Source organism: Pseudomonas rhodesiae (genome assembly GCF_007858255.1).
In the GTDB taxonomy this organism is placed as follows: domain Bacteria; phylum Pseudomonadota; class Gammaproteobacteria; order Pseudomonadales; family Pseudomonadaceae; genus Aquipseudomonas; species Aquipseudomonas rhodesiae.
On record NZ_VFEU01000004.1, the window covers coordinates 229,665 to 439,174 of the forward strand.

Annotated in this window: 189 protein-coding genes, 1 tRNA gene, 1 other RNA gene, 1 pseudogene and 1 riboswitch (1 of these 193 only partly in view); of the genes and pseudogenes, 87 read left to right on the forward strand and 105 right to left on the reverse strand. The window is 60.9% G+C overall.

Annotation, left to right across the window (positions count from 1 at the left end):
* The 9 genes in view from cobC to cobO are tightly spaced (each overlapping or abutting the next) and all read right to left on the reverse strand, a layout consistent with a single transcriptional unit that may run on beyond the window.
* A protein-coding gene (gene cobC / locus FIV35_RS07990) for an alpha-ribazole phosphatase family protein (protein ID WP_034138877.1) crosses the window boundary here: on the reverse strand, positions 1-169 show its 5' portion. Its footprint begins 407 nt before the window's first position; 169 of the gene's 576 nt are visible here — the first part of the coding sequence; it begins with the start codon at positions 167-169; the stop codon falls past the left edge of the window.
* The gene (cobT, locus tag FIV35_RS07995; protein ID WP_034138878.1) at positions 166-1,221 is read right to left on the reverse strand and encodes a nicotinate-nucleotide--dimethylbenzimidazole phosphoribosyltransferase; all 1,056 of its coding nucleotides are present in this window, start codon (positions 1,219-1,221) and stop codon (positions 166-168) included. Before cobT ends, cobC begins: the two co-directional genes overlap by 4 nt.
* Positions 1,218-1,739: a bifunctional adenosylcobinamide kinase/adenosylcobinamide-phosphate guanylyltransferase gene (cobU, locus tag FIV35_RS08000; protein WP_034138879.1), complete on the reverse strand. Its 522-nt coding sequence runs from the start codon at positions 1,737-1,739 to the stop codon at positions 1,218-1,220. The genes cobT and cobU overlap by 4 nt, the downstream gene beginning before the upstream one ends.
* Positions 1,727-3,193, reverse strand: a complete 1,467-nt coding sequence (locus FIV35_RS08005) for a cobyric acid synthase (RefSeq protein WP_034138880.1) — start codon at positions 3,191-3,193, stop codon at positions 1,727-1,729. The genes cobU and FIV35_RS08005 overlap by 13 nt, the downstream gene beginning before the upstream one ends.
* Positions 3,190-4,179, reverse strand: a complete 990-nt coding sequence (gene cobD / locus FIV35_RS08010; RefSeq protein WP_034138881.1) for a threonine-phosphate decarboxylase CobD — start codon at positions 4,177-4,179, stop codon at positions 3,190-3,192. Before cobD ends, FIV35_RS08005 begins: the two co-directional genes overlap by 4 nt.
* Positions 4,172-5,080 (reverse strand): adenosylcobinamide-phosphate synthase CbiB, encoded by a 909-nt coding sequence (gene cbiB / locus FIV35_RS08015; RefSeq protein ID WP_034138882.1) that lies wholly within the window; start codon positions 5,078-5,080, stop codon positions 4,172-4,174. The genes cobD and cbiB overlap by 8 nt, the downstream gene beginning before the upstream one ends.
* Positions 5,077-5,727, reverse strand: a complete 651-nt coding sequence (bluB, locus tag FIV35_RS08020; protein WP_034138883.1) for a 5,6-dimethylbenzimidazole synthase — start codon at positions 5,725-5,727, stop codon at positions 5,077-5,079. Before bluB ends, cbiB begins: the two co-directional genes overlap by 4 nt.
* Entirely contained in the window at positions 5,724-7,073 is a 1,350-nt protein-coding gene (locus tag FIV35_RS08025) for a cobyrinic acid a,c-diamide synthase CobB (RefSeq protein ID WP_034138884.1), read from the reverse strand. Before FIV35_RS08025 ends, bluB begins: the two co-directional genes overlap by 4 nt.
* Complete coding sequence (gene cobO / locus FIV35_RS08030) at positions 7,070-7,681, reverse strand: cob(I)yrinic acid a,c-diamide adenosyltransferase (RefSeq protein ID WP_034138885.1); 612 nt, start codon at positions 7,679-7,681, stop codon at positions 7,070-7,072. The genes FIV35_RS08025 and cobO overlap by 4 nt, the downstream gene beginning before the upstream one ends.
* A gap of 79 nt (positions 7,682-7,760) precedes the next feature.
* Positions 7,761-8,013, reverse strand: a riboswitch (cobalamin riboswitch).
* 99 nt (positions 8,014-8,112) lie between these two features.
* On the opposite strand from cobO, the gene FIV35_RS08035 reads away from it, so the two are divergent.
* Positions 8,113-9,426 carry a PQQ-dependent sugar dehydrogenase gene (locus tag FIV35_RS08035; protein ID WP_034138886.1) on the forward strand — a complete coding sequence of 438 codons (1,314 nt, stop codon included), beginning with the start codon at positions 8,113-8,115 and terminating at the stop codon, positions 9,424-9,426.
* A 47-nt stretch (positions 9,427-9,473) separates the two neighbouring features.
* On the opposite strand, the gene FIV35_RS08040 is transcribed toward FIV35_RS08035, so the two are convergent.
* The 5 genes from FIV35_RS08040 to FIV35_RS08060 all read right to left on the reverse strand — a co-directional run bounded on the left by FIV35_RS08040 (position 9,474) and on the right by FIV35_RS08060 (position 14,055).
* Complete coding sequence (locus FIV35_RS08040) at positions 9,474-10,013, reverse strand: C40 family peptidase (protein ID WP_034138887.1); 540 nt, start codon at positions 10,011-10,013, stop codon at positions 9,474-9,476.
* A 144-nt stretch (positions 10,014-10,157) separates the two neighbouring features.
* Complete coding sequence (locus tag FIV35_RS08045) at positions 10,158-10,787, reverse strand: C40 family peptidase (protein WP_034099590.1); 630 nt, start codon at positions 10,785-10,787, stop codon at positions 10,158-10,160.
* Positions 10,788-10,996: 209 nt separating this feature from the next.
* A complete protein-coding gene (gene hda, locus FIV35_RS08050) occupies positions 10,997-11,701 on the reverse strand; it encodes a DnaA regulatory inactivator Hda (RefSeq protein WP_034138888.1) in 705 nt (234 codons plus the stop codon).
* Between the two features lie 204 nt (positions 11,702-11,905).
* Entirely contained in the window at positions 11,906-12,979 is a 1,074-nt protein-coding gene (locus tag FIV35_RS08055; RefSeq protein WP_034099592.1) for an AI-2E family transporter, read from the reverse strand.
* Between the two features lie 44 nt (positions 12,980-13,023).
* A complete protein-coding gene (locus FIV35_RS08060) occupies positions 13,024-14,055 on the reverse strand; it encodes a DUF2066 domain-containing protein (RefSeq protein WP_034138889.1) in 1,032 nt (343 codons plus the stop codon).
* 357 nt (positions 14,056-14,412) lie between these two features.
* On the opposite strand from FIV35_RS08060, the gene purM reads away from it, so the two are divergent.
* The 7 genes from purM to FIV35_RS08095 all read left to right on the forward strand — a co-directional run bounded on the left by purM (position 14,413) and on the right by FIV35_RS08095 (position 22,937).
* On the forward strand, positions 14,413-15,471 hold the full coding sequence (gene purM, locus FIV35_RS08065; protein ID WP_034138890.1) for a phosphoribosylformylglycinamidine cyclo-ligase: 1,059 nt from the start codon (positions 14,413-14,415) through the stop codon (positions 15,469-15,471).
* Positions 15,471-16,121: a phosphoribosylglycinamide formyltransferase gene (purN, locus tag FIV35_RS08070; protein WP_034099598.1), complete on the forward strand. Its 651-nt coding sequence runs from the start codon at positions 15,471-15,473 to the stop codon at positions 16,119-16,121. Before purM ends, purN begins: the two co-directional genes overlap by 1 nt.
* 8 nt (positions 16,122-16,129) lie before the next feature.
* A complete protein-coding gene (locus FIV35_RS08075; RefSeq protein ID WP_034138891.1) occupies positions 16,130-16,843 on the forward strand; it encodes a DUF3108 domain-containing protein in 714 nt (237 codons plus the stop codon).
* Positions 16,844-17,118: 275 nt separating this feature from the next.
* Complete coding sequence (locus tag FIV35_RS08080; protein WP_034099600.1) at positions 17,119-17,307, forward strand: hypothetical protein; 189 nt, start codon at positions 17,119-17,121, stop codon at positions 17,305-17,307.
* Between the two features lie 371 nt (positions 17,308-17,678).
* On the forward strand, positions 17,679-19,604 hold the full coding sequence (locus FIV35_RS08085; RefSeq protein WP_034138892.1) for an IucA/IucC family protein: 1,926 nt from the start codon (positions 17,679-17,681) through the stop codon (positions 19,602-19,604).
* Complete coding sequence (locus FIV35_RS08090; RefSeq protein WP_034138893.1) at positions 19,594-20,820, forward strand: MFS transporter; 1,227 nt, start codon at positions 19,594-19,596, stop codon at positions 20,818-20,820. The genes FIV35_RS08085 and FIV35_RS08090 overlap by 11 nt, the downstream gene beginning before the upstream one ends.
* Positions 20,817-22,937, forward strand: coding sequence for a TonB-dependent receptor (locus FIV35_RS08095; RefSeq protein WP_034138894.1), 2,121 nt, complete (start codon positions 20,817-20,819; stop codon positions 22,935-22,937). The genes FIV35_RS08090 and FIV35_RS08095 overlap by 4 nt, the downstream gene beginning before the upstream one ends.
* A gap of 87 nt (positions 22,938-23,024) precedes the next feature.
* Here the strand turns inward: FIV35_RS08095 and FIV35_RS08100 are convergent, their stop codons facing one another.
* The 7 genes from FIV35_RS08100 to FIV35_RS08130 all read right to left on the reverse strand — a co-directional run bounded on the left by FIV35_RS08100 (position 23,025) and on the right by FIV35_RS08130 (position 30,770).
* On the reverse strand, positions 23,025-23,570 hold the full coding sequence (locus FIV35_RS08100) for a DUF2058 domain-containing protein (protein ID WP_034099601.1): 546 nt from the start codon (positions 23,568-23,570) through the stop codon (positions 23,025-23,027).
* Positions 23,571-23,595: 25 nt separating this feature from the next.
* Complete coding sequence (gene mazG / locus FIV35_RS08105; RefSeq protein WP_034138895.1) at positions 23,596-24,429, reverse strand: nucleoside triphosphate pyrophosphohydrolase; 834 nt, start codon at positions 24,427-24,429, stop codon at positions 23,596-23,598.
* Positions 24,430-24,437: 8 nt separating this feature from the next.
* Positions 24,438-26,684, reverse strand: a complete 2,247-nt coding sequence (relA, locus tag FIV35_RS08110) for a GTP diphosphokinase (protein ID WP_034099604.1) — start codon at positions 26,682-26,684, stop codon at positions 24,438-24,440.
* 140 nt (positions 26,685-26,824) lie between these two features.
* Positions 26,825-28,177: a 23S rRNA (uracil(1939)-C(5))-methyltransferase RlmD gene (rlmD, locus tag FIV35_RS08115; protein WP_034138896.1), complete on the reverse strand. Its 1,353-nt coding sequence runs from the start codon at positions 28,175-28,177 to the stop codon at positions 26,825-26,827.
* Positions 28,177-29,079 (reverse strand): cysteine synthase CysM, encoded by a 903-nt coding sequence (gene cysM, locus FIV35_RS08120; protein ID WP_034099607.1) that lies wholly within the window; start codon positions 29,077-29,079, stop codon positions 28,177-28,179. Before cysM ends, rlmD begins: the two co-directional genes overlap by 1 nt.
* 184 nt (positions 29,080-29,263) lie before the next feature.
* Positions 29,264-29,869, reverse strand: coding sequence for a tRNA-uridine aminocarboxypropyltransferase (locus FIV35_RS08125; protein ID WP_034138897.1), 606 nt, complete (start codon positions 29,867-29,869; stop codon positions 29,264-29,266).
* Positions 29,870-29,876: 7 nt separating this feature from the next.
* Positions 29,877-30,770 (reverse strand): LysR family transcriptional regulator, encoded by an 894-nt coding sequence (locus tag FIV35_RS08130; RefSeq protein WP_034099609.1) that lies wholly within the window; start codon positions 30,768-30,770, stop codon positions 29,877-29,879.
* A 149-nt stretch (positions 30,771-30,919) separates the two neighbouring features.
* On the opposite strand from FIV35_RS08130, the gene speB reads away from it, so the two are divergent.
* From speB to FIV35_RS08150, 4 genes are read left to right on the forward strand one after another with little or no spacing between them, the layout of a single operon-like run.
* Entirely contained in the window at positions 30,920-31,870 is a 951-nt protein-coding gene (gene speB / locus FIV35_RS08135) for an agmatinase (RefSeq protein ID WP_034099610.1), read from the forward strand.
* Positions 31,870-32,292, forward strand: coding sequence for a YybH family protein (locus FIV35_RS08140; RefSeq protein ID WP_034138898.1), 423 nt, complete (start codon positions 31,870-31,872; stop codon positions 32,290-32,292). Before speB ends, FIV35_RS08140 begins: the two co-directional genes overlap by 1 nt.
* A 21-nt stretch (positions 32,293-32,313) precedes the next feature.
* The gene (locus FIV35_RS08145) at positions 32,314-33,810 is read left to right on the forward strand and encodes a purine-cytosine permease family protein (RefSeq protein WP_034138899.1); all 1,497 of its coding nucleotides are present in this window, start codon (positions 32,314-32,316) and stop codon (positions 33,808-33,810) included.
* 24 nt (positions 33,811-33,834) lie between these two features.
* Positions 33,835-35,217, forward strand: a complete 1,383-nt coding sequence (locus FIV35_RS08150) for a sodium:solute symporter family protein (protein ID WP_034138900.1) — start codon at positions 33,835-33,837, stop codon at positions 35,215-35,217.
* Positions 35,218-35,269: 52 nt separating this feature from the next.
* Here the strand turns inward: FIV35_RS08150 and FIV35_RS08155 are convergent, their stop codons facing one another.
* The 3 genes from FIV35_RS08155 to ptrR form a co-directional block, all read right to left on the reverse strand.
* Positions 35,270-36,841, reverse strand: coding sequence for a Rossmann-fold NAD(P)-binding domain-containing protein (locus FIV35_RS08155; protein ID WP_034138901.1), 1,572 nt, complete (start codon positions 36,839-36,841; stop codon positions 35,270-35,272).
* A gap of 220 nt (positions 36,842-37,061) precedes the next feature.
* A complete protein-coding gene (locus FIV35_RS30090; RefSeq protein ID WP_003193089.1) occupies positions 37,062-37,184 on the reverse strand; it encodes a PA1414 family protein in 123 nt (40 codons plus the stop codon).
* Between the two features lie 159 nt (positions 37,185-37,343).
* Positions 37,344-38,237 carry a putrescine utilization regulator PtrR gene (gene ptrR / locus FIV35_RS08160; RefSeq protein ID WP_034099619.1) on the reverse strand — a complete coding sequence of 298 codons (894 nt, stop codon included), beginning with the start codon at positions 38,235-38,237 and terminating at the stop codon, positions 37,344-37,346.
* Positions 38,238-38,341: 104 nt separating this feature from the next.
* Here ptrR and FIV35_RS08165 point away from each other — a divergent pair, with 104 nt between their 5' ends.
* Positions 38,342-39,547 carry an MFS transporter gene (locus tag FIV35_RS08165; RefSeq protein WP_034138902.1) on the forward strand — a complete coding sequence of 402 codons (1,206 nt, stop codon included), beginning with the start codon at positions 38,342-38,344 and terminating at the stop codon, positions 39,545-39,547.
* Here the strand turns inward: FIV35_RS08165 and FIV35_RS08170 are convergent.
* From FIV35_RS08170 to FIV35_RS08180, 3 genes are all read right to left on the reverse strand, one after another.
* A complete protein-coding gene (locus FIV35_RS08170; protein WP_034138903.1) occupies positions 39,459-40,901 on the reverse strand; it encodes an NCS1 family nucleobase:cation symporter-1 in 1,443 nt (480 codons plus the stop codon). The genes FIV35_RS08165 and FIV35_RS08170 overlap by 89 nt on opposite strands.
* A 195-nt stretch (positions 40,902-41,096) precedes the next feature.
* On the reverse strand, positions 41,097-41,495 hold the full coding sequence (locus tag FIV35_RS08175) for a DUF2177 family protein (RefSeq protein WP_034138904.1): 399 nt from the start codon (positions 41,493-41,495) through the stop codon (positions 41,097-41,099).
* 52 nt (positions 41,496-41,547) lie between these two features.
* Positions 41,548-42,384, reverse strand: a complete 837-nt coding sequence (locus tag FIV35_RS08180; RefSeq protein ID WP_034099624.1) for a CvfB family protein — start codon at positions 42,382-42,384, stop codon at positions 41,548-41,550.
* 322 nt (positions 42,385-42,706) lie between these two features.
* Between FIV35_RS08180 and FIV35_RS08185 the strand changes: the two genes are divergently transcribed.
* From FIV35_RS08185 to FIV35_RS08195, 3 genes are all read left to right on the forward strand, one after another.
* Positions 42,707-42,886, forward strand: a complete 180-nt coding sequence (locus tag FIV35_RS08185) for a hypothetical protein (RefSeq protein WP_003193095.1) — start codon at positions 42,707-42,709, stop codon at positions 42,884-42,886.
* 206 nt (positions 42,887-43,092) lie between these two features.
* The gene (locus FIV35_RS08190) at positions 43,093-43,815 is read left to right on the forward strand and encodes a TorF family putative porin (RefSeq protein ID WP_034138905.1); all 723 of its coding nucleotides are present in this window, start codon (positions 43,093-43,095) and stop codon (positions 43,813-43,815) included.
* Between the two features lie 66 nt (positions 43,816-43,881).
* On the forward strand, positions 43,882-44,748 hold the full coding sequence (locus FIV35_RS08195; protein WP_034099628.1) for a DUF6279 family lipoprotein: 867 nt from the start codon (positions 43,882-43,884) through the stop codon (positions 44,746-44,748).
* A 33-nt stretch (positions 44,749-44,781) separates the two neighbouring features.
* On the opposite strand, the gene FIV35_RS08200 is transcribed toward FIV35_RS08195, so the two are convergent.
* On the reverse strand, positions 44,782-45,183 hold the full coding sequence (locus FIV35_RS08200) for a hypothetical protein (RefSeq protein WP_034114778.1): 402 nt from the start codon (positions 45,181-45,183) through the stop codon (positions 44,782-44,784).
* Between the two features lie 155 nt (positions 45,184-45,338).
* Between FIV35_RS08200 and FIV35_RS08205 the strand changes: the two genes are divergently transcribed.
* Positions 45,339-45,614: a hypothetical protein gene (locus FIV35_RS08205; protein ID WP_034099632.1), complete on the forward strand. Its 276-nt coding sequence runs from the start codon at positions 45,339-45,341 to the stop codon at positions 45,612-45,614.
* Positions 45,615-45,663: 49 nt separating this feature from the next.
* Here the strand turns inward: FIV35_RS08205 and FIV35_RS08210 are convergent, their stop codons facing one another.
* The gene (locus FIV35_RS08210; RefSeq protein WP_016979359.1) at positions 45,664-47,010 is read right to left on the reverse strand and encodes a DEAD/DEAH box helicase; all 1,347 of its coding nucleotides are present in this window, start codon (positions 47,008-47,010) and stop codon (positions 45,664-45,666) included.
* Between the two features lie 193 nt (positions 47,011-47,203).
* On the opposite strand from FIV35_RS08210, the gene FIV35_RS08215 reads away from it, so the two are divergent.
* Positions 47,204-48,502 carry a mechanosensitive ion channel family protein gene (locus tag FIV35_RS08215; protein ID WP_034099634.1) on the forward strand — a complete coding sequence of 433 codons (1,299 nt, stop codon included), beginning with the start codon at positions 47,204-47,206 and terminating at the stop codon, positions 48,500-48,502.
* Here the strand turns inward: FIV35_RS08215 and FIV35_RS08220 are convergent.
* From FIV35_RS08220 to FIV35_RS08230, 3 genes are all read right to left on the reverse strand, one after another.
* Positions 48,499-49,368, reverse strand: coding sequence for a carboxylate/amino acid/amine transporter (locus FIV35_RS08220; RefSeq protein ID WP_034099636.1), 870 nt, complete (start codon positions 49,366-49,368; stop codon positions 48,499-48,501). The genes FIV35_RS08215 and FIV35_RS08220 overlap by 4 nt on opposite strands.
* A gap of 202 nt (positions 49,369-49,570) precedes the next feature.
* The gene (locus FIV35_RS08225) at positions 49,571-50,170 is read right to left on the reverse strand and encodes an FMN-dependent NADH-azoreductase (RefSeq protein ID WP_034114781.1); all 600 of its coding nucleotides are present in this window, start codon (positions 50,168-50,170) and stop codon (positions 49,571-49,573) included.
* A 151-nt stretch (positions 50,171-50,321) separates the two neighbouring features.
* Positions 50,322-50,636 carry a hypothetical protein gene (locus FIV35_RS08230; protein WP_034099640.1) on the reverse strand — a complete coding sequence of 105 codons (315 nt, stop codon included), beginning with the start codon at positions 50,634-50,636 and terminating at the stop codon, positions 50,322-50,324.
* 49 nt (positions 50,637-50,685) lie between these two features.
* Between FIV35_RS08230 and FIV35_RS08235 the strand changes: the two genes are divergently transcribed.
* From FIV35_RS08235 to aqpZ, 5 genes are all read left to right on the forward strand, one after another.
* The gene (locus tag FIV35_RS08235) at positions 50,686-51,609 is read left to right on the forward strand and encodes a PA3225 family LysR-type transcriptional regulator (RefSeq protein WP_034138906.1); all 924 of its coding nucleotides are present in this window, start codon (positions 50,686-50,688) and stop codon (positions 51,607-51,609) included.
* Between the two features lie 14 nt (positions 51,610-51,623).
* Positions 51,624-52,427 carry an alpha/beta fold hydrolase gene (locus FIV35_RS08240; RefSeq protein ID WP_034138907.1) on the forward strand — a complete coding sequence of 268 codons (804 nt, stop codon included), beginning with the start codon at positions 51,624-51,626 and terminating at the stop codon, positions 52,425-52,427.
* A 3-nt stretch (positions 52,428-52,430) separates the two neighbouring features.
* On the forward strand, positions 52,431-52,994 hold the full coding sequence (locus FIV35_RS08245) for a peptidylprolyl isomerase (protein WP_034138908.1): 564 nt from the start codon (positions 52,431-52,433) through the stop codon (positions 52,992-52,994).
* A gap of 82 nt (positions 52,995-53,076) precedes the next feature.
* Complete coding sequence (locus FIV35_RS08250; protein ID WP_034138909.1) at positions 53,077-54,909, forward strand: ABC transporter ATP-binding protein; 1,833 nt, start codon at positions 53,077-53,079, stop codon at positions 54,907-54,909.
* A 147-nt stretch (positions 54,910-55,056) separates the two neighbouring features.
* Complete coding sequence (gene aqpZ, locus FIV35_RS08255; protein WP_034138910.1) at positions 55,057-55,758, forward strand: aquaporin Z; 702 nt, start codon at positions 55,057-55,059, stop codon at positions 55,756-55,758.
* A gap of 71 nt (positions 55,759-55,829) precedes the next feature.
* Here the strand turns inward: aqpZ and FIV35_RS08260 are convergent, their stop codons facing one another.
* The 3 genes from FIV35_RS08260 to FIV35_RS08270 form a co-directional block, all read right to left on the reverse strand.
* Positions 55,830-56,078 carry a BrnA antitoxin family protein gene (locus FIV35_RS08260; RefSeq protein ID WP_034114783.1) on the reverse strand — a complete coding sequence of 83 codons (249 nt, stop codon included), beginning with the start codon at positions 56,076-56,078 and terminating at the stop codon, positions 55,830-55,832.
* Entirely contained in the window at positions 56,056-56,334 is a 279-nt protein-coding gene (locus FIV35_RS08265; RefSeq protein ID WP_034138911.1) for a BrnT family toxin, read from the reverse strand. The genes FIV35_RS08260 and FIV35_RS08265 overlap by 23 nt, the downstream gene beginning before the upstream one ends.
* Before the next feature lie 77 nt (positions 56,335-56,411).
* Entirely contained in the window at positions 56,412-57,536 is a 1,125-nt protein-coding gene (locus tag FIV35_RS08270; protein ID WP_034139006.1) for a GNAT family N-acetyltransferase, read from the reverse strand.
* 284 nt (positions 57,537-57,820) lie between these two features.
* Here FIV35_RS08270 and FIV35_RS08275 point away from each other — a divergent pair, with 284 nt between their 5' ends.
* Positions 57,821-59,143: a putative porin gene (locus FIV35_RS08275; RefSeq protein ID WP_034138912.1), complete on the forward strand. Its 1,323-nt coding sequence runs from the start codon at positions 57,821-57,823 to the stop codon at positions 59,141-59,143.
* A 107-nt stretch (positions 59,144-59,250) separates the two neighbouring features.
* On the opposite strand, the gene FIV35_RS08280 is transcribed toward FIV35_RS08275, so the two are convergent.
* From FIV35_RS08280 to hrpA, 4 genes are all read right to left on the reverse strand, one after another.
* A complete protein-coding gene (locus tag FIV35_RS08280; protein ID WP_034099654.1) occupies positions 59,251-59,496 on the reverse strand; it encodes a zf-HC2 domain-containing protein in 246 nt (81 codons plus the stop codon).
* The gene (locus FIV35_RS08285; protein WP_034138913.1) at positions 59,490-60,104 is read right to left on the reverse strand and encodes an RNA polymerase sigma factor; all 615 of its coding nucleotides are present in this window, start codon (positions 60,102-60,104) and stop codon (positions 59,490-59,492) included. The genes FIV35_RS08280 and FIV35_RS08285 overlap by 7 nt, the downstream gene beginning before the upstream one ends.
* A 16-nt stretch (positions 60,105-60,120) precedes the next feature.
* On the reverse strand, positions 60,121-61,242 hold the full coding sequence (locus FIV35_RS08290; RefSeq protein WP_034099658.1) for a beta-ketoacyl-ACP synthase III: 1,122 nt from the start codon (positions 61,240-61,242) through the stop codon (positions 60,121-60,123).
* Positions 61,243-61,506: 264 nt separating this feature from the next.
* Complete coding sequence (gene hrpA / locus FIV35_RS08295) at positions 61,507-65,418, reverse strand: ATP-dependent RNA helicase HrpA (protein ID WP_083377785.1); 3,912 nt, start codon at positions 65,416-65,418, stop codon at positions 61,507-61,509.
* Positions 65,419-66,137: 719 nt separating this feature from the next.
* Here hrpA and FIV35_RS08300 point away from each other — a divergent pair.
* On the forward strand, positions 66,138-66,548 hold the full coding sequence (locus FIV35_RS08300; protein WP_034138915.1) for a hypothetical protein: 411 nt from the start codon (positions 66,138-66,140) through the stop codon (positions 66,546-66,548).
* 144 nt (positions 66,549-66,692) lie between these two features.
* On the opposite strand, the gene aceK is transcribed toward FIV35_RS08300, so the two are convergent.
* Positions 66,693-68,399 (reverse strand): bifunctional isocitrate dehydrogenase kinase/phosphatase, encoded by a 1,707-nt coding sequence (gene aceK, locus FIV35_RS08305; RefSeq protein WP_034138916.1) that lies wholly within the window; start codon positions 68,397-68,399, stop codon positions 66,693-66,695.
* A gap of 461 nt (positions 68,400-68,860) precedes the next feature.
* Here aceK and FIV35_RS08310 point away from each other — a divergent pair, with 461 nt between their 5' ends.
* The 4 genes from FIV35_RS08310 to FIV35_RS08325 all read left to right on the forward strand — a co-directional run bounded on the left by FIV35_RS08310 (position 68,861) and on the right by FIV35_RS08325 (position 73,875).
* Entirely contained in the window at positions 68,861-70,414 is a 1,554-nt protein-coding gene (locus FIV35_RS08310; RefSeq protein ID WP_425326827.1) for a methyl-accepting chemotaxis protein, read from the forward strand.
* Positions 70,415-70,479: 65 nt separating this feature from the next.
* Positions 70,480-71,376: a DMT family transporter gene (locus FIV35_RS08315; RefSeq protein WP_034138918.1), complete on the forward strand. Its 897-nt coding sequence runs from the start codon at positions 70,480-70,482 to the stop codon at positions 71,374-71,376.
* Positions 71,377-71,444: 68 nt separating this feature from the next.
* Positions 71,445-72,236 carry a CPBP family intramembrane glutamic endopeptidase gene (locus tag FIV35_RS08320; protein ID WP_034138919.1) on the forward strand — a complete coding sequence of 264 codons (792 nt, stop codon included), beginning with the start codon at positions 71,445-71,447 and terminating at the stop codon, positions 72,234-72,236.
* A gap of 73 nt (positions 72,237-72,309) precedes the next feature.
* Positions 72,310-73,875: a methyl-accepting chemotaxis protein gene (locus FIV35_RS08325; RefSeq protein ID WP_034099665.1), complete on the forward strand. Its 1,566-nt coding sequence runs from the start codon at positions 72,310-72,312 to the stop codon at positions 73,873-73,875.
* Between the two features lie 93 nt (positions 73,876-73,968).
* On the opposite strand, the gene FIV35_RS08330 is transcribed toward FIV35_RS08325, so the two are convergent.
* Positions 73,969-74,661 (reverse strand): alpha/beta family hydrolase, encoded by a 693-nt coding sequence (locus tag FIV35_RS08330; RefSeq protein ID WP_034138920.1) that lies wholly within the window; start codon positions 74,659-74,661, stop codon positions 73,969-73,971.
* Between the two features lie 78 nt (positions 74,662-74,739).
* Here FIV35_RS08330 and ccoN (FIV35_RS08335) point away from each other — a divergent pair, with 78 nt between their 5' ends.
* From ccoN (FIV35_RS08335) to FIV35_RS08410, 16 genes are all read left to right on the forward strand, one after another.
* A complete protein-coding gene (gene ccoN / locus FIV35_RS08335; RefSeq protein ID WP_034138921.1) occupies positions 74,740-76,164 on the forward strand; it encodes a cytochrome-c oxidase, cbb3-type subunit I in 1,425 nt (474 codons plus the stop codon).
* A 10-nt stretch (positions 76,165-76,174) separates the two neighbouring features.
* A complete protein-coding gene (gene ccoO, locus FIV35_RS08340) occupies positions 76,175-76,783 on the forward strand; it encodes a cytochrome-c oxidase, cbb3-type subunit II (RefSeq protein ID WP_034099669.1) in 609 nt (202 codons plus the stop codon).
* A gap of 3 nt (positions 76,784-76,786) precedes the next feature.
* Entirely contained in the window at positions 76,787-76,993 is a 207-nt protein-coding gene (locus FIV35_RS08345; protein WP_034099670.1) for a cbb3-type cytochrome oxidase subunit 3, read from the forward strand.
* Entirely contained in the window at positions 76,990-77,937 is a 948-nt protein-coding gene (gene ccoP, locus FIV35_RS08350) for a cytochrome-c oxidase, cbb3-type subunit III (RefSeq protein WP_034114792.1), read from the forward strand. Before FIV35_RS08345 ends, ccoP (FIV35_RS08350) begins: the two co-directional genes overlap by 4 nt.
* A gap of 387 nt (positions 77,938-78,324) precedes the next feature.
* Complete coding sequence (gene ccoN / locus FIV35_RS08355; protein ID WP_034138922.1) at positions 78,325-79,767, forward strand: cytochrome-c oxidase, cbb3-type subunit I; 1,443 nt, start codon at positions 78,325-78,327, stop codon at positions 79,765-79,767.
* On the forward strand, positions 79,767-80,375 hold the full coding sequence (ccoO, locus tag FIV35_RS08360) for a cytochrome-c oxidase, cbb3-type subunit II (RefSeq protein ID WP_003193167.1): 609 nt from the start codon (positions 79,767-79,769) through the stop codon (positions 80,373-80,375). Before ccoN (FIV35_RS08355) ends, ccoO (FIV35_RS08360) begins: the two co-directional genes overlap by 1 nt.
* A 6-nt stretch (positions 80,376-80,381) precedes the next feature.
* Positions 80,382-80,567, forward strand: a complete 186-nt coding sequence (locus tag FIV35_RS08365) for a CcoQ/FixQ family Cbb3-type cytochrome c oxidase assembly chaperone (RefSeq protein WP_020372609.1) — start codon at positions 80,382-80,384, stop codon at positions 80,565-80,567.
* Positions 80,564-81,541, forward strand: a complete 978-nt coding sequence (gene ccoP, locus FIV35_RS08370) for a cytochrome-c oxidase, cbb3-type subunit III (protein WP_034099673.1) — start codon at positions 80,564-80,566, stop codon at positions 81,539-81,541. Before FIV35_RS08365 ends, ccoP (FIV35_RS08370) begins: the two co-directional genes overlap by 4 nt.
* A 350-nt stretch (positions 81,542-81,891) precedes the next feature.
* Positions 81,892-83,307, forward strand: coding sequence for a cytochrome c oxidase accessory protein CcoG (gene ccoG, locus FIV35_RS08375; protein WP_034099674.1), 1,416 nt, complete (start codon positions 81,892-81,894; stop codon positions 83,305-83,307).
* Between the two features lie 29 nt (positions 83,308-83,336).
* The gene (locus FIV35_RS08380; protein WP_034099675.1) at positions 83,337-83,876 is read left to right on the forward strand and encodes a FixH family protein; all 540 of its coding nucleotides are present in this window, start codon (positions 83,337-83,339) and stop codon (positions 83,874-83,876) included.
* 95 nt (positions 83,877-83,971) lie between these two features.
* Positions 83,972-86,422: a heavy metal translocating P-type ATPase gene (locus tag FIV35_RS08385; protein ID WP_034138923.1), complete on the forward strand. Its 2,451-nt coding sequence runs from the start codon at positions 83,972-83,974 to the stop codon at positions 86,420-86,422.
* Positions 86,423-86,444: 22 nt separating this feature from the next.
* Positions 86,445-86,663 carry a cbb3-type cytochrome oxidase assembly protein CcoS gene (gene ccoS, locus FIV35_RS08390; protein WP_034099677.1) on the forward strand — a complete coding sequence of 73 codons (219 nt, stop codon included), beginning with the start codon at positions 86,445-86,447 and terminating at the stop codon, positions 86,661-86,663.
* The gene (locus FIV35_RS08395) at positions 86,656-87,339 is read left to right on the forward strand and encodes a sulfite exporter TauE/SafE family protein (protein WP_034114795.1); all 684 of its coding nucleotides are present in this window, start codon (positions 86,656-86,658) and stop codon (positions 87,337-87,339) included. Before ccoS ends, FIV35_RS08395 begins: the two co-directional genes overlap by 8 nt.
* A 102-nt stretch (positions 87,340-87,441) precedes the next feature.
* Entirely contained in the window at positions 87,442-88,824 is a 1,383-nt protein-coding gene (gene hemN / locus FIV35_RS08400; protein WP_034138924.1) for an oxygen-independent coproporphyrinogen III oxidase, read from the forward strand.
* Positions 88,825-88,962: 138 nt separating this feature from the next.
* Positions 88,963-89,697 (forward strand): Crp/Fnr family transcriptional regulator FnrA, encoded by a 735-nt coding sequence (gene fnrA / locus FIV35_RS08405; RefSeq protein WP_034099680.1) that lies wholly within the window; start codon positions 88,963-88,965, stop codon positions 89,695-89,697.
* A gap of 81 nt (positions 89,698-89,778) precedes the next feature.
* Positions 89,779-90,327 (forward strand): adenine phosphoribosyltransferase, encoded by a 549-nt coding sequence (locus FIV35_RS08410; RefSeq protein ID WP_034114796.1) that lies wholly within the window; start codon positions 89,779-89,781, stop codon positions 90,325-90,327.
* Positions 90,328-90,339: 12 nt separating this feature from the next.
* Here FIV35_RS08410 and FIV35_RS08415 read toward each other — a convergent pair whose 3' ends face one another.
* The 5 genes from FIV35_RS08415 to dnaX all read right to left on the reverse strand — a co-directional run bounded on the left by FIV35_RS08415 (position 90,340) and on the right by dnaX (position 95,978).
* On the reverse strand, positions 90,340-91,488 hold the full coding sequence (locus FIV35_RS08415; protein ID WP_034138925.1) for an acyl-CoA dehydrogenase family protein: 1,149 nt from the start codon (positions 91,486-91,488) through the stop codon (positions 90,340-90,342).
* A gap of 234 nt (positions 91,489-91,722) precedes the next feature.
* On the reverse strand, positions 91,723-92,325 hold the full coding sequence (recR, locus tag FIV35_RS08420) for a recombination mediator RecR (protein WP_014719453.1): 603 nt from the start codon (positions 92,323-92,325) through the stop codon (positions 91,723-91,725).
* Between the two features lie 66 nt (positions 92,326-92,391).
* On the reverse strand, positions 92,392-93,426 hold the full coding sequence (locus FIV35_RS08425) for an NADP-dependent oxidoreductase (protein WP_034138926.1): 1,035 nt from the start codon (positions 93,424-93,426) through the stop codon (positions 92,392-92,394).
* 132 nt (positions 93,427-93,558) lie between these two features.
* Positions 93,559-93,897, reverse strand: a complete 339-nt coding sequence (locus tag FIV35_RS08430; protein ID WP_034138927.1) for a YbaB/EbfC family nucleoid-associated protein — start codon at positions 93,895-93,897, stop codon at positions 93,559-93,561.
* Positions 93,898-93,941: 44 nt separating this feature from the next.
* Positions 93,942-95,978: a DNA polymerase III subunit gamma/tau gene (dnaX, locus tag FIV35_RS08435; protein ID WP_034138928.1), complete on the reverse strand. Its 2,037-nt coding sequence runs from the start codon at positions 95,976-95,978 to the stop codon at positions 93,942-93,944.
* Positions 95,979-96,112: 134 nt separating this feature from the next.
* Here dnaX and FIV35_RS08440 point away from each other — a divergent pair, with 134 nt between their 5' ends.
* Positions 96,113-96,874: a substrate-binding periplasmic protein gene (locus FIV35_RS08440; RefSeq protein ID WP_034138929.1), complete on the forward strand. Its 762-nt coding sequence runs from the start codon at positions 96,113-96,115 to the stop codon at positions 96,872-96,874.
* Between the two features lie 54 nt (positions 96,875-96,928).
* On the forward strand, positions 96,929-97,300 hold the full coding sequence (locus FIV35_RS08445; protein ID WP_052198990.1) for a VOC family protein: 372 nt from the start codon (positions 96,929-96,931) through the stop codon (positions 97,298-97,300).
* Here the strand turns inward: FIV35_RS08445 and FIV35_RS08450 are convergent.
* On the reverse strand, positions 97,214-98,173 hold the full coding sequence (locus tag FIV35_RS08450; protein WP_034138931.1) for a DMT family transporter: 960 nt from the start codon (positions 98,171-98,173) through the stop codon (positions 97,214-97,216). The genes FIV35_RS08445 and FIV35_RS08450 overlap by 87 nt on opposite strands.
* A 102-nt stretch (positions 98,174-98,275) precedes the next feature.
* Here FIV35_RS08450 and FIV35_RS08455 point away from each other — a divergent pair, with 102 nt between their 5' ends.
* Positions 98,276-99,139 carry a LysR family transcriptional regulator gene (locus FIV35_RS08455; RefSeq protein ID WP_034138932.1) on the forward strand — a complete coding sequence of 288 codons (864 nt, stop codon included), beginning with the start codon at positions 98,276-98,278 and terminating at the stop codon, positions 99,137-99,139.
* Positions 99,140-99,213: 74 nt separating this feature from the next.
* Positions 99,214-100,125, forward strand: coding sequence for a DUF2167 domain-containing protein (locus FIV35_RS08460; protein WP_034138933.1), 912 nt, complete (start codon positions 99,214-99,216; stop codon positions 100,123-100,125).
* Between the two features lie 59 nt (positions 100,126-100,184).
* Here FIV35_RS08460 and FIV35_RS08465 read toward each other — a convergent pair whose 3' ends face one another.
* Both FIV35_RS08465 and FIV35_RS08470 read right to left on the reverse strand, forming a co-directional pair.
* Complete coding sequence (locus FIV35_RS08465; RefSeq protein ID WP_034138934.1) at positions 100,185-100,781, reverse strand: hypothetical protein; 597 nt, start codon at positions 100,779-100,781, stop codon at positions 100,185-100,187.
* 1 nt (position 100,782) lies between these two features.
* The gene (locus FIV35_RS08470; protein ID WP_034114803.1) at positions 100,783-101,829 is read right to left on the reverse strand and encodes an N-acetylmuramidase family protein; all 1,047 of its coding nucleotides are present in this window, start codon (positions 101,827-101,829) and stop codon (positions 100,783-100,785) included.
* Between the two features lie 338 nt (positions 101,830-102,167).
* Here FIV35_RS08470 and FIV35_RS08475 point away from each other — a divergent pair, with 338 nt between their 5' ends.
* Entirely contained in the window at positions 102,168-103,544 is a 1,377-nt protein-coding gene (locus tag FIV35_RS08475; protein WP_256203842.1) for an AAA family ATPase, read from the forward strand.
* Complete coding sequence (locus FIV35_RS08480; RefSeq protein ID WP_080761469.1) at positions 103,541-104,263, forward strand: retron system putative HNH endonuclease; 723 nt, start codon at positions 103,541-103,543, stop codon at positions 104,261-104,263. Before FIV35_RS08475 ends, FIV35_RS08480 begins: the two co-directional genes overlap by 4 nt.
* A 10-nt stretch (positions 104,264-104,273) precedes the next feature.
* On the opposite strand, the gene FIV35_RS08485 is transcribed toward FIV35_RS08480, so the two are convergent.
* The 8 genes from FIV35_RS08485 to FIV35_RS08520 form a co-directional block, all read right to left on the reverse strand.
* Entirely contained in the window at positions 104,274-106,235 is a 1,962-nt protein-coding gene (locus FIV35_RS08485) for a P-loop NTPase family protein (protein WP_034138935.1), read from the reverse strand.
* A 59-nt stretch (positions 106,236-106,294) separates the two neighbouring features.
* Positions 106,295-106,723: a hypothetical protein gene (locus FIV35_RS08490; RefSeq protein WP_034138936.1), complete on the reverse strand. Its 429-nt coding sequence runs from the start codon at positions 106,721-106,723 to the stop codon at positions 106,295-106,297.
* A gap of 174 nt (positions 106,724-106,897) precedes the next feature.
* An RNA gene (gene ffs, locus FIV35_RS08495) (signal recognition particle sRNA small type) lies at positions 106,898-106,994 on the reverse strand.
* Between the two features lie 146 nt (positions 106,995-107,140).
* On the reverse strand, positions 107,141-108,307 hold the full coding sequence (locus FIV35_RS08500) for a zinc-binding metallopeptidase family protein (protein WP_034138937.1): 1,167 nt from the start codon (positions 108,305-108,307) through the stop codon (positions 107,141-107,143).
* Between the two features lie 120 nt (positions 108,308-108,427).
* A complete protein-coding gene (gene ligA / locus FIV35_RS08505; protein ID WP_034138938.1) occupies positions 108,428-110,794 on the reverse strand; it encodes an NAD-dependent DNA ligase LigA in 2,367 nt (788 codons plus the stop codon).
* An 86-nt stretch (positions 110,795-110,880) separates the two neighbouring features.
* Complete coding sequence (gene zipA / locus FIV35_RS08510) at positions 110,881-111,744, reverse strand: cell division protein ZipA (protein WP_034138939.1); 864 nt, start codon at positions 111,742-111,744, stop codon at positions 110,881-110,883.
* Between the two features lie 292 nt (positions 111,745-112,036).
* Positions 112,037-115,525 carry a chromosome segregation protein SMC gene (gene smc / locus FIV35_RS08515; RefSeq protein ID WP_034114813.1) on the reverse strand — a complete coding sequence of 1,163 codons (3,489 nt, stop codon included), beginning with the start codon at positions 115,523-115,525 and terminating at the stop codon, positions 112,037-112,039.
* A gap of 2 nt (positions 115,526-115,527) precedes the next feature.
* Positions 115,528-116,187, reverse strand: a complete 660-nt coding sequence (locus tag FIV35_RS08520; RefSeq protein WP_034114814.1) for a GntR family transcriptional regulator — start codon at positions 116,185-116,187, stop codon at positions 115,528-115,530.
* Positions 116,188-116,466: 279 nt separating this feature from the next.
* Between FIV35_RS08520 and xdhA the strand changes: the two genes are divergently transcribed.
* The 4 genes from xdhA to guaD all read left to right on the forward strand — a co-directional run bounded on the left by xdhA (position 116,467) and on the right by guaD (position 122,580).
* Entirely contained in the window at positions 116,467-117,915 is a 1,449-nt protein-coding gene (gene xdhA, locus FIV35_RS08525; RefSeq protein ID WP_034138940.1) for a xanthine dehydrogenase small subunit, read from the forward strand.
* On the forward strand, positions 117,908-120,307 hold the full coding sequence (xdhB, locus tag FIV35_RS08530) for a xanthine dehydrogenase molybdopterin binding subunit (RefSeq protein ID WP_034138941.1): 2,400 nt from the start codon (positions 117,908-117,910) through the stop codon (positions 120,305-120,307). The genes xdhA and xdhB overlap by 8 nt, the downstream gene beginning before the upstream one ends.
* Positions 120,308-120,425: 118 nt before the next feature.
* Positions 120,426-121,268 carry a xanthine dehydrogenase accessory protein XdhC gene (xdhC, locus tag FIV35_RS08535; RefSeq protein ID WP_034138942.1) on the forward strand — a complete coding sequence of 281 codons (843 nt, stop codon included), beginning with the start codon at positions 120,426-120,428 and terminating at the stop codon, positions 121,266-121,268.
* Between the two features lie 7 nt (positions 121,269-121,275).
* Complete coding sequence (gene guaD, locus FIV35_RS08540; protein WP_034138943.1) at positions 121,276-122,580, forward strand: guanine deaminase; 1,305 nt, start codon at positions 121,276-121,278, stop codon at positions 122,578-122,580.
* Positions 122,581-122,718: 138 nt separating this feature from the next.
* Here the strand turns inward: guaD and FIV35_RS08545 are convergent, their stop codons facing one another.
* Entirely contained in the window at positions 122,719-123,483 is a 765-nt protein-coding gene (locus FIV35_RS08545) for a GntR family transcriptional regulator (RefSeq protein WP_015885332.1), read from the reverse strand.
* A 244-nt stretch (positions 123,484-123,727) separates the two neighbouring features.
* On the opposite strand from FIV35_RS08545, the gene FIV35_RS08550 reads away from it, so the two are divergent.
* Positions 123,728-124,918: a benzoate/H(+) symporter BenE family transporter gene (locus FIV35_RS08550; RefSeq protein ID WP_034138944.1), complete on the forward strand. Its 1,191-nt coding sequence runs from the start codon at positions 123,728-123,730 to the stop codon at positions 124,916-124,918.
* A gap of 54 nt (positions 124,919-124,972) precedes the next feature.
* Here FIV35_RS08550 and FIV35_RS08555 read toward each other — a convergent pair whose 3' ends face one another.
* Positions 124,973-125,317: a YggL 50S ribosome-binding family protein gene (locus FIV35_RS08555; protein WP_034099703.1), complete on the reverse strand. Its 345-nt coding sequence runs from the start codon at positions 125,315-125,317 to the stop codon at positions 124,973-124,975.
* A 238-nt stretch (positions 125,318-125,555) separates the two neighbouring features.
* Between FIV35_RS08555 and dacB the strand changes: the two genes are divergently transcribed.
* A complete protein-coding gene (dacB, locus tag FIV35_RS08560; RefSeq protein WP_034138945.1) occupies positions 125,556-127,016 on the forward strand; it encodes a D-alanyl-D-alanine carboxypeptidase/D-alanyl-D-alanine endopeptidase in 1,461 nt (486 codons plus the stop codon).
* A gap of 102 nt (positions 127,017-127,118) precedes the next feature.
* Here the strand turns inward: dacB and FIV35_RS08565 are convergent.
* Together FIV35_RS08565 and rlmKL are read right to left on the reverse strand one after the other, a co-directional pair.
* Positions 127,119-129,506 (reverse strand): annotated as a pseudogene (locus tag FIV35_RS08565) (sensor domain-containing diguanylate cyclase).
* 138 nt (positions 129,507-129,644) lie between these two features.
* Complete coding sequence (rlmKL, locus tag FIV35_RS08570; protein ID WP_034138946.1) at positions 129,645-131,909, reverse strand: bifunctional 23S rRNA (guanine(2069)-N(7))-methyltransferase RlmK/23S rRNA (guanine(2445)-N(2))-methyltransferase RlmL; 2,265 nt, start codon at positions 131,907-131,909, stop codon at positions 129,645-129,647.
* Positions 131,910-132,440: 531 nt separating this feature from the next.
* Here rlmKL and rmf point away from each other — a divergent pair.
* Complete coding sequence (gene rmf / locus FIV35_RS08575) at positions 132,441-132,656, forward strand: ribosome modulation factor (protein ID WP_002553055.1); 216 nt, start codon at positions 132,441-132,443, stop codon at positions 132,654-132,656.
* Between the two features lie 123 nt (positions 132,657-132,779).
* Here the strand turns inward: rmf and FIV35_RS08580 are convergent, their stop codons facing one another.
* The 5 genes from FIV35_RS08580 to sctC all read right to left on the reverse strand — a co-directional run bounded on the left by FIV35_RS08580 (position 132,780) and on the right by sctC (position 136,571).
* On the reverse strand, positions 132,780-133,808 hold the full coding sequence (locus FIV35_RS08580) for a quinone-dependent dihydroorotate dehydrogenase (RefSeq protein ID WP_034138947.1): 1,029 nt from the start codon (positions 133,806-133,808) through the stop codon (positions 132,780-132,782).
* A gap of 87 nt (positions 133,809-133,895) precedes the next feature.
* The gene (locus FIV35_RS08585) at positions 133,896-134,354 is read right to left on the reverse strand and encodes a transglycosylase SLT domain-containing protein (RefSeq protein ID WP_034138948.1); all 459 of its coding nucleotides are present in this window, start codon (positions 134,352-134,354) and stop codon (positions 133,896-133,898) included.
* Positions 134,347-134,736, reverse strand: a complete 390-nt coding sequence (locus tag FIV35_RS08590) for a winged helix-turn-helix domain-containing protein (RefSeq protein WP_034138949.1) — start codon at positions 134,734-134,736, stop codon at positions 134,347-134,349. The genes FIV35_RS08585 and FIV35_RS08590 overlap by 8 nt, the downstream gene beginning before the upstream one ends.
* 152 nt (positions 134,737-134,888) lie before the next feature.
* Entirely contained in the window at positions 134,889-135,116 is a 228-nt protein-coding gene (locus FIV35_RS08595; RefSeq protein WP_034138950.1) for a FliM/FliN family flagellar motor switch protein, read from the reverse strand.
* Between the two features lie 12 nt (positions 135,117-135,128).
* The gene (gene sctC / locus FIV35_RS08600; protein WP_034139008.1) at positions 135,129-136,571 is read right to left on the reverse strand and encodes a type III secretion system outer membrane ring subunit SctC; all 1,443 of its coding nucleotides are present in this window, start codon (positions 136,569-136,571) and stop codon (positions 135,129-135,131) included.
* 271 nt (positions 136,572-136,842) lie between these two features.
* Between sctC and FIV35_RS08605 the strand changes: the two genes are divergently transcribed.
* From FIV35_RS08605 to cobA, 5 genes are all read left to right on the forward strand, one after another.
* The gene (locus tag FIV35_RS08605; protein WP_034138951.1) at positions 136,843-138,069 is read left to right on the forward strand and encodes a CmpA/NrtA family ABC transporter substrate-binding protein; all 1,227 of its coding nucleotides are present in this window, start codon (positions 136,843-136,845) and stop codon (positions 138,067-138,069) included.
* 13 nt (positions 138,070-138,082) lie between these two features.
* Positions 138,083-138,658: an ANTAR domain-containing response regulator gene (locus tag FIV35_RS08610; RefSeq protein WP_034138952.1), complete on the forward strand. Its 576-nt coding sequence runs from the start codon at positions 138,083-138,085 to the stop codon at positions 138,656-138,658.
* A 207-nt stretch (positions 138,659-138,865) separates the two neighbouring features.
* The gene (locus FIV35_RS08615) at positions 138,866-140,077 is read left to right on the forward strand and encodes a nitrate/nitrite transporter (protein WP_034099712.1); all 1,212 of its coding nucleotides are present in this window, start codon (positions 138,866-138,868) and stop codon (positions 140,075-140,077) included.
* Positions 140,077-141,747, forward strand: a complete 1,671-nt coding sequence (locus FIV35_RS08620; RefSeq protein ID WP_034138953.1) for a bifunctional protein-serine/threonine kinase/phosphatase — start codon at positions 140,077-140,079, stop codon at positions 141,745-141,747. Before FIV35_RS08615 ends, FIV35_RS08620 begins: the two co-directional genes overlap by 1 nt.
* Positions 141,748-141,771: 24 nt before the next feature.
* Entirely contained in the window at positions 141,772-142,515 is a 744-nt protein-coding gene (gene cobA / locus FIV35_RS08625) for a uroporphyrinogen-III C-methyltransferase (protein WP_034138954.1), read from the forward strand.
* A 59-nt stretch (positions 142,516-142,574) separates the two neighbouring features.
* On the opposite strand, the gene FIV35_RS08630 is transcribed toward cobA, so the two are convergent.
* From FIV35_RS08630 to ppsA, 8 genes are all read right to left on the reverse strand, one after another.
* Positions 142,575-143,555, reverse strand: coding sequence for an OmpA family protein (locus FIV35_RS08630; protein WP_034138955.1), 981 nt, complete (start codon positions 143,553-143,555; stop codon positions 142,575-142,577).
* Positions 143,556-143,662: 107 nt separating this feature from the next.
* Positions 143,663-144,253 carry an RNA polymerase sigma factor SigX gene (gene sigX / locus FIV35_RS08635; protein ID WP_034114827.1) on the reverse strand — a complete coding sequence of 197 codons (591 nt, stop codon included), beginning with the start codon at positions 144,251-144,253 and terminating at the stop codon, positions 143,663-143,665.
* 87 nt (positions 144,254-144,340) lie between these two features.
* A complete protein-coding gene (locus FIV35_RS08640; protein WP_034099717.1) occupies positions 144,341-145,165 on the reverse strand; it encodes a mechanosensitive ion channel family protein in 825 nt (274 codons plus the stop codon).
* 2 nt (positions 145,166-145,167) lie between these two features.
* Complete coding sequence (locus tag FIV35_RS08645; protein WP_005790375.1) at positions 145,168-145,413, reverse strand: hypothetical protein; 246 nt, start codon at positions 145,411-145,413, stop codon at positions 145,168-145,170.
* Between the two features lie 86 nt (positions 145,414-145,499).
* A complete protein-coding gene (locus tag FIV35_RS08650; protein WP_034138956.1) occupies positions 145,500-146,495 on the reverse strand; it encodes a zinc transporter ZntB in 996 nt (331 codons plus the stop codon).
* Between the two features lie 25 nt (positions 146,496-146,520).
* Positions 146,521-147,012 (reverse strand): ribonuclease E activity regulator RraA, encoded by a 492-nt coding sequence (gene rraA, locus FIV35_RS08655; protein WP_034114828.1) that lies wholly within the window; start codon positions 147,010-147,012, stop codon positions 146,521-146,523.
* A 187-nt stretch (positions 147,013-147,199) separates the two neighbouring features.
* Positions 147,200-148,189 (reverse strand): alpha/beta fold hydrolase, encoded by a 990-nt coding sequence (locus FIV35_RS08660; RefSeq protein ID WP_034138957.1) that lies wholly within the window; start codon positions 148,187-148,189, stop codon positions 147,200-147,202.
* A gap of 105 nt (positions 148,190-148,294) precedes the next feature.
* Complete coding sequence (gene ppsA / locus FIV35_RS08665) at positions 148,295-150,670, reverse strand: phosphoenolpyruvate synthase (RefSeq protein ID WP_034099721.1); 2,376 nt, start codon at positions 150,668-150,670, stop codon at positions 148,295-148,297.
* Positions 150,671-150,847: 177 nt separating this feature from the next.
* Here ppsA and ppsR point away from each other — a divergent pair, with 177 nt between their 5' ends.
* Positions 150,848-151,666, forward strand: a complete 819-nt coding sequence (gene ppsR / locus FIV35_RS08670; protein WP_034099722.1) for a posphoenolpyruvate synthetase regulatory kinase/phosphorylase PpsR — start codon at positions 150,848-150,850, stop codon at positions 151,664-151,666.
* 69 nt (positions 151,667-151,735) lie between these two features.
* Here ppsR and FIV35_RS08675 read toward each other — a convergent pair whose 3' ends face one another.
* The gene (locus FIV35_RS08675; RefSeq protein ID WP_034138958.1) at positions 151,736-153,160 is read right to left on the reverse strand and encodes an aminotransferase-like domain-containing protein; all 1,425 of its coding nucleotides are present in this window, start codon (positions 153,158-153,160) and stop codon (positions 151,736-151,738) included.
* 160 nt (positions 153,161-153,320) lie between these two features.
* Here FIV35_RS08675 and FIV35_RS08680 point away from each other — a divergent pair, with 160 nt between their 5' ends.
* From FIV35_RS08680 to FIV35_RS08700, 5 genes are read left to right on the forward strand one after another with little or no spacing between them, the layout of a single operon-like run.
* Positions 153,321-154,214: a DMT family transporter gene (locus FIV35_RS08680; protein ID WP_162276715.1), complete on the forward strand. Its 894-nt coding sequence runs from the start codon at positions 153,321-153,323 to the stop codon at positions 154,212-154,214.
* Between the two features lie 38 nt (positions 154,215-154,252).
* The gene (moeB, locus tag FIV35_RS08685; RefSeq protein ID WP_034138960.1) at positions 154,253-156,115 is read left to right on the forward strand and encodes a molybdopterin-synthase adenylyltransferase MoeB; all 1,863 of its coding nucleotides are present in this window, start codon (positions 154,253-154,255) and stop codon (positions 156,113-156,115) included.
* A 24-nt stretch (positions 156,116-156,139) separates the two neighbouring features.
* The gene (locus FIV35_RS08690) at positions 156,140-157,054 is read left to right on the forward strand and encodes a PLP-dependent cysteine synthase family protein (protein WP_034099867.1); all 915 of its coding nucleotides are present in this window, start codon (positions 156,140-156,142) and stop codon (positions 157,052-157,054) included.
* Positions 157,055-157,091: 37 nt separating this feature from the next.
* Positions 157,092-158,084 carry a serine O-acetyltransferase gene (locus tag FIV35_RS08695; protein WP_034138961.1) on the forward strand — a complete coding sequence of 331 codons (993 nt, stop codon included), beginning with the start codon at positions 157,092-157,094 and terminating at the stop codon, positions 158,082-158,084.
* A gap of 2 nt (positions 158,085-158,086) precedes the next feature.
* Positions 158,087-158,815 carry an alanyl-tRNA editing protein gene (locus tag FIV35_RS08700; protein WP_034138962.1) on the forward strand — a complete coding sequence of 243 codons (729 nt, stop codon included), beginning with the start codon at positions 158,087-158,089 and terminating at the stop codon, positions 158,813-158,815.
* A 57-nt stretch (positions 158,816-158,872) separates the two neighbouring features.
* On the opposite strand, the gene prpD is transcribed toward FIV35_RS08700, so the two are convergent.
* The 6 genes from prpD to FIV35_RS08730 all read right to left on the reverse strand — a co-directional run bounded on the left by prpD (position 158,873) and on the right by FIV35_RS08730 (position 167,200).
* Positions 158,873-160,357: a 2-methylcitrate dehydratase gene (gene prpD, locus FIV35_RS08705; protein WP_034138963.1), complete on the reverse strand. Its 1,485-nt coding sequence runs from the start codon at positions 160,355-160,357 to the stop codon at positions 158,873-158,875.
* Between the two features lie 127 nt (positions 160,358-160,484).
* Positions 160,485-161,675, reverse strand: a complete 1,191-nt coding sequence (gene prpF, locus FIV35_RS08710) for a 2-methylaconitate cis-trans isomerase PrpF (RefSeq protein WP_034099868.1) — start codon at positions 161,673-161,675, stop codon at positions 160,485-160,487.
* An 11-nt stretch (positions 161,676-161,686) separates the two neighbouring features.
* Entirely contained in the window at positions 161,687-164,281 is a 2,595-nt protein-coding gene (acnD, locus tag FIV35_RS08715) for a Fe/S-dependent 2-methylisocitrate dehydratase AcnD (RefSeq protein ID WP_034099730.1), read from the reverse strand.
* A gap of 137 nt (positions 164,282-164,418) precedes the next feature.
* The gene (gene prpC / locus FIV35_RS08720; protein WP_034099731.1) at positions 164,419-165,546 is read right to left on the reverse strand and encodes a bifunctional 2-methylcitrate synthase/citrate synthase; all 1,128 of its coding nucleotides are present in this window, start codon (positions 165,544-165,546) and stop codon (positions 164,419-164,421) included.
* Between the two features lie 41 nt (positions 165,547-165,587).
* Entirely contained in the window at positions 165,588-166,481 is an 894-nt protein-coding gene (gene prpB, locus FIV35_RS08725) for a methylisocitrate lyase (RefSeq protein WP_034099732.1), read from the reverse strand.
* Positions 166,478-167,200 (reverse strand): GntR family transcriptional regulator, encoded by a 723-nt coding sequence (locus tag FIV35_RS08730; protein ID WP_034099733.1) that lies wholly within the window; start codon positions 167,198-167,200, stop codon positions 166,478-166,480. The genes prpB and FIV35_RS08730 overlap by 4 nt, the downstream gene beginning before the upstream one ends.
* Positions 167,201-167,468: 268 nt before the next feature.
* Here FIV35_RS08730 and rloA point away from each other — a divergent pair, with 268 nt between their 5' ends.
* The 4 genes from rloA to pabB all read left to right on the forward strand — a co-directional run bounded on the left by rloA (position 167,469) and on the right by pabB (position 171,972).
* Positions 167,469-168,005: a retropepsin-like aspartic peptidase RloA gene (gene rloA, locus FIV35_RS08735; RefSeq protein WP_034099734.1), complete on the forward strand. Its 537-nt coding sequence runs from the start codon at positions 167,469-167,471 to the stop codon at positions 168,003-168,005.
* A gap of 5 nt (positions 168,006-168,010) precedes the next feature.
* Positions 168,011-169,543: an osmotic stress tolerance membrane protein RloB gene (gene rloB, locus FIV35_RS08740; protein ID WP_034138964.1), complete on the forward strand. Its 1,533-nt coding sequence runs from the start codon at positions 168,011-168,013 to the stop codon at positions 169,541-169,543.
* On the forward strand, positions 169,543-170,529 hold the full coding sequence (locus FIV35_RS08745) for an alpha-L-glutamate ligase-like protein (protein ID WP_034138965.1): 987 nt from the start codon (positions 169,543-169,545) through the stop codon (positions 170,527-170,529). The genes rloB and FIV35_RS08745 overlap by 1 nt, the downstream gene beginning before the upstream one ends.
* Positions 170,530-170,628: 99 nt before the next feature.
* Positions 170,629-171,972, forward strand: a complete 1,344-nt coding sequence (gene pabB, locus FIV35_RS08750) for an aminodeoxychorismate synthase component I (RefSeq protein ID WP_034138966.1) — start codon at positions 170,629-170,631, stop codon at positions 171,970-171,972.
* Positions 171,973-172,076: 104 nt separating this feature from the next.
* On the opposite strand, the gene thrH is transcribed toward pabB, so the two are convergent.
* On the reverse strand, positions 172,077-172,694 hold the full coding sequence (gene thrH, locus FIV35_RS08755; RefSeq protein ID WP_034114837.1) for a bifunctional phosphoserine phosphatase/homoserine phosphotransferase ThrH: 618 nt from the start codon (positions 172,692-172,694) through the stop codon (positions 172,077-172,079).
* A gap of 151 nt (positions 172,695-172,845) precedes the next feature.
* Between thrH and FIV35_RS08760 the strand changes: the two genes are divergently transcribed.
* The 3 genes from FIV35_RS08760 to FIV35_RS08770 all read left to right on the forward strand — a co-directional run bounded on the left by FIV35_RS08760 (position 172,846) and on the right by FIV35_RS08770 (position 176,320).
* On the forward strand, positions 172,846-173,580 hold the full coding sequence (locus tag FIV35_RS08760; protein WP_034138967.1) for a phosphoadenylyl-sulfate reductase: 735 nt from the start codon (positions 172,846-172,848) through the stop codon (positions 173,578-173,580).
* Positions 173,581-174,048: 468 nt separating this feature from the next.
* Positions 174,049-175,578, forward strand: a complete 1,530-nt coding sequence (locus FIV35_RS08765) for an NCS1 family nucleobase:cation symporter-1 (protein ID WP_034138968.1) — start codon at positions 174,049-174,051, stop codon at positions 175,576-175,578.
* Between the two features lie 13 nt (positions 175,579-175,591).
* Entirely contained in the window at positions 175,592-176,320 is a 729-nt protein-coding gene (locus tag FIV35_RS08770) for an aspartate/glutamate racemase family protein (protein ID WP_034114839.1), read from the forward strand.
* Between the two features lie 13 nt (positions 176,321-176,333).
* Here the strand turns inward: FIV35_RS08770 and FIV35_RS08775 are convergent, their stop codons facing one another.
* Positions 176,334-177,257 (reverse strand): LysR family transcriptional regulator, encoded by a 924-nt coding sequence (locus tag FIV35_RS08775; RefSeq protein WP_034138969.1) that lies wholly within the window; start codon positions 177,255-177,257, stop codon positions 176,334-176,336.
* 126 nt (positions 177,258-177,383) lie between these two features.
* Here FIV35_RS08775 and FIV35_RS08780 point away from each other — a divergent pair, with 126 nt between their 5' ends.
* On the forward strand, positions 177,384-178,130 hold the full coding sequence (locus tag FIV35_RS08780) for a 3-oxoacyl-ACP reductase family protein (RefSeq protein WP_034138970.1): 747 nt from the start codon (positions 177,384-177,386) through the stop codon (positions 178,128-178,130).
* A 48-nt stretch (positions 178,131-178,178) separates the two neighbouring features.
* Here FIV35_RS08780 and FIV35_RS08785 read toward each other — a convergent pair whose 3' ends face one another.
* Positions 178,179-178,865 carry an HAD-IA family hydrolase gene (locus tag FIV35_RS08785; protein WP_034099744.1) on the reverse strand — a complete coding sequence of 229 codons (687 nt, stop codon included), beginning with the start codon at positions 178,863-178,865 and terminating at the stop codon, positions 178,179-178,181.
* 163 nt (positions 178,866-179,028) lie between these two features.
* On the opposite strand from FIV35_RS08785, the gene FIV35_RS08790 reads away from it, so the two are divergent.
* The 3 genes from FIV35_RS08790 (at position 179,029) to FIV35_RS08800 (ending at position 181,159) form a co-directional block, all read left to right on the forward strand.
* Positions 179,029-179,607: a DUF4337 domain-containing protein gene (locus tag FIV35_RS08790; RefSeq protein WP_034099745.1), complete on the forward strand. Its 579-nt coding sequence runs from the start codon at positions 179,029-179,031 to the stop codon at positions 179,605-179,607.
* A 114-nt stretch (positions 179,608-179,721) separates the two neighbouring features.
* Positions 179,722-180,057: a hypothetical protein gene (locus tag FIV35_RS08795; RefSeq protein ID WP_034099746.1), complete on the forward strand. Its 336-nt coding sequence runs from the start codon at positions 179,722-179,724 to the stop codon at positions 180,055-180,057.
* A 61-nt stretch (positions 180,058-180,118) separates the two neighbouring features.
* On the forward strand, positions 180,119-181,159 hold the full coding sequence (locus FIV35_RS08800; RefSeq protein ID WP_034138971.1) for a DMT family transporter: 1,041 nt from the start codon (positions 180,119-180,121) through the stop codon (positions 181,157-181,159).
* Between the two features lie 30 nt (positions 181,160-181,189).
* On the opposite strand, the gene FIV35_RS08805 is transcribed toward FIV35_RS08800, so the two are convergent.
* Entirely contained in the window at positions 181,190-182,755 is a 1,566-nt protein-coding gene (locus FIV35_RS08805; RefSeq protein ID WP_034138972.1) for a sensor domain-containing diguanylate cyclase, read from the reverse strand.
* A 282-nt stretch (positions 182,756-183,037) separates the two neighbouring features.
* Positions 183,038-183,127, reverse strand: a tRNA-Ser gene (locus FIV35_RS08810).
* A 320-nt stretch (positions 183,128-183,447) separates the two neighbouring features.
* Here FIV35_RS08810 and FIV35_RS08815 point away from each other — a divergent pair.
* The 3 genes from FIV35_RS08815 (at position 183,448) to FIV35_RS08825 (ending at position 186,150) form a co-directional block, all read left to right on the forward strand.
* A complete protein-coding gene (locus FIV35_RS08815) occupies positions 183,448-184,140 on the forward strand; it encodes a crotonase/enoyl-CoA hydratase family protein (protein ID WP_034099749.1) in 693 nt (230 codons plus the stop codon).
* A 211-nt stretch (positions 184,141-184,351) separates the two neighbouring features.
* A complete protein-coding gene (locus FIV35_RS08820) occupies positions 184,352-185,074 on the forward strand; it encodes a 1-acylglycerol-3-phosphate O-acyltransferase (protein WP_034138973.1) in 723 nt (240 codons plus the stop codon).
* A 104-nt stretch (positions 185,075-185,178) separates the two neighbouring features.
* A complete protein-coding gene (locus tag FIV35_RS08825) occupies positions 185,179-186,150 on the forward strand; it encodes a magnesium and cobalt transport protein CorA (protein WP_034099751.1) in 972 nt (323 codons plus the stop codon).
* On the opposite strand, the gene FIV35_RS08830 is transcribed toward FIV35_RS08825, so the two are convergent.
* The 3 genes from FIV35_RS08830 to FIV35_RS08840 form a co-directional block, all read right to left on the reverse strand.
* On the reverse strand, positions 186,128-186,871 hold the full coding sequence (locus FIV35_RS08830; RefSeq protein WP_034099752.1) for an amidotransferase: 744 nt from the start codon (positions 186,869-186,871) through the stop codon (positions 186,128-186,130). The two genes, FIV35_RS08825 and FIV35_RS08830, sit on opposite strands and share 23 nt — an antisense overlap.
* Before the next feature lie 84 nt (positions 186,872-186,955).
* Positions 186,956-189,103 (reverse strand): 3-hydroxyacyl-CoA dehydrogenase NAD-binding domain-containing protein, encoded by a 2,148-nt coding sequence (locus FIV35_RS08835; RefSeq protein WP_034138974.1) that lies wholly within the window; start codon positions 189,101-189,103, stop codon positions 186,956-186,958.
* A 16-nt stretch (positions 189,104-189,119) separates the two neighbouring features.
* A complete protein-coding gene (locus tag FIV35_RS08840; RefSeq protein WP_034138975.1) occupies positions 189,120-190,325 on the reverse strand; it encodes an acetyl-CoA C-acetyltransferase in 1,206 nt (401 codons plus the stop codon).
* A gap of 651 nt (positions 190,326-190,976) precedes the next feature.
* Between FIV35_RS08840 and FIV35_RS08845 the strand changes: the two genes are divergently transcribed.
* Entirely contained in the window at positions 190,977-191,780 is an 804-nt protein-coding gene (locus tag FIV35_RS08845; RefSeq protein WP_034139009.1) for a c-type cytochrome, read from the forward strand.
* Positions 191,781-191,830: 50 nt separating this feature from the next.
* Here FIV35_RS08845 and FIV35_RS08850 read toward each other — a convergent pair whose 3' ends face one another.
* The 14 genes from FIV35_RS08850 to FIV35_RS08915 form a co-directional block, all read right to left on the reverse strand.
* Positions 191,831-192,634 (reverse strand): transglutaminase family protein, encoded by an 804-nt coding sequence (locus FIV35_RS08850; RefSeq protein WP_034099755.1) that lies wholly within the window; start codon positions 192,632-192,634, stop codon positions 191,831-191,833.
* Positions 192,631-193,581, reverse strand: a complete 951-nt coding sequence (locus FIV35_RS08855; protein WP_034138976.1) for an alpha-E domain-containing protein — start codon at positions 193,579-193,581, stop codon at positions 192,631-192,633. Before FIV35_RS08855 ends, FIV35_RS08850 begins: the two co-directional genes overlap by 4 nt.
* Positions 193,582-193,585: 4 nt before the next feature.
* Entirely contained in the window at positions 193,586-194,995 is a 1,410-nt protein-coding gene (locus FIV35_RS08860; RefSeq protein WP_034114850.1) for a circularly permuted type 2 ATP-grasp protein, read from the reverse strand.
* A 410-nt stretch (positions 194,996-195,405) separates the two neighbouring features.
* Positions 195,406-195,747: a ribonuclease E inhibitor RraB gene (locus FIV35_RS08865; RefSeq protein ID WP_034099758.1), complete on the reverse strand. Its 342-nt coding sequence runs from the start codon at positions 195,745-195,747 to the stop codon at positions 195,406-195,408.
* 213 nt (positions 195,748-195,960) lie between these two features.
* On the reverse strand, positions 195,961-196,197 hold the full coding sequence (locus tag FIV35_RS08870) for a hypothetical protein (protein ID WP_034099759.1): 237 nt from the start codon (positions 196,195-196,197) through the stop codon (positions 195,961-195,963).
* 103 nt (positions 196,198-196,300) lie between these two features.
* Positions 196,301-196,906 carry an START domain-containing protein gene (locus FIV35_RS08875; RefSeq protein ID WP_034114851.1) on the reverse strand — a complete coding sequence of 202 codons (606 nt, stop codon included), beginning with the start codon at positions 196,904-196,906 and terminating at the stop codon, positions 196,301-196,303.
* 41 nt (positions 196,907-196,947) lie between these two features.
* On the reverse strand, positions 196,948-197,202 hold the full coding sequence (locus FIV35_RS08880) for a YkgJ family cysteine cluster protein (RefSeq protein ID WP_034138977.1): 255 nt from the start codon (positions 197,200-197,202) through the stop codon (positions 196,948-196,950).
* A 160-nt stretch (positions 197,203-197,362) separates the two neighbouring features.
* Complete coding sequence (locus FIV35_RS08885) at positions 197,363-197,836, reverse strand: hypothetical protein (RefSeq protein WP_034138978.1); 474 nt, start codon at positions 197,834-197,836, stop codon at positions 197,363-197,365.
* Between the two features lie 115 nt (positions 197,837-197,951).
* Positions 197,952-199,391, reverse strand: a complete 1,440-nt coding sequence (locus FIV35_RS08890; RefSeq protein WP_034099763.1) for an aminotransferase-like domain-containing protein — start codon at positions 199,389-199,391, stop codon at positions 197,952-197,954.
* A 210-nt stretch (positions 199,392-199,601) separates the two neighbouring features.
* Positions 199,602-200,417 (reverse strand): OmpA family protein, encoded by an 816-nt coding sequence (locus FIV35_RS08895; RefSeq protein WP_034099764.1) that lies wholly within the window; start codon positions 200,415-200,417, stop codon positions 199,602-199,604.
* A complete protein-coding gene (locus tag FIV35_RS08900; RefSeq protein ID WP_034138979.1) occupies positions 200,414-200,776 on the reverse strand; it encodes a DUF4398 domain-containing protein in 363 nt (120 codons plus the stop codon). The genes FIV35_RS08895 and FIV35_RS08900 overlap by 4 nt, the downstream gene beginning before the upstream one ends.
* Positions 200,777-200,785: 9 nt before the next feature.
* Positions 200,786-201,604: a substrate-binding periplasmic protein gene (locus FIV35_RS08905; RefSeq protein ID WP_034138980.1), complete on the reverse strand. Its 819-nt coding sequence runs from the start codon at positions 201,602-201,604 to the stop codon at positions 200,786-200,788.
* 84 nt (positions 201,605-201,688) lie between these two features.
* Positions 201,689-202,618 carry an electron transfer flavoprotein subunit alpha/FixB family protein gene (locus tag FIV35_RS08910; RefSeq protein WP_034099767.1) on the reverse strand — a complete coding sequence of 310 codons (930 nt, stop codon included), beginning with the start codon at positions 202,616-202,618 and terminating at the stop codon, positions 201,689-201,691.
* 2 nt (positions 202,619-202,620) lie between these two features.
* Positions 202,621-203,370, reverse strand: a complete 750-nt coding sequence (locus FIV35_RS08915) for an electron transfer flavoprotein subunit beta/FixA family protein (protein WP_034099768.1) — start codon at positions 203,368-203,370, stop codon at positions 202,621-202,623.
* Between the two features lie 515 nt (positions 203,371-203,885).
* Here FIV35_RS08915 and FIV35_RS08920 point away from each other — a divergent pair.
* Entirely contained in the window at positions 203,886-205,550 is a 1,665-nt protein-coding gene (locus tag FIV35_RS08920; protein WP_034099769.1) for an electron transfer flavoprotein-ubiquinone oxidoreductase, read from the forward strand.
* A gap of 223 nt (positions 205,551-205,773) precedes the next feature.
* Positions 205,774-206,172 (forward strand): DUF3757 domain-containing protein, encoded by a 399-nt coding sequence (locus FIV35_RS08925; protein ID WP_034138981.1) that lies wholly within the window; start codon positions 205,774-205,776, stop codon positions 206,170-206,172.
* A gap of 24 nt (positions 206,173-206,196) precedes the next feature.
* Here FIV35_RS08925 and FIV35_RS08930 read toward each other — a convergent pair whose 3' ends face one another.
* Positions 206,197-207,090, reverse strand: coding sequence for an AraC family transcriptional regulator (locus tag FIV35_RS08930; protein WP_034138982.1), 894 nt, complete (start codon positions 207,088-207,090; stop codon positions 206,197-206,199).
* Between the two features lie 221 nt (positions 207,091-207,311).
* Here FIV35_RS08930 and FIV35_RS08935 point away from each other — a divergent pair, with 221 nt between their 5' ends.
* Complete coding sequence (locus FIV35_RS08935) at positions 207,312-208,364, forward strand: NAD(P)-dependent alcohol dehydrogenase (protein ID WP_034099771.1); 1,053 nt, start codon at positions 207,312-207,314, stop codon at positions 208,362-208,364.
* On the opposite strand, the gene FIV35_RS08940 is transcribed toward FIV35_RS08935, so the two are convergent.
* Complete coding sequence (locus tag FIV35_RS08940) at positions 208,365-209,168, reverse strand: IclR family transcriptional regulator (RefSeq protein ID WP_034099772.1); 804 nt, start codon at positions 209,166-209,168, stop codon at positions 208,365-208,367.
* Positions 209,169-209,510 lie beyond the last annotated feature (342 nt).

Sequence of the window (209,510 nt, forward strand, 5' to 3'; positions counted from 1 at the left end):
CGCAGCGTTGCAGGGGCGAACTGATCAGCCGGTCCCACGGGCCTTGTTGCGCCACGGCGGCGCGCATCTGCGCCCAACCGTTGGCGGTAAGCGCGTCGTCCAGGCTGCCGCGTAGACCGCCGCCCAGCTCGGTTTCACCGTGGCGCAGCAGGTCCAGGTGCAAGGTCATGCCGGGCGATCTGCCACGGCGGCTTCGGCGAAGGTCGCCATCTGCCCGTGCAGCGCACAGGCCAAGCGCAGCAACGGCACCGCCAGCGCCGCGCCGCTGCCTTCGCCCAGGCGCAGGCCCATGTCCAGCAACGGTTGCGCGTCCAGGTGTTGCAGCACATGACGGTGGCCCGGCTCGGCGCCGCGATGGCCAAACAGCAGCCACGGGCGACTGGCCGGATTCAAACGCGTGGCCACCAATGCGGCGACGCTGCAGATAAACCCGTCCACCAGCACCACGATGCCGGCCTGGGCGCAGGCGAGGTAGGCGCCCACCAACGCGGCGATTTCAAAGCCGCCCAGGTTGAACAGCGTCTGCAACACATCGCCGCGCTCGGCAGCATGCCGTGCCAATGCACGCTCAATCACCGCCACCTTGTGACTGACGCCCTGGGCATTCAAGCCGGTGCCAGGACCTGTGAGGTCGCTGACTCGGCAATCGAGCAAGGCACAAGCCAGCGCGCTCGCCGCCGTGGTGTTGCCGATGCCCATTTCGCCGCCGATGAACAGCTGCGTGCCATGTTCCAATGCGCGCTGTGCGCTGTCACGTCCGGCCTGCAACGCCAACCGCCCCTGAGCGACGCTCATCGCCGGGCCGTCGACGAAATTGGCCGTACCCGCGCCGATATTCAGGTGACGCACACCCGGCAGGTCCAGGGTCGGTGTCACCGTGCCCAGGTCGACCACTTCCAGACGCGCCTCCAATTGCCGGGCAAGCACGCTGATGGCGGCCCCGCCACTGACAAAGTTGTGCAGCATCTGCCCGGTCACCGCCTGGGGAAACGCCGACACCCCTTCAGCCACCACGCCGTGATCGCCGGCAAAGATCGCGATCCACAGCTGATCCACCGCAGGCTTGACCCGCCCCTGCAAGCCGGCCAGTTGCACCGCCAACGCTTCCAGCTGGCCGAGGGAGCCGGCGGGTTTGGTCAATTGCTGCTGGCGTGCCAAGGCGTTTTCGTACGCCTCGGTGTCGACAGGCTTACAGGGGTTGAGCCACCAGGTGTCAGTCATAACGCAGTACCTTTCAATGTCAGGGGCAGTCCGGCGACCGTCAGCACCACGCGCTGACACCGCTCGGCCAAGGCTTGATGCAGCCAACCGGCTTCATCCACGTAGCGGCGAGTCAATTCGCCCAGCGGCACGACACCCAGACCGGTCTCGTTGCTGACAAAAATAATCTCCCCCGGCAGCGTGGCCAGGGTCTCCAGCAACTGGTCGCGCTCCAGCGCCAGGCGCTGCGGATCTTCGAGCATCAGCAGGTTGGTCAGCCACAGGGTCAGGCAATCCACCAGCAGGCAGCGGTCGGCCGCGGCGTGTTCACGCAGCACCCGCGCCAGCTCGATCGGTTCTTCGATCAAGCCCCAGTGCGCCGGTCGACGCTGGCGATGCAAGGCCACCCGTGCGTTCATCTCGCCGTCCTGGGGTTGGCTGGTGGCGACATAAATGACCGGCAACGTCGTGTCCACCGCGAGTGTTTCCGCCAGGCGACTCTTGCCGGAGCGGGCGCCGCCGAGGATCAGTTGGTGCATGGGACCACTCCACACAGGCTGCGCAATAAATCGGTATCCAAATGCTGCTCCACCAGATCCGCCAAACGCTCGATATCGCGCTCGCGCAGGGCGTGATAGTCCACCTCCTGCACATCCGCCAGCCCCGCCCAGCGCAACAGCGCGCTACATGCGGCCGGCGTTTCGAACAGGCCGTGCAGGTAGGTGCCGAGGATCTGCCCGTCGGCACTGCGCGCGCCGTCATGGCGGCCGTCGTCCAGGCGCACGGCTGGGCTCGCCAGAGCCTGGCCGGACGTTACCCCCGCGTGAATTTCATAACCGCTGACCTCGACGTCTTCCAGCAGCAAACGGCCGCGCACATTGCGCAATTGCTTCTCTTCCTCCAGGGTCGTGCTGAAGGCCAGCAGCCCCAGGCCATCGCTGGAACCGGAAGGCCCTTCCAGACCCAGGGGGTCGTGCACCTGCTCGCCGAGCATCTGCAGGCCGCCGCAAATACCCAGCACCTTGCCGCCGTAGCGCAAGTGCCGCGCCACGGCACTGTCCCAGCCATTGGCGCGCAGGTAGGCGAGGTCGCTGCGCACGCTTTTAGAGCCCGGCAGGATAATCAGGTCGGCGGCCGGGATCGCTTGGCCCGGGCCGATAAATTGCAAGTCCACCTGGGGGTGCAGGCGCAGCGGGTCGAAATCCGTATGGTTGCTGATGCGCGGCAGCACCGGCACCACCACCTTGAGGACCTGGGCGGCTTTGTCGATCTGGCGCCGGTCGATGCCGTCCTCGGCCTCCAGATGCAAATCCATCACATAAGGCAGAACCCCCACCACCCGCTTGCCTGTGCGTGCCTCCAGCCAATCCAGGCCTGGCTGCAACAGCGCAATATCGCCGCGAAAGCGGTTGATGATGAAGCCCTTGACCCGCGCCTGCTCGCTGGGCGAGAGCAATTCCAGAGTGCCCACCAAGTGAGCGAACACACCGCCGCGATTGATATCGGCGATCAGCAGCACTGGGCAGTCCACCGCTTCAGCAAAGCCCATGTTGGCGATGTCGTTGGCGCGCAGGTTGATCTCCGCCGGGGATCCCGCCCCTTCGACCATGACCACTGGGTAGGCCGCGCTCAGTCGCGCATGGGAGGCCAGCACGGCCTGCATGGCGATGGCTTTGTAATCGTGATAGGCCACGGCGTTCATGCTGGTCAAGGCGCGGCCATGGATGATCACCTGGGAGCCGGTGTCACTGTTGGGTTTGAGCAGCACCGGGTTCATGTCGGTGTGGGGCGCCAGCCGCGCCGCTTGGGCCTGTACGGCCTGGGCGCGGCCGATCTCGCCGCCTTCGGCAGTCACGGCGCTGTTGAGCGCCATGTTCTGCGGTTTGAACGGTGCAACGGCAACGCCCTGACGAATCAGCCAACGGCACAGCGCGGTTACCAGAGTACTTTTGCCGGCGTCGGAGGTGGTGCCTTGCACCATCAGCGTACTCATGTGGCGTCCTTATAGGCGACCAGGGCTTCGTCGAGGCGCAGCCAATCGGCCTCGGTGTCCGGCAGGCCGAAGCGCAGGCTGCTGTTGTGAACGAACAAGCGCAGCAGGATGCCGCGCTGGGCCATGAACTCATGCATGCGCTCGGCATGCGGCGTGATCAGCCATTGGAACAGCGCGCAGCCGCCTTGCGGCTGGAACCCCCGCTGTTCAAGCAACGCATACAAACGCGCGCCGGCCTCCAGGCAACGCGCACGCTGGCGTGCCTGCCCTTCGGCATCGCGCAGGCAGACTTGGCCCAACACCCGCGTCGGCCCGCTGACTGCCCATGGCCCGACCTGATCGGCGAGCAGCTTGAGCAACTTACGGTCGGCCAGGACAAAACCCAAGCGCACTCCAGCCAGACCGAAAAACTTGCCGAACGAACGCAATACGATCAAGCCGACGAGATGGGCCTGACCCGCCAGGCTCAAATGCGGCGTGACATCCATAAAGGCTTCGTCCACCACCAGCCAGCCGCCCCGCTGGGCCAGGCGCGCGTGCCAGTCCAGCAAGCGTTGGGGGCTCAAGCTCAGGCCGGTGGGGTTGTTGGGGTTGACCACCACCAGCACGTCGAGGCCGTCGAGGAAAAAGTCCACTTCCTGCTCCTGGACCTCGCGCACCACATAACCGGCGCGGCGCCAGGCTTCGGCATGTTCGGCGTAGCACGGCGACACCACGCCGACCTTGCCGGCGCGGCGCAGGCGCGGCAGCAACTGGATCGCCGCCTGGGAGCCAGGCACCGGCAACAGGTGGGGCGCGCCGTAATACTCGCTGGCGGCCTGCTCCAGGCCGTCGTCGGTTTCCGGCAGGCGTGCCCAGGCTCGCAGCGGGATTTCGGGGATCGGCCAAGGCCAGGGCGCGAGGCCGCTGGACAGGTCCAGCCAATTGGCTTCGGCGATCCCGTATTGAATGGATGCCTTACGCAGTCGCCCGCCATGTTCAAGCATAGAATTGCGCCCCCGCACATAGGATCAGCAGCCACAACCATACGCCGCCCTGCACCAGTTGCCAGCCCCGCTCGATGGCGTCCGCATCCGCCGCCGGGCCTTCGCCCAGTGGCGGACGTTGGTGCAGTTCACCGTGATAGATCGCTGCACCGCCCAACTCGACGCCCAAGGCGCCGGCACCGGACGCCATGACCGGGCCGGCGTTGGGGCTGTCCCAAGTCGGGCCCTGGGTGCGCCAGCATTTGAGGGCCAGGCCGGTTTTGCCGAGTACGGCGTAGGTCAACGCCACCAGACGCGCGGGAATGTAGTTGAGTACATCGTCGATTTTTGCCGCCGCCCAGCCGAACCGTTCGAAGCGTTCGTTGCGATAGCCCCACATGGCGTCCAGCGTATTGCTCAGGCGGTACAGCACCACACCGGGCACACCGGCGATCACAAACCAGAACAGCGCGGCAAACACCGCGTCGCTGCCGTTTTCCAGGACCGACTCGGTGGCGGCGCGGGCAACTTCGGTGCGGTCCAGTTCGCTGGTCTGGCGGCTTACCAGATAACTCACGCGTTTGCGCGCCTCATCAAGATCATCCCCGCGCAATGCCTGGGCCACCGGCAACACATGCTCGCCGAGGCTGCGCATACCGAGGGCGCAGTACAGCGCGAGAATCTCCAGCACCCAACCGATATAGGGCGCCCACGATAAAGCGGTGGCCAGCAGCGTCAGCGGCACCACCGCGATAAACCAGGCGGTGACGCCATGGCTGCGCCAGCCGCGCCCGCCACTGTTGAAACGCTGCTCGATGCGCCCGGCGAAATTGCCGAACGCCACCAGCGGATGCCAACGCTTGGGCTCGCCCAGCAGCGCATCCAGCGCCACGGCGGCGACACACAGCAAGGCCACACTCATCGACTCACTCCCCACACATTTTCATACAGCATGTCACTCAGCGGCCGAGGTTCGGCCCAGCCTTCGAGTTGCAACATCGGTGCCGGGTAAAACTCGGCCACCGGGCCCAGGCATAACACCGCCAGCGGCTTGGCACCGGCAGGCAACCCCAACAGGTCGGCCAGGGCCTGGGGTTCGAACAACGAGACCCAGCCCATGCCCAGCCCTTCGACGCGGGCCGCCAGCCACAGGTTCTGGATCGCACAGGACAGCGACGCCATATCCATCTCCGGCAACGTACGGCGCCCGAAAATATGCCGCTCGCGATCATCCATCAGCGCCGCCACCAGGACTTCGGCGCAGTCGTGGATACCTTCGACCTTAAGCTTCATAAACTCGTCAGAGCGCTCGCCCAGCGCCTCGGCGGTGCGCACGCGTTCCTCTTCCACCAGTTGTTGAATCTGCCCACGCAATACGCGGTCGCTGATGCGGATAAAGCGCCACGGCTGCATCAGGCCGACGCTCGGCGCCTGATGCGCAGCCTGGAGCAGGCGCTGCAACACCTCGCAAGCGACGCTGCCGCCGCTGAAGTGGCGCATATCGCGGCGTTCGGCGATGGCGCGGTAGACGGCGTCGCGGTCGGCCTGGGGGAAAGCGTTGTCGGTCATGGCCCTATCGGGGGCAAGCCCCCTCCCACAGTGGAGGGGGTTTCAGCTCGGTCCGGGGCAAACAAGGCGGCGACCGCCGGCGGATTCGATGGGAAATAGAAGTGTACGTAAGAGGCAGTCATCCGCCCCTGTCGGAAGACTGCCTCGGCACCGCGCCCACCGTTAGGGCTTTGGCCACGGGCAATCGGCTGCCACTCGGTACTGGTCAGGGAATGATGGTAGGTATGGCCGCGCAGCACGCCTTCGGGCAATTCGACGCTTTGCAGGGCCAGGGCGGCGAGTTTCTTCTGCATCACCGCATCGCCCTGCAACAGGCCCACCAGTTCGGCACGGTTGCCGTCGACATCGGTGAGCGAGTCCAGCAGGTAGAGCATGCCGCCGCACTCGGCGAGCAACGGTTTGCCGGCCGCGTGATGGGCGCGGATGGCGGCCAGCATCGTAGTGTTTTGCGCCAGGGCCTGGTGATGCAGCTCCGGATAGCCGCCGGGCAGGTAGAGGCTGTCGGCGTCGGGCAGTTCGCGGTCGTGGATCGGTGAGAAGAAGTGCAACTCGGCGCCCATAGCCCGTAGGAGGTCGAGGCTGGCGCCGTAGGTAAACGCGAAGGCTTCGTCGCGGGCCACCGCGATGCGCACACCGGCCAGCAGCGGTTCGGCTTCGACGATCGTCGGCGCGGCGAACGTGACCGGCGGCGGCACCGCCACTTCGCAACTGCTGCCCAAGGCTTGGGCGGCGGCGTCCAGGCGCAGGTCCAGGTCATTCAGCTCACTGGCCTGCACCAGGCCCAGGTGGCGGCTGGGCAACTCGATCCCGGTTTCGCGGGACAGCGCGCCATACCAGCGCAGGCCCTCGGTGAGGCTGCCTTCGAGCAGTTGCGCATGACGCAGCGTACCGACACGGTTGGCCAGCACCCCGGCGAACGGCAGGTCCGGCTGGTAACGCGCCAGGCCCAAGGCCAGGGCACCGAAGGTTTGGGCCATGGCGGTGCCGTCGATCACGCCCAGCACCGGCACGCCGAAATGCCGGGCCAAGTCGGCGCTGGAAGGCGTGCCGTCAAACAGGCCCATTACGCCTTCGATCAGAATCAGATCGGCCTCGCCGGCGGCTTCCCACAGCAGACGGCGACTTTCCTGCTCGCCCACCATCCACATGTCCAGTTGATACACCGGCGCACCGCTGGCGCGCTCGTGGATCATCGGGTCCAGAAAGTCCGGGCCGCATTTGAACACCCGCACCTTGCGTCCCAGGTTGCGATGCAAGCGGGCCAGCGCGGCAGTGACGGTGGTTTTGCCCTGGCCGGACGCCGGTGCGGCGATCAGGACGGCCGGGCAATGACGAGGCTGATTCAAAGTTCGACGCCTTTCTGTGCCTTGATACCGGCCTGGAAAGCGTGCTTGAGCATGCCCATTTCGGTGACGGTGTCGCCCATCTCGATCATTTCGGGCTTGGCGCCACGGCCGGTGACCACCACATGCTGCATCGGTGGGCGGGCTTGCAGGTCGCTGAGCACTTGGTCCAGATCGAGGTAGCCGTGCTTGAGGGCGATATTCAGTTCGTCCAGCACCACCAGGCCGATAGTCGGGTCTTGCAGCATCGCGCGGGACACAGCCCAGGCGGCTTCGGCGGCGGCGATGTCGCGTTGGCGGTCCTGGGTTTCCCAGGTGAAGCCTTCGCCCATGACATGAAAGCGCACTTGTTCGGGGAAGCGCCGGAAGAACAGCTCTTCGCCGGTGCTGTGGCGACCCTTGATGAACTGCACCACACCGCACTGCATCCCGTGGCCCATGGCCCGGGCCAGCATGCCGAAGGCCGAGCTGCTCTTGCCTTTGCCGTTGCCGGTCAGCACCAGCAGCAAACCGCACTGATTGGGGGAATTGGCGATGCGCTCGTCGATCACGGCTTTTTTGCGCAGCATGCGCGCCAGGTGGCGTTCGTCGCGGTCGGGGGAATCGGTCATGGCAGCTCTCCGTTGGGGCTGGACAAAAACGGCGGGCAGGGAAAAACACAATCAGACAGCCAAGCATCGCCCACCGTGATGCTGTTGAATGATCCAGGCCGGTCTCCGGGCTCATAAGTGGACCGCTCCCGGCGGACCAGGAACAGACCGACGCTGCGCCTTCCCGTATCGCTGGGATACAGTGGCCAAAGGCAGCGTCTTGACTCATTTACCGTTGCGGGGGCAGCGCCGGGATCGCGGCCACACTGTGTACAAGTGCGCTCACTCACCGGCTTCCCTGTTTCACTCCGTCGACCCGTGGGTCACAGAGCACCTGAAACAAGCCGCGAAGGTTAGTGGGTTGGGGGTGGAGCGTCAATTAAAGCCGGCCTTGTTCTTGAACCATCGCACCCGCGCCCTCCTCTATCCCTACAGGTATCAAGGAGAACACCATGCATAAAACCAGACTCGCCTTACTGATCATGCTCGCCGGCAGCCTCGCCGCCTGCGGTGAAAGCTCCACGTTGCAGATCAGCGACGGCACGGGGCCATCGCCGCGCTTACCGCAACCGAACAAGACCCTGATCCCCACCGTCAACATCGCCCCGGCCATCGGCTGGCCCGACGGCGCCAAGCCCACGGCAGCACCAGGCTTGCAGGTGAGCGCTTTTGCCGAAGGCCTGGATCACCCGCGCTGGCTGTACGTTTTACCCAATGGCGACGTGCTGGTGGCGGAAACCAACGCGCCGCCCAAGCCGGATGACGCCAAAGGCATTCGTGGTTGGGTAATGGAAAAGGTCATGGACCGCGCCGGCGCCGGCGTACCCAGCCCGAACCGCATCACCCTGTTGCGCGATGCCGACCACGACGGTGTGGCGGAAACCCGCACGGTGTTCCTGGAAAATCTCAACTCGCCGTTCGGCATGACACTGGTGGGCAACGACCTCTATGTCGCCGATTCGGACAAACTGCTGCGCTTTGCCTATCAACCGGGTGCCACTGCAATCAAGACCGCAGGCACCACGGTGGTCGAGCTGCCGGGCGGACCGCTGAACCACCACTGGACCAAAAACGTGATCGCCAGCCCGGACGGCAGCAAGCTGTACGTGAGCGTCGGCTCCAACAGCAACGTCGGTGAAAATGGCCTGGAGGCCGAACAAGGCCGCGCTGCGATCTGGGAAGTGGACCGCGCCAGCGGCCAGCACCGCATCTTCGCCTCAGGCTTGCGCAACCCCAACGGTATGGCCTGGGAACCCCAGAGCGGCAAACTGTGGACCGCAGTGAACGAACGCGACGAGATCGGCAGCGATTTGGTGCCGGATTACATCACGTCGGTCAAAGACGGCGCTTTCTACGGGTGGCCCTTTAGCTACTACGGCCAGCACGTGGATGAACGCGTCACGCCACAGAGTCCGGACCTGGTGGCCAAAGCCATTGCCCCGGACTATGCAGTGGGGCCCCATACCGCTTCACTGGGCCTGACGTTTGCGCAAGGGAGCAAATTGCCAACCGCCTTCAGCAACGGCGCGTTTATCGGCCAGCACGGCTCGTGGAACCGCAAGCCACACAGTGGCTACAAAGTGATCTTCGTACCGTTCGAGGGTGGCCAGCCGAAAGGGCAACCGGTGGATGTACTGACCGGATTCCTCGATCAAGATGAAAAAGCCATGGGCCGGCCGGTGGGCGTGGTGATTGATCAGCAAGGCGATTTGCTGGTGGCCGATGATGTGGGGAACAAGGTGTGGCGGGTGTCGGCCGCTAAATAAACACCGCAAAAACCATGTGGGAGGGAATTGCTCCCTCCCACATTGGATTAAGGATTGCGCGCCAAATGCTCAGCCGGCAACACGCGCTTGGCGCTCAGGTAGGCATTCTGCCAATAGGCTTTGGACAAGGTGTCCAGCTTCACCGTACCGCCGGTTTGCGGTGCGTGTACAAAGCGGCCTTCACCCACGTAGATGCCGGCGTGACTGACTTGAGAGCCGCCGCCGGTGGCGAAGAACAACAGGTCGCCGGTCTGCAGGTTCTGCTCGCTCACATCTTGGGCACGCATCACGATCAGCTCACGGGTGGTGCGCGGCAACGAAATGCCGGCGGCATCGCGGAACACAAACCCGATCAGGCCACTGCAATCAAACCCAGAGTCCGGGGTGTTGCCGCCCCAGCGATAAGGCGTGCCGACCAGGCCGAGCGCGCGAAACAGCACGTCTTCGGCGGCAGGCGAGAAACTTTGCGTGGAATAGTTGAACACCGGCTTGGGCTTGACCGCGACGGGCGCGGGCTGTGGCCGGCTGGCGCAGGCGCTGATAAGCGCGGCGCAGAGGATAAGAATCAGGCGGGCCGAGGTCGACATGTGCAGAACAATCCTGGTCTGGATGCGGCTTTCGCTGCCGAACGCTGAAAACCAGAACGCGCAAGCAAAGCTCGCGCGTACCGATTACAACAATGTCCAGGGATTCTAGCGCTTACACGTCAAACTTCAAGTATCACTTTAACTTTACTTGCTGGCGGTAACGGTAGTCGGAGCCATCGCCAAGGCACGCTTGGCTTCGATGAAGGTTTTGCTCCAGTAGCTGTCGCCCAGATTGTCGACTCGAACACCGCCGCTGCGACGGCTGCTGGAGTGGATAAACTGGTTATCGCCCAAGTAGATACCGGCGTGGCTGACGCGCCCACGGCCACTGGTACTGAAGAAAAGCAGATCGCCGGGCTTGAGGTTGTTGCGCGCGACCAACGGTGCATTAACGTTGATCATTTCGCGCGTCGAACGCGGCAGATTCATGCCGGCCTCTTCACGAAACAGGTAGCCGATAAAGCCGCTGCAATCGAAACCGGCTTCGGAGGTACCGCCGAAACGGTAACGGGTACCGATCAGGGACATGCCGCGCTCAAGAATGCTGTCGGCCAGAACTGGGAGTTGATAAGGCTTGCTGCCGGAGAAGTCGGCCAGCTCTTTTTCGGTCGCCACTTCTTCCTCATAAACAGTGGAAGATTGCGCCGCGACGAATTTTGCCTGGTTTTGAACCTGTGGTTTTTGCTGTTCTGCCACTTGTTGAGGGTGGGACGCGCAACCAAACAACAGGGTAACGAGTGCGAGAGGCACGAGGGGTGCGAAGCGATTTAGCATGGGCACGACCGTGGCTGATAGATTTAGAAGCCGCGACTATGCCCTCTATCACATCGATTTGCAAATTCAATCGTGCCTTTTGTGACTTCCCGATTCGACCCTGACATCTAAGCCGTAATTCCATTTATCGACAAAAATGCGTAGCTCGCCGGGCTCAAACGCAGGTTTTCTGGCGCCTGAAAAGTGTCGAAACATTGAAAATCAACGTGTTACCAGCCCAAAGTCTCTTTGAGAAAAGGGATCGTCAATTTTCTTTGCGCCTGCAAGGAAGCTTGGTCGAGCTGTTCAAGCAGATCGAACAATGCGCTCATGCTGCGAGTGCCACGGGTCAAGATGAAATGCCCCACCTCATCGGTGAGGTGCAGGCCGCGCCGCGAGGCTCGTAACTGAAGGGCGCGCAATTTGTCCTCGTCGGACAAGGGGCGCATCTGGAAGATCAACGCCAGGGTCAGGCGCGATTTAAGGTCCGCCAGCTTGACCGGCAATTCCCGCGGCGAGGTGGAGGCCGCAATCAACAGGCGTCGGCCACTGTCACGCAGGCGGTTGAACAGATGGAACAGCGCTTCTTCCCAGTCAGCCTTGCCGGCGATGGCCTGCAGGTCGTCGAGGCAGACCAGCTCGTATTGCTCAAGGTGGTCGAAAATGCCGACGCCGCGATCCATCAACTCAGTCAACGGCAGGTACACCGCCGGTTCGCCCATCTGTTCGAAGCGCAGGCACGCGGCCTGCAACAGGTGGGTACGCCCCACGCCATGCTTGCCCCACAGATAGATCAGGCTTTCAGTCCACCCGGCGTCGGCTTCGCAGAGCCGCTCGACATAGCCGAGTGCAGCGGCGTTGGCGCCTGGGTAGTAATTGATGAAGGTGGCGTCGTCACGCAGACGCACACCCAAGGGCAGCTGAATCGGTTTCATGCTGACTGAACGGCTCCCATCGAACCGTTAGTGGCCTCTGTGAAAAGTTTGCGAAGTTTATACCCGTGACGTCGGGCGCACAATGCAGCAGACCTCAAGCAAAATCAAAGGTTTGCGTTAACTCGTTGGTTTTACGCGAATTGTTTGACGCCACGCCTGAATAAACAACAAACCCGGCGTTGCGCCGGGCTTGTGACACTGCGATTACAGGTCGGGGTCTTCGACCCCCGTGTAGACATCCGAATCCTTGTACAGATCATGCACATGGCGCACCAGCACCATGATCACTGCAGCCACCGGCAGGGCCAGCAGGATGCCGGTAAAACCGAACAACTCCCCGCCCGCCAGGATCGCAAAGATCACGGCCACCGGGTGCAGACCGATGCGATCCCCCACCAGCAGCGGCGTGAGCACCATGCCTTCCAGCGCCTGGCCGACCATAAACACTGCAACGATACCCAGCATCGGATAAAGATCGCCGCCGAACTGAAACAGCCCCGCCACCAACGCCGCGCCGATCCCGATCACAAACCCCATGTACGGCACGATCGCGGCCAAACCGGCAATCAGCCCGATCAACAGGCCCAGCTCCAGGCCGATGGCCATCAACCCGGCGGCATAGATAACGCCCAAGGCCAGCATCACCAGCAACTGGCCACGCACGAATGCGCCCAGCACTTCATGACACTCTTCGGCCAGGGACACAATGCGCTCTTCGCGGTCACGCGGCAGCAGGCTACGGATCTTGGCCATCATGATGTCCCAGTCGCGCAGCAGGTAAAACGCCACCACCGGGATCAGCACCAAGTTGGTCAACCAACCGATCAGCGCGAGCCCGGAAGCGGTGGCCTGGCTAAGCACCACACCGACGATATCGGTGGTCTGGCCCATGTGCTCACTGATGGCCGCCTTAACTTTGTCGAACTTCCAGAAGCCATCCGACAGCCCCAGTTTGGACTGAGCCCACGGCATCGCCGTGTGCTGCAGCCAGTCGAGCATTTGCGGCGCCAGCTCATACAATCGATACAACTGCTTGACCAGCATCGGCACCAGTACCAGGACCAGAGCCGTGACGATCAAGGTGAACAGCGCGAACACCGTTACCACGCCCAAGGTTCGCGAAAGTCCGGCCTTTTCCAGACGATCCACCACGGGATCGAATAGGTAGGCCAACAGCAACGCGACCAGGAACGGCGTCAGGATCGAATGCAGCAAGAACACAAAAACGCACAGCAGGACAATCCCGCCTAGCCACACCCAACGACGCGTATCCGCCATAAACCACTCCATCTGTTTGCTTCTATCTATATAAGGAAGAACGTTTACCAGCGAAAACGCAGTTGCGCCTGGGGTTCGGGGGCAGCGGCCGGTGGCGTTCCGTCGGTCACCGGCTGGGCTTCAGCCGCTGGAACCTCCTGCAACTTGGCCAGGTTCAACTGGGTACGCAATTGCTCGGCGCTGCCGTTCACGCGATACACAATGCGGTTGCCATCGACCAGCAGCGGTTGACCGCCAAACGGCTCAAGCAGATGCCCAAGCGTTGCGTAGCGCTCCAGATTCATGCCCTGCACTTCCAGCAACTGCTCGGTGCTGACGCCCGGCTTGACCGCAAAACGCGGCGCCAGCTTCTGGCTGACGGCCAACATCACCGCGTCCGCCAGCGCTGCGGTGTCGGCGCCCTCGGCGGTGCCTTGATCAGCCTTGTCGCCCATCCAAAGGCGCCATTTGGCCTGCCACTGATTACCTTCCTGACGCGCATGCACCGCCAGCAACGCGTCGGCGCCGTAGCGTTCGGACGCAGCCCGCAGCGGCGTGGCATCGGCGCTCTCCAGGTTCGGCGCGGTGGCCACCACTTGCTCTTCCAGATCGCCCAATGGCAGACGCAGCGGCAAGCCACGGTGTTGCGCCGCACGGCGCAGCGCTTGGGCGACGGACTGGCCGTCGCCCACCAGGCTGCTGCCCTCGGTGGAATCGTTCAGCCACCAGCCCAGGATCGAGGGCCGATTGCTGCCCCAGATAGACAACCCGGCGTCACGCAATGCGCGATCGGTGCTCACCGGGTCGAAATCCACTTGCAGGCTTTCCGGCGGGCCGGCGTCGTAGCCGTACTGGCTGATGATCTGCTGCGGGTCTTTGCGTACCGCCGCCAGGCCCGGACCTTCGGCGGCCTTGGCATCGCCGGTCAGGCGGATCACCAGGGTCTGCACCGCGCGCTGGGTGGCTTGGTCGCGCTCCTGGGGCGACTGGCTGCTGACCGGTTCAAGTACTTGATAAAGGCCGTTGAGGGTTTCGGCATGACTCGCCAGGCTGACCAACGACAAACAGCCCACAAAAAACACATTACACAGACGCATGAAAGATTCCCGAACGACAGATTTAGCGGCTGGAACAGACCGCGCGAACTCGGTTTCGCCTGGGCTGGGACCACGGCGACCGGTAAAACATTCACGGGGTCTCGGTAAGTTTTCGTACTGTCACAGTACTAGCGGGTTCAAGGCTATACCTTAATAGGCGCTGAAGCCGAGTCGATTAGCATTTTTTTAATCGCCTTTTTTAGCCGATATGGCCCTGCCCGTCGGCCCGAGGATGGCCGCTGCCCCTCAAGCCTGATAAAATCGCGCGCCTTCGCAGACCGTCAACGGCTGGGCCTTTTTACAAAAGCCCCCGCCCGCTCGGTCGTTACCCAGAAATCCCCCCTAAAGGCCTGGATCATGAGCAAGCAACCCTCCCTGAGCTACAAGGACGCCGGTGTAGACATCGACGCCGGTGAAGCATTGGTCGAACGCATCAAGAGCGTCGCCAAGCGCACTGCGCGCCCCGAAGTCATGGGCGGCCTGGGCGGTTTTGGCGCCCTCTGCGAGATCCCGGCCGGCTACAAGCAGCCAGTCCTGGTGTCCGGCACCGACGGCGTGGGCACCAAGCTGCGCCTGGCCCTGAACCTGAACAAGCACGACAGCATCGGCATCGACCTGGTGGCCATGTGCGTCAACGACCTGGTGGTATGTGGCGCCGAGCCGCTGTTCTTCCTCGACTACTACGCCACCGGCAAGCTGAACGTGGACACCGCCGCACAAGTGGTTACCGGTATCGGCGCTGGCTGCGAACTGTCGGGTTGCTCCCTGGTAGGCGGCGAAACCGCTGAAATGCCCGGCATGTACGAAGGCGAAGACTACGACCTGGCCGGCTTCTGCGTCGGCGTTGTAGAAAAAGCCGACATCATCGACGGCTCCAAAGTGGCCGCCGGTGACGCCCTGCTCGCCCTGCCATCCTCCGGTCCGCACTCCAACGGCTACTCGCTGATCCGCAAAATCATCGAAGTGTCGGGTGCCGACATCGAAAACACCCAGCTCGACGGCAAGCCACTGACCGACCTGCTGATGGCGCCGACCCGCATCTACGTCAAGCCGTTGCTCAAGCTGATCAAGGACACCGGCGCCGTGAAGGCCATGGCCCACATCACCGGTGGCGGCCTGCTGGACAACATCCCGCGCGTCCTGCCAAAAGGCGCTCAGGCTATTGTCGACGTCGCCAGCTGGCAGCGTCCTGCGGTGTTCGATTGGTTGCAGGAACAAGGCAACGTCAACGAAACCGAAATGCACCGTGTGCTGAATTGCGGCGTGGGCATGGTCATCTGCGTGGCGCAGGAACATGTGGAAACCGCGCTGAACGTATTGCGCGAAGCCGGCGAGCAGCCTTGGGTCATCGGCCAGATCGCCACCGCTCCGGAAGGCGCGGCCCAGGTTGAACTGAAGAACCTTAAGGCGCACTGATGCCGGCAACCTGTGATGTCGTGGTGCTGCTCTCCGGCACCGGCAGTAACTTGCAGGCCCTGATCGACAGCACGCGCACCGGCGACAGCCCGGTGCGCATCGCTGCGGTGATCTCCAACCGCAGCGACGCCTATGGGCTGCAGCGCGCCAGGGACGCGGGAATCGAAACCCGCTCCCTGGATCACAAGGCGTTCGACGGCCGCGAGGCTTTTGATCGCGCCCTGGTGGAGCTGATCGACGCCTTCGATCCCAAGCTCGTGGTACTGGCCGGTTTCATGCGCATCCTCAGCGCTGACTTCGTGCGTCATTACGCCGGGCGTCTGCTGAATATCCACCCTTCCCTGCTACCCAAATACAAGGGCATGCACACGCACCAACGTGCCATTGATGCCGGTGACCGCGAGCATGGCTGCAGCGTGCACTTCGTCACCGAGGAACTCGATGGCGGGCCTCTGGTCGTACAGGCAGTGGTTCCGGTAGAGTCGGATGACTCGGCGCAGACGCTTGCGCAACGGGTTCACACCCAGGAACACAGGATTTACCCGCTGGCGGTTCGCTGGTTTGCCGAGGGGCGGTTGATTCTCGGTGACCAGGGTGCATTATTGGACGGCCAGTTACTCGCGGCCAGCGGCCACTTGATTCGAACCTAGGAGATTTTATGCGTCGTGCCTTGCTCTTCGCTTTTGCGCTGTTCGCCTTGCCTGCGGTGCAAGCGGCAGACCTTCATCCCTTCTCCGTAAGCTACACCGCCGACTGGAAACAGTTGCCCATGAGTGGTTCGGCCGAACGCAGCCTGACCAAGAATAGCGACGGCACGTGGACCTTGAACTTCAAGGCTTCCATGATGATTGCCAGCCTGACCGAAACCAGCGTGATTCTGTTTGACAAGGACAGCCTGCAACCGAAGAGCTACACCTTCGAACGCGGCGGCCTGGGCAAAGCCAAGAAAATCAACCTGGACTTCGATCAGGCAGCCAAGAAAGTCACCGGTTTCGAAAACAAAGATGCCGTGAATGTACCCCTGCAAAGCGGCATGCTCGATAAGTCGACCTACCAGTTGGCCCTGCAGCGCGATGTCGCGGCCGGCAAAAAGAGCATGAGCTACAACGTGGTGGAAGGCACCGATGTCGACACCTACGACTTCCGCGTGATCGGCCCGGAAAAGGTTCAGACCAAGGTCGGCTCCATCGACGCCATCAAGGTCGAGCGGGTGCGTGATCCGACGCAAAGCAAGCGCATCACCCAGATGTGGTTTGCCAAGGACCAGGGCGGCATTCTGGTAGCCCTGCGCCAGGTCGAGACCGACGGCAAGGAATACAACATCATGCTGCAAGACGGCACCGTTGACGGTAACGCGGTCAAAGGCAGCTGATCGATCGATACGACTGAAAGCCTCGCGAATGCGGGGCTTTTTTTCGCCTGTTTTTCTCGCTCGCACAGGATGGGGCAAGCCCTTTCACATGAAACTTTTGTCATCAAACCCACGGCACTGCGGCGCAATGTCGCGGTTAACGGGGCCCGCAGCACTGTTGCGTTTCGTGCAATGAATTGTTGCAGGCAAAAGCGGTTTACTTAGCAAGCTAACAAAACATATAACAAAAGCCTGCGACGACTTGCCGCAGATCCACCAGAGATTGGAGCAAGCAGATGACTGTAAAAGTAACTGAACGCGACGATGCACATATGTCCCATGAAGCGTTGGGCCATGGGATTCACATCTGGGATGTACACCAACAAGACCTGCTGGTCGGCATGTTTCATAACGAAAGCGACGCTCAGAACTATAAGAACGAGCTTGAAATGCTTGAGATGAGACGCCAGGCAGAAAGCGCCTGAACCGCTGATAGTGCGCAGGCGCTGCGTCCACGACACGGAGCACCTGCGAAACAAAACCCCGCCTTCGAGCGGGGTTTTGCGTGGTCAAGACGGTACTTTTTAAATCACCGTAAGAAACCAGACACGTCTTACAAAAGTTGCATCTGCGTACTACGGGCTGCGTTGAAAACCCTGAACGGGCCCATTCCAGAGCCTCCCAAGCCCGCCTTCCCGCCTCCAAAGCGACACAATTGCCTTGAGACACCCCGCCCCAGCCAAGCGCGAATAAACGTGGGCGTCTATTCGAGTAACAAAAAATAGACATTTGATAATGGTTCTCGATACTATCGCGCCGCCTTCGACTCAGTACCCAGGATAAGGAATTCGACTTGATGTACGGAAACAGCATGACGCCTGAATCGTCCCTGCTCGCACGTTGGAGCGAAGCACTGGCCACTTCGCCCTTCCAGGCGAACCACATCACCCTCGAAGACCTTGCCGGCACCTTGCAACCTGCCGCTGAACGTAGCTTCCAACGGCTGCTCCAGGCACTGCTGCGCGAAGCGCTGCTGGCTCCCGACACCTGTACCTACGACGGTCATGGCCATTGCTGGCTGGTGTTGCCGGACCAGTCGCGCCTGTGCTTCGAGCATCTGCGCCCAGGCCGTATGGCCAGCTGGGACCTGCGCGGACGCGTCGTGCATGTGCGCGAGGGTCAGCCGGCGCTCAAACTGCAATTCCCCTCGCAATTGCTGACGCTGCTCAACAGTACGCTTCAAACCCCTGCCGCGCCGGATGTACTGAATCGTCTGAACACTGAAATCGACGACAGCTTCGTGAACGACACGCTGTGCCTGGCCTTTCACGCGCATTGGACGCTGAAGCTTCAGGCCTCCATGCCAGCTGCCCACGCGGGCAACCTGCTCAGCTATCTCAAGCAGGACCCACACGTCGCCAACCCGACCTGCGTGTTGGAGCAATGGGGCACGCTGGGCCATCCCTGGCACCCCAACTACAAAACTAAACTGGGCTTGAGCACCGAGCAGGTGATCGCGTTCTCGCCGGAGTTCGAAGCGCGCTTCCCGGTGTTGCTGTGCGCCTTGCACCGTCAATACGCACACGTTGAAACGCTGGCCGGTTCTGCGGATTACTGGCCGTGGTGGCAACAGCATTTTCCCCAGGCCGCCCGGGAATTGGCCGACGTGCTGACCGCGCAAGGCCTTGCACCCGCCGACTATCTACCGCTGCCCGCTCACCCCTGGCAGGCTCGCCAGGAGTTGCCACAGCTGTTCGCCAATGAGATCAGCGATCGGCTGCTGGTGCTCACCGAGATTGTCGCGTTTACAGCCCACCCCACCATGTCTTTTCGCACCGTATTGCCGGACGGCCGCTGCGATGCACCGATGGTCAAGCTGCCAGTCTCGCTGCGCCTGACCAGCGTGCAGCGTACCGTTTCACCACGTTCGGCGCGTATGGGGCCGCGTATCAGCGAGCTATTGTTGAGCATTCTTTCCCGTGAGCCGGGTATCTCCAAGCGGCTTAGCATCGTACCGGAGCGAATCGGCGTGCACTTCAAGCCGCAACCGGCCAACGACGAACATTCCCGTCACCTCGCCGTGCTGTACCGCGATAACCCGCTTAGCCAGCTGCAATCGGGGGAAATGGCTGTGCCGGTCGGCAGCCTGTTCGCCCTCGACCAGCACGGCGAACCGCTGCTGCGACACTGGGTACGCCTGAGCCAGGGCCGGGACGATGCCCAAGGCATGCGCGCGTTTTTCCGTGATTACGCCGCGATCACGGTGCCGGCGCTGTTGGGCATGTACCTGCGCTACGGCGTCGCGTTCGAGGCCCATCAGCAGAACTCCTTTATGGTCATGAGCGACGACGGGCAACTGAGCCGCCTATTGCTGCGCGACTTCGGCGATATCCGTATCGACCGCAAGACCTTGCATGCCCAGGGTCTGGACATTGAGCTGCACGACCCGAAAATGACCTTGTACGACGACGCCAGCTTTGTACGCGACAAGTTGCTGCATACGGTTTTCATGTGTCATTTGGGCGAGCTGGTACTGCTCAGCGCGCGTCATTTCGAAATGCCCGAGGCGCAGCTGTGGGATGAACTGTCAGCCCAGGTCAGCCAGTGTTTCGACGCGCTGCGCGACCAGGTCGAGCCCCAACGCTGGCGGACCGAACGCGCCGCACTGCTGGAGCAGGCATGGCCGGCCAAATCGTTTATGCGCATGCGCCTGTTGGAAAGTCACGCCGATATTGTCGGGCGGCTGCCCAACCCGCTGAGTGCCGCCGCCAATGAGCTCTGACCGTACGGCGTTGCGGTTGCTGGTGATGATTCAGTTGGTGTCGATGGGCGCCATGGAAATGAGCGGGCCTTTCTGGCCGTTGCAAATCCAGAAACTGCTCGGCGTTGCCGATGCTCATTACACTGGGCTGCTGTCAGCTCTGGTGTACGCCGGGCCGATGATGGCGGCGATGCTCCTGACACCGATGTGGGGCCGCCTGGGTGACCGCACCGGTCACAAGCCGATGATCCTGCGCGCACTACTGGCGCTGGCGGTGTGCCAGGCGCTGGCAGCGATCGCACAGGATCCTTGGTTGCTGGTGGCAATCAGGGTGGTGCAAGGCGCGTTGGCGGGCTTTATCGCAGCGGCCCAGGCCTACGCTCTGGCGTGCTGCGGCGACGGCGGACGCGGGCACATCCTAGCGCGGCTGCAATCGGCGACCGCCGTGGGTTCCCTGGCAGGCCCGGTATTGGGCGGCTGGCTGATGGACGTCTCGGGTTTCGCCCTGCTGTGCTACAGCGCCACTGCGGTCTGCCTGCTCTGCGCAGCGCTCAGCCTGTGGCTGCCCAGCGATGCACCGCGCGCACGACCGGCGCGCAACGCGACCCGCTCCGCGCTGCCCAAGGGCTGGCTCGGCGCGATGCTTGGCATCATCGTGTTGATCCAGGCAGCCAAAATGATGCCGCAGCCGTTCTACGCGCTGTACGTGGCCGATGTGCTGCACGCGCCGGCGTGGTTGATTGGCGCCAGCTATGCCGCCAGCGCGCTCACCCTGGCGCTTTCCGCGCCGCTGTGGGGTCGCCTGTTCGACCGGCACCCACCGGCGCATACGCTGCGCATCATCGAATGGGTCACATGGGCCTGCGCCCTGACGCTGGCATTCACCGCCATGGCCAGCGAGTGGCTGGGGTTCCTCGCCAGTCGGTTGCTGTGGGGCGTATGGCAAGGCGCATTGCTGCCTGTGGCTTATACGTTGATCGCCAGCACCGTGCCCCCCAGCCAGCAAGGGTTTGCCCTTGGACTGGGTAATAGCGCCGCCAAGGCCGGCGCGCTGTGTGGCGCGTTGATCGGCGGTATCGGCATGGGGATGGTGGGCCTGGCGCACAGCTTCTGGCTGGTCGCGCTCACCTATGCCGTGGCGGCCGTGGGCATCCGGGGGATCCGCGGGCTGGCGCGCGCGCCTGAGCCGTCCGATTTTTCTGTCAATACTTCTAATAACTCAAAGGCAAGGTCATGAACAAAACACACTTGGCACTTCTACTGCCCTTCCTCGGCTCACTCAGCAATGCTGCCTGGGCCGATACCGCGGAGCAAACCCAGGAAGCTCCCACTAACCTGCAGTTGCAGGCAACCGTGGTCTCGGCCACGCGCAATGAAACCAGCATCGCGGCGATCCCGGGTTCGGTGCAGGTCATCGACGAAGCCCAGATCCGCCAGCAAACGGGCGCCGGGCGCCGGGTCGCGGACATCCTCGGGCAGTTGGTGCCGGGCATCGCCCCTTCCAGCGGCGGAATGAGTAACTTCGGCCAGACCCTGCGCGGGCGCAATACGCTGATCCTGATCGACGGCGTGTCCCAGAACGCCACGCGCGACAACTTCCGCCAGCTCAACAGCGTGGCGCCGGAGAGCATCGAGCGCATCGAAGTAATTTCCGGCGCCAGCAGTGTCTACGGTGCGGGTGCCTCCGGCGGCATCATCAACATCATCACCAAGCGCAACAAAGGTGAGGACCTGGCGTTCAGCAGCAAGATCGGCATGACCTCCGGCAACAATTTCAACCATAAAGGCTTTGCCTACGAGGCATTCCAGAGCGCCACCGGCCGCCAGGGCCCGGTGGATTGGTATTTGTCGGCCAATACCGTGCAACGCAACGACCAGTTCGACGGCAACGGCAAGCGCATCCCCCAGGACACGTCCCAGGGCAGCAACATGGACACCGACACCTACGACCTGCAAGGCCGTTTCGGCTACGAGTTGGATGACGACAAAAAGATCAGCCTGTCGCTGCAGGACTACAAGGACGAACAAGATACCCGCTACACCAAGAACCCACGCATCACCAGCGCTGCTGTTGCGGTCAAAGGCCTGGATCTGGACGACCAGCCGTCCACCCATAACCAGGCCGTCAACCTCAACTACACCGACCGGGACTTCTACGGTCAGGGCCTGCAGGTGGAAAGTTACTGGCGCCGCGCCGACGCGCTGTTCTTCCCGGACCTGTCGCGGGGCCGCGCCGGGGTGTCGGACAATAACAGCGTGCAGGACGTGTACGGCCTACGCGCCGCCATCGACACGCAAATGCCAGACATCGGCCGCGCCACCGGCAACCTGGTGTGGGGCGCGGATTACGATCACGAGACATCCCGCCAACGCGGTGACCAGTACCGGGTCAATGGCCTGACCTACACCAAGACCGGCACTACCTTCGAGTTGGGCCCGGACATCCAGACCACTACCAAAGCCATCTTCGGGCAGCTGTCCTACGACATTGATGACTGGACCCTACGCGGGGGTGTGCGCCGCGAATGGATCGAAAGCGACGTGGACGACAGCATCGCCTACGGCGAAATCGTGCAGACCGGCAATCGCGCGACGCTGCCGGGGGGCACCCTCAAGTATGACGACACCCTCTACAACCTGGGCGCGGTGTACCACCTGAGCGAAAACCAGGATGTGTTCGTCAATTTCAGCCAGGGGTTTTCCCTACCGGATATCCAGCGTTTTCTGCGTGACGTGAGCAGTCGATACGATATCCAGAACCTTAATGCCCAGGCGCTGAAAGTCGATAGCTACGAGCTGGGCTGGCGTGGCAATTGGGACAAGTGGCTGGCCAATGTCACCGCGTATGAAAACACCTCGGACGTCACACAGTTCTACGATGCCAACGACCGCGTGCTGCGCCTGGTCAGCCAGAAAGAACGCGTGCGCGGTATCGAAACCAGCCTGACGTATAACGTTACCGATGAGTGGTCAGTCGGCGGAACCTACGCCTACGCCAAGGGCGAGACGCGCCAGAACGGCCAATGGATCGACCTTCCGGCCACGCGCATCGCGCCAGCCAAGACTACCGCCTTTATCGGCTATGACCGCGGCGACTACAGCCTGCGCCTGCAAGGTATGCGCCTGGCCGACTACGACGTCGCGTTCAAGGACAATAACGGTCGCGATATCAAGGGCTATACGTTGGCCGATCTGCTGGGATCGGTGCGGTTGCCGGTGGGGCGCCTCGAAGGCGCGGTCTACAACCTGACTAATCGCAACTACCAGAACATGTTTGCCCAGGCAAATGCGCGCGCGCCCTATCCGAACGCAGAGGGGCGCACCTTCAGCTTGAGTTACGCCGTGGATTGGTGAGAGAAACTCCCCTCGTAAAAGCGCTTCAAGAAGCAAAACAAACCCCGCCATTGAGCGGGGTTTGTTATTCGCAGCACGATGCGCCGCTTACCACATCAGGTCGTCAGGGATCTGGTAAGCCGCGTATGGATCATCCTCGTCCGGCACCTGGCTCTCGGTGAGGATATTGAGCTGTACGATGCGCTCGGGTGCGCGCTCCTGGATCTTCAACGCGGCCTCCCGCGGGATCACTTCGTAACCGCCGCCGTGATGCACGATCGCCAGGGAGCCGTTGCTCAGTTTGTTGCGCATCAACGTGTTGACCGACAGGCGCTTGACCTTCTTGTCATCCACGAAGTTGTAGTAGTCCTCGGTGGTCAACTTGGGCAGGCGCGAGGTTTCGATCAGTTGCTTGACCTGGGCCGCACGGGCCTTGGCCTCGGCTTTTTCCTGCTGCTGGCGGTTCAGTTCCTGGTCGCGCTTGATCTTTTCGGCCTTGGCCTCAAGGGCCAGGCGTGCCTGGGTGTCATCGGCTTCGGCCTGCCCTTTGTGGACCAGACGTTGCTGCTTCTGTTTCTCTTTGCCGACCTGCTTGGCCTGCTTTTGATTGACCAGACCTGCTTTGAGCAACTGGTCGCGAAGGGAAAGGCTCATGGTGCTTACTCACTTAGGCAACTGCTCAACCGCAGCTGGACACGTTCTTTTCCTGACGTTTGGCTTCGCCCCACAGGGCGTCCAACTCTTCGAGGGTGCAATCTTCCATGGGACGCTGGGTCTCGCGCAATGCCTGTTCGATAAATCGGAAGCGTCGTTCGAATTTGGCATTGGCGCCACGCAGCGCGGTTTCGGGGTCGACCTTGAGGTGACGGGCCAGGTTGACCGCCGCGAACAGCAGGTCGCCGACTTCATCGGCAATGGCCGCCGGGTCGTTATCGGCCATGGCTTCGAGGACTTCATCCAACTCTTCGCGCACGTTGTCCACCACCGGCAACGCCGATGGCCAGTCGAAACCGACCTGGCTGGCGCGTTTCTGCAACTTGGCGGCACGGGACAGGGACGGCAAGGCGCTGGGCACATCGTCGAGCAGTGAAAGCTGCTGCGGTGCGTCGGACTTTTCCGCGCGCTCCTCGGCCTTGATCTGCTCCCAGCGTTCCTTGACCTGTTCTTCGCTGAGTCGCGGGACATCCAGCGGCGCATACAGATCGCCGGTCGGGAACACATGGGGGTGACGCCGAATCAGCTTGCGAGTAATGCTGTCGACCACCCCGGCAAATTCAAAGCGCCCTTCTTCCCGCGCCAGCTGGCTGTAATACACCACCTGAAAGAGCAAATCGCCGAGCTCGCCCTGCAAGTGATCGAAGTCGCCACGCTCGATGGCATCGGCCACCTCGTAGGCTTCTTCGAGGGTGTGCGGGACGATGCTCGCGTAGGTTTGCTTGATGTCCCACGGGCACCCGTATTGCGGGTCCCGCAGGCGATTCATCAAGTGCAGCAGGTCTTCGAGGCTGTACATCGGGCTACTCATGATGGCGTGCGATTACGCCGCGTCTCGATGATGTTCGGCAACTGGGAAATCCGCCCCAGCAACCGCCCCAGCGCATCCAGCCCGGGAATCTCGATGGTCAGTGACATCAACGCGGTGTTGTCTTCTTTATTCGAGCGGGTGTTGACCGCCAACACGTTGATCCGCTCGTTGAGCAACACTTGCGAGACGTCGCGCAGCAACCCCGAACGGTCGTAGGCGCGGATGATGATGTCCACCGGATAGGTGAGCACCGGTACCGGCCCCCAACTGACCTGAATGATGCGCTCCGGCTCACGCCCGGCCAGCTGCAACACCGAAGCGCAGTCCTGACGGTGAATGCTCACGCCACGACCCTGGGTGATGTAGCCGACGATGGCATCGCCCGGCAGCGGCTGGCAGCAACCGGCCATCTGCGTCATCAGGTTGCCCACGCCCTGGATCTGGATATCGCCGCGCTTGCCAGGCTTGTAGCCGGTGGCTTTGCGTGGGATCAGCTCCAGTTGTTCGTTGCCGCGCTCCGGCTCCACCAGTTGCTGGGCCAGGTTGACCAACTGCGCAAGGCGCAGGTCGCCGGCACCGAGGGCGGCGAACATGTCCTCGGCAATCTTCATATTGGCCTTTTCGGCCAGCTTGTCGAAGTCCACCTGGGGCAGCCCCAGGCGCGCCAGTTCGCGTTCGATCAGGGTCTTGCCGGCGGCGACGTTCTGGTCGCGGGCCTGCAGTTTGAACCAATGGACGATCTTGGCCCGCGCCCGTGATGTGGTGATGTAACCCAGGTTCGGGTTCAGCCAGTCGCGGCTGGGGGTGCCGTGTTTGCTGGTGATGATCTCGACCTGTTCACCGGTCTGCAGGCTGTAGTTGAGCGGCACGATGCGCCCGTTGATCTTGGCGCCCCGGCAGTTATGGCCGATCTCGGTGTGCACGCGGTAGGCGAAGTCCAACGGCGTGGCGCCCTTGGGCAAGTCGATGGCGTGGCCGTCCGGGGTAAAGATGTAGACCCGGTCCGGTTCGATATCGACCCGCAGTTGTTCGGCCAGGCCGCCGATGTCGCCGAGTTCTTCGTGCCATTCCAGCACTTGGCGCAGCCAGGAGATTTTCTCCTCGTACTGATTGGAGCCAGCCTTGACGTCGGTGCCCTTGTAGCGCCAGTGCGCACACACCCCCAGCTCTGCCTCCTCGTGCATGGCATGGGTGCGGATCTGCACTTCCAGGACCTTGCCCTCGGGGCCGATCACCGCTGTGTGCAGCGAGCGGTAGCCGTTTTCCTTGGGGTTGGCGATGTAGTCGTCGAATTCCTTGGGAATGTGCCGCCACAGGGTGTGGACGATGCCCAGCGCGGTGTAGCAGTCGCGCATTTCCGGCACCAGCACGCGCACGGCACGCACGTCGTAGATCTGGCTGAAAGCCAGGCCCTTGCGCTGCATTTTGCGCCAGATGGAATAGATGTGTTTGGCGCGGCCACTGATGTCAGCCTCGACCCCGGTGGCCTGCAGCTCGGAACGCAGTTGGTTCATCACATCGGTGATGAAGCGCTCGCGATCCAGCCTGCGCTCGTGCAAGAGCGTGGCGATCTGTTTGTATTGATCGGGCTCCAGGTAGCGAAAGGACAGGTCCTCCAACTCCCACTTGATATGGCCGATACCCAGGCGGTGCGCCAGGGGCGCGTAGATATCGAAGACCTCGCGGGCGACGCGGTTGCGTTTCTCGTCGTCGGCGTTCTTGACCGCACGGATCGCACAGGTGCGTTCGGCCAGCTTGATCAGGGCCACGCGCACATCGTCGACCATCGCCACCAGCATCTTGCGCAGGTTCTCGACCTGGCCCTGGGTACCCAGCACCATGGACTGGCGCGGGCTGAGGCTGGCACTGATGGCGGCCATGCGCAGCACGCCGTCGATCAGTTTGGCCACCACCGCACCGAAGCGCTGGCTGACCGTTGGCAACGGAATATGCCCTTCGCGCACGCCGCGATAGAGCACGGCGGCGATCAGCGAATCCTGGTCCAGCTTGAGATCGGCGAGGATCTCGGCGATCTCAAGGCCGGTGCGAAAACTTGAAGTGCCTTCGGCCCACAGGTTCTTCGCCGCGTTGTCCTGTTGCTCAGACTCACGGGCGAACTCGCAGGCGGCCTTCAAGGCTTCACGGTCCAGTGCCGGATCGACACTGACCGCATGATCCAGCCATGCCTCGAGATTGATACTGCCGTCAGTGTTGATCGGCTGGTGTGCTCTCACCTGTACCATCTTGCTTACCTTCCCTACGACGCACCTTCGATGCGTCAAAAATCATCGCCAACCTGCTTTATCACTAAAGCTCACCCCTGCAGATTCCCTGGCGGATCACGGCCCTGGAGAATGCAGGCCAGTCGGATTAAACGGGCATCCTAGCCCGCTTCAAATAACGCCATGGCCTCGACATGCGCTGTCTGCGGAAACATATCGAGGATCCCGGCACGTTTTAGCCGGTAGCCTTGCTTGACCAACTCAACCGTGTCCCGCGCCAGCGTCGCCGGGTTGCAGGACACATACACCAGACGCTTGGCCCCCAGGGTGGCGAGCTTGCGCACCACCTCCTGAGCACCGTCGCGAGGTGGGTCCAAGAGTACCGCAGAAAAGCCCTGCTTGGCCCATTCTGCGTCAGTCAAAAGCTGAGACAAATCGGCCTGAAAAAACCGCGCATTATGCAAATTGTTGCTGACGGCGTTGAGCGCCGCCCGGTCCACCATGGTCTGCACACCTTCTACCGCGACCACTTCACGCACCTGGCGCGCCAATGGCAAGGCGAAGTTGCCCAGACCGCAAAACAGATCCAGCACCCGCTCGTCGGGTTGCGGCGCCAGCCATTCCAGGGCCTGGGCCACCATCGCCTCATTGACCCCGGCGTTGACCTGAACAAAATCCCCTGGGCGATACGCCAGCTCCAGATCCCAGGCTTCCAAGCCAAATCCCAGGGTCAGATCGGGCTCCACCGGTGCCGGTTGCCCCTCCCCCTGGAGCCACAATTGAGCGTCATGGAACGCGCAGAATTCTTTCAACACCAGCAGGTCCGCTTCGGACAACGGCGCCATATGCCGCAACAACACAGCGATGGACGACCCGCTGAACAACTCCACATGCCCCAGGGCTTGAGGTTTGCTCAAGCGGCGCAGCATGTTCGGCAGGCGCTGCATGATCGGTTGCAAGGCCTGTACCAGCACCGGGCATTCATCGATGGCAACAATGTCCTGGCTGGCCACCGCGCGAAAACCCACTTCAAGGGTCTTGGCCTTGGCGTCCCAGCGCACGGCCACGCGGGCGCGGCGACGGTAGCCGAATTCCGGGCCACTCAACGGCGCCGCCCATTCCGATGGCTCGATACCGGCCACACGGGACAGTTGCTCGGCGAGCATGCGCTGTTTCAGGGCGAGTTGTTGGTCATGCGCCAGATGCTGCACGCTGCAGCCGCCGCAGCGGCCGAAATGCGCGCAAGGTGCAGGGCGGCGCAGTTCGCTGGCGCTGAACACCCGCTCGGTGCGGGCTTCGACCACTTTGCCGTGGGTGCCCAACACCCGCGCTTCGACCTCTTCACCGGCCAGGGCGCCATTGACGAACCAGGTGCGTCCTTCGAAGAACACGATGCCGCGCCCGTCATTGGCCAGGCGCTCGATGGTCAGGCGTTGTTTCTTGCCCACGGGAATTTGTGGGGCCCGGCTGCCGCCCGTCGGTTGGAAGCGCAGGCCTCTGTCGTGCTTGGCCATCAGTTGGGTTCGTCGAAAATGCCGGTCGACAGGTAACGGTCGCCTCGGTCACAGATGATCGCGACGATCACCGCGTTTTCGACTTCTTTCGACAGCCGCAGCATGCCGGCCACCGCACCGCCGGAGGAAACGCCGCAGAAGATGCCTTCTTCACGGGCCAGGCGGCGGGTGGTGTCTTCGGCTTCGCGCTGGGCCATGTCGATGATGCGATCGACCCGCGAGGCGTTGTAGATCTTCGGCAGATAGGCTTCTGGCCAGCGGCGAATGCCGGGGATGGCCGCGCCTTCCATCGGTTGCAGGCCGACGATCTGGATCGCCGGGTTCTGCTCCTTGAGGTAACGCGAGTTGCCCATGATGGTGCCGGTGGTGCCCATGGAACTGACGAAATGGGTGATGGTGCCCTGGGTCTGGCGCCAGATTTCCGGGCCGGTGCTGGTGTAGTGCGCCTCAGGGTTATCCCCGTTGGCGAACTGGTCGAGCACCAGGCCACGGCCTGCGGCGGCCATGCGCTCGGCGAGGTCGCGGGCACCTTCCATGCCTTCTTCCTGGGTCACCAGCACCAACTCGGCGCCATAGGCGGTCATTGCCGCCTTGCGCTCGGCGCTGCCGTTGTCGGGCATGATCAGGATCATTTTGTAACCCTTGATCGCGGCGGCCATGGCCAGGGCGATCCCGGTGTTGCCCGAGGTGGCTTCGATCAGGGTGTCACCCGGTTTGATCTGCCCGCGCAACTCGGCGCGGGTGATCATCGACAGCGCCGGGCGGTCTTTTACCGAGCCGGCCGGGTTGTTCCCTTCGAGCTTGAGCAACAGGGTATTGCTGGTTTCACCCGCCATGCGTTGCAAGCGGACCAGGGGCGTGTTGCCGACGCAATCGGCGATAGTGGGGTACTGCAAGGTCATGGCGTATTCGCAATCCAGACTGCGGGGCGCACATCATACCGGGAAAGGTCGGCGGGCCATATCACGCAAAGTGCGGTACTTATGGCTTATGGGAATAAGCGAGGGAAATGGGCAGCTGTGAGGGCCCTATTGGGGGCTGGCCCCTCCCACATGCGAGCGCATTTTCATGCTGCAACGCCCATGCCTACTCCCAATGCCCGCCGCCATGATTCTTCTGGAAAACCTCGTCCCCCATCGCCGCAATCTGCCCGTCGATCAATGCTTCAAAAGGTTTGAGCAGCGGCTCGAAAGAAGTGGGTGCCTCCAGCACCTGCAATGCCTGCGCAATTGCTTCAACCGTCGACAAGGCTCCCGGCCCGGGCGCCTTGCGCAGCCGATAGCGCGACACACCGCCCTCGGCCAGCGACACCCGTGGCAACGCCGCCAACAACGGATTCAGGTGCAGCAATTTACGTGCTTTTCGCCAGGTGCCGTCGGGGACCACCAGCAACAGCGGCTGGTCGTCGGGCCCATAAGCGTGCAATGGCTGGGCGTCGTCAGCGGGAAACAACAGCCGTGCCTGATAGCCGGGAGGGTTCAACAAGGTCGGCAGATCATCGAACACCTCGCCCACCACCAGTTGCGCATTGTTCAAACCTAATGCCGCCAGGCGCGCGGTATTGAGCGCATGGTTGACCTCGCTCGGATGCTGCAACAGCAACACCCGAGTGCGGCTATCCAGACGGGGAATCAGCGCGCACAAGCAATGGGCGGCGGGCCTCAGGCAACGGGAACATTGGGGTCTGGACATGCTGGTATCAGGCCTGATTGAGCTGAGCTTTAAGTAAGTCGCGGAAAGTCTGGATCAACGGTTCGCGGCTGCGGCCCCGGCGCATGATCATCGAAAACGGTGCCTGATAACCAAAAGTGGCGGGCAACAATACCCGCAGATCGCCTTTGTCGGCCCAGGCCTGGGCGTAGTGTTCCGGCAGGTAACCGATATAGGCGCCGGACAGCACCAGGATCAACTGTGCCTCCATACTTTCCACGGTCGCCGCGCTGTGTTTAAAACCATGGCGCGCCAGTTCCGCTTGGCTCCAATAGCCGCGTCCAACCATGCGCTGCTGGGTAATCACCTGTTCCGGAATACGCCGCTCGCCGAACAGCGGATGCCGCGAGCTGCAATACAGCCAGTGCTGCTCGCGGTACAGCGGCATATAGATCAACCCGCTCATGCGATTGGAAAAGGCGCCAATCGCCAAATCCAGGCGATTGTCCTGGACGCCGAGCTGCAATTCGTAGGGACTCATGACCGACAGATGCAGGTGCACCGCCGGGTGTTCCTGGCTGTAGGCGCCGATCACTTCAGCGAACGGCAGCGCCTTGTCGCTGACCGTGGAGTCCAGCACGCCGAGCTTGAGGGTGCCGCGCAATTCCCCTTTGAGCGCGGCGGCGTACTGCTCGAAGCCTTCCAGCTCGGCCAGCAAGCGCAGGGTTTCCTGATGGAACAACTCGCCCTTGCTGGTCAGGCTGAAGCCGCCGCGCCCCCGATGACACAGCACCAGGCCGAGCGCCGATTCCAGCTGGCTCATATAGGTGCTGATAGCCGATGTCGACAGGTTGAGTTCGTGCTGGGCATTGGCGAACCCCTGGTGCCGCACGACGCTGACGAAGATGCGCAGGAGTTTCAGGTCTGGCAAGGCGTTGGCCATGGGCGGCTCCGAGGGTTGAGAGCGGCAGTCTACCTGCCTGCTTTAGTTTAGAAAAATCTGAACTAAGTATTTGCCTCAGCCGATTTGTCCGGCGCCGCGCTTTTCGCAGAATCGGCCCCCAACAACCAAAACAACGATGAGGCACTCCCGTGGACAAGATTTTTCACCAACCACTGGGCGGCAACGAAATGCCGCGCTTTGCCGGCATCGCCACCATGATGCGCCTGCCCCACCTGCCAACGGCCAAGGGCCTGGACGCCGCGTTTATCGGCGTGCCCTTGGACATCGGCACCTCACTGCGCGCCGGCACCCGCTTTGGGCCCCGCGAAATCCGCGCCGAATCGGTAATGATCCGCCCTTACAACATGGCCACCGGCGCCGCACCGTTCGACTCGCTGTCGGTGGCGGACATCGGTGACGTGGCAATCAACACCTTCAACCTGCTGGATGCCGTGCGCATTATCGAAGAGGCGTATCACGAGATCCTCGAACACGACGTGATCCCCTTGACCCTGGGCGGCGACCACACTATTACCCTGCCGATCCTGCGGGCGATCCACAAGAAACACGGCAAGGTCGGACTGGTGCACATCGATGCCCACGCCGACGTCAACGACCATATGTTCGGCGAGAAAATCGCCCACGGCACCACCTTCCGCCGCGCCGTGGAAGAAGGCCTGCTCGATTGCGACCGCGTGGTGCAGATCGGCCTGCGCGCCCAGGGCTACACCGCCGAAGACTTCAACTGGAGCCGCAAGCAGGGCTTTCGCGTAGTCCAGGCCGAAGAATGCTGGCACCACTCCCTCGCCCCTCTGATGGCCGAAGTGCGGGAAAAAGTCGGCGGCGGCCCGGTGTACCTGAGCTTCGATATCGACGGCATCGACCCGGCCTGGGCACCTGGCACCGGCACCCCGGAAATCGGCGGGTTGACCACCATTCAGGCGATCGAAATCATCCGCGGTTGCCAGGGCCTGGACTTGGTGGGTTGCGACCTGGTGGAAGTGTCGCCGCCCTACGACACCACCGGAAATACCTCCCTGCTGGGCGCGAATCTGCTGTACGAAATGCTCTGCGTGCTGCCTGGCGTGGCGCACCGTTGATGAGCGCGCACGAGGTGCTGCAAGCGGCCGCCGACCTGGTGGCCGCGTTCGCACGCAATGACCGCGCCGCCTACTTCGACGCATTCACCGCCGATGCCAGCTTTGTGTTTTATACCCTGCCCCAGCCGTTGCTGAGTCGCGACGCGTACCAGACGTTGTGGGACAGCTGGCGCAGGGACGAAGGATTCGAGGTGCTGTCCTGCACGTCGAGTAATGCCCACGTCAGCCTGCACGGGGATGTGGCGATTTTTATGCATGACGTGGCCACCGAGTTGCGCATGCATGGGGAGCACTGCTCCAGCCAGGAACGCGAGACCATTGTGTTTATTCGGCAAGGGTCTGGCACACAACAAAAACAAGGCCTGTGGCTGGCCTGTCACGAACATTTGTCCGCTATGCCGGAAGGGCTGCCGCCCCCTTAGCCAATGTGATCGGAGCTGATCATGAATAATAAAAACAACCAAAAAAGTATTCGCACCATAGAAACCAACGGGGTCGAACAGATCCCGGACCACGAGCGCACCGCCAGCCCCAAGGATCTGTTCCGACTGATCTTCGGCGGTGCCAATACCTTTGCCACCGCCGTGTTGGGCTCCTTCCCCGTACTGTTCGGCCTGTCATTCCAGGCCGGTGTGTGGGCGATTGTGCTGGGTGTGCTGGTGGGCGCGCTGATCCTGGCGCCCATGGGCCTGTTCGGGCCGCTCAACGGCACCAACAACGCAGTGTCGTCCGGCGCGCACTTCGGTGTGCATGGGCGGATTGTCGGCTCGTTTCTATCATTGCTGACGGCGATTGCCTTCTTCTCCCTGTCGGTGTGGAGTTCGGGGGATGCACTGGTCGGCGGAGCGAAACGTCTGATCGGCCTGCCGGAAACCGACCTGACCCTGGGCCTGGCCTATGGCATGTTTGCCCTGCTGGTGCTGACGGTGTGCATCTATGGCTTTCGTTTCATGCTGTGGGTCAACCGCATTGCCGTGTGGGCGGCCAGCCTGCTGTTCCTGCTGGGCATCTTTGCCTTCGCACCGACCTTCGACAGCCATTTCGCCGGCAGCTTGGCCCTCGGCCAGAGCGGCTTCTGGGCGGCCTTTATCGGCGCGGCACTGGTGGCCATGAGCAACCCGATTTCCTTCGGTGCGTTCCTGGGGGACTGGTCGCGCTACATCCCGCGCGAGACGCCGAAACTGCGCATCATGCTGGCGGTGATCGCCGCGCAGATCGCCACGCTGATTCCGTTTCTGTTCGGCCTGGCCACCGCGACCATCGTGGCGGTCAAGGCGCCGGATTACATCGCGGCCAACAACTATGTCGGCGGCCTGCTGGCGGTGGCGCCGACGTGGTTCTTCTTGCCGGTGTGCCTGATCGCGGTGATCGGCGGCATGTCCACCGGCACCACCTCGCTGTATGGCACCGGCTTGGACATGTCCAGCGTATTCCCGCGCGTGCTCTCTCGGGTCAAGGCGACATTGCTGATCGGCGTGATGTCGATTGCCTTCATCTTTATCGGACGTTTCGCCGCCAACCTGGTGCAGAGCGTGTCGACTTTCGCCGTGCTGATCATCACCTGCACCACGCCGTGGATGGTGATGATGATCATCGGCCTGATCGTGCGCCGCGGCTTCTATTGCCCGGATGACCTGCAAGTGTTCACCCGCGGCGAGACCGGCGGGCGTTACTGGTTCAGCCACGGCTGGAACTGGCGCGGTTTGGGGGCATGGATTCCCAGCGCGCTGGTGGGGTTGTGCTTCGTCAACCTGCCGGGGCAGTTCGTCGGGCCGCTGGGCAACCTGGCCGACGGCATCGACATCAGCCTGCCGGTGACCCTGGGGCTGGCTTCGGTGGTGTACCTGACGCTATTGCGGGTGTTCCCGGAGCCGGCGTCGGTGTATGGACCGACCGAGTCGGCCAGGGCTTTGGCCGCAACCCGCGTGCAAACCGCCTAAAACAATAATCGGAGACTCGCCGTCATGGCTTTGGATTTATTCGTCGTACTCATCTACGCCGCCGGCATGCTCGTGCTCGGCTATTACGGCATGCGCCGCGCCAAGACCCACGAAGATTACCTGGTGGCCGGCCGCAACCTGGGCCCGTCGCTGTACATGGGCACCATGGCCGCCACGGTACTGGGTGGCGCGTCTACCGTCGGCACGGTGCGCCTGGGCTATGTGCATGGCATCTCGGGCTTTTGGCTATGCGCGGCGCTGGGCATGGGGATCATTGCGCTGAATCTTTTTCTGGCCAAGCCGCTGCTCAAGCTCAAGATCTTCACCGTCACTCAGGTGTTGGAAAAACGCTACAACCCCATGGCGCGCCAGGCCAGCGCGGTGATCATGCTGGCGTATGCGCTGATGATCGGCGTCACCTCGATCCTGGCCATCGGCACCGTGCTGCAAGTGCTGTTCGGCCTGCCGTTCTGGGTGTCGGTACTACTGGGCGGCGGCGTGGTGGTGGTGTATTCGACCATCGGCGGCATGTGGTCGCTGACCCTTACCGACATCGTGCAGTTCGTGATCAAGACCGTCGGCCTGATGTTTATCCTGCTGCCGATCTGCCTGTACCGCGTCGGTGGCTGGGATGAACTGGTGGCCAAGCTGCCTGCGTCGAGTTTCAGCTTCACCGCGATCGGCTGGGACACGATCATCACCTACTTCATGATCTACTTCTTCGGCATCTTGATCGGCCAGGACATCTGGCAGCGGGTGTTCACCGCCCGTGATGAAAAAGTCGCGCAGTACGCCGGAACCTTCGCCGGTTTCTACTGCGTGCTCTACGGGCTGGCCTGTGCATTGATCGGCATGGCGGCCCATGTGCTGATCCCGGACTTGGACAACGTCAACAACGCCTTCGCCGCTATCGTGAAACTGTCGCTGCCGGACGGCATTCGCGGCCTGGTGATCGCTGCGGCCCTGGCGGCCATGATGTCCACCGCCAGCGCCGGCCTACTGGCCGCCTCTACCGTGCTGACCGAAGACCTGCTGCCGCGCCTGCGCGGCGGCAAGCAGTCGAGCCTGAGCCTCAACCGCTTGTTCACCCTGCTGACCGGCGCGACAGTGCTGGGCATTGCGTTGGTGGTCAACGACGTAATCAGCGCTCTGACCCTGGCCTACAACCTGCTGGTAGGCGGTATGTTGATCCCGCTGATCGGCGCAATCTTCTGGAAACGCGCCAGCACACCCGGCGCGATCGCCTCCATGGCCCTGGGCTTTGTGACGGCGCTGGTGTTCATGCTCAAGGATGGCCTGGATGCGAACACACCGATCTACTACAGCCTGGCGGTGGGGCTGGTGAGCTTTGTCGCGGTGAGCTTGCTGTCGCGCAAGCCACAAGGCGTGACAGCTCGGGCGGTGTGAGACAAAGCGGTTTCTTCAGCGGGTGCGACGTCGGAGGTCGCACCCGCTTTTTTTATTGGGCGTTCATGGCCAAAACCATAGGCGCTTTGGCTTGGATGATTTCCTGCACCAGAGAAGCCCACAGCAACCCCTGCGTGGTGCCCGCGGCATAGGTTCCGCCGGCGACGATGCGGTTGTGGGCGCAGCGGTACACGATGGATAGCTCTTCGAGATCATCACCCTCCAAGACCGACACAACGCAGTGCCGCCTACTCAGTGCGGCAGTTTGAGCCGGACTCAACGACTGGGGCAGAAACCGGACCCCAGAGGCACCCAAGAGCGCCTCAAGTTCATTCCACAACGCAGTGGTCGCCTGCCCGTGTGCGAATCGTGCCAACGAAGGGTTGTCCGCCAGCAGCTTTTCGAACAGCTCAAGCCCTGCGCGGTGACACTCAACGGGCAAGCGGTGGTCGAACTCTGGTTCCGCCGTCGGCTGCGTTGTTGACATAGGCCACGTATTGACGTGCTTAAGGCGGGCATCATCGCTGTGTCGTTCGGTTCCGTACACCGTGACCTGATAGTTGGCCAAGCGGAACATCACGGCTTGAAACAGGCTATTGATCCCCCTGCCGACGATCGACACACATGGCGCGGCGGCATCAGTTTGCACGGTCGGGATAGTGAAGGATTTGGCAAGGGTCCGCTTGAGCAGGCCGCGCACGGCCATCAGGCTCTGCTGAACGCAGACGGCGTGGTCAAGGTCGCCATGGCAGGCATCGCTGGAGGTGGCTTGAATGGTGAAGGTCACCGGCCTGCGCCAGGTATCGAGACTGCAGCCAAGCAGTTGAGCGCGCGAGCGAAACTCACCCAATGTGACGGACCCGCAGCCCAGCACCAATTGAAGGTGTTCAGCCACTGCCAGGGCCTGGACCGCATCGTCGCTGAACACGTCTGGCTCGACGACGCAAACCAGACGGGCGTGTGGGTGCAGACACTCAATCAACGCCCCATCGATGCGGGGCGTGGTTTCGTCATTCCGGGTCGGGCATAGGGCGACAGCATGGGCCCCCGTCAGCGCTTCGAACCGGTCCACCGCAAATGTCACTCTGCTGTCGGTGGTCTCTTGGGACTGATACTCACCCAGCACCTTGATTCGCACATGGGGGTCACGCTCAAGCAACAATCTGACAAGCGCCTTGCCCACATTCCCGTAGCCAACTACGCCCACTTCAGAGGGCAAGGCCCCCTCGCCAAGCGTCAGCCAACGCACCATATACGCCGCCACATGGGGCGCGTTGACGCCCGGGGTATTGATTACTCGAATATCGTTCGCTTCGCACAAGTCCAGTCGTACTTTATCCAGGCTCGTGCCTCTACGAATCAGACACAGATCGCCAAATGGGTGGGCTGAGCGCCACCGCTCAATGATTTCGGCATCGATGACTTGGTCCGCGATAATCAACGCGGACGGCCGCAACAGTGCGATCTGCAACAGCAGTGTCTGCTTGGTCAGGGTGGGGGGAAGAAACACGACGTTGCCGGGGGCGTCGGCCCTCCAGCGTCTAGAGACAGGGGCGATGTGTAAAACCGTGTCGAGGGTGGCGATCAGTGAAGCGGCGACGGGCGGGACACATGAGAGCGTCATGGGCTTATCTCCAGCAGATTCATGTAGGCGCTGGAGATTTTTTCTACGCTGATTTTTCGGATTAACTAAGCCAGCCGAATCTGACAAACAAGTAGTCCGATTCCGATGCTCAGAGACGAACGTGTGACACAGGGCATGCTAAGACACCTGTGGTGGCAGACTTGCCCTAGCAAGCCTGCTACTACAGTTGCGAAATCCTCAATGTTCCCTCAATCGCGGCTCACCGGCGACGTGGGCGACGCTGTTCGTCATCCGTGCGAATCGGCACCGGCTGCAGCGGTGGCTCGATCAAGCCCAGGGCGACGCCGAGGTCATGGAGCCAGTTTTGAATTTTCTCTTTCATGGTGGTGCCCCCTTTGAGGGTAGTGCGGATCGGCGGAAGCTGAATTGCCCTACATAAAATATCGCCGCTTCCTACTGATAATAGCCCTAAGTACTACGTATTGCTTGCGGCAAACCACAACGAACTATTACCGAATAGGTCTGAATCCTGACGGATCGCTCAAGCGATGGCGCGGGTGTCTGGCAGCAACTCGGCCTTGCCTGTTTGCTGCAGGTCGATCCATGCGTTGAGGTTAGCGCCGAGCATACCTTTTCGCCACATCAACCAGGTGGTCGCAGTGGCAAATTGCCCTATCAGCGGATGAACGGACACACTGTCCCTGCCCGGCAGGCTGGCAAGCATGGATTCGGACATCAACGCCACTCCCGAACCTGCAATCACACAGGCGAGCATGCCCTGATACGACTCAATCTCAATGGCGCGCCCCATGGCCACACGATCCTGGGCAAACCAGCTTTCCAGACGCGCGCGATAAGCGCAGCTGCGGCGAAAGGTGAACACTGCGCGACCAGCCACGTCCTGGGGCCCGCGCACTGGCGCATGGTCCGCTTCACAGATCAGCACCAAGCGCTCTTCGCACAACGGGATGCCATCCAGAGAGGCGATGGTCAGCGGGCCGTCCACCAAGGCCGCGTCGAGCCGCCCGGTGATCAGGCCTTCAAGCAATTCGCCACTGGGCGCCGACTGCACCTGCAAGTTCACCTGCGGATAAGCCTTGTGATAACGCGCCAGCAAGGTCGGCAGGTGAATCGCCGCGGTGCTGTACATGCTGCCCAGCACAAAATCCCCAGCCGGCTGGCCGCCTTGCACCGCGCCGTGGGCTTCGTCATGCAAGGCCAGCAATCGCGTGCTGTAGTCCAGCAGCACCTTACCTGCCGGGGACAACTGCAAGCGTTGACGTTCGCGCACGAACAATTCGACGCCGAGCTGTTCCTCCATCTGCTTGAGGCGTGTCGACAGGTTCGACGGCACGCGGTGCAGGCGCTCGGCCGCGCGAGTGATGGAGCCCTCTTCGGCCACCGCCTGGAAGATGCGCAATTGACTGAACTCCATACCTTTCTCCAAAACTGAACAAGTTGCTCACTATTATTCATTTTTTCAGAAAGTCAATGCACCTTAGGCTGACCGTCATACGTTTCTTGCAGGAACCCCTGACCATGTCGCCGTTAATCCGCTTACTCGCCAGCTTCATCGCCTTGATGATGGCTATGGGCATTGGCCGCTTCGCGCTCACTCCGCAACTGCCCCACCTACTGAATGAAGGCCAGATCGACCTGACTGACGCGGGCCTGATCGCGGCCGCCAACTACCTGGGCTATTTCGTCGGCGCAGTGGATTCGATGTTCGCCCGCAGCCATCAGCATATTCGCGGCCGTCTGTACGGCGGCTTATGGCTGTGTGTGCTGCTGACCGTGGCCTCATCTTGGGCCCATGGCTTTTGGGCGCATTTGTTACTCCGATTCGGCACGGGAGTGGCGAGCGCGTGGGCGTTGGTGATGATCACCAGCCTGAGCCAGCCCCTGGCGCTTGCAGTCGGCCGGCCGCGCTTGGGGGCACTGGTATTTGCCGGACCGGGGCTGGGGATTCTGCTGACGGGGGTGCTGGCACTGGTCGCCAACCAAGTGGGGCAAAGTAGCGCAACACTGTGGCGGGTGTATGGCGGCGTGGCATTGGTGATGCTGCTGGCGATTCTGCCGTTCCTGCCGCCGGTCAACGCAACCGCCGCGCCAGGGGCCGAAGTCAGCGCTGGCCGCAATGGCAGCATCACGCATCTGTGCTGGGTTTACGTGCTGTACGGCGTGGGCTACATCATCCCGGCGACCTTTCTGTCGCAAATGGCCAGCGCACAATTGAAGGGCGCCTGGCAGGCCGATCTGTTCTGGCCCTGCTTTGGCCTGGCATCGGCCCTCGGCGTAGTGGCCGCGAGCCTGCGCCGCAAGGATGCGCACACTACCCGCCGTTGGCTGATGACGACCTTATGGCTGCAAGCGGCCGGGGTGTTCGCCTGCCTGCTGGGCAACGGCTGGGGCCTGGCCTTGGGCGTGCTGCTGTGCGGCGGGCCGTTCCTAGCCTGCATGCAGCTGGTGATGGCGCGTCTGCGAGAGATCGCGCCCCACGGCTACCAGCGCAACACTGGGCTGCTCACCGCCAGCTTCGCCATCGGGCAATTGAGCGGCCCGTTGCTGGCCTCGATCAGCAGCCATGTGAGCGGCGGTTTGCAGCCAGCGTTGGTAATCGCCGGTGCAGGTCTGTTAGTGGCGGGCGGGATCGTCCTCAGCTCGCAACCAACGGCACCGGCACGCGACCCTGCTCGCGTCGCGCCAGCACCAGAAAGAACAGGCCGCCCAGCAAACACCCAGTGAACCAGGCGAAGTTGGCCAGGCCCTGCAATGCCGGGGTGAAGGTGATCGCAACGCCCACCAGCGTCGCGGGCACCAGCGCCTTGACGGCTGTCCAGTTCACACCACCGTCGAAGTAATAACGTCCGTTCGGGCTGTCATCGAACAGCGCATCCACATCGATCCGTTGTTTTTTGATCAGGTAGAAGTCCACCAGCAGGATGCCGAACAGCGGCCCGATGAATGCTGCGAGAATATCCAGGGTGTAGTGGATCATCAGCGGGTTATTGAACAGGTTCCACGGGGTGATGAAGATCGAGGCCACCGCCGCGATCATGCCTCCGGCGCGCCAGCTGATTTTGCTCGGCGCGACGTTGGCGAAGTCGAACGCCGGAGATACAAAGTTGGCGACAATATTGATGCCGATGGTGGCGGTTACAAATGCAAAGGCACCGAGCAGAACAGCCATGCTGTTATCGATCCGCGAGACGGTGGCTATGGGGTCATGCAGCATCTCGCCAAACACCGGCAAGGTGCCTGAAACAATCACCACGGTGACCAGGGAAAACGCCAGAAAATTCACCGGCAGGCCCCAGAAATTACCGCGTCGCACGTCTTGCATGCTGCGGCAGTAGCGGCTGAAATCGCCGAAATTCAGGGTGGGCCCAGAAAAATACGACACCACCAACGCCGTGGCGACGATCACCTGGCCAAACGCCTGCCAACCCGACAGGGATTTTTCCGCCAGGGTGAAACTGATATTCGCCCAACCCGCCTTCCACACAATCCAGCCGGCCAAGATAAACATCACGGCGTACACCACCGGGCCCGCCCAATCGATAAAACGGCGGATGGACTCCATCCCGGCCCAGAACACGGCGGCTTGCAGTACCCATAGGCTGAGAAAACCAAACCAGCCCAGGTAGGAGAGGCCCGCGAAATGCGGCTCGGCATAGACCGCCATTTGTGGGAAGAAGCGCAGTACCACGATGATCAAGGCACTCGACGCCAAGTAGGTCTGAATGCCATACCACGCCACGGCGATCAGGCCGCGAATCACCGCGGGAATATTCGCACCGAACACCCCGAACGCCAGACGGCAAATCACCGGGTAAGGCACTGCCGCTTGCTGGCTGGGCTTGGCCACCAGATTGGCGATCAATTGCACGATGCAGATGCCGGCGAGCAAGGCGATCAACACCTGCCAACTGGCCAGCCCCAGCGCGAACAGGCTGGCGGCGAACACGTAGCCGCCGACGCTGTGCACGTCACTCATCCAGAAGGCAAAGATGTTGTACCAGGTCCACTTTTGCGGGAGTGGACCAAGGTCCTGGTTGTATAGGCGTGGGCTGTAGCCGTTGGGCAATTGTTCGGTCATCGCTGGCTCCTCGTCATACCGGCCTGCGCTGCCGTAGCGGGTGCATACGGGAGGCGGCATGGTTTGTATACGAGATCATCAGCAGAATACGTGCCAATGGCACACAATCCCTGTGGTACGGCACTCCAAGAGGATCAGCGAACCTTAGTCAGCGGCACTTCGCTCAGCAACGGTGCAGATTGATCCTGTACACAATCATCGGTGCACCCGATGTGCACACACGTAACCCACCGTGCAGCAGGCCGCCGTGAGGAAGGTGCCCCACGCCATGTCCATCACTGCCAGTTGAGCGGACCAACCCTGCAACGTGGCCCAGTTGCTCAGATCATAGGTGCCATACGCCACCAGGCCCAACAACGCGCCCAAGCGCGCCGCGCGCTGCCAACTGACACTGGGCAGCACCACGAACACCACGCAGCCGAGCACATACAAGAGATAGAAGAGCACCGCGGGCAACAGCCGAGGTTGATCGAGCATCAGAGGGCCCAGCAGGGATTTGTAGGTGGGGCCCATAAGGACGCCGAGCCAGAGGCCGTCCAGAATCAAAAAGGCGAGCAACGTGCCCAGGTAAGCAAACAGGGTTTTCTTGGTCATGGAAACAGCCTCTGTAGGCGCCGATCAGCGCCTACAGAAGAGCAAAACACCCTCAGCTTAGTTCAATGCGATCGGCATGAATCACGATCTGGCCCTGTTTGTAGAGCGCGCCGATGGCTTTCTTGAAGTTGCCTTTGCTCACGCCGAACAAGTTGCTGATCACCGCCGGGTCGCTTTTATCGCTGACCGGCAAGGTGCCGTTGTTTTCGCGCAACTTGGCGAGGATCTTCGAGTTCAGGCTGGAGGCCGCTTCCTGACCGACCGGTTGCAGGCTCAGGCTGATGTTGCCGTCGGCGCGGATCTCCTTGATAAAGCCTTTCTCTTCCTTGCCGGGTCGCAGGAATTTGAACACTTCGTTCTTGTGGATCAAGCCCCAGTGCTTGTTGTTGATGATCGCCTTGAAACCCATATCGGTGGCTTCGGCCACCAGCAGATCGACTTCCTGGCCCACCTGGTAGTTGGCGGGTGTCTTGTCCAGGTAACGGTCGAGGCGCGCGGTGGCGGTGATGCGCTTAGTGTGCTTGTCGAGATAGACATGCACCACGCAATACTCACCGGCGCTCAACTGACGCTTTTCTTCCGAGTAAGGCAGCAACAGATCTTTGGGCAGCCCCCAATCGAGGAATACACCAATGCTGTTGACTTCCACTACTTTCAAACTGGCGAACTCGCCCACTTGAACTTTGGGCTTTTCAGTTGTAGCGATAAGTTTGTCATCGCTGTCCAGATAAATAAAAACGTTAAGCCAGTCTTCATCTTCACTGGGAATATCTTTGGGGATATACCGATTAGGCAAGAGGATTTCACCGTCTTGCGCACCATCGAGGTACAAACCAAAGTTAGTGTGTTTAACCACTTGCAAGCTGTTGTAGCGCCCGACTAAAGCCATTTCCAAACCCCTCGTTACGTGGGCGGCATTCTACCCGAGTTGTGCGCGCCACGCGCGCACGCCTGAAAAATCCAGGGGTTGCGTGGCTTTCTACTGGCCCTGCCCCGCTCGTCAGATCATCCCGATGAATTTTGCCCGGAGCGCCAGGCCAGTCGTTCCAGGGCTTTCCAGTTAAAACAGTAAGTTAGCGGGTTATTCATCGGCCCAACTTTGCCCATTTTCAACCAGGCGTTTTATTCTCAGGGGATATTTACCAAGCAATTGTCAAGTATTTCATGTACGATGCCTGGCCAAGTTAATTCTCTACAGGTTAGTGGCCGCCATGCGTGTAAAAGCATCCAACAGCAAAGCAAAGCCAGCTCCCGCCGTTGAAACCAGCGAATCGATCAACAGCCAGATTGCTGCGTTCCTTAAATCCGGTGGCGAAATCCAGCAAATTGCCAAGGGCGTAAGCGGCCAGACTTTCGGCCCGTCCAAGCAGATCAGCCTGGGCAAGAAGTAACACTCCTGCAACACACCTGGTCCCTAAGCGCCTTGCCTTCAAGGCGCTAGGACTAGCGTCAGTACCACCCTCCCATTGCATTCAATAGCACCCTAATCGACGAACGGGCCTCACCGACCGCTATTCGCCGGTATCCTTGCACGCGTCTAGCGCGGGCATCTGCCCGATTTTTCCGTCACTGCTCCTCGCTTTTCATGGAGTGAAGCATGTTTAAACCCTGCATATTCCTGATCACTGCCCTGGTCGCCAGCCCTCTGGCCGAAGCGCAAATCTTCCAACGCGAATTGGGCGACTTCGACCTGAAACTGGGTACAACCCCCAGCCGCAGCATGGCTCAGGGCCTGGTCAAGCCGACGTCGCCGGGCAGTGATTCGTTCCATGGCGGCCTGGATCTGAGCCACGACAGCGGCCTGTATTTCGGCCAGTTCTCGCCGAACATGGGGCTATCCTCCTCCAGCAACCTCGAAATCGATTCCTATATGGGCTTCAAACACCCTTTCGATCAGACCCTGGGCTACGAAGTTGGCTTGATCCACTACAGCTACCCCACTCTCAGCCCGCTCAACAGCCAGGAGTTCTACGGAGGTCTGAACCTGCTCGGCAATCGTTTCGGCGCTTCCTTCAGCAACGACCCGGACCGCCAGGACAGCACCCTCTTTGCCGACCTCAGCGGCACACAGCCGTTCGGGATCGGGGTAAGCATGAAGTACACCACCCATCAGCTGGGCTCGCCGGTTTCGGTGGATGGCGGCTCTATCAGCAGTTTCAGCGACTGGTCGGTGCAGTTTTCCCGCGCCTGGAAAGGCATCGATCTGGACCTGATCTACAGCGATTCCAGCCTCAGCGGCGGCAATTGCTCCGCCTACTCCGGGCACAACGCGCAATGCGATGGCCTGCTGACTCTCAAGGCCGTGCGCTCGTTTTATTGATGGGCTGAACTGTCGGACCCGGCCAGGGTTCACATGCACAAGTCCCCTCTGTGCAAGGATCCGCTCATGCTGCGTCGGCTCAAACTATTGGTGGTAGTACTGACCCTGAGCCTGGTGCTCGCCGGCTGCAATCGCGTGGGCCTGGCCTATCGCAATCTGGACGTGATCATCCCCTGGACTCTCAATGACTACCTGGACATGAACGCCGGGCAGAAGAGCTGGTTCAACGACACACTCAAAGAACACCTGGCCTGGCATTGCACCACGCAACTGCCGGGTTACCTGGACTGGCTGGACCGCCTGCAACAGATGGTCGACGCCAATCAAGTCACGGACGCCGCGCTGCAAACCCGCACCGTCGAGGCCAAACAGGCGATTGCCGAGGTAGCACGAGAAATCACTCCGTCGGCCATCGAGCTGCTGCAAGGGCTGGACGATGAGCAGGTCGAGGACATGAACGCCGCGCTGGCCAAAGACCTGCGCAAGCGTCAGGACGAATACCTCAAGCCCCCGCTGCAACAGCAGATCAAGGAGCGCGCCGAACGCATGCGCAAGCGCCTGGACAGCTGGATGGGCCCGCTCAGCCCCAGCCAGCAAGCCCGCGTCCTGGCCTGGTCGGTCGCGTTGGGTGAGCAGAATGAGCAGTGGATCGGCAACCGCGCCCATTGGCAGGCGCAGTTTATCGACGCGGTCCAGCAACGCCGCAGTGCCGATTTCCCACAAAAGATGCAGCAACTGCTGGTGGACCGTGAAAGCCTATGGACCCCGCAGTACCGCGCCGCCTACGCCCAGACTGAAGCGCAAGCGCGAAGCCTGATAGTCGACTTGATGGCCGATAGCACGCCGCAACAGCGGTTAAAACTCACCCAGAAAATCGACGGCGTGCGCAGCGACTTCAAGGCACTCAAGTGCCTCAAGGCCGCTGCCCGTTGAAATGCGGGCTGCCATCGCAACTCGACAACGATCCTAGATCGCCCCGCCTGCAATCGCCGCTTCGGAAGCCACGCGATCAAAGGTTTCAGGGTCCAATGCGTCTTCCTGCTCGTCCATGACCTGACGCGGATGAGCGTTGCCAGGAATGGAGCTGTCAATCAGGGACAGCAGGCTCGCTCCCCGTGGGGTCAAAATGAAATTCTCGCCGTTACCGCCCTGTTCTTCCGGGCGCGATTCGATAAAGCCGCGCTTGAACAGCAGCGCTTCATAGTCGGCAGCGGTCTTTTTCAGCGCATCAAGGTTGCCAATGGACTCACCAGCCGTGGCCTTGTCGGCGGCTTCCTGCTCCGCATATTTGCGTGGGGCGAAGCTGCCCTCGCCGTTCTGCACTTCGTGCAGCAAACGTTCGATCAAATCCCAGTTGTAAGTCGTCATCCTGATTCCTCCTGCGGGCGTGAGCAAAAGTGGCCCGTCAGCAGGTGTGACCTGTCACGTCGGCAGCCGTTCAGCCGAATGGACGGGCGTCATTTCTCTGAACTTTCCAGACGTTCGCCCCCTCAACTGCGTACCAACGCCAAGGAGGTCGCCCCATGAAAACCCTGATGAATCTGACCGTCGCCGCCGCTCTGCTCACCGCCCTGCCGACCTGGGCCTGTACGCCGGAAGAAGCCACCGCCAAGCGCGAGGAGCTGGCCAAGCAAGTGACCCGGCTCACCGAACAGAACCCAGCCAAGGCCAAGGAGATGAACGACGAACTGCAGAAAATGGACCTGGACACCGAGAGCGCGGAGTTCCCCGACAAATGCCAGTTGATCGACGCGCGCCTCAAAGAACTGAAAGAGGCCGCCGCCAAGGCCGAAAACTGAGCCCATAAAAAAACCGGACATCGTCCGGTTTTTTTATATCGCCCCAGGCTTATTCAGCAGCTGGCGCTTCGGGTTTGCGGCGCTTGAGCGGGGCCATGCCGTCCTTGCTTACCAACGACAGGTTGTCGGTCTTCGGGCGGTTGGCGATCTTGCGTTTGGTCGGCGACTTGGCGCCGGTTTTCTTCTTGTCGCCCTTGGCGTCGGTCTTTTTCTTCTTCACGCCGACGGCCTTGCCCGACGCCTTGACCTTCTTCGGCCCGGTGTAGGTGCCTTTGACTTCCTTGATGGTGCGGCGCTCGAACGACTGCTTGAGGTAGCGTTCGATACTCGACATCAGGTTCCAGTCGCCGTGGCAGATCAGCGAGATGGCCAGGCCATCGTTACCGGCCCGCCCGGTGCGGCCGATACGGTGCACGTATTCGTCGCCGCTGCGCGGCATGTCGAAGTTGATCACCAGGTCGAGGCCGTCCACATCCAGGCCACGGGCGGCCACGTCGGTGGCCACCAGGATCTTCACACCGCCGGCCTTGAGGCGGTCGATGGCGAGCTTGCGATCTTTCTGGTCTTTCTCGCCGTGCAGCACGAACGCCTTGTATTCCTGGGCCACCAGGCGGCCGTAGATGCGGTCGGCGGCGGCGCGGGTGTTGGTGAACACAATGGCTTTCTGATAGGTCTCGTTGGCCAGCAGCCAGTTGAGGATCTGTTCTTTGTGCACATTGTGGTCGGCGGTGACGATCTGCTGACGCGTGGTGGCGTTGAGGTCGCTGACGTTGTTGACCTGCAGGTGTTCCGGGTTGTTCAGCACCTTGGCGACCATGTCGCGCAGGGTCGAACCGCCGGTGGTGGCGGAGAACAACATGGTCTGCTGACGGTTGACGCACTCGCCCACCAGGCGCTGCACGTCGTCGGCAAAGCCCATGTCGAGCATGCGATCGGCTTCGTCGAGCACCAGCACTTCGACTTCCTTGAGGTCCAGGTTGCCGGCGTTGAGTTGTTCGATCATGCGCCCTGGCGTGCCGATCAGAATGTCCGGCACCTTGCGCAGCATGGCGGCCTGCACCTTGAAGTCTTCGCCGCCGGTGATGATGCCGGACTTGATGAAGGTGAACTGCGAGAAGCGTTCGACTTCCTTCAGGGTCTGCTGGGCCAGCTCGCGGGTCGGCAGCAGGATCAGGGTCTTGATGCTGACGCGGACCTTGGCCGGGCCAATCAAACGATTCAGAACCGGCAGGACGAAAGCGGCGGTCTTGCCGCTACCGGTTTGCGCTGTCACCCGCAGGTCACGCCCTTCGAGCGCGAGCGGGATGGCCGCGGCTTGCACAGGCGTAGGCTCGACAAATTTAAGCTCGGCCACGGCTTTGAGCAGGCGTTCGTGCAGGGCGAATTGGGAAAACACGGGTGCTACCTCGAAGAAATGCAAAATATCAGCTGCATAGGGTAACGGTTTCGGGCGTCCAAACCGAGTTTCTTTACGCGAACGTGCCCAATCAGGCGTTTTTTTGTGCTTGATTGTGTCGGCGACGTCAACTTTGGCGCACTCAGGTGCTCTAATCGCCCCCGACTTGTCTTACCGAGGAATTGCTTTATTCATGGATATCAAACAGCTCTGGCGCAACGTCCAAGACCTTTGGGACGCACTCGACCAACATCCCATGCTGCATGCGGGCCTGGGCTTGCTGGTATTGCTGGTGGTGGCCCTGGTGTTGGGTCGGGTGGCGCGCTACCTGATCCTGCACGCAGTCAAACTGCTCGGGCGCCAACCGGCCCTGCACTGGCTCAACGACCTGCGGCATAACAAGGTTTTCCATCGTCTGGCGCAGATGACACCGTCTCTGGTGATTCAGTTCGGCCTGTACCTGGTGCCCGACCTGAGCAAGACCGCCACGTTGTTCATCGGCAACGTGGCCCTGGCGTTCACCATCCTGTTCCTGGTGCTGGCCATAAGCGCCCTGCTCAACGCCCTGCTGGACATCTACGCCCGCACCGAACACGCACGCACCCGTTCGATCAAGGGCTATGTGCAATTGGCCAAGATGGTGCTGTTTGTGTTCGGCGCGATCATCATCGTTGCCACCCTGATCGACCGGTCGCCGCTGTTGCTGTTGTCAGGTCTGGGTGCAATGTCGGCGGTGATCCTGTTGGTCTACAAGGACACGCTGCTGTCGTTCGTCGCCAGCGTGCAGTTGACCAGCAACGACATGCTGCGGGTCGGCGACTGGATCGAAATGCCTCAGGTCGGCGCCGACGGCGATGTGGTGGACATCACCTTGCACACGGTGAAAGTGCAGAACTTCGATAAAACCATCGTTTCCATCCCCACCTGGCGCTTGATGTCCGAATCGTTCAAAAACTGGCGCGGCATGCAAGCCTCGGGCGGGCGGCGTATCAAGCGCAGTCTGTTCATCGATGCCAGCGGCGTGCGCTTCCTGCGTGACGACGAAGAAGTGCGCATGACCCAGGTGCACCTGCTCACCGACTACATCAGCCGCAAGCAAGCCGAACTCAGGGCCTGGAACCAAGCCCAGGGTCACAGCGCGCAGTTGTCGGCCAACCGCCGGCGCATGACCAACCTCGGCACCTTCCGCGCCTACGCGCTGGCCTACCTGAAAAGCCACCCGGACATCCAGCCGAACATGACCTGCATGGTCCGCCAGATGCAGACCACCGCCCAAGGCGTGCCGCTGGAAATCTACTGCTTTACCCGCACCACGGCGTGGGCCGATTACGAACGAATCCAGGGCGATATCTTCGATTATCTGCTGGCGGTGTTGCCGGAGTTCGGCCTGAGCCTGTACCAGCAACCCAGTGGCAACGATCTGCGGGCGGGGATGCTACCGGCGGTGGCGGGCGCCAGTCATTTAGCGGCCCCGGATTACCCGGCGGTTTAAGCCAGCGAGCGGTTGGGCGCCTTGACGCCCAACCGACTGATCCAAACCGCCCCCACAATCACCAGCCCGCCCAAGGCCAACCGACCCAGCGGCTCGTGCTGGTTCCAGATCAACAGGTTGAGCAACAACCCAACCGGTACGTGCAAGTTATTCATCACCGCCAGGGTGCCGCCGTTGACCAGGCATGCGCCCTTGTTCCACCAGTACAGGCCCAATGCCGTGCTGACCAGGCCGAGGAACACCAGCACACCCCATTGCAGCGGCGCTTGCGGCAGAAAATCAGCTTTGCCGAACAACAGGAACGCCGGCAACACCACCAGCAATGCGCCAAGGTAGAAATAGCCGAAGCGTCGGTAGTGCGGCAGGTCGCTCGGGTAGCGCGCCACCAGGTGCTTGTACATGACCTGCCCGGCGGCATAGGTGAAGTTGGCCAATTGCAGCAGCAAAAAGCCCATCAGGAAGTGCGGGGTGACCTGGTCGAAGCGAATCACTGCCGCACCCGCCACCGCCACCAGGGCAGCCAGCAATGCCCAGGGATTGAAGCGGCGGTTGAGAGCATCTTCGATCAGGGTCACATGCAGTGGCGTGAGGATGGTGAACAGCAGCACCTCCGGCACGGTAAGCACGCGAAAGCTCAGGTACAGGCACACGTAGGTCACGCCGAACTGCAGCGCGCCGATCACCAGCATGCCGCGCATGAACGCCGGCTCCACCGAACGCCAGCGCGTCAGCGGGATAAACACCAGCCCGGCCAGCACCACGCGCACCAGCACCGCGAAGTAGCTGTCGACGTGACCGGCGAGGTATTCGCCGATCAAGCTGAAGGAAAATGCCTGAATCAGGGTGACAACCAGTAGATAGCCCATGCGCGCCTCGTTTCGAATGGGCGGGACATTAAAGCTTTTCGTCGCAGGACGAAACTCGGGGCAAAAAAAACCCGACCTCGCTAAAGCGTCAGTCGGGCAGGAGCACTCAGGAGCACAAGTGCAAAGGGAGGTTCGTTACGCGTACTTGAAGGGTTGGCGTGCAGCGATATAAACACCGCGGGATTATCTGGCGATTAAAGCTTCACACCACCTGGGCCAACTGGGCTTTGGCGTGATTGATGCCTTTTTCCTGGAAGTCGCCGCTCAGGTTCACCCCTTCGGCATGAATAAAAGCGACCTCATGAATCCCGATAAAGCCCATGACCTGCCGCAGATACGGTTCCTGATGATCAGAGCTGGCGCCGGTATGAATGCCGCCGCGCGCGGTGAGCACAATGGCGCGCTTGCCGGTCAGCAGGCCCTGGGGCCCGGTGGGGGTGTATTTGAACGTGACCCCAGCGCGCAATACGTGATCCAGCCAGGCTTTCAAGGTGCTGGGGATGGCAAAGTTGTACATCGGCGCGGCCAGTACCAGCACGTCGGCGGCCAACAGCTCATCGGTCAATTCGTTGGAGCGGTCCAGAGAGATCTGTTCGTCGTCGTTGCGCTGTTCCGACGGTTTCATCCAGCCGCCGAGCAGGTTGGCGTCCAAATGCGGAACCGGGTTGAGGGCCACGTCGCGCACGGTGATCCGGTCCGCCGGGTGGGCGGCCTGCCATTGGCTGATGAACTGCTGAGTGAGTTGGCGGGAAATGGAATCCTGCTGGCGTGCACTGCTTTCGATGATCAGAACGTTGGACATGGCTATGTAGGCTCCATCTGAAACTGCTGTAAGTCGATGGAGAAAAGATTAACCAGGGCTCATTCGATAAAAAAGCGCAAAAAACTGCTATAACCCATCTAGAAATTTGTTGATAAGCGGAGTATCCCTGTTGGCCTGCTCCGCTGATGGGTTATTTCGGGGTGCAGGTCAGGGCGATACGCATCTTGATAATCGCGCGGTTGAATTTGACCGTGGTGTTGGTGCTCTTGCCGGCCGGTACCGAGACGGTACGCCGACGCGGCGACTCCGGACCGTTGGTGAAGACTACCGAGCACTGGGCATCGTTGGTGCCGTAGTTATTCAGTTGAATCGAACTGATATCGGCATCCACGTCGGTCGCAGTGTAGTCCACGCTCACGCCGTCGATCTTTTTGCTCACATCGATAGGGTAGGCGAACGCGCTCAACGGCAGCAGCGCCAGCAGCACACAACAGAATTTTCTCATTCGGCAGTCTCCAATAAGGACCGCCAGCTTAGGACAAGAGGAACCCATCTTGAAAGCGCCCCGCGTTACCCTCGATCAATGGCGCACGCTGCAAGCCGTGGTCGACCATGGCGGCTTCGCCCAGGCGGCCGAAGCGCTGCACCGTTCGCAGTCTTCGGTGAGCTACACCGTAGCCCGCATGCAGGACCAACTCGGCGTGCCGCTGCTGCGCATCGACGGGCGCAAGGCTGTACTCACCGACGCCGGTGAAGTGCTATTGCGCCGTTCGCGGCAACTGGTGAAAAACGCCAGCCAGTTGGAAGACCTCGCCCACCATATGGAGCAAGGCTGGGAAGCCGAAGTGCGCCTGGTGGTGGATGCCGCCTACCCCAACGCTCGCCTGGTGCGCGCCTTGAGTGCGTTTATGCCGCAAAGCCGCGGTTGTCGCGTGCGCTTGCGTGAGGAAGTGCTGTCCGGCGTCGAAGAGCTGCTGATCGAAGGCGTGGCCGACCTGGCGATTTGCGGTTTCAGTATCCCCGGCTACCTGGGCACCGAGATGAGCAATGTGGAATTTGTCGCCGTGGCCCACCCCGAGCACACCCTGCACCGCATGAATCGCGCGTTGAGCTTCCAGGACCTGGAAAGCCAGATGCAAGTGGTGATCCGCGACTCCGGCCGCCAGCAGCCGCGGGATGTGGGCTGGCTCGGCGCCGAACAGCGCTGGACCGTCGGCAGCCTGGCCACGGCAGCGTCCTTTGTGGGCAGCGGCTTGGGCTTTGCCTGGTTGCCACGGCACATGATCGAACGCGAACTCGCCGAGGGCGTGCTCAAGCAGCTACCTTTGGAACAGGGCGGCAGCCGCCATCCCACGTTCTACCTGTATTCGAACAAGGACAAACCCTTGGGGCCGGCCACGCAGATCCTCGTGGAATTGCTGCGCACTTTCGACACCGCCCCGTTGGACGCCCCTTTCGCCGCCCCTCGACAAGCCTGAAACGGAGTTCATGCATGCCCTGGTTCGACCATGACGACTGCAGCCTGCACTACGAGGAATACGGCCACGGCACCCCACTGATCTTGATTCATGGCCTGGGCTCCAGCAGCCAGGACTGGGAGCTGCAGCTGCCGGTGCTGTCCCGGCACTACCGCCTGATCGTGGTAGATGTACGCGGCCATGGGCGCTCCGACAAACCCCGCGAACGCTACAGCATCCCTGGCTTCAGCGCCGATCTGAGCGCACTGATAGAACACCTCGACCTGCCGCCGGCCCATGTGGTGGGGTTGTCGATGGGTGGCATGATTGCGTTTCAGTTGGCGGTGGACGAGCCCGGCAGCGTCCGCAGCCTGTGCATCGTCAACAGCGCGCCTGAGGTCAAGGTGCGCAGCGCCAATGACTATTGGCAATGGACCAAACGCTGGACGCTGGCCCGGGTGCTCAGCCTGAACACCATCGGCAAGGCTCTCGGTAACCGGCTGTTTCCCAAACCGCAGCAGGCCGACCTGCGGCGCAAGATGGCCGAACGCTGGGCAAAAAACGACAAACGTGCTTATCTCGCCAGCTTCGACGCAATTGTGGGCTGGGGCGTGCAGGAACGACTGTCCAGCATCGCCTGTCCAACCCTGGTCATCAGCGCCGACCACGACTACACCCCTGTGGCGCAAAAACAAATCTATGTAAAACTGCTGCCCGATGCGCGCCTGGTGGTCATCGAAGATTCCCGCCATGCCACGCCCTTGGATCAACCCGAGGTCTTTAACGCAACCCTGCTCGAATTTCTAAAGACCGTCGACACCACTGCTCAGGATCACTGACCCATGCTGAAAAAAATCGCCTTCTTTGCCGGTTCCGTTCTGTTCGCTGCCAACCTGATGGCGGCCCAGCCGGCCAAGGCGCCACACGTTTTGATCTCCACCACCAATGGTGACATTGAAGTCGAACTGGACCCGGTCAAGGCGCCGATCAGTACCAAAAACTTCCTGGCCTACGTAGACAAAGGCTTTTACACCAACACCATTTTCCATCGCGTGATTCCTGGTTTCATGGTTCAGGGCGGGGGGTTCACTCCACAGATGAAGCAGAAAGACACCCAGCCGCCGATCAAGAACGAAGCCAGCAACGGCCTGCACAACGTGCGTGGCACGCTGTCGATGGCACGCACCTCCAACCCGGATTCGGCCACCAGCCAATTCTTCATCAACGTGGCGGACAATGCGTTCCTCGACCCAGGCCGTGACGCCGGTTACGCGGTATTCGCCAAAGTGGTCAAGGGCATGGACGTGGTCGACATCATCGTCAACTCCCAGACCACCACCAAGCAAGGCATGCAAAACGTGCCGATCGACCCTGTCGTGATCAAGTCGGCCAAGCGCATCGACTGACGTCTGCAGGATGCTCCGCGCACAGCCCACAAGGCTGTGCGCGCACCTGAAAGGAGAGCCCGCCCGGCGGGCGTCAACCCCAATGCTCTATCGTCGTTTCGAACAACTGATCGATATTTTCCGCGACGCGCCCAGCGCCGCACCACCTGACAAAGTCCTACCCTTCTACCTCTACTACCTGCGCCAAGTGTGGCCGCATTTTGCCGCCCTGCTGGTGGTGGGCCTGATCGGTGCGCTGATCGAAGTCGCGCTGTTCAGCTACCTGAGCCGCATCATCGACCTGGCCCAGGGCACGCCGCCGGCGAATTTTTTCCAGGAGCACAGCAGCGAGCTGATCTGGATGGCCGTGGTCGCCCTGTTGCTGCGCCCGATCTTCGGCGCCCTGCATGACCTGCTAGTGCATCAAACGATCAGCCCCGGCATGACCAGCCTGATCCGCTGGCAGAACCACAGCTATGTGCTCAAACAGAGCCTGAATTTCTTCCAGAACGACTTCGCCGGGCGGATCGCCCAGCGCATCATGCAAACCGGCAACTCGCTGCGCGATTCCGCCGTGGCGGCGGTGGATGCGATCTGGCACGTCGCGATTTATGCCATCAGCTCTCTGGTGCTGTTTGCCGAAGCGGACTGGCGCCTGATGATCCCACTGGTGACGTGGATCATCTGCTACAGCCTGGCGCTGCGGTATTTCGTGCCGCGGGTCAAAGAGCGCTCGGTGATTTCCTCCGAGGCGCGCTCCAAACTGATGGGGCGCATCGTGGATGGCTATACCAATATCACCACCTTGAAACTGTTCGCGCACACCCAGTACGAGCAGCAATACGCCAAGGAAGCGATCATCGAGCAGACCGAAAAAACCCAGCTGGCCAGCCGTGTGGTCACCAGCATGGACATCGCGATCACCACCATGAACGGCCTGTTGATCGTCACTACCACGGGCCTGGCCCTGTGGTTATGGACGCAGTCGCTGATCTCGGTGGGCGCCATCGCCCTGGCCACGGGCCTGGTGATCCGCATCGTCAACATGTCCGGCTGGATCATGTGGGTGGTCAACGGTATTTTCGAAAACATCGGCATGGTGCAGGACGGGCTGAAAACCATCGCCCAACCGCTGGCCGTGGTCGACCGTGAAAACGCCCCGCGCCTGAGCGTGCCCCATGGCGAAGTGCGCTTCGAACAGGTGGACTTTCACTACGGCAAACAGAGCGGGATCATTGGCGGCCTGAACCTGACCATCAAGGCCGGGGAGAAAATCGGCCTGATCGGCCCGTCCGGCGCGGGCAAATCGACCTTGGTCAACCTGCTGCTGCGCCTGTACGACCTGCAAGGTGGGCGCATCCTGATCGACGGCCAGAACATCGCCGAGGTGGCCCAGGAAACCTTGCGCGAGCAGATCGGCATGATCACCCAGGACACCTCGCTGCTGCACCGTTCGATCCGCGACAACCTGCTCTACGGCAAGCCTGACGCCACCGATGAAGAACTCTGGAGCGCGATCCACAAAGCCCGCGCCGATGAATTCATCCCACTGCTGTCGGACGCCGAAGGCCGCACCGGGTTGGACGCTCACGTCGGCGAACGCGGGGTGAAACTCTCCGGTGGGCAACGCCAGCGCATCGCCATTGCGCGGGTGCTGCTCAAGGATGCACCGATCCTGATCATGGACGAGGCCACCTCGGCGCTGGACTCGGAAGTAGAAGCGGCGATCCAGGAAAGCCTGGAAACCCTGATGCAAGGCAAAACGGTGATCGCGATTGCCCACCGCCTGTCGACCATCGCCCGCATGGACCGCTTGGTGGTGCTGGAAAAAGGCCGGATCGCCGAGAGCGGCAGCCACGCCGAACTGTTGGCCCATGGCGGGCTGTATGCGCGGCTGTGGCAGCATCAAACCGGCGGCTTCGTCGGTATCGACTGAACACAACGCTGGTTGCACCGTCCGCCTGGCACTTTGCGCTGACCATGCTGTAATTCAGTGCAGTGCCCAGACGGGCGCTGAAGTAAATCTGCAGGGAGCATCACTGATTTACTGATTCGGTAGAGCGATCTATCAAGGACGGGTTTCATGTCTTTGTTCAAGCGTTCAGTCACAGAGGGGCTGGGTACGTTTTGGCTGGTGTTGGGCGGGTGCGGCAGCGCGGTATTGGCCGCAGCGTTCCCAGCGGTTGGGATCGGGTTGCTGGGGGTGTCCCTGGCGTTCGGGCTGACGGTGTTGACCATGGCCGCCGCCATCGGCCATATCAGCGGTTGTCACCTCAACCCGGCCGTGACGGTGGGCTTGGTGGTCGGCGGGAGGTTTCCGGCCAAGGAGTTACCGGTCTATATCATCGCCCAGGTCATAGGCGGCGTAGTCGCGGCGGCATTGTTGTATATGATCGCCAGCGGCAAGCCCGGCTTCGAATTGGCGTCGGGGCTGGCTGCCAACGGGTATGGCGAGCACTCACCCGGCGGCTATTCGCTGGCGGCGGGGTTCGTCAGTGAACTGGTGATGACGGCGATGTTCCTGGTGATCATCCTCGGCGCCACCGACCCACGCGCCCCCAAGGGCCTGGCGCCCATCGCCATCGGCCTGGCGTTGACCCTGATCCACCTGATCTCCATTCCCGTGACCAACACCTCGGTCAACCCGGCGCGCAGTACAGGCCCGGCGCTGATCGTGGGTGGGTGGGCGATCCAGCAGTTGTGGTTGTTCTGGCTGGCGCCGTTGCTGGGTGCGGCGATCGGCGGTTTTATTTACGGATGGTTGGGTAAGGAGCCTCCAGCCTGACGCCCCAATACCACGATGGGCCGGTGCAGCCCTGCCGATACAGGGCAGGGCTGCATTCAACAGAGGCTGACTTAACCCTGATGGGCCTGCATGTATTGACGCAACAATTGGTTGATCCGTGTCTGGTAGCCCGTACCCTGACCTTTGAACCACTCAAGAACGTCAGCATCCAGCCGAATAGTCACCGCCTGTTTTACAGGCACACGTAACTCCGCACGTCGGAAAAATTCGGCGTCCAACTCAGGGATGTCGCTGGTATCGATTTCTTTATCTTTCATCTTGGCCAGGCGCTCCCAATCAGTTTTGGATGTTTGCGTCATAGTATTTGGCCTCCTTCTTAGTTGCCTTTCGGGCGGAGATGATACGAATCACATCACCACACCGCTCGGTGTATACGACTACACCCATTAACCGTTTTATCCAGCCAATACAGATCCAACGCTCTTCCCCATAATCCGCTCGATCATCGCGCAAGGCCAGCATCGGATGGCGAAAAATATCGGGTACGTCATTGAAATCGATTCCGTGCTTGGAAATATTGACCTTGTTTTTTGATTCATCCCATTCAAAACGCATGGCAATGCCTGTATGTACTTTTGTACATACAAAGTAGCCAATTTTACAGTTCGTTTGCCGCGACGCGGACGAACGGCCTACGCCTGCCGATACGGCAGCGCCGCCCTCGCCTCTTCGGCATAGGCCAAAACGCCTACCCGTTCGCGCTCGAGAAAATCCTCTACCGCCTTTTTCAAGCCCGGATGCCGCAGGTAGTGCCATGACCGCGTGATCACCGGCTCGAACCCACGGATCAGTTTGTGCTCACCCTGGGCGCCGGCGTCGAAACGTCGAAGGCCGTGAGCGATGGCGTAGTCCATGCCCTGGTAGAAACAGGTTTCGAAATGCAGGCGGTCGAATTCCGCCAGGCAGCCCCAATAGCGGCCGTAGAAGCTGTCGCCGCCGATCAGGCTGAAAGCCATGGCCACCGGGCGTGTGCCCTGCTTGGCCAATACCACGCGGATTGCCTCGGGCATACGTTCGGCCAGCAGGCTGAAAAAGGCGCGGGTCAGGTACGGCGCCTGGCGCCGGACTGCATAGGTGTTGGCGTAACAGGCGTAGACAAAATCCCACTGCGCCTCGCTCAGTTCGTGGCCTTGCAGCCATTCGAACTCGATGCCCTGCCCCGCCACTTGCTCGCGTTCCTTACGCATCTGCTTGCGTTTGCGCGAGCTCAGGGCGTCGAGGAAATCCTGAAAGTCGCGGTAGCCGCGGTTCTGCCAGTGGAATTGACAACCCAGGCGCTGCAACCAGCCCGGTTGGCCGGCCAAGGCCTCATCAGCCAACCCGTCGGTAAAGTTGATATGCGCGCTGGAAAGCCCTTCGATTTCCAGGTAACCGGGCAGGCTGTTGAGCAGCTCGAAACCATCCTCGACGCTGGCGGCCAGCAAACGCGGGCCGCTTACCGGGCTGAACGGCACGCCTACCAGCAGTTTGGGGTAGTAATCGATACCGGCGCGCTCACAGGCATCGGCCCAGCCGTGATCGAACACGTACTCGCCATAGGAATGCCATTTGCGATAACCGGGCAGTGCCGCCACCAGTCGATCGCCTTCCCAGTGCAGCAAATGCTCCGCTTGCCAGCCTGACTGTGGGCCCAGGCTGGCACTGTCCTCCAAAGCGCTGAGGAAGGCATGTCGCACAAAGGGCTGGGCGCTCGGCAGCAGCGCATCCCATGTCTGCGGGGCGATTTCGGACAGGCTGTCCAGGCGTTGCAACGGCATCGGCATCCTCACTACATCATGGCGTGAAAGCTTCGCGAGTATCGCTTATCGCCGCGACCAGCACACCCTCGAATCGCCGGACAAGGCTCTAAACCAATAGTTCCACGCCCGAACAATTTGTCACCGACATGACATTACTTTGCCACTGTTCCGTCATAAACCACCGCGATACTGACGCCTGTTTTTAGAGCGCCTGGTTCTAGCAGGCGGTTATTTTTTCCGTCCGTCAACGGTCGGTTGTGTCCTGGATGGTTTGCCATCCCTCCCCACTTTCGGAGATTGATATGCGTCTTGCTTCCACTAAAACTGCGGCGGTCCTGTGTGGCGGCCTGTTGCTGGCCCTGAGCGTTCCGGCCAGCGCCGCAGTCGACGCTAAATTGCTCGACATGCTCAAGGCCAACGGCCAGATCACTGCGGCGCAGTACACCGAACTGCAAAACGAGTTGGCCAAAGACCAGAAAGAACAGCAGATCGCACGGCAAGCTCAACAAGAGACCAACGAACAGATCGCGGCCACCGCCAAGAAAGCCAACGAACTGAGCGTGTTCGACCAGAAGCTGGCCTGGGCCGCCAAGACGCAGTTCAAGGGTGATGTACGCTTCCGTCAGGAAACCATCAAGATCGACGGCGAACCCAACAACGGCGGGCGTGACAAGGATCGTCAGCGCATCCGTGCGCGTCTGGGCGCTTACACTGAGATCAACCCGCAAGTGGACACCGGCATCCGTATCGCCACCGGCGGCGGCGACGACGCGCGCTCCACCAACCAGGATCAGGATGGCTACTTCGACAAGAAGTCGATCTGGCTGGACCTGGGCTACATCGACTACCACCCCGACCAGATCAAGAACCTGCACGTGATCGGCGGCAAGATGCTGCAACCGTGGGTCAACATGGGCGATGTGATCTGGGATAGCGATATCAACCCTGAAGGCCTGGCCCTGACCTACAAGTACCCGCTGGGCAGCAGCGCCGAGCTGTTCGGCAGCATTGGTAACTACAACCTCAAAGACAACGTCGACGGCGACGGCGTGCAATTCCGCCACGACCTGCGCTTGACCGCCGGCCAGTTGGGCTCGCGTTTCTCGCTGACCGACAACCTGAAACTGACCGTGGGCGGCAGCGTCTACGCCTATCAGAACGATGAGGACAGCCGCTGCACCACGACCACCACGCCGTGCGCGCTGGCGGTCAACGGTAACTCGGCCAACGAAGAATTCCGCCTGTACGAAGGTTTCAGCCAACTGGACATCGGCGGCCTGGCCGTACCGCTGTCGCTGTACGGTCAATACGTGAAAAACAACGACGCCTCCACCGATCAGGACACCGCCTGGTTGCTGGGCGCCAAGTCCAAGGTGTTCGGTTTCAACCTGGACTACAACTACCGCGACACCCAGCGTAACGCCGTGGTCGGCGCCTTCACCGACTCGGACTTCGCCAACGGCACCACCGGTTCGCGCGGTCACAAGTTCAAAGTGGGTTACGACATCGACAAGAACTTCGCGGTCGGTGCCACGTACTTCCTGACCAAGGCGGATTTCTCCAGCCGTACCCAGCGCGACGCCGACACCAACACCCTGCAGTTGGATGCCGAAGCCAAGTTCTGAAGCTAGGCGCTGTAAGCCTCGGGCCAGGAAGGCCCGAGGTGGTTGTCACAGTCTGGCGTGGGCGGGGCGATCCCCATCATCCGTTCGGCTCACCCACGCGAGCCTGTTTATTTCCCGTCTTTGCGATCCTTGCGCCGCTCGTCAGCGAGCCGCTGCGCCAAGGCATCCACATTCTTGACCGGCGCGTCGGGCATCATCTTCAAGGTGGCTTGCATCAGGCGCATCTGGCGGATAAACCGGCGGCAGTTCGCGCAGAACATCAAGTGATGACGCACCATCAGGCGCTCGCGAAAGGTCAATTGCCCATCGAGATAATCACTGGAACGTGCCACTTGTTCTTTACAGGTCAGCATTCGCCGGTTTCCTCAAAATGCTCCACCGTGGCGAAGACTTTAAGCCGTGCCCGATGCAACAGCACTCGCACATTGGAGAGCGAGAGGGTCAGCAGATTACAGATTTCTTCCAACGCCAGGCCCTGGCGTTCGCGCAAGACCAACACACTGCTTTGCAGCTCGGACAAGCTCAGCAACGTATGTTCCAGGCAGTCGCGCAGCTCGTCCTCGGTGAGTAACGCCTCCGGCGTGTCCTGGTGCCAGGCATAAGGGGCGACGGCCCAGTGACCGTCATCGGGGCTGAAACGGTCGTCGCCGATGGTGCCGTGGGGCGAAGGCAAATCGTCGAGCAGCACCTCCCGACGATTCAGCTTGTAACGGCCCTTGGCGGCATTGGCGGTGATTGTCAGCAACCAGGTCTTGAGGCTGGAACGCCCCTCGAACTTGGCCAGATTGCGCACCACCGACAGCCAGGCGTCCTGTACCACCTCATCGGCATGGCGCTGGCCGACGATGGCATAAGCCACCGCCCGCATCGCGCTCTGATAGGTGCTGACCAGTTCTTTGTAAGCCTGCTGCTCGCCCTTGAGCAAACGTTCAAGCAGGTGCGCGTCGTCCGCTGCAGCCATTAAAGACTCCGGTTATTCAGCGCTTGCGCAGGATGACACTGCCGATCGAATAACCCGCGCCGAACGAACTGAGCACGGCAACCGAGCCCTTGGGCAAGTCGTCCTGGTAAGTGTGAAACGCAATCACGGAACCGGCCGAACTGGTGTTGGCGTAGGTATCGAGAATCACCGGTGCCTCTTGCACCGTGGCTTCGCGACCCAGCAGTTTCTTCACGATCAGGTGGTTCATGCTCAGGTTGGCCTGGTGCAGCCAGAAGCGCTTCACATCCGCCACATTCAGCTGGTTTTCTTGCAGGTGCACGCCAATCAGTTCAGCGACCATCGGGCATACGTCGCGGAACACCTTGCGGCCTTCCTGCACGAACAGCTTGTCCGGCGCACCGATGCCTTCCGGCGCCGCGCGATTGAGAAAGCCGAAGTTGTTGCGGATGTTGTTGGAGAACTTGGTCAGCAGCTTGGTGCTGACCACGTCGAATTGATGCTCGGAGGTGGCCAGGTCGGCACGCTCCAGGATCACCGCCGTGGCGGCATCGCCGAAGATGAAATGGCTGTCGCGGTCACGAAAGTTCAGGTGACCGGTGCAAACTTCCGGGTTGACCATCAGGATCGCCCGGGCCTGGCCCAGTTGGATGCTGTTGGCGGCATTCTGGATGCCGAACGTAGCGGAAGAACAGGCCACGTTCATATCGAAACCAAAGCCTGCGATACCCAGGGCTTCCTGGACTTCAATGGCGATGGCCGGGTAAGCGCGCTGCAGGTTGGAGCAGGCGACGATCACACCGTCGATGTCGGCGGCGGTCTTACCGGCGCGTTGCAGGGCCTGTTCAGCGGCACCGACGGCCATCTGGCAGAGCACCGACCATTCGTCGTTACTGCGCTCCGGCAGGCTCGGGGTCATGCGCTGGGGGTCGAGAATGCCGTCCTTGTCCATCACGAAGCGGCTTTTGATACCCGATGCTTTCTCGATAAAGGCCGCGCTGGACTCGGTCAGCGCTTGCACATCGCCGCGCTCGATGGCGGCGGCGTTGTCGCTGTTGAACTGATGCACGTAGGTATTGAAAGACTGCACCAGCTCTTCGTTGGAGATGCTGTTGGCCGGGGTGTACAGGCCAGTGCCGCTGATGACGACGTTATGCACGGTCGTTCCTCTAAATCTGTCAGGCAGAAGATATTGGTACCGTCGTACCAAACTGTAAGTAGTCCGATTCCGCACCGCGGACACCAAACTGGCATCGCTTTATTCCATCGCGCCGCAGACTTCTGCGACGATCCCGGCATTTATAGCGGCGAAGTTTGCCACAAACACAGGGATTTGGCGCCATCTGCCAGCGGGTTTCAATAGGAGAGAGGGCACGCCTCCTCTCCTATTTTGATCTGCCTGCCTGGCTGACCGAAAAAGCGATCAGGCCTCGATCAGGCTCCACTGCTTGCTCAATCGCTTGTCGGAAATCGGCACCTTGGTTCCAAGCTGTTGGGCAAACAGTGACACGCGGTACTCCTCCAGCCACCAGCGGTACAGCTCCAGTTGCGGGTCGCGCTTGCCTTCTTGGGTGTGTTTGTTCAGGCGGTTCTGGTACTGCGTCCACAGGCCGCTGAGTTCACCGCTCCACACTCGATCTTTCTGTACCTGGCTCGGCAGCTTCTCCAGACGCAATTCGATGGCCTTGAGATAGCGCGGCAGTTCCTTGAACCATTGCGCCGGCGTTTCACGTACGAAGCCTGGGTACACCAGGTTGCTCAGTTGCTGCTTGATGTCGTTCAACGCCACGGCCTGGGCCAGGTCGATCTTGCCTTTAAAGCGCTTTTGCAGGCCGTGCCAGAGTTTCAGCACATCCAGGGTCAGGCGCGCCAGGCGCTCGGCGTGTTCGGTCCAGCCGCTGCGCTTGCGCTCGGCCAGGGCCGCCAGGCCGGCGCCGTCGCGCGGCAGGCTGGCTTCACCTTCCAACACACAGCTGTCGAGGCTGGCCAACAGGATGTCTTCGACCAGCGCATCGATACGCCCCAGTTCGCGGTACATCAGCCCCAGTTCGGTAAGACCGGGCAACTTGCCACGCAGGAATTTCGCCGGTTCCGCCAGTTGCTGCATCAAGAGGCGCTGCAAAGCGCGACGGTGCTGGAACTCAGCCTCGGCGGCGGTTGAGAAACGCCCTTCCTTGACCGTGCCGTTCTCTTCCACCAGCGCCGGGTACACCGTCATGGACAGCCCGGCGATGTTCTGCTGGGTCTTCTCGGCCACCGCCGCGAACACCTTGGCCTCCACCGGTTGCTGGCTTTTCGCGGTCTGCGGCACGGCGAGCGCGGCTTGGCTGGCTTCGGCGAAGCGTGCGGTCAGTTCGGCCAGGTCGCGGCCTTCGCCGAGGAACTTGCCCTGGCCGTCGACCACCTCCAGATTCATCTTCAGGTGGTTTTCCACCTGCTGCGCCGCTTCGGCCCAGGCTTCGTCACTGACCCGCGCACCGGTCATGCGCAGCAGTTCGCGCCCCAGCGCCTGGGGCAGCGAGCCCTGGCCGAACTCGATACGTTGCAGCGCGGCCTTGACGAAGTCCGGCACCGGCACAAAGTTCTTGCGCAACGCTTTGGGCAGGTTGCGCACCAGCGCGATGCACTTGGCTTCGATCAACCCTGGCACCAGCCATTCCAGGCGCTCGGCGGGCAACGCCGGCAACAGCGGCGCCGGTACGCGCAAGGTCACACCGTCGCGCGGGTGGTTGGGTTCGAAGTGGTAACTCAAGGCCAGGGCCAGATCGCCCAAGTGCAAGGTGTCGGGGTAATGCGCGGCGGTGACTTCGCTGGCCTCGCGGGCCAGCACGTCCTCCTCGCGCATGATCAGCAATTGCGGATCTTTCTGGCTGTTGATCTTGTACCAGCTGTCGAAGGTCGCCGTCTGGTGGATTTCCGCCGGCAAGCGCGCGTCGTAGAAGGCGTACAGGGTTTCTTCGTCGGCCAGGATATCGCGACGGCGGGCCTTGGCTTCCAGTTCGTCGAGCTGCTCCAGCAAGCGCTGGTTGGCGCTGAGGCACCTGGCGCGGGACTGAATCTCGCCGCGCACCAGACCTTCGCGAATAAACAATTCCCGTGAGACGACCGGGTCGACCGGGCCGTAATGCACCGGCCGTCGACCGACCACAATCAGCCCGAACAGGGTGATTTGCTCAAAGGCCACGACCTGGCCGCGCTTCTTCTCCCAATGGGGCTCGAAGTGGTTCTTCTTGATCAAGTGCCCGGCCAGCGGCTCGATCCAGTCGGCGTCGATCTTGGCCACCATGCGCGCATACAGCTTGGTAGTTTCCACCAGTTCGGCGGTCATCAGCCATTGCGGGCGCTTTTTGCCGATGCCCGAGGACGGGTGGATCCAGAAGCGCCGCTGACGCGCCCCCAGGTAATCGCCGTCTTCGGTCTTCTGGCCGATCTGGCTGAGCAGGCCGGACAGCACGGCTTTGTGCAGTTTCGGGTAGTCCGCCGGGTCTTTATTGATGGCCAACTGCATATCGCGGCAAATCAGGCTCAACTGGCGATGGGAATCGCGCCACTCGCGCAGGCGCAAATAGTTGAGGAAGTTTTTGCGGCACCAGTTGCGCAGCGGGCTGGCGGTCAGTTCCTGACGCTGCTCTTCAAAGCCGCGCCACAGATTGACCAAGCCGGCGAAGTCCGAATCCGGGTCTTTCCACTGCGCGTGGGCCTGGTCGGCGGCCTGTTGGCGCTCCGGTGGGCGCTCGCGCGGGTCCTGGATCGACATGGCGCTGGCGACGATCAGCACTTCCTGCAAACTGCCGAGCTTGGCCGCTTCCAGCAGCATGCGGCCCATACGTGGGTCCACGGGCAGGCGCGCCAACTGGCGGCCCAGTGGGGTCAACTGGCTGTTTCGGTCCACCGCCGACAGCTCTTGCAGCAGATTGAAACCGTCACTGATGGCCTTGCCGTCCGGCGGTTCGATAAACGGGAAGTCGGTGATTTCGCCCAGGCGCAGGTGCAGCATTTGCAGGATCACGGCGGCGAGGTTGGTGCGCAGGATTTCCGGGTCGGTGAATTCCGGACGGCCGATAAAATCCTCTTCGCTGTACAAACGCACGCAGATGCCCGGCTCAACCCGGCCGCAGCGGCCCTTACGCTGGTTGGCGCTGGCCTGGGAAATCGCTTCGATGGGCAGGCGCTGCACCTTGGCGCGGTAGCTGTAGCGACTGATGCGCGCCGTGCCGCTGTCGATCACATAGCGAATGCCCGGCACCGTCAGCGAGGTCTCCGCGACGTTGGTCGCCAGCACCACGCGACGGCCGGGATGGGATTGGAAGATCCGCTGCTGCTCGGCGGGCGACAGGCGCGCATACAACGGCAGAATCTCGGTGTGCTTGAGCTGGGCCTTGCGCAGCATGTCGGCGGCGTCGCGAATCTCGCGCTCGCCCGGCAGGAACACCAACACGTCGCCGGGGCTACGCCGTTCGCTGCGCTCGTAGGCGGCGATTTCATCGAGGGCGGCGAGGATCGCCTGGTCAACGGTGAGGTCGTCCTCGACACGGTTGCCCTCCTCGTCCTGCTCCAGGGTCAGCGGGCGGTACCACGTCTCCACCGGGAACGTACGACCCGAGACCTCCACAATGGGCGCATCGTCGAAGTGCTTGGAGAAGCGCTCCAGGTCGATGGTGGCCGAAGTGATGATCACTTTGAGGTCCGGGCGACGCGGCAACAGGGTCTTGAGGTAGCCGAGCAGGAAGTCGATGTTCAGGCTGCGTTCGTGGGCTTCGTCGACGATGATCGTGTCGTAGCGTTCCAGATAACGGTCGTTCTGGGTTTCCGCCAGCAGGATGCCGTCGGTCATCAGCTTGATCAGGGTGTTGGCGTCGCTCTGGTCTTCGAAACGGACCTGGTAACCGACCAGCGCGCCGAGGGGCGTGGCCAGTTCTTCGGCGACGCGGCTGGCCACGCTGCGCGCGGCAATCCGGCGTGGCTGGGTATGGCCGATCAGGCCGTACTGGCCGCGACCGATCTCCAGGCAGATCTTCGGCAACTGGGTGGTCTTACCCGAGCCGGTTTCGCCGGCAATGATCAACACCTGGTGCTTGCTCAGCGCGGCCTTGATCTCATCGCGCTTGGCGGCGATGGGCAGGCTGTCGTCATAGCGGATCACTGGCAGGCTGGCGCGCCGCGCCGTCACCTGGGCACAGGAGGCCTGCATGCGCGCGACCCACTGCGCCAACTTTTCCTCGTCGGGTTTCTTGCGCAGCTCAAGCAACTGCCGGCGCAAGCGGTGGCGGTCGGCGAGCATGGCGTGATCGAGGTTTTTGAGTAGTTGGTCGATAGCGGGCGCTTGGTCAGTCATCAGGGCGGCAAGGGTCTTTTGGGTGAGGCAGGTGAGGCCTGCGCAGCGTAAGTCATCAGAGAGGGCGGGATTGTCGCAGATTTCGACCAGTATGGAGACGGTCAGTCAATTACGACTGCGCTGACTTACCGCCGACGACGATATTTACTACGCCACTGAGTAGATCACTCTGTCGTCTTAATGGCAGAAGTCCGATGGGATAGATGGCATGCGAACGGTTCAATGAACCTTCCAGACACCTCTGGCCAACCTTCATTTTTCAACGTGAACCGGAGTTTCCATGCCGCTAAGTCCGTCCACTACGCGCTCACACAACCCGCCCTCCTACGCCGAAGCAACAAATCCTCGGAACCCGCCGCCCTATGAGCACCCTCCGAGCTATGCACAAGCAACAGGTACCCAACCTTCGGCCAGTAATAGCCGTGCTCCATCCACACCGGCCACCAACCTGACGGCGAATAGAATCTCGCAGTATCACTCTATAAGCCAGGCCAATCGAGGCGTGAACTTCATGAGTGACCATTAACAAACGAAAGCCAAGAAGACTCACCTTTTCCATTCAATACTTTTAATACCCCATTAAAAACACAGCGTTTTATTTAGTTAAATAAATAAGCACTTTGTGCTTTTTTTGAAAAAACACTAATGCACTGATGCAATCTCGAAACTTTATTCGACGCATTATTTACCAGTTACCAACAACAGTCATCGGAGTTTTTATGCCTATAGATCGCATGTCTTCATCTCGTGTCGGAGGCTATGGACATTCATTTGCGGAAAAGCACCAACGCACGCCCGACAGCATGCCACAAGGCGCCTCGGCGTCGTCCTCCAGTTCGTGGAAAACCATAGAAACTTTAAAAAGTCTCCCCACCGACTTCCCTACGTCCAAATTCGGTCAAAGTCATGTTGACAAGCCTATAGGTTTGCTACAGAGAAAAATTGAACTACAGGACAAAGGGTATTCGACCAAGAATGTCGACAACGCATATAAAGAGTCGATGAATGACCTCTACCAGGCAACGGCTAAAGGCCAGAGCAGTTCGTCCAACGAAGTGGACAGAAATCGTTTGACTAACTGGAGCGACAGGGTACTGGAAACTAACAAAGACGTACCATTCCTGAAGTAAACTCAAGCGAACCGTTAGATATATCGACTTATAACTTGCATCACCTTGCTACTGGCATTTTTATAATTGCCAGTAGCTTTATTCAGTGGGAACACTTCAGGGTGCGCTAAACCACAGTCACTGAGCGGTTCAAGACACCTCTCCTCACTTGCGTCGATACGGAAACACATCAATCACCTTCCCCGCCCGAATCGCCTCCTGCAGGCCCTTCCAATAATCCGCGTTGTACAACTCGCCATGCAGTTCGTTGAATAGCTTGCGCTGGTCGATGTCGGCAAACAGGAACGGCGGGAATTCCTCCGGGAACACGTCCAGCGGGCCGATGGAGTACCAGGGCTCGGAGGCCATTTCATCCTCGGGTGTACGCGGGGCGGGAATGTGGCGGAAGTTGGCCTCGGTGAGAAAGCAGATTTCGTCGTAGTCGTAGAACACCACGCGGCCGTGACGGGTGACGCCGAAGTTCTTGAGCAGCATGTCACCGGGGAAGATATTCGCCGCCGCCAACTGTTTGATGGCCAGGCCGTAATCTTCCAGGGCTTCGCGTACCTGTGCGGGGTTGGCGTTTTCCAGGTAGAGGTTGAGCGGGGTCATGCGCCGTTCGGTCCAGCAGTGGCGGATCAGCACGGTGTCGCCTTCGACTTCGACAGTCCCGGCGGCCACGTCCAGCAGTTCGGCCAGGCAATCAGGGTCGAACTTGCTCAAGGGAAAGCGAAAATCGGCGAATTCCTGGGTATCGGCCATGCGCCCCACACGGTCGACGCTTTTAACCAGGCGGTACTTTTCGATCACGGTGGCGCGGTTGACGTTTTTCGACGGTGAGAAACGGTCCTTGATGATCTTGAACACGGTGTTGAAGCCCGGCAGGGTGAACACGCTCATGACCATGCCGCGCACGCCGGGGGCCATGATGAACCGGTCGTCCGTGGTAGCCAGGTGGTTGATCAGCGCGCGGTAGAACTCCGACTTGCCGTGCTTATAGAAACCGATGGACGTGTACAACTCGGCAATGTGCTTGCCCGGCAGGATGCGCTTGAGAAACCCGATGAACTCCGCCGGCACCGGCACATCCACCATGAAGTAGGAGCGGGTGAACGAGAAGATGATCGACACCTCGGCCTCATCGGTGATCAGCGCATCAATGCGGATACCCTGCCCTTCGCGGTGCAGCAGCGGAATAACCAGCGGCCATTGCTCATCGCGGGTATAGATGCGCCCGACCAGGTAGGCCCCTTTATTGCGGTAGAGCACCGAGGAAAACAGCTCGACTTTGAGGTCCGGGTCTTTGCACACCCAATCCGGCAGGTTTTCCCGCAGTTGGGCTTCGAGCCGGCGCAAGTCGGCCGCCAGGTCGGCGTAGGGCTCGCTGAAGCGGTAGTCCTCGACGATCTGCGCGAGCATCTCGGCAATCTGCCCGGCCGGCGCGTAGACACGGGTTTGCGCCGCCCGCGCGCGACGCAGGCTGGGCCGGGTGGTGTGGATAAACATGCAGCCGTCGCTGATCAGGTCGTGGCTGAACAGGCCGCAGAAGATCGAGTTGTACCAGGTCTCGGACAATTCATCGTCGAAACGCAGGTCGATCAGGCCGATATAGGCGCTTTTCACCAAAGGCCATAGGTCGATGTCCAGCAAATCGGCGGCCTCGAACCCCGCGCGCAGCCGCGTGGTGACTTCGCCGACCTTTTCTTCATACAGGTTGATCCGCGCCGCCGATGCCGCCTGGCCCAGCTGCCATTGGGCCTTTTCGAAACGCTCGCGCGCACCATCGGTGATCTGGCGAAAGTGTTCGCGGTAGTCATCGAAGCCCTCAAGGATGGTGCGGGCGATGGCAAGGGCGGACGTGGGCTGCGACATGCGGGAAACCTCGAACGGGCATCGGGAAGCCCTGAGCTTAGCCAGTGCGGGAACCCAGGAGAAGAAGGATTTTCGGCGCGCCGTTCTACAGCCTTGTCAACTTTGTACATTAATTTGCAATTTTTATAAGTCGACCGGATGGTCAACTAACGCACTAGAAACGTGCAACGCGTCATTCGCCTGAGCCTCTCACAGCGTGGCCTGGCGCTTGAATCCAAGAAAAAGGCGCCTATCGCCAGCCCCCGACACAAAATTCGATTTTGGATCCAACTAAGGGAAACCCTGATTACCACCTTGATGGCACTTTGATATACAGCGCGCCCTTTCCCACCCTGACAAGGCCATAGGCCGATGCGGGAAGAGGTTCTAATCGTCCAAGGAGCATTGAGATGTCATTGAGGAACATGAGAATCGGTATGCGCGCCGGTCTGAGTTTTGCCGCGTTGGCCAGTTTGCTGGTGATGGTGGGGCTGTTTGGCCTGGGCCAGATGGCCAAGCTGCGTGAAAGCGCGCTGGTGATTGAGCAAACGTGGATGCCCAGCATCGAGAACATTCACGACAGTGCGGCCCTGGTGGCCACTATCCGCTTGGAGTCCCTGCGCCTGGTAAGCACCGACGAATCTCGCGTGCGTGACACCAGCAGAGCAGTGATCAGCCGCACCAGCGATGAACTGCAAAAGCTGCTCGACCGGCATGAAACCCTGCTGAGCAACGACGCCGAACGCGACCTGCTCAAGACCCTCAAAGGCCACGTAACCACCTACCTCGCCATCGTCGCGCAAATGATCGCGCTGGTGGACCAGGACCAACAGCAGGAAGCCCTCGACTTGCTAGTCGGTCGCCTCGCGCCCCAGGGCGGCGTGCTGAGCCAGAGCCTGGAAAACCTGATTGTGTTCAACCAGAACGGCGTCGAAGCCGCTGCCGATTCGGCCGCGCAGCTGTATGGGAGCGCGCAGTGGGTGGTCGGCCTGATTATCGTGGTCGCACTGATCGCTACCCTCCTGCTGGCGTGGTTGCTCACCCGCAGCATCACCGTGCCGATCGGCCAGGCGCTGGGGGTGGCCCGCACCATCGCCAACGGCGACCTGAGCCAGCCCATCACCGTCAGCGGCAAGGACGAAGCAGCTCAGCTACTGACCGCCCTGGCCAGTATGCAAGCACAGTTGCAGGGCACCATTCGTGGAATCAGCGAATCGGCCCGGCAACTGGCCTCGGCCGCCGAGGAGATGAGCTCGGTGATGGATCAGAGCACACGCGGCTTGCAGGCCCAGAACGACGAAATCGAGCAAGCCGCGACCGCCGTCAACCAAATGAGCGCGGCCGTCGACGAGGTAGCGGGCAATGCGGTGTCCAGCGCCGAGGCGTCCCAGGCCTCCGACGAAGACAGCAAACATGGCCACTACCAGATCAGTGAAACCATCAGCTCAATCCAGAACCTAGTGGACGAAGTGCTCGGCGCCTCGAATAAAGCCGAGGGCTTGGCGCTACAGGCCCAGGACATCAGCAAGGTGCTTGAGGTGATACGGGGCATTGCCGGGCAGACCAACTTGCTGGCGCTGAATGCGGCGATTGAAGCGGCGCGCGCAGGCGAGGCCGGGCGGGGCTTTGCGGTGGTCGCCGATGAGGTGCGTTCATTGGCGCAGCGCACCCAGGACTCCACCGAAGAAATCGAGCAGATGATCAGCGGCATCCAGCAAGGCACCCAAGCCACCGTTGACGCACTCAACAGCAGCGCCGAGCACGCCGGCCAGACTCTGCAGCGGGCCAACAGCGCCGGCAGCGCGCTGGAAAAGATCACCGCCGCCATTTCGCAGATCAGCCAGCGCAATCTGGTGATCGCCAGCGCCGCCGAGCAGCAGGCGCTGGTGGCGCGCGAGGTCGACCGCAGCCTGGTCAATATCCGCGACCTGTCCACCCAGACCGCCGCCGGTGCCACCCAGACATCGGCCGCCAGTCAAGAGCTGTCGCGCCTGGCGGTGGACCTCAATGGCATGGTGCTGCGCTTCGTCGTGTAATCAGGGATTGTGTCGCGCAGGGCGCTGGGCAACACTCGCCGGCTTATTCGCGTAGGAAGTTTTCCGTGAGACCTGTCGACACCCTCTACCTGCTGGGACTGGCCGCTATCTGGGGCGCGAGTTTCTTGTTTATGCGCATCATTGCGCCGGAAATCGGTACGCTGCCCACCGCGTTCTTCCGCGTATCGATCGCCGCCGCCGGCTTGCTGGTGATGCTGGCCGTGATGCGGGTGAAATGGGATTTCCAGGGTAAATTCAGAACCGTCCTGCTGCTGGGGGTGATCAATTCCGGAATCCCCGCCACCATGTACTCGGTGGCCGCCCAAGTGCTGCCGGCCGGCTATTCGGCGATTTTCAACGCCACCACGCCGCTGATGGGCGTGTTGATCGGCGGGTTGTTCTTCAGCGAACGCCTGACCCCGTCGAAAATCGCCGGCGTGTGCCTGGGCCTGCTGGGCGTGGCCGTACTGACCCGCGCCGGGCCGGTGGCATTCGACCTGCCCCTGCTGATGGGTGCCCTCGCCTGCCTGCTGGCCACCACCTGCTATGGCTTTGCCGGGTTCCTGGCACGCCGCTGGCTGGATCGACGCGGCGGCCTGGACAGCCGCCTCGCCGCTCTAGGCAGCATGCTCGGCGCGACCTTGTTTCTACTGCCCTTCTTCGCCATCAGTGCCCTATATCAGCCACCGGCCAGTTGGGGCGGTTGGCAGGTCTGGGCGTCGCTGCTGGGGCTCGGGTTGGTGTGTACGGCGTTTGCCTACGTGCTGTACTTCCGCTTGCTGACGGCCATCGGGCCGGTGCGCTCGATGACCACCACATTCCTGATCCCGCCGTTTGGCGTGCTGTGGGGCGCCTTATTGCTGGATGAGCCGCTGTCCATGGCTCATCTATATGGTGGGGTGTTGATCGCGGGCGCGCTGTGGCTGGTATTACGGGTAGGGAAACTGGCCAAGACCTTGTAGGCAGGTTTCATGCGGGGAGCCAGGGACGGTCGTTATACTGCCGCCCGGTATTTTCAAGGATTCCCCCCATGCTGACCCTGCCCTGGCTGTACCTGGCACTGCTTTCCATCGGCTATGTAATGGCCCTGGTTTACGGACAATTGGGTGCACTGGCGTTGGTGTCAGTCGCCCTGCTGCTGGTCGCCGGCTATGCCGTGCGCCAACAACACACACCCTGGGCGCGCTACCTGGGCCACGGCCTGTTTATCGTATTGGCGCTGGGCCTGGCGATGCATTGGTTGCCGGGCTTCTATAACGGCCGCGGGATCGACCCGCAACGCTTCACCCCCGATGCAGTGCCGTTCTCGATGTACCTGAATCAGGACAAACCTCTGATCGGCTTCTGGCTGCTACTGGCCTGCCCCTGGATCGTGGCGCGGCGCGCGTTGCGCCTGTCGATCTGTGTCACCGCCCTGGCCTTGACCCTCACCGCCATCGCGGCCCTGGGCGGCGCGGCGCTGCTTGGCATCATCAGTTGGGCACCGAAATGGCCGGATCCGGCGTGGCTGTGGGTGCTCAATAATCTGCTGTTGGTCACGCTGGTGGAAGAAGCGCTGTTCCGTGGCTACATTCAAGGCGGCTTGAGCCGGCGCTTCAAGCACCTGCCTTATGGCGACAACCTCGCGCTGTTGTTGGCGTCGCTGCTATTTGGCCTTGTGCACCTGGGGGCGGGGTGGCACTGGGTGCTGCTGGCGAGCATTGCCGGGGTCGGTTACGGCTTGGCATACCGGTTTGGCGGCCTCGGGGCGGCGATTGCCACGCACTTTGGCTTGAACCTGCTTCACTTCGGCTTGTTTACGTATCCGATGCTGGCCGGTTGATTGTTGCAAAAATAAGTTAAATAAACCCCCGTGCCGGTCGATACCCCCTGAAAGCCTTGCGGATTGAACAATCATGCGTAATAACCAGCCCGTTACCCAGCGCGAACGTACCTTCCCCGCTCAGCAACGGTTGATCTCCACCACGGATGCCAAGGGCGTGATCACTTACTGCAACGACGCGTTTGTCGAGATCAGTGGGTTCAGCCGTGAAGAACTGCTGCGCGCGCCGCACAACCTGGTACGTCACCCGGATGTTCCGGCGGCAGTGTTCGCGCACATGTGGACGACGCTCAAACAAGGCTTGCCATGGATGGGCATTGTCAAGAACCGCTGCAAGACCGGCGATCATTACTGGGTGAACGCCTATGTAACGCCGATTTTCGATGGCAACCAGGTGGTCGGCTACGAATCGGTGCGGGTCAAACCCACCGCCGAGCAGATCCGCCGGGCCGAAGCGCTCTACCAACGCATCAACCAGGGCAAGTCGGCGATTCCACGGCGCGACAAGTGGCTACCGGTGCTACAGGACTGGGTGCCTTTTATTCTGGTGAGCCAGTTGAGCTTTATGATCGGGGCCTGGCTTAACTCCCACTGGGGTTTTGCCTTGGCCGCGGCGCTGTCGGTGCCTTTGGGCCTGCTGGGCCTGAGCTGGCAACAGCGCGGCCTCAAGCGCCTGCTGCGCCTGGCCGAGCAGACCACGTCCGACCCGTTGATCGCGCAGATGTACACCGACAGCCGTGGCGCCCAGGCACGCCTGGAGATGTCGATCCTCAGCCAGGAGGCGCGTCTGAGGACGTGTCTGACCCGCTTGCAGGACACTGCCGAGCACCTCAACGATCAGGCGTCGCAGTCCAATACCCTGGCGCATAACAGCTCCAGCAGCCTGGAACGCCAGCGCGTCGAAACCGAGCAAGTGGCCACCGCCGTCAACCAGATGGCCGCGACCACCCAGGAAGTGGCCAGCCACGTGCAGCGCACCGCCGATGCCACGCAGGAAGCCAATCGCCTGACCGGTCGCGGCCGCGATATCGCCGGGGAAACCCGCGAGGCGATTCAGCGCTTGTCCACCGCCGTGGGTGAAACCGGTGTCACCGTGACCCAACTGGCCAAGGACAGCGATGAAATCGGTGGCGTGGTCGATGTGATCAAAGGCATTGCCGACCAGACCAACCTGCTGGCGCTGAACGCCGCCATTGAAGCGGCGCGTGCCGGTGAAATGGGTCGAGGCTTTGCCGTAGTGGCCGACGAGGTTCGCCAACTGGCGCAACGTACCGCCGAGTCTACCGGGCAGATCCATACCTTGATCGCCAAGCTGCAACAAACCGCCAGCGCGGCCGTGCAGACCATGGATGCCGGGCATCGCCAGGCCGAAGAAGGCGTGGCACGGGTAATGGAAGCGGATCAGGCGCTGGTGGGCATCAGCGAAGCGGTGGCGCACATCACCGATATGACCAGCCAGATCGCCGCCGCGACCGAGGAGCAAAGCTCGGTGGCTGAGGAGATCAGCCGCAATATCAGCACCATTGCACTGCTGGCCGATCAAACCTCGGAACAGGCACTGAACTCGGCGCAATTGAGTGAAGACCTGACCCACACAGCTAATAGCCAGTATTCCTTGGTCGAACGTTTCAACCGATAGACCGCTATCGGGAGCAAGCCCCCTCCCACAGTTAACCGCGTACATCCCTTGGAATGCGGTCGAATGTGGGAGGGGGCTTGCTCCCGATTGGCCCTAACAGACGCTGAGAAACTCAGCCACCTGCACGGCCGCAGCCTCCAAATGCTGCTCATGCGTAAACCCCGAAGCCTTCAACGGCTTCAAGTCATGGTCCCCCGCCTCCAGCCACATTACCTCGATGCTCGGCGATAACGCATAACGCTCCACCGCGGCCCGATTGCCCAGGGCATCGCGCTCACCTTGCACGATCAAGGCCAGGGTCTTCAGCTCGGCCAAATGTTCGACCCGAGGCTTCTGCGGCTTGCCCACCGCATAAAACGGATACCCCAGGCACACCAACCCATCGGCGCCCAGTTCGTCGGCCACCAGACTGGCCATGCGCCCGCCCATGGACTTGCCACCGATGGCCACAGACCCAGCGACATGACGCCGCACCTCGGCATACACCTCACGCCAGGCCTGCAGCAGTTTCGGTGCCGGGTTGGGTGGGCGTTTGCCGCCGTCGAGCCGGCGCTGAGCCATATAGGGAAACTCGAAGCGCAACACGTTCACGCCTTGTGCGGCAAGGCGTGCAGCCATGTCGTTCATAAAGGTCGAGTCCATTGGCGCGCCGGCGCCGTGGGCCAGGATAAGCGTGATCGGCCCGCCCGAAGGCGCGTTGGACGCGACATCCCACAACCAGCCATGTTCCCGCGCACACTGCGCCCATTGATCCCCGTCAATACTGGCCTTGTGCTCTTTGCCCATGCTTGCCTCGCTATTTAGTCTGCCTATAACTCCAGCCCAAGTGCCGCTCGGCTTGGGTTGAACCGTGGATGGGGAACCATGAACACTACATTAAGTACCGCCTATAACTACAAGGTGGTCCGCCAATTCGCCATTATGACGGTGGTGTGGGGCATCGTCGGCATGGGGCTCGGGGTTTTTCTCGCCGCCCAATTGGTTTGGCCCGCGCTCAACTTCGATTTGCCCTGGACCAGCTTTGGCCGTTTACGCCCACTGCATACCAACGCGGTGATCTTCGCGTTCGGTGGCTGTGCGCTATTCGCCAGCTCCTTCTACTCGGTGCAGCGCACCTGCCAGACCCAGCTGTTCGCGCCGAAACTCGCCGCGTTCTGCTTCTGGGGCTGGCAACTGGTGATCCTGCTCGCCGCAATCACCCTGCCGCTGGGCTACACCAGTTCCAAGGAATACGCCGAGCTGGAATGGCCGATCGACATCTTGATCACCATCGTCTGGGTGGCCTACGCCATTGTGTTCTTCGGCACCGTGGCCAAGCGCAACACCAAGCACATCTACGTCGGTAACTGGTTCTTCGGTGCGTTCATCATCACCGTGGCCATCCTGCATATCGTCAACAACCTGGAAATCCCGGTCAGCCTGACCAAGTCCTACTCGCTGTACGGCGGTGCGACGGATGCCATGGTGCAGTGGTGGTATGGGCACAACGCGGTAGGCTTTTTCCTCACCGCCGGTTTCCTCGGCATGATGTATTACTTCGTGCCCAAGCAAGCCGAGCGTCCGGTGTACTCCTATCGCCTGTCCATCGTGCACTTCTGGGCGCTGATCACCCTGTACATCTGGGCCGGTCCGCACCACCTGCACTACACCGCACTGCCGGACTGGGCACAGTCCCTGGGCATGGTGATGTCGCTGGTTCTGCTGGCGCCAAGCTGGGGCGGCATGATCAACGGCATGATGACCCTCTCGGGCGCCTGGCATAAATTGCGCAGCGACCCGATCCTGCGCTTCCTGGTGGTGTCCCTGGCGTTCTACGGCATGTCGACCTTCGAAGGTCCGATGATGGCGATCAAGACCGTCAACTCGCTCTCCCACTACACCGACTGGACCATCGGCCACGTACACGCCGGCGCCCTCGGTTGGGTGGCGATGATCTCCATCGGCGCGCTGTATCACATGATCCCGAAAGTCTTCGGCCGCGAGCAGATGTACAGCCTTGGCCTGATCAACGCGCACTTCTGGCTGGCCACCATCGGCACCGTGCTCTACATCGCTTCGATGTGGGTCAACGGCATCGCCCAGGGCCTGATGTGGCGTGCGATCAACGACGACGGCACCTTGACCTACTCCTTCGTCGAGACCCTGGTGGCCAGCCACCCAGGCTTCATCGTGCGGCTGGTGGGCGGCGCGGTGTTCCTCAGCGGCATGTTGCTGATGGCTTACAACACATGGCGCACCGTGCGCTCGGCACAACCTGTCGAAGCCGCCCCTGTCGCGCAGATGGCCTGAGGAGTCAGTGATGAAACACGAAACGATTGAAAAGAACGTCGGCCTGATGATGCTGCTGATGGTGCTCGCCGTGAGCATCGGCGGCCTGACCCAGATCGTCCCGCTGTTCTTCCAGGACGTGACCAACAAGCCGGTCGAAGGCATGAAGCCCTACACCGCGCTGCAACTGGAAGGCCGCGACATCTACATCCGCGAAGGCTGCGTGCAATGCCACTCGCAGATGATCCGCCCGTTCCGCGCCGAAACCGAACGCTACGGCCACTACTCGGTCGCCGGCGAAAGCGTGTGGGACCACCCGTTCCTGTGGGGCTCCAAGCGCACCGGCCCGGACCTGGCGCGCGTCGGCGCACGCTACTCCGACGACTGGCACCGTGCGCACTTGTACAACCCGCGCAACGTGGTGCCTGAGTCGAAAATGCCGGCCTACCCGTGGCTCGTCACGGCCCCGGTCGACAGCAGCCACACCGAGACCAAGTTGAACGTAATGCGCACCCTCGGCGTGCCGTACACCGACGACGACATCAAGGGCGCCGTGGCCAGCCTCAAGGGCAAAACCGAGATGGACGCGCTGGTCTCGTACCTGCAAGTGCTCGGCACTGCCATCAAGAGCAAGAGGTGAGCCATGGGATTTGAATTCGATGCGGGCACCATCCGCGGCCTCGGCACGCTGGTGGTCGCCATCGCCTTTATCGGCTTGTCGCTGTGGGTGTTCAACAATCGGCGCAATGCGGAATTCGAGCAGGCGCGCCTGCTGCCGTTCGCCGACGAGCCCACCGCCCCCCCATCCGACGCTCAAGAAGAGCCTGCAATAAGGAGCACTCGGCCATGACCCTATTTTGGAGTACATGGATCTGCGTACTGACCATCGGCAGCCTGATCGGGCTGACCTGGCTGTTGATCTCCACCCGCAAGGGCGAGACCAAGGGCAGTGTCGACCAGACCATGGGCCACGCCTTCGATGGCATCGAGGAATACGACAACCCCCTGCCCCAGTGGTGGTTCATGCTGTTCGTCGGCACCTTGGTGTTCGCGGTCGGCTACCTGATCCTCTATCCGGGCTTGGGCAACTGGAAAGGCGTCCTGCCGGGCTATGAAGGCGGTTGGACCCAGGCCAAGGAATGGGAAAAGGAAATGGCCAAGGCCGATGCGAAATTTGGGCCGATCTACGCCAAATTCGCGGCCATGCCCGTGGAAGAAGTAGCCAAAGACCCACAAGCGCTGAAAATGGGTGGCCGCCTGTTCGCCTCCAACTGCGCGGTGTGCCACGGCTCGGATGCCAAGGGCGCATACGGCTTCCCAAACCTGGCCGACAACCTGTGGCGCTGGGGCGGCTCTGCCGAGGCAATCAAGACCACCATCATGAACGGTCGCCACGCGGCGATGCCGGCCTGGGGTGAAGTACTGGGCGAAGACGGCGTGAAAAACGTCGCGGCCTATGTGCGCCACGACCTGGCCAAGTTGCCGCTGCCGGCCGATAGCACCGCCGATCTGGCCGCTGGCCAAGCCACCTTCAACACCACCTGCGTTGCCTGCCACGGCCCGCAAGGCCACGGTGTGGAAGCCATGGGCGCGCCTAACCTGACCGAACCCGCCGGTTTCATCTACGGCACCGGCCTGGCGCAATTGCAGCAGACCATCCGTCACGGCCGTCAAGGCCAGATGCCAGCGCAGGAAGCCCTGCAAGGCAATGACAAAGTGCACCTGCTGGCGGCTTACGTGTACAGCCTGTCCCACAACGCTGATGGCGCAAAGCCAGAAAGCCAAGCGCAATAACCACTCAAGGCCGCCCCACCCGGGGCGGCCGCTGCTTCGTCTGTAGGAGCGGGCTTGCTCGCTCCCACACCGCCCCCCCTACGCGACCAAGTGTCGCACCCGTCTAAAGCAAACCTTTCCCCTCCTCCCATTCGGGTCTACGCTTGCTTGCACAGTGGACCGATCCTGGTGTACGCGACGAGTCACGTTGCGACCTGCAAAATTTCCTGTCCACTCGATCAGCTTTCCATTTCGGATTTTGTCCTTACGCCAAACATGGAAAGGGCGCAGAATCTGGCGTGGAACGCATTGATACAGGTCAGTCATTGCGTTGCAATGACCCCTCGCTTTCTACATACTTGCGGCCGATTTTTACCTATAAAAAAACCTAAACCGTGGAACCTTAGAATGAGCACAGCAATCAGTCCGACTGCTTATAACTATAAGGTAGTCCGCCAGTTCGCCATCATGACGGTGGTCTGGGGGATCCTTGGCATGGGGCTCGGGGTCTTCATCGCCTCGCAACTGGTCTGGCCGGAATTGAATTTCGACCTGCCCTGGACGACCTTCGGTCGCCTGCGCCCGCTGCACACCAACCTGGTGATTTTCGCCTTCGGCGGATGTGCATTGTTTGCCACCTCTTACTATGTCGTGCAGCGAACCTGCCAGACGCGACTGATCTCCGATGGCCTCGCCGCTTTCACCTTCTGGGGCTGGCAAGCGGTCATCATCGGCGCCATCGTCACCCTGCCGTTGGGTTACACCACCACCAAGGAATACGCCGAGCTGGAATGGCCCATCGCCATTTTGCTGGCCGTGGTCTGGGTGACCTACGCTGCGGTGTTCTTCGGCACCATCATCAAGCGCAAGACCAAGCACATCTATGTGGGCAACTGGTTCTACGGCGCGTTCATCCTGGTGACGGCGATGCTGCACATCGTCAACCACGCGTCGTTGCCGGTCAGCCTGTTCAAGTCCTATTCGGCTTACTCGGGCGCGACGGACGCAATGATCCAGTGGTGGTACGGGCATAACGCCGTAGGCTTTTTCCTCACCACCGGGTTCCTGGGGATGATGTATTACTTCGTGCCGAAACAGGCCGAACGCCCTATCTACTCCTATCGCCTGTCCATCGTGCACTTCTGGGCGCTGATCACCCTGTATATCTGGGCCGGTCCGCACCACCTGCACTACACCGCGCTGCCGGACTGGGCGCAATCCCTGGGCATGGCCATGTCGATCATCCTGCTGGCGCCAAGCTGGGGCGGCATGATCAACGGCATGATGACCCTCTCGGGCGCCTGGCATAAATTGCGCACCGATCCGATCCTGCGGTTCCTGGTGGTGTCCCTGGCGTTCTACGGCATGTCGACCTTCGAAGGTCCGATGATGGCGATCAAGACCGTCAACTCGCTCTCCCACTACACCGACTGGACCATCGGCCACGTTCACGCCGGCGCCCTCGGTTGGGTGGCGATGATCTCCATCGGCGCGCTGTACCACATGATCCCCAAACTGTTTGGCCGCGAGCAGATGCACAGCGTCGGGCTGATCAACACGCACTTCTGGCTGGCCACCATTGGCACCGTGCTCTACATCGCTTCGATGTGGGTCAACGGCATCACCCAGGGCCTGATGTGGCGTGCGATCAACGATGACGGCACCCTCACCTACTCCTTCGTCGAAGCGCTGCAAGCCAGCCACCCGGGCTACATCGTTCGTGCCCTGGGCGGTGCGTTCTTTGCCGCCGGCATGCTGTTCATGGCCTACAACGTGTTCCGCACCGTGCGGGCCTCGGACCCTGTAAAAGCTGAAGCCGCCGCCAAGATCGCCGTTGTGGGAGCCCACTGATGAAGCATGAAGTAGTCGAGAAGAATATCGGCCTGCTGGCCTTCTTCATGGTCATCGCCGTGAGCATCGGCGGCTTGACCCAAATCGTCCCGCTGTTCTTCCAGGACGTGACCAACAAGCCGGTCGAAGGCATGAAGCCGCGCACCGCCCTTGAACTGGAAGGCCGCGACGTCTACATCGCCAACGGCTGCGTGGGCTGCCACTCGCAGATGATCCGCCCGTTCCGCGCCGAAACCGAACGCTACGGCCACTACTCGGTCGCCGGCGAAAGCGTGTGGGACCACCCGTTCCTGTGGGGTTCCAAGCGCACCGGCCCGGACCTGGCGCGCGTGGGCGGGCGTTATTCCGATGACTGGCAACGTGCGCACCTGTACAACCCGCGCAACGTCGTGCCCGAGTCGAAAATGCCGGCGTACCCGTTCCTCGTGGAAAACAAGCTCGACGGCAAGGACACCGCGAAGAAGATGGAAGTCTTGCGCACCCTGGGCGTGCCCTACACCGACGAAGACATCGCCGGTGCCGCGGCTGCCGTGAAGGGCAAGACCGAAATGGACGCATTGGTGGCCTACCTGCAGGGCCTGGGCACCATCATCAAAAGCAAACGGTGATTCTTCATGGATATCGGGATGATTCGTGGCCTGGGCACCGTTGTGGTGATGGTGGCCTTTGTCGGCCTGGCGCTGTGGGTGTTCAGCCCCAAGCGCAAGTCGGAGTTTGACGACGCAACCATGCTGCCCTTTGCGGATGACCCCGAAGCCATCAAGCACGTCGAGCAAGCTTCTAGGAGTAACAAAGAATGACTACGTTCTGGAGTCTGTACGTCACAGTCCTCAGTCTGGGTACCATCTTCGCCCTGACCTGGCTGCTGCTGTCGACCCGCAAGGGCCAGCGCGCCGAGCAAACCGACGAAACCGTCGGCCACTCGTTCGACGGCATCGAGGAGTACGATAACCCGCTGCCCAAGTGGTGGTTCATGCTGTTCGTCGGCACCATCGTGTTTGCCCTTGGTTACCTGGTGCTGTACCCGGGCCTGGGCAACTGGAAGGGTCTGCTGCCGGGCTATAACTACCTCGACAACGACAAGCAAACCCCCTTCGCCAACGGTCAGACCGGCTGGACCGGCGTGCACGAATGGGAGAAGGAAATGGCCCGCTCGGACGCCAAGTTCGGGCCGATCTTCGCCAAATTCGCCTCGATGCCGATCGAAGAAGTTGCCAAGGACCCACAAGCGCTGAAAATGGGCGGCCGCCTGTTCGCCTCCAACTGCTCGGTGTGCCACGGCTCCGACGCCAAGGGCGCCTATGGCTTCCCCAACCTGACCGACGCCGACTGGCGCTGGGGCGGCGAACCTAACACCATCAAGGAAACCATCCTCAAAGGCCGCCACGCGGTGATGCCAGGCTGGGCCGAAGTGATTGGCGAACAAGGCGTGGCCGATGTGGCCGGTTTTGTGGTGACCAAGCTCGACGGTCGCAAGCTGCCTGAAGGGGCCAAGGCCGACGTGGCCAACGGCGAAAAACTCTTCGCCGCCAACTGCGTGGCCTGCCACGGCCCCGCCGGCAAAGGCACCCCCGCCATGGGCGCTCCCGACCTGACCCACCCCGGCGCGTTCATCTACGGTTCGAGCTTCGCTCAGTTGCAGCAGACCATCCGCTACGGCCGTCAGGGCCAGATGCCTGCACAGGAACAACTGCAAGGCAACGACAAGGTGCACTTGCTCGCGGCGTATGTGTACAGCTTGTCTCATGCAGACAAAAAGGCCGAGGAGCAGTGAGACTGATCGTTATTTAGCAACACAGAAACAACCCATGTGAGAGGGGGCTGGCCCCCGATAGCAGTGGGCCAGTCATGCCTTTATTGACTGACACTCTGCTATCGGGGGCCAGCCCTTCTCACATTGGATCTCTGGCATTTTTGAAGGTCGAACCGGCAAAACCGTCCATACTTCCCAAGTCAATTGATCCAGATCACGTACACCATCAATTGATTTCCCCCAACGCGACCAAAGGTCGCACCCTTGGCGTACCATCGGGGGCGTATCATTACGCTACTGCAACATCCTTAATTTGACCCCGGTTGGCACGTACTGGCCGAGGCAAATCTCCACCGCCGTGGGATGCAATGATGAGCGACCAAATACCGGTACATGACGTTACCCCGCCTGCCAAACATTCAAGCCAGACGGTCGATCTCTACGCCGCGCGCGAGAAGATCTACACCCGTGCCTTCACTGGCCTGTTCCGCAACCTGCGCATGCTCGGCGGTGCCGCGCTGTTCCTGCTCTACTTCGGCACGGTGTGGCTGAACTGGGGCGGTCACCAGGCCGTGTGGTGGAATTTGCCGGAACGTAAGTTCTTTATTTTCGGCGCAACCTTCTGGCCTCAGGACTTCATCCTGCTGTCTGGCATCCTGATCGTCGCCGCGTTCGGCCTGTTCTTTATCACGGTGTACGCCGGGCGCGTGTGGTGCGGCTATACCTGCCCGCAAAGCGTGTGGACGTGGATCTTCATGTGGTGCGAAAAGGTCACCGAAGGCGACCGCAACCAACGCATCAAGCTGGACAAAGCGCCGATGAGCGCCAACAAATTCCTGCGCAAATTCAGCAAGCACAGCCTGTGGCTGATTATCGGTTTCGTCACCGGCATGACCTTCGTCGGTTACTTCTCGCCGATCCGCGAACTGGTCTTCGACTTCTTCACCGGCCAGGCCGATGGCTGGTCGTATTTCTGGGTCGGTTTCTTCACCCTTGCCACCTATGGCAACGCCGGCTGGCTGCGCGAACAGGTGTGCATCTACATGTGCCCTTATGCGCGTTTCCAGAGTGTGATGTTCGACAAGGACACCCTGATCGTCTCCTACGACCCACGCCGTGGCGAACTGCGCGGGCCACGTAAAAAAGGCGCCGACTACAAGGCCCAGGGCCTGGGCGACTGCATCGACTGCACCATGTGCGTACAGGTATGCCCGACCGGCATCGACATCCGTGACGGCCTGCAGATCGAGTGCATCGGCTGCGCGGCGTGCATCGATGCCTGCGACAACATCATGGATAAGATGGAGTACCCACGCGGCCTGATCAGCTACACCACCGAACACAACCTGTCCGGCCAGAAAACCCACAAGCTGCGTCCACGTCTGATCGGCTATGCGTTGGTATTGCTGGCGATGATCAGCCTGTTGGTCACCGCGTTTTTCATGCGTTCGCTGGTGGGCTTCGACGTCAGCAAAGACCGCGTGCTCTTCCGCGAAAACGCCGAAGGCCGCATCGAAAACGTCTACAGCCTGAAGATCATGAACAAGGACCAGCGCGACCACACCTACGTGCTCGATGCCGCCGGCCTGCCGGATCTCAAGTTGCAGGGCCGCCGCGAGATCAAGGTGTCCGCCGGCGATATCGTGAGCATGCCGGTGGAACTGTCGAGTGCGCCGGAACAAGTGCCATCGAGCACCAACGAGGTGACGTTCATCCTCAAGGATGCCGATGACCCGAGCATTCACGTCGAAGCCAAGAGCCGATTCATCGGCCCTCAGGTCCGTTAACCCAACGTTGTTAAACAGAGAGCCGAACAATGCCCGTAGCCACTGCCGCAAGCCCTTGGTACAAGCACCTCTGGCCCTGGATCATCATCGGTATCCTCGCCTGCTCGGTGGCCTTGACCTTGTCCATGGTGACGATCGCGGTGAACAATCCGGACAACCTGGTCAACGACAACTACTACGAGGCCGGCAAAGGCATCAACCGCTCCCTGGATCGTGAACGCCTGGCCCAGACCCTGCAGTTGCGCGCCAAGCTGCACCTGGACGAACTGACCGGCGAGGTCGAGCTGAACCTCACCGGCTACAGCAACCCCAACACCCTGCAACTGAACCTGATTTCACCGACCCAGCCGGAGAAAGACCGCAAGATCAACCTGACCCGCAGCGACAGCGAGCCGGGCCGCTACCTGGGTCAGGTGACCGATAAAGTCGAAGGCCGCCGTTTCGTGGAGCTTTTGGGTGTGGAAGGCGACAAGACCTGGCGCCTGTTCGAGGAAGAAGAAGTCAGCCACGACAAAGACTTACTGCTGGGAGATGAGCCCTTGCAGGGCGCCGAAGACCTGAAGAAGTAAACACTCTGCGCTTCGCACGTCGCGGCCCCGCCCCTCCCTGCGAGAGTCGGGCTGGCCCGCGACGAGGCCCTACCAGCCCCTAAAGATTCCAAGCCATGACCACCCCGCTTCCCTGCTACCACTGCGCCCTGCCCGTGCCGCCCGGCAGCCGGTTCACCGCTCAGATCCTCGGCGAGCGCCGTGAACTCTGCTGCCCAGGTTGCCAGGCAGTGGCCGAAGCGATTGTGGCCGGGGGCCTGGAAAGCTATTACCAGCATCGCAGCGAAGCCTCGGCCAACCCCGAAGCGCTGCCGGTACAACTGGTGGAGGAGCTGGCGCTGTATGACCGCGCCGACGTGCAAAAACCCTTTGTGCGCCATGACGGCGAACTGGCCGAAACCACCCTGCTGATGGAAGGCATCAGTTGCGCGGCGTGTGGCTGGCTGATCGAAAAACACCTGCGCAGCCTGCCCGCCGTGGCCGAGGCGCGGCTGAATCTGTCCAACCATCGCTTGCAGGTCCGCTGGGCCGATGGGCAACTGCCGTTGAGCCAGGTGCTCAGCGAACTGCGCCATATCGGCTATGCCGCCCACCCGTATCAGGCGGACCGCGCCGCTGAGCAATTGGCCAGTGAAAACCGTCTGGCCTTGCGCCAACTGGGCGTGGCCGGCTTGCTGTGGTTTCAGGCGATGATGGCAACCATGGCCACTTGGCCGGAATTCAATATCGACCTGAGCCCAGAGCTGCACGTCATCCTGCGCTGGGTAGCGATGTTTCTGACCACCCCCATCGTGTTCTACAGCTGCGCGCCGTTTTTCAAAGGCGCGTTGCGCGACCTGCGCACCCGCCATCTGACCATGGATGTGTCGGTGTCCCTGGCGATTGGCGGCGCCTACCTGGCGGGCATCTGGACCGCCATCAGTGGCGTGGGCGAGCTGTATTTCGATGCAGTGGGCATGTTCGCGCTGTTCCTGCTGGCAGGGCGCTATCTGGAACGCCGCGCCCGCGAACGCACCGCCGCCGCCACTGCGCAACTGGTCAACTTGCTACCGGCGTCGTGCCTGCGCGTGCAAAGCGACGGCCAGAGCGAGCGCATCCTGCTCAGCGAACTGGCCGTGGGCGACCGCGTGCGCGTACACCCTGGCGCGGTACTGCCGGCGGACGGGGTGATCCTCGACGGTCAGTCCAGCATCGACGAGTCGCTGCTGACCGGCGAGTACCTGCCGCAAGCGCGCCAGGTGGGCGATAGCGTCACCGCCGGCACCCTGAATGTGGAAGGCGCGCTGACCGTTGAAGTACGCGCCCTGGGCCACGACACCCGCCTGTCCGCCATCGTGCGCTTGCTGGAACGGGCCCAGGCCGAGAAACCGCGGCTGGCCCAGATCGCTGACCGTGCCGCGCAATGGTTCCTGCTGGGCTCGCTGCTCGCCGCCGCGCTGATCGGCTTGTGGTGGTGGCAGTTGGACGCGTCGCGGGCATTCTGGATCGTACTGGCGATGCTGGTGGCGACCTGCCCGTGCGCCTTGTCGCTGGCCACACCCACCGCCCTCACCGCCGCCACCGGCACCCTGCACAAACTCGGTTTGCTGCTGACCCGCGGCCATGTGCTGGAGGGTCTTAACCAAATCGACACGGTGATTTTCGACAAGACCGGCACCCTCACCGAAGGCCGCCTGGCGCTGCGAGCGATTCGCCCCTTGGGCCCGTTGGACAGTGATGCCTGCCTGGGCCTGGCCGCCGCCCTGGAAAACCGTTCAGAGCACCCGATTGCCCGTGCCTTCGGGCGTGCGCCGCTGGCTGCCGATGAAGTACTGAGCACCCCCGGCCTCGGCCTGGAGGGTCGCGTGGGCGAGCGCCTACTGCGCATCGGCCAGCCGGGGTTCGTGTGTGAGCTCAGCGGCTGCGCCTTGCCCGCCTCACCCGACGAAGCCGGACAATGGCTGCTGCTGGGTGACGGCCAGGGCCCGCTCGCCTGGTTCGTGCTCGACGACCGCCTGCGCAGCGATGCACCGGCCTTGCTGCAAGCCTGCCAGGCACGCGGCTGGCGCACCCTGCTGCTCTCGGGGGACAGTTCGCCGATGGTCGCCAGCGTCGCGCTTGAGTTGGGCATCGACGAAGCCCACGGTGGCTTGCGCCCCGACGACAAACTGCAAGTGCTGCAACGCCTGCACCGGGAAGGCCGCAGGGTGTTAATGCTCGGCGATGGAGTCAACGATGTGCCGGTGCTCGCCGCCGCGGATATCAGTGTGGCCATGGGCTCGGCCACCGATCTGGCCAAGACCAGCGCCGACGCGGTGCTGCTGTCCAACCGCTTGGATGCGCTGGTGCAGGCCTTCAGCCTGGCGCGGCGCACCCGACGGGTGATCATTGAAAACCTGGTCTGGGCGGGGCTATACAATGGCCTTATGCTGCCGTTCGCCGCCCTCGGCTGGATCACGCCCATTTGGGCGGCGGTGGGCATGTCCCTCAGTTCGTTGACCGTGGTGCTCAACGCCCTGCGCCTGACTCGCCTGCCGAGCGCGCCGGCCGCCAGCGCCCCTCAAGTAACCCGCCCGCTGCCGGCTTGAGCCGCGCGGGCATGGAGTGCAGATGCCAGCTTTATACGTGATGATTCCGGCGGCGCTGCTATTAGTGGGCGTCGCCATCTACATCTTCTTCTGGGCCGTGGACAGCGGCCAATACGACGACCTCGACGGCCCGGCCCACAGCGTGCTGTTCGATGACCAGGACCCCAACCACTTGGCCGGCGTCGAAGAAGCCAACAGCCCCGAGCAACCGCCCAAGCCCCAAGAACCACCCCATGCTTGAACTGGCGCCGTTACTGGTTTCCGCGCTGATCCTCGGCCTGCTCGGTGGCGGCCATTGCCTGGGCATGTGCGGCGGACTGATGGGCGCGCTGACCCTGGCCATCCCTCAAGAGCAGCGCAGCCGTCGGTTTCGTCTGCTGCTGGCGTACAACCTGGGGCGCATCCTCAGCTACGCCTGCGCCGGGCTGCTGATCGGCATGGCCGGCTGGGCCGTGGCCAATAGCCCGGCGGCCATGATTCTGCGGGTGTTGGCCGGTCTGCTGCTGATCAGCATGGGCCTGTACCTGGCCGGCTGGTGGAGCGGTCTGACCCGCATCGAACGCCTCGGGCGCGGCCTGTGGCGGCATATCCAGCCGATTGCCAACCGTTTGCTGCCGGTGTCCAGCCTGCCCCGCGCGTTGTTGCTGGGCGCGCTGTGGGGCTGGTTGCCGTGCGGGTTGGTCTACAGCACCCTGCTCTGGGCCGCCAGCCAAGGCAATGCGCTGGACAGTGGTTTGCTGATGCTGGCATTCGGCCTGGGCACCTGGCCGGTGTTGCTGGCCACCGGGCTGGCGGCGGAACGCGTCACTGCCTTACTGCGCAAGCGCAGCGTGCGCATGGCCGGCGGTGTGCTGGTGGTGCTCTTCGGTATCTGGACCCTGCCCGGCCCGCATCAGCACTGGTTGATGGGGCATTGAAACGCCGTGTGGCATAGCGCCGCTCCCCGTTGACGCAAATCAAGGCGCCCCCTACGGCCAACCCCTAGACTCGGCCCACTAGCCTATCCGGGGGACGCCCGCATGCTCGACGCCATTCGTTGGGACACCGATCTGATTAACCGCTACGACCTGGCAGGGCCGCGCTACACGTCCTACCCGACCGCCGTGCAATTCGACAGCCAAGTCGGCACATTCGACCTGCTCCACGCCCTGCGTGACAGCCGCAAGGCCACACGGCCGCTGTCGCTGTACGTGCATGTGCCGTTCTGCGCGAACATTTGCTACTACTGCGCCTGCAACAAGGTCATCACCAAGGACCGAGGCCGCGCCCACGCCTACCTGCAACGCCTGGAGCAGGAGATCCAACTGGTGGCTTGCCACCTGGACCCCAAGCAGCCGGTGGAGCAACTGCACTTCGGCGGCGGCACTCCGACCTTTCTCAGCCACGACGAACTGCGCCAGGTCATGACCTGCCTGCGCCAGCACTTCAACCTGCTGGACGATGACTCCGGCGACTATGGCATCGAGATCGACCCGCGCGAAGCCGACTGGGCCACCATGGGCCTGCTGCGCGAGCTGGGCTTTAACCGCGTGAGCATCGGCGTGCAAGACCTCGATCCCGAGGTCCAGCGCGCAGTGAACCGTCTGCAAAGTCTGGAAGAAACCCGCGCGGTGATCGACGCGGCGCGCACCCTGCAATTTCGTTCGATCAACATCGACCTGATCTACGGCTTGCCCAAACAGACGCCGATCAACTTCGCGCGCACCGTGGAGGAAGTCATCAAGCTGCAGCCTGACCGCCTGTCGGTGTTCAACTATGCGCACCTGCCGGAACGTTTCATGCCGCAACGCCGGATTAACAGCGACGAACTGCCCTCCCCGGCGCAAAAACTGTTGATGCTGCAAACCACCATCGAACAACTGACCCAGGCCGGCTATCGCTACATCGGCATGGACCACTTCGCCCTGCCCGACGACGAGCTGGCCATCGCCCAGGAAGAGGGCCGGCTGCAACGCAACTTCCAGGGTTACACCACCCATGGTCATTGCGATCTGATCGGGCTTGGGGTGTCGGCCATCAGCCAGATCGGCGATCTGTACTGCCAGAACAGCAGTGACCTGAATACCTACCAGAACACCTTGGCTGGCGCGCAACTGGCCACCAGCCGTGGACTGGTCTGCACCACGGACGATCGTTTGCGCCGTGAAGTGATTCAGCAACTGATCTGCAATTTCAGCCTGGCTTTCGAACCCGTCGAGCAGGCTTTCAATATTGATTTTCGCGGGTATTTCGCCGATCTCTGGCCGCAACTGGAGGCGATGGCCACGGACGGCCTGATCACCCTCGACGAACACGGCATTCGCGTGCTGCCGGCCGGTCGACTGCTGGTGCGTTCGGTGTGCATGGTGTTCGATGCGTACTTGGAGCACCAGAACCGGCAGCGGTTTTCGCGGGTGATCTGAAGGGCAAGCCCCGGCGCGGTGAGGGCCGGGCTTGCGTTAACCTCTATACTATTGGTGCTTTTTTGTACAGGCTGGCCTGACTGCCCACAGTGCGTTACCCTTACGCATTATGTGTGATTCCCCACAAGGATTTTAGTAATGTCCGAGCCAGTCAAGCTGCGCGCTCATAACCAGGCCCATTGCAAGGATTGCAGCCTGGCCCCCCTCTGCCTGCCACTTTCGCTGAATCTGGAAGACATGGATGCGCTGGACGACATCGTTAAACGCGGTCGCCCGCTGAAGAAAGGCGAGTTTCTGTTTCGCCAGGGCGACAAGTTCGATTCCGTCTATGCAGTACGCTCCGGCGCGTTGAAGACATTCAGCCTGAGCGACGGCGGCGAGGAACAAATCACCGGTTTCCATCTGCCGAGTGAGCTGGTGGGATTATCGGGCATGGACACCGAGATTCACCCGGTATCGGCCCAGGCGCTGGAGACGACCTCGGTGTGCGAGATACCCTTCGAACGCCTGGATGAGCTGGCGCTGCAATTGCCGCAACTGCGCCGCCAATTGATGCGTGTGATGAGCCGCGAGATCCGCGACGATCAACAAATGATGCTGCTGCTGTCGAAGAAAACCGCCGACGAGCGCATCGCCACCTTCTTGGTTAACCTCTCTGCCCGTTTCCGCGCCCGTGGGTTCTCGGCCAACCAATTCCGCCTGAGCATGTCGCGCAACGAAATCGGCAACTACCTGGGGCTGGCGGTGGAAACCGTGTCCCGCGTGTTCACCCGTTTCCAGCAGAACGAACTGCTCGCCGCCGAAGGCAAGGAAGTGCATATCCTCGACCCGATCCAGCTGTGTGCGCTGGCCGGTGGCTCCATAGAAGGTTGATGCAGACACCTGCGGCCGCGCCAATCGGCGAGGTCGCAGGTATACTTCGAGTCCGTTTTCCGCACCCAGGACTCCTCGACGATGACCTTCGACTCGTTCGACATCAAATCCCTGATCCGCCCTGTCATCGACTTCCCCAAGCCTGGGGTGATCTTCCGTGACATTACCCCGCTGTTCCAATCGCCCAAGGCCCTGCGCCTGGTGGCGGACAGCTTTGCCCAGCGCTACGTCGAAGCCGAGTTCACCCACATCGGCGCGATGGATGCTCGTGGTTTTCTGATCGGTTCAATCATTGCTTATCAGTTGAACAAGCCGCTGATCCTGTTTCGCAAGCAAGGCAAACTGCCGGCCGATGTGCTAGCCGAGGGTTACCAGACCGAATACGGCGAAGCCTTCCTGGAAGTGCACGCCGACAGCTTGTGCGAAGGCGACTCGGTGCTGATATTCGATGACCTGATCGCCACTGGCGGTACGCTGATCGCCGCTGCGAACCTGGTACGGCGCATGGGTGCGAAGGTGTTCGAAGCCGCCGCAATCATCGACCTGCCGGAGCTGGGTGGCTCGCAGCGCTTGGAAGACATGGGCATCCCGACGTTTTGCCTGACGCAGTTTTCATTGACTGAACGCTAATGGCACTGCCCATCACAAGCCCATCTGCTTGCTGATGATTTCGTTCATCACCTCCCGAGTCCCCCCGCCGATGGACAGGATGCGGTTGTCGCGATACAGCCGCTCCACCAGATTGCCGCGCATATAGCCCTGGCCGCCGAGAATCTGCACGGCGTCGTAGGTGACGCGGTCGGCGGTGTCGGTGGCCAGGTTCTTGGCCATGGAAATTTCCTTGATCACACTTTTGCCCGCCGCCATCTTCGCTGCCTGGCGGTAGGTGAACTCCCGCGAGACTTCCACGGCCGTGGCCATTTCCGCCAAGCGATGCTTGAGCACCTGGAATTTACCGATGGGTTTGCCGAACGCCTCACGCTGAGCGGCCCATTGCAGGCTCTGTTCAAGGGCCATCTGCGCGGTCATATTGGCCATCAATGCCAGGGCCAGGCGTTCGCTCTGGAAGTTGCCCATGATGCAGGCGAACCCCATGTTCTCGGCGCCGATCAGATTGCCGACGGGCACTGGGCAGTTATCGAAGAACAACTCAGCCGTGTCCGACGCCCACCAGCCCATCTTCTTCAGTGGTGGACCGACGGTAAAACCAGGGGTGTTTTTTTCGATCAACAGCAGGCTGATACCGGCAAATCCCGGCCCACCGGTGCGCACCGCCACGGTGTAGAAGTCGGCGCGCACGCCGCTGGTAATAAAGGTTTTGCTGCCACTGACGCGGTAACAGTCGCCGTCGCGCACGGCGCGGGTGTGCAGGTTGGCCACATCGGAACCGCCACCCGGCTCGGTAACCGCCAGAGCAATGACCTTCGCCCCTGCCAACACCTGCGGCACCACTCGCTCGCGCACTTCGGGCCGTGCCCATTTGACGACAGGCGGCAAGCCGATATCCAGCGAACCGAGCCCCGCGACAACGCCGCCGGAGCCGCAGCGCATCAACTCTTCGCTGGCCGCAACCTTGGCGAACAAATCGCCTTCGTGACTGCCACCCAATGATTCTGGATACCCGATGCCAAGGATCCCCGCCGCACCGGCCTTGTCGTAGAGGTCGCGGGGGAAACTTTGCGCCTCCTCCCAGCGCTCGATGCCCGGCAGTATTTCGCGCTCGACAAAGCGACGCACGCTGTCGCGGATCAGTTGGTGATGGGGGTCGAAGTAATCCTGATAGGCAGACATCGGCAAACTCCACGCAACGGTGGAGAGAAATTACCAAGCGCTTGCTTGGTTAACAAGCATTCGAGAGAACGCGGTGCCAAAGAAATCCGAACTGAACCCGCCACGCACTTGTTGCGGCGAAGCAGGCCCTGTCTCCAGGCGCTGCGGTGCGTCAGGCAGAAACGGTTGCCAGGTTGTAGGGCTGCTTCGCAGCCCAGCGCAGGGTAAGCCTGCTTACTACAACGGCCGGGTTGGCTAGAGGGCGATGGGTTTGCGACCGGCGAACGAGTGCGCCAGGGTGCCGCCGTCCACCAGTTCCAACTCGCCACCCAGCGGCACGCCGTGGGCGATGCGTGAAGTGATCAGGCCTTTGTTGGTCAGCAGTTGGGCGATGTAATGGGCAGTCGCTTCACCCTCCACCGTGGGGTTGGTGGCAAGGATGACTTCGGTAAAGGTGCCCTGCTCCTCGATACGCGCCACCAGTTGCGGGATGCCGATGGCCTCCGGCCCCAGGCCATCGAGTGGCGAGAGGTGGCCCTTGAGCACGAAGTAGCGTCCGCGATAGCCGGTCTGTTCCACCGCATACACATCCATCGGCCCTTCCACTACGCACAGCAAAGTGTCGTCGCGGCGCGGGTCCGCGCATTGCGGGCAAAGCTCTTCTTCGGTGAGAGTGCGGCACTGGCGACAGTGGCCAACGCCTTCCATGGCCTGGCTCAGGGCCTGGGCCAGGCGAGTGCCGCCGCTGCGGTCACGCTCCAGCAATTGCAGCGCCATGCGCTGGGCGGTTTTCTGGCCGACACCCGGCAAAGTACGCAGGGCGTCGATCAGTTGACGAATCAGGGGGCTGAAGCTCATGGGGCATGGGTCCGACAAAACGACGAGACGCGGTTTATACCCGCGCCCCGGATTAGCGTCAAATGATCAATCCTGCGCGACGCGCACCACCAACTTGCCGAAGTTGCGCCCTTCGAGCAGGCCGATAAAGGCTTCGGGCGCCTGCTCCAGGCCCTCGACCACATCTTCGCGGAACTTGATCTTGCCCTCGCGCACCCACGGCGCCATGGCGCTTAGGAACTCGGGCTGACGGTCGCCGTAGTCATCGAACACAATAAAGCCCTGGATGCGCACGCGCTTGGTCAGCAGCGTCCGTTGCAGGACCGGTAGACGATCTGGACCACTGGGCGCCTCATGGGCGTTGTAGCCGGCGATCAGGCCGCACAGGGGCACCCGTGCCTTGGCGTTCAGCAGCGGCAAAACTGCGTCGAAGACCTTGCCGCCGACGTTTTCGAAATAGATGTCCACACCTTTGAAGCAGGCCTGGGCCAACTCGTCGGCAAAGTCCTCGCTTTTATGGTCGATACAGGCATCAAAGCCCAACTCGTCCACCACATAGCGGCACTTCTGCGCGCCGCCCGCGATACCGACCACACGCAGGCCCTTGAGCTTAGCCACCTGCCCCACCACCGAGCCGACCGCTCCGGACGCCGCGGCCACCACCAGGGTTTCGCCGGCCTTGGGCTGGCCGATGTCCATCAAGCCCATGTAGGCGGTCATGCCGGGCATGCCCAGCACACCCAGCGCCATGGAAGGACTGGCCAGCCCCTTAGGCACCGGTATCAGGTTGCGCCCGTCGGAAATGCTGTGGCTCTGCCAGCCGGTCGCACCGACCACCAGATCACCCACTTCAAACTTCGGATGACGCGACTGCTCGATACGGCTGACAGCACCGCCGGTCATCACCTCGTCGATTTCCACCGGTGCCGCGTAGGACGGCGCATCGCTCATCCGCCCACGCATGTAGGGGTCGAGGGACAAGTACAGGGTTTTGAGCAGCACCTGGCCGTCCGCCAGCTCCGGCAAAGTCACACGCTCCAGGCGGAAGTTCTCCGGGGTCGGTGCGCCTTTAGGACGCGAAACCAGGACGATTCGCTGGTTGAGTGTCGGTTCGTGAGGCATCAGAGGGCTCCTTATCGAATTCATCGGTATAGGGTGCAGACCATGGGTGCCGTGCCGGGGTTCGATCGGATCGGCATAAACAAAAATGCCAGGCGCGATGCCTGGCATTGGAGTCTAGCTAAAGCCTGCGGATCAGAACGGCAGCTTCATCCCCGGCGGCAGTTGCATGCCGGCGGTCATACCGGACATTTTGTCCTGGCTGTTGGCTTCGATCTTGCGCACGGCGTCGTTCACGGCAGCCGCGAACAGATCTTCCAGCACCTCACGGTCGTCATCGCTGACGCCTTCAAGCAGGCTCGGGTCGATGCTCACGCGCTTGATGTCGTGACGACCGGTCATCACCACACTGACCATATCGCCACCGGCTTTACCGGTGACTTCGGCGTTGGCCAGTTCTTCCTGCATCTTGGCCATTTTTTCCTGCATCTGCTGCGCCTGCTTCATCAGGCCGGCCATGCCACCTTTCATCATGGGAATCACCTCAAAAGTACGTGGATCAAGTTAGTAGCCCGGTGTTATGACGCCTGGGGCACCGGAGCTTCGACAGGTTCAATAGTATCGTGGCGCACCACCGCACCGAACTGCTGCATCATTTGCTGGATGAGCGGATCGGCGTGGATCGCGTCCTCGGCTTCACGCTGGCGGTTCAGACGCCGGCGCGTCGCGGCCTGGGCCGGGGTTTCCTGCTCAGGCTTGATCAATTCGATGCTGATCGTCAGCGTGCGCCCATGGTACTGGTTAAGGGCATCATTGAGGCGACGCTGCTGGGTTGCGTTGAACAAGGCACTATGGGCCGGGTCCAGGTGCAGCGACCAGTGGTCGCCGTCGACAGCGATCAGCGTGCAGTTGGCGGCGATGCTGCCGGTCATGCCGGAAATCGGCAATTTCGGGAACAGCTCCAGCCACTGCAGAGCCAGGCCGGTGGCCGGCGCCGCGGCAGGTTCAGGCTCGGGCTCCGGGGCCGGTTCGGCGGCGTGTTCGCTGGCCAATTCGTCCAGGTAGCTGTAGGCCGAATCCATGTCCGGCTCGATGTAGTCTTCGTCCAGCGGCGGCTCGTCGTCGAGGTCGATGCCCGGCGTGGCCGCGTCGACTTGGGCGACCGTCGGCTCTGGCACCGGCGCGGACACCCACTCCGGCGCATCCGGTACCACGCTGTCAGGCGTCGGCGTGGGCATCGGGGTCAGTTCGGGTTGCTCGCCGATGGTTTCCAGCACGGGCTCCACGGCAGGCTGCAACTCGGGCTCGGGCTCGGCGTCCGTCGGCTCGTTCCACGGCAGGTCGACCACTGGCTCGGGCTCAGGCGCGGCAACCGCTACTGGCTCAGGCGCCACGGCTGGAGGCGCTACCGGCGCAGGCGCTGCGGCAACTGGCGCAACCACGGCGGCGCCAGCCACAGGTTTGGCGGAATCAACTGTGGCCTGGCTGATCCCCACTGGCTTTAGTGGCTGTCTCGGCGCATCCGCCGTATCGGCGGGCCGGAACGCCAGCATGCGCAACAGCACCATTTCAAAACCGCCGCGCGGATCCGGCGCCAGGGGCAAATCGCGACGGCCGATCAGGCCCATCTGGTAATAGAACTGCACGTCTTCGGCCGGCAAAGCCTGGGCCAACGCCAGCACCCGGTCGCGGTCGCCGTGGCCGTTGTCGACACCTTCAGGCAGGGCCTGGGCGATGGCGACGCGGTGCAGCACATTAAGGATTTCCGAGAGCACGCCGTTCCAGTCCGGGCCTTGCTCCGACAAATGGCGCACGGCCTCCAGCAACGCCTTGGCATCGCCGTCGATCAATGCGTGCAGCACGTCGAAGACCTGGCCGTGATCCAGGGTGCCCAGCATGGCACGCACATCGGCGGCCATGACCTTGCCTTCGCCAAAGGCGATGGCCTGGTCGGTGAGGCTCATGGCGTCACGCATCGAGCCATCGGCCGCGCGGCCGAGCAGCCACAGCGCGTCGTCTTCGAACGGCACGTTCTCGACACCCAGCACATGGGTCAAATGCTCGACCACTCGCTCGGGAGTCATGTTCTTCAGGGAAAACTGCAGGCACCGCGACAGAATGGTTGCAGGAAGTTTCTGCGGGTCGGTGGTGGCCAGGATGAATTTGACGTAGGGCGGCGGCTCTTCCAGGGTTTTCAACAAGGCGTTGAAGGAATGGCTGGACAGCATGTGCACTTCGTCGATCAGGTAGACCTTGAAGCGGCCACGGCTCGGGGCGTATTGCACGTTGTCCAGCAGCTCGCGGGTGTCTTCGACCTTGGTGCGGCTGGCCGCGTCGATCTCGATCAGGTCGACGAAACGCCCTTCGTCGATTTCCCGGCATACCGAACAGGTGCCGCAGGGCGTTGAGGTGATCCCGGTTTCACAGTTCAGGCACTTGGCGATGATCCGCGCGATCGTGGTCTTGCCCACCCCCCGGGTACCGGTAAACAGGTAGGCGTGGTGCAGCCGTTGGCTGTCCAAGGCATTGATCAGAGCCTTGAGCACATGGGTCTGGCCGACCATTTCGCGGAACGAGCGCGGGCGCCATTTACGTGCAAGAACCTGATAACTCATCGAAAACCGTCGCAACTGGGAAGCAGAGGCCGGTAATGCTAGCGGAGCAAGGGGGAAATTGCATCCGGCACGCTCGTCTAATCTGACTAAGCTCTGCTGACTGGCCCCCGAAACGGCCTGAACCTGGAGAGTGTATGCGCGTAGTCCTGGGCGCTTTATGGATGATCACCACGGCCAGCTTGGCGGCGCCTGCCCCGCTGCGTTTTTCGATTTCCGACAGTTGGGCGATGCCGATGGTGCAAGTGGAGAACGGTCAGCCGACCCAGGGCATTTTGTATGACGTGATGGCGAGCCTGGCCACACAGCTCGGCCTACCGGCCCGGTTCCAAGTGCTGGCACGCGCGCGCATCGCCACTGCCTTGCTCCATGGCGACATCGACGTGCGCTGTTATGTCACCCAGGCCTGGCTCGATGACCTCCCCGGCGACTACGCCTGGAGCGTGCCGCTGATGGTGCAGCGCAGCGTCCTGGTCAGTGCCGCCGAGCAACCGATCACGCTGGCCGACATGGCCCCGCAAGCCATCGGCACCGTGCTCAATTACCGCTACACCGGCCTGGCCGCGTTGTTCGCCAGCGGCCGGCTGACCCGTGACGATGCCCGCAGCGAAGAACAGGTCTTGCACAAACTGCTGGCCGGACGCTTTCAGTACGCCGTCATCAACGAATGGACAGTTGATCGCTTCAACCAATCCCTGCCGCTTGGCCAGCGTCTGCATAAGGTCGCCGTGGTCGATGAGTTGAACCTGAGCTGCCTGGTGCGCAACGATCCAAACCTGCCGGTGCAACAGATTCTGGACACATTGCAGCGCATGAAAATGTCAGGGGAAATCGACGAGATCATTCAGCTGTACACCGGCCAAATTCCATCGGCGCCCCGCGCTCCTGACAAGAACTGACAGTGCGACCTTTTAGACTGGGCTGACTTAACCGCCAGCCCTCAAGGAGCCTGCATGCACACCGTCGCCCATTATTTCCTGCTGTATGTCGACAGCCCGGCCACCAGCGCGAATTTCTACAGCCGCCTGCTTGATAAGCCACCCGTGGAACTCAACCCGACCTTTGCCCTGTTCATACTCGATAACGGCGTCAAGCTGGGGCTGTGGTCGCGCCACATCGTGGAACCGGCCGCCACGCTGACGGGCGGCGGCGCTGAAGTGGGGCTGTCACTGGCGGACAAAACCACTGTGGACACCTTGCACGCGCAGTGGTCGGCACGGGGCGCCACGATCATTCAGTCACCGACGGATTTGGACTTCGGCTATACCTTCGTCGCCGAGGACCTCGACGGCCACCGGTTGCGCGCATTCTGCCTGCACGACTAAGCGCCTGCGTCCCTCCAGGCTGATGGCCGCCACGCTCGCCAACACGATCAGCGCACCGAGCACCACCCAGGGCGTCACCTGCTCACCCAGCAGAGTGGCGGCCATCAGCATCGCCACGGGCGGAATCAGGTACATCGCCACCGATGCGCGGCTGACCTCCACATGTTTCAACACATAGCCCCACGCCAGATAGGCCAGAGCGCTGGGAAAAATGCCCAGCACCAGCACCGCCAGGTTCTCCGTCAACGGCGCCCGCAGCACCGCCGCGGGCAGGCCCGGCAGGTTCACGCAGAGCATCAGGGTGCCCGCCCACACCATGTAGCACGCCATGGTCAGCGGGCTGTAGCGATGGGCGTAGTGTTTCTGAAGGGCGAAATACACACTCCAGGACAGCGCTGCCAGCAGGATCAGCACGCCGCGCGGGTCGATCTCGCCGATGCCCCGATCACCGCAGATCACCACCCCTACCCCGACCAACCCCAATGACACACACACCCAACGCCACACACTCACCCGCTCCTTTAAAACCAAAAACGCGATCAGCACACTGAACAGCGGGGCCGACTGCGCCAACACACTGGAGGCCGCCGCCGTGACCCATTGCTGTCCATAGTTGAGGGCTGTGTGGTGCAGGAACACGCCGAAGAACCCCAGCACCAGCAACCAGGGCACGTCCCGCCAGCGCGGTCGGCCAATGCCCAGTACCAGCGCCACCCCGGCCATAAACAGCGACGCGATCAAAAAGCGCAACAACGCCAGCTGGCCGGGGCTGTAGCTGTGCAGGCCCAGATGCACACCAATCGGCGAATAGGCCCAGCAGAGGATCACGCTGGCGGTGACTAGCGTAAGCTTCACGCGTGACGGTGTGTTCATCGAGAGCGTCCAGAAACCGCGAAAGAAGGCCTTCAGTCTTGGCCCGGACGCGGCGCAGGACAATTAAGCGTTTCTGACTTCTGAAATCACGGGAATTGAGCAATGGAACTGGCCCAACTGAAAATGGTGCGCGCCGTGGCGCAGACGGGCAGCGTGGCCCAGGCAGCCGTGCAGCTGCATTGCGTGCCCTCCAACATCACCACGCGCATCAAGCAGCTGGAGAGCGAGCTGGGCACGCCGTTATTTATCCGCGCCGGACGCGGGCTGGCGATCAGTGCGGCGGGTGAAATTTTTCTCGACTACTGCGAGCGCATCCTGGCGCTGGTGGATGAGTCCAAACGCGCAGTGGATACCACTGCCATCCCCCGTGGCACCTTGCGCATCGGCGCGGTGGAATCCAGCGCCAGCGGCCGCTTGCCACCGCTGCTGGCGGAATATCACCGGCGTTACCCACAGGTCAGCCTGGAGCTGGTGACCGGCGCCTGGAGCCCATTGCTGGACGACCTGCAACACCATCGCCTGGACGTGGCCCTGGTGGCCGCCGGTAACTCGCGGGCCAAACTCGAACACAGCGTGGTCTACCGCGAACGCCTGGTGCTGATCGCCAGCGCGTGCAGCGCGCCCATTCACGGCGCACAGGACCTGGCGGGCCGCACGCTGCTGGTGTGGCCAAGTGGCTGCCCCTATCGCGCGGCGCTGGAGAACTGGCTCAAACCCCATAACGTCACACCGAGCATCGCCACCTATGCCAGCTGGGGCACGATCATCGGCTGTGTCAGCGCCGGAATCGGCGTGGCGTTGGCGCCGGAAGGGATTCTGGCGCGTTATGAGCAGGCCAGTCAGTTGGCGTCGTACCGGTTCGAGGAGCTTGAGGCCGTGGACAATCTGCTGTTCTGGCACACCGACACGCAGCGGCACCTGGCGCGGGATGCGTTTGCCGATTTGCTGCGCGAAATCTTTGGCTAAGCCATATCTGGATGCCTGTAGCAGGTTTTTCCGTTATCCTCCCGCGAAATTAATTCAAAATGTAAGGGACTACCGTGAATTACTTCCGCTTGTTGCTTGCGGCGGCTGCTCTGAGCCTGCCCGTCGTACCCGCCTTCGCCGCCGCCACGCCTGCACCGGTCGAAGCCAGCGCCGCCGCTGAACCGGCTGAAACCGCCGAACATTTCCTGGCTTCGCTGAAGAAAAAAACCGGCACGGTCACCCTGCCCAGCGGCATCGCCACCCTCAAACTCAACGACGAGTTCTACTACCTCGACCCGGCCGATACCGAGCGCCTGCTGACCGACGGCTGGGGCAACCCACCGGGCTTCAAGACCCTAGGCATGATCGTACCCAAAGCCGTTAGCCCGCTGTCCGAGAGTGGCTGGGGCGTGATCGTCAGCTACAAGGCCGATGGGCATATTTCCGACGAGGACGCGGCAAAAATCGACTACGCCGACCTGCTCAAGCAGATGCAGGAAGAAGACGAGGCCGAGAACCAGGAACGCAAGAAACAAGGCTACGCCGGCCTGCATCTGCTGGGCTGGGCCGAGCCGCCGCACTATGACGACACAACCCACAAGATGTACTGGGCCCGCGAGCTGAAAGCCGACGACGCCGATCAGAACACCCTCAACTACAGCATCCGCGTACTGGGCCGTGAAGGCGTGCTGGAACTCAATGCCGTTGCCGCCATGGCCGACCTGCCGACCATCAAGCAAGAGCTGCCCAAGGTGCTGGCCTTCACCAACTTCACCGATGGCAACCTGTACACCGACTTCAACCCCAGCACCGACAAAATGGCCACCTATGGCCTAGCGGCACTGGTGGCCGGTGGGATCGCCGCCAAGGCCGGGTTGTTCGCCAAGATCGGCATTTTCCTGCTGGCGGCGAAGAAGTTTTTGGTCATCGGCGTGGTGGCGTTGCTCGCCGGTATCCGCAAGTTGTTCAGCCGCAATAAGGGCTGAACCCCGCCCATAAAAAAACGCCGCCGTGTACCAGGCACACGGCGGCGTTTTTTTGTGACTCAGTTTTGCGCGGTGGGCGCAGCCAGACGGCTGTACTGGTCCTGGCTGATCCAACCAATGAACGAGCGGCCTTCGGCGTTGACGAACTCGACCTGGGCCCAGCCGTCCTTGTACGCCAGCACACCGACCACGTCTCGCTTGACGATATACGGGCGCTTGGCGACCTTGGCACCTGGGGTTTTCTGCAAGTAAGCCTTGTCAGCGGACACCGTGACCAGACCGATCCAGTTTTTGCTGGCGGTCTGGCTCAGGTCCAGGCCGGTGGCAATTTCCGGCATCAACACGTTCAGGCAGCCGGGGTGCTGGCGGCCTTGTTCCACGGTCAGGGTCACGCCATCGCCAGACGCTGCGATGCTGCCGGGATAAGCTTCCTGGCCCCAAGTGGTCAGCGCGCCCGGTTTTCCCTGCAGGTAAAACGTGCAGCCGCGGGTGACGCCCTCGCCCATCTCTTCGGCGTAGTAACCTTCGACCTGCTGCTGCGGCGTGACCGCCAGCATCAGGCCTTCATACTTGCCCGAATGCAAAGCGCTGCTGGCGGCCAATGCCGGCACTGCAAAGCACAACGACAACACACCCATCGTCAGAAAACGCGTCATCCTATTTTTTCCCTTCAAGTTTTTCGTAGGCTTTCTTCATCAGGACGTCGTAGTTGCCGTAGTCCTCACCGTTGTAATTACGCGCCATGCCGGTGAAATCCTTGGCCTTCATGGCTTTCATCAACGCTGGGCTCTTGCTGCAGAAACCCAGGAAGGCTTTGAGCTGGTTGCCAGCATTCACTTTCAAGGCCGCCGCGAATTCAAACACGGTCTTGTAACCGCACGATTCGAAGTTGAAGCCCATGATCTGGAACATGCCCCAGGACGCCGACATCAAGGCCGCTTCCTGATCCAGAGCAAATGCCGTCGCCATGGTTTCCCAGGCCTTGGTCTGGTCCTTGTTGTTGGTCTGCCACTGCGGCCCGGCCTTTTTCACGTAGGGGTAAGACAGCAGCGGGTGGGCCTGGTCGTAGATGCGCTTGGTGTACTTGCGAAACAGGTGCCCTTCGAAGGCGATCACCGGCAACTTGGCCGGCCCGAACCCCGAACGCCCGCCGGATTCCACGGTGGCGAAGGCCTTGATGATATTGACCGAAATGCCGTTGCCCAACTGGGTGGCGGCGTTCTGGAAATCAGTGTCGGAGAGGGTCATGCCACCGTCGCAGGTGGGCTGCAACATCAGTTGCCGGTTGCGGCGCTCCGCCTCGATCATCGCGCGCATGCGGTCCAAGTACACATTCACCGTAGCCTGCACTGCATCGCCGTGGTTATTGCCGAAGGCATTCAGGAAGGTTGGAATGCGCAACGTTGGAGAGGCCTTGACCGGCACCTTGACGGCCTCTTCGATCAGACTGTTGAACGTACGGCCGGTGGGGTCGATCACGCCGTCGGGATGGGCGTACTTGAGGTGGCGAAACTGATACTGGCTGATGCACTGCACCAACTGGCCGTCGCACTTGCCGTTTTCCGGCAGGGGAAAGCCCATTTTGGGAATGATCAGATTGAATAAATACTGGATGCACTGCACATCGGCGGGCAAATTGCGGGCTTTACCGGGAGCGCCCACCGAAGCACTGATCAGACGGGGCAACCCTTGCAGGCTTTTCATCAGAGACATCCTTGTTAGTTAAAGAAGTGATATCACTTCAATATCAATGCGTTACTGTTGTCATATTCTGAAACATGCAGCTGGCGGAAACTAGCAAGGCGCTCAAGGGTTGTCCAGTCGCGAGCTTGAAAGCTGTGAGACAGCTATCTAAAGGCAGGGAGCCGTCGTTTCTTTAGATCTGACGGCTGAGCGGGTTGGCCTCAGAAACACGCCAACAAACCAGTCACTCTCCACGGCTTAACTTCGCGTTTTCGCCGTCCGCTCTAGTATGCTGTACACCCAGCAATGCAATGGGATGTCCCTTTGCCTGGCCATATGATGAAACCGGAGGAACGACTGTGAGGCTCGACAAACTGCGCGTGCGCAATTACCGCTGCTTTGGAGAGTTCGATATCGACTTCGATCCTCATCTGACTGTCTTGATTGCCTCCAACGGTGGTGGCAAAACCACTATCCTGGATGCGGCTCGGGTTGCTTTATGGCCGTTTGTAAAAGGTTTTGACCTCGGTAGTCAGACCGGAAAATCCGCGACAATTCAAATCGACGACGTACGTCTTGCCCACCTTAGCAGCGGCAATATGGAACCTCAGATACCGAGCATTATTGAAGCGTCTGGCCCGTGGGATGACGGCGAACTGGAACGCCATTGGTTACAACAACGTACGCGCTTGAAAAAATCAACCAATACACTCGCAGACACCGGCGCTAAAGCCCTGACGGGGTACAGCAAATCACTGCAGGAAAAAGTTCGTCGTGATGAATCTGTTGTTCTACCTCTGATCACTTACCTGGGAACGTCTCGGCTCTGGTTTGAGGGGCGCTTCACCTCGGCCGCGGCCCAAACCACTCTTGACAAATCCGAATACTCCAGGACTTCAGGCTATCTGAACTGTCTTTCTTACTCGTCGAGTTTCAAAACCTTTACAGCATGGTATGGCTGGATCTATCGCAGCTATCGCGAAGCTCAGGTCGTTGCCCTGGAACGTAACGCGCAACTGTCTGAGCTTGGAACTCGATTCGGACAAATCATCAAATCGATCAAAGAAGCGATTGACCGATTGATTCAAGCCCCCACTGGCTGGCACAGCCTTGAGTACAGCGAGAGCCATCAACAGCAACTGATCATGCATCATCCTGAACAAGGGATACTGCCTGTAGACATGCTTAGCGATGGTTTGCGTAATGCAATTGCGATGGTCGCGGATCTTGCTTTTCGCGCTTGCAAGTTAAATCCGCATCTCGGCGTTGAGGCACCGTTGAAAACCCACGGTATTGCGTTGATCGATGAGGTGGACATGTTTCTCCATCCCCATTGGCAACAAACAGTTCTGGCCTCATTGCGTGGAGCTTTCCCAGCCATGCAATTCATTGTCACCACGCATAGCCCACAAGTATTAAGCACCGTGCGGCGCGAAAACATTCGAGTGATTGGCAAGGATATACAAGGCAATCTGGTTGCCTCGCCACCTCTGGCGATGACTTACGGTGAGCCAAGCAGCAGCGTTCTACATAGCGTAATGCAAGTTGACCCGCAGCCACCGGTCATTGAAAAACCTGAGTTGTTGCAACTCACTGAATGGGTCGACAAGGGTCGGTACGATGAAGAGCCAGCCATTGAATTGATGGCGCGACTTACAAAAGCATTGGGTGATCAGCACCCCCAGCTTCAGCGCCTGCATCGCAGCATAAAACGACAAAGAGCGCTTAAAAAATGAGAGCTGTTTGCAAGCGTGGCCACGGTCCCTATCAACTGAACAACTCAAATTCCAATCCGCCCATCTCAGCAGAGGCGGCGGACAGCCGATGGTCTGGATTTAAGTACAAACAGCAAGTTCTCGCCTACCTTCTGGAAGAACAATACGGCCTATGTTGCTACAGTGAGATTCGTCCCGACCAGATCGGTTTAGGCTTTCATATAGAACACGTCGAAAATAAGAGCCAGAACCCTCAGCGCACTTTTGACTACCACAACCTCGCCGCGTCCGCTCTAGATAGCGAAAGCGATTTGCATACATTCAAAGGCCGAGCGTCAGAAGTTTTCGGCGGACATGCACTCGGAAAATCCGATGCGGTCGATATCAAGCGCTTTGTCTCCTGCCATCATCCCGATTGCCGTCGTTTTTTCGCCTACCTATCTGACGGCCGCATAGTGCCTGCGGATAAGCTGTCCATAGAAGACGAAGACAGAGCGTTGTACACCATTGGGTTACTTAACTTGAACAGCCACTTCCTTCAGAACCTGCGTCAGCAATGGTGGGACGAGTTACAGGTGCTTTTCGAAGATCACATTGACCAAGATATGAGCCTTTACTGCCTGGCAAGTATCGACCTCGTTCCTCGCGGCAAGCAGCTAAGCCCTTTTTTCAGTCTTACACGAACTTTTTTCGGAGACATTGCAGAAGAGGTACTGACACAGAACCCCGTCGATGCGTAAATCAACTCAGTTAAAAGCCATGAGTCTCACGGGTCTTCTGATACTTGTGGTAATCGATCCACTCGACCACATCGTAAGGCAGATAGAGCTGGCGCCTGGCCCGTGAAATCGCGATGTACACCTCGCACAATCGTTGATCGAAGGCATACGCATCCTTGAACTTCACGTTGCTCAGCAATTCCGGGGTGAGCAACACGCAGTCGAACTCCATGCCGCCGGCCTCTTGCGCCAGCATCAGCCGGCAGCGTTTGTCGGGCTCGCCGGCCAGTCGGTTCAGGCGGGTGACATCGGCCACGTTGAAGCCTTTTTCCAGCTCATGCTCGACCCACAGGAACGCTTCGTCGAACTGCCCGGCCTCGCGCACCTGCTGCCAGTCGGCCAGGTCGCTGAAATAGGCGTGGGGGCCTTTGTCGGTGTGCTCGGTGCTGTAGAACTGCGGTTTGAACAACGCAATGGCGCTGATCATAAAGCGCTCCAGATCGCGCTGCGCCGCGCTGTCGAACAAGGCGAACGGGCAATGGGCCTGCTGTAACTGGATCGCCCACTTCATCGTGTCCCAAGGGGACGCGGTCAACACTACGCAGCCTTCCGGCGGCACGAAGCCCTGGGGGTAATGTTCGATGCTGACATCGGCGTCCCGCGCGCCTTCGAACGGAACCTTGCTCTTCTGCGAATGCACGCTGATCAAGGGGTTGACCAGGCGCTCGACATTGCGGCCGGAACGCACCGAATAGCTGATATCGGTGTGCCGGACTTCACGCTTGCGCCGCACCATCACGCCGGTGGCCAACTGGTATTCGTCGCCCAGGGTGATCAGCACCTGACGGCCGCGCTCGATGATCTGCAGCAACGAGGCCGGGATGTCCTGGCTTTCATCGATCAGCACATGGGTAAACCGCGGCGGCACTTCGCAGCCTTCCAGGCTGGCGCGCTTGATCAACCACAATGTGGCGAACTCGGTCTGGACGACCCACTGCGGATGGCGCTCCAGGTACGTCCACACGCGGCTTGAGTATTCCAGCAAGACCTGTGCATCCAGACTGGACAAGGCTTGCTTGAAGTGAGGAAAGTGCCGGGCCGAGAGGCTGTGATGGCTGGAGTCGCAGTAGTTCTCAAGCACCTTGAGGCACACATTCAACGTCGCCTGACCATCGTGGCCGCGCCAACCCAGGATATCCAGGGCTTGGGCCACCGCCTGCTTGCTAGGCAACCTGGCCGGTGTTTTGTCTGCGGTTGGCCGCCCGTTCTGCAACAGCGCTTTGGCAAACGCGGCGAAGGTCGAACCGGCCTTGCTGTCCCGCGTCAGCCCCATGCGCTCGCGCAACGTAGCTAATTTGGCTCCGGTGCGCGCCAGGATCAGGGTTTTTTCCGGGCGCAGACACTCCAGCAACGCGCCCAGCAAGTGGCTCTTGCCGATACCGGCATAGCCTTGCACGTGCAGGTCTTCATTGAGATTGGCGCGAAAGGTGCGCACCAGCTTGTCCTGCGCCGGGCTGAGCCAACGCTCGCGGTGCCGGGGAGTGATCATCTGCTGGCTGAAGGGATTGTTGCTGCGCCGCTGGCGGACTTTGTAGGTCACATCCCACTGGCCGTCGGGCAGCAGATAATCACGCGCCGCGACCTCTTCGGCCAGTAACAGGCGCAGGTTGAGGTTTTTGAGCGCATTGATGCCGAAGTACAACTTGCGCGGATCGAACAACCGCCGCGCTTCGGGCAGCAACGCCGCCGTGCCGGACGTCGGCGTGTTCATCGCCCAACCGATCAACTTGACCAGCACACGCTCGGCGGCGGCACCGTTGAGGTCCGCTGGCGCGGCCTGCGCCAGGTTCTGAATGACCAGTACCGCAGCCAGCTCCGGGTCTGTCAGGGTATCCAGGTGCGCGACACCGTCGGCACCGAGCAAGGCGCTGCAGGTGTCGTCGGTAACCGGTAGGAAAACGGGGCTGGATAAATCGAAGTGTTCCGGTTGCATACATCCTCGCGGCCAGGGGCCGAATGAGGTCAGTCAAATGGATTCAGCGGTTAAGCCTGTCAGGCATCCTGACCGACGCCCACCTCGAATTGATAGCCACCCAGAGAGCCCGCCATGCCACCGGGGTAACGCCGTGGCCCGGTGGAGGCCGGTGCGCTGGCCAGTTCAATCTGCCGTTGCAGTTCATGAACGGCCATATCGAGCAAACGCCGCAGGTCTTCGGCGCTGTGGGCGGACACGTCCAAGTGCAACTGGTAGGTAGCGGCGATCGGTGGAGGCTGATCGAGCTTCGGCCCAGGGCTCGGCTCGGCAGTACGGACAAACTGCGCACCGCTCATAATCTCGGCGTGCTCCTCGTCCATCAGGTCCAACACCTTCGACAACGCCAGGGTCTGTTCCGGGTGTGCCTGGATACGGTCCTTGATCTCCAAGCGCCGCATCTGCCATTCCCGCAGTTTTTCTCGTGTGAGGTCGTCAACTTTTTCCACTTGCGCTGCCTCCGGTTGCCAGGCAGTGAAGTATGCCACCGATAAACTGCCGAGCTGGCGTGAGTTTTTGACCGTCGCGACAATGCCACCATGGACTGCTCAAGGGCAGATGGTTCGCAAACAGTTTTTTTGGATATTGGGATGAACAACTAAAGAAGAGCGTTATGGAGGCAACCCCACCAGCCACACCCCGGCACACAATGTTCCCGCTGTGGCTGCTCCCTTCCGGGCCTGACCAGGTTAACGGGTAATCGTTGCGGGGGGACCGATGGGGTCACCATAACGACGCTGGCCTCTCGGCAAGCCGCGCCATTGTACCGATCTCATCGGAAGTTACAACCGTTGGTGACGGATTAAAAATATGAAGAGGTTCAAGCACTTGCCATGGCCGTCAGCACGCCCTTCCCACATGGTTAATCATTGTGCTTGCAGCACCTCGTCCGCGCGGCCGCCCTCTTCCTGGATCACCAGATGGATAAAGTGCAGTTTGGCGATCACTGCCGGTGGCAGTACGAAGGGGTAGAAATCCGGTTGGCCCATGCTGCGCGACAGTTCGTTGAGCATGCCGGCCAGTTCGATCCACGCATTGACGAACGCCAGAAACGCCGGACCGCCGGGGTGCGCGGGATCGTAGAGGGTGGCAAGGGGGAATGGTTGGTAATCCAGGTCCATCTCCCGCGCGCTCATGCCGAAGCCTAGGGCGGTATCCACGGCGTCCATCATGTGCAGGTAATGTGCCCAGGTTTCCGCCCAGTCTTCCCAGGGGTGCATGGTGGCGTAGGCGCTGACGCAGGTTTCCTGCCAGTCCGGCCGCGGGCCGTGATGATAATGCCGGTCGAGGGCCTCGGCGTAGCTGGCGCGTTCGTCACCGAACAGTTGGCGAAACGGTTCGATCCAGTGGCTGCCGGCGATCAGGCGATCCCAATAGTAATGGCCGACTTCATGGCGAAAATGACCGAGCAAGGTGCGGTAAGGCTCGTGCATCTGCACGCGGACTTTCTCGCGGTGGGCGTCGTCGGCTTCCTTGATGTCGAGGGTGATCAGGCCGTTGGCATGCCCGGTGGTGGGCGCGTTGCCCTCCAGGTCGACACCGATAAAGTCGAAGGCCAGGCCGGTCTCTTCGTCGACGCTCTTGGGCACCACCTGCAGGCCCAGGCTGATCAATTGCGCCACCAGGCGGCGCTTGGCGGTTTCCACTTTGCGCCAGCGTTCGTGGTTGTCCACGATGGACAGGTCGGGAATGGTGCGATTGAGGCTGCAGGCCACGCACAACGGCGCAGTGCTGTGGGCCGGGATCAGCCAGTTGCAGGCCGCCGGGGTGTCGAGGTTGGCGCAACGGCGGAAGGCCCCGGCGTCGAGATTGCCGTCCTGCAGCCACGTTCCGGCAACGGGCCCGGGCTGTAGGGACGCCAAGCGGCTCTGCTGCGGCTGGTACCCCAACAGCGCCGAGCAAGCCAGGCACTGGCTATTGCGAAAGAACAGCGGCTGGCCGCAGCGGCATTGCCAGACTTTGCTGTTACGCGAAGTATCGGCCATGAACGGTGCGGCGATGCGCGAACTGAGTTGCTCGAAATAGCGGAACATGGCGATCTCTCCCTAGGTGACCCAGACTAGATCATTCAGGGCTTGGGATCGTTCCACTTCACTGCTGTAAGGGTTGCAGCGCCGCCCGGCGCGCGGCAAGCCCGCGCCCGGCACACGCCATCAGACAGTCACGTTGTGCTGGGCCAGAAAGGCAACAAACGCCTCTTCATCCAGCACCTTCAGGCCCAGTTCGGTGGCCTTGGCCAGCTTTGAACCAGCCCCAGGGCCAGCGACCACACAGTGGGTCTTGGCCGAGACGGAACCGGCGACCTTGGCGCCCAGGCTTTCCAGTTTGTCCTTGGCCACATCGCGGCTCATCAGCTCCAACGAGCCTGTCAGCACCCAGGTGTGACCGGCTTCCGGCAAGCCTTCTACGACTTTCTTCGCGCTGTGCCAGTGCATGCCGAAATCCTTGAGCTGCTGCTCGATGGCCTGTGCACGGCGGGCGTTCTGCGGATTATCGAAGAAGTCGCGCACGGCCTTGGCCTGCTTTTCAGGCAGTGCCTGGCGCATGTCCAGCCAGTCGGCCTGGATTACGCCGTCAAGGCTGCCGAACTTGTCCGCCAATTTCTGCGCAGCGCCGGGGCCGACGCTGGGGATATTGAGCTTGTCAAGCAGCCCGCCCAGGGTCGCACTGGCGGCAAACTCCGCGCTCAGGTCGCCCTGATCCTGCAATTGCAGGCCGCATTCGTTCGGCGAAAGCAACGCACCGATCACCTGCTGGTTATGGCTGTCCTCAAAGAAACTGTGGATCTCGTGCGCCACTTCCAGACCCACGTCCGGCAAGTACGTCAGTACCTCCGGCAGCGCCTGCTGCACGCGCGCAAGGGACGCCAGCGAGCGCGCCAACACCTTGGCGGTCTCCTCGCCCACATCGGGAATGCCCAGGGCGTAGATAAAGCGTGCGAGGGTCGGCGATTTGCTGTTTTCGATGGCGGTGATCAGCTTTTTGCTGGAGATATCGGCAAAGCCTTCCAGGTCGATGATCTGCTCGTACTTGAGCTTGTACAGGTCGGCCGGTGACGCGATGAGGTGTTCATCCACCAATTGCTCAATGGTTTTGTCGCCCAGGCCGTCGATGTCCATGGCGCGACGGGACACAAAGTGGATGATCGCTTGCTTGAGCTGCGCGCCACAGGCCAGGCGCCCGACGCAACGGTACACCGCGCCTTCGCTGACGGTTTCCTTGCCCTTGCTGCGCTTGACCAGTTGCGTGCGTTCCACATGGGAACCGCACACCGGGCAGCTTTCAGGAATCTGCACCGCACGCGCATGTTCCGGGCGGCGATCGGTGACCACTGAGACCACCTGCGGGATCACATCACCGGCACGGCGGATGATCACGGTGTCGCCGATCATCAGGCCCAGGCGCGCCACTTCGTCCATGTTGTGCAAGGTGGCGTTGGACACGGTCACCCCCGCGACCTTGACTGGTTTCAGGCGGGCCACCGGAGTCACGGCGCCGGTACGGCCGACTTGGAATTCCACGTCGAGCAGTTCGGTGAGTTCTTCCATGGCCGGAAACTTGTGGGCGATGGCCCAGCGCGGCTCACGGGCGCGAAAGCCCAGCTCGCGCTGGGAGGCAAGGCTGTTGACCTTGAACACCACACCATCGATTTCATACGGCAGGCTGTTACGTCGCTCGCCGATGTCGCGGTAGTAATCGAGGCACTCCTGAATCCCCTTGGCCAGCTTCAGATCGTGACTGATCGGCAGCCCCCACTTCTGTAACTGCTTGAGGTTGCCGATATGGGTGTCGCTGATGTCCGCCGTGACCTGACCAATCCCATAGCAGCAGAACTCCAGCGGGCGGCTGGCGGTGATTTTCGAATCCAACTGGCGCAGGCTACCGGCAGCGGCATTGCGCGGGTTGGCAAAGGTCTTGCCGCCCACCTCCAGTTGCGAAGCGTTAAGCCGCTCGAAACCGGCCTTGGACATAAACACCTCGCCGCGCACTTCCAGGGTCGCCGGCCAGCCGCTGCCATGCAGCTTCAAGGGGATATTGCGCACGGTGCGCACGTTGACGCTGATGTCTTCGCCGGTGGTGCCGTCGCCCCGGGTGGCGCCGCGCACCAGCTCGCCGTCTTGATACAACAGGCTGACCGCCAGGCCATCGAGTTTCGGCTCGCAGCTGTACTCCACCGCCGCGCCACCGCCAAACAGATCCCCCACCGGCAGATCGAGACCTTCAGTAACACGACGATCGAACTCAAGCATGCTGGCTTCATCGAAGGCGTTGCCCAGGCTGAGCATCGGAATCTCATGCTTGACCTGGGTGAACGCCGACAGCGCCGCGCCGCCGACCCGCTGCGTCGGTGAATCCCGCGTGACCAGATCAGGGTGCTCGTCTTCAAGTGCCTTGAGTTCGTGGAACAGCCGGTCGTATTCGGCGTCCGGGATGCTCGGCTCGTCGAGGACGTAATACCGGTAGTTGTGCTGATCCAGTTCAGCGCGCAGTTCGAGGATGCGGGTATGGGCGGCGGTCATGGGTGTTCTCTCATAAAGCAAAAGAGCAGCCGAAGCTGCTCAAATGGTGGTGCGCTTATTCTATCGACAACGCTTGAGGCCAATCCTCAGCGTTTCTGTGTCAGGGCGCGACGCTCGAACTCGACGATGCGCTGACGGTAGTGTTCGATGGTCTGGGCGGTCAGGACGCTGCGTTGGTCGTCCTTCAGCTCGCCGTTGAGTTCCTGGGACAGCTTGCGTGCTGCGGCCACCATCACATCGAATGCTTGTTTCGGGTGGCGCGGGCCTGGCAGACCGAGGAAGAAGCTCACCGCAGGCGTGCTGAACAGGTCGATATCGTCCAGATCGAAAGTACCCGGCTTGACGGCATTGGCCATGGAGAACAGCACTTCGCCGTTGCCCGCCATGCTTTCGTGGCGGTGGAAGATATCCATCTCGCCGAACCGCAGGCCGCTTTCGAGAATGTTCTGCAACAGCGCAGGGCCTTTGAAACCGGCGGCGTCGCGGCAGATCACGCTGATCACCAGCACTTCTTCGGCGGCCGGCTGATCGTTGACCGATTGGCGCGGCGCGTTCTTGGCGGCGTTCTCATCAGGGAAATCGTCGTCACGGCTGCTGAAACTCGGGCCTTCATCCACGTCGAGGTTAAGGTCACCCTGATGGGGTTCGGCAACCGCTGCGCCACTGCGTTTACCGCGTTTGGACGATGGCTCGCGGGCTTCACGCACCGGCGCGCTCATCGACGGCAGGTCGTGCTCGTCCAGCTGCGGCTCTTTATGGGTGTCCAGCACACGGGGCGGCCCCAGTAGCTCGGCGCTGCCGTCGTCGTCGGGCAGGTTGGACAGGTTACGGTCCAGACGGAATTTGAGCTTGCCCTTGCCACCACGCATGCGGCGCCAGCCATCAAAAAGAATACCGGCAATGACAATAATGCCGATGACGATCAGCCACTCGCGCAGACCGATTTCCATGTAATCCCGTGCCTCTAATAAAAAATGCTGAAAAATAAGGGGTTTAGCATCGTGCAAACCGCTTTAAAACGTGGCGCCAACTCTATGTTCTGACTGACGTTTTGCCCACGCACACGAAAAATTGACATTAAACTAGCACGACCAAAGATAACTTTACACAGTTGGCGCGAAATGTGTCGAATTGCCAGCTTTCAGGCGTAGCAGGCAATCTCCTACAGCAGACGCCAACTGTGAGTCACAGGCCCTGAGCGACAAGCTTCAAGCTGACTCACTTACCGCTTGAAGCTTGCCGTCAGGCGTCCACCATCGCCATCGCCTCTTCCACATCCACCGCCACCAAGCGCGAACAACCCGGCTCGTGCATCGTCACCCCCATCAGTTGATCAGCCATTTCCATGGCGATCTTGTTGTGGGTGATATAGATGAACTGCACGGTCTGGGACATCTCTTTGACCAACCGCGCGTAGCGTCCAACGTTCGCATCATCGAGCGGTGCATCCACTTCATCGAGCATGCAGAACGGCGCCGGGTTCAGCTTGAAGATCGCAAACACCAACGCCAAGGCGGTCAGGGCTTTTTCCCCACCGGACAGCAAATGAATGGTGCTGTTCTTCTTACCCGGTGGGCGCGCCATGATCGTCACCCCTGTATCGAGTAGATCTTCGCCCGTCAGTTCCAAGTAAGCGCTGCCGCCACCGAAAACTTTTGGGAATAACGCCTGTAAACCGCCATTAATCTGATCAAAGGTATCTTTGAAACGGTTGCGGGTCTCTTTGTCGATCTTGCGAATTACGTTTTCCAGGGTGTCGAGGGCTTCCACCAGATCCGCGTCCTGAGCGTCCAGGTAGCGCTTACGTTCGGATTGCTGCTGGTATTCGTCGATGGCCGCGAGGTTGATCGCGCCGAGGCGTTGAATCCGCGCGGCAATGCGTTCGAGTTCTTCTTCGGCGTCTTTCTCGTTGGCCTGGGCGGTCAGGGTATTGAGCACGCCGTGCAGGTCGTAGCCGTCTTCGAGCAGTTGGTCCTGCAAGGTTTTGCGGCGCACGGTCAGGGCTTGCCATTCCATGCGCTGTTGTTCGAGCTGGCCACGAATCAACTGGGACTGCTGCTCGGCCTGGGTCCGGCGTTTTTCCGCGTCGCGCAGTTCGCGGTCGGCGTCTTCCAGGGCGATCTGTGCGGTCTTGAGTTCTTCGTCGACGGTCATGCGCTTGTCGAGCAACTCTTCGAGCTTGAGGCGCAACTCTTCCAGCGGCGCTTCGCCCTCTTCCAGATTCAGGCTCAGTTGTTCGCGCTTTTCGGTCAGGCGCTCGGATTGCATCTCCAGGCGCTCAAGGGCCTGGGCCGTGGACGCGTGCTGGGCTTTGAGCGAGCCCAGGCGCACCGCCAACTGATGGGCGTGATCCTTGTGCTGGCGCGCTTCCTGGCGCACTCGGTCGAGACGTTCGCGCAGGCTGTCGCGCTGGGCCAGCAGCAGTTCCCGTTGCTCAGTGTCCTGAGCCATGCTGTCGAGGGCTTCCTGCAAGTGCAGGCGCGCTTCGCCGATTTGTTCGTGCTCCAGCGCGCGTTGCTCGCCCATCTCGGCGACTTCTTCGTCGAGACGGGTGCGACGCAGGCTCAGTTGCTCGACCTTGGCCTTGCTCGCCGATAGCTGCGCCTTGAGTTCGCCTTGCTGGCGCGCCTCATCCTGCAACAGGCGACGCAGGTGCTCGCGGCCGGTCTCTTGCTGACGCTGGGTGGCGCGCAGGGTTTGCAGTTCGGTTTCCAGGCGTTCGAGGGTGGCTTCGCGCTCTTCGCGCTCGGCGCTCAGATTGACGATTTCCTGGCCACGGGCCAGAACGCCGCTTTGCGCTTCACTGGCGCGACGCACGCGCAAAAAGTGCCGGCCGACCCAGTAACCGTCGCGGCTGATCAGGCTTTCGCCGACCGCCAGTTGACCGCGCTGGGCCAGGGCCTGCTCCAGGGAATCCACCGGCCGCACCTGGCCCAGCCACGGCGACAGATCGATCGCGGCCTCGACCTTATCCAGCAAGCTGCCCGGCACCCGCGCGCCATCGGCGGCGGGGCTGAGCAAACGCAGATCGCCCTGGGCAAAGCCGGCGAGATCGAAGCCGCCGAAATCGTCCACCAGCACGGCTTGCAGGTCGGCGCCTAACACAGTTTCCACGGCCAGCTCCCAACCGGCGTCGACCTTCAAACCTTCGGCCAGGCGCGGGCGCTCGGCCAGGTGTTGGTCGCGCAGCCACTCGGCCGTACCGGTGTCCGGGTCCAGCGCGGCTTGTTGCAAGGCTTCAAGGGACGCCAGACGCCCGTTGAGCCGTTGCAGGTCGCCCTGAGCCTGCTGCTGGGCCTGGGTCGCCTGTTGCAGTTGCTGGCGCAGTTGCTCCAGGCGCTCGACTTGCTGCTCTTCGCTGGCTTCGAGTTCTTCCAGGGTCATTTCGCTTTCGGCCAGTTGCTCGCTGAGCGCCATGATCGCCGCATCTTCCGGGTCGGCGGCGAGCAGCACGCGCTCTTCCTGCAAGCGGCGCTGGCGCTCGGCCAGACGTTCCATACTGGTTTCCAGTTGCTGGATGCGCGACTGCTGCACTTCGGCCTGGCGGCGCGGTTCGGCCGATTGCAGGTTGAAGGCGTCCCACTGTTCCTGCCAGCCGTGCATAGTGGTTTCGGCTTCTTCCAGGGCGGCGGCAGCTTCTTCGGCGGCGGCGCTGGTGATCTCCTGCTCAGGGGTGAGCATGTCCAGCTCTTCGCCGAGGGTCAGCAGCAAGGTGCGGTCGTGGCCCAGGTGGGATTCGGTCTCCAGGCGCGCGCGCTCGGCTTCCTTCAGATCGTCCTGCAATTGGCGCAGACGCTGCTGGCCGTGCTGGATGCTCTGCTCGACCCGGGCGATATCGCCGCCCACCGAATAGAAGCGGCCCTGCACCAGATTGAAGCGCTCGGACAGATCGTGGTGCCCGTCGCGCAGGCGTTCGATGCTGGCGTCGGCGTTGCGCTGCTCGGCCACCAGCGCTTCGAAGCTGATTTCCTGGGTGCCGATGATCGCTTCGCGCTGGCCCACTTGATCGTTCAAGGCTTGCCAGCGCAGGGCCGACAATTGCGCCTTTAGCTGGCGCTCTTCGCCCTTGTATTCCTGATACTTCTCGGCGGCCTGGGCCTGCCGGTGCAGGCGCTCCAACTGGCGCTCCAGCTCTTCGCGCAGGTCGGTCAGGCGGGCGAGGTTTTCGTGGGTGCGGCGGATACGGTTTTCGGTCTCGCGGCGGCGTTCCTTGTACTTGGAGATGCCGGCCGCTTCCTCGATAAAGTTACGCAGGTCCTCGGGCTTGGCTTCGATCAGCTTGGAGATCATGCCCTGTTCGATGATCGAATAGCTGCGCGGGCCCAGGCCGGTGCCGAGGAAGATATCGGTAATGTCGCGACGGCGGCACTTGGTGCCGTTGAGGAAGTAGCTGTTCTGGCTGTCGCGCGTGACTTTGCGGCGGATGGAGATTTCCGCATAGGCCGCGTATTCGCCGATCAGGGTGCCGTCGGAGTTGTCGAACACCAGCTCGATGCTGGCCTGGCTCACCGGCTTGCGGCTGGTGGAGCCGTTGAAGATGACGTCGGTCATCGACTCGCCGCGCAGGTTCTTGGCCGAGCTCTCGCCCATCACCCAGCGGACGGCGTCGATGATGTTCGACTTGCCGCAACCATTGGGCCCGACCACCGCCGCCATATTACTGGGGAAGTTCACCGTGGTCGGGTCGACGAAGGATTTGAACCCCGCCAGTTTGATGCACTTGAGCCGCACGTTTAGGCGTCCGCCAACGCTGCGATGACCAGCGAGCAACTGCGCTGGCCGTAGGCCGACAGCACCTGGCGGATCTGCGGCAAGTCGCGGGCCAGCACGGCGGCGAGCAGTTGCTCGAACAGCGCCAGGTACTCGCTCATCTCGGCTTTGCGTTGGTCCAGGGCTAGGTAATAGGCGCGGTTCATCGCCGGTTGCAGGTTTTCGACGGTTTCCTGCAAGTACGGGTTGTTAGCGAAGGGGTACGCGGCGCGCATCACATTGAAGCTTTCTTCGACGAACGCGCGGATGTCCTGACGTTCGAAATTGCTCACCAGACGCTGCTGGATCTGCACGAACGGCGCCATATCGGCCTGGGTCTGCCAGCCCTGCGCCACCGCATTGCCGAGCAGGATGTACAGCTCGCCCATCAACGTGCACAGGCTTTGCACCTTGTGCGCGGTGAGTTCGGTGACGTGGGCGCCACGGCGCGGCAGGATCGCGATCAGGTGCCGGCGTTCAAGGATCAGCAAGGCTTCGCGCACGGAGCCGCGGCTGACATTGAGTGCCAGCGTGACCTTCTGTTCCTGGATGCGCTCCCCAGGCTTGAGATCGCCGCGAATGATACGTTCGGCGAGGTGGTGAGCGATCTGCTCGGCGAGACTGTCCGGCGCCTTGAACGTCATGGGTTTCCTTCAAAATCGTCTATCGGTACAAGCGCGGCAGTGTAGCGCATTGGCCCGCTGATGGCGCTACGCCCACTGTCGCGAATTGGCATGAAATAAGCAGCTCTGCCTGTCTACACGCCGCCAAAAACGCCGGTTCCAGAAGACTGAACCATAATTGAATGGGTTGTGACCGCATTTTCTTGACCCTTAGGTCAGAAAACAATTGACCGAAAAGTCAGACATGACTAGATTCGGCCCACAGCGGTTAACAACAATAATGAGTCTGCGAGGCCTTCCGTGATCCAGTTTTTACTCAACCAGGAACTCCGTAGCGAGCACGCCCTGGACCCCAACCTGACCGTGCTCAACTATTTGCGTGAGCATGTGGGCAAATCCGGCACCAAGGAAGGCTGCGCCAGCGGCGATTGCGGTGCCTGCACCGTGGTAGTCGGCGAGCTGCACAGCGATGCCCAGGGCGTCGAGCAGATTCGCTATCGCAGCCTTAATTCGTGCCTGACTTTCGTTTCGTCATTGCATGGCAAACAACTGATCAGCGTCGAAGACCTCAAGCACCAAGGCCAACTGCACAGCGTGCAGCAGGCGATGGTCGAGTGCCACGGCTCGCAATGCGGGTTTTGCACCCCCGGTTTCGTGATGTCGTTGTTTGCCCTGCAAAAAAACAGCGACGCCCCCGACAGCGCCAAGGCCCATGAGGCCCTGGCCGGCAACCTGTGCCGCTGCACCGGCTACCGGCCGATTCTCGCCGCCGCCGAACAGGCCTGCTGCAACAAGCCCGCAGACCAGTTCGACAGCCGCCAAGCCCAGACCATTGCACGCCTTAAAGCCATCGCCCCGACCCAGACCGGCGAACTCAACAGCGGCGATAAACGTTGCCTGGTGCCCCTGACCTTGGCCGACCTGGCCGACCTCTACGACGCCTATCCGCAAGCCCGCTTACTGGCCGGCGGCACCGACCTGGCGCTGGAAGTCACCCAGTTCCACCGCACGCTGCCGGTGATGATCTACGTCGGCAACATTGAAGAAATGAAGCGCATCGAGTCGTTCGACGACCGCCTGGAAATCGGCGCCGCCACCCCGCTCTCCGACTGCTACGCCGCGTTGCACCAGGCGTATCCGGACTTCGGCGATCTGCTGCACCGCTTCGCCTCCCTGCAGATCCGCAACCAGGGCACCCTGGGCGGCAATATCGGCAACGCCTCGCCGATCGGCGATTCGCCGCCGCTGCTGATCGCCCTGGGCGCGCAGATCGTGTTGTGCAAAGGCAACACCCGGCGCACCCTGGCGCTGGAGGACTACTTCATCGATTACCGCGTGACCGCGCGCCAGGACAGCGAGTTCATCGAGAGAATCATCGTGCCCAAGGGACATACGCTGTTCCGTGCCTACAAGGTGTCCAAACGCCTGGATGACGATATTTCCGCGGTCTGCGCCGCCTTCAACCTGACCCTCGACAACGGTGTGGTCCAAGCCGCCCGCGTGGCCTTCGGTGGCATGGCCGCCACCCCCAAACGCGCGCGTCACTGCGAGGCCGTGCTGGTGGGCGCGACTTGGAACGCCGCTACGGTCGAGCAAGCCTGCACCGCCCTCGCCGAGGATTTCACCCCGCTGTCGGACTTCCGCGCCAGCAAGGAATACCGCCTGCTCAGCGCGCAGAACCTGCTGCGCAAATATTTCATCGAGCTGCAAACGCCGCATATCGAGACTCGGGTGACCGCTTATGTCTAACCATCACGCCGTGGCAAAAACCCAGGCCGAGCTGGCCGAACTGTTCGCCCAGGACTTGACCAGCGGAGTCGGGCGCAGCGTCAAGCATGACAGCGCCACCAAGCACGTATCGGGAGAGGCGCAGTACATCGACGACCGCCTGGAATTCCCCAACCAGTTGCATGTGTACGCGCGTCTGTCCGACCGCGCCCACGCCCGCATCCTCAGCATCGACACCGCCCCCTGCTACGCCTTCGAGGGTGTGCGCATCGTCATCACCCATGAAGACGTGCCCGGTTTGAAAGATATCGGCCCGTTGCTGCCCGGCGATCCGCTGCTGGCCATCGACACTGTGCAGTTCGTCGGCCAGGTGGTGCTGGCCGTCGCCGCCCGCGACCTGGAGACCGCGCGTAAAGCGGCGATGGCGGCGGTGATCGAATACCAGGACCTGGAACCGGTGCTGGATGTGGTCGAGGCCTATCGCAATAAACACTTCGTGCTCGACAGCCACACCCACCAGCGTGGCGATTCGGCGGGCGCGTTGGCCGCGGCTCAACATCGCATTCAGGGCACGCTGCATATCGGCGGCCAGGAGCACTTCTACCTGGAAACCCAAATCTCCTCGGTGATGCCCACCGAAGACGGCGGCATGATCGTCTATTGCTCCACGCAAAACCCCACCGAAGTACAGAAGCTGGTGGCCGAAGTGTTGGACGTTTCGATGAATAAAATCGTCGTGGACATGCGTCGCATGGGCGGCGGTTTCGGCGGCAAGGAGACCCAGGCCGCCAGCCCGGCATGCCTGTGCGCGGTGATTGCCCACCTGACCGGCCAGCCGACCAAGATGCGCCTGCCGCGGGTCGAAGACATGCTGATGACCGGCAAGCGCCACCCCTTCTATATCGAATACGACGTGGGCTTCGACGACACCGGTCGTCTGCACGGCATCAATCTGGAGCTAGCCGGCAATTGCGGCTGCTCGCCGGACCTGTCGAACTCGATTGTCGACCGCGCCATGTTCCACGCCGACAACTCGTATTACCTGGGCGACGCCACGGTCAACGGCCATCGCTGCAAGACCAACACCGCGTCCAACACCGCTTACCGGGGGTTCGGCGGCCCGCAAGGCATGGTTGCCATCGAAGAAGTGATGGACGCCATCGCCCGCCATCTGGCGCTCGACCCGCTGGCCGTGCGCAAGGCCAACTACTATGGCAAGACCGAGCGCAACGTCACCCACTACTACCAGACCGTCGAGCACAACATGCTCGAAGAGATGACCGCCGAACTGGAAGCCAGCAGCCAATATGCCGAACGCCGCGAAGCCATTCGTCGCTACAACGCCCATAGCCCGATCCTGAAAAAAGGCCTGGCGCTGACCCCGGTCAAATTCGGCATTTCGTTTACCGCCAGTTTCCTCAACCAGGCCGGCGCGCTGATCCATGTCTACACCGACGGCAGCATCCACCTGAACCATGGCGGCACCGAGATGGGCCAGGGTTTGAACACCAAGGTCGCCCAGGTGGTGGCCGAAGTGTTCCAGGTCAGCATCGACCGCGTGCAGATCACCGCCACCAACACCGACAAGGTGCCCAACACTTCGCCGACCGCCGCTTCCAGCGGTGCCGACCTGAACGGCAAGGCCGCGCAGAATGCCGCCGAAACCATCAAGCAGCGCCTGGTGGAATTCGCTGCGCGCAAGTACGACGTCAGTGAAGCGGATGTGCAGTTTCACAATGGCCATGTGCGCGTGCGCGAGCAGATCCTGACCTTCGAAGCGCTGATCCAGCAGGCGTATTTCGCCCAGGTCTCGCTGTCGAGCACCGGGTTCTACAAGACCCCGAAAATCTTTTACGACCGCAGCCAGTCCCGTGGCCGGCCGTTCTATTACTACGCGTTCGGCGCGGCGTGTTGCGAAGTGCTCGTCGATACCCTGACCGGCGAATACAAGATGCTGCGCACGGACATCCTTCATGATGTGGGCGCTTCGCTGAACCCGGCCATCGACATCGGCCAGGTGGAAGGCGGTTTCATCCAGGGCATGGGCTGGCTGACCATGGAGGAACTGGTGTGGAACGACAAAGGCAAATTGATGACCAACGGCCCGGCCAGCTACAAGATCCCGGCGGTCGCCGACATGCCCCTGGACCTGCGGGTGAAGCTGGTGGAAAACCGCAAGAACCCGGAAGACACGGTGTTCCACTCCAAGGCCGTGGGTGAACCGCCGTTCATGCTCGGCATTGCCTCGTGGTGCGCCATCAAGGATGCGGTGGCGAGCCTTGGAGGTTATCGCCATCAGCCGAAGATCGACGCGCCGGCGACACCCGAGCGGGTGTTGTGGGGTTGCGAACAGATGCGCCAGTTGCAGGCGGCGACAGCTGTTGAGACTGAAGCCGAGATGGCTTCGCTCTAGATCGAGGTGCTGCCATCGGGGGCAAGCCCCCTCCCACATAGTGATCTGCGAATGCTTTCAAATGTGGGAGGGGGCTTGCCCCCGATAGCGGCCTGACAGACACCACTATGAGGTGACTATGAACAACTGGATCAGCGCCCTCGCCGACCTGCAGAACCAGGGCGAGCCTTGCGTCCTGGTGACCATCATCGAAGAACTCGGCTCCACGCCACGCAATGCCGGTTCCAAGATGGTCATCAGTGCATCGCAGACCTTCGACACCATCGGCGGTGGGCACCTGGAATACAAAGCGATGCAGATCGCCCGCGAGATGCTCGCCCGTGGCCAGCAAAACACCCATCTGGAGCGCTTCAGCCTGGGCGCGAGCTTGGGCCAGTGCTGCGGCGGCGTCACCGTGCTGCTGTTCGAACCCATGGGCCAGGTGCAGGCGCAGATTGCGGTATTCGGCGCCGGCCATGTGGGACGCGCCCTGGTGCCGTTGCTGGCGAGCCTGCCGTGCCGGGTGCGCTGGATCGATTCGCGCGAGCAGGAGTTTCCGCAACAGATCCCCGAGGGCGTGCGTAAAATCGTCAGCGAAGAACCGGTCGACGAAATCGCCGACTTACCGGTGGGCAGCTACTGCATCGTCATGACCCACAATCACGCACTCGACCTGGAACTGAGCGCCGCGTTGCTCAAACGCAACGATTTCGCCTACTTCGGCCTGATCGGCTCGCAGACCAAACGCGTCAAGTTCGAACACCGCCTGCGCGATCGCGGCTTCGACGCCGCCCAATTGCAACGCATGCGCTGCCCCATGGGCCTCACCGAGGTGAAGGGCAAATTACCGGTGGAGATCGCCATCTCCATCGCCGGCGAAATCATCGCCACTTACAACGCCAATTTCGGCCAGCACAACGCCGGCGCCGAACCGATTGCCAAACTGCTGCCGGTGTCACGCCGCAGCCAAGCGACCCATTGAGAAGACCATGCCTTTGACCCGCAAAGCCTACCGCGCCGCCATCCTGCACAGCATTGCCGACCCCGCCGAGGTGGGCATCGAAGCGTCCTATGAGTATTTTGAAGACGGCCTGCTGGTGATTGATAACGGCCAGATCAGCGCCCTCGGGCACGCCAGCGAATTGCTGCCGACACTGCCGGCCGATATTGACGTGACCCACTACCAGGACGCGCTGATCACCCCCGGCCTGATCGACACCCATATCCACCTGCCGCAAACCGGAATGGTCGGCGCTTATGGCGAACAGTTGCTGGATTGGCTCAACACGTACACCTTCCCCTGCGAAAGCCAGTTCGCCGACAAGGCCCATGCCGAGCAAGTGGCGGATATTTTCATCAAGGAACTACTGCGCAACGGCACCACCACCGCATTGGTGTTCGGCAGTGTGCACCCGCAATCGGTGAACGCGTTTTTCGAAGCGGCGCAGAAACTCGACCTGCGCATGATCGCAGGCAAGGTGATGATGGACCGCAACGCGCCGGACTATCTGACCGACACGCCCGAGTCCAGTTATCAGGACAGTAAGATGTTGATCGAGCGCTGGCATGGCAAAGGCCGGCTGCACTATGCGGTCACGCCACGCTTCGCACCCACCAGCACGCCGGAGCAATTGACACTGGCCGGGCAGCTGCTGGGGGAATATCCGGATCTGTATATGCAGACCCACATCAGCGAGAACCTGCAGGAAGTGCAGTGGGTGAAGGCATTGTTCCCGGAGCGCAGCGGCTACCTGGACGTGTATGACCATTACAAGCTGCTGGGCGAGCGCTCGGTGTTTGCCCACGGCGTGCACCTGTGCGACGACGAATGCGCGCGCTTGGCGCAAACCGGCTCGGCGGTCGCCTTCTGCCCGACCTCGAACCTGTTCCTGGGCAGCGGCCTGTTCAACTTGCCGATGGCCGAGAAGCACAAACTGAACGTTGGCCTGGGCACCGATGTGGGCGGCGGCACCAGTTTCTCGCTGCTGCAAACCTTGAACGAAGCCTACAAAGTCATGCAGTTGCAAGGCGCGCGGTTGAGCCCGTTCAAATCGCTGTACCTGGCGACCCTGGGCGGCGCGCGGGCGCTACGCCTGGAAGACAAGATCGGCACATTGCAACCGGGCACGGATGCGGACTTCCTGGTGCTGGACTACAACGCCACACCGCTGCTCAGCTACCGCCTGAAGCAGTCGAACAGCATCGACGAAACGTTGTTTGTATTGATGACTCTGGGAGATGACCGCACCGTGCTGCAGACCTATGCCGCCGGCCAACGGGTGCACCAGCGCTGATCTTGGCACCAGCACAAAACCAATGTGGGAGGGGGCTTGCCCCCGATAACAGAGTGTCAGTTACTGCATGAGGTGACTGTTCCACTGCTATCGGGGGCAAGCCCCCTCCCACATTTTGTCCTTGGCAAAGCAGGAAAATTACAGCTTTATCGAGGAACGCCCAGGCTTCTTGGTCTGCAACAGATGCGAGAACACCGCATGCAGATCATCCGACGCGCTCTCTTCATCGAGGTTGAGCTTGCTGTCGATGTGATCCATGTGATGCATCATCAGGTTCACCGCCAACGCCGCGTCGCGAGCTTCGATGGCATCGATCAACTGGGTGTGCTCATCGTAGGAACAGTGGGAGCGGTTACCGCTTTCGTACTGAGCGATGATCAATGAGGTCTGGGACACCAGGCTGCGCTGGAAGCTGATCAGCGGTGCATTCTTTGCCGCTTCGGCCAGCTTGAGGTGGAATTCGCCGGAAAGGCGGATACCGGCACCGCGATCGCCACGGGAAAAACTGTCGCGCTCGTCGTTGACCATCTGGCGCAACTCGGCCAGTTGCTCGGCAGTGGCGTGCTGCACCGCCAGCTCGGTGATCGCCCGCTCTACCAGGCGACGGGCCAGGAACACCTGACGCGCTTCTTCGACGCTCGGGCTGGCCACCACCGCGCCGCGATTGGGCCGCAGTAATACCACGCCTTCATGGGCCAGGCGCGACAGGGCGCGACGAATGATGGTGCGGCTCACGCCGAAGATTTCCCCCAGTGCCTCTTCACTCAACTTGGTTCCGGGCGCCAGGCGTTGTTCAAGGATGGCCTCGAAGATATGCGCATAGACAATATCGTCCTGGGTTCCGCTGCGACCGGCCTTGCCGGCTCGCGGTTGTTTCTTGAGAGGTTGCAACTGTTCGTTCATGGGCACTCGGGTTTGGAGAACGGCGGCGAATTATCGGTGATACGGCGACTTTACGGTAATACGGCAACAGCGGGTCGCTGGCAAGTATCCGCTAAAAACAGCGCACATTGTACACAACCCAATGGGCCAACACACTGTACGGCTGTTTGCGCCCTCGGCTGTATTGCAATGCGTCGTTACGTTTGAGTTTAGGCTTGAATCTGCGCCTTCACCGGCTAACCCCAGGTAAAAAGGAACAGCGTTCATGACTGACGCCACCCAAGCGCCCCTGCGCCCACTGGCCGACACTTCCCATTCGGCGGTTGTCGCCGGCTTTATTGCCATGATGACCGGCTACACCAGCTCCTTGGTGCTGATGTTCCAAGCCGGACAAGCCGCGGGCTTGACCACGGCGCAGATCTCCTCATGGATTTGGGCGATTTCCATCGGCATGGCGGTGTGCAGCATTGGCTTGTCCCTGCGTTACCGCACGCCGATCACCATCGCCTGGTCCACCCCCGGCGCGGCGCTGTTGATCACCAGCCTGGGCGGTGTCACCTACGGCGAAGCCATCGGCGCCTATATCACCTGCGCGGTGCTGGTGACGCTGTGCGGGCTGACCGGCAGCTTTGAAAAACTGGTCAAGCGCATTCCGGCGTCGCTGGCGGCCGCGTTACTGGCTGGCATTCTATTCAAGATCGGCAGTGAGATTTTCGTCGCGGCGCAGCATCGCACCGGCCTGGTGCTGGGGATGTTCTTCACCTACCTGATCATCAAGCGCATGTCGCCGCGCTATGCCGTGCTTGCCGCGCTGATCATCGGCACCCTGTTGTCGGGCGCGATGGGGTTGCTGGATTTCAGCGGGTTTCATCTGGAAGTCGCCACGCCGGTGTGGACCACCCCGCACTTCTCGCTGGCAGCCACCATCAGCATCGGCATTCCGCTGTTCGTGGTGGCGATGACCTCGCAGAACATGCCGGGCGTGGCGGTGTTACGCGCCGATGGCTATAACGTGCCGGCCTCGCCGCTGATCACCGCCACCGGCCTGGCCTCGTTGGTGCTGTCACCGTTCGGCTCCCACGGCATCAACCTGGCAGCGATCAGCGCGGCCATCTGCACCGGCCCCCACGCCCACGAAGACCGTAACAAACGGTACACAGCAGCGGTTTGGTGCGGTGTGTTCTACGGCATTGCCGGGGTGTTCGGCGCGACACTGGCGGCATTGTTCGCAGCCTTGCCCAAGGAACTGGTGCTGTCGATTGCGGCGTTGGCGTTATTTGGCTCGATCATCAACGGCTTGAGCATTGCCATGAATGAACCCAAGGAACGGGAAGCGGCGCTGATCACCTTTATGGTCACCGCGTCAGGCTTGACGTTGTTTTCCATCGGCTCGGCGTTCTGGGGGATCGTGGCGGGGGTGTTGACGCTGTTGATTCTGAATGGGCGCAAGGCCTGAGTTTTCAAAGCCCCAAACGAAACAGCGACCCGGGCGGGTCGCTGTTTCAGCACATCAGGCTACCGGGTTGATCGGCGTCTCTGGGTGCCATGCGTCCAACAGCGGGCTCACTTCAACGCGAGTCAGCTCTGGGCGGGCCTTGAGCCACGCCTCGACGGTTGCACGCTGCTCTTCGCTGACCGAACCGCGTTTGGCCGAGCACACCAGACCGAAGTCGTCGCCGCCTACGTAGTCCAGGCCATTGCCGTCCATCGCTTCAGTCAGGAATGCTTCGAGGAAAGCGTCAACCGCTTCATCGTCCAAACCTTCTTTGAAGTCCAGGTTCAGTTCGAAACCCAGCTCTTGAAATTCATCAACGCACAGTTTTTTGCGCAGACGCCGGGAACGGTTAGTCGCCATTGGAACAGTCCTCTTAAGTAATAACGGCCGGCACTTTAGCAGCTTAAGGCGGCGATTGCCCGACTCTCTGGGACAGGCGGCGTTTTGCCTGGAAAAAAAACGCGGATTAGCAGCTATCGTTCAGCTACAAGTATCTGTGCCTTGGGGCATAATGCCGACACTTTCTTGACCATTGAGGGATTTTTCCTATTTACCCCTCGCCTTTTTCACCCTCCTCAGCAGTAGGGTCTTATTCTTTATGATCAAATCTTTGCGTCCATTGTTACTTGCCGGGTTTCTTCTGCCACTGGCCTTTTCCGTCACCGCCGCTCCGATCAACACCACCCTGCCGCCCAACGTCGCGCAGGCCCTGCAAAAAGCCAAACTGCAAAATACTGCGTTGTCCCTGGTTATGCTGCCGCTCAACGGCCCCGGCACGCCCACCGTATTCAACGCCGACGTTTCGGTGAACCCGGCCTCCACCATGAAACTGGTCACCACCTATGCGGCCCTGGAAATGCTCGGCCCCAACCACCAGTGGAAAACCGAGTTCTATACCGACGGCACCCTCAACGGTGGCGTGCTGCATGGCAACCTGTACCTCAAGGGCGGCGGCGACCCCAAGCTGAACATGGAAAAGCTGTGGCTGCTGATGCGCGATCTGCGCGCCAACGGCGTGCAGCAAGTCACCGGCGACCTGGTGCTGGATCGCGGCTTCTTCATCCCACCGCAATTGCCGGAATTCAACGACGATGGCAATGACGAGAACAAGCCGTTCCTGGTCAAGCCCGATGCGCTGCTGGTCAACCTCAAGGCCCTGCGTTTCGTCACGCGCAACGATGGCGGACGGGTGCTCGTTTCGGTAGAGCCACCGATTGCCAGCATTCGTATCGACAATCAGGTCAAGGTCTCCAACGCCAAGCAATGCACCGGCGATGTGCGCTACAACCCGGTGACCGCCGCCGATGGCAGCGTGACGGTGACCGTCAGCGGGCAACTGGCCGACGGCTGCAGTTCACAGACGTACCTGTCGCTGCTCGACCACGCCACCTACACCGCCGGCGCGGTGCGGGCGATCTGGAAGGAACTGGGCGGCAGCATCCAGGGCCGCGACATCCAGGCGCCGGTGCCCAAGAATGCCAAGGTCCTGGCGCGCGCATTCTCGCCGGACCTGGCGGAAATCATCCGCGACATCAACAAATACAGTAACAACACCATGGCCCAGCAGTTGTTCCTGAGCCTGGGCGCACAATTCAGAAACGATGCCGACGGCGACGATGCCAAGGCCGCGCAGCGCGTGGTGCGTCAGTGGCTGGCGAAAAAAGGCATCACCGCGCCGCACTTGGTGATGGAGAACGGCTCCGGCCTGTCCCGCGCCGAACGGGTCAGCGCCCGTGAGATGGCAGCCATGCTCCAAGCCGCGTGGAGAAGCCCTTACGCGGCGGAGTACATCAGCTCGATGCCCATCGCCGGCACCGACGGCACCATGCGTAAGCGCTTGAAGACTACCGCCATGCGCGGCGAAGCCCACGTCAAGACCGGCACCTTGAACACTGTGCGCGCCATCGCCGGGTTCAGCCGCGACAACAACGGCAATTCGTGGGTCGTGGTGGCGATCCTCAACGATCCGAAGCCATGGGGCGCGTCGTCGGTACTGGACCAGGTGCTGCTGGATCTGTATCGCCAGCCAAAACTGACGGCGGCGGCACCGGTGCTCTAGCACCCACCGTCGTTCACCTGTGGAAGGGGTTTATCGTGGCGAGCAGGCTTGTCCTGCTCACCACCGAGTCATGTGTGAGCCTTTAAGTATCCCACCGGCCTTTCAAGCCTGAACCCTCTGCGCCTCAACCCGGTCCCTGCCCGCCTGCTTGGCCACGTACACCGCCGAGTCGGCGCGTAGCAGCAACCCATCGATGCCTTCATCGCCCCGCCAACTGGCCACGCCAAAGCTGGCGGTGACGATCCCCACCGGGTCCATCGGCGCACTGCGCAACGACTGCCACAATTCCAACGCCAGGCTGTAGGCCTGTTCAGCATCGGTGGTGGGGCACAACACCATGAACTCTTCACCCCCAAAACGACAGAACACATCGGTGCGGCGCAGACGCTGGCTGATGCGCGAGCACAACTCCTGCAACACCCCATCGCCTACCGCGTGGCCATGCTTGTCGTTAATGCGCTTGAAATGATCGACATCCAACATGATCACCGACAATGCCCCCTGGGTTCGATTGAGCCTGGCAATTTCGGCGCGCAAGCGATCCTAAAAGTAGCGCCGGTTGTAAATGCCGGTCAGCGAGTCGGTGATGGATAAGGCACGCAACTCTTCTTCCACCCGCTTGAGATCGGAAATATCCGACACATACCCATGCCACAACGTACCGCCGCCGGGTAACTCTTCCGGGGTTGCTTCGCCACGAATCCAGCGCAGGCCGCGCTGCGGCAACAGCACGCGATACTCTTCGCGCCAATGGCTCAGTTGCAATGCGGACAGGCGCACCGAAGCGCGCACCCGCTCTGCGTCCAACGGATGGATGCGCTCGAACACGCGCTTGGCATCCTGCTGCAACAACCCCGTTTCGATTTCGTAGATATCGCGCATGCCGTCGCTGGCATAGATAAAGCGCCAGTTATCCTGAGGTTCCAGGGTGAACTGAAAGATCCCGCCGGGGACATGGGCGCTGAGCTTTTTAAGCAGCCGGTCGCGGACGGCCAGAGCTTCGTAGGCGCGCTTTTGCTCGGTCACATCCAGGTAAATCGCCAGATGCCCGACCCAAAGGCCGTGGTCATCCAGCAGGACGGTGGCCAGCATGGTGACGCTCAGCGGACTGCCGTCGTTTCGGATCAAGGTCCACTCGCGGGCTTCGTGCAAACTGTCGGGGCTTTCCACCAACATGGCCTGGCTGGCGGGAATGCGCTTGCCCATGGTCACGCCCAGTTTGGCGGAACGCATTTCCAGTTCTGTCGCCAGGTGCAGACTTTCTAGGGTCAACTTGCCCACCACTTGGTCGGCGGTGAAGCCGAGCATCTGTTCAGCGCCGGCATTGAACGTGTTGATCACACCGCGCAAGTCAGTGGCAATGATCGCAACCTGAGTGGCCGCGTTCAGCACACTGCGCAACTGGCCGTGGGCACCGCGCAATTCCTGCTCACGCAGACGCAACTGCTGGGTACGCTGCTCGACCATTTTCAAAGCACGCTGGCGCTGGCTGACCAGCATATACAGCAAGATGCTCAGCAGCAGGCTGAGCAAGCTGCCCATGATCAGGATAGCGGCCAGCGAAGAATGATTGGCCCGCGCGAATATTTCGCTCGGGCGCAGGGTCAAGGCATAGACATGATCGCCCAGTGTCAGGCGCCGTACCCCCTCGAGGCGGCTGTCGGCCACGGCATTGTTGGATTCATAGAGCACACGTTGTTGCTGGTCCGAGGTGTCGACAATCTGCATCACCAGGTTGTCCCGCTCCGGCTTGGGCAAACCGTCGGCCATCAGCTGGCGCATGCTGATCACCGCCATGACGTAGCCATAGGGCTGTTCAGTACCCGCCTCTCGGCTCACGGGGGCCACCAGCAATACGCCGGCTGCATAGGCCGGCTCCACGCCCACCAACTGCATGGGTTGAGACACCGCCAGCTTGCCGCTTTTATGCGCGCGCTCCAGCGCCGAACGCCGCAAGGGCTGGGCCAATAGGTCAAAGCCCAAGGGCGAACCCAACAGGCTCTGGGTCTGGCTGTAGAGCACCGGCACGTACTCATCGCGCCCCGGCGCGGGGACCAGTTCACCCGCCGCGTTCAACTCACGGATCACGAAATCCACGCCCCTTTCTCGGGACACTTGCTGTTCAAACTGGCTGCGCTGCTGACGCAGCACCCGTGGCGCCCAGGCGTATGCGCGGGCGCGCAGGAGCAATGGCTGGGTAAACCCATCGAACTCTTCGCGGGACACATCGGAGGAATTGACAAAAAAACGCCGAAGGCTGTTAAGGCGTTGTTCCTGATCTTCAAAGCGCTCCTGCAAACGGGTGTAGCGCTCGTTGACCAGCAGTTGAAAGCGCTGGCGCACCTGTTGCTGATACAGATCGTGAGTGGCCCAGGCGACGATACCCGTCAAGGTACAACCGGCCAATAGCACCACCAATGCCACCAGCCAAGCCGATGCCTGCTCACTGATGAAGCCTAGGATTTTCGGGCGAACGGCTTGCAACGGCATAGGCAACACTCACAACGCCAGCGTGCGGGGGGTGTCACTTTGGCTTGGCCTTAAGTTATAGCTATCGGCCAGTAGTTTGACCAGCGCAAAAAAGCCGCAAGCCTGGAATATCCTGGCTTGCGGCTTTTTATGCAGCCATCAGCGAGCGGTGATTTTCCACGCGCGGTGGATTTTCGCATTGCGCGCGAAATCCGGGTCGATGGTTTTGTCGCTGATTTCCTCGACTGCATAGCGTTCGCTGAGATTGTCTTCCAACTGGAACTTGCGGAAGTTGTTGGAGAAGTACAGCACGCCGCCCGGTGCCAGGCGGGCCATGGCCAGGTCGAGCAACTGCACATGGTCGCGCTGCACGTCGAAGATGCCTTCCATGCGCTTGGAGTTGGAGAAGGTCGGCGGGTCGATGAAGATCAGGTCGAACTCATCGCGACTGGCTTCCAGCCACGCCATCACATCGCCCTGCTCCAGGCGGTTCTTGTCGGAGAAACCGTTGAGGGAGAAGTTGCGACGCGCCCAGTCCAGGTAGGTCTTGGACAGATCGACACTTGTAGTGCTGCGCGCACCGCCCTTGGCCGCGTGCACACTGGCAGTGGCGGTGTAGCAATACAGATTGAGGAAACGCTTGCCGGCCGCCTCTTTCTGAATGCGCATACGCATCGGGCGGTGGTCGAGGAAGAGGCCGGTGTCCAGGTAATCCGTGAGGTTGACCAGCAGCTTCACACCGCCCTCGCTCACCTCAGTGAACTTGCCCTGGGCGCTCTGACGCTCGTACTGCTTAGTACCGCTCTGACGCTCGCGACGCTTGACCACCACGCGGCTCTTGTCGATGTTCAGCGCCTGGGGAATAGCCGCCAGAGCATCGAACATGCGCGCGGAAGCTTTTTCCGGGTCGATGGACTTGGGCGCGGCGTACTCCTGCACATGCACCCAGTCGTGGTACAGGTCGATGGCCATGGAGTATTCCGGCATATCGGCGTCATACACACGGTAGCAATCCACGCCCTCACGCTTGGCCCACTTGCCCAGCAGCTTGAGGTTTTTTTGCAGGCGATTGGCGAACATCTGCCCGCCTTCGCTCAAGCGCGCCTGCTCGACCACGGGAGCCGGGGCCGGTTTGATCGGGTTACCGTTCTTGTTGTACTGGCGTTCTTGCGGCTCGGTCGGGGCCTGGTCGTATGCAGCCTGCTCGCGTTCGGCCTGGCGCTGTTCCGGGGTACGGCGCTCGCCGGTGACGAACTGGTCGGGGTTGACCTTGATCAGCAGCAATTTGCACGGCAAGGCGCCGTTCCAGAACGAGTACTGCTTGTGGCTGCGGATGCCCATGCGCTTGCCCAGGTCGGGCGCACCGGTGAACACTGCGGCTTCCCAGCCCATGCAGGCTTGGCGCAGACGTTCGCCGAGGTTCTGGTAGAGGTACAACAGGCTGGCTTCATCGCCCAGACGCTCGCCGTAAGGCGGGTTGCAGATCACCAGGCCTTTCTGGTTCTGGTCCGGGCGCGGCTCGAAGGTCCCGACCTCCCCTTGGTACACCTTGATCCAATGGCTCAGACCGGCGCGCTCAATGTTGTTGCGCGCGGGTTGAATCAGGCGCGGGTCGGCTTCGTAACCTCGAATCCACAGCGGCGTTTTGTTCATGCCAATCGCGGCGCGCTCGGTGGCCTCGGCGTGCAGCTTTTTCCACAGCGCCGGGACGTGCCCGAGCCAGGTGGTAAAGCCCCACAGTTCACGGTTGAGGTTGGGCGCCATATCGGCCGCAATCATCGCGCCTTCCACCAGGAAGGTACCCACGCCGCACATCGGGTCGGTCAGCGCACCGCCTTCAGCGGCGATACGCGGCCAACCGGCGCGAATCAGGATCGCGGCCGCCAGGTTTTCCTTCAGCGGCGCCGCGCCCTGCTGCAGGCGATAGCCGCGCTGGTGCAGGCTATGACCGGAGAGATCGAGGGACAGGATGGCTTCGCCACGGTCCAGACGCAGGTGGATGCGCAAGTCCGGATTGATCTTGTCGATGGATGGGCGCTCGCCGGTCGGAGTGCGCAGTTTGTCGACGATCGCATCCTTGACCTTCAGCGCGCCGAAGTGGGTGTTGTCGATACCGGAGCCGTGACCGCTGAACTCCACTGCCAGAGTGCCGTCAGGGACCATGTGGTCGGCCCAGTCGATATCCAGCACGCCGTGGTAGAGGTCTTCGGCGTCCTTCATGGGGAAACGCTTGAGCACCAGCAGCACGCGGTTGGCCAGGCGCGACCAGAGGCACAGCCGGTAAGCGGTCTCCATGTCGGCCATGCCGCGCACGGCCGAAGTGTGCTCGCGCGCGTCCTCAAGGCCAAGCCCGACGGCTTCCTCGATCAGCAGGCCTTCGAGGCCCTTGGGGCAGGTGAGGAAGAGTTCAAAACGGTCCGACATGGGGCATTCCAGGCTTTTCAGCAATAAGTGAACGGGCGACGCATCGCCGGTCCGGTTTTCAATCAAGCACTTTTCTTGAAGAGTGCTCGCGTGGCACGAATGTGCCGTTCCACCCCGGCTGCCAGGCCGTTGGGCCTTTATTTACGGGGCAGATAAAAATGTGTAGCAACAAAAAGAAATATTCCGACCCTTCGTCGAATAATAACCGACTGCAACAGACGGACATTCTTACTTAAGGATTAAACCTTTCCTCTATGCGGGGTGCATCATAGCTGGCTTTGCCAGACAAATGGGGCGTAAAGCCATCCCAGCTTATGGCTATAGCATCGTTATCGTTACGTGCTTATGACAAAACGATCATTGAATCCATGTGACCTATTGGTTAGAACTCACCACAGGTTGGCGCCGTAACGACGCCAACACATCGGCTCGCCACGCCGGCAGCGAGCCCACCAACGGCAGAAAAACTCTGCCCGGCCTCAGACGAGGCCGAAGGATATCAAGACAGTCAACAAGTGAGGGAAACACCCTATGAGAAGACTTAAGCGTGATCCGTTGGAAAGAGCGTTTTTACGCGGATATCAATATGGCGTTCATGGCAAATCCCGTGAGCTTTGCCCATTTACTCTACCGTCGGTACGCCAAGCCTGGATCAACGGCTGGCGCGAAGGACGCGGCGACAACTGGGACGGTATGACAGGCACTGCGGGAATCCACAGACTCAACGAACTTCACGCCGTCGGCTAATCAGGGCACTTAATTCCGACACACCACCTTTGAAGCTGTAACGACTTACCATGCGCGCCCCATCCGGGCGGCGGGCTTCGGCCCAGGGGGCTCCTTGATGGAGCCCTTTTTTATGGGCGCCGTTCAGGCCTTTCTGGGCAATGCGGCAATCGCATCCACCGACTCACGAATCAACGCCGGGCCTTTATAGATAAAGCCAGAGTACAACTGCACCAGGCTCGCACCCGCGGCGATTTTCTCGGCCGCGTGCTTGCCTTCAGTGATGCCGCCCACCGCGATGATCGGCAAGCGCCCCGCCAGCTCGGCGGCCAGCACCTTGACGATATGAGTGCTTTTATCGCGGACCGGCGCACCCGACAGACCGCCCGCCTCGTCACCATGGGCCAGACCTTCGACGCCGGCACGACTCAAAGTGGTATTGGTGGCAATCACCGCGTCCATTCCGGAATCCACCAGGGCCTGGGCCACCAGCACGGTTTCTTCGTCGCTCATGTCCGGGGCGATCTTGATCGCCAGCGGCACGCGCTTGCCATGCCGAACGGCCAGGTCTTCCTGACGCTGGCGCAGGGCTTCGAGCAATTGCTTGAGGGAATCACCGAACTGCAGGCTACGCAGGCCTGGGGTATTCGGCGAACTGACGTTAACGGTGACGTAGCTGGCGTGGGCATAGACCTTGTCCAGGCAGATCAAGTAGTCGTCCACCGCGCGCTCGACCGGCGTGTCGAAATTCTTGCCAATATTGATGCCGAGAATGCCGCTGTACTTCGCGGCCTGGACCCGTGACAGCAGGTGATCGACGCCCAGGTTGTTGAAGCCCATGCGATTGATGATCGCCTCGGCTTCCGGCAGGCGGAAGATGCGAGGCTTGGGGTTGCCCGGCTGCGGTCGCGGCGTCACGGTGCCGATCTCAACAAAGCCAAAGCCCAATTGCGCGAAACCATCAATGGCCGCACCGTTCTTGTCCAGGCCGGCAGCCAGCCCGACCGGGTTCGGGAAGTCCAGCCCCATCACCGATACCGGCATTTTTGCCGGCGCCTTGCACACCAGACCATTGAGTCCCAGGCGGCCACCGGCACCGATCAGGTCCAGGGACAGATCGTGGGAGGTTTCCGGGGAGAGTTTGAACAACAGCTGGCGGGCCAGGGTATACATGGGCGGGCTAGACTCGGATGGCGACGAAGGTGGCGGCGATTATAGCCGGGGTAACCGCGCGCAGGCGAGGCGTGCCGCCCAACGTCGCTAACGCTGCATGACCAGGGCCTCATAACGCGCCCAGATTTTTTCGGCATAGCGCTGGCGCAGTACATCGCGCTCCGGCCCAGAACCCGGCCCCACGTTGTAGGCGCCCACTGCAGTCCAGTTGTAGCCGAAGCGCTGGATAAACTCGGCGAGTATCGACGCGCCAACCTCCACCGACAGGCACGGCTCGTTCAACAAACGCTCCTCGGTAATCCCCAACTTGAGCAGGCGCGGCAAATGCATGCTGTTGATCTGCATCAGGCCGATGTCTCGGGTGCCGTTGCTGTTGGCGGTGTTTACCGCGTCAGCTCGATAGCCCGACTCCACCGCGGCGATGGCTTGCAATAACTCCGGTTCAATGTCGTAACGACCGGCAATTTCCTCCCAGCAGTAGGCCAACGCCGGATGCGCGCTCATCAACCAACCAAAGAGCAGCGCCTTGCTCCAACGCTTATCCATGTCGGACCTGACCGCAGGCAGAACACACTTGCCCCCCTTGAGTGTGCCCGTCTCGGCGCACCTTGACCGGACAGTTAAAGCGATAGCCCCTGCCGTAGATCGTCTTGATAAACCCCTTGTCGGCGCCCAAATGTTTGCGCAGCGAGTAGATGCACCGTGTCAGGGATTCTTCGGCGACCTCGCCTTGGGGCCAAACCAGCTCCAGCAAGCGATCCTTAGTCATCAGCGCACCACCCGACACCAGCAGCAATCGCAAGACATGCCACTCCTTGGGCGGCAATTGAATATCGGCGCCCTCACCGGTCAAGCGCCCATCGCCATGCAAGGTCCAACAGGCAAAAGCCAGGGAAACCGTCGTCAATTCATCATTCACGACGCCCATATCTACCTCGGTATCCGACAACTGACATTGAAGTCCTTATTTCCTTGACTGGCGCTTGCGCCCACGCGACGACTATAAAAACCCGCCTGACAACCCACCCTAGGAAAAAGCTCAGAGATCCTGCGTTTTTTGGGATCACTGCGTAGGGCGTTTCACAACGTGAACGCACGTGGGGCCCACTCTTGATAAACCTCATGCAGCTCAACCCCCAAGCGGTCCTCCAGTTGCACCAACTCGCCCAAGGCCAGCAGTTGGCCGTTGACCCGAACTTCCACGCAGTGAATGACCGCTGGCGCCAACGGCAACACCTTCCCTGGCGCAAAAGCGGCCAGACGCTTGCGGCTGATCAGTTGTTCCTGCAGAAGAATTTCCAAATGCATGGGTCAATGCCTTTATTCACGGGATCCGTCGCGATTTGGCCGCACGAACGCACGTTGCACACGCTCGTATTGCGCCGCGGTCAATGGAGGCGGCCCGCTGCCTGCGGCCGCGCCTTTCGCCTCTGCTGCAGCAGCGCGGGCCTGAATCACAAACAGGCGGACATCAGCCGAGCGTGCGGGCACCGTGCTACGGCTCTGTTCGCGCGAGTCACGGGGGAACGCGCCCAGCCACAGGCGCTTGCCCTGGGAGACGCGCACCACGCTGCTGACCCCTACCCGCCCGACCCCTGCCGGTTTATCGCGCCGCCCCTTGGCACTCATGGGGCGACCATCCTCAATATCCAGGAGCATCTCGATTTCGTTCGCTTCGGCAAAACGCGGCAGCACACTGACCTGAGTGGCGTAATGCACAGGCTTCCACTCGGCGGTGTCATCCGCGCGGGCCGGCACATAGAAGGTATGGTTGTCGTTAAACACCGCCGGCACGTTCTCCTGAGTCAGAATCACCGGCAGCGTCACCACCTTTGCTCGACGGCGGCGCTCCAGCGCAGCGATCTGCGCCATCAGGCGGTTATCCTCCAGCGGCTCCATGACACGAGTGGTCGAGGTTTTGGCATCTTCATCCCAGGCCAGGTTGAGTTTTTTCAGCTCATCGCGGCCCATGTCGACCAGCCACAGCGACACTTCGATCGATCGCCTGGGCGTATCCAGTTCCGCCACCAGTTGTTCGATAAACCGCACCTGTGCAGGTTTGCCTCTGATCAGCAGGCTGTTGGTGTCCGGATAAGCGATGACCGCAAGACTTTTGTCGGCCAGCACCCCCTTGTGCTCACTGGCCAGCACCGCTTCGATTATTGACGCTATCCCCGAGACCCTGACCTTGCCCTCACCTATCGCGTACTCACGGTCCGCCACATGGGTGTTGAGTACCTGAACCACCCCAAAGGCCTGGTCACCCACGCGCAGTTCAGCGCGCTCGCGGTCCATCAATTGCGCCAGGCGCAACACCCGGTCGACATAGCTCGGCGGGCCGAACACATAGAATGTGCGCGCGCCGTCGGCACGCAGGGGAAAGTGGGATTCCTGCAGCCCAGAGCGACGCATGAGGCTGCGAAACCGATCAATGGAAATATGCCGCAACGACACCGCCGAGCTTTTCGCTTCGCTGGCGTCATAGAGATAAAACCCTTGGCCGTCGCTGTACCAGATCAAGCCATGCTGCCGTGCCAGTTCTTCCAGGGTCTGCTGTGGCGCAGTCAAATCAAACAGACCACTGACGCGTTTGCGCGCCACCTCGCGACTCACCACGATCGGCAGACCCAAGGGTACCGACAGCGCGGTGAACACGGTATGCAGGCTCTCCTCCCGGGCCTGATAGGTCTCGCCCCAGGCCACTCCACATGCCAGCCACAGCGCGGCACACAGCCACCAGCGGCGAAGGCGGCGGCGAGACATGCGTTCGAGGAAGTCAGCGTACACCGTGGAAGTTCCTGGGGGCTGGCAGAGGAAAGCGGCCATACTGCGAGGCCGCCTCTTTTCAATCTTGATGGAAATTTAACGGCTGCCCCTCACGCTCACCCCGTGGCATGTGCCTTGCTATGAACTCTGTATCAAAGCGCGTACCAACGGCGGAACGGGCTTACGGACAAAGGCGTCGTTACCCGCAATGGCCTTGCATCGCCATCTGAGGGAGCGACGCTTTTTTTGAATGAAAAGGTAGGTGCGGATGAACGATTCGGTGGGCAACGGCCCGATAAGCAACGCGCTGGCGTGGGTGAACGGCAGCGATGCGCCGGAAAAGAGCACTCTCGACCTGGGCTTTATGGCCTTGAGCGATTGCGCCTCATTGGTAGTGGCGGCGACCCAGGGTTTCGCACAACCCTACGGCCTTACCCTGAATCTCAAGCGTCAATCTTCCTGGGCCAACCTGCGTGACAAGCTGGTCAGTGGGGAGTTGGATGCCGCCCACAGCCTGTATGGGCTGATCTACGCCGTACACCTGGGTATCGGTGGCGTGGCGCCCACCGACATGGCCGTGTTGATGGGCCTGAACCAAAACGGTCAGAGCATCAATCTTTCCCGTGGTCTGCAACAACAAGGGGTGGTCACTCCTGAGGCACTGGATCGCCATGTGCACCAAAGCCGAACAAAACTGACCTTCGCTCAGACATTTCCCACTGGCACCCATGCGATGTGGCTGTACTACTGGCTGGCGAGCCAAGGCATTCATCCGTTGCAGGACGTTGCCAGTGTGGTGGTGCCGCCCCCGCAAATGCTTGCGCATCTGCAAGCCGGCCGGATCGACGGGTTTTGCGTGGGCGAGCCCTGGAGCGCCAACGCGGTCGCGCAAGATCAGGGCTTTACCCTGGCGACCAGCCAGGCGATCTGGCCAAACCATCCCGAGAAAGTCCTCGGCTGTACCCAGGCGTTCGTCGAGCAATACCCCAACACGGCGCGGGTACTGGTGATGGCCATCCTCGAAGCCAGCCGCTTCATTGAACAGAGCATTGAAAACCGGCGCTCCACGGCGCAATTACTCAGCGGCCGCGAATACCTCGACGCGCCGCTCGATTGTATTGAGCCACGTTTACTCGGGGCGTATGACGACGGCTTGGGCAACCACTGGCAGGACCCTCACGCGCTGCGTTTTTTTGCGGGTGGCGAGGTCAACCTGCCGTACCTCTCCGACGGCATGTGGTTCATGACCCAGTTTCGCCGCTGGGGCCTGTTGCGCGACGACCCGGATTACCTGGGCGTGGCGCGCCAGGTTCAGCAACTGGCGCTGTATCGCGAGGCCGCCACCGCCTTGGGCCTCAACGCCGGGGACCAGGACCTGCGCAGCAGCCAGTTGATCGACGGCAAAGTCTGGGACGGCTCGGACCCGAGCGGCTACGCCCGCAGCTTCCGCTTGCATGCGCTGGCCGATCACGCCAACCGCCAAGCCTTGCGCTGACAGGAGAACTGCCATGCTGCGAATCCTGTTGATCAATGACACCCCCCGCAAGGTCGGGCGCTTGCGCACGGCGCTGATCGAAGCCGGTTTCGAGGTGATCGACGAGTCCGGCCTGACCATCGACCTGCCAGCACGCGTCGAAACGGTGCGTCCGGACGTGATTCTGATCGATACCGAGTCACCGGGCCGCGATGTGATGGAGCAAGTGGTGCTGGTCAGTCGCGACCAGCCACGCCCCATTGTGATGTTCACCGATGAACATGACCCGAATGTGATGCGCCAGGCCATCAAGTCCGGGGTCAGCGCCTATATCGTGGAAGGCATCCAGGCCCAGCGTCTGCAGCCGATCCTCGATGTGGCCATGGCCCGCTTCGAGAGCGATCAGGCCTTGCGCGCGCAGTTGCAGGCGCGAGACCAACAGTTGGCGGAGCGTAAACGCATCGAGTTGGCCAAGGGCATGCTGATGAAAATGAAGGACTGCAATGAAGAAGAGGCCTACACCTTGATGCGCCGCCAAGCCATGAGCCGCCAGCAGAAATTGATCCAGGTGGCGGAGCAGATCATCGCCATGAGTGAGCTGCTCGGTTGATTTGGCTCAGCTCTTGCTAATGAATCATCACAGGTAACCAACGGCGGTTGCCCCTCCACGACAAAGACGTCGCACATCCGGTTTGCCCTCGCGAACCCGGTGGCGGCGTTTTTTCGTTTTGGCCCCTGTGTGGGGCCGGTGGGGCGGCCGTAGTGGCTGTTCCATCACCAGGCCTTCTTACAAGACTCCTAACCGTTGAGGTGCGTGATGAAATCAAGCTTCTGGAAATCCGGGCACACCCCGACCCTGTTTGCCGCGTTCCTGTATTTCGACCTGAGTTTCATGGTCTGGTATCTGCTGGGCCCGCTGGCGGTGCAGATTGCCGCCGACCTGCAATTGACCACCCAGCAACGCGGCCTGATGGTGGCAACACCGATCCTGGCCGGTGCGGTGCTGCGTTTTCTGATGGGAATGCTGGCCGACAGGCTGTCGCCCAAGACCGCCGGGCTGATCGGCCAGGTGATCGTGATTGTCGCGCTGTTCGGGGCCTGGAAACTGGGCATCCACAGTTACGAACAGGCCCTGCTGCTGGGGCTGTTTCTGGGTATGGCCGGCGCGTCCTTCGCCGTGGCGCTGCCCCTGGCTTCACAGTGGTACCCCGCCGAGCACCAAGGCAAGGCCATGGGTATTGCCGGTGCCGGCAATTCGGGCACGGTATTCGCTGCCTTGCTGGCCCCGGTGCTCGCAGCGGCGTTTGGCTGGAGCAATGTGTTCGGGTTTGCGCTGATTCCGTTGATCTTGACGCTTGTGGTCTTCGCCTGGCTGGCGCGCAATGCCCCTGAACGGCCGAAAGCCAAATCCATGGCCGACTACTTCAAGGCCCTGGGCGATCGTGACAGCTGGTGGTTCATGTTTTTCTACAGCGTAACGTTCGGCGGCTTTATCGGCCTGGCCAGCGCATTGCCCGGCTATTTCAACGATCAATACCACCTCAGTCCGGTGACTGCCGGCTACTACACCGCCGCATGCGTGTTTGGCGGCAGCCTGATGCGTCCGCTGGGGGGAGCTCTGGCGGACCGATTCGGCGGCATCCGCACCCTGCTGGGCATGTACAGCATCGCGGCCATCTGCATTGCCGCCGTGGGCTTCAACCTACCCAGTTCGTACGCGGCATTGGCGCTTTTCGTCTGCACCATGCTCGGTCTCGGCGCAGGCAACGGCGCGGTGTTCCAATTGGTTCCGCAGCGCTTTCGCCGTGAAATCGGCGTGATGACCGGGTTGATCGGCATGGCCGGCGGCATCGGTGGCTTCGCGCTCGCGGCCGGCATGGGTGCGATCAAACAGAGCACCGGTAGCTATCAACTGGCCCTGTGGTTGTTCGCCAGCCTGGGCGTACTGGCATGGTTCGGTCTGCACGGCGTCAAGCGTCGCTGGAGAACCACTTGGGGCTCGGCCGCCGTGACGGCTGCACGCGTCTGATGAGCCTGCAACTGAGCGTCGCCCAGGCCAGTGCCATCGGCCCGCGCCCGGAAAACCAGGATGCGCTGCGGGTGGTCACCCCCGTGGCGGAACTGGCGGCCAGCAAAGGCTATTTGTGCGCCATGGCCGACGGCGTCAGCCAATGTGCCGATGGCGGATTGGCGGCGCGCTCGACCTTGCAAGCCCTGGCGATGGACTACTACGCCACGCCGCAAACCTGGAGCGTAGCTCAGGCACTGGAACGTTTACTGCTGGCCCAGAATCGCTGGTTGCAAGCCAACGGTGGTGGCCAGCCGCTGCTAACGACTCTAAGTGCCCTGGTGTTTCGGGGTCAGCGTTTTACCCTGGCCCATGTAGGAGACTGCCGGGTCTATCGCTGGTTGGACGGCCAACTGCAACGCATCAGCGAGGATCACGTCTGGGAACAGCCGGGCATGCAGCACGTCCTTAAACGTGCGCTGGGCCTGGATCAACATGTGGTGCTGGATTTTCTAGACGGCCACTTGCGCGAGGGCGAGTGCTTCCTGCTTCTCAGCGACGGCGTATGGGCAACCTTGGCCGAGCACAGCATCCAGGCCATCCTGCGTGAGCAGGCGGACCTGGACGTAGCTGTGGCCACCTTGGTCAATACTGCCCACTTGGCCGGCAGCCAAGACAATGCCAGCGCGTTGCTGGTACGCGTTGATGCCTTGGGTGCCGCCACCCTCGGCGACGCCCTGGTGCAGTTGCAGCAATGGCCGCTGCCACCGCCATTGAAACCCGGCCAACCGTTCGAAGGCTGGCGGGTGGAAGCATTAGTGGCGCAAAGTCGACAATCCTTGCTCTACCGGGTCCGCGATACCCAGCAACAGCCCTGGCTGTTGAAAACCTTGCCACTGAGCCATGACGACGATAGCCAAGCCGGCCAGGCTTTGCTGGCCGAAGAGTGGTTTTTGCGGCGCATGGCCGGACGCGCATTCCCAGAAGTGCACAGCGCCGGTAGCCGGCAGCACTTGTATTACGTCATGCGCGAGTATCCGGGGCAGACCCTCGCCACCCTGTTCCAGCTTCAGGGGCCCCTGCCTCTGGCCCAATGGCAGTCCGTCGCCGAGCGCTTGCTGCGGGCCGTGGGCCTGCTGCACCGGCGGCAAATCCTGCACCGCGATATCAAACCGGAAAACCTGTTGTTGGGGGACGACGGCGAGTTGCGCGTGCTGGATTTCGGCCTGGCTTACTGCCCCGGCCTGTCGGAAGACCGTGCCCACGAACTGCCGGGCACCCCAAGTTTTATCGCGCCCGAAGCCTTCAATGGCCAAGGGCCTACCGCCCAACAAGATTTATACAGCGTTGGCGTCACCTTGTATTTCCTGCTGACCGGGCATTACCCCTACGGCGAAATCGAAGCCTTCCAACGGCCCAGATTCACCCAGCCTGTCAGCGCAAGCCGCTATCGCCCCGACCTGCCGGACTGGCTGCCGCTGAGCCTGGAACGGGCGGTGGCCGCCCAGCCGTCGCAGCGTTACGAAACCGCCGAAGAATGGCTACTGGTACTGGAGCAGGCTGACCGGCGTGAGCTGAGCGTCCGCCCCAGGCCTTTGCTGGAGCGAGAACCGCTAAAAGTCTGGCAAACCGTGGCACTGCTGTCGGTGCTGATCAATCTGGTGTTGCTGTATGCACTCCTTCATAACTGAGTATCTCTACACGAGGGCAACCTTATGAACGCAAAAGTCTGGTTGGTGGGCGCAGGTCCCGGCGATCCGGAGTTGTTGACCCTCAAGGCGGTCCGCGCCCTGTGTGAAGCCGACGTGGTGTTGATCGATGATCTGGTCAACCCGGCAGTTTTGGACCACTGCGCCGCGGCGCGCGTGATCACCGTGGGCAAACGCGGTGGCTGCCGCTCCACCCCTCAGGACTTTATCCACCGCCTGATGTTGCGCTACGCACGCCAGGGCAAATGCGTGGTACGCCTCAAGGGCGGTGACCCGTGCATTTTCGGACGAGGCGGCGAAGAGGCGCTGTGGCTGCGCAATCGGGGCATTGAGGTAGAACTGGTCAATGGCATCACCTCAGGGCTGGCAGGCGCGACCAACTGTGGGATTCCCCTGACATTGCGTGGTGTAAGCCGTGGCGTAACGCTGGTCACTGCGCACACCCAGGATGACAGCCAACTGAACTGGCGCGCCCTGGCCGAAGGCGGGACTACCCTGGTCGTGTATATGGGAGTGGCCAAACTGGACGAGATTCGTCAGCACTTGATGGAGGGTGGCATGGCGGCGGACATGCCCGTGGCGATGATCGAGAATGCATCGCTGCCCCAGCAGCGCGAGTGCCGTAGCCTTTTGTCGCACATGCACGAGGATGCCCAGGCATTCGCCCTGAAAAGCCCGGCGATCCTGGTGATAGGCCGTGTTGCCGCCAGTGAACAAGCTGCATATGTCGCAGCCGCCGCCAGCGCATGACACAAATGGCAGGCGAAAAAAAACCCGGCCTGAGCCGGGTTTTTTCTACAACTCAGTAATTACTGAGCGGTAGCTTCAACCGAAGCTTCTACGCGACGGTTGATAGCGCGACCAGCTTCAGTTGCGTTGTCAGCAACTGGGCGGGATTCGCCGTAACCTACAGCAGTTACACGGCTAGGAGCCACGCCGTCTTTAACCAGGACTTGCTTAACAGCGTCAGCACGACGCTGGGACAGCTTCTGGTTGTAAGCGTCTGGACCTACGGAGTCAGTGTGACCAGCTACTTCTACGTTAGTAGATGGGTACTGAGCCATGAAGTCGGCCAGGTTTTTCACGTCGCCGTAGCTGTTAGGCTTAACAACGGCTTTGTCGAAGTCGAACTTAACGTCCAGCTCAACACGAACAACCTGAGCAACTGGAGCTTCTGGCTCTGGAGTTGGCTCTGGAGCTGGTGCTGGGGTAGGAGCTGGAGCAGCTGCGCCAGCGTTACCGCCGAAGTTCACGCCCAGGCCGACCAGTGCGGAGTAATCCCACTTGCCGTTGTCCAGACCGTAGTCAGCTTCAACACCAGCACGAGCGTACAGGTTGTTGGTGAAGTAGTACTTAACGCCGGTACCGACAGTGGCGAAAGTGGTCTGGTCGCGACCGCTGTGACCGTCAACCTTAACGTTGGTACGGCTCTGGTGACCGAAACCGCCTTCTACGTATGGACGCAGGGAGTCTACGCCAGCTTGACCGAAGTGATACTGGGCAACCAGGCTGCCGGTATCGCCTTTGATCTTCTGGTTACCAGTACCGTCGTTCGAACGGGTGTGGTTGGTCTTGTCGTAGGACAGGTTCAAGGACAGGTCGTCGGTCAGGAAGTAACCGATGCGAGCGCCAGGATTGAAGCCGTCTTCGATGTGCTTGACGCTATCGTTGTACTGCTTCTTGTAGAACAGCTCGCCTTCAACTGCGCCTTGGCCTTGTGCCAGAACGCCGAAAGAAGTAGCGGCAATAAGAGAACCAATGGCCAAGCCCAAGGTGTTTTTCAGTTTCATCCGTTAAATCCCCATCTGGTGATTGTAAAGCAGTCCCACAAACCGGGGGACAACTCGGCGACAAGTCTAACAGAACTTGCCTACACGTAAGAGATATTTGCCACGCACTAAGTTTCAGTCTCGCCCGCAAATTTCTCACGTAATTTATCAAGAGCACGTTTGTAACGCATTTTTGTAGCACTCAAACCCATGTGCATGATGTCGGCGATTTCCTGAAACTCCAGCTCTGCGACAAAACGTAGCACCAGAATTTCCCGATCAATCGGATTCACATGCACCAACCAGCGATCGAGCCCGCCCTTTTCCTCGGGTGCCGGCGCCTTTTCTTCAGACGCCTCCTCAAGGGGGTCCAGGCTCAAAGCGTCCATCAAGCGACGCTTTCGCCGTTCCTTTCGATACTGCGTGATGCACTCGTTGTACGTGATGCTGTAGAGCCAGGTCTTGAACTTCGATTTGCCCTCGAAGTTCTTCAGGCCGTACAACACCTTGAGCATCACTTCCTGACAGACATCGTCAGCATCTCTATCGTTCCCCAAATACCTTGAACAAACGTTGAACAGAGTGCGTTGATATCTGCGCATCAATTCTTCGTACGCGCGAGTTACGTGAAACAGCTCCGTGTGCGAGCGCGCGACCAACTCCTCATCAGAGAGCTCACGGGGGTCATAGCGCGTGGACAGCGATTGGGCTTTATTCAAAACAAGTCGTGCCGACAGTCAGGTCAATGTCCGCTGCGGCCCGATCACCCGGGTTCGCGGCGGCGTACATTAGCAGGGTTTGCCGGTTTAGCGGCTACTGACCTGCTGCTCCAGGAGAATGCGATTGGACAGCGACACCAGCTCGCCGTCATCAGTCAACACGGTCGTCTTGACTGTGCCGATCTCCTCGATTTGCCCTTCGACCTCGCCCACACGCACCTGTTGGCCCACCTGGTACAACTCGCGCACATAGATTCCTGCAAGAATCTGACCGGCAATTTCCCGGCTACCCAAGCCCATGGCCAGCGCAACGGCCAGACCAACGGTAATCAAAACGATCACAATCACATGGTTGAGCAGGTCAGTCTTGACCTCCAACTGGCTGATCGCGACCGAAATACTGATGATGATCACCAGCCCCTGGGCGATCCGCCCCAGCCCTGCAGCGTAGTCCAACCCCACGCCTTCGGCGGCTCCGCGCACCAACCCGTTGGCCAGCTGCGCCAGTAAGACACCGACCAGCAGCACCAGCGCGCCGCCGAAAACCTTCGGCAAATACAGCGCAAGCATGTCGAGCGTAGCTGAAACTCGCTCAAGGCCAAGGGATTGAGCGGCAGAAACCAGAAAAATCAGCAACACGAACCAGTAGACGATCTTGCCGACCAGTGTGGAGATCGGCACTTGCAACCCGGCGCGCCCCAGCAACTTGGTCAGGCCGGTGCCTGCCATCAAGCGATCAAGGCCCAGTTTCGCGAGCAATTTGGACAGCAGGGTGTCGAGCAGCTTGGCCACGACAAAACCCAGCAACACCAGCACCAGCGCACCGAACAGGTTGGGAATGAAGTTTGCCACCTTGGTCCACAATGCGGTCATCGCGGTGACCAGGCTCTGGGTCCAGAGATCAAGTTCCATATTCAATCAGCCTTATCAGCAGTGCGAGCAAGAGGTTTACGACGGGAAACCGGTGAAACGTGGGCAGAACCATTGTTCAGCGCCATCATCAAGGCCGGCAGCCAACGACCTAGCAGACCGAACAGATCCCCCGCCCCGACCTGACGGTTGGCGGTTTTCAACACGCGCCCCAGGCAAGCATCGTCATCGCGGTTGGACGGCGAAGCATTGAGCATGTCACGCAAAGACTGTTCGAACGGATCGTGCATAAAGACCTCTCGCAAGTGATTTAAAAGACGAGGGTAAATTTCATGGGGTCACATGGGACCCTTCCTACGTTCAGCTCATATTCAGCTCAAACCCAACGCAACCGTCGAAACAGCCACCATTGCCCGAGCGCCACCGAGACCATCAGCAGGCACGCAAGCATGAATCCATAGGGGCTGGCAGAGAACGGAATACCGCCCACATTGATGCCCAGCAAACCGGTCAGGAAGCTCATCGGCAGGAAGATTCCAGTGATGATTCCGAAGCGGTACATGGTGCGGTTCATGCGTACGCTCAAGCGCCGGTCTTCGGCCTCCAGCACAAGCCCCACGCGCTCCCGGGTCAATTCGAGTTCTTCCAGATAGCGTGTGAGGCTGTTGTTCAATTCGTTCCAGTAATCAGCATCGTCGTCGCAGAACCACGGCAATTTGATCCGCGTGAGCTGAGCAAAAATATCTCGCTGCGGTGCCAGAAATCGCTTGAGTCCGGCTGCTCGCCGGCGGATCTGCAATACGCTGCCATGCTCCGGGGTATACCGTTCGTCGGTATCGAGTTTTTCTTCCTCGGCATCGACGATTTCAGACAAATCCGTGACCAGATCCTGCACTTTATTGGTCAGGTACTGCGCCATATAAAGGATGAGTTCCGACGCGGTGCGCGGCCCCTTGCCATCCGCCAGTTGCAGCAGCAACTCATCGGTGGCGCGCAACGGGCGCAGACGCAGGGAAATAACCCGGTTGGCCGCCGCGAAAATGCGCACCGAGACCATGTCTTCCGGTTCGGCGCCGGGATTGAGGTTGACCCCTCGCAGAAACAGCAACAACTGCGAATCCGGCAGCGGCAACAGGCGCGGGCGCGTGTTTTCCTCCAGCAACAGGTCGCAGGCGAATTCACTCAAGCCACTGGATTTGCGCAGCCAGGTCTGCGTCTGGGGATGGCTGCGATCCCAGTGCAGCCACAGGCTTTCCTGGGGCTGCAACTGCAGGTCATCCAGCTCAGTCCGGGCAATCGAACGCGCACCGCCTTTACCGTCGAGCACCAGGGCATGCACCAGCCCCCATTGCGCGTTTTCTTCCTCGAACATCCTCACCCCTGTCGGCTTTTACGATTTATTCAGGCATTTTCAACGGGCTGGGCGACACGATCACGCCATTGTTATCGGCATACACGTATTCACCCGGGCGGAAGGTGACGCCGGCAAACGTGACCGCCACGTTCAGGTCGCCAATGCCGCGCTTGTCGGTTTTCATCGGGTGACTGGCCAGGGCTTGTACGCCCAGGTCGGTCTGGGCGATGACGTCGACATCACGGATGCAACCGTAGATGACCAGCCCTTCCCAACCGTTTTTCGCAGCTTTCTCGGCGATCATGTCGCCCAGCAGCGCGCGGCGCAGGGAACCACCACCGTCGACCACCAGCACCTTGCCGGTGCCCGGCTGATCGGCCTGTTCCTTGACCAGCGAGTTATCCTCAAAGCACTTGATGGTGACAATCTCGCCGCCAAAGGAGTCTCGGCCGCCAAAATTGCTGAACATCGGCTCGACCACCTGCACCAATTCAGGGTAGGCGTCGCACAGGTCGGGGGTCACGTAATGGTTCATCGAAAAATTCCTTTCTGCCAGAGAAGTGTCTTTCAAAGAAGTACCGGGCGAAACGGGTGGGAAACATCCCATCGGTTTCACTGCAACGCAATAGCCTCTACGCGACTGAATATGACCAGAAGCGTCCGGCGCGTCATATCTTAGCCGCAACCTCGCAGGAGTGAAACGCCCTTGGTAGAGCGCTTGGTCAAACCGCCGCGAGGGCCTGCGCCGGCGCGCCGAGCAATGGTGTAATTGGGTCTTTCAACCACTGCTCCACCAGAGGCCAGACCTCGGCTTGGGCAGCTTTGCTGACCAGCATCTCGACATGCCCGAAATCTTCGGTAAACCCGTGCTTGCGTCCCAGACACACATATTGCCGATGCTCAGTGCCGACTTGTTCGAACAGCTTGCGGCAAGCCCAGTCCGGGTCCTGATGGTCGCCCGCCGCACTTACCGCCAACAACGGCACGTCGACGTCCGCCAAGCCCTTCCACCAGTCACGCTCGGCATCGCCGAAGCGCCCGAACAGCCCGTGCCAGCGCATATTTTCAATCAATACCCCCACCGGCTCGTCTTCGGGCCCGCGTTTGAAACGCGCACCGGACACTTCAGCCATTCGCTTGAGAATAAAGCGCCCGCCCCACTCCACCGGTGGAATTTTCAACGGCCAGTAGGTGCGGCTGACCTGACAGCCAAACAACGCGACCGAAGCCACCGCCGGCGCCCCCAGATACTGCCCACCCAGGGCCGCCGCCAAGGTCGTACCGCCCAGAGAATGGCCGATCCAGTGCGGGATTTGCGCGCTTTGCTCACGCACGAACGCGCCGATGGCCGGCAAGTCGTAACGCGCGTAATCAGCCACTCGGTTACGCGCATACGCTTGATTGCGCTTGGACAGACCATGGCCGCGCATTTCCGCAATCCACACGTCAAAGCCTCGACGAGCCAGATAGGCGCCCAGGCCAATGCCCTTGGGCGAGTACCAGAAGCGTCGATTGGAAAAACTGCCGTGCAACAAAATAACCGGGATGCCCCGGTTTTCCGGGACATCGGCCAGCCCCAAACGGGTCACCGCCAGTTCGACGCTGCCGTCCGGGCTGTTGCCGGGTTTGAGGCGATACACATCTTCACTTAGGTCGCCACGACGCTCAGCGCTGATCAAGGCGACGGGAAACAGGTTGCTGCTGCTTTGCATAATGTTCTTGCACAAAAAAGGGCGGCGTCCACATGGATTCCCGCCCTGTACAGATAAGAATGCCGGTCAACCTCACGGCTGACCGGCACTTTTCACGGATCGACCTCAGGCGGACGCTTGGCCTTCCGCCAGGAAGAACCAGGTTTCCAGCACCGAATCGGGGTTCAGCGAAACGCTTTCGATGCCCTGTTCCATCAGCCATTTGGCCAAGTCAGGGTGGTCCGAAGGGCCCTGGCCGCAAATGCCGATGTACTTACCGGCCTTGTTACAGGCCTGGATGGCATTGGCCAGCAGCTTCTTGACCGCCGGGTTACGCTCGTCGAACAGGTGCGCAATGATCCCGGAGTCACGGTCCAGGCCCAGGGTGAGCTGAGTCAGGTCGTTGGAACCGATGGAGAAACCGTCGAAGAATTCCAGGAACTCTTCAGCCAGGATCGCGTTGGATGGCAGTTCGCACATCATGATCACACGCAGGCCGTTCTCGCCGCGGGTCAGGCCGTTCTCAGCCAGCAGGTCAACCACCTGGCTCGCCTCGCCCAAGGTCCGTACGAACGGCACCATGATCTCGACATTGGTCAGGCCCATCTCGTTACGCACGCGTTTGAGCGCGCGGCACTCAAGCTCAAAGCAGTCGCGGAAGGTTTCGCTGATGTAACGCGAGGCGCCACGGAAGCCCAGCATCGGGTTTTCTTCTTCCGGCTCGTAGAGCTTGCCGCCGATCAGGTTGGCGTATTCGTTGGACTTGAAGTCCGACAGACGCACGATGACCTTTTTCGGGTAGAACGCCGCCGCCAGAGTACTGATGCCTTCTACCAGTTTCTCGACGTAGAAACCCACTGGGTCGTTGTAACCGGCGATGCGCTTATCGACGCTTTCCTTGATATCCAGCGGCAGGCCATCGTAGTTCAGCAAAGCCTTGGGGTGCACGCCGATCATACGGTTGATGATGAATTCCAGGCGGGCCAGGCCCACGCCGGCGTTCGGCAACTGCGCGAAGTCGAAGGCGCGGTCCGGGTTACCAACGTTCATCATGATCTTGAACGGCAGGTCCGGCATGGCGTCGATGGAATTTTGCTTGATATCGAAGCCCAGTTCGCCTTCGAAGATGAAACCGGTGTCGCCTTCGGCGCAGGACACGGTCACGCCCTGGCCGTCCTTGAGCAACTGCGTGGCATTGCCGCAGCCCACGACCGCAGGAATCCCCAGCTCACGAGCGATGATCGCCGCGTGGCAGGTACGCCCGCCACGGTTGGTGACGATGGCACTGGCGCGCTTCATCACCGGCTCCCAGTCCGGGTCGGTCATGTCGGAGACCAGCACGTCGCCTGGCTGGACTTTGTCCATCTCGGAGACGTCTTTGATGATGCGAACCTTGCCGGCGCCAATGCGCTGGCCGATGGCGCGGCCTTCCACCAATACGGTACCGGTTTCTTTGAGCAGGTAGCGCTCCATGACATTGGCCGAAGTGCGGCTCTTCACGGTTTCCGGACGGGCCTGCACGATATACAGCTTGCCGTCGTCACCGTCCTTGGCCCATTCGATGTCCATCGGGCACTGGTAGTGCTTTTCGATGATCATCGCTTGTTTGGCCAACTCGCTGACTTCAGCGTCAGTCAGGCAGAAACGCGCGCGTTCGGCCTTGTCGACTTCAACGGTTTTTACCGAACGACCGGCCTTGGCCTCGTCGCCATAGATCATCTTGATGGCCTTGCTGCCCAGGTTACGGCGCAGGATGGCCGGGCGCCCCGCTTCGAGGGTGCCCTTGTGTACGTAGAATTCGTCGGGGTTGACCGCGCCCTGTACGACGGTTTCACCGAGGCCGTAGGCGCCGGTGATGAACACCACGTCACGGAAGCCGGATTCGGTATCGAGGGTAAACATCACGCCGGCGGTGCCGGTTTCGGAACGGACCATGCGCTGCACGCCGGCAGACAGGGCAACCAACTTATGGTCGAAGCCCTGGTGCACGCGGTACGAAATCGCGCGATCGTTGAACAGCGAGGCAAACACTTCCTTGGCCGCGCGGATCACGTTTTCCACGCCGCGGATGTTGAGGAAGGTTTCCTGCTGGCCGGCGAAAGAAGCGTCGGGCAAGTCTTCGGCGGTAGCCGAGGAGCGCACGGCAACGGCCATGTCCGGGTTGCCCGCCGACAAGGTCGCGAACGCGGTGCGGATTTCTTCGTTGAGCTTCTCGGGGAACTCGGCTTCCATGATCCATTGGCGGATCTGGGCACCGGTCTTGGCCAGGGCATTGACGTCGTCGACGTCCAGGGCATCCAGCGCGGCGTGGATCTGAGCATTGAGGCCGCTCAGTTCGAGGAAATCGCGGTAAGCCTGGGCCGTGGTGGCGAAACCACCCGGCACCGAGACACCGGCGCCCGCAAGATTACTGATCATCTCGCCGAGGGATGCGTTCTTGCCCCCCACATGCTCTACATCATGGACGCCGAGCTTATCGAGGGAAACTACGTACTCTACCAAGGTGATCTCTCCACTAACTGTGTTGGAAAAGCTCAGGACGCCGGCTGCTCGTAGGAGCATTCGCCAGCGTTTGTGGCCTGGACCTGGAAAATAAGTGAGAATGCGGCCCACAGTGGGACGGCAAAATCGCGCCTATCATATCCAAGATTCGTCATCAGCTTAAGGCCCAGGGCTCAAATGAAACGATCTGCTTTCTTTATTTCCGACGGCACCGGCATTACAGCCGAAACACTGGGTCAAAGCCTGCTCGCGCAGTTCGAAAACGTTACCTTCGCCAAATTCACGCGGCCTTACATCGACAGCGTGGAAAAAGCGCGGGCCATGGTACAACAAATCAATCTGGCGGCTGAAAAAGACGGTTTTCGGCCGATCATTTTCGACACCATCGTCAATCAAGACATTCGTGAGATTCTCGCAACCTCGAATGGTTTCATGATCGACATTTTCTCCACGTTCCTGGCGCCACTGGAACAGGAGTTGAGCGAACATTCCTCCTATTCGGTCGGAAAGTCCCATTCCATTGGGCATAACTCCAACTATATGGAGCGTATCGAGGCGGTAAACTTTGCCCTCGATAACGATGATGGCGCCCGCACCCACTACTACGACAAAGCCGATCTGATCCTGGTGGGCGTGTCGCGCTGCGGCAAAACGCCCACCTGCTTGTACATGGCCATGCAATTCGGTATCCGCGCGGCTAATTACCCGCTGACCGAAGACGACATGGAGCATCTGACCCTGCCGGCCGCTCTGCGCGCCCATTCGCACAAATTGTTCGGCCTGACCATCGACCCGGACCGCCTCACCGCCATCCGCAACGAACGCAAGCCCAACAGCCGCTATTCAAGCTACGCCCAGTGCGAGTTTGAAGTGCGTGAGGTGGAAAATCTGTTCCGCCGCGAGAATATTGCGCACATCAATTCCACGCATTTTTCGGTGGAGGAGATCTCGGCGAAGATTCTGGTGGAAAAGGGCGTAGAGCGTAGGTTTAAGTGAGGCAGCTGCAAGTTGAAGCCGCAGGCCACGGCCACTCAGCTCTAAGCTTGCAGCTTGCCGCTATCCAAACTACAGCTGAAACCGCCCCCCTCCTTGCCCCAACGCCGTGGCCAACGCATCGAACCCCGCGCGCAACAACTGATCGTCCCCCGAGGTGTTGCAGATACTCGCCCGGATAAACTGCGGCACGGCGGTCTGCCCCACGGCGAAGGCTTCGGCAGTGGCGATCAGGTAATTATTCTGCTTGAGTTCCGCCTCGATTTCCGACGCACGCCACGGCTCAGGGACTTCAATCCAGAAGTGCGGACTGTTGAGATGGGTGCGGTACTCCAGCCCCTCCAAAAGGCCGCGCACCAGGGCTTTGCGCCGGCTGATCTCATTGATCTGCTGGCTGAGCAGGTATTGCGCCGTGCCGTTTTCGATCCACTGCGTGGCCAGCTCCAGAGTAACCGGCGTGGCCATCCAGCACGTCGAACGCAACGCTGCCGAGATGCGGCTGACCAACGCCGGCGGTGCATGCACATAGCCCACCCGCAGGCCCGCGGATACGGCCTTGCTCAGGCTACTGATCAAAATCGTACGCTCAGGTGCGAAAAAACTCAGCGGCGGTGGCCGATCTTCCACCAGCACACCATGGGCTTCGTCCTCCAGAATCAGCAGGTTGTGTTCGCGGCACACCTTGACCAGTGCTTCGCGACGCGCCACCGATAACACTGCGGTGGTCGGGTTCTGAATCGTCGGTGTGCAGTACAACGCCGAAATCCGGTGATTACGACAGACTTCATCCAGCGCACTGGGCAGTACCCCTTCGTCGTCCATTTCCAGGCCGATCAAGCGGACGCCGAGCATACGCGCGGCAGTGATCAGCCCAGGGTAAGTCAGTTGTTCGGTGACCACGGTGTCGCCCGCGCGCAACAGCGCCATCATCGCGCAGAGCAAGCCATGCTGGCCGCCATTGACGCAGATAACCTGTTCGGGAATCGGATGGAAATCGCTCTGCACCAGCCACTGCGCGCCCGCGTCGCGGTAGCGCGGCAGACCGGCATCCGGGGTGTAGGCACTGATGTCCTGCAAGAACTTGGCGTTGGTCGACAGGGTCTGGAAGCTCTGGGCCAGGAAGGCGGTCTCCTGCCCTGGGATATGCATATTGCGGCTCATGTCGAAGTACTGGCGCGGTTCCTCACTGAAGTTGCGAAACCCTTCATCGCGCTGGCGCTCCATCCCACGCTTGCGCACGAAAGTGCCGTCACCTACCCGAGCCACCACCAACCCAAGGCGCTCCAGTTCACCGTAAGCCCGGCTGATGGTGCCGATAGTCACCCCCAGGTTATCGGACAGCACCCGATGGGGCGGCAGTTTTCGCCCCGGTTCAATCAAGCCTTCAAGGATGCCTCGCTCCATCACATCGGACAGGCGCTTGTACTTCACGCCCTGCCCGCTGGACAGCCCCTCACGCATAATTGACACCATGTCAATATTTGTTTTGACAGCCATCTTTCGCCCTAATAGTGTGCTTTTACGGGTTCAATCGCCGAATTTAACCAGTCATTACAAGTTCAATATAGAGTTCAATTTCGGCTCAGGGAAGCAATAAACGATGCCAATGTCCGCCGTCCTCGAAAACACCGCCAAAACCAAAACCCAGAAACAGTGGGTGGCCGGGCTGGTGACCAGCGTCATGTTTCTGATCGTGTGCCTGAGCTGGGGCACCACCTGGCTGGGGATCAAGATCGCCGTGGAGAGCGTGCCGCCACTGACCTCGGCGGGCCTGCGTTTTCTGATCGCCTTTCCGTTGTTCCTATGCTTTGCCATGGCCCGTCGCGAGCCGATTCTGTTTCCCCGCGAGAGCCGCTGGTTCTTTGTGTTCGTGACCCTGTCCTACTTCAGCGTGCCCTACTACCTGCTCAACTACGGCGAGATGCATGTGTCGTCCGGCCTCACTGCCCTGCTGTTCAGCTGCATGCCGGTGTTCATCCTGATTTTCTCGGCGCTGTTCCTGCGCGAGCGCATCTATTTTTCCCAGGTGGTCGGCATCGGCATCGGCTTCGGCAGCCTCTACATGATCATCCGCAGCCAGGGCCTGCACCTGGATCACGCCGAGTTCTTCGGGGTGTTGGCGATTCTGACCGCCGCGATCATGCATGCCTTGTGCTACGTCATTACCAAGCAAAAAGGCAGCGCCATCAGCGTGATCACCTACAACACCCTGCCCATCGGGATTGCCGGGATGATGCTGTTTATCGCCGGCCTGTTGTTTGAAACGCCAACGTTCGATGCCATCACCCTGCGCTCATGGAGCGCGCTGGTTTACCTCGGGCTGGTGGCCTCGGTGGGCGGTTTCATCGTGTATTTCATGCTGCTCAAGCGCTTGAGCCCGATCATCCTGTCGTTTGTGTTCATCATTTTTCCGGTGTTCGCAGTGATCATCGGCGCCTGGTACGAAGGCGTGCCGATTTCCCGCGACCTGATGCTGTACTCGGCCATCCTGCTGGCCGGTTTTGCAATCACCAAACTGCCGATCGAAAAATTCCTGGCCAAGAAAAATTGACCTGCCCGACCCATCACCTTCAACCACGCGAGAGAAACATGGACGTGCTCCGCCCCGACGCCCTGGAACAGATCTACACCCACGCCAGCCGCACCTATCCAGAGGAATGCTGTGGCTTCGTCTTCGCCGACGGCAGTGTGTACCAGGGCAGCAATATCCAGAATGAGCTGCACCGCAAGAACCCCGAGATGTACCCGCGCAGCGCGGCCAATGGTTACACCTTCTCGGTAGCCGACACCCTGCTGATGAACAAGGCGTTTCGCAGCGACAACCCGGTGGTAGTGATCTACCACTCACACCCGGATGTCGGCGCCTATTTCAGCGACGAAGACCAGGACAAGGCACTGTTCATGGGCGAACCGATCTACCCGGTCAGCTACCTGGTGGTCGATGTTCGCCAGGGCCAGGCCCTGGGTTCCAAGCTGTTTGCCTGGGATGGCAAGCAGTTCGCCCTTAACCCTTTCAACGACCTGCACACGGAGTTGTCCATGAACGCTGTCTCTTTCCCCGACATTCTGGTCCGCGTGGCCAAGCTGCCGGAATCGACCCTTGAGGGCACCGGATCGACATTGCGCGAAGTCATTGAAAACCTCTGCAGCAGCCACCCGCAACTGCGTCCGCATCTGTTCCACGAAAAGAACAACCAGCTCAAGGAACACTTCCTGTTTACCGCCGAGCAAGAGCTGATCAGCGCCGACGACCCGCTGCCGGAAAAAGCCAGCATCGAAGTGCTGCTCGCTACATCGGGCGGGATGGACGTCGACACCTTGAGCAACGAAGAAGTGCAGCGCTACGTGCGCCATATCACGCTGCCCGGCGTGGGTCGCGAAGGGCAGTTGAACCTCAAGAAAGCCAAGGTGCTGATCATCGGCACCGGCGGCCTCGGCTCGCCCATCAGCCTGTACCTCGCGGCGGCCGGCGTCGGCACCCTGGGGCTGGTGGACTTCGACGTGGTGGAAAGCAGCAACCTGCAACGCCAGATCGTCCACGGCAACAGCACTCTCGGCCTGCCCAAGGTCGAATCAGCCAAACAGCGCTTGCTGGACCTCAATCGGCATATTCGGATCAATGCCCACGACACCGCCCTGAATGCCGACAACGCCCTGGACCTGGTGGGCGCCTATGACTTGGTGATCGACGGCACCGATAACTTCGACACCCGCTACCTGGTCAACGATGCCTGCGTACAGTTGGGCAAGCCCTTGGTATACGGCGCGATCTACCGTTTCGACGGGCAGATCAGCGTGCTCAACTACCAGGGCGGGCCGTGCTACCGCTGCCTGTTCCCCAGCCCACCGCCCGCCGAACTGGCGCCCAATTGCAGCGCCGGTGGCGTGATCGGCGTGCTGCCGGGGGTAGTCGGAATGATCCAGGCCACCGAGGCCATCAAGCTGTTGATCGGCATTGGTGAACCGTTGTCCGGCCGGTTGATGCGCTTCGACGCCCTGGCGATGAAATTCAGCGAGATCCGCTTCAAGCGCCGCGCCGACTGCCCGTGCTGTTCGGAACTGCGCCACAGCCAAGCCGTGGCGCCGGCCGTGTGCGCCGATGCCATGCTGCGCGCGCCTTCACTGGCCGAGGAACGCTACATCAAGCCCCAAGGGCTCAAACAGGTCATCGAACACCCCAGCAGCGCCGACGTACTGTTGGATGTACGCGACGCCAGTGAACTGGAGGTATGCAAGTTGCCGGGGGTGGTGCATATCCCCCTGGCGGAGCTGGATGGGCAGCTGGATCGCCTCAACCGCGACAACACCCATTACCTGATCTGCTATGCCGGCACCCGCGCCGAGCAGGCCGCCAGCACGTTGCTGGCGGCGGGCTTTGCCAACACCAAAGTCCTGCAAGGCGGCATGAAGCACTGGGTTCGCGACGTCGAACCCGACATGCCTTTGTACTGACCACCGGCCATGGGCTCCTACCTCATGCTGCATAACTCTATTCTCGACGCCATCGGCCAGACGCCCATTGTGCGCCTGGCGCAATTTTCCGAAGACCTCGGCATCGAGGTCTACGCCAAGCTGGAATCGCTCAACCCCGGCGGCAGCCACAAGGCGCGCATCGCCCTGGGCATGATCCTCGACGCCGAGCGCCGAGGCGTGCTGATCCGGGACTCCGGGCAAACCATCATCGAGCCCAGCGGCGGTAACACCGGCATCGGCCTGGTCATGGCCGGCAACGTGCTCGGCTATAAAGTGGTGCTGGTGATTCCCGACAATTACAGCCCGGAAAAACAAAAATTGCTGCGCCTGTACGGAGCCAAGGTGGTGCTGTCGGACAGCCGCCTCGGGAACAATTCCCACGGCGAAAAATGCATGGAATTGCAGCTGGAAAACCCCAGCTACGTGATGCTCAACCAGCAGCGCAACGGCGCCAACCCGCAAACCCACCGCGACACCACCGCACGGGAAATCATCCGCGCCTTCGGCGACCGCCATGTGGACTACTTCGTCAGCGGCATCGGCACCGGCGGGCATATCACCGGTATCGGCGAAACCCTGAAGACCGCCTGGCCCGCCATCCGTGTGATGGGCGTGGAGCCGGAAGAATGCGACCTGCTGAAAAACCAGCACGCACCGCACCATATCCAGGGCCTGTCGATCGGGCTGATCCCCAGCATCCTCAACGTGGATGTGATCGACGGCATGCTCAAGGTGTCGCACCAGGACTGCAAGGACATGATGAAACGCATCATGCGCACCGATGCCATAAGCCTGGGCCTGTCATCCGCCGCCAATATGGTGGCCATCGCCAGGCTCGCTCCCGAATTACCGCCCGAAACGGTGGTGCTGACCATGGTCTACGACAATGCCGACAGCTACCTGCCCAGTTTCGACTAACCGGTTTTCCAACCCTCCAGAATGCGGGGATGCCTCCATGGGCGGCTTTATCGACATGCAACACCTGCACGATGAGTTGCTCACCCATCTCATCAAGACCCTGACGCCCGCGCAGATGAAGCATTTGGAGCCGCATCTGGCGCCGCTGATCCAGAACGCCGCCCAAGCGATTGCCGAGGATTTGATCGCCTATGCCTATCGCGACCCGGCATCCCGTGGGCGGGGCGAGTTGATTCTGGAGTCCTATGCGTCGTTCAAAGCGGTGCTGTACTACCGCCTGGCCCATCTGGTGTGGAATTTTCCCGACACCCCCAACGGCATGTTCTCGCGCATCGCCCTCAAACTGAGCAACCAGGGCAAGGTGCTCTCAGGCGCCGAAATTCACCCGGCGGCCCGTATCGGCCGGCGTTTTGTGCTGGACCACGGCTACGGCACGGTGATTGGCGAAACCTGCGAGATCGGCAACGACTGCTACATCCTCTGCGGCGTGACCCTGGGTGCCCGGGGCATTGCCAACAACCCCGACGGCAAGCGCCATCCGCGCCTGGGCAACAATGTCGAGGTTGGCTCCGGGGCCCGCGTGCTCGGCTATGTGCTGATCGGTGACAACGTGTTTATCAGCCCGTCCTGTGTGATTACCCAGGACGTGCCGGCCGGCACCAAGGTCAAGGTGGTCAACCAGATCCAGCTGCAAAAGCACGATGAGTCGGACAACAGCAAGTACCTCGGTGCGTTCGCCTTGGACGAGCGCCTGCATGTGGTCGGCGAGATCAATACGAGCCACAAGGTCACCGTGCTCGATGCCGATTTCCACCCGCTGCCGGGATTGATGCTGGAGCCCACCGTCAAGGAGCGCCATCACCTGCAGTTTCGTCTGCACCGCGTAGAACCCGCCAGCCACCTGCCGCGCCTGCCGCTGAACCTCAAGGTTTGCGGGCCGGAATTCGAGATCACCCTGCTCTCTCCCCCTGGCTTGAGTGCAATGGTGCGTCATCTATTGCAAGCCAGCCCACTGATCGTCGGAGGATGAACATGTCCGTGCATACCATGGAAACCCTGGCGCTGTTCGACAGCGCGCCCTATCAGAACGCTTTCAGCGCCCGGGTGATTGCGGTCAGCGAACAAGGAATCGCGCTGGAGCACACCTTGTTCTACCCCACCGGTGGCGGCCAACCGGGTGACACCGGGCACTTCACCTTGCCGGACGGCACCCGGGTGGAGGTGATCGGCACTGTGCGCGACCCGGCCTTGCGTTCGATTATCTGGCACCAGGTCGAGCAGCGGTCCGAACAGTTGACCGCCGGCGTGCAGGTGGATGCCGGCCTGGACTGGGAGCGGCGCTACCAGCACATGAAGATGCACACTTGCTTGCACCTGCTGTGCTCGCTTATCGACGCGCCTGTGACCGGATGCAGCATCAGCGCCGACAAAGGCCGCCTGGATTTCGACCTGCCGGAAATGACCCTCGACAAAGACACCCTCACCCGCGACCTCAATGCCCTGATCGAACAGGCGCACCCGGTCAACACCCTGTCGATGCCCGCCTCGGAATACAGCACTTTATTGCAGATCACCCGTACCCAGGCCGTCGCACCGCCGGTGATGCAGGGCTCGGTGCGGGTTATTGAAATTGCCGGTATCGATATCCAGCCTTGCGGCGGCACCCATGTGCTCAACACCGAGGAAATCGGGCGGGTGTTCTGCGAGAAGATCGAGAAGAAGAGCAAGCACAACCGTCGCGTGATCCTACGGTTCGAGTAAGTGGGGTTGCACATGAGGGAGGGCGTTTGCCTCTCCCACATTGTTTTGCGGCGTTTATCAGATCACGAATAGGTCCACGAAACGATTGACCGGCGTGGCCTCAAGCTTCGCCTGGTCTTTGCACAATGCAAAAATCTCAGCACTGCGCTGCGCGGTAAACCGCGTGGCCAGGTTGGCTTTGAACTTGTCTTCCAGCAAAGGAATTCCGTCTACGCGGCGACGGCGATGGCCGATGGGGTATTCGACTGCCACCTGTTCGGTACAGCTGCCGTCGGTGAAGAACACCTGCACCGCATTGGCAATCGAACGCTTGTCGGCCTCCAGGTATTCGCGGCTGTAGCGCGGGTCTTCGACGATGACCATCTTGTCGCGCAGCTCGTCGATGATCGGGTGCGCAGCGTGGAACGCATCTTCGTAGTGCTCGGCCACCAGGTTGCCAAACGCCAGGGGCACGGCGGTCATGTATTGCAGGCAGTGATCGCGGTCGGCGGCATTGGCCAGTGGGCCGACCTTGGAAATGATGCGAATCGCCGACTCGTGAGTGGTGATCACGATGCGTTCGATCTCGTGCAGACGGTTCTTGACCTGCGGATGTAACGTCACCGCCGCTTCGCAAGCGGTCTGCGCGTGAAACTCGGCGGGGAAGCTGATCTTGAACAGCACGTTTTCCATCACGTACGTGCCATAAGGCTGACTCAGGCTGAACGCCCGCTTGTCTTCGGGCTTGAGGGCCAGGTCCTGGTTGGTGTGGCTGAACAACACGTCATAGAAGCCCCATTGCGGCGCGCTCAACACCCCGGGAATGCCCATTTCACCGCGCAGCGCGATGTCCGCCAGGCGCACGCCACGGCTGGAAGCATCCCCCGCCGCCCAGGATTTGCGCGAACCGGCATTCGGCGCATGGCGATAAGTGCGCAGTGCCTGCCCATCGACAAACCCGTGGGACAGCGCCGACAGCAACTGCTCGCGATTGGCGCCCATCAGCTTTGCGCTGACGGCGGTAGAGGCGACTTTCACCAGCAGCACATGGTCGAGGCCGACACGGTTGAACGAATTTTCCAGGGCAATTACGCCCTGGATTTCATGGGCCATGATCATCGCTTCCAGCACCGCACGCACGGTCAGCGGCGCATCGCCATTGGCCACGCGTTTTTGCGACAGGTGATCGGCCACGGCGAGGATGGCGCCCAGGTTATCCGAGGGGTGGCCCCATTCGGCGGCCAGCCAGGTGTCGTTGTAGTCGAGCCAGCGCACGCTGCAGCCGATGTCCCAGGCCGCCTTGACCGGGTCCAGTCGATAGGCGGTACCCGGCACCCGCGCGCCGAACGGCACCACCGTACCTTCCACCATCGGCCCCAGATGCTTGGTGCATTCCGGGAAACGCAAGGCCAGCAGGCCGCAGCCGAGGGTGTCCATCAGGCAGTGGCGGGCGGTGTCCAGGGCGGTTTGCGACTCGATGCGGTAGGTGAGGACGTAATCGGCGATGTCCTGCAAGACCTGGTCATAGTCAGGACGATTATTCTGGTCGACATTGGCGCTCATGGCAGTTCTCCACAGTGGGTTAGGGGTTGCTCCGTCCTCAGGGTCAGGGTTGATCGCTTCGCAGGTCTGAGTGCCTGCTTATGGCTGTGGGAGGGGCTTACCGCCTCCCACAGGATGGGTGCCGGGCTTAGAAAGCGTCGCCGGGGATGCGTACGAAACCTTCCATCAACACCCGCGCACTGCGGCTCATGATGGCTTTCTTCACCACCCATTCACCGTTCACTTGAGTGGCCTCGGCGCCAACACGCAAGGTGCCAGACGGATGCCCGAAACGCACGGCGTTGCGCTCGACACCCCCGGCCGCCAGGTTGACCAGCGTCCCGGAGATTGCCGCGGCGGTGCCGATCGCTACCGCCGCGGTGCCCATCATGGCGTGGTGCAACTTGCCCATGGACAGGGCGCGCACCAGTAGGTCGACATCGCCGGCCTTGATTGCCTTGCCGCTGGACGCCACGTAATCGGCGGGCTTGGCCACAAACGCGACCTTCGGCGTGTGCTGACGCTGGGCGGCTTCGTCCAGATGCTTGATCAAGCCCATACGCAAAGCGCCATGGGCGCGCACGGTCTCGAACATCGCCAGGGCCTTGGGGTCGCTGTTGATCGCGCCTTGCAGTTCGGTGCCGGTGTAGCCGAGGTCTTCGGCGTTAATAAAAATCGTCGGGATGCCGGCGTTGATCAGCGTGGCTTTGAACGTGCCCACACCCGGCACCTCCAGCTCGTCCACCAGGTTGCCGGTGGGGAACATCGAGCCGCCGCCGCCCTCTTCTTCCGCCGCCGGGTCCATGAATTCCAACTGCACTTCGGCGGCCGGGAAGGTCACGCCGTCCAACTCGAAGTCGCCGGTTTCCTGGACCGCGCCGTCGGTGATCGGCACATGGGCAATGATGGTTTTGCCGATATTGGCCTGCCAGATGCGCACCACGGCCACGCCATCTCGCGGCACGCGGGCCGGGTCCACCAGGCCGGCGCTGATGGCGAACGAGCCCACCGCCGCCGACAGATTGCCGCAGTTACCGCTCCAGTCCACGAATGGCTTGTCGATGGAGACCTGACCGAACAGATAGTCCACGTCGTGCTCGGGGCGAGTGCTTTTGGCCAGGATCACGGTTTTGCTGGTGCTCGACGTGGCGCCGCCCATGCCGTCGATCTGTTTGTCATAGGGGTCGGGGCTGCCGATCACCCGCAGCAACAAGGCGTCGCGTGCGGCCCCCGGCACCTGCGCCGACGCGGGCAGGTCCTGGAGGCTGAAAAAAACGCCCTTGCTGGTGCCGCCACGCATATAGGTGGCGGGGATTTTGATTTGCGGTGCGTGTGCCATGTTCATCCTCTTCAGGCGGTGGCCGCCGATTCCAGGAAGTCCTGGGCAAAACGCTGCAACACGCCGCCCGCCTCGTAGATCGACACTTCTTCGGCGGTGTCCAGGCGGCAGGTCACCGGCACTTCGACACGTTCGCCATTCTTGCGATTGATCACCAGGGTCAATTGCGCGCGCGGGGTGCGGGCGCCGACCACGTCATAGGTTTCGCTGCCGTCGATCTGCAAGGTATGGCGGTTGGTGCCCGGCAGGAACTCCAGCGGCAACACGCCCATGCCCACCAGGTTGGTGCGGTGGATACGCTCGAAGCCTTCGGCGGCAATCGCTTCCACACCGGCCAGACGCACGCCCTTGGCCGCCCAGTCACGGGACGAGCCCTGACCGTAATCGGCGCCGGCGATGATGATCAACGGCTGCTTGCGCTCCATGTAGGTTTCGATGGCTTCCCACATCCGCGTGACCTTGCCTTCCGGTTCGATGCGCGCCAGGGAGCCCTGCTTGACCTTGCCGTTCTCGACGACCATTTCGTTGAACAGTTTCGGATTGGCGAAAGTGGCGCGCTGCGCGGTCAGGTGGTCGCCACGGTGCGTGGCGTAGGAGTTGAAGTCCACTTCCGGCAAGCCCATTTTCGCCAGGTACTCACCGGCGGCGCTGTCGAGCATGATCGCGTTGGAAGGCGACAGGTGATCGGTGGTGATGTTGTCCGGCAGCACCGCCAGCGGGCGCATGCCCTTGAGCGGCCGCGCCCCGGCCAGCGCGCCCTCCCAGTACGGCGGACGGCGGATATAGGTACTTTGCGGGCGCCAGTCGTACAGCGGCGCGACTTTCGGGCCGGTGTCCTCGTGCACCGCGAACATCGGGATATACACGGCGCGGAACTGCTCCGGCTTGACCGACGCCTGAACCACCGCGTCGATTTCCTCATCGCTTGGCCAGATGTCCTGCAGGCGGATTTCCTTGCCATGGGCGTCGTGGCCGAGCACGTCCTTTTCGATATCGAAACGGATGGTGCCAGCAATCGCGTAGGCCACTACCAACGGCGGCGACGCGAGAAACGCCTGCTTGGCGTACGGGTGAATACGCCCATCGAAGTTGCGGTTGCCCGACAGCACGGCGGTGGCGTACAGGTCGCGGTCGATGATTTCCTGCTGGATCACCGGGTCCAGCGCGCCGGACATGCCATTGCAGGTAGTGCAGGCAAACGCCACCACGCCAAAACCGAGTTTTTCCAGTTCATGGCCCAGGCCGGCTTCTTCCAGGTACATGGCCACAGTTTTCGAACCCGGTGCCAGGGACGATTTGACCCACGGCTTGCGTGTCAGCCCCAGTTTGTTGGCATTGCGCGCCAACAAGCCCGCGGCGATCACGTTGCGCGGGTTGCTGGTGTTGGTGCAGCTGGTGATGGCGGCAATGATCACCGCGCCGTCGGGCATTTGACCGGGCACTTCGTCCCATTGGCCGCTGATGCCTTTGGAGGCCAGGTCGCGGGTGGCGACGCGAGCGTGGGGGTTGCTCGGGCCGGCCATATTGCGCACGACGCTGGAGAGGTCGAAGGTCAGGCCGCGCTCGTATTGCGCGCCCTTGAGATCGTCGGCCCACAACCCGGTGTGACGCGCGTACTGCTCGACCAGCGCGACCTGTTGGTCTTCACGCCCGGTGAGCTTGAGGTACGCGATGGTCTGTTGATCGATGTAGAACATCGCCGCGGTGGCGCCGTACTCCGGGGCCATGTTGGAGATGGTCGCGCGGTCGCCGAGGGTCAGTTTGGACGCGCCCTCACCGAAAAATTCCAGCCAGGCGCCAACCACTTTCTGTTGGCGCAGAAACTCAGTCAACGCCAGCACCATATCGGTGGCGGTGATGCCCGGTTGCAGCTTGCCGGTCAGCTCCACGCCCACGCTTTCCGGCAGGCGCATCCATGAGGCGCGGCCGAGCATCACGCTCTCGGCTTCCAGGCCGCCGACGCCGATGGCGATCACACCCAGAGCATCCACATGGGGGGTATGGCTGTCGGTGCCGACGCAGGTATCGGGGAACGCCACCCCGTCGCGCACTTGGATCACCGGAGACATTTTCTCCAGGTTGATCTGGTGCATGATGCCGTTGCCCGGCGGGATCACGTCGACGTTCTTGAACGCCTTCTTGGTCCACTCGATAAAGTGGAAACGGTCTTCGTTGCGACGGTCTTCGATGGCGCGGTTTTTCTCAAAAGCCTGCGGATCGGCACCGCCCGCTTCGACGGCCAGGGAGTGGTCGACGATCAACTGCGTCGGCACCACCGGATTGACCTGCGCCGGGTCGCCGCCTTGTTGGGCGATGGCATCGCGCAGGCCGGCGAGGTCCACCAGGGCGGTCTGACCGAGGATGTCATGGCACACAACACGTGCCGGGAACCACGGAAAGTCCAGGTCGCGCTTGCGCTCGATCAGTTGGCTCAAGGACGCGTTGAGGGTGGCGGGGTCGCAGCGACGCACCAGGTTCTCGGCAAGCACACGAGAGGTATAAGGCAGCGTGGCATAGGCGCCGGGACGAATGGCATCGACCGCCGCACGGGCATCGAAGTAATCCAGGCGACTGCCGGGGAGCGGTTTGCGAAATTCAGTGTTCATCGGTCAGGACTCGGTCACGGTGATTGCAAAAGGAAGACCTGCGCCGATCCAAAATTGAAATGCGACTTAAATGTGGAAGGGGCTTGCCCCTCCCACACTGGGTCCGGTTTCTACTTCGAGATCGTCGGTGTTCCCATTCAGCGACGTTCGATTGGCACGAACTTGCGCTGCTCGACGCCGATGTACTCGGCGCTCGGACGGATGATGCGGTTGTTGGCACGTTGTTCGAACACATGGGCGGCCCAGCCGGTCAGGCGCGAGCACACGAAGATCGGCGTGAACAGCTTGGTCGGGATACCCATGAAGTGGTACGCCGAGGCATGGTAGAAGTCGGCGTTGGGGAACAGTTTCTTCTGCTCCCACATGGTCTTGTCGATGGCTTCGGACACCGGGAACAGCACGGTGTCGCCCACTTCATCGGCAAGTTTCTTCGCCCAGCCCTTGATCACTTCGTTACGCGGGTCGCTGTCTTTGTAGATCGCGTGGCCGAACCCCATGATCTTGTCTTTGCGCGCCAGCATGCCAAGGGTGCCTTCCACCGCTTCTTCGGCCGAGGCGAAGCGCTCGATCATTTCCATCGCCGCTTCGTTGGCGCCGCCGTGCAGTGGGCCGCGCAGGGAACCGATGGCGGCGGTGACACAGGAATACAGGTCGGACAGGGTCGAGGCGCAGACCCGCGCGGTGAAGGTCGAGGCGTTGAATTCATGCTCGGCGTAGAGGATCAACGACACGTTCATCACTTTGACGTGCAACTCGCTCGGCGTCTTGCCGTGCAGCAGGTGCAGGAAGTGGCCGCCGATGCTCGGCTCGTCGCTCACGCAGTCGATGCGCTGGCCGTCGTGGCTGAAGCGGTACCAGTAGCACATGATCGCTGGGAACGCGGCGAGCAGGCGGTCGGTGACATCGCGCTGGGCGCTGAAGTCTTTTTCCGGCTCGATATTGCCCAGGAACGAGCAACCGGTGCGCATCACATCCATCGGGTGGGCGTCGGCGGGGATGCGTTCGAGCACTTCTTTGAGCGCCTGAGGCAGGTCGCGCAATTTGCTCAGCTTGGCACTGTAGGCTGCCAATTCGGTCTTGCTCGGCAGCTCGCCGTACAGCAACAGGTAGGCGACTTCTTCGAATTGCGCGTCGGCGGCCAATTCACGCACGTCGTAGCCGCGATAGGTCAAGCCGGCACCGGCCTGGCCCACGGTGGACAGTGCAGTCTGCCCGGCCACCTGACCACGCAGGCCGGCGCCACTCAATACTTTTGCTTCAGCCATGGTTCTTCTCCAATTTTGTAGTTATCTGGGAGGCGCTGCGCTTATTTCTTGGCGGCGAACAGCGCGTCGAGCTTCTGCTCGAAGGTGTGGTAGTCGATGCGATCGTAAAGCTCCATGCGGGTTTGCATGGTGTCGATCACATTCTGTTGGGTGCCGTCGCGACGGATCGCGGTGTACACGTTTTCGGCGGCCTTGTTCATGGCACGGAAGGCCGAGAGCGGGTACAGCACCAGGGAAACATCCGCAGATTTCAACTGTTCGGTGGTGTACAGCGGGGTCGCGCCGAATTCGGTGATATTGGCCAGGATCGGCGCTTTCACCCGCGCGGCGAACAGTTTGTACATCTCAAGCTCGGTGATTGCTTCCGGGAACACCATATCAGCACCGGCTTCGATGCACGCTGCGGCACGCTCCAGAGCGGACTCCAGGCCCTCGACGGCCAAGGCATCGGTGCGCGCCATGATCACGAAGCTGTCATCGGTGCGCGCATCCACGGCAGCCTTGATGCGGTCGACCATTTCCTGCTGGGACACGATTTCTTTGTTCGGACGATGGCCGCAGCGCTTGGCCCCGACCTGGTCCTCGATATGGATGGCGGCCGCGCCGAACTTGATCATCGACTTGACGGTGCGCGCCACGTTGAACGCCGAGGAGCCGAAACCGGTGTCCACGTCCACCAGCAGCGGCAGGTCGCACACGTCGGTGATGCGGCGCACGTCGGTCAGCACGTCATCCAGGCCGGTGATGCCCAGGTCCGGCACGCCCAGGGAGCCGGCGGCCACCCCGCCGCCCGAGAGGTAGATGGCCTTGAAGCCGGCGCGCTTGGCCAGCAACGCATGGTTGGCGTTGATCGTGCCGACCACCTGCAAGGGGTGCTCACTGGCCACCGCATCACGGAAACGCTGGCCTGGCGTGCTGTTATTGTTGGAACTCATGACTCACCTCGCTGAGTGGCTGTCTGGGTGGCGCCGTCGGGGAAATGACGGGCGATATTGCGCTTGGAGGCGCCGATATGCCGGCGCATCAATAATTCGGCCAGTTCGCCGTCGCGGTCGGCAATCGCATCCAGAATGCGATGGTGCTCGGCAAATGCCTGGCGTGGACGGTTGGGCGTGGCGGAAAACTGGATGCGGTACATGCGCACCAATTGGTACAGCTCGCCGCAGAGCATCTGGGTCAGGGTACGGTTGCCCGCGCCTTGAATGATGCGGTAATGGAAATCGAAGTCGCCTTCCTGCTGGTAATAGCCGACACCGGCCTGGAACGCCGCATCCCGCTCATGGGTATGCAGCACCTGGCGCAACTCTTCGATCTCGGCGTCGGTCATGCGCTCGGCCGCCAGGCGACAGGCCATGCCTTCCAGGGATTCGCGGATTTCGTACAGCTCGATCAGCTCGGCATGGCTGAGCGAAACCACCCGCGCGCCTACATGGGGCACCCGCACCAGCAGACGCTGGCCTTCCAGGCGATGGATCGCTTCACGCAGCGGGCCGCGGCTGATGCCGTAGGTGCGCGCCAGTTCCGGCTCGGAAATCTTACTGCCGGGGGCGATCTCACCTTTGACGATGGCGGCCTGGATACGCCGAAAGACGTTCTCCGACATTGTTTGGGAGTCGTCCGACGCCACCGTCGGAAGCTCTGCTTGAACCCGCATATTGTCGACACCTTTAAAACCAATGCGGCAAAAACTAGCCAATAGACCGCAGCTAGTCAAAGAATAAATGCACATTGTCGACAATCGTCTAATAACCTCCCTGCGATTGCGCACAACATGGCCGGCTGCCAGCGCTGGCGTCAGAAAAGCATCATGCTAGAATGCCCGCCGCCTTTGCCTGACGTCTTTTGATGAAAGGGCGTACCAGAGATTGCGCAGTCATGCCAGTCGCCATGAATGAACATCGCACTGCACTGCCTCAGGATCTATGACACTCAAGCCCCTCCCCCTATTGTTTTGCCTGCTGGCCATCCCAAGCCTTGGCGCTGCCGCCGAGAAGACTGTGTATGGCCTCAACGAATACGCCCAACTGGCCGGCATCGACCTGGAAGTCGCCGCCAAACTGGACACCGGCGCCAAGACCGCCTCCCTAAGCGCCCGCGATATCAAACGCTTCAAGCGCAACGGTGAGTCTTGGGTGCGCTTCTACCTGGCGATCGACACCGCCCACTCCCACCCCATCGAACGCCCCCTGGCCCGGGTCAGCAAAATCAAGCGCCGCGCCGGTGACTACGACCCCGATGAGGACAAGAACTACACCGCCCGCCCGGTGATTGCCCTGGATATCTGCATGGGCACCGCTTTACGCAGCATCGAAGTGAACTTGACTGACCGCAGCGCTTTCCAATATCCGCTGCTGATTGGCTCCGAAGCGCTCAAACGCTTTGATGCGCTGGTCGATCCGAGTCTTAAATATGCAGCAGGCAAACCCGCCTGCGCCGCCGACGCTCATACCGCCGAGTAACCCGAATGCGCTCTCTGACCCTGCACCTGAAAATCCTCATCACCCTTTTGGTGGTGCTGGGCATTTCGGTCACCGCCTACCAAATCTTCGTGCTGGGCATCCCCGTGACCGAAGACGCCACGGACGACCTGTGGAACATCGACGCCAAGGTAGAGTTCGTGGCCAGCCCCAAGGACCCGGTCAAGATCCAGATGTTCGTGCCGCCCCTGAGCCGCGACTTCGTCAGCCTCAACGAGAGTTTCATCTCCAATAACTACGGGGTCAGCGTCAACCGCATCGACGGCAACCGCAAGGTCACCTGGTCGGCGCGCCGGGCCAAGGGCAACCAGACCCTCTACTACCGTTTGGTACTGACCAAGCGTTACAGCGGCGAAAAAACCAAGATCAAAGGCCCGACCTTCCGTGACAGCATCGCTGTGGAAGGCCCGGAGAAAATCGCCGCCGAAGCCCTGCTGGCGCCGATCCGCCAGCACTCGGCCGACGTCGAGACCTTTATCACCGAAGCCATCAAGCGCACCAACAACCTCAACGACGACAACGTGAAGCTGCTGCTGGCTGGCGACCTGTCCACGCCGCACAAGGCCAAGATCGTCGAACTGCTGCTGTCCATCGCCCATGTGCCGGTGGAAAAGGTCCACACCATCCGCCTGGTCGCCGACCAGCCGCAAACCCCGGAACTGTGGCTGCGCAGCTTCAACGGCAACGACTGGCTGTACTTCAACCCGGAAACCGGCGAACAGGGCCTGCCCGCCGACCGCCTGCTGTGGTGGACCGGCGATGAAAACCTGATCACCGTCGATGGCGGCAAGAAAGCCATGGTCACCTTCAGCCTCAACAACAGCGAAATGAACGCCATTCGCCTGGCCAAGCTGACTGACGAGAACACCGACGCCAATTTCCTCGAATACTCGCTGTACGGCCTGCCGCTGCAGACCCAGCAGACCTTTATGATCATGGTGATGATCCCGATCGGCGTGCTGGTGATCCTGATCCTGCGCAACCTGATCGGCCTGCAGACCCTGGGCACCTTCACCCCGGTGCTGATCGCCCTGGCGTTCCGCGAAACACAGCTGGGCTTCGGGATTGTGCTGTTCACCATCATCACGGCGCTGGGGCTGTCCCTGCGTTCGTACCTGGAACACTTGAAACTGCAGATGTTGCCGCGCTTGTCGGTGGTGCTGACGTTCGTGGTGGTACTGATCGCCGCAATCAGTCTGTTCAGCCACAAGCTGGGCCTGGAGCGCGGCTTGTCGGTGGCGCTGTTCCCGATGGTGATCCTGACCATGACCATTGAGCGTCTGTCGATTACCTGGGAAGAACGCGGCGCCAGCCATGCAATGAAAGTGGCGATCGGTACGCTGTTCGCCGCATCCCTGGCGCACATCATCATGAGCGTGCCGGAGCTGATCTACTTCGTATTTACCTTCCCGGCGATCCTGCTGATCCTGGTGGGCTTCATGCTGGCCATGGGTCGTTATCGCGGCTACCGCCTGACCGAACTGGTGCGGTTCAAGGCCTTCCTCAAGGCTGACTCGTAATGTTCGGTTTCTGGAAGACCTGGAAGGCCCTGGAGGCGCGGGGGATCATGGGCATCAACCGGCGTAATGCCGACTACGTGCTCAAGTACAACAAGCGCAGCCTGTACCCCATTGTGGATGACAAGATCATCACCAAGGAACGGGCGCTGGCGGCCGGCATTCATGTGCCGGAAATGTACGGGGTGATCTCCACCGAGAAGGAAATCGACAAGCTCGACGAGATCATCGGCGGGCGCAGCGATTTTGTGATCAAGCCGGCCCAGGGCGCCGGCGGTGACGGCATCCTGGTGGTGGCCGACCGCTTTGAAGGGCGCTACCGCACGGTATCCGGCAAGATCATCAGCCACGAAGAAATCGAACATCAGATTTCCAGCATTCTTACCGGCCTGTACTCCCTGGGCGGCCACCGCGACCGCGCGCTGATCGAATACCGCGTGGTGCCCGACCAGATCTTCAAGAGCATCAGCTACGAAGGCGTGCCGGATATCCGCATCATCGTGCTGATGGGTTACCCGGTAATGGCCATGCTACGGCTGCCGACCCGGCAGTCCGGCGGCAAGGCCAACCTGCACCAGGGCGCAATCGGCGTGGGCGTCGACCTCGCCACCGGCCTGACCCTGCGCGGCACCTGGCTGAACAACATCATCACCAAACACCCGGACACCACAAACGCGGTGGATGGCGTGCAACTGCCCAACTGGGACGGCTTCATGAAGCTCGCAGCGGGCTGCTACGAACTGTGTGGGCTGGGCTATATCGGTGTCGACATGGTGCTCGACCAGGAGAAAGGCCCGCTGATCCTGGAGCTGAACGCGCGGCCGGGGCTGAACATCCAGATCGCCAACGACTGCGGCCTGACCTTGCGCACCCATGCGGTAGAAGCACGCCTGGAAGAACTCAAGGCTACCGGCGTGACAGAAACCGTGGAAGAGCGGGTGAAGTTCGTGCAGGCAATGTTCGGGCATATTCCCCCGGTGGAAGGCTGATCCGAACGCTCCATCTGTCTATCCCCGACATCCCCCCTAGGAGCAAATCCTACGGGGGACTACAATCCCCTCCCCCGCGCCCTGGCTGATCCACCCCGCATGTCGACCTGCACCGTTTACCCGCTGCCCTACCGGGCCAACCCCGCCGAGTATTTCGCGGCGATTCGCCACGCGCCCGGCGCGGTACTGCTCGACAGCGGCCGCCCGGCTGCGGACCGCGGCCGCTATGACCTGCTCAGCGCTTGGCCACAAGCCACGTTGACGGTTTCGCCTGATGAAAGCGGCAGCGATTTCCTGCAACGCTTGCGGGAAAACCTCGCGCTGTTGGGTAAGGCAGAGCTTCCGGCCGGATATGAGCTGCCGTTCGCCGGCGGTTTGATCGGTTACCTGAGTTACGACTTTGGCCGGCATTTGGAGCAAATGCCGCACCTGGCGGTGGACGATCTGCATCTGCCGGACGCGCGTTTAGGCCTGTACGCCTGGGCGCTGGTCAGTGATCACCAGGCGCAAACCAGCCAACTGGTGTTCCACCCCACGCTGGCCGACAGCAAGCGACAGCGCCTGATCGCGCTGTTCAACTCATTACCCAAGGCTGCTGCGGCCACCTTTGCCTTGCAGGGGCCGATGACACCGGACATCAGCGCCGAGGCCTATCGCCAGGCCATCGTGCGTATCCATGACTATATCCAGGCCGGTGACTGCTACCAGGTCAACTTCGCCCAGCGCTTTCGCGCGCCGTGCAGCGGCGATCCCTGGGCCGCTTACTGCGCGCTGCGTGAAGCCTGCCCGACGCCGTTTTCCGGGTTCCAGAGCCTGCCCGACCACGGCGCGGTGCTGAGCCTGTCGCCGGAGCGTTTCGTACACATCAGTGCGCGCCGGGTCGAAACCCGCCCGATCAAAGGCACCCGCCCGCGCGGCCTGACACCCGAAGAAGATGCCGCCCACGCCGCCGAACTGCTGAGCAGCCCCAAGGACCGCGCGGAAAACCTGATGATCGTCGACCTGCTGCGCAACGACCTGGGCCGTACCTGCCGCACCGGCTCGGTCAGCGTGCCGGAGTTGTTCAGCCTGGAAAGCTACCCCAACGTGCATCACTTGGTCAGCAGCGTGATCGGCACCCTCGCCGACGACAAGGACGCCCTGGACCTGATCGCCGGCAGCTTCCCCGGCGGCTCCATCACCGGCGCACCGAAAATCCGCGCGATGCAAATCATCGACGAACTGGAACCGACCCGGCGCGGCCTGTACTGCGGCTCGCTGATGTACCTGGACGTACGCGGCGAGATGGACAGCTCGATTGCCATCCGCAGCCTGTTGGTCAAGGACGGGCAAGTGTGCTGCTGGGGCGGCGGCGGGATCGTCGCGGACTCGCAGTGGGAAGCGGAGTATCAGGAATCGTTGACCAAGGTGCGGGTGTTGTTGCGGACGTTGGAAGGGTTGTAGGCGCTGGAAAGTTCATCGGGGCAAGCCCCCTCTCTCCTGGACCTGCTGCATTCAGGTGGGAGGGGGCTTGCCCCCGATTGGGCCTTCAGCCGCGCTGCAAAGCTTTAAAGACTCAACGACCGATTCGACGCCTTGATAAATTCCTGCTTCAACGCCTCGAACGTATGCACCGCCGGAAACTGCGGGAATTCGCGGATCACATTGTCCGGCGCATGGAACAAGATCCCCTGGTCAGCTTCGCCCAGCATGCTGGTGTCGTTGTAGGAATCGCCGGCGGCGATCACGCGGTAGTACAGGCTCTTGAAGGCCAGGACCGACTGACGCTTGGGGTCTTTCTGGCGCAGTTGGTAACTCACCACGCGGTCTGTCTCGTCGGTGATGAGGCGGTGGCACAGCAACGTCGGGAAGCCCAGCTGGCGCATCAGCGGTTGGGAAAATTCGTAGAAGGTGTCGGACAGAATCACCACCTGGAAGCGCTCGCGCAGCCAGTTGACGAACTCGACGGCACCGTCCAGCGGCTTGAGGGTGGCGATCACGGCCTGGATGTCGGCAAGCTTCAGGCCGTGTTCGTCGAGAATGCGCAGGCGCTGTTTCATCAGCACGTCGTAGTCGGGAATGTCCCGGGTGGTGGCCCGCAAGGCTTCGATACCGGTTTTTTCGGCGAAGGCGATCCAGATTTCCGGCACCAGCACCCCTTCCAGGTCAAGACAGGCAATTTCCACAAGACACTCCATTTTGGTGTTATTGGTTGAGCGAGCAAAAGGATTGCCGAACTCTAGCGATTCAAGCCCGAAGCCGCAACGCAGGGCGGATTTTGATACCATCGCCCACCTATAGAGCGCTCAGCGCCACTGACCTGCAGGAACCGTGCTGATGAACCAAGCCTTCGATGTCGCTGAACTCGCCGCGACCTATGCCAACAAATCCGCCCAGGACATCCTCAAGCTGGCATTCAGCCAGTTCGGCGACGACCTGTGGATCTCTTTCAGCGGCGCCGAGGATGTGGTGCTGGTGGACATGGCCTGGAAGCTGAACAAGAACGTCAAAGTGTTCAGCCTCGATACCGGCCGCCTGCACCCGGAGACCTACCGGTTTATCGAGCAGGTGCGTGAGTTCTACAAGATCGACATCGAACTGATCTCGCCGGACCAGAGCAAGCTGGAACCCTTCGTCAAGGAAAAGGGCCTGTTCAGTTTTTATAAGGACGGCCACGGCGAATGCTGCGGCATCCGCAAGATCGAACCGCTGCGGCGCAAGCTCGCTGGCGTCAGCGCTTGGGCCACCGGCCAGCGCCGCGACCAGAGCCCCGGCACACGCAGCCAGGTGGCGGTGCTGGAGATCGACACAGCGTTTTCCACCCCGGAACGCACCTTGTACAAGTTCAACCCCCTGGCGCAGATGAGCAGCGAAGAAATCTGGGGCTACATCCGCATGCTGGAGCTGCCCTACAACAGCTTGCACGAGCGCGGTTTTATCAGCATCGGCTGCGAGCCGTGCACCCGCCCGGTGCTACCGAACCAGCACGAACGCGAAGGGCGTTGGTGGTGGGAAGAAGCCACGCAAAAAGAATGCGGGCTGCACGCTGGGAATATCATCAGCAAAGCCTAAGGGCTGACGCAGTTAAATAGGTGGGAGGGGGCTTGCCCCCGATAACGGTGGATCAGCCAACTGAGTGGTGACTGACACTGGGCTATCGGGGGCTAGCCCCCTCCCACATTTGTTTTAAGTTTGACGTCTAGATGTACACACACCTGTAACCATAGGTGCCATTTATGTGTGCAATCCTCATAAATTCGCACCATAACGTAACACCTGCTCCGCATCATCCTGCGTACTGGCGAATAGCCCCTCTTCAACAGAAAAATAAATAGCTGTTCAAACGGTCAATTTATATTGCTTTGAATTCAGCCAGTTATTTGCCTCACCTCTAAAAACGAAATTACCTACAGTTTTGATATGCCAAAAACTGGCACACATGTGGCTTAAGGTGAAAAGTGCTTTGTATACAATTAATACAAAACCTACATACACTTTGCCATCCGCGGCGTTGCTGCAGATGCTTTGGAGCCTGCCGGAATGCGTACAAGCCTCTCGAATAACATCGCACTGGATCTGCCCTCCTCCGCCCTGAACCACCCGGCCTCAGATCCTGGCCCGCTGGTACTGAGCCCACGCCTGCACAACAAGGACCTGGCGCCGACCAAGGCGCAAGGCCGCCGCTGGGGGCGCTACAGCATCTTTGCGCTGTGGACCAATGACGTGCATAACATCGCCAACTATTCATTCGCGATCGGCCTATACGCCTTGGGCCTGGGCGGTTGGCAGATTCTGCTGTCTCTGGGCATCGGCGCGGCGCTGGTGTACTTCTTTATGAACCTGTCGGGGTATATGGGGCAAAAAACCGGCGTGCCGTTTCCGGTGATCAGCCGCATCAGCTTCGGCATCCACGGGGCGCAGATTCCAGCGCTGATCCGTGCGGTGATCGCGATTGCCTGGTTCGGTATCCAGACCTACCTGGCTTCGGTGGTTTTCCGCGTACTGCTTATGGCGATTCACCCAGGCTTTGCCGACTACGACCACAACTCGATCCTCGGCCTGTCGACCCTGGGCTGGGTGTGTTTCGTGGCGATCTGGTTCGTGCAACTGGTGATCCTGGCCTACGGCATGGAAATGGTGCGGCGCTATGAAGGGTTCGCAGGCCCCGTGATTTTGGTGACCATGGCCGCGCTGGCCGGTTGGATGTACTTCCAAGTGGACGGCCATATTGCCTGGTCGGTGCGCGAGCCGCTGAGCGGCGGTGAGATGTGGCGCAATATCTTTGCCGGCGGCGCGCTGTGGCTGGCGATCTACGGCACGCTGATCCTCAACTTCTGCGACTTCGCCCGTTCTTCGCCGTGCCGCAAAACCATCGTGGTCGGCAACTTCTGGGGCCTGCCGGTAAATATCCTGGTGTTCGCCGCCATCACCGTGCTGCTGTGCGGCGGGCAGTTTCAACTCAATGGCCGCGTGATCGAGAGCCCCACCGAGATCATCGCAGCGATCCCCAATACCGTGTTCCTGGTGCTCGGTTGCCTGGCGTTCCTGATCGTGACCGTGGCGGTGAATATCATGGCCAACTTTGTGGCGCCGGCCTTCGTACTGAGCAACCTGGCGCCCAAGTACCTGAACTTCCGCCGCGCCGGACTGATCAGCGCCACGGTGGCGGTGCTGATCCTGCCGTGGAACCTCTACAACAGCCCGCTGGTAATTGTGTACTTCCTTTCGGGCCTGGGCGCACTGCTGGGGCCGTTGTACGGCGTGATCATGGTCGATTACTGGCTGATCCGAAAAAGCCAGGTGAACGTACCGCAGCTCTACAGCGAAGACCCGCAAGGCGCTTATTACTACAGCCGCGGGGTCAATTTGCGTGCGGTGGCGGCGTTTATTCCGGCGGCGGTGATCGCCATTCTGCTGGCCCTGCTGCCGGGCTTCGCCAGCGTCTCGCCCTTTTCCTGGTTGTTTGGCGCCGGTATTGCAGGGCTGCTGTACCGGCTGATCGCCAAGCGCCAGCCTTTCTATGCCGATGTCAGCGGCGAAAGCATTGCAGTCGATAACGTCAGTCATTAATCAAGGACACCCCATGCGCATCCTCGTGGTCAACGTCAACACCACCGCTTCCATCACCGACACCATTGCCGAGCAGGCGCGGGCCGTGGCCGCACCGGGCACTGAGATTGTCGGGCTCACCCCGTATTTCGGCGCCGAATCGGTGGAAGGCAATTTCGAAAGCTACCTGGCCGCCATCGCCGTGATGGACCGCGTGATGGCCTATGACCAGCCGTTCGATGCGGTCATCCAGGCCGGCTACGGCGAACATGGGCGCGAAGGCCTGCAGGAGTTGCTCGACGTGCCGGTGGTGGACATCACCGAAGCGGCCGCCAGCACCGCGATGTTCCTTGGCCATGCCTACTCGGTGGTCACCACTCTGGATCGCACCGTGCCGTTGATCGAAGACCGCCTGAAGCTCGCCGGCCTCTATGCCCGCTGCGCCTCGGTACGCGCCAGTGGCATGGCCGTGCTGGAACTGGAAGAAGACCCGCTGGCCGCCATGGAGGCCATCGTGCGCCAGGCCGAACTGGCCATCCACGAGGACAAGGCCGAGGTGATCTGCCTGGGCTGCGGCGGCATGGCCGGGCTGGATGAGCAGATTCGCCAGCGTACCGGCGTGCCGGTGGTGGACGGCGTAACGGCGGCCGTGACCATTGCCGAATCGCTGGTACGCCTGGGGTTGTCGACCTCGAAGATCAGGACCTATGCCACGCCAAGGCCGAAGAAAGTGATCGGTTGGCCGGGGATGTCCGGGCGCTAGGCCCGCGCTTCGATTAAACCGCGCTAAAGCGCTGCCCCAGGCGCTGCTCGGCAAACTGCTCGATGATGAAATCCACAAATGCCCGGGTCTTGCCGGGCAGCAGCTTGTGCTCGGCGTAGTAGATGGAAATATTGCCGTCGTCCACATACCACTCAGGCAGCACCCGTACCACCGCGCCGCTGTCCAGAAACGGCACGGCCATGGGCATGCTCACCAGCGCAATACCCAGGCCCTGGGCGCTGGCGCAGCAGGCGGCTTCGGAGTCGCTCAAGGTCATGCGCGGTTTGAGCGTCAGGGGGCGTTGCTCACGGTCGGGACCGGTCAATTGCCAGGTGCGCACGCGGCCGGTCTGCGGCGAGCGGATCAGGATACCCAAGCAGCGCCCCAGGTCTTCGGGCCCCTGCACCGGCGGGCGTTTGGCCAGGTAATCCGGCGACGCCACCAACACCCGATGGGCCGGCGCCAGTTTGCGCGCCACCACGCCCTGGGGCAGTTCGAAGCCGCCACCGATGGCCGCATCGAAGCCTTGGCCGATCAGGTCCACCTGGCGATTATCGAAGTGCCAGTCCGGGCTGATATCCGGGTAGCGTTCAGTGAATCGTCCCAGCAGCGGCATCACATAACGATTACCAAACACCGTGCCCATGCTCACCTTGAGTGTGCCCACCGGCCGCCCCTCGGCGCTGGCCAGGTTGGCCACGGCGTTCTGGATGGTGATAAGGCTTGCGCTGACTTCATCGAGGAACAGCTTGCCGGCTTCGGTGAGGGTCAGGCGCCGCGTGCTGCGCTGAAACAGGCGCACGCCGAGGCGCGCTTCAAGCTTGGCCACGCTTTTGCCCACCGCCGCCGGGGTCAGGCTCAAGTGCCGCGCAGCCTCGGCAAAGCTGCCGCCTTCGGCGCTGCGCACAAAGCATTCGATACTGCCAAAGCTTTCCATACCGCCTCACCCTAAACTTTTGGTTTACACAGACTATAGCAATCACGGTCTACCGGCCTGGGTGAGGCAGGTCGATACTCGGCTGCAACAACAGGGCATACCGCCTTGAACAGACAGGAGATCGACATGACTGCACACAACCTGACCGGCAAAGTCGCCTTGATTCAAGGCGGTTCCCGCGGCATCGGCGCCGCCATCGTCCAGCGTCTGGCCGCCCAAGGGGCCGCCGTTGCCTTTACATACGTCAGCTCAGCGACCAAGGCTGAGGCGTTGCAAAACAGCGTGATCAGCGCAGGCGGCCAAGCCTTGGCCATCCACGCCGACAGCGCCGACGCCACCGCGATCCGCAACGCCGTCAGCGCCACCGTCAAGGCGTTCGGTCGCCTGGATATCCTGGTGAACAACGCCGGCGTGCTGGCCATTGCGCCGCTGGAAGACTTCCAACTGGAGGACTTCGACCAGACCCTGGCGATCAACGTGCGCAGCGTATTTATTGCCACTCAGGAAGCCGCCAAGCACATGGGCGAAGGCGGCCGTGTGATCAATATCGGCAGCACCAACGCCGAGCGCATGCCCTTCGGCGGCGGCGGACCGTATGCTATGAGCAAGGCCGCGCTGGTGGGGTTGACCAAAGGTTTGGCACGGGACCTGGGGCCACGCGGTATCACCATCAACAACGTGCAACCCGGCCCGGTGGACACCGACATGAACCCAGCCGACAGCGATTTTGCCGAGAGCTTGATCGGCTTGATGGCCATTGGGCGGTACGGGCATGTGGAGGAGATTGCCAGTTTTGTGGCGTATCTGGCGGGGCCAGAGGCCGGGTATATCACCGGTGCCAGCCTGACTATCGACGGTGGTTTCAGCGCCTGAGCCAATAGGGAAGGGGCAAACCCCCTCCCACATTTTGGCCGAGTGTGGTCAGGACATCGGCGGTAAGCCATACGCCGCCAGATCAAAGTCCGCGAGTTTGCGGATGATCTGGTCGGCGTGGTGGTACTTGCTGTCGGCCATGGCTTCATCGGGCACAGCGATGGCGGTCATTTGCGCAGCCTTTGCCGCGGTCACGCCGAACGGCGAATCTTCGAACACCAGGCAATCCTTGGGTTCGACACCCAGACGGCGTGCGGCGGTGAGGAAGATGTCCGGCGCGGGCTTAGCGGCACCGACTTCCGGGTCGTCGGCGGTGACGATGGTGTCGAACAACGCAAACCACTCGCGGTGCAAGGTGGTCTTGTGGCCGAACGAATTACGCGAAGAACTGGTGCCCACCGCAATCGGGATGTTGTGCGCCTTCAAATGCCGAACCAGCGCTTCGGCACCGGGCATGCCCAATGCCTTGGGAAAACGCTCGCTCATCAACGGTTCGCGGATGCGCAGAAATTCGGCCGGGGTGATCGGCAATTCCAGCGCCTTGACCACATACTCGGCCAGGTCCTGGGCACCCCGCCCGATAATGTGCTGCTTGATCCCCCAGTCATAAGAACGGCCGTAGCGCTCGGCAATGATCTGCGTGACTTCGGTGTAGATGCCTTCGGTGTCCAGCAACAATCCGTCCATATCGAAAATCACAGCCTTGATCGGGACAGCGGTACGCGGTGCATTCATCACAACGAATCCTTGAGAGAACGACTAAAAGGGTTCAGCACAATAACGGTGACACCGACACGCGGGCAACTTTTGGGCGCGGTTGATCCTGCGTCGCGGACAGGATCGCGACAGCTTGGCTGGTGAAGAATCAGTATCCCTCACGCCGTTCACAGACGCCGCCATGTCCGAAGCCTTCGAAGTCCCCAGCCCCCACGAAAAACATATCGAACACACCACCGAACATGCCCACGCCCGAGGGGATAGTTTCGCCAGCCGCATCGCCGTGATGACCGCGTTGATGGCCACCTTCGGCGCCATGCTCAGCTACCAGGCCGGTTCCACCGAGAGTGAAGCGGCGATGGACAAGAACAACGCCGCGATCATCAAGACCGAAGCCGCCAACCAGTGGAATTACTACCAGGCCAAGTCCAGCCGACAAAACCTGGCGGAGCTGGCCACCCATATCCCCGGCGTGGATGCTGCGCATTATCGGGAAGAGATCGAACGCTACAAAAGCCAGAAGGAGGCCGTGCGCCAACAGGCAGAAAAACTTGAAGCCACCTCACGGGAGTGGGATGAAAAATCCGAACAGGCGCTGCATCGGCACCACCGCTGGGCCCAGGCGATGACTGCGATTCAGATCGCGATTTCGTTGGCGGCAATTACCTTGTTGACGAGGAAGGAGTGGTTGAAGCGGCTTTCGTATACGGCCGCAGGCGTGGCCATGGTGCTGGGCGGGCTGGCGTGGCTGCATGTTTAGCCGCGAGGCGTGAACGAGCCTAATCGTTCAGATTCGTTTCAATTCGTCTATGCAGCGATTACAGTACGCGCCCCCAGGAATTGAATCTTGGGCTTTAGACCATGGAGTTACACAGTGAAGTACGTCAGCAAAGTAGTTGCAGCCGCAGTACTCGGTTTCGCCCTGGCCGGCTGCACCGGCACCGCCATCAAATCCCCACAGTACGACAGCAACCAATACACCGTGCTGGGTCACAGTGAAGCCAGCGCCACCGGCATCATGCTGTTCGGCGTGATCCCGATCGGTCAGAACAGCCGTTTCGTCCGCGCACAAGAAGCGGCCATCAAGGCAAAAGGCGGCGACGCTCTGATCAACACCCAAGTGCAGGAAAAGTGGTTCTGGGCCTGGGTGCTCAGCGGTTACACCACCAAGATCTCCGGTGATGTGGTCAAGCTGAAAACCGCACAGTAAATCCTTCGGGCGTTCACCTGCGCCCGCGACGTATCATGGGCTGACCCTCCGAGGATGGCCCATGAACCTCAGCATCGTTTATGCCCTCTGCGCCGCCGCCCTGTTCGGCGCCAGCACCCCGCTCGCAAAGCACTTCGGCCTGGGCCTCTCGCCCATTCTGCTGGCCGGCCTGCTATACCTCGGCAGTGGCCTCGGCCTCGGCATGGTGCGCCTGATCCGCGATCGCGGATGGCAACACAGCGGGCTGACACCCCACGAATGGCCCTGGTTGCTCGGCGCCATCCTCTTCGGCGGCATCCTCGGCCCCGTCGCCCTTATGTACGGCCTGACCCGCACCGCCGCCGCAACGGCCTCGTTGATGCTCAACCTGGAATCGGTGCTCACCGCCGTGATCGCCTGGCTGGTGTTCCGAGAAAACGCCGACCGCCGTATCGTCCTGGGGATGATCGCGATCGTGCTGGGCGGCGTGGTGTTGTCATGGTCGGACGGCGCCGGCGCCAGTCACGACTGGACCGGGCCGCTGGCAGTTGCGCTGGCCTGCCTGTGCTGGGGCATCGATAACAACCTGACGCGCAAGGTTTCCGCTTCGGACGCAGTATTTATCGCCGGCATCAAAGGTCTGATCGCCGGGCTGGTGAATACCGGCCTGGCCGTTTACCTCGGCGCGCAATGGCCGGCCACCGCTCAACTGATGCCAATCCTTCTGGTGGGCTTCCTCGGCTACAGCATCAGCCTCGTGCTGTTTGTACTGGCCCTGCGCGGCCTGGGCAGCGCACGCACCGGGGCGTATTTCTCCACCGCCCCTTTTCTCGGCGCCGCCCTGGCGGTACTGGCGATGGGCGAGTCGGTGTCGATCGCGTTCTGGGTGGCCTCGGCGTTAATGGCGGTAGGCGTGTGGCTGCACCTGACCGAACGCCACGCCCATGAACATCAGCACGAAGCCACGGAACACGGGCACCGGCATGTGCATGACGAACATCATCAGCATGAACATGCGTTTGATTGGGACCCCAATGAGCCACACAGCCATGTGCATGTGCACAGCCCGATCAAGCATAGCCACGCGCATTTTCCGGATGTGCATCATCGCCACAGGCATTGAGGGCCCAATGGCGTGACGGCTGGTCGCCGTTCAGTCCGACGAGTGCTCAACCACCACGCAATTGCGTCCACTTTGCTTGGCCTGGTACAACAATTGATCGGCTCTTTCGAGCACGGCTGATATCGACTCGCCATTGGGGCACCAAACGGCCACGCCGAGTGAGACAGTGATATGCCCCACGGTCTCGATGCTGGCAGCCTCGATCGAGGCACGCAGCCGTTCAGCGACGTCGGCCGCTGTGTGCAGCGAACTGCCCGGCAATAACAAGACGAACTCCTCGCCCCCCACCCTGCAAGGCAAGTCGTTGGCACGAGAATTCTGCTGCATGAGTTCCGCAATGGCGCGCAGCGTTTGATCCCCCACGCCGTGGCCGAACGTATCGTTGACGCGCTTGAAATGATCGATGTCGACGGAAACCACGGCAAACGCTTTGCCTGTCTCCTGCCACAACGCCAGCACGTCCTGCATGGCCCGGCGGTTGGCCAGCCCCGTCAGTGCATCCGTATGGGCCTGATGATTGAGCTTGCCGATCTTTTCCTGCAACAGGGTCGCGCCCAGCAACAGCGCTCTGCGGATCTGCCAACTTTCGAAATAACGCGCCGGCACTGCACTGATGCGCGCGTAGCTGTCAGGCATGTCCAGCCGTTTGGCACAGTCGGCCAGCCGCGATAATGGGGCCGAGATCCTTGCGCCCAACCACCAGATCAGAACGATCCCGAACAGCGCCAACGGTGCTATACCTTGAGCGACTTTGGTCATCGTCCGGCGCAGAACTGCCTGGATATTCTCCAAGGGCTGCTGCGAGATCACCCCCCAACCGCTGCTGGGCACCCGAGCGAAACCGGCGAGCATTTCCACATCGTGCTCATCCTTAGCCTGTAAGGTGCCTGAGGCCTCGCGGAGCGATGCGCTGGCGATCAAATCCGTGCCCCTGACACTGCCTATCTGCGCAGGATCGCTGTGATAGAGCACCTGGCGCGCAGCGTCGACCAAGTAGAAATGCGCGCCATCCTTGCGCACATTCGTGTCCATGAGGGATTGAAGAGTATTGCTCTGCTCCAACCGAATAGTGCCGCCGATCAAGCCCAGATACTCTCCGCCCGTGCTGAATGTGGGTTGAGAGATAAACACCACCAAATTGCCGGAGAGGGACCTGAAGGCGTTGCTGATTTTCGGCGTGCGCAGCGTCAAAGGTTCTTTGTGCTGCAACGTGCGGCCATTGAGTTGAAGGTTTTCAGGCGCGGAAGCAATGATGGTACCGTCCGCGCCGGCGACCAGTACGGAGTTGAAACTGGCGTCCTGCTCAAACAAGCGCTTGGCCTCACGGGTCAAAGCACTTTTGTCGCCAAACGCTTTGCCAATACCCGCTGCACCATATTTCAATTTATCGAGATCGGCGTCCAATACCTGCTCGACGCTGCGGGCGATACGGGCGGCATAGTTTTTATTGACGTCCAGCGCCCCTTCAATGAGTTCCTGCTTCTGAATCTTGAACATGACCCAGAAACTGTTGACCAGGGTCGCAACAGCAGAAAGCAATACAAAAATAAGAATCAAACTACGAAGGTTGAGCGTGGGCTTCGGTCGAGTGGTCATCTACACAATCCGGGCAAGGCAGAGGTTGTATAACGAACAAGATAACGTATGAGTCGCCCCGCACATGTAGCCAGACCGATTCGAAGTGAATACCGGCAAGAATGCGGGCATCTCAAGCCGAGCTTGGCGCCCATCAGGCACTTGAGGCATCAAGGGCTTGCGGGATTTGAATGACTGCATGCGAGGGCACGGCGCAGCCTGCCAAGCCCTGTATTTAAGAACGCCAGAAACCACAAACCCCCGGATCTTGTTAAGAAACCGGGGGTTTGTGTTTGCAGAATGTGGCGGTGAAGGAGAGATTCGAACTCTCGATACAATTTCTTGTATACACACTTTCCAGGCGTGCTCCTTAAGCCACTCGGACACTTCACCGTATCTCGCCAAACCAGTTCAGTCTGTCGAGGCGCGCTAATGTAGTCGAAAGCCTTTCTGATGGCAAAGGTTTTTTTCAGAATATTCATGCGGTTAGCCGGTTATGCCTGAGCATGTCCGGCGAGGGGTGGTGATTGTGCCATTCTCAGGCACCGCTGGCGCCTGTCTCAAGGCTTTGTCGCGCCACGCCGCAGGCCGTCTAGGCTTGGGCATGCAGGAAAAGGCTGACTGGGTAGTCAGTCATAGCGCTTTACCGAGCCGGGCGTGGTGGGTAACGTCTGCTGCATTCTTCCATAACAAGCCCTACAAGGAACCGCGTCATGAGTGAGTTGATTGCCTACCACCTCGAAGACGGTATCGCCACCCTGACCTTGAGCAACGGCAAGGTCAACGCCATTTCCCCGGCGGTGGTCAGTGCGTTTAACGAAGCGCTGGACCAGGCCGAGAAGGATCGGGCGGTAGTAGTGATTACCGGCACGCCGGGGATTCTGTCCGGGGGTTACGATTTGAAGGTGATGACCGCCGGCCCCAAAGAAGCAATCGGTCTGGTGACGTCGGGCTCGACATTGGCGCGGCGGCTGTTGTCGCACCCGTTCCCCGTGATTGTGGCGTGCCCTGGGCATGCGGTGGCTAAGGGTGCCTTTCTGTTGTTGTCGGCGGATTATCGGATCGGGGTAGAAGGCCCGTTCAGCATCGGCCTGAACGAAGTGATGATCGGCATGACCATGCACCACGCCGGGATCGAGCTGGCACGGGATCGTCTGCGCAAGTCGGCGTTTCATCGCTCGGTGATCAATGCCGAGATGTTCGACCCTCAGGGTGCATTGCAGGCCGGCTTCCTCGATAAAGTGGTCGCCCCGGAAGAACTGCACGCAGCAGCTCTGGAGGCGGCGCGGCAATTGAAGAAGATCAATATGAACGCCCACAAGCACACCAAATTGAAAGTGCGCAAAGCGCTGCTGGAAGCTCTGGACGAGGCAATCATCCAGGATCAGGGCCATATTCTTAGTTAAGCCCAACCTTGCTTGTGCCAAAGCCCGACCTTGCGCCGGGCTTTTTCTTACAGCCATATCTGAAGAAGCCTCAGTCGCTCTAGCTGGGGGCTCTGGCAAATACCGAAATATGCGCTCAAACATCGCCCATCTCCCACCTCTATAGCGCCAATTGCCGAATACAGTGCACAACCGTACACTGCGCCACCTTTTGTTTCGATAGGCCAGGTGGATGCTTTTTCTGTTACGTATGGTGTTGATGGGCCTGCACTTTATAGTGGCTGGTGTGTTGGGTGTGCTGATTGGCGTTTGCCGTCCGTTCAACCCGGATAACAGTCGCTTGTGCGCCCGCCTCTACGCGGTGCCCGCCATGTGGTTGTTGGGGCTGAATGTGAAAGCCGATGTCGACTCGCTGCGGCATAAGCCGGGCACTTGCGTGATTATCGCCAACCATCAGTCCAACTATGACTTGTTCGTGTTCGGTACCGTGGTGCCCCACCGCACCGTGTGCATCGCCAAGAAGAGCCTCAAGTGGGTGCCGCTGTTCGGCCAGTTGTTCTGGCTGGCGGGCAATGTGTTGATCGACCGCGGCAATGCCCACAAAGCGCGCCGCGCCATGCTCACCACCACCGATACGTTGCAACATAAAGACACCTCGATCTGGGTGTTCCCCGAAGGCACGCGCAACCTGGGCAAGGGTCTGCTGCCATTCAAGAAAGGCGCCTTTCATATGGCCATCGCCGCCGGGGTGCCCATCGTGCAGGTGTGCGTCAGCAATTACGTCACCCATATGCAGCTCAATCGCTGGAACAGCGGTGATGTGCTCATACGCTCGTTGCCTCCAATTCCTACCACCGGCATGACCTCGGACGACCTCCCGGCCTTGATGCAAGCGTGTCAGGCGCAAATGGACACGTGCATCAAGGCCATGGATGCACAGCTCAAGAGGGCCTGATTGCTTTTTCCTTATAGGAGCGAGGGTGCTCGCTCCTACAACGGAACGCCATTCACGCTAAGCTGCCCAACATCTGTCTCCTCTTATAAGAAGTGATCAGCATCATGGGTAGAGTTGTTGCGGCCGCCGTCTACAGCGCCGGAAAGAAAGTCACCGATATCACCCTCGACGAAGGCGCGGCCTGGGCCGCCAAACCCGGGCATTTTGTGTGGATCGGCCTGGAAGAGCCCAACGCCCTGGAATTGGCCAACCTGCAACGCCAGTTCAACCTGCATGAACTGGCCATCGAAGACGCCCTGGAAAAACACAGCCGCCCCAAGCTGGAAACCTTTGGCGACGCGCTGTTTATCGTCACGTATTCGCCGGTGCGCGAGAACGGCAAACTGGTGTTTATCGAAACCCATATCTTCGCCGGCAACGGCTACGTGATTACCGCACGCAACGGTCACTCGGCATCCTACGGTTTTGTACGTCAGCGCTGTGAGGCGCGACCGCTGTTATTGGAGCATGGGGAAGATTTCGTACTCTATGCGCTGCTGGATTTCGTCACGGAAAACTACCAGCCGGTCAGTGAGGCAATCCATGCCGAGATCGATGAGCTGGAGCGCAATGTGCTATGCAGTTCGTTGAGCGAACGCGATATCCAGAACCTCCACAGCCTGCGCCGCGACGTGCTGCGGCTCAAGCGTCATGTGGCGCCAATGGTAGAGATCAGCCAGGAGCTGCAGAAACTGAGCTTTCCGTTTATCGACAAGAACATGCGTCCATATTTCCGCGATGTGCAGATCCACGTCACGCGGCAGATGGAAGACCTCACCACCCTGCGCGACATCGCCAGCCAGACCATTGAAATCGGGGTGTTGCTGGAGGCGTCGCGCCAGAGTGTAGTGCAGCGCAAATTCGCCGCCTGGGCGGCGATCCTGGCGTTCCCCACCGCAGTGGCGGGGATTTATGGGATGAACTTCCAGAACATGCCCGAGCTGCAATGGCACTACGGCTATTTTGCGGTGCTTGGGCTGATCGCGGTGGGGTGCACCAGCCTGTGGGCCAGCTTCAAGCGGTCGGGATGGCTTTAACCTCGGCTTCGGGCTTGTGCGCCACAAAGCGCATCATCCATTCCGCTACGGTGACGCCATGGTGCTCGCGTGCCAGGCTGGCCACACCGTTTGAGTAGACTTTTTCGCCCAAGGTTGTCTGAAGAATCTCCAGCAACTCGCGCGAATAATCCTGAACAAATTCCGGGTGGCCCTGGAAGCACAGTACCTGATCGCCGATGTGGTACGCGGCGAACGGGCAAAACTCGCTGGAGGCAATGACTTTGGCGCCCTCCGGCAAGGTAGTCACCTGGTCCTGATGACTGATCAGCAGCGTCAGTTCAGGCACCTCGGGGCTCATCCACGGCGCCTGGGCATCCAGTGTGTAATCATGAATGCCCATGCCCCAACCTTGAGTAGCGCGCTCGGCTTTACCACCCAGCAACAGCGCCAGCAACTGATGGCCAAAGCAGATGCCCAGCAGTTTATCGCCGCGTTGGTAACGTTCGAGCAAGTAGGTTTTGAGCGTCTGGATCCACGGGTCGGTGCCGAAGGAGTCTGCCTTGCTGCCGGTGACCAGGTAGGCGTCAAACTGCTCATCGTCCGGCGGGTACTCCCCGTTCACCACGTTGTACACCACAAACTCGGCAGGGATCGGCTGCTTGGCGAACAGGCGCTTGAACATCTGCCCGTAACCTTGGTACTGATCGATCAAGCCTGGACGCAGGATATCGGTTTCCAGGATGCAGACGCGTAGCGACATAAAAAATACCTGACACGGCGATGGGAATATCGAACACCTCAAGCCTGCCTGCAAACCTACCTGCAAAGCAAGCCCCCGCCACACCTATACGAAACTCTCCCCTCGCGCGGCTTTTTGCAATAACAGTGCCGGCGGCGTAAACCGCTCGCCGTACTGTTCGGCCAAATAACGGGCGCGAGCGATAAAGTCGTTCAGGCCGTATTGATTGATAAATTGCAATGCGCCGCCACTCCAAGCCGCAAAACCGATGCCGAAGATCGAGCCCACGTTGGCGTCCGCCGTGGACATCAACACCCCCTCCTCCACACAGCGCACGGTTTCGACGGCTTGGATAAACAGCAAGCGGTCGCGCACGTCCTGCGCCGAGATCCGTTGTTCGGGCCGCTCGAAGCGCTGTTTCAGCTCTGGCCACAGGTATTTCTGCCCGCCACTGGGGTACTCATAAAAACCGCCGCCAGCTGCTTTGCCCAGCCGTTTGAATTCATTGACGAGCCGCTCGATCACCGCCGTGGCTGGATGAGCCTGCACCGCCTGACCTTCGGCCTGCAGATCCTTGGCAGTTTGCTGTCGGATATGGCTCATCAGGCTGAGTGAGACTTCATCGGACACCGCCAGCGGCCCTACCGGCATCCCGGCCTTGCGCGCCTCAGTCTCGATCAACGGCGCGGCCACGCCCTCGCCAAGCATGGCGATACCTTCATTGGTGAAGGTGGCGAACACCCGTGAGGTGAAGAAACCACGGCTGTCGTTGACCACGATGGGGGTTTTCTTGATCTGCAGTACGAAATCAAAACCACGGGCCAGGGTTTCGTCTGAGGTATGTGCACCCTTGATGATTTCCACCAAGGCCATCTTGTCCACCGGGCTGAAGAAATGCAGACCAATAAATTTGGCGGGGTCCGGCACCGCCGTGGCCAGGCCGGTGATGGGCAAGGTGGACGTATTGGACGCGATCACCGCATCGGCACCCACCACGCGCTGGGCGGCGGCCGACACCTTGGCCTTGAGTTCACGGTCTTCGAACACTGCTTCGATGATCAGGTCACAGCCGGCCAGGTCGCTGTCGTCCTGGGTGGGAAAAATTCGCGCGAGGATGCTTTCGCGCTGTTCAGCGCTCACTTGCCCACGGCCAAGCTTTTTGTCCAGCAGCGCCGTCGCGTGCGCTTTACCCCTCTCGGCCGCCGCCAGGTTGATGTCTTTGAGCACCACGTCGATTCCCGCACAGGCGCTGACATAAGCGATGCCCGCCCCCATCATGCCCGCGCCGAGCACACCGAGCTTGCGTGTCACATAAGGTGCAATACCTGCGGGGCGCGAACGTCCGGCATTGATGTCATTGAGCTGGAACCAAAAGGTGCCGATCATGTTCTTGGCCACTTGTCCGGTGACCAATTCGGTGAAATAGCGGGTTTCGATCAGATGAGCCGTGTCGACGTCTACCTGAGCGCCTTCCACAGCGGCGCAGAGGATTTTCTCCGGCGCCGGGAAACAGCCCTGGGTTTTGCTGCGCAGGATCGACGGCGCAATCGCCAGCATCTGCGCGACCTTGGGGTGCGACGGCGTGCCGCCGGGGATCTGATAACCCTTGTTGTCCCAGGGTTGTCTGGCCTCGGGATTGGCAAGAATCCAGGCGCGGGCCTGGGCCAGCATCGCGTCGCGGTCCGTGGCCAGCCCATGGATCAAACCGGCTTGCAATGCTTGTTGCGGGCGTACTTTTTTACCTTCGAGCAAATACGGCAGGGCTTTTTCCAAGCCCAATAAACGCACCATACGCACCACGCCCCCGCCGCCGGGCAACAGACCCAAGGTGACTTCCGGCAACCCCAATTGCACCGATGGCTCGTCCAGCGCGATACGGTAATGGCAGGCCAGGCAAATCTCCCAGCCACCGCCCAGCGCCGCACCATTGATGGCGGCCACCACCGGCCTGCCAAGGGCCTCCAGGCGACGTAACTGCGCCTTGAGCACTCGCACGCCGTCGTAGAACGCCTTGGCACCAGCCTTGTCGACGGCGATCAACTCGTTGAGGTCTCCACCGGCGAAAAAAGTCTTCTTGGCCGACGTGATAACCACACCGGCGATGTGGTCCTTTTCCTCTTCAAGACGTGCGACGGTGGCGGCCATGGCCTCGCGGTATACGGCATTCATGGTGTTGGCACTCTGGCCAGGCAGGTCAAGGGTCAGCACCACGATCTGGTCCTGGCCTTTTTCGTAACGAATGGCATCGGTCATAACTAATTCCTTGGGCTCAGAGACGTTCGATCACAGTGGCGATGCCCATGCCACCGCCGACACACAGGGTGGCCAGGCCATAGCGCAGCTGGCGTGCCTCTAATTCGTCGAGCAAAGTACCGAGAATCGCACAGCCGGTGGCGCCCAACGGGTGGCCCATGGCAATCGAGCCGCCATTGACGTTGACCCGCGCGGGGTCGATGCCCATGTCCTTGATGAACTTGAGCACCACCGAGGCGAAGGCTTCATTGACTTCGAACAAGTCGATGTCTTCCACGCGCAAACCAGCCTTGACCAAGGCTTTGCGGGTGGCCGGCGCCGGGCCAGTGAGCATGATGGTGGGGTCGGTGCTGGTCACCGCCGTGGCGACAATCCGCGCCCGTGGGTGCAAGCCCAGCTCACGGCCCTTGGCCTCTGAGCCGATCAGCATCAATGCGGCACCGTCGACGATGCCGGAACTGTTGCCCGGTGTGTGCACATGCTGGATCCGCTCCACATGGCTGTAGACCCGCAACGCGGTGGCGTCGAAGCCCATCTGCCCGATCATCTCGAAACTGGGCTTGAGCTGGCCGAGCCCTTGGAGGGTGGAGTCGGCGCGGATAAATTCGTCGTGATCCAGCAGCACAATGCCATTTTGGTCCTGCACTGCGATCAACGACTTATTGAAGGAACCGTCCGCACGGGCCCTGGCTGCTTTCTGTTGGGATTGTAAGGCAAAGGTATCGACGTCCTCGCGGGTGAAACCTTCCAAGGTTGCGATCAAGTCCGCGCCAATACCCTGGGGGGTGAAATGGCTGTGCAGATTGGTCTGCGGGTCCAGAACCCAGGCGCCGCCGTCGCTGCCCATGGGCACACGGGACATGGACTCGACGCCGCCCACCACCACCAAGTCTTCAAAGCCGGAGCGCACTTTCATCGCGCCCAGGTTGACCGCCTCCAGGCCCGAGGCGCAGAAGCGGTTGATCTGCACGCCGGCGACGCTGATGGCCCAGTCGGCGACCAGTGCGGCAGTCTTGGCGATATCCGCGCCTTGGTCGCCAATTGGGGTGACGCAGCCGAGCACGATGTCATCCACCTGCTGGGTGTCGAGGTCGTTGCGTTGCGCGAGCGCCGTAAGCAACCCGGCGGCCAGGTTGACCGGTTTGACACTGTGCAAGGCACCGTCGGCCTTGCCCTTGCCCCTGGGTGTGCGTATGGCATCAAAGATCAAAGCTTGGGTCATGACGTCCTCGAACCGCGTGCGTGTGTGCCCTTACCTTAAGCCCGATTGACACGGTTTCAATGACGGATGCGCTCATTGCCTTTGACCCTCATGCTCGGACGAACGGTAGGTGCCTAAGCTAATTGCCGGATTAATCGTTTTAGCTGTCTAGCCAAGGCATTGGCGCCAAGATGGCGTTATGCCTCATGTCGTTTTAAGCGCGAATTCGTATTAGCTGATACGAAATGGATCTAAGCCACGAAGAACGAGGGCTCTAAGGTTCAATCAGTAAGACGTTGCTGCCGGGTTTTGCCGGAGCGGCTGTAAGAAAAGCGACACGTCATAGCGCCATACTGGACGACCACGGCACGCATTTGACGCTCAGGAATAACAACAAAAGGCAGTCAGCCATGTTCAAGCATTCGAAAGTACGTCAGGCGGGACTTATTCTCTTCGCCACCACATTGATACTGATCCTACCCAACCTCACCAAGGTGATTGGGTGACCCTTCAGCCCCCGAATTCTGGGCATTTATCGCATCAGGATTGCAGCTTTTGGCAGCACCTGCCGGGACTTCGCCGTGCGCGATCCTGTGGCAGGGGCTGTCTTTTTACCCGCGTTTTTCCGGTATCGTGAGCGCTTTCGCCACGTCTTATTACCGGGCCTTCCTCTTGAAACCGATCTTCGCCCTACTCCTCGTGCTGTTTGCCCTGCCGGTCACGGCGGCGTCCCTGACCATCGAACTCGACCACACCAGCAAGACCTGGCAGAGCGCCGACCTGCTCAAGCATCCGGCTGCGCAAACAGTGCGTATCGTTGATGACGTTTCCTACAAGCGCACCATGACGTATCGCGCAGTGCCGCTGGCGCTACTCCTGCCGGGTCTTAAGCCGGAACACCATGTGCAAGCCGTTGCACTGGATGGCTTCGCCGCCGAGCTGAGCGCTGGCCCACTGCTGCAAACCCACGGTGCCCGCGCCTGGCTGGCCGTGGAAGACCCCGCGCAGCCATGGCCGGCACTGGCCGGCGGCAAGCCTAGCGCAGGTCCGTTCTATCTGGTGTGGACCGACCCACAGGCCGGGCCTATCAGCCCCGAACAGTGGCCATTCCAGATTTCCAGCATCAAACAGTTGAAAACCGTGGCGGAGCGCTTTCCCGCCCTCCTCCCCGACCCGAAACTCGCAGCCGACGACCGGATCAATCAGGGTTTTGCACTGTTTCAGAAAAACTGCCTGGCGTGCCATCGCCTCAATGGCGCGGGGGATGCGCAGGTGGGACCGGACCTGAATATTCCCTACAACCCTACGGAATATTTCGCCGCCGATTTCCTCAAGCGCTACATCCGTGATCCGCAAAGCCTGCGGCATTGGCCACAGGCAAAAATGCCCGCGTTCACCGCCAGCGTGTTGCCGGACCATGAACTGGACCTGCTGGTGGGCTATCTGAAGCACATGGCGGGGCGTAAGCAGCCGTAAAGCTCAGCGCTCACCTTCGTTTGGCGGGTGAGCTTCACGGTAGAGGCTGGTTATTGCTGCTGGACTGAAATGACCGGCATCGGCGCCACGGAAACTTTGGCGTGCATCTGTTCATGCCCGCCACCCCGGCGCATGCCGCGTACCGGGCAGGCATCGAGATAATCCAGGCCCACGGCCAGTTTCAAGTGGCGTTCCGGACGTGCCAGACGGTTGGTCACGTCGAAGCTGTACCAGGCGTCGTCCAGCCAGGCTTCGGCCCAGGCGTGGCTGGCCAAGTGAGTACTGTCTTCGCTGTACAAATACCCCGACACATATCGCGCAGGAATCCCCAGGCTGCGCGCGCAAGCCAGGAACACATGGGCATGGTCCTGGCATACCCCCGCACGGCCAGCGAAAGCATGAGCGGCGCAGGTGTCGACTTCAGTGGCGCCGGGCGTGTAGACCATGGTTTCGTTGAGTGCGTGCATCAAATCAATCAGGGCGCTGCGGTCGCGCCGTTGGCCGCACTGCTGCTGGGCGAACCCGCGCAGGGCTTCATCGGCCTCGGTCAGGCGAGTGCCGCGCAGGAATGGGTAGGCCGACTGTTGCTCGTGCTCGGCCTCGCGCAACTCATCGATATCCACCTGACCACGGGCGCCGATGATGATGGCGTCGTGGGGCTCATCCAGGGTCAGCACATGCAGGATATTGCCGAACGGGTCGACCTGCGCGCGCACCGGGCGCGGCAGATCCAGTTGCCAGCTGAGCACATGCTGGCGCTCGCTGTCGTGGGGCGTGAGGCGCAGGTACTGGATGCTGGCGCGCACCTGGTCTTCATAGTGGTAGGTGGTTTCGTGGCTGATGGAAAGTCTCATGCCGCCTCCAAGTAGGAATGGTAGATGGCATCGCCCAATTGGCGGACCAGGGGGATAAAGTCGGTCAGCCAGGCATGCAGGCCTTCTTCAAGGATTTCATCGATGGCGGTGAAGCGCAGGCGCGCATCCACCTCGGCGGCCAGGCGCTGCGCCGGGCGGCCATTGAGGCCCGGCAGGCTGGCGAGGATTTGGTCGATCTCTTCGCTGCACGCACGCAGCGAGCGCGGTACATCGGCGCGCAACAGCAGCAACTGCGCCACTTGCCGGGCACCGGGGGCGTCGCGATAGATTTCGGTGTAAGCCTCGAACGAGGACAAAGCACGCAGCAACGCGCTCCACTGGTAGTAGGCGTGAGCCGTGCCATCGGTGACGGCGTCGGCGTGGTCGCCGGCCATTTCATAGCGCGCATCCAATAGACGAAGCGTGTTGTCGGCGCGCTCGATAAAGGTCCCCAAGCGAATGAAACGAAATGCGTCATTACGCATGATGGTGCCGTAGGTCGCGCCACGGAACAGGTGGGAGCGCTCCTTGACCCACTCGCAGAAACGGCTCATGCCATAACGGCTCAGGCCTTGCTGGGCGATATCGCGAATGTCCAGCCAAGTGGCATTGATGTTTTCCCACATGTCTGCGGTGATTCGCCCACGCACCGCATGGGCGCTGGCCCGCGCTGCGCCCAGGCAACTGTAGATACTGGCGGAGTTTGCCGCGTCCAGGGCAAAAAAGTGCAGCAGGCGCTCGGCGTGCAACTCTCCGTGGCGCTCGTGGTAATCCTCCAGGGTGCCGGTGATCAACAACGGCATCGCCAGTTCATGCAGGCCATCGCCGCGTCCGTCCTGGGGCATCAGTGACAGCGAATAACTCACGTCGAGCATGCGCGCGAGGTTTTCCGCACGCTCCAGGTAGCGCGACATCCAATACAGATCCGAAGCAGTTCGACTCAACATGGCATCAGTCCTCCACCACCCAGGTGTCTTTGGTGCCGCCGCCCTGGGACGAGTTGACCACCAGCGAGCCTTCGCGCAGGGCCACGCGAGTCAGGCCGCCGGGGACCACACGCGTCTCCTTGCCGGACAGCACAAACGGACGCAGGTCGATATGGCGTGGGGCAATACCGTTTTCCACAAAGGTCGGGCATGTGGATAGACACAGCGTGGGCTGGGCGATATAGGCATGGGGTTTGGCCATGATGCGCGCGCGAAAGGCTTCGATCTGCGCCGCCGTGGACGCCGGGCCGACCAGCATGCCGTAGCCGCCGGAGCCTTGGGTCTCCTTGACCACCAACTGCGGCAGGTTAGCCAGTACGTGGGATAACTCGTCAGGCTTACGGCATTGGAATGTCGGAACGTTCTGCAGGATCGGCTCTTCATCCAGGTAAAAGCGGATCATCTCGGTGACGAAGGGGTACACCGACTTGTCATCCGCGACGCCTGTACCGATGGCATTGGCCAGCACCACATTGCCCGAACGATAGGCAGCCAACAGGCCGGGCACTCCGAGCATGGACTCCGGGTTGAAGGCCAAGGGGTCGAGGAACGCGTCGTCGAGACGGCGATAAATCACGTCCACCGCTTTGGGGCCATCGGTGGTGCGCATAAATACACGGTCATCGCGCACGAACAGGTCGGCGCCTTCAACCAGTTCCACGCCCATTTCCCGGGCGAGAAACGCATGTTCGAAAAACGCGCTGTTGAATCGGCCCGGGGTCAGCACCACCACGCTGGGGTTATCCAGGGGGCTGGCGCTTTTTAGGGTATCGAGCAGCAGGTTGGGGTAATGATCGATCGGCGCAATGCGCTGGGCGGCGAACAGTTCGGGGAACAGGCGCATCATCATCTTGCGGTCTTCAAGCATGTAGCTGACACCGCTGGGTGTACGCAGGTTATCTTCCAGCACGTAGTACGTGCCGTCGCCATCGCGTACGAGATCGACACCGGCAATGTGGGCATACAGATTGCCGTGCAAGTTCAGGCCCTGCATTGCCAATTGGTATTGCTCGTTGGCCAGCACCTGTTCGGCGGGAATGATCCCCGCTTTGATGATGCGTTGCTCGTGGTAAAGGTCAGCGAGAAACATATTCAACGCCTTGACCCGCTGAATACAGCCACGCTCGATAGTCCGCCATTCACTGGCCGGTATGCTGCGGGGGATGGTGTCGAAAGGGATCAGGCGCTCGGTGCCCTGTTCGTCCCCGTACAGGGTGAAGGTGATCCCGGCGCGGTGAAACAGCAAATCGGCTTCGCGCCGGCGCTGGGCCAGCAGTTCATCAGGGGTTTGGGCCAACCAGCGGGCGAACTCGCGGTAATGGGGGCGGACCTGCCCTGCCCCGTCGTACATTTCGTCGTAATAAGTGCGGATCATGCCGTACTCCTTGTCACCCGGACGCAAGAACCATCGCAAGGCCCGTGCCATCGGCATAAACACTTAAAGATCAGTGAGTTGAATAGACCCAAGCAGTTAATCGCACCTTCCTGGTGCGTCGAATGCCTGGTGTGTCGTGGCGCGCTTCATCGTAATGCGGGCTTTGACTATCAAGAGCATAGTCAGAGTTGATTTCACTGGCCCGCCATAGCTGCGGATAATCGCCACCATCTGCTGAACAGACCTTCAGCGCTCCGCTCTTCCCTTCGGCCACCCTACTCGGGTGGCTTTTTTTTGGTGCATGAAAAGAGCCCGCAAGTTCCGCCGGGGTTCGCGCCGGCGCAAACAAAATCGGCCGACCCGAAGGTCAGCCGATACGCTGCGTTGCTAACGATGTGGAGGACGCACCATTACATCGGCCGCCCCCGCACCTCCTGCTTGACGCCCCAGCCCTCGATGATGCCGCCCAAGGGCTCGACCACTGCTTCAAAGTCTTGCTCGAAGTCTCCTATGCCGTCGTAGGTTGCAGACATGATCTTGCTCAGTTCCAGGTACCAGGCGCCATCATCGCGCGCACTGACCTGAGCGTTCAGGGATTCGCCACGAAATTCGCCCGCAGCTCTGCGCGCCCGTTCTTCGTCCGGGAAAATCGCGTAGAACTCAATGGGATGAAACCGTGAAAAATCGAAACCGCCTTCTTTCATGCGGCGCAGAACGTGGGTGCTGATGTCTTCTTGATAGGCTGTGCTCATGAAAAGTGCTCCTCAATACGATGGATAGACTTTCCGTGCTTCCCGAAGCCCGCGCCTTACTGGCGCGGGAACTACGGCAATGGTTTCACCGCTGGAAAACAAGCATGTAGCTGACAAGACCAGACCTTAGCGATTCATTCGCTGATCTCGTTTGCAGAGTAGCGCGAAGCAATCGCCTCCACCAGAGGCGCTTGGGTGGAGGACAGGGAATATTCAGGCGGCGGGAGAAATGTCGAGAATCTGGATACTGTTCTGGTCTTTGAGGATCTTGACCGTCGGCTCCGGCTTGCGCCCCTCAAGGTCATTGAGGTCGAGTTCGGCGGCAACCGGCACCAGTTTGCTGCGAATCATATGCGCAGCGTCTTCGAGGCTGGGCTTTTGTTCGCAGGTGAACTGCTCTACGGATTTTTCGCCGTGATCATCAACGAAGGTAATTTGCCACGTTTGCATCGGTGCCTCCTCGATAAAACCCGTGTGTGGGCTCACCTTTATCTGGACCTTGGGGGTTCGCCAAACGTTCCACCCAAGGCAGGAAGCACCCGATCAATTGCGCTTATTTTTCAGCGCGGGCTTTGAGCGCCTTGAGGGTGTTGAACGGCGCGTCGACCACGAACTTGTTGGCCAGCCACGAAGGCACGCTGCCGCCTGGCTCGGTGTGCACCTGGTAGGTCACTTCGGTTTCGTTAGCGCCCTTTGGCACCAGTTTCCAGAAACCTTCAACCTGGGCCACACGTACGAAGCCTTTTTCCTCAGGCTTGTAAGTCGGCACGCCTTCCAGCTTGCGGGTTACGCTACCGTCAGCCGCTTTGGTGGAGGTGACATGGGTATAGGAGTCACGCGGCGTCACAGGCCATGGCGTGTTGAACTGGGTGTAGGTCCAGGCCTCATCGCCTTTGCTGTCGATCAGCTTTTGCGATTTGCACTCATGAATCCAGGCACATGCGCCAACCACGTCCTCTTGGATAGCGACGATCTTGGCGACGGGCGCCTTGATCACCGTTACACCGCGATACGCCTTGTATTTGGAGCCGGCAACTTCGCTCAGGGATACCTTGATGCCGTCGTCGTCTTTGGCGGTCACCCATTCTTCAGCCTGGGCGGTGGCCGCAAATAACACGGTAAAGCCGCACACCACAGCCATTCGTTTCAGCGAACCCATTGTTGTATTCCTTATTGTTCAAGTTCCGAGAGTAAAGCCCATCAAGCCGCCGTCATCTGTTCCCACCAGCCGATCAAACGGATCGCATCGGCCTGGTCGGTGCCGCACACCTCGATATCAGCCTTGAAATCACTGCACACCGCCGGCCGCTCCGGCTGGCCGAACAGTTGGCAGAGCAGTTCGACAGACAGGTGCACACAGCGTTCACCCGCCGGCTTGCCATTGGGCATGCCGGGCAACGGCGAACTGATGGAGGGGGCGATGCAGCAAGCGCCACAGCCTTCACGGCATTTCATGACCAGCAGGTCCTCGACGACTCAATGGGATGGCTGGGCTAGAGTACGCCCTTAAACAGCCGTTTTAAAATGGTCCAACAGCGGTTTTTCACACAAAAAGAAAGTGACTGACCAGTCTGCGACAGATGGTCGAAACGTCGAGTCACTTGGTAGGAAAAGTTTACTGCTTGAATTCGAAATCCAGCGCCGCTCCCTCGACATCACGCCGCTCTTCGTTGCGCAATTGCAGGCGCATTTCGTTGCTGAGCAGGCGACCGTTAATCTGGAAAGCACTGTTGTCGGTAGGCTTCTCAGCGAACATCGGCGGCAGCAACGGCACGCTCTTGGGCTGGGGCATGGTGCCCAGCGGCTGCAAATGCCTGACCATGTCCGAAGGCAATGACAGGTCCAACTGGGCCGGCGGCAGTTTGGTCTCGGCCACTTCGTGGGCAGACTTGGCCTTTTTGGCCGCCGCGCGTTTCTTGGCGGCGGCGTTTTTTTTCGCAGAAGCGGCCGTCTTAGCCGGCGCCGGCTTAGTGTTCTGCGCGCTCGCCGCGGGCTTGCTTTCGCTCACGGGAGTCGCCGCCAGCAGCGTGGGGACGTTACACAGGCTTAACAGGCCAATCACCAAAACAGCTCGGAACATCGAGGTCATATCGCCTACAGCATTAACGGCAGAAGGCCACATGCTCGCCTGTTGAGGGCAACATGACAAGCTCGGTGATTAGCCAGCTATCGGCAATGTGCCCATTGTGTATGTCGGCCGTGCCTTAAAATCCGGCGGCGGTCTCCTGGCACAGCTGACTGGCCAGCATCCCCAAGGTCATCAACGCCCGCTCTGCCTCGCGGTTCCACGGCGTACCGCAGTTGAGCCGGATGCAGTGGTTGAATTGCTCGGTGTTACTGAAGATCAACCCGGGCGCGATGCTGATGCCCTGCTGCAAGGCACGCACATGCAGTTCCTGGGTATTGACCCGTCCGGGCAAACTGACCCACAGGATAAAACCGCCGGTGGGACGGGTCATCTGTGTGCCTTCCGGAAAATACTGCTGCACCGCCAGTTGGAAGGCGCTGAGGTTCTTGCGGTATTCCTGGCGGATGTAGCGCAGGTGCCTGTCATAGCCGCCATTCTCCAGGTACGCCGCCACGCCCATTTGGGTGACGCTGCACGCCGAGTGGGTGCTGAACATCTGCAGACGCTGGATCTCCTGCTGGTACTTGCCGGCAATCATCCAACCGATACGCACGCCGGGCGATAAGGTTTTGGAGAAGCTGGAGCAATAGATCACCCGGTCCAGGCGGTCATAGGCTTTGAGGGCCTTGGTGCGGCCCAGCTCGAACATCAGCTCGCCGTAGATATCGTCCTCGACGATCTGGATATCGAAATCCGAAGCCAACCGCAGCAGGTGTTTCTGCCGCTCCTCAGGCATGGTGCCACCCAAGGGATTACTCAGCCGCGTGGTCAGCACCAGCGCCTTGATCGACCATTGGTTGGCGGCCAGTTGCAGGGCTTCCAGGCTCATGCCGGTGGCCGGGTCGCTGGGGATCTCAATGACCTTCAGGCCCAGCAGATCCGCCAGTTGCAGCAGGCCGTAATAAGTGGGGGATTCCGCCGCGATCAGGTCACCGGGGCGGGTCAGCACACGCAGTGACATCTGCAACGCATCGACGCACCCGTGGGTGATCACCACTTCGGAAGGATCTACCACCACGCCGGCGTCGCGCATGCGGATCGCCACCTGGCGGCGCAGCGGCTCGAAGCCGGGGCTGAACATATAGCTGAATGCCCGCGGGCTCTGGAAACGCGTGACCTTGGCCAATTGCTGATGCAGGGCGCGCACCGGCAGGTAGTCGACGCTCGGCACCGCAGCGCCCAACGGGAACACACCTTCGCGGCGCGACTCACCCAAAACCTGCTGGATAATGCTGCTGCGCGTGACCAGCCCCGGGCGCTCCACCCGTGCGATATCCGGCGTGGGCGCGGTGAGCGCGGGGGTTTGATGCACGTAGTAACCGGACTGCGGTCGCGCTCTGATCAGCCCCTGGTCCTCCAGGTTGGCATAGGCTTGCAATACCGTGGCGTGGCTCACATTGAGCTGGGAACTCATCTTACGTACCGAAGGCACGCGTTCGCCCGGTTGATAAACACCACGCCGGATATCCTCAGCCAGTTGCTGAGCGATACGTTGGTACAGCAAGAGATTGGTCATGTCGCAGCACTCGATTTCACGGGCATTTTATTTTTGTGTGAAACATACCGGCACAGTTTAGAAGTGTACGGGGACAGTTGCCACAATAGTCGAGCACGACGGGCAGTGATAGCAAAAACTGTAAGGGTGGCGCTGAGGATATTCAGGCTTGTGCAAAAAAAATGTGGGTAGGGGTTTGCCCCCTCCCACATTTTTAGTCAGCGTAAGGCTTCAGCGGGCGGCGCCCAGTTGGCCCTTGGCATCGGAAAACACGATTTCTACGCGACGGTTCTGCGCGCGGCCGCGCTCGGAAGCGTTAGCTTCCACCGGGTACTGGTCGCCATAGCCTTCGACCTGAATGCGCTTTTCGTCTATGCCCAGGTCTACCAGCACATCGGCTACCGATTGCGCGCGGTCACGGGACAGTTTGAGGTTTTCCTGCTCGCCACCGGTACTGTCGGTGTAACCCTCGATGCGCACCACGCGCTTGGGGTTCAGCTGCAGGAATTGCACAATCTTGAGCACGGTGCGGTTGGCCGAGTTTTTCAGTTCCGCCTCGCCGGTGTCGAACAGCACATCGCCCAGGGTCATCACCAGGCCCCGATCGGTCTGGGTGGTAGCCAGGCTGGCGATCTGCTCTTCGAGCCATTTGCCCTGTTGCTGCACGCTGCTCAGTTTGCTTTCGCGTAGGGCTAGTTGCAGGCGCTGACGTTCCAGTTCGAGCTTGGCGCCGCGTTCTTCATTGAGTGCCTGTTCGGTGTGTTCGCGGGCGATGGCGCTGTAGCGCTGGCTCAAGTAGGCGTAGTGCACGACGTCGGCGCCGCTGCCCCAGTAGCTGGACAAGCGATCGGCGCGGGCCAGGGATTCACCTGCCCGAATCACGTCCTTGGGCGCGATGCGCAACACATTGGCGTCTTCCTTGACCTTCTGAAAGTCGCTCCCCGCCTGTTGCAAGGCCTGCTCGCCACTCGGGTGGCTGGCACATCCGCCCAGCAACGCGCTGCCCAGCAGCACTGCGCAGCTCACACCTCGGATCATCGGGCTCATTGGGCGTCTCCCAATTGCAATTGCTTGCGCAGGCGCGTGATACGGGTGTTGAGCACGTTCAGTTGTTCCTGGCTCTTGCGAGTCAGCACTTTGGCTTCGGCCAGACGCGCGTCCAGCTCGGCCTGTTCGGCTTGCATGCGCGCGTCCTTGAAGGATTGCTCGGCCATATCGGCCTTGGCCTGGGTGAATTTGTCCTCGGCCAGCTTCAACTCGGGGGATTCATCGGCATTGGCGCCGACGGCACTGGCCTGTTCCAGGGCTTGCTGGGTGAGGCGTATTTGTTCATTCGGCGCAGGATCGGCTGCACATCCCGCCAGAGCGACAACGGCGAGGGCCGCGAAAAGAGGTCGAAGAGTCACTGAAAATCCCTACTTTGTTGGGGTGCCGACAGATTGTTGCAGTTGCGCCTTCCAGCGCTCGATATTGCGCTGCAGAGCGGCTTGTACCCCATCGGACCCGGCCAATTCTGTCATCTTTTTGGCCAGCTGTCCGCGCAGCCATGGATCATTGCAGGCCGAGTTGTGGGAAATCGCCAGGTACAGGCCAGGTTGATCGACGGGCACATCACGGGCGACCAGGTCGCTGCTCATGCCCAGCGACTGCGCCATGGCGGTGCCGGAATAGCGACCGGCCAGCACATATTCCACTTCCCCCAGCAACAACTTTTGAAATGCAGGCGTCAACGTGGGAAAGCGTTGCAGGCTCAGTTGCTGATTGGCGAAGGTTTCAAATTCACGGCTTAGGCGCGCACGCTCGGAAATGGCGCCTTTATGACCGTGGAGGTCGGCGGCCGTGGCATAGGCCAGCGCCGAATCCTTGCGCGTCCAGACCAGATAATCGGCCTGCATCAGGGCGGGATGGATATAGTCGAAGTGGTCCAGCTCCGCCAAGTTTAGCGGTGCATCGGCCAGCATATCCATGCGTCCGCTGCGTGCTTCATCCGAAGCCAGGGTGCGCTTGCCGCCGTAGAGCAGGTCGATTTTCAGCCCCAGATCACTGGCGACTTGCTGCAACACATCGGCAGTGGCACCGATCAGGTGCGTGGGGTCCTGCGGGTCGCGCCATAAGAGCGGCGGTGCGTCCGGGCTGCCGGTAATCACCAGACGATCACATTTACCGGCAGCCAGCGACAGGGTCGGCAGTAACAGCGTGATACCCAGCAGTGCGGTCCAAGGGCGCAGGTCCATGGCACGGTTCTCCAATTTTCAAAAAAGCCGGGCATAAAAAAGCCCGGTCATACGACCGGGCCCTTTATAAGTGAAGCGACTGGATTAGACCAGCTTCTCCAACTCAGGTACGGCTTCGAACAAGTCCGCTACCAGACCGTAATCGGCTACCTGGAAGATCGGTGCTTCTTCGTCCTTGTTGATCGCGACGATCACTTTGGAGTCTTTCATGCCGGCCAAATGCTGGATCGCGCCGGAGATACCGACGGCGATGTACAGCTGTGGCGCAACGATCTTGCCGGTCTGGCCGACCTGCATGTCGTTGGGTACGAAACCTGCGTCGACGGCCGCGCGGGAAGCGCCAACCGCGGCGCCCAGCTTGTCGGCCAGGGCGTACAGGTGCTTGAAGTTGTCACCGTTCTGCATGCCACGCCCGCCGGAAACGACGATCTTGGCAGCGGTCAGTTCAGGACGGTCGGACTTGGCCAGTTCTTCGTTGACGAAGCTGGACGTGCCGGCGTCGTGGGCAGCCGCAACCGCTTCAACAGCGGCCGAACCACCTTCGGCGGCGACCGGGTCGAAACCGGTGGCACGCACGGTGATCACTTTGATCGCAGCGCTCGATTGCACGGTGGCAATGGCGTTACCGGCATAGATTGGGCGTTTGAACGTGTCGGCGCTTTCGACCGAGATGATCTCGGAAATCTGGTCAACGTCCAGCTGCGCGGCAACCCGTGGCAGGATGTTTTTGCCGTTGGAGGTGGCGGCGGCCAGGATGTGGCTATAGCCCTTGCCCAACTCGGCGACCAGCGGCGCAACGTTTTCCGGCAACTGATGCGCGTAGGCGGCGTTGTCAGCGTTCAGAACCTTGCTCACACCGGCGATTTTTGCAGCGGCTTCAGCCACGGCGCCCGCGCCTTGGCCGGCGACCAGTACGTGAATGTCGCCACCGATCTTAGCGGCGGCAGCCACGGTGTTCAGGGTGGCCGGAGCCAGCACCTTGTTGTCGTGTTCGGCGATTACCAAGATAGTCATGTTCAGATTACCTTCGCTTCGTTTTTCAGTTTCTCGACCAGTTCGGCCACCGACTTGACCTTGATGCCCGCGCTGCGTGCAGCCGGCGCTTCGACTTTGACGGTCTTGTTGGTGGAGGCGGTGGAAACGCCCAAGGCATCCGGAGTCAGCGACTCAAGCGGCTTTTTCTTGGCTTTCATAATGTTTGGCAGGGACGCGTAGCGCGGCTCGTTCAAACGCAGGTCGGTGGTGACGATGGCCGGCAGTTTCAGGGAAACCGTTTGGGCGCCGCCGTCGATTTCGCGGGTCACAGCAACGCTGTCGCCGCTTACTTCGACCTTGGAAGCGAAGGTGCCCTGGCCGTAACCGGTCAGTGCAGCCAGCATCTGGCCGGTCTGGTTGTTGTCGCTGTCGATAGCTTGTTTGCCCAGGATCACCAGCTGAGGCTGTTCCTTATCGACAACGGCTTTGAGCAACTTGGCCACGGCCAGGGAGGTCAGGTCCTCGGCAGACTCGACCAGGATGGCGCGGTCCGCGCCCAGGGCCAGGGCAGTGCGCAACTGCTCTTGAGCAGTGGTTGGGCCGATGGACACCACGACGATTTCAGTCGCAACGCCTTTCTCTTTCAGACGCACTGCTTCTTCAACAGCGATCTCGCAGAAAGGGTTCATCGACATTTTGACGTTAGCAAGATCGACGCCGGAATTGTCCGCCTTGACGCGAACTTTCACGTTGTAATCGACAACGCGTTTGACAGCTACAAGAACCTTCATGGATTCCTCGTTACTCTCCGGTGAAAAGAAAGTCGCCTAGGCGAACCTGGCGGTTGATGCTCATCGGCACACAAGGGCACCTCTAAAAACCTCGGCAGCGGCAAACCGACGCAAGTAACGACCGTTCGTCAGGGGTGACTGGGAGGTCATTCTTAATCGCGGCGTGTAAACTGCGCGCCATTCTTTGCACGCGTACCTGCCGTTTCTACCGTTGCGTTGCTTTTGGACGTGCTCTTGAAACCCGCTGTCTGCCTACGGTAAGCGCAAAACCGACCGTATCTTGACCGGAACGCCTATTCTGGTCAATACGGCAAAATGGTCAGTCATAAGCCGCGTTGCTTTGATTTACCTAGCCTGCGGGCAATTCAAACAAACGTTTGTATTGGACGCTGACAGTGGTCTATATATAATGCGCCACCTAGAGAGAACGGTGGGTCTTACCGTTGCTGTAAGACGATGCCGAACCTCCATCCATTAGAAAAAAAGCCTGTTGAGCCTTGAGTAGGAGATAGCCTGTGGAACGCGAATACATGGAATTCGACGTGGTCATCGTCGGCGCTGGCCCGGCTGGCCTGTCCGCCGCCTGCCGACTGAAGCAGAAGGCCGCCGAAGCCGGTAAGGAAATCAGCGTCTGCGTGGTCGAGAAAGGCTCTGAAGTCGGCGCCCATATCCTCTCCGGTGCCGTGTTCGAACCACGCGCCCTGAACGAACTGTTCCCGGACTGGAAAGAACTCGGCGCCCCACTCAACACCCCCGTGGTGCGCGACGACATCTATGTACTGCGCAGCAGCGATACCTCGACCAAGGTGCCTGACTTCTTTGTGCCCAAGACCATGCACAACGAAGGCAACTACATTATTTCCCTGGGCAACCTGTGCCGCTGGCTGGCCCAGCAGGCCGAGAACCTCGGCGTGGAAGTCTACCCAGGCTTCGCCGCCCAAGAAGCACTGTTCGACGAAAATGGCGTGGTGCGCGGGATCATCACCGGCGACCTCGGCGTCGACCGCGAAGGCAAGCCGAAAGAAGGCGTCTATACCCCCGGCATGGAACTGCGCGGCAAGTACACGCTGTTCGCCGAGGGCTGCCGTGGCCATATCGGCAAGCAACTGATCCAGCGTTTCAAGCTGGACAGCGATGCCGACGCCCAGCACTACGGTATCGGCCTCAAGGAAATCTGGGAAATCGACCCGGCCAAGCATCAGCCAGGCCTTGTGGTGCACACCGCCGGTTGGCCGCTGGATATCATGAGCAACGAGAACACCGGTGGCTCGTTCCTTTATCACTTGGAAAACAACCAGGTAGTCGTCGGCCTGATCGTTGACCTGTCCTACAGCAATACCTTCCTGTCGCCGTTCGATGAGTTCCAGCGCCTCAAGCACCACCCGGTGCTGGCCCAGTACCTGGAAGGCGGCAAGCGCATCAGCTACGGTGCTCGTGCACTGGCCAAGGGCGGCATTAATTCGCTGCCGAAAATGGTCTTCAAGGGTGGCGCGCTGATCGGCTGCGACCTGGGCACCATGAACGTGGCCAAGATCAAAGGCAGCCACACCGCCATGAAGTCCGGCATGCTTGCCGCTGACGCAGTGGCCGAGCGTCTGTTCGCCGAGTCCGAAGGCGGTGACGAGTTGACCAACTACGTCGACAGTTTCAAAGCCAGCTGGCTGTACGAAGAATTGTTCGCCAGCCGCAACTTCGGCCCGGCGATGCACAAGTTCGGCCCGATCATCGGTGCCGGCTTCAACTGGTTCGACCAGAACATCCTGGGCGGCAAAATGCCGTTCACCCTGCACGACACCAAGCCGGACTACGCCTGTCTTAAACTGGCCAAGGACTGCCAGAAGATCGACTACCCCAAGCCCGACGGCAAACTGAGCTTCGATAAACTCAGCTCGGTGTTCATCTCCGGTACCAACCACGAAGAAGAACAGCCGTGCCACTTGAAGCTCAAAGACCCAAGCATCCCGATCGGCACCAACCTGCCGCTCTACGATGAACCGGCGCAACGCTACTGCCCGGCCGGCGTGTATGAAGTGATTACCCAGGAAGACGGCGAGAAGCGCTTCCAGATCAACGCCCAGAACTGCGTGCACTGCAAGACCTGTGACATCAAGGACCCTTCGCAGAACATCACCTGGGTCACGCCGGAAGGCGCGGGCGGGCCGACTTACCCGAATATGTAAGAACAAGCCTGCTTGCAGAAAACCAATGAACAACGCGGGGCATCTAATGCCCCGCGTTTTCGTTTACGCTCACATTCCACGCTACGCTTTTTTAATCGATCACAGAGCTGACAGTGCCAGTCAGTATTTCTAATCGTTATAGATAACTGTCATTCTTCCCAGTTGGTGCATCTGCATAAAAGCAAGAACATGGCCTATCCCCTCTTGAAAGGAATGCATGGCCATGCACAGGACTACATCCTTCAGTCTTTTCGCCCTTCTCATCATCACTGGCGATGCTCATGCCCAGTCGGTCATCTGCCCCAAGCCGGAGAGGATCGAGCACACCTCGTCCGCAGATGGGTTGCACAACTACACGGCCACGGCGCCGAATGGAGCCACCTGGCAAGGCAGCAACAAACCAAGCAGCCAGGACAGCCAGGAGCGTTACACCTTCAGCGGTGCACACATTGAGAACGATAAAATCTTCTGCCGTTATGATGCCGCCAGCGGCGACAGCGCTCCGCCTCTAGAACTTCACCTGAATATTTCCGAGACCGTAACCCCTGCTAATGCCAACTATTGGCATGATGGCCAATGCACAAGCCATAAGCCGACCCATTGCGCCTTCAACGCCCCCTGACGCGTCATTGATTGCCCCAAGCCTCTATGCCGCCCGCTCTTCACCCGGATTGCGCAAAAAGTAGCGCTTATATTCCCGGCTGAACTGCGACGTACTCTGATATCCCACGCTGTGCGCCGCCTGCGCCACGCCCATGCCGTCCACCAGCAGCAACTGCTGCGCCTTCAACAACCGCAAACGCTTGAGGTACTGCACGGGCGACAACAAGGTGCAGCGCTTGAAGTGCTCGTGAAAGGTCGACGCGCTCATGTGCGCGAAACCGGCCAACGTCTCGATATTCAGCGGCTCGGCGTAATGGGCATGCAGATGATTTAGCGAGGTGGCGATGCGCGAGAACTGCCCCTGCTGCTCCACCAATGCGCGTAGCACATCGGCCTGAGGCCCGCGCAAGGCGGTAAACAGCAATTCGCGCACCCGCGACGGGCCGATGATCCGGCTTTCCAGCGGATCGTGCAGGCACTGCAACAGTCGCTCGACGCAACCTCGCATCGCGTCGTCGAGCACCACCGAACTCATCGACGCCAATGTCTGCGCAGCGGGCGGTGGTCCGGCCTGAATACCCATGGCCATGACCAGCTCGCCGAGCACCACGCGGTCGATCCCCACCGTCACCCCCAGCAACGGCGCGCCGGGCGCCATGGCAAAGGTCTCGCACTCGAACGGCACCGGCATCGCCTGGATCAAGTAATGCCCGGCGCCGTACTCCAGCGTACGCGGGCCCAGGTACGCGACTTTGCTGCCCTGGGCCACGAACATCAGGCTCGGCTCATAGATCTGCGGGCCGCGTGCCACATCACAACTTGCACGCAAAACCTGTACGCCAGGCAAGTGGGTCGGGGAGAAACCGTCACGGGTCGTGAGGCCCTCGATCAAGGAAACCAACGTGGCGTTGGCGTCGAGATGGCGGGTCAATAACATAAAGGCAGTTCTCGGGAGTTTTCAGATCTGAGCATCAGCAAGCTTCAACCTCAAGCTGCAAGAGAGCGCGCAGTTTATAGCTTGCGGCTTGTAGCTTGCTGCTTTTAGCTGCTCCCCCGGAGCTTTAGGCATGAGACTCGGAGCAATCGCCATGGCCGCCAAGCAAGTCGATGGGGACAATGGCCCGCCTCACTTGTCATTGTTTTTGCGAGGTTCTCTGCATGTACACCGCCATCGGTTACGCCGCCCAGTCGGCCACCACTCCCCTCGCCCCCATGAGTTTCCAACGTCGCAGCCCACGGGCCGACGACGTGGCCATCGAGATTCTGTACTGCGGCGTGTGCCACTCTGACATTCACCAGGCGCGCAACGAGTGGGGCATCGCCGTCTACCCGCTGATGCCCGGCCACGAGATCGTCGGCAAAGTCACCGCCGTGGGCGCCAGCGTCACCGCGCACAAAGTCGGCGACCTGGTGGGCGTGGGCTGCATGGTCGATTCGTGCCGCCAGTGCCAGGCTTGCCAGTCGGACCTCGAGCAATACTGCCTTGAAGGCCCGACCATGACCTACGCCACCCCCGACCGTGTGGACGGTAGCAACACCATGGGCGGCTACTCCGACAGCATCGTGGTCAGCGAACATTTTGTGGTGAAGATCCCGGCCAAGCTCGACCTGGCCAGCGCTGCGCCGATCCTGTGCGCGGGCATCACCACCTACTCACCGCTCAAACACTACGGGGTCAAGGCTGGCGACAAAGTCGGGATTCTCGGCATGGGTGGCCTGGGCCACATGGGCATCAAGTTCGCCAAGGCCATGGGCGCGGAAGTGACGCTGTTTACCCGTTCCGCGAGCAAGGCCGAAGAAGGCCGTCGCCAGGGCGCCGATCATGTGATCGTGTCCACCGACGCCGAGCAAATGAAAGCCGCCGCCGGGCACTTCGACTTCCTGCTGGACACCATCCCGGTGCAGCACGACCTGAACCCCTACCTCGACACCCTGCGTTTTGACGGCGTGCATATTCTGGTGGGCCTGATCGAGCCGGTGGACCCGCCCGTCAATGCCGCGAAACTGGTGCTTGGGCGCAAAGTGCTGGCCGGCTCATTGATCGGCGGTATTGCCGAAACCCAGGAAGTCCTGGATTTCTGTGCCGAGCATGGCATCACCTGCGATATCGAAATGCTCGACATCCGCCAGATCAACGAGGCTTACACCCGCATGATCGCCGGCGATGTGAAGTACCGCTTTGTCATCGACATGGCGACCCTCAAGGTCTGATCAGGCCTTCGCACCCAACTCCGCCGACAGCCGTGCTGCGACCTGTTTGATTACAGGGATCAGCTCGGCCATTTTTTCCAGCGGCATGTAGGGCACGGTACTGGCGATGCTGATGCCGGCGACGATCCGCCGGCTGGCATCGCGCACCGGTGCGGCCACGCAACGGATCGACGGTTCGTTGTCTTCCAGATCGAACGCATAACCACCCGCCACGTACTCGTGCATGCGTTGCTCGAACTGCGCCCAGGATTGCTCAGGATGGTGGGGCCACTGCAGATTCTTCCCGCCTGCTGGCAGGCTGGCGTCGTACAAGCGTTGCCATTCCTGTACCGAATCATCCAGCAACATCGCCTTGCCCACCCCGGTACGCGCCAACGGCATGCGATGGCCGACCCGCGAGCGCATTTCCGGCCCGTAGCGGCCTGGGTTCTTGTGCAGGTAAAGCACGTCGTCGTGTTCACGGATGGCCAGGTGGATGGTGTCGCCGGTCAGCGCCGATAGTTCGTCCAGGTACGGCACCGCCAGGGTAACCAGCGGCAACTCTTCGCGCGCCTGGAACCCCAGCTCGATCAACTTCGGCCCCAACAGGTAACCAACTTGCGGCACCACACGCAGGTAACGCTCGTCCACCAGGCAACTGGCCAGGCGGTGGGTGGTGCTGCGAGTGGTGCCGATGCGCTTGGCGATCTCTTTCAGATCCCGCGCACCCGCCGCCACCGCCTGCACCACCCCCAGGCCACGCAACAGGGTCTGGGTGCCGGTGGGGGCGGCGTCTTTGACGGGGGTGTGGGCGTTTTCCTGCATATCGGGCCTATTGGGAAGTACGAAAACGGGCGCCATTATGGCAAATACCCGAGGGCAACACAGTGCGGATATCTATGTAGGGGGCTTTGCCCAATGGCTGTGGGTCAGTTTGAACATCCGGGTCTGACACACCGCTATCGGGGGCAAGCCCCCTCCCACATTGAGTCCTTACAGGGCATGGAGTCAGCGTTGTTTCATGGGCTCGATCACCGCTGTCAGCAACAACATCGAACAGCCTTACTGTGGGAGGGGGCTTGCCCCCGATTGCGGAGTGTCAGTTTGCATTTTTGTTTCTGATCTACCGCTATCGGGGGCAAGCCCCCTCCCACATTGAGTCCTTAC

Coding starts and splice junctions, on each gene's coding strand:
- FIV35_RS08260 (WP_034114783.1), bottom strand. CDS start 56,078: ATGACGCAAACATCCAAAACTGATTGGGAGCGCCTGGCCAAGATGAAA.
- rlmKL (WP_034138946.1), bottom strand. CDS start 131,909: ATGTCGGACCGTTTTGAACTCTTCCTCACCTGCCCCAAGGGCCTCGAA.
- FIV35_RS08545 (WP_015885332.1), bottom strand. CDS start 123,483: ATGAACGAACAGTTGCAACCTCTCAAGAAACAACCGCGAGCCGGCAAG.
- FIV35_RS08450 (WP_034138931.1), bottom strand. CDS start 98,173: ATGAACACACCGTCACGCGTGAAGCTTACGCTAGTCACCGCCAGCGTG.
- prpC (WP_034099731.1), bottom strand. CDS start 165,546: ATGGCTGAAGCAAAAGTATTGAGTGGCGCCGGCCTGCGTGGTCAGGTG.
- ccoP (WP_034099673.1), top strand. CDS start 80,564: ATGACTACGTTCTGGAGTCTGTACGTCACAGTCCTCAGTCTGGGTACC.
- FIV35_RS08590 (WP_034138949.1), bottom strand. CDS start 134,736: ATGGGCGTCGTGAATGATGAATTGACGACGGTTTCCCTGGCTTTTGCC.
- rloB (WP_034138964.1), top strand. CDS start 168,011: ATGCGCTCTCTGACCCTGCACCTGAAAATCCTCATCACCCTTTTGGTG.
- FIV35_RS08045 (WP_034099590.1), bottom strand. CDS start 10,787: ATGCTAAATCGCTTCGCACCCCTCGTGCCTCTCGCACTCGTTACCCTG.
- prpF (WP_034099868.1), bottom strand. CDS start 161,675: ATGGCACACGCACCGCAAATCAAAATCCCCGCCACCTATATGCGTGGC.
- hda (WP_034138888.1), bottom strand. CDS start 11,701: ATGAAACCGATTCAGCTGCCCTTGGGTGTGCGTCTGCGTGACGACGCC.
- FIV35_RS08220 (WP_034099636.1), bottom strand. CDS start 49,368: ATGGGCTATCTACTGGTTGTCACCCTGATTCAGGCATTTTCCTTCAGC.
- FIV35_RS08225 (WP_034114781.1), bottom strand. CDS start 50,170: ATGTCCAACGTTCTGATCATCGAAAGCAGTGCACGCCAGCAGGATTCC.
- FIV35_RS08215 (WP_034099634.1), top strand. CDS start 47,204: ATGGATATCAAACAGCTCTGGCGCAACGTCCAAGACCTTTGGGACGCA.
- FIV35_RS08440 (WP_034138929.1), top strand. CDS start 96,113: ATGCGCGTAGTCCTGGGCGCTTTATGGATGATCACCACGGCCAGCTTG.
- rlmD (WP_034138896.1), bottom strand. CDS start 28,177: ATGGCCAAGCACGACAGAGGCCTGCGCTTCCAACCGACGGGCGGCAGC.
- dacB (WP_034138945.1), top strand. CDS start 125,556: ATGATCAAATCTTTGCGTCCATTGTTACTTGCCGGGTTTCTTCTGCCA.
- FIV35_RS08580 (WP_034138947.1), bottom strand. CDS start 133,808: ATGTATACCCTGGCCCGCCAGCTGTTGTTCAAACTCTCCCCGGAAACC.
- FIV35_RS08935 (WP_034099771.1), top strand. CDS start 207,312: ATGTACACCGCCATCGGTTACGCCGCCCAGTCGGCCACCACTCCCCTC.
- FIV35_RS08100 (WP_034099601.1), bottom strand. CDS start 23,570: ATGAGCCTTTCCCTTCGCGACCAGTTGCTCAAAGCAGGTCTGGTCAAT.
- cobA (WP_034138954.1), top strand. CDS start 141,772: ATGAACGCAAAAGTCTGGTTGGTGGGCGCAGGTCCCGGCGATCCGGAG.
- FIV35_RS08345 (WP_034099670.1), top strand. CDS start 76,787: ATGGGATTTGAATTCGATGCGGGCACCATCCGCGGCCTCGGCACGCTG.
- FIV35_RS08330 (WP_034138920.1), bottom strand. CDS start 74,661: ATGGGCAAAGAGCACAAGGCCAGTATTGACGGGGATCAATGGGCGCAG.
- FIV35_RS08205 (WP_034099632.1), top strand. CDS start 45,339: ATGAAAACCCTGATGAATCTGACCGTCGCCGCCGCTCTGCTCACCGCC.
- ccoO (WP_034099669.1), top strand. CDS start 76,175: ATGAAACACGAAACGATTGAAAAGAACGTCGGCCTGATGATGCTGCTG.
- FIV35_RS08310 (WP_425326827.1), top strand. CDS start 68,861: ATGGTGGGGCTGTTTGGCCTGGGCCAGATGGCCAAGCTGCGTGAAAGC.
- FIV35_RS08650 (WP_034138956.1), bottom strand. CDS start 146,495: ATGTTCGAGGAAGAAAACGCGCAATGGGGGCTGGTGCATGCCCTGGTG.
- FIV35_RS08200 (WP_034114778.1), bottom strand. CDS start 45,183: ATGACGACTTACAACTGGGATTTGATCGAACGTTTGCTGCACGAAGTG.
- FIV35_RS08485 (WP_034138935.1), bottom strand. CDS start 106,235: ATGCAACCGGAACACTTCGATTTATCCAGCCCCGTTTTCCTACCGGTT.
- ccoN (WP_034138922.1), top strand. CDS start 78,325: ATGAGCACAGCAATCAGTCCGACTGCTTATAACTATAAGGTAGTCCGC.
- FIV35_RS08785 (WP_034099744.1), bottom strand. CDS start 178,865: ATGAATGCACCGCGTACCGCTGTCCCGATCAAGGCTGTGATTTTCGAT.
- xdhB (WP_034138941.1), top strand. CDS start 117,908: ATGTCTAACCATCACGCCGTGGCAAAAACCCAGGCCGAGCTGGCCGAA.
- FIV35_RS08500 (WP_034138937.1), bottom strand. CDS start 108,307: ATGTTCCGCTATTTCGAGCAACTCAGTTCGCGCATCGCCGCACCGTTC.
- bluB (WP_034138883.1), bottom strand. CDS start 5,727: ATGACCGACAACGCTTTCCCCCAGGCCGACCGCGACGCCGTCTACCGC.
- FIV35_RS08280 (WP_034099654.1), bottom strand. CDS start 59,496: ATGCTGACCTGTAAAGAACAAGTGGCACGTTCCAGTGATTATCTCGAT.
- FIV35_RS08700 (WP_034138962.1), top strand. CDS start 158,087: ATGTCCGTGCATACCATGGAAACCCTGGCGCTGTTCGACAGCGCGCCC.
- FIV35_RS08175 (WP_034138904.1), bottom strand. CDS start 41,495: ATGACCAAGAAAACCCTGTTTGCTTACCTGGGCACGTTGCTCGCCTTT.
- hrpA (WP_083377785.1), bottom strand. CDS start 65,418: ATGACTGACCAAGCGCCCGCTATCGACCAACTACTCAAAAACCTCGAT.
- FIV35_RS08415 (WP_034138925.1), bottom strand. CDS start 91,488: ATGTCTGCCTATCAGGATTACTTCGACCCCCATCACCAACTGATCCGC.
- pabB (WP_034138966.1), top strand. CDS start 170,629: ATGTCGACCTGCACCGTTTACCCGCTGCCCTACCGGGCCAACCCCGCC.
- FIV35_RS08320 (WP_034138919.1), top strand. CDS start 71,445: ATGCTGACCCTGCCCTGGCTGTACCTGGCACTGCTTTCCATCGGCTAT.
- fnrA (WP_034099680.1), top strand. CDS start 88,963: ATGTCCGAGCCAGTCAAGCTGCGCGCTCATAACCAGGCCCATTGCAAG.
- FIV35_RS08765 (WP_034138968.1), top strand. CDS start 174,049: ATGCGTACAAGCCTCTCGAATAACATCGCACTGGATCTGCCCTCCTCC.
- ppsR (WP_034099722.1), top strand. CDS start 150,848: ATGAAACGATCTGCTTTCTTTATTTCCGACGGCACCGGCATTACAGCC.
- FIV35_RS08395 (WP_034114795.1), top strand. CDS start 86,656: ATGCTTGAACTGGCGCCGTTACTGGTTTCCGCGCTGATCCTCGGCCTG.
- FIV35_RS08860 (WP_034114850.1), bottom strand. CDS start 194,995: ATGATCCGCACTTATTACGACGAAATGTACGACGGGGCAGGGCAGGTC.
- zipA (WP_034138939.1), bottom strand. CDS start 111,744: ATGGAAATCGGTCTGCGCGAGTGGCTGATCGTCATCGGCATTATTGTC.
- ccoN (WP_034138921.1), top strand. CDS start 74,740: ATGAACACTACATTAAGTACCGCCTATAACTACAAGGTGGTCCGCCAA.
- FIV35_RS08800 (WP_034138971.1), top strand. CDS start 180,119: ATGAACCTCAGCATCGTTTATGCCCTCTGCGCCGCCGCCCTGTTCGGC.
- FIV35_RS08815 (WP_034099749.1), top strand. CDS start 183,448: ATGAGTGAGTTGATTGCCTACCACCTCGAAGACGGTATCGCCACCCTG.
- FIV35_RS08910 (WP_034099767.1), bottom strand. CDS start 202,618: ATGACTATCTTGGTAATCGCCGAACACGACAACAAGGTGCTGGCTCCG.
- FIV35_RS08230 (WP_034099640.1), bottom strand. CDS start 50,636: ATGAGAAAATTCTGTTGTGTGCTGCTGGCGCTGCTGCCGTTGAGCGCG.
- ptrR (WP_034099619.1), bottom strand. CDS start 38,237: ATGGAGTTCAGTCAATTGCGCATCTTCCAGGCGGTGGCCGAAGAGGGC.
- FIV35_RS08275 (WP_034138912.1), top strand. CDS start 57,821: ATGCGTCTTGCTTCCACTAAAACTGCGGCGGTCCTGTGTGGCGGCCTG.
- FIV35_RS08075 (WP_034138891.1), top strand. CDS start 16,130: ATGCGTCGTGCCTTGCTCTTCGCTTTTGCGCTGTTCGCCTTGCCTGCG.
- FIV35_RS08620 (WP_034138953.1), top strand. CDS start 140,077: ATGAGCCTGCAACTGAGCGTCGCCCAGGCCAGTGCCATCGGCCCGCGC.
- hemN (WP_034138924.1), top strand. CDS start 87,442: ATGCTCGACGCCATTCGTTGGGACACCGATCTGATTAACCGCTACGAC.
- FIV35_RS08150 (WP_034138900.1), top strand. CDS start 33,835: ATGGCTTTGGATTTATTCGTCGTACTCATCTACGCCGCCGGCATGCTC.
- FIV35_RS08645 (WP_005790375.1), bottom strand. CDS start 145,413: ATGCACGATCCGTTCGAACAGTCTTTGCGTGACATGCTCAATGCTTCG.
- FIV35_RS08630 (WP_034138955.1), bottom strand. CDS start 143,555: ATGAAACTGAAAAACACCTTGGGCTTGGCCATTGGTTCTCTTATTGCC.
- purN (WP_034099598.1), top strand. CDS start 15,471: ATGCCGGCAACCTGTGATGTCGTGGTGCTGCTCTCCGGCACCGGCAGT.
- FIV35_RS08410 (WP_034114796.1), top strand. CDS start 89,779: ATGACCTTCGACTCGTTCGACATCAAATCCCTGATCCGCCCTGTCATC.
- FIV35_RS08470 (WP_034114803.1), bottom strand. CDS start 101,829: ATGAAAAGCCTGCAAGGGTTGCCCCGTCTGATCAGTGCTTCGGTGGGC.
- FIV35_RS08640 (WP_034099717.1), bottom strand. CDS start 145,165: ATGGAACTTGATCTCTGGACCCAGAGCCTGGTCACCGCGATGACCGCA.
- FIV35_RS08445 (WP_052198990.1), top strand. CDS start 96,929: ATGCACACCGTCGCCCATTATTTCCTGCTGTATGTCGACAGCCCGGCC.
- FIV35_RS08780 (WP_034138970.1), top strand. CDS start 177,384: ATGACTGCACACAACCTGACCGGCAAAGTCGCCTTGATTCAAGGCGGT.
- FIV35_RS08930 (WP_034138982.1), bottom strand. CDS start 207,090: ATGTTATTGACCCGCCATCTCGACGCCAACGCCACGTTGGTTTCCTTG.
- FIV35_RS08055 (WP_034099592.1), bottom strand. CDS start 12,979: ATGGCGGATACGCGTCGTTGGGTGTGGCTAGGCGGGATTGTCCTGCTG.
- FIV35_RS08245 (WP_034138908.1), top strand. CDS start 52,431: ATGCTGAAAAAAATCGCCTTCTTTGCCGGTTCCGTTCTGTTCGCTGCC.
- FIV35_RS08040 (WP_034138887.1), bottom strand. CDS start 10,013: ATGTCGACCTCGGCCCGCCTGATTCTTATCCTCTGCGCCGCGCTTATC.
- FIV35_RS08155 (WP_034138901.1), bottom strand. CDS start 36,841: ATGACGCTCTCATGTGTCCCGCCCGTCGCCGCTTCACTGATCGCCACC.
- FIV35_RS08855 (WP_034138976.1), bottom strand. CDS start 193,581: ATGTTGAGTCGAACTGCTTCGGATCTGTATTGGATGTCGCGCTACCTG.
- FIV35_RS08835 (WP_034138974.1), bottom strand. CDS start 189,103: ATGACCGATGCCATTCGTTACGAAAAAGGCCAGGACCAGATCGTGGTG.
- FIV35_RS08610 (WP_034138952.1), top strand. CDS start 138,083: ATGCTGCGAATCCTGTTGATCAATGACACCCCCCGCAAGGTCGGGCGC.
- FIV35_RS08060 (WP_034138889.1), bottom strand. CDS start 14,055: ATGCGTCTGTGTAATGTGTTTTTTGTGGGCTGTTTGTCGTTGGTCAGC.
- FIV35_RS08170 (WP_034138903.1), bottom strand. CDS start 40,901: ATGACCGAACAATTGCCCAACGGCTACAGCCCACGCCTATACAACCAG.
- FIV35_RS08865 (WP_034099758.1), bottom strand. CDS start 195,747: ATGAGCACAGCCTATCAAGAAGACATCAGCACCCACGTTCTGCGCCGC.
- FIV35_RS08190 (WP_034138905.1), top strand. CDS start 43,093: ATGTTTAAACCCTGCATATTCCTGATCACTGCCCTGGTCGCCAGCCCT.
- FIV35_RS08805 (WP_034138972.1), bottom strand. CDS start 182,755: ATGACCACTCGACCGAAGCCCACGCTCAACCTTCGTAGTTTGATTCTT.
- FIV35_RS08885 (WP_034138978.1), bottom strand. CDS start 197,836: ATGACCTCGATGTTCCGAGCTGTTTTGGTGATTGGCCTGTTAAGCCTG.
- moeB (WP_034138960.1), top strand. CDS start 154,253: ATGGACGTGCTCCGCCCCGACGCCCTGGAACAGATCTACACCCACGCC.
- FIV35_RS08035 (WP_034138886.1), top strand. CDS start 8,113: ATGCATAAAACCAGACTCGCCTTACTGATCATGCTCGCCGGCAGCCTC.
- FIV35_RS08595 (WP_034138950.1), bottom strand. CDS start 135,116: ATGCATTTGGAAATTCTTCTGCAGGAACAACTGATCAGCCGCAAGCGT.
- FIV35_RS08425 (WP_034138926.1), bottom strand. CDS start 93,426: ATGCCTCACGAACCGACACTCAACCAGCGAATCGTCCTGGTTTCGCGT.
- sctC (WP_034139008.1), bottom strand. CDS start 136,571: ATGTCTCGCCGCCGCCTTCGCCGCTGGTGGCTGTGTGCCGCGCTGTGG.
- FIV35_RS08140 (WP_034138898.1), top strand. CDS start 31,870: ATGAGCGCGCACGAGGTGCTGCAAGCGGCCGCCGACCTGGTGGCCGCG.
- FIV35_RS08730 (WP_034099733.1), bottom strand. CDS start 167,200: ATGCGGGTTCAAGCAGAGCTTCCGACGGTGGCGTCGGACGACTCCCAA.
- FIV35_RS08825 (WP_034099751.1), top strand. CDS start 185,179: ATGGGTAGAGTTGTTGCGGCCGCCGTCTACAGCGCCGGAAAGAAAGTC.
- FIV35_RS08675 (WP_034138958.1), bottom strand. CDS start 153,160: ATGGCTGTCAAAACAAATATTGACATGGTGTCAATTATGCGTGAGGGG.
- FIV35_RS08430 (WP_034138927.1), bottom strand. CDS start 93,897: ATGATGAAAGGTGGCATGGCCGGCCTGATGAAGCAGGCGCAGCAGATG.
- FIV35_RS08905 (WP_034138980.1), bottom strand. CDS start 201,604: ATGGACCTGCGCCCTTGGACCGCACTGCTGGGTATCACGCTGTTACTG.
- relA (WP_034099604.1), bottom strand. CDS start 26,684: ATGGTACAGGTGAGAGCACACCAGCCGATCAACACTGACGGCAGTATC.
- FIV35_RS08940 (WP_034099772.1), bottom strand. CDS start 209,168: ATGCAGGAAAACGCCCACACCCCCGTCAAAGACGCCGCCCCCACCGGC.
- FIV35_RS08880 (WP_034138977.1), bottom strand. CDS start 197,202: ATGAAATGCCGTGAAGGCTGTGGCGCTTGCTGCATCGCCCCCTCCATC.
- FIV35_RS08745 (WP_034138965.1), top strand. CDS start 169,543: ATGTTCGGTTTCTGGAAGACCTGGAAGGCCCTGGAGGCGCGGGGGATC.
- purM (WP_034138890.1), top strand. CDS start 14,413: ATGAGCAAGCAACCCTCCCTGAGCTACAAGGACGCCGGTGTAGACATC.
- FIV35_RS08850 (WP_034099755.1), bottom strand. CDS start 192,634: ATGAGACTTTCCATCAGCCACGAAACCACCTACCACTATGAAGACCAG.
- FIV35_RS08285 (WP_034138913.1), bottom strand. CDS start 60,104: ATGGCTGCAGCGGACGACGCGCACCTGCTTGAACGTTTGCTCAAGGGC.
- ccoP (WP_034114792.1), top strand. CDS start 76,990: ATGACCCTATTTTGGAGTACATGGATCTGCGTACTGACCATCGGCAGC.
- prpD (WP_034138963.1), bottom strand. CDS start 160,357: ATGAGCGCCAATGTCGACCAGAATAATCGTCCTGACTATGACCAGGTC.
- FIV35_RS08790 (WP_034099745.1), top strand. CDS start 179,029: ATGTCCGAAGCCTTCGAAGTCCCCAGCCCCCACGAAAAACATATCGAA.
- rloA (WP_034099734.1), top strand. CDS start 167,469: ATGACACTCAAGCCCCTCCCCCTATTGTTTTGCCTGCTGGCCATCCCA.
- FIV35_RS08385 (WP_034138923.1), top strand. CDS start 83,972: ATGACCACCCCGCTTCCCTGCTACCACTGCGCCCTGCCCGTGCCGCCC.
- recR (WP_014719453.1), bottom strand. CDS start 92,325: ATGAGCTTCAGCCCCCTGATTCGTCAACTGATCGACGCCCTGCGTACT.
- cysM (WP_034099607.1), bottom strand. CDS start 29,079: ATGACCTTGCAGTACCCCACTATCGCCGATTGCGTCGGCAACACGCCC.
- FIV35_RS08660 (WP_034138957.1), bottom strand. CDS start 148,189: ATGCAAAGCAGCAGCAACCTGTTTCCCGTCGCCTTGATCAGCGCTGAG.
- FIV35_RS08695 (WP_034138961.1), top strand. CDS start 157,092: ATGGGCGGCTTTATCGACATGCAACACCTGCACGATGAGTTGCTCACC.
- FIV35_RS08550 (WP_034138944.1), top strand. CDS start 123,728: ATGACTGACGCCACCCAAGCGCCCCTGCGCCCACTGGCCGACACTTCC.
- FIV35_RS08005 (WP_034138880.1), bottom strand. CDS start 3,193: ATGAGTACGCTGATGGTGCAAGGCACCACCTCCGACGCCGGCAAAAGT.
- FIV35_RS08265 (WP_034138911.1), bottom strand. CDS start 56,334: ATGCGTTTTGAATGGGATGAATCAAAAAACAAGGTCAATATTTCCAAG.
- FIV35_RS08125 (WP_034138897.1), bottom strand. CDS start 29,869: ATGTCCAGACCCCAATGTTCCCGTTGCCTGAGGCCCGCCGCCCATTGC.
- FIV35_RS08690 (WP_034099867.1), top strand. CDS start 156,140: ATGCTGCATAACTCTATTCTCGACGCCATCGGCCAGACGCCCATTGTG.
- FIV35_RS08365 (WP_020372609.1), top strand. CDS start 80,382: ATGGATATCGGGATGATTCGTGGCCTGGGCACCGTTGTGGTGATGGTG.
- cobT (WP_034138878.1), bottom strand. CDS start 1,221: ATGACTGACACCTGGTGGCTCAACCCCTGTAAGCCTGTCGACACCGAG.
- guaD (WP_034138943.1), top strand. CDS start 121,276: ATGCCTTTGACCCGCAAAGCCTACCGCGCCGCCATCCTGCACAGCATT.
- prpB (WP_034099732.1), bottom strand. CDS start 166,481: ATGAGTTCCAACAATAACAGCACGCCAGGCCAGCGTTTCCGTGATGCG.
- FIV35_RS08465 (WP_034138934.1), bottom strand. CDS start 100,781: ATGACGCGTTTTCTGACGATGGGTGTGTTGTCGTTGTGCTTTGCAGTG.
- rraA (WP_034114828.1), bottom strand. CDS start 147,012: ATGAACCATTACGTGACCCCCGACCTGTGCGACGCCTACCCTGAATTG.
- ligA (WP_034138938.1), bottom strand. CDS start 110,794: ATGACCGCCGCCCATACCCGCATCCTCGAACTGCGCGCTGAACTGGAT.
- ccoS (WP_034099677.1), top strand. CDS start 86,445: ATGCCAGCTTTATACGTGATGATTCCGGCGGCGCTGCTATTAGTGGGC.
- cobO (WP_034138885.1), bottom strand. CDS start 7,681: ATGACCGATTCCCCCGACCGCGACGAACGCCACCTGGCGCGCATGCTG.
- FIV35_RS08555 (WP_034099703.1), bottom strand. CDS start 125,317: ATGGCGACTAACCGTTCCCGGCGTCTGCGCAAAAAACTGTGCGTTGAT.
- FIV35_RS08145 (WP_034138899.1), top strand. CDS start 32,314: ATGAATAATAAAAACAACCAAAAAAGTATTCGCACCATAGAAACCAAC.
- FIV35_RS08195 (WP_034099628.1), top strand. CDS start 43,882: ATGCTGCGTCGGCTCAAACTATTGGTGGTAGTACTGACCCTGAGCCTG.
- FIV35_RS08080 (WP_034099600.1), top strand. CDS start 17,119: ATGACTGTAAAAGTAACTGAACGCGACGATGCACATATGTCCCATGAA.
- FIV35_RS08455 (WP_034138932.1), top strand. CDS start 98,276: ATGGAACTGGCCCAACTGAAAATGGTGCGCGCCGTGGCGCAGACGGGC.
- FIV35_RS08605 (WP_034138951.1), top strand. CDS start 136,843: ATGAACGATTCGGTGGGCAACGGCCCGATAAGCAACGCGCTGGCGTGG.
- FIV35_RS08830 (WP_034099752.1), bottom strand. CDS start 186,871: ATGTCGCTACGCGTCTGCATCCTGGAAACCGATATCCTGCGTCCAGGC.
- FIV35_RS08300 (WP_034138915.1), top strand. CDS start 66,138: ATGCCTATAGATCGCATGTCTTCATCTCGTGTCGGAGGCTATGGACAT.
- acnD (WP_034099730.1), bottom strand. CDS start 164,281: ATGAACACTGAATTTCGCAAACCGCTCCCCGGCAGTCGCCTGGATTAC.
- xdhC (WP_034138942.1), top strand. CDS start 120,426: ATGAACAACTGGATCAGCGCCCTCGCCGACCTGCAGAACCAGGGCGAG.
- FIV35_RS08085 (WP_034138892.1), top strand. CDS start 17,679: ATGTACGGAAACAGCATGACGCCTGAATCGTCCCTGCTCGCACGTTGG.
- FIV35_RS08615 (WP_034099712.1), top strand. CDS start 138,866: ATGAAATCAAGCTTCTGGAAATCCGGGCACACCCCGACCCTGTTTGCC.
- FIV35_RS08130 (WP_034099609.1), bottom strand. CDS start 30,770: ATGGCCAACGCCTTGCCAGACCTGAAACTCCTGCGCATCTTCGTCAGC.
- FIV35_RS08925 (WP_034138981.1), top strand. CDS start 205,774: ATGCACAGGACTACATCCTTCAGTCTTTTCGCCCTTCTCATCATCACT.
- ccoO (WP_003193167.1), top strand. CDS start 79,767: ATGAAGCATGAAGTAGTCGAGAAGAATATCGGCCTGCTGGCCTTCTTC.
- FIV35_RS08240 (WP_034138907.1), top strand. CDS start 51,624: ATGCCCTGGTTCGACCATGACGACTGCAGCCTGCACTACGAGGAATAC.
- cobU (WP_034138879.1), bottom strand. CDS start 1,739: ATGCACCAACTGATCCTCGGCGGCGCCCGCTCCGGCAAGAGTCGCCTG.
- FIV35_RS08840 (WP_034138975.1), bottom strand. CDS start 190,325: ATGACCCAAGCTTTGATCTTTGATGCCATACGCACACCCAGGGGCAAG.
- FIV35_RS08270 (WP_034139006.1), bottom strand. CDS start 57,536: ATGCCGTTGCAACGCCTGGACAGCCTGTCCGAAATCGCCCCGCAGACA.
- FIV35_RS08180 (WP_034099624.1), bottom strand. CDS start 42,384: ATGGCTTTAGTCGGGCGCTACAACAGCTTGCAAGTGGTTAAACACACT.
- rmf (WP_002553055.1), top strand. CDS start 132,441: ATGAGAAGACTTAAGCGTGATCCGTTGGAAAGAGCGTTTTTACGCGGA.
- FIV35_RS08185 (WP_003193095.1), top strand. CDS start 42,707: ATGCGTGTAAAAGCATCCAACAGCAAAGCAAAGCCAGCTCCCGCCGTT.
- FIV35_RS08770 (WP_034114839.1), top strand. CDS start 175,592: ATGCGCATCCTCGTGGTCAACGTCAACACCACCGCTTCCATCACCGAC.
- FIV35_RS08890 (WP_034099763.1), bottom strand. CDS start 199,391: ATGACCAATCTCTTGCTGTACCAACGTATCGCTCAGCAACTGGCTGAG.
- dnaX (WP_034138928.1), bottom strand. CDS start 95,978: ATGAGTTATCAGGTTCTTGCACGTAAATGGCGCCCGCGCTCGTTCCGC.
- FIV35_RS08380 (WP_034099675.1), top strand. CDS start 83,337: ATGCCCGTAGCCACTGCCGCAAGCCCTTGGTACAAGCACCTCTGGCCC.
- FIV35_RS30090 (WP_003193089.1), bottom strand. CDS start 37,184: ATGAAAGAGAAAATTCAAAACTGGCTCCATGACCTCGGCGTCGCCCTG.
- FIV35_RS08870 (WP_034099759.1), bottom strand. CDS start 196,197: ATGCAAACGTGGCAAATTACCTTCGTTGATGATCACGGCGAAAAATCC.
- FIV35_RS08090 (WP_034138893.1), top strand. CDS start 19,594: ATGAGCTCTGACCGTACGGCGTTGCGGTTGCTGGTGATGATTCAGTTG.
- FIV35_RS08325 (WP_034099665.1), top strand. CDS start 72,310: ATGCGTAATAACCAGCCCGTTACCCAGCGCGAACGTACCTTCCCCGCT.
- FIV35_RS08165 (WP_034138902.1), top strand. CDS start 38,342: ATGTCGCCGTTAATCCGCTTACTCGCCAGCTTCATCGCCTTGATGATG.
- FIV35_RS08095 (WP_034138894.1), top strand. CDS start 20,817: ATGAACAAAACACACTTGGCACTTCTACTGCCCTTCCTCGGCTCACTC.
- FIV35_RS08820 (WP_034138973.1), top strand. CDS start 184,352: ATGCTTTTTCTGTTACGTATGGTGTTGATGGGCCTGCACTTTATAGTG.
- FIV35_RS08895 (WP_034099764.1), bottom strand. CDS start 200,417: ATGAGCCCGATGATCCGAGGTGTGAGCTGCGCAGTGCTGCTGGGCAGC.
- cbiB (WP_034138882.1), bottom strand. CDS start 5,080: ATGAGTGTGGCCTTGCTGTGTGTCGCCGCCGTGGCGCTGGATGCGCTG.
- FIV35_RS08520 (WP_034114814.1), bottom strand. CDS start 116,187: ATGACGTTCAAGGCGCCGGACAGTCTCGCCGAGCAGATCGCTCACCAC.
- FIV35_RS08915 (WP_034099768.1), bottom strand. CDS start 203,370: ATGAAGGTTCTTGTAGCTGTCAAACGCGTTGTCGATTACAACGTGAAA.
- ccoG (WP_034099674.1), top strand. CDS start 81,892: ATGAGCGACCAAATACCGGTACATGACGTTACCCCGCCTGCCAAACAT.
- aceK (WP_034138916.1), bottom strand. CDS start 68,399: ATGTCGCAGCCCACGTCCGCCCTTGCCATCGCCCGCACCATCCTTGAG.
- FIV35_RS08760 (WP_034138967.1), top strand. CDS start 172,846: ATGAACCAAGCCTTCGATGTCGCTGAACTCGCCGCGACCTATGCCAAC.
- mazG (WP_034138895.1), bottom strand. CDS start 24,429: ATGTACAGCCTCGAAGACCTGCTGCACTTGATGAATCGCCTGCGGGAC.
- FIV35_RS08875 (WP_034114851.1), bottom strand. CDS start 196,906: ATGGGTTCGCTGAAACGAATGGCTGTGGTGTGCGGCTTTACCGTGTTA.
- FIV35_RS08775 (WP_034138969.1), bottom strand. CDS start 177,257: ATGGAAAGCTTTGGCAGTATCGAATGCTTTGTGCGCAGCGCCGAAGGC.
- FIV35_RS08585 (WP_034138948.1), bottom strand. CDS start 134,354: ATGGATAAGCGTTGGAGCAAGGCGCTGCTCTTTGGTTGGTTGATGAGC.
- FIV35_RS08480 (WP_080761469.1), top strand. CDS start 103,541: ATGAGAGCTGTTTGCAAGCGTGGCCACGGTCCCTATCAACTGAACAAC.
- cobD (WP_034138881.1), bottom strand. CDS start 4,179: ATGCTTGAACATGGCGGGCGACTGCGTAAGGCATCCATTCAATACGGG.
- aqpZ (WP_034138910.1), top strand. CDS start 55,057: ATGTCTTTGTTCAAGCGTTCAGTCACAGAGGGGCTGGGTACGTTTTGG.
- FIV35_RS08250 (WP_034138909.1), top strand. CDS start 53,077: ATGCTCTATCGTCGTTTCGAACAACTGATCGATATTTTCCGCGACGCG.